Source organism: Nonomuraea typhae (genome assembly GCF_009760925.1).
Taxonomy (GTDB): domain Bacteria; phylum Actinomycetota; class Actinomycetes; order Streptosporangiales; family Streptosporangiaceae; genus Nonomuraea; species Nonomuraea typhae.
Genome location: NZ_VRLV01000015.1, coordinates 56,583 through 287,268 on the forward strand (window position 1 = coordinate 56,583; position 230,686 = coordinate 287,268).

Consider the following 230,686-nt stretch of genomic DNA (forward strand, 5'->3'; position numbering starts at 1 on the left):
GACCGCGCACGGCGGCGACCTGGATCTGCGCGCCCGGCCCGAAGGCGGCCTCCGGGTCGCCGTCTCGCTGCCGCCGGCGGCCGAGCCGGCGGGTGTTCCGGCGTGAGGGTGCTGGTGGTCGAAGACGCCCGGTCGCTCGCCGACGTCGTGGCCGAGGGTCTGCGCGACCAGGGCATGGCCGTGGACCTCGCCTACGACGGCCTGGAGGCGGTGGCCAAGCTCGACCTCAACGCCTACGACGTCGTCGTCCTCGACCGCGACCTGCCGGGGATCCACGGCGACACCCTCTGCCGGCTGATCACCGAGCGCGACGACCGTGTCATGGTCCTGATGCTGACCGCGGCCAGCTCGCCCGGCGACCGGGTCACCGGCCTCACCCTGGGCGCCGACGACTACCTCGCCAAGCCCTTCCACTTCCCCGAGCTGGTCCTGCGCATCCGCTCCCTGGTCCGCCGCCAGCCCGTCGTCCACGCCCGCACCCTGCGTACGGCGGGCCTCGAACTCGACCCGCGGCGCCGCACCGCCACCCGCGACGGCCGTCACCTGGACCTGTCGGTCAAGGAGTTCGCCGTCCTCGAAGCCCTCCTGCGCGCCTCCCCCGCCTTCCTGAGCGCCGAGGACCTGCTCGAACAGGTCTGGGACGAGCACGCCAACCCGTTCACCAACACCGTCACCGTCACCGTCGGCCGCCTGCGCCGCAAGCTCGGCGACCCTGCCGTCATCACCACGACACCAGGAGTGGGCTACCGGATCACCGACCCCCTCTAGTCAGCGCGATCGGGAGGCGATCAGGTCGTGCAGCCGGTGTGCCACGGGATCGTCCGGCCGGGCGGCGAAGGCGATGCGCAGCCAGCCGTCCGCGTCGGCGCGGAGGAGATCGTCGCGGAGGGACGGGTCGGCGCCGCGCTCCAGGAGCAGGCGGATCACCGCGAGGCGTCCGCCCGGGATGGCCCAGTGCAGGCCGGTCCGCCCGAGATACGGCGTGACGTCGGGATGGACGCCGCGGTCGAGGAACCAGCGCACGACCTCGATCCGGCCGTGCTGGCAGGCATGGACGAACGCCTCCGCCACGATCTCCCCCGGATCGTCGCTCGCCGGCAGCCGAGACGGGAAGCCCGCACCGGTGTCGGCGAGGTCGGGGCGGGCCGAGGCGGCGCCCGGCCGGAGGTTGCCGCCGGCGTCGAAACAGGCCCGCACCAGGTCCAGCCGGCCGCAGGCGGCATACGTCCAGAGCGCCCGCGGGACGATGGCCTGCCCCGCGAGCAGGTCGACGACCTCGGTGTAGCCGAGAAGGGCGGCGTTCTCCAGCGGCGTCACGCCCAAGGCCCGGGTGCCGGGGTCGGCGCCGGCGTCGAGCAGCAGGCGCGCGTAAGCGACCCGGTTGGCGCGGGCGGCCCAGGTGAGCGGGACCTCCAGGTTGGTGGCCCGGCCAATCAGGGCATCCACGGAGGCGCGCGGCACGCCCAGCTCCCTGTCCAGCCGGACACCGGGGATCATCTCGGGGCGGGCGAGCATGCGCAGCAGGGCGTCGGCCTGCTCGGCGGTCAGCGCGGCCAGCCGTACGGTGTCGCCGGCCAGCACCGCTTCGGCCTCACGGTGCAGCCGCCGCCGCTCCTGCCGGCGTTCGCCGAGATCACGCCGGGATTTCTCGGTGAACGAAACGAGTTCCCGCCAGGTCGGGAAGCCGAGCTCCCGCGCGATGATCAGCCGCGCGTCCCGCAGCTCGGCACCGGTGGCGCAGGTCGTGGCGGCGTGCCGGGGCACGTAGGCCCGCAGGCGTCGCAGGGCGCCGGGCTCGTCGCGGCGCAACGCCAGCAGGAGCGCCTCGGCCATCCGGGCGTAGATGACCGGCCTGACCCCCAGAAGGCGGGAGACCGGCCGTTCTCCGGTGACGCTCCGGCTTTCGACGTGGGCGCGGAACTCCGCCCAGGCCCGGAATCCGTGTTCCTCTGCGAGCACGAACTGGGCGTCGCTGAGCAGGAACCGCTCGGCGGCCCGTTCGCCCAGCACCTCGCCCACCCGGGCTTCCGCGGCCGCGTCGCCTGCTCCGTACGCGCGAAACAGGTGTTTGGCCTGCTTGCGGTAGTACTCCAGGTTCGGATGAGCCGGCAGCTCGAAGTGTCGATCGGACATCGCACCCTCCTTCGACGCCGGGGTCCGCTTGCCCGGCCGGAAAGAGGTTGATGGTGTCCGGTGCGGTGACGCGCTGCTCGAGGTGGGAAGATCCCTGCCCGCGGACTGGCAGCGCCCTCGCACGCTCCTTTCAGAGTAGGGATCGGCTCCGCGCGGGGGCAACCCGGTTGGAGGAGCTCGGTTCAGCGCGACCGTGCCGCGCCGCCTACCGGGACGTGGGCGGCAACCTCACCCGACGTGGACGATGGGGCGGCGGTCGGGGTCGGGTTCGGCCTGACGGAGGACTTCACGGGTCAGGGGCGGGATGTCGCCGCCGCCGAAGACGAGGTAGCGCAGAAGGGCGCCGATGGGGTTGCCTTCGGCGGCCCAGTGGAAGTAGACGTGCGGGGTTTTGCCGGTCATGTCGCGCAGGTGCAGCAGCAGGGCGGCGATGGAGTTGGCGATCGTGGTGCTGTGCATGCGCAGAATGCGGAAGCCGTGGCGCTCCTCTCCGGTGACGCGGAGCTCCCCCGCGAACTCGGAGGCGTCGGGGACGGTCACCTCCAGGAACAGCAGACCTTCGCCGGTGCGCAACCGGTGCAGCTCCCAGGCTTCCCTGGCCTTGTCGACGTACTCCTTGGCGTCGCGGCCGTGGGGTTCGTTGGCGATGAGATAGAGCTCACCGGCTTCGTTGATGAAGCGGCGGGCCTCGTCGTCCAGGGTGATGCGGGTGACGCGCAGCTCGGTGGAGCGGGTGGCCCGGGAGATGAGCGAGACGACCACGATGGCCAGCACGAACAGCAGGGCGATGACCAGGCCGTCGGGACGTTCGATGATGTTGGCGACAGTGGCGTAGGCGAAGACCAGGGTGACGACGCCGAAGAAGAGGGCGGGACGGGTACGGCGCGCCGCCCAGGCCGACAGCGTGACAGCGACCGCCGCCGACAGGATGAGGGCCAGGACGCCGGTCGCGTAGGCGCCGCCCTGCGCTTCGACCTCGGCGCCGAAGACCACGGTGATCACGAACGCCACGGCGGTGAACACCAGCACCATGGGGCGCGAGGCCCGGGTCCAGTCGGGGGCCATGCCGTACCGGGGAAGGTAGCGGGGGACGATGTTGAGCAGGCCGGCCAGCGCGGAGGCGCCGGCGAACCACAGGATGGCGATGGTGGACAGGTCGTAGGCGGTGCCGAACCAGTCGCCGAGGTAGAGGTGGGCCAGGTAGGCCAGGGCGCGGCCGTTGGCCGAGCCGCCCTCGGCGAACTCCGCGGGCGGGATGAGCACGGTGGTGGCGAAGCTGGAGGTGATCAGGAAGACGCTCATGATGAGCGCGGCCGTGGTCAGCAGCTTGCGCGCGCCCTTGACGCGCTCGGCGACGTCGCCCTTGACCAGCGGCATGACCGCCACGCCCGTCTCGAACCCGGACAGGCCGAGAGCGAGTTTCGGCATCACGTACAGCGCGACCGCGACCATGGCGATCGGGCTGGCGTAGTCGGTGCTCAGGGTGTTCTGCCAGCCGGTCACCTTCTCCGGCGCGGCGAGCACATGCTGTACGGCGGAGCCGACCACGACCACGTTGAGCACGAGGTAGACGGCCACCAGGACGACGGCCACGGAGATCGCCTCGCTGAACCCGGCCAGGAACACCGCGCCCAGGGCGGCGATCAGCACCAGCGTGACCGGCACCTGCCAGCTCTCCAGGAACTCCGGCACGAACGGGTTGTGCAGGATGTGCGCGGTGGCGTCGGCCGCGGACAGGGTGATGGTGACGATGAAGGCGGTGGCCACGAACCCGAGCAGGAACAGCACCAGCAGTTTGCCGCGCCAGCCGGGCAGCAGCCGTTCCAGCATCGACAGCGAGCCCAGCCCGTGCGGGCTCTGCTCGGCCACCGCCCGATAGGTCGGCAGCGCGCCGAAGAGCGTCAGCGCCACGAGAACCAGCGTCGCGATGGGGCTGAGCGCGCCCGCGGCCAGCGCGGCGATGCCCGGCTGGTATCCCAGCGTGGAGAAGTAGTCCACGCCCGTCAGGCACATGACCTGCCACCAGGAGTGCTGGTGCTCGGGAGCCTCTTCATCGTGTGGTGCGCTGGTCAGCCCCTCAGGACGCTTGAGCCCTTTCAGCAGCCATTGCCGCACCTTCCGCTCCCGGACCGTGCCGGCCACCGTGCCACCTCCGCATATGGGGCGAGTCAGACCAGAGCACGCTACTGAGGCCGCAGGTCCGCCGCGCGCACCACAGGCGTCAAGAAAACGTAAATATTGCCTCGCGCAGGTGCGGGCCCGCACTGGTCGGAGAAATCGGGGGCTTTCGCGTCGTCAAGGACGCGGATGCGTCCGTCACCGGCGAGGCGGCCCTGTCACCTTAAGAAAATTAAGATCAACATTGAAGAATATAATATCTTTCGGGTATACTTGTGGATATGACGGATCAGGCGATGGATTGGCAGGAGCTCACGAACCTGACCCGGGGCCAGCCGTTCCATGTCGAGCGGGTGCGCCTGGCGGGCAACGGTGTCGCGATCGAGGGTGAGTTCGAGCTGCCGCAGCTGGCCCAGCTCAGCGTCGAGGATCAGGTTTTCGTCACGGCGTTCGTGCGCTGTCACGGGTCCATCAAGCAGATGGAGCGGATCTTCGGGGTGAGCTATCCGACGATCAAGTCCCGGCTGAACCGGATCTCGCAGATGCTCGACTTCGTGGAGGTCGACCCGGCGCCGCCGCCGAGCGAGGTCCTCGATCGGCTGCGGCGTGGTGAGATCACCGCCGAGCAGGCGGTGACGGAGCTGGAGGGCCGGCCGTGATCCCGCAGCTGGTGAGCGTGCGGGTCAAGCGCCCGGGCCGGCGGCGCGTGCGGCTCTGGGTTCCGGTGGTGCCGGCGGCGCTGCTGCTGTCGCCGATCCTGGCGCTGGCGGTGCTGGGCGGCGTGGTGGCGTGCCTGGTGTATCGCATCGACGCGGTGCGGGCGCTGGTCACGGGCTGGCGGATGGTGTGCGCGCTGCCAGGGACCCGGTTCGACGTGGAGTTCAGCGGTACGGCGGTGCTGGTCGCCGTCCGATAGGAGGGGTTTGTGGTGAACGAACAGCGTAAGGACGTCTTGGGCCTGCTGGCCGAGGGCAAGATCACCGCGGAGGAGGCCGAACGGCTCATCACCGCCTTGGAGCGGGACCAGCTGCCGCGTCCCGGCGCCCGGCCGAAGTATCTGCGGGTGGTGATGCAGTTCGACGAGGGCCAGGGCGAGTCGGGGCGGCTGAACGTGCGGGTGCCGCTGCAGCTGCTGCGCGCCGGTGTCCAGCTGGCCGCCCTGGTCCCGCCGGTGGCGCTGACCCGGGCCAACGCCGAGCTGAGCAAGGCGGGCGTGCCGTTCGACCTGACGCAGCTCAAGCCGGAGCACCTCGAGGCGCTGGTGGAGCACCTCGACGAGACGATCGTGGAACTCGAGCAGTCCGATGGCCACCTGCGGATCTACTGCGAGTAGCCGCCGTCCGGGACGTCAACGAAGGGAGATCCCATGACGAGGCAGCCGATCCACGTGCAGGGCCGGGAGCCCGGGCTGCGTGCCTCCGACGCGGAACGCGACCGGGTCGTCGACCTGCTGCACGGCGCCGTCGCCGACGGCCGGCTCGACCCGGTCGAGTTCGACGAACGCCTGGACTCGGCGCTGACCGCCCGCACCGTCGACGCGCTGGCCCGGCTCACCGCCGACCTGATCACCCTGCCGGGCGACGACGGCCCACCGGCCGAACTGCTCACCATCAAGGAACGGCACGGCCTGGTGCGCCGCGACGGCAGGTGGACGCTGCCCCACCGGCTGGCGGTGCGCACCGCGTGGTCCGAGGTGATGCTGGACCTCACCAAGGCGGTCCGCAGCGCGCCCGAACTCGTCATCCAGCTGCGGGTCAACGGCGGCACCGTCGAGTTGGTCCTCGCACCGGGCATGGTGGTGAACGCCAACGAGCTGTCGGTACGGCACAGCCTGGCCGCGATCGGCAGGGACGCGGGCGACGACACCCCCGAGACCCTGCACGTCCGCTTGGTGGGCCGTATCCGCCACGCCCAGCTCACCACCCGATGGCAGCCTCGGCTTGGCGCTACCTGATGGAGGTGCCGTCGACCAGGGGCAGGGAGATCGAGGTGCCGGCCAGGTCGATGGTGACCTTGGCCCCGGTGCCGGGTTCGGCGTCCTCTCCGCCGGGGTTGCCGGTCACGTCGAGGTTGAAGTCGTCGTTGGTTCCGGTCAGCACCAGGCCGAGGCGGTGGCCGGCTTTGAACTCGTAGTCCTGCGGTTGCAGCTTCCAGGTGATCTGGTATGGCTTGCCCGGTGTCAGCGGGGTGGAGCGGCTGAGCGACTTGTGGTTCTGGGCGTCCAGGATGCCGCGGGTGACCACGTGGAAGCCGGAGGTCGTCGTGTTGTCGGCGGCCTTGACGTAGCAGCCGTCGTCCGCCGGGGTGCTTTGGCCGACGCAGTCTTCACCGGGGACGAGCTTGAGGCCCTGTGAGACCGTCCTGGTGGTCTCGCGGGTGTTGATGCGGGCCTCGCTGCCGTAGTCGACCAGCAGCACGCCCAGGTTGGCGGCGGGCTTGTCCAGCTTGAGCTTCAGGCTCACCGACGCCGTCCCGGACGCCCGGACCGCCTTCTTCAGCGGCGGGGTCAGGTAGGCCAGCCGGTGCGGGCTGGCGGTGGCCGGGCTCTGGGCCGCGGCGATCTCGCTCTGGGGAAGGTCGGTGTAGCTGCCGCCGCCCTGGGACGGCCTGCGCGCCAGGGTGCCGCCGGCCTGCGGGCGCAGGGTCACCGTGCGGGTGCGCGCCGGCCACTCGGACTGGGTGATCCACCGGTCCGGGCCGAGCTGCACATCGACGCGGGGCCGGCGCATGATGTCGTTGTTCACGCCCATGAGTTCGTGGTCGAACCACTGGTTCAGGGTGTTCAGCCACACCTCGCGCCGGGCCCAGAACGGGTCCAGGTGCCCGTACTGGGTCACCCACTTCTTCTGCTGCACGGTGCGCGGCAGCAGCGGCCACCACTGGGAGAACTGGCTGCCCACCACGCTGCGGTCCTGCATGCCCATCACCGAGAAGACGCTGGCGCGCACGTTGCGCGCCTGGGAGACCGTCCCGTTGCGGTAGTTGCGCTCGTGCCAGTAGGCGTTGTAGTTGCCGGTGGCATCGTCGGAGTCGTCCAGCAGCTTCTTGCGCACCGCCGCGCACTTCTCCTCCGGATCGGTGTCGACGTGCTTGGACAGCCACGGCGCCGAGCCCTTGAACCAGATCAGGGTGCCGCCCAGGCGCTGGGACTCGTAGCCGCTGGTGTAGCCGGCGATGTTCACGATCGTCTCCAGCCCCCGCACCCCGGTACCGGCCACGCCGGCGCCGAGCGCGCCTTCGTAGGAGTGGCCGATCATCCCGGTCCGCCCGGTGGTCCAGGTGGCCTTGACCGGCTCGCCCTTGGCGTCGTAGGCGTTCGCGCGGCCGTTCAGCCAGTCGATGACCGCCTTGCCGCCCAGCACGTCGGGGGCGCCGTAGGCGGTCGGGCAGCCGTCCGACAGCCGGGTGCCGATCATGTCCACCGATAGGAACGCATACCCGCGCGGCACGAAGTAGTTGTCGTAGTACATCGGGAACTTCGTCACGTTCCCGTCCGCGTCGTAGGTCTTCTTCTCCAGCTCATAGCCGACGCCGGGGTCGTCGTAGTACGGGCTTTCCTGCATGATCACCGGGACCTTGAGCCCGGACGCGGACTCCTTGGGCCGGATGATGTCCACCCGGATCAGGTCCTTCTTGCCGTCGCCGTCACTGTCCACGCTCGACTGCACCCGCACGTGCTCGCGGATGGCGTCGGCGTAGGAGAAGACGGGCTGCGTCATCCCGCCGGACACCTTGATCTCCGGCTTGTCCGCCGCCGAGGCCGCGGGAGACCCGGCGACCACCAACGTGGTCGCCAGGCAGACAGCGGCGAGAAGCCCTCGCCGTTGCATGCTGGACATGGGCCCTCCAATGGGCTGGTTGTTGTGGTTTTGTGGCATGGCTGTAGAGCGTTTCCGCTTGTCAGCGTGGTGTGACGCCGTCCCGCCGGCCGTTCCGGCGAACAGGGACAAGGCGTCTGGGCGGTGTCAGGTGCCGCGCACGCCCCGATGGGTGCGGGCGGCCGCATTGCGTCCTACAGGCCGCCCGCGGCGCGATCGATGGCCTTGGTCAGCAGCTCTCGCTCTCGGCCAGCCCATCCACCGCCGGGGTAGTTCCGCAGGAACGTCTCGGCGAACTCCACCGGGTCCTGCCCGACGACGTCGCGGAGCGGGATTCCGTCTGCCACGCTCTGCTCGAACAGGTCGGCCAGATCCTCCAGCATCGCCAGGAGGCTGCCGGCGTTCGCCGGCCCGAAGTGCCCCATGTAGCGATCCAGTGCCTCGATCGCCGCGCGGTAGTCCGCGGGCAGTCGCTGCGTGCGCGCCTTGTACCGCCGGTAGCGCTTCTTGTCCCCGAGCGGCCCCGTGACCAGTTCCAGGAACCGCCGGCCCGCCTTCGGCTCTGCGGCCATGACTACTCCCCTCCTTCGCGGAGCCGTTCAAGCCGATCGGCCAGGAAGCTCCAGGTATCCCAGAACTCGTCGAGATGCTCGCGGCCCTGCGCGTTCAGCGAGTACACCTTGCGCGGCGGCCCCTTCTCGGACGGGACCTTCTCCACTGCGACGAGGCCCCGTTGCTCGATCCTGACGAGCAGCGCGTAAATGGTGCCCTCGGCGATGTCGGCGAAGCCCTGGTCGCGCAGCCATGCCGCGATCTCGTAGCCGTAGGCGGGCCGGCCGGACAAGATCGCCAGGACGACGCCCTCCAGCGTGCCTTTCAGCATCTCCGTGATCTGCTTGCCCATGGGACACCACCTCCCAGCTATTCAGCAACACTGACTACTGGTACAAAGTAGCACCGACTACCAGTACTTAGCAACACCGAATAGCTGGACGGGCTCCTATGGACGTGTCTTGGCCACCATGTCGCGGATCGCCTGGATGACGTCGTCGGCGCCTTCGGTGTGCATCCCGCCGTGGGAGGTGTAGTCCAGGACGCGGTGTTCGCCGTCGCGCACCGATGCGGCGAGCCTGTCGAACATGGCGCGTTTGGCCCCGGTGAGCTCGTCGAGGGCCTCCGCGCTCATGAAGGTCTGCATCCCGGGGTCGGGCTGCAGTCCGGTGAGCGTGATCAGGGGCCGGTCGGGCACGGGGCCGGCGGCGCGGATCTCGGCGGGCAGGCCGGCGAGGTTGCTCCTCTCTCGCGCGGCGGCGCGCATGGTGTCCTGGTCGAGGTGCCAGGCGGTGAGCGTCGCGCGGGGCCCCTCGGGCCATCCCGCGAGCATGTCGTCGAGCAGGCTGCGGATGGTGGCGCGCATCTCCTCGGGCATGTCCTGGAGAAAGACGGCCGCGTCAGCCTTGACGGTCTGGCTGAGATGGAACTGCTCGGGCATGCTCTCGTCCCAGAACTCCGGCAACGGCTCCATGCCGACCACCCCGGCCACCGCCTCGGGGAACATCTGCGTGAACCGGCGGGCCAGCAGACCGCTGTAGGAGTGGGCGACCAGCACGTACGGCCCGGCGATGCCGGCGACCCGCAGCAGGTCGTGCAGTTCCTGGGCGACCTCGGCACACGTCCGGGGGAAGGCGACGGGTTCGCTCCAGCCGATTCCGCCCCGGTCGTAGACGACGCTGGTGGTGAACGCACTGACCCGCCGATGGAGCATCAGGTAGTTCAGCGCGCACGCCGTACCGCCGGACAGGAACACCACGGGCGGGCCGCCCGTCCCGGCGTGATCCAGCATCAGGCGGACGCCGCCCACCGTGTAGCGACGGCCCAGGGGCGGCGGGGCGTCGCTGTACGTCGTCGTTGACATGTTCTGGCCCACTGTCGGGTCCTCCATGTGATCCGGCTGCCTTCAGGCAACCTCATTCTCAAGTTTGAGAAACAGTATCACATGCGATACTAGGTCTATGGACTCCGTCGAACTCGTCATGCACCCGGTCCGCCTGCGCATCATCCACGCCTTCTCCCTCCACGCCCGGCTCACCACGGCCGACCTGTGCGAGCGGCTGCCGGACGTGTCCAAGGCGACGATCTACCGGCACGTGGGATACCTCGTCGACGGCGGGATTCTCGAAGCGGCCGGGGAGCAGCGCGTGCACAGCGTGCTCGAGCGCCGCTACCGGCTCGTGGGACAACAGGCGTCCATCGACCGCGAGCAGGCCGCGGCCCTGTCCCATGACGACCACCGGCGGCTCTTCGGAGTGGCGATGGCCGCCCTGCTCGCCGAGTTCAACGCCTACCTCGACCGCGAGGACAGCGATCCGGTCACCGACCGGGCCATCTACCCGCAGACCACACTCTGGCTCGACCCCGGCGAACTCGCGAACCTGATCGCCGGCTTGCGCGACCTGATCAGGCCCCTGGCCGGGAACGACCCCTCGTCGGGCCGGGCACCGTACCTCTTCAACAGCGTGCTGTTCCCGGGCCAGCCGCTCCCCGAGCACGAGGCGCCGCCGCGGTAGCCCGCCGCTTCATCCCCGGCTCGCCGACCCCGTCCAGCGGTCCTCAAGCAGCCGTTTCGAGCAGGACATCACCCTCTCCGCGTTCGACGACATCCGGCGGCTCTCGTACGGCTCCCGCCTTCCCCGGCGGGAGCCGTACACGGGTCAGGATGGGGACGAAACGGTGATGTCAAGCGTGCGCTCGTGGCCCTGCCTGACGCGGACCGGATCCGCTTGCTCGAAGGTCGCGGCGTCCTCGTGCCAGCGGAAGCCGGGGCCGTCCGCCTGGAACTTGATCTTCACGCGCTGTCCGGTGAACCCGCGCAGGGTGTAGGTGCCGCCGCTGCCGTACTGGACCGGGCCCGCGACGTCGCCGGTGCGGGCGTTGTAGCTCCGGACGTCGACGTATCCGGTGTAGACGGCGCCGTCCTTCTGCAGCGTGCGGCCGGTCAGCGTTCCCCCGCTCCGCAGCGCGGCGTTCGCGGTCGTGCTCTGGCCGGAAGCGACCTTGACGGGCTCGGCCGAGCGCCGGTCGGCGGCGCGTCCCGACCACTCCCAGGCGTAGTACTTGGGATAGAGCATGGCCGTGTAGTGGATCGGCCACGCGTACGGGCCGAGGACGTTCAGCACCGCCCCGGGCAGCAGCGTCTCGTCCACCACCGTGGTGGCCCCTGCCGTGACGGTGAAGACGGCGCCATCCGCGTAGGCGATCTTCTGGGGCACCCATTGGTAGCGATTGCGGTATCTGACCTGGACCTTGTAGATACCCGGGCGGAGGTTCTGATGGACGTAGGTGCCGTCGGACTTCGTGAAGACCTGGCCCTGACCGATGCCTGTCGCGGCGTCGGCCAGAAACACGCTCGCGAACCAGGCGGGACCCCACGGCCCCTCGGCGGCCCTGTTAGTCCCGGAGAGGCTGACGGGGCTCCGCCAGCCCCTCGCGGAAGGCGATGGCCGCCGCCTCGGTACGGGTGGCCGCGCCCAGTTTCGTCAGGATGTGGGAGACGTGCACGCCCGCCGTACTCGGCGAGATGTGCAGCCGGGCGGCGATCTGCCGGTTGCTCAGGCCCGCGGCGATCAACGCGAGCACGTCGTGCTCGCGTGCCGTCAGCCCGTCGTGCGCCGATCGGGGCCGGCCGAGCAGGGCGATCTCCCGGGCGAGCGGCGCGGCGCCCAGGTCTTCGGCCAGCCGGGCGGCCTCGCCGAGGCGGGCCGTCGCGCCGGGCCGGTCGCCTGCGGCCAGCGCGGTGCGCGCGCCGTGGAACAGGGCCAGGGCCAGCTCGTACGGCTGCCGCAGTTCGCGCCAGGCGGTTGCGGTGTCGTCCCAGCCGTCGTCCTCGATCAGTGCGCGCAGCATCAGCTGCCAGGCCCGGTCGAGCGGCCCGTCCACGCCGAGCGCGGCATCGGCCGCGGCGAGGCCGGCCTGCCGGGCGGCGACGCGCCGGCGTAGGTTCTCGCCGGTGCCGCAGGCGAGCCGGGCCTGCTGTGCCAGCGCGCCGGCGACCAGGACCGGCCGGGCGTCGCTGCTGTAGATGCGGGTGAGGGCGGTATCTGCCAGTGCCCGCTCCAGCAGGAGGTCGGCGTGTTCGGGGTTGCCCTGGGCGACGGCGAGCAGGCACAGCAGCTGGTGGCGGGGGAACAGGCTGCCGCTGTGCGTCACGGCCGCCGCGGCGTCGGCTGCCGCGCTCACGTCGCCGCGCAGCAGCGACAGATAGCCCGCCAGAACGCGCAGGGCCTGCCGCGACAGCGGTGGCGGATCCTCCTGGAGGCTCTCTTCCAGGACGGCGGCGGCCTCGTCCCACCGGCCGGCCAGGATCAGGGCGTGTCCGGCGTATCCTGCGAGTTCGGCGCCGCGGCTGCGGCCCAGCCCGTGGCGGCGGGCGTGGCGGATGCCGGCGCGGGCCGCCTCGATCGCGTGGTGCTGGTCGCCGGCCCTGGTGTGGAGCGTGGCCTCGTACATCGGGACGGTCATCAGCAGGTCGTGGTTGTCCAGCCGCTCGGCCAGGGTGCGGGCCTGCGCCAGCATCCGGAGATCGCCGGTCATGGACCCGACGCCCAGCAGCCCGCGGATCGTGACCGTGGCGTCTCCGGTGCGCCGGCCGGCGGCGAGCGCTTCCTCGAACGGCTCGCGCGCCCTGTCCACCTCCGGCAGGAGGCCCATGGCCAGCACCCCGAGCAGCCGCCCGCGCTGGACGCTGCCGGGATCGGCGGGCAGCAGCCGCAGGGCGCGTTCCCAGTCGGCGACGCCGGTCGCCTCCAGCCGGTGCCGCAGCCTGCCCCGATGCTCCAGTAGCCGGGCGGCCCGCTCGGGCTCGCGCCGCTCGTCCACCTCGGCCAGCCCGGCGGTGGCGTAGTCGACGCCGCGGGCGTAGTCGCCGCTGAGCATGCAGGCCTCGGCCGCGCGGGTCAGGACGTCGATTCTGTCGGCGCCCAGCCGTACCCCGGGGTTCCAGAGGTGGAGAACCTGGCCGAGCATGCGGACCTGCTCCTCGTAGGCGTAGGCCCTGCGCGCCTGGTCCGCGGCCAGGTAGGCGGCGGACAGGGCCAGCTCGCGGTCCCCGGCGGCATGCGCGTGCGCGGCCAGTTCGGCGTGGGCGCCGGACTCGCGCAGGGCAGAGGCGTAGCGCTCGTGCAGGCGCGCCCGCTCGCCGGGCAGCAGGTCCTCGTACACCGCCTGCCGGATCAGCGCGTGGCGGAAGTCGTAGCCGTCGCCCGCCGTGACGAGCAGGCTGCGCTCGACGAGCTCGCGCAGCAGGGCGTCCAGCTCGGCGCCGTCCTGCCCGGCCACCTCCGCCAGCAGCCGGTGGCCGACCCGGCCGCCGGCGGCCGAGGCCATGCGCAGCAGCTCGCGCGCCGGCTCCGGCAGCGACCGCGGGCCGTACAGCAGCACGTCGCGCAGGCTGTCCGGGGTCCGCCCACCGGCGCGGGCGAGCGCCTCGACGAACAGCGGATTGCCGTCGCTGCGTTCGTGCACGCGGCTGACGGCGGCCGTGTCGGGCTCGGCGCCGAGGATCGCGGCCAGCTGGCGGCCCACGCCCCGCCGATCCAGGCGCTCCAGCCGCAGCGTGGTGGTGCGGGGACGGCGGCTGAGCTCCGACAGCAGCGGCCCGTCGCCCGTTTCCCGCGGCCGGTGGGTGATCACCAGGAGGACGCCCGCCTGCGTCAGGTTCCTGGACAGGAAGCCGAGCAGTTCGCGGGTGGCGGCGTCGGCCCAGTGCAGGTCCTCGATCGCCACGACGAGCGGCCGGTCCGCGGCCACCCGCTCCACCAGCGTCAGAACCTCCTCATACAGCCGGTGCCTGCCGCCTTCCGTATCCGGCCCGCCCGCCTCGCCGAGCTCCGGGAACCAGCGGGCCAGCTGATGGTAGGGGCCGGGCAGCGCTCCTTCGACCCGGATCAACCTGCGCAGCACGGTGACGAACGGCGCGTACGGCAGGCCGTCACTGCCCAGCTCCGCGCAGGCGCCCTCGACGACCCGCACCCCCGGCCCCAGCGACCGGGCGAACTCGGCGAGCAGCCGCGACTTGCCGATCCCGGCCTCCCCCGCCACCAGCGCCACGGCGGGACCCTGCTCGACGGCCGTGTCCAGCGCCGCCGCCAGCGCCGACAACTCCTCGCTCCGGCCGACGATCACCGGGCTGACCACGCGCTGCGCCACCACGGTGCCAGCATATAAATACCTAGATCACCTGATGTGCCCCGCGTGTTTACCCGGCCACGCTCGAACCATGACAGCCCGCTACCCGCTCCGGACCATCGCCGCCCACGAGCTCGACGCCTGGGCTCGCATGATCACCACGACCTACGGCCAGGACTGGCACGAGGGCGGCCTCAGGAACGCCGCCTCCTCCCTCGACCCCGCACGCACGATCGCCGCCTATGACGGCGAGGAGATCGTCGGCGGCGCGTCGATCTACGGCCGCGTCATGACGATCCCCGGCGCGGCCACGCCCGTGGCCGGCATCACGCTCGTCGCGGTCCTGCCCACGCACCGGCGCCGTGGCATCCTCACCGCGATGATGCGCCGGCAGCTCACCGACCTGCACGCATCGGGCGGCGAGCCGATCGCCGCGCTCAACGCCGCCGAGGCCACCATCTACGGACGTTTCGGGTACGGCGTCGCCAGCCACGTGGCCGAGATCCGGGCGGACAAGAGGTTCCTGGCCATGCGGCCCGGCACCGACTTCGGCGACGGGAGCATCCGCCTGCTCGATCGGCAGGAGGCTCGGCCGCTGCTGGAGAAGGTCTACGACACCGCCCGCCGTACCGCGGTCGGCTGGGTGGACCGTACGGAGCGGTTCTGGGCGGCGCGGCTGGCCGACGGCGAGCGCGTGCGCGACGGCGGGACGGCGCTGCGCTTCGCCGTCCACCTGGAGCCGGGCGGGGAGGTCACCGGCTATGTCCTCTACCGCTCCAAGCCGGAGCTGGTGCAGGTCATCGAGGTCGTGGCCGTCACCAGGCAGTCGTACGCCGCGCTGTGGCGTTTCCTCGTCGACCTCGACGCCCATGCCGGTCTGGCGTATGACGGCGCGCCCGACGAGCCGCTGAAGCACCTGCTGACCGACCCGCGCGCGGCCCGCGCCGGCGTGATCGACAACCTCTGGGTCCGGCTGGCGGACGTCGGCCGCGCGCTGGCGGCGCGCCGCTACGCGACCTCGCTGGACCTGGTCCTCGAGGTCCAGGACACGTTCTGCCCCTGGAACGCGGGGCGCTACCATCTGCATGCCGACGGCGCGTCGGTCACGTGTGAACGTACCCGGGCCCGGGCCGACCTGCGGCTGACCTCCGCCGAGCTGGGCGCGGCCTATCTGGGCGGCACCACGCTGTCGTCCCTGGCGGCCGCCGGCCGGGTCGAGGAGCTGCGCGGCGGCGCGGTCGGCGCGGCTTCGCTCGCCTTCCGCGGCGAGCGCGAGCCGTTCCATCCCTCGGGCTGGGCCTTCCCGGCCTTCTGACGCGGCCTTCTGGTGCCGCCTTCTGATGTGGAGACAACCATGGATGCCGATCTGGTTCGCCGGCTGGTCATCTCACAGCTTCCGCAGTGGGCGGATCTGCCGTTGGAGCAGGTGGTGCCGGGCGGGTCGGACCATGCGATCTTCCGGCTGGGGACGGGGCTGCAGGTGCGCCTGCCGCGTGGCGAATGGTCGGCGGGGCAGGCGGAGAAGGACAGCCGGTGGCTGCCCCGGCTCGCGGGCCGGTTGCCGCTGGCGGTGCCCGAGGTGGTGGCCGTGGGCGAGCCGGAATTCGGCTATCCGTGGCGATGGTCGGTGACGCGCTGGCTGGACGGCGAGGCGGCCCGCCATGACGGGCTGGCCGACCCGGAGGCCACGGCCGTGGAGGTGGCCCGGTTCCTCGCCGCCCTGCAGGGCATGCCGCCGGCGGCGGACCTGCTGCCGGGCCCGCACGATGAGCTGGCCCCGCAGGAGTTGACGGCCCGGGACGCGGCGACGCGCGCCGCGATCGAGGCGGTGGACGGAGTCTTCGACGGGGCGGCGATGACCGCGGTGTGGGATGCGGCCCTGGGCGCACCGGAGTGGGGCCGTGCCCCGGTGTGGTTTCACGGAGACTTCCACGCGGGCAACCTGCTGACGGTGAACGGGAGGCTGACCGCGGTCATCGACTTCGGAGGGCTGGGCCTGGGGGATCCGGCGTGTGATCTGGTGATCGCATACACGCTGCTCGGAGCCCGGGGTCGCGCGGTGTTCCGTGAGGCGCTGGGGGTCGACGACGCGACGTGGGCGCGGGGAAGGGGGTGGGCGTTGTCCACGGGGCTCAACGCGTTCACCGCCTACGCCCACGTCAACCCCCACGTGGCCAAGGTGACCACCCGGCAGATCGCTCAGGCGCTGCTGTGACGCCGTCACCACGGGAGCAGGTGCTCGATCGTGACGCCGTGTCGCTCGGCCAGCCGCTGGGCGATCAACGAGCGGTGGCAGGCCCCGGGGTCGCGTTCGACGCACAGCAGCGCCGCGGTCCCGCTGCCCGGCAGGGCCGCCACGATCGGCGTGAGGTCGGCGTGGTCGAGGATTTCGGTGGTGTAGCGGCGGGTGTAGTCGGCGGCGAGTTCGCGGCGCGAGCGCTTGCCGACTCCTTGGCGGTCGTCCTCGGCGTACTGGAGCCGGCGCAGCTCGGTGGTCGGGGCGAGCTCGAGGTGGTGCTCGTAGGCGATCCGTGCGCCGGCCAGGGCGGTCCGCAGCCGGCGGGAGTTCGCCCAGGCGTACTCGGGTCCGCGCACGCCGCGGCGCTGGCGTACGTCGAGCAGCAGGCCGACGTCCGCGTGCCGCAGCCGTTGCAGGAAGCTCTCGCCGCTGAAGCCGTAGACGCCGATGGTCACCATGTTGAGCACCGGGAATCACTCTCCTGCCTGATGGCCGGGCCTGGTGTGCGGGCCGCCTCCGGCAGCGCTGCCGGAGGCGGCGAGGTCGCATCAGGCGACGGCGGTCCCCTCCAGCTCGACCATCAGGTCGGGGATCGCCAGCCGTACCACGCCGAGCATCGTGGTGGACGGCGCCGCACCCGCGGCGCCCAGCCGGGCCGCCAGCACGCCGTAGTGCTGGAAGAGCAGGTCGACGTCGGTGGTGTAGACGTTGAGCCGGACGAGGTCGGCGAGCGACATCCCGGCCTCGCCGAGCACGGCCTCCAGGTTGTCGAGGCTCAGCGCCAGTTGCGCCGCCATGTCACCGGCGTGCTGGGGCTTGCCCTCCCCGCTCATCGCGGTCTGCCCGGAGCAGTACAGGGTCCGGGTGTGCCCGGAGACGACCTCACCCTGGTTGTAACCCATCTCCACCGACCACGCCCACGGGTTGACCGCCGTTCGCTCCATTGCCACATCGGCTCCATTCGATCTGTCGACATTGCGGACGTCCATCGGGTTCGTCCTGGTGAAGAGCCTCCCAGCGAATCACGACACCTTGTGTCGTGTATTCCTTTAGGGTTTTTCGCATGCGTGCCGATCGGCTGGTCTCACTGGTGCTGCTGCTGCGCCGGCACGGCCGGCTGTCGGCGACCGCGCTGGCCGGCGAGCTGGAAGTCTCCACCCGCACCGTGCTGCGCGACATCGAGGCGCTGTCGGCGGCCGGCGTCCCGGTCTACGCCGAACGCGGCCGGCACGGCGGTTTCGCGTTGCTGCCCGGGTTCCGCACCGAGCTCACCGGGCTGAACCACGACGAGGCCCTCGCCCTGCTGGTCGCCGGGTCGCGGCGGGGCGCGCAGGCGCTGGGTCTCGGTTCGGCGCTGGCGTCGGCGATGCTCAAGGTGGTCGACGCGCTGCCGGAAAGCTATCGGGACACCGCGGCCGGTGCGGCCGAGCGCTTGCTCATAGACCCGGAGACCGACCTTCTCTCGCGCCGGCTGGTCGAGGAGGAGGTGCCGGACGCCATCGTGGCCGAGGTCCTGCGCGCGGTGTTCGCCGGGCGTAAGCTGCGCATCCACTACGCGGCCGCGAACCAGGCTCCGCGATGGCGCACGGTGGACCCGATCGGCCTGGTCACCGTACGCGACCGGGGATACCTGCTGGCCACGAAAGCCGGCGCGGACCGCACCTACCGGCTGTCCAGGATCGTGGCCGCCGAGGAGCTGCCCGAACCCGCGCAACGACCGGACCGGGTGGATCTGGACCGGGCCTGGCAGGAACGCAGCACCCGGTTCCGGACCGGCGGCGACCAGGTCACCGTGCTGGTGCGGGTGCACCCGGCGCGGCGGGAGACCCTGGTGGGCACCGCGCTGGCCGTCCTCGCCGAGGAAGCCGAGGAATCCGGTCCGGACGGCTGGCTGCGGCTGGAGGTGACCTTCCAGGACTCGCGACACGCCGAATGGGCGCTGTGGCAGCTCACCACGAACGCGGAAGCCCTGGCCCCGCAGTGGCTGCGCGACTCCCTGCGCGACCGGGCCGCCGCGATCGTCACCCGCTACCGAACGCCGTCCTGACGGCCGCGGCCTTCCGCCGTCCGGTCGAACAGGCGGTCAAGGTGGTAGCCGATGATCTCGGTGGCGGCCGCGTGGCTGCGCTGCCCGCTGAGGACGCTGGAGGTCAGGCCGTTGGCCAGAGCCAGGAGGCCGGCGACCTCGATGCGCGGGTCGCGATCGGGGGCGATCTCCCCCGCCTGCTGCGCGGCGGCCAGCCGTACGGTGAGGAAGTCTTCCAGCGCGTTGGGCAGGGTGAGCCCGACCGCGGCGAGTGCCGGGTCGGTCAGGGCCGCGGTGTAGTAGGCGGTCCAGGCCATCGAGTCCAGTTTGCTCTGTTCGTCGAAGGGCACGGCCACGCCGAGGACGGCGGCGAAGACGCCTCGCGTGGTCAGCTCGCCCGCGGCGCCCTCGGTCCGCTGCTGGAACCGGCGGTGCATGCGGGCGCCCAGCTCGGTGAGGCCGGACTCGAGCAGGGCCTGCTTGTTGGTGAAGTAGTACTGGACGACGCGCAGTGAGACGCCGGCCTCGGCGGCGATCTCGCGCATCGACACCGCCTGCAGGCCACGGGTGCTGGCGATGCGCAGCAGCGCCCCGGTCAGCCGGCGCCGCCGCTCATCATGATCCACCTGTCGGGGCATGCCCGCTTCCCATCCGTTGTGCGTGCCCTACCTGGCCGGGGAAGGAGAGGATGCGCTCGACGATCAGGTCCGGGGCTTCGACGGACAGGGCGTGTCCGGTGCCGGGCACGATCTCCACGCGCCAGGACGGCGCGATGCCGGCCAGTCGTGCGGCCAGCGCCTGCGTGTCGAACAGCGCGCTGCCGGCGCCCAGCAGGACCTGCACGGGCACGGACAGCGCGCGTATCTGCTCGTCGGTGCAGGCGGGCGGAACGGGCATACGCCGGCGGAAGGTCCATCCGGCGCGCATGAGCCGCACCAGGCCGTCCTCGCGCAGCACCCCGTTGTCCACCACGCCGGCCATGCGGTGCCGCAGCGCGCGGGGAAGCATGGAGGCGAGGGCGCCGGCGAGGGCCCACCGGACGAAGCGCCCGGGCAACGGCGCGAAGCCGCCCGGGTCCACCAGCGTCAGCGCCGCGACCCGGCCGCCGCCGCCGAGTTGCTGCCGCACCGCGGTCCAGCCGCCGTACGAGCAGCCCACCACGTGGGCGCGCTCGGCGCCGGCCGCGGCCAGCACGTCGGTGAACCAGTCGCCGACCTCGGCACCGCTCGTGAGCGGCCGCCGCTGAACCGAGCGGCCCGGCTCGCCGAGAGAGTCGACGGCAAGGACGGGCCGCGTGCGCGCCAGCGGCTCGATGTAGCGGTACCAGGACAGGGCGTTCCCGCCGGCCCCTGACAGGAGGACCACGGGGTCCCCGCCGGCGGGCCCGGCCCGATGGAGCCGCACGGTGCCGGCGCGGGTCTCCACGTCGACGGCGTCCACCGGCACCGGCCACAGGTCGGCGAGCACTCGGTCGTAGACGGCGTAGTACGTGTCGCGGGCAGAGTCGCTGGTGAAGGCGGACGGTCGGTCAGGCGTGCGCATCGTGACCTCATCTCCCGATTGGATACACTTGTATCCTAACAGCATTTCGTGGTCGTGGCGGAGGCCGGGCGGCAGCACATGCGGGCGGCCGATCCGCCGCGCGGCCCTCGCGCCCGTCAGCAGGCGGCTGAACTCCGCCCCATCGTCTTTCCCAAAGTATTTTTGCAAAAATACTTTGGGAAAGACGGTCGACGGATCTACTCTTCAGCCATGGACGGCGACGAGCAGCACCGCGTTCTCGACCCCGAGCACGACGCCGCGGCGCTGAAGGCGCTCACCCACCCCCTGCGCATCCGGCTGCTCACGCTGCTGCGCCAGGACGGGCCCGCCACCGCGAGCGAGCTGGCGGCCAGAACGGGAGGGACCTCCGCCTCCACCAGCTATCACCTGCGGGTTCTGGCCAAGTACGCGTTCGTCGCCGAGGCCGAGCACCGCGACAGGCGAGAGCGCCGATGGCGGGCGGCGCACCTGGTGACGTCCTGGAGCAACAAGGCGATGGACGCCGGGCCGCAAAGCCGCGCCTTCGTCGGCTTCGCGCGCAGGCGCCAGATCGAGCACCTGGAGACCTCTCTGGCCCGGCACGAGGCCGACCTCGCCGCCGGGCGGCTGGGCCAGGAATGGGTGGAACCATCGGACATCAACGACCTGCTCCTGCGGCTGACCCCCGAGTCCCTCGCCGAACTGCGGCAGGAGCTCACCCGCAAGGCGGCGGAGCTGACCACCCGCGACGCGGCCGACCCGCGCGCCGCCCAGGTCGTCTTCCTCATCGCCGGACTCCCCCTGGCGCCGCACGAGCCCGCCCCCGCCGGAGAGGACGCCTCATGACCGAGCCGCCGGCCATGCCCGCCGCCCGTCGCCGCTACGTCACCGCCTGCATGCTCTACTGGCTGCCCATCGGCCTGACCATCGCGCCGCTCATCCTGCTCTTCACCGCACGCGGCATGTCCCTGGTGGCCATCGCGGGCTTCTTCGCCGCGCACTCGCTGACCGCCGCCGCGCTGGAGCTGCCCACCGGAGGACTGTCCGACGTCCTCGGGCGCCGGACCGTGCTGGCCGCCGCCGGCCTGCTGAACCTGGGCGCCTTCCTCCTTCTGGGACTGGGCACCACACCCTGGGTGCTCACCTGCGGCATGGCTCTGCTGGGCGCGGGCCGCGCGCTGTCCAGCGGACCGGCCGAGGCATGGTACGTCGACGTCGTCCACGCGCGCTGCGGCCCCGACGCCGACCTGCGTCCAGGTCTGGCCCGGGGCAAGTCCGCGACCTCGGCCGCGCTGGCCATCGGCACCCTGCTCGGCGGCGCCGTACCCTGGCTGCTCGCCGGCGGCTCGCAGGTGGGGGCGCGGCTGAGCGCGGCGACCTCCGGCCTGATCGTCCCCCTGTCGGTCCCGCTGCTGGCCGCCGCCGTCGTCGAGATCGCCTTCGTGTCGTATGTCCTGACTGCGCTGCTCGAGCCGCCCCGGCCCGCGGCCACGGTGCGCGGCGTCCTGCGCGGCGTCCCGCTCACCATCGCGGGCGGGCTGCGCCTGGGCGCCCGCGACGCGCTGGTGCGCCGCGTCCTGCTCAGCGCGGGGGCCGCCGGCAGCGCCCTGGTCGCCGTCGAACTGCTCACACCGGGCCGGGTCGCGGCCCTGACGGGCGCATCGGAGTCCGGCGCGGTGGTCTTCGCCGCGCTGGCCTGTGCCGGTTTCCTCTGCTCGGGGCTCGGAAGCCACCTCGCGCCGCTCATCGCCCGCCTCACCGGCAGCGGCGAGCGCGCGGTCCTGGTCAGTCTGGTGACCAGCGCCTGCGGCCTGCTCCTCCTGGGCGCCACGGCGCTGTCCACCGGCGCATCGGCGACGGTCCTGGCGGCCGCCGGCTATGGGCTGGTGTACCTCGGCCGCGGCTGCGCGGGCCCGAGCGAGAACGACCTGCTGCACCGGCGGGTCACCCGCGCGGGCCGGGCCACCGCCTTATCCGTGCAGTCGCTGGCCATGCAGCTGATCGGCGCCCTCACCGGCCTGCTCGTCGGCGTCCTGCCGCGCGGCCCGGTTCCCTGGCTGCTGGCAGGCGCCGTCCTGCTCGCGGGCGCCCTCCTGTGGACGGCCGCCCCCGCGGGCCGCACGCGTGAGCATGCCCGGGAGGCTCGCTGAGCCGGCGGTCATCGTGGCCGCCTGGAGGGGGCCGGGTCCGGGCGGGCCGATCGCTGCCGCATCCTCGGGTCGCGGGTGGGGTCGGCGTACATGGGCGGGCAACCGCGGGCGGCGGCCTTGGGGCGCAGCTCGTAGTGCCACGGCTCGTTCCGATAGATCTGGCACAGCCCGTACCGGGCGCCGTGCCTGGACAGCCAGGCCGTGGCGGCAGCGGGCCCGAGGTCGATCGCCTCGCCCTTCACGTGAGGGGACGTCGCCGGCGTGGCCACCCATCGTGCGGCCTCCTGCGCCGAGCCGTACTGGGAGATCGCCTCACGCCGAAGCCGGCTCTGGTACGCCGGTGACCGCCAGCCGCTGTTGACCCGGAACTCGACGCCGTCGCCCGCGGCGGCCCTCGCGGCTTGGCGGACGGCCTTGAGCAGATCCGGGTCGAGTTTGGTCACACCCGGAATCTCGTCGTCGAAGACCGTCACGCCCTCGGGGACGGCGCCGTCGGCCTCGCCGAGTTTGATGGGCGAGGCGGCGGAGGACGACACCGACTGATAGGCGAATGCCCCAGCGAAGGCCGTGATGACGACGGCCAGGGCGGCGATCACGAGCTTGCGCGTCCGGCGGGTTGTCGTTGGTGCTGATGGACTGCTAGGCATGCTCCCAGCCAAGGCAGCGTGGTGTTGCCGGTGCGTATGAGGTTTTCGATATGCCATCGATATGCTCAGGGCCGTAACGTCGGAGCATGCGTGTGCTGATCGTCGAGGACGAGCTGTATCTGGCAGAAGCCATCCGCGATGGGCTGCGCCTGGAAGCGATCGCGGCCGACATCGCCGGTGACGGTGACACCGCTCTGGAGCTCCTGGGCGTCAACGCCTACGACATCGCCGTCCTGGACCGCGACATCCCCGGCCCTTCCGGCGACGAGATCGCCGAACGCATCGTCGCCTCCGGCAGCGGCATGCCGATCCTCATGCTCACCGCCGCCGACCGTCTCGACGACAAGGCGTCGGGGTTCGAGCTCGGCGCCGACGACTACCTCACCAAGCCGTTCGAGCTGCGGGAACTCGTGCTCAGGCTCAGAGCGCTCGACCGCAGGCGCGCCTACAGCAGGCCGCCGGTGCGCGAGATCGCGGGGCTGCGCCTGGACCCGTTCCGCCGGGAGGTCTACCGTGACGGCCGCTACGTCGCGCTGACCAGGAAGCAGTTCGCCGTGCTCGAGGTTCTCGTCGCCGCCGAAGGCGGTGTGGTCAGCGCCGAGGAGCTGCTGGAGCGGGCGTGGGATGAGAACGCCGACCCGTTCACCAACGCCGTGCGCATCACGGTCTCGGCGCTGCGCAAGCGGCTCGGCGAGCCCTGGGTCATCGCCACGACGCCCGGCGTCGGCTACCGCATCGACACCGCGCCCGGCACCGGAGGCGAGGAGCGTGGGTAGGGCGCCCGGCTTGAGCGTCCGCCTCAAGCTCGCCCTCAGCTACGCCGGCTTCCTCACGGTCGCCGGCGCCCTGCTGCTCGCGGTCGTGTGGGTGTTCCTGCTGCGGTACGTACCCGACCGCCCGATCATGGCCATCGGCGGACGAGTGCCCAACCGCTCCGACCTCGAGCGCGCCTTCATCCCGTGGGCGGCCATGGGAATGGGCTTCCTGCTGGCGTTCGGCCTGCTGGGAGGCTGGATCCTCGCCGGCCGGATGCTCGCGCCCCTGACGCGCATCACCCATGCCACCCGCCTGGCCGCCAACGGATCGCTCTCCCACCGCATCCACCTGGAAGGCCGCGAGGACGAGTTCCGCGAGCTCGCCGACGCCTTCGACGCGATGCTCACCCGCCTGGAGGCACACGTCGCCGAACAGCAGCGGTTCGCGGCCAACGCCTCCCACGAGCTGCGCACCCCGCTGGCGATCTCGCAGACCATGCTCGAGGTGGCCCGCAGTGATCCGAGCCGGGACACCGGCGCTCTCGTCGAACGCCTGCACGCCGTCAACGCCAGGGCGATCGACCTCACCGAGGCGCTGCTGCTGCTCAGCCGCGCCGACCGCAGGTCCTTCACCCGTGGCTACGTCGACCTGTCCCTGGTCGCCGAAGAGGCCGTCGAAACGATGCTCCCCCTGGCCGAGCGACGCGGCATCACCATGGAAACCTCCGGCGGCCTCGCCCCGGCCGTCGGATCCCAGGCACTGCTGCTGCAGATGACCACGAACCTGGTGCACAACGCGATCGTTCACAACCTGCCCGCCCAGGGGGCGATCTGGGTGAGGACCGCCGTTCGCCCCGCCTCCGTCGTGCTCATCGTCGAGAACACCGGCAAAATGCTCCCGCCCCAGCTGATCCCCACCCTGGCCGAACCCTTCCAGCGCGGCACCGGCCGCGTGCGCGACGACCATGCGGGCGTGGGCCTGGGCCTGGCCATCGTCAGAAGCATCGCCCTGGCCCACGACGGAAGGCTCACCCTCACCGCCCGCCCGGCAGGCGGGCTGCGCATCACCGTCGAACTCCCCGCCGCGCCACGGCCCGTGGCCAGGTAGTGCGCCGCCGCCGGTTCGTCTGGATCACCCAAGGAGTCCGGCGGAATTCGTGAGCCGGTCTGTGCCGCTGCCCGTGTCCGGCCGGTCAGGATGGCTCCCGGTCCGTGACGAGGCGTGAGGTGGAGCAGAAGCGTGATGACGAATGGCAGCAAGTCCCCCGACGCCGGGGGCAGCGTGCCCGAAACCGACGGCTGGCTTCTCGGCGCGGCCTCGCTGGCCCGTGCCGCCGCCGAGCGTGCCGGAGTGACCATCGAGCCGGCCGCCTCCCAGCAGGACTGCGAGGCCGCGAGCCGGCTCTTCGACCGCGTATGGCACCAGCCGGAGGGCAGCAGCCTGCTCACCCCGGGCGCGTTGATCGCGCTGGCCCACAGCGGCAACTACGTCGCCGTGATGCGGGCCGGTGACCGGGTCGTCGGCGCCGCGGCCGGCTTCTTCGCCCCGCCGCCCGCGCGGACGCTGCACAGTCACCTCGCCGGTGTCCTGCCCGAGCTGCGGGGCCGCGGAGCGGGCAACGCCCTGAAACTTCACCAGCGCCACTGGGCGCTGAACGCCGGAGCCACGAACATCACCTGGACCTTCGACCCCCTCGTGGCCCGCAACGCCTACCTCAACGTGCACCGCCTGGGCGCCCGCATCGACCGCTACTTCGAGAACTTCTACGGCGAGATGGGCGACGCGCTCAACGGCCACGACGCCTCGGACCGGGCGCTGGCCAACTGGAACCTGCTGCGCCCCTATCCGCGCCCGGCGCCGGCCGTGCGACCGGAGCCGCACTACCTGCTGCGCACGGACGGCGATCGTCCGCTCCTGGAGAAGGACGAGGCCCGCGGCGAGCTGCTGGCCCTGCAGATCCCCGCCGACATCGAGACGCTGCGGCGCACGAACCCGGGCGCGGCCAGCCAGTGGCGCGCCGGCCTGCGCACGGCGATGACGTGGGCGCTGGCCGGCGGCTGGGCGGTCGTCGACGTGCGCCGGGACGGCTGCTACCTGCTCGAGCGGCCCGCGGAGGGCTCCGGCGGATAAAGCCGCAGCTGGAGCTGCAGCGCGAACCTGGCCGCCGGGTCGTCGAGCGAGAACTCCCCGATCTCCGACATTCTCTTGAGCCGGTAGCGGAAGGTGTTCTGGTGGACGTGGGTGGCCGCCGAGGCGGCCATGACGTCGCCGTGGGCGTCCAGCCAGGCGCGCAGCGTCTCCACCATGAACGTGGAGTCCCGGTTGTCGTCGTAGGCCAGCAGCCGCGCGTAGGCGCCGAACGGCCCGCGCTTGGCGCTGGCAGCGAGGTCGCGCAGCTCCAGGATGAGCGCCTCCGCCTCGACGTCGCAGGCTCGGGCCACCCGGCCGGCCCAGTTCGCCGGCGACGGCTCGCTCGGGCGCCGTCCCAGCACCCGCAGGGCGCGGTCGGCGTCCGCCCGTGACAGCTCCAGCTCGCTGGCATGGTGTACGGCCCGGCCGATGCCCACGACGGCGCTCTCGGCGCCGCGCCCGATGAAGCTGCGGCAGGAGAGCTCGAGGCTGACCTCGGTGTCCTCGCGCCGGGAGGGCACGAGCGCGTAGACGGTGTCGTCCAGCAGCGCCACGGCCGTGCCGGCCCAGGTGCCCGCCAGATGCACCTGCAGGGAGACCGCCAGCCGCTGCAGCTTGGTGACATGCGCCGCGGCCGCGGTGTAGGCGCGATCGGCCGGCTCGTTCAGCGTCAGCGCGACGACGATCAGCGCATGCTCGGCCAGGCGCAGCCGGTCCAGCGCCGAACGGGCCTCGGGGCCGCCGGTCAGGGCCGTGGCCACCAGGTCGCTGCGCAGCCGCCTGGCCCCGTCGGCGCCGGCCCGCAGCTGCAGCATGTGCAGCGCCACGAGCCGGGAAGCCTCGAGCAGCAGGTCGTCCTTGTCGGTGGTGAGCGGCTTGTCGACGACGGCCCAGATCGAGCCGAGGATCTCATCGCCCGCCCGTACGGCTACCGCGACCCGGCCCCGGGTGTGGCGGCCGTCGGGAAGGGCGAGGGGCGGCAGGAACACCGGGCGCACGGACTCGCGGATCGCGCGCAGCGCGCCGCGCTCCTCGTCGAAGACCCAGTAGAGCTCGGGTGTGCGGCGTCCCAGGATCACCTCGACGCGGATCGGGTCGGTTTCTCCCTGGTGGTCGGAGTAGGCCAGCACCACGGAGTTGCGGTCCTCGATGGTGACGTGGGCGCCGATGAGGTCGCTGATCGCGCCCGCCATGCCGAACAGGTCGCCGGCCTCGCGGCCGCCCAGGTCCCGGGCCTCCGGGTGCGGGGGCGAGTGCAGGGCCGTGCCGAGCACGGCGATCACCTGCTGCCAGGACACCCCCACCGGCAGGCCCAGCACGACCATTCCCTCGTGGGGAAGCAGGTCCTCGACGTCCAGTCCGTGCTCGCGCGGCTGCCGGATGAGCACCGCGGCGGCCTCGTGCCGGCAGGCCAGCCGTACCAGCGAGCGCACGTCTTCGGGGGCGGTGACGCCGACGCCGACGACGATCGCTCCCGGCGGGATCGGCGCCGGATCGTCGGCGTCGTGGACGACGAGGCCGCCGACGGGCGCCAGGTAGCGGGGCGTGCCCGCGAGCGTCGCCAGGAGCATCGGTCCCAGATGCTGCAGGACCCGGCCCAGCGTCGGTCCGCGGCCTGGGGGCTCGCCGTGGTGGAGGCGTCCCTCCTCGGTGGCGTTCGGATGGGTTGCCACTGCTCACCTGCCTGTCGATCCCGGCCGCCGCGCTCGCCGCAGAGTCGTTCGCCCATCGTATGCACCTGCGCCACGGCGGATCTCGGTGGATACGACGAGAGCGGGCGGCCGGATTCGTGCGCCGGACCCAGGCCCGGCGCTCAGCCGCCTGGGCCCGTCGTCGCGCGGGGAGCCTGTCAGCGGGTGACGGCCCGGGTCCGGGCGGCCGGGATGACCAGCGGCGTTCCGGTCTCCGGGTCGTCGATGATCGAGCAGGGCAACTGGTAGACGGCCTGGATGAGCTCCGGGGTGACGATGTCGCCGGGGGATCCGTGGGCCACCACGCGCCCGTCGCGCATGGCGATCAGGTGGGTGGCGTAGCGTGCGGCGAGGTTGAGCTCGTGCAGCACCACCACGATCGTGCGCTCCCCGCTCTCCTGCAGTTCGGCGCACAGGTCCAGGACCTCGATCTGGTGGGTGATGTCGAGGTAGGTCGTGGGCTCGTCCAGCAGCAGCAAGGGGGTCTCCTGGGCCAGGGCCATGGCCAGCCACACGCGCTGGCGCTGCCCGCCCGACAGCTCGTCGACGTAGCGGGTGGCGAGCTCGCTGGTGTGCGTGCGCGCCAGCGCGCTGGTCACGGCCACGTCGTCGTCGGCCGACCACTGCCGCAGGAACCTCTGGTGGGGAAAGCGGCCGCGGGCCACCAGGTCGGCCACGGTGATGCCGTCGGGGGCGATCGAGGTCTGCGGCAGGAGCCCGAGCCGGCGGGCGACCTCCTTCGACGGGTAGGTCGCGATATCCGCTCCGTCGAGGACGACGCTGCCGCGCTCGGGCTGCAGCAGCCGCGCGAGCGCGCGCAGCAGGGTGGACTTGCCGCAGGCGTTCGGCCCGACGATCATCGTGAGGGAGCCGTCGGGGATGTCGATCGACAGGTTCTCGGCGACGACCCGCTCGCCGTACCTCAGGGACAGGTCGCGGGCGGTGAGGCGGTTGCCGGGCGGGATCTCCATCGTCATGAGCACTCCAGGTCACAGTCGGGAGGCGCGGCTCTGCTGGTACAGCAGCCAGGCCAGATAGGTACCGCCGATGCACAGGGTCGGGATGCCGACCGGCATCTGGGATTGCGGCCACAGGCGCTGGGCGGCCAGATCGCTCACGATCAGGATCAGGGCGCCCATGAAGGCCGCGGGCACGATGGACACCGGCCCGCCGGTCAGGCGGCGCATGATCTGCGGTGCGGCCAGGGCGACGAAGGCGATCGGCCCGGCGGTCGCCACGGCTCCGGCGCACAGCACCGTGCCGATGACCAGCAGCCGGCGACGGGTCACCTTGACGCGGACGCCGAGACCCTGCGCGAGATCGTCGCCCATCTCCAGCAGGCGCATCCGGCCGCCGATCGCGACCACCGGCACGATCATCGCGCAGACGGTGATCCCGATGATCTGGACCTGCTGCCAGTCGGCCCCGTTGAGGCTGCCCACGAGCCAGGTGTAGGCGCTTTCGGCGTTCTGCAGCCGGGCCCGCAGCAGCAGGTAGGAGATGAGGCTGTCGAGCAGGGCGGTGGCGGCGACGCCGACCAGGATCAGGCGGAAGCCCTGGATGCCGCGGCGATGGGCGAGCCCGTAGACGACGGCTGCGGTGGCGAAGCCGCCGAGGAGGGCGCCGGCCATGCCGGAGCTCTCCTGGCCGCCGAAGACGAGGACCGTGGCCACGGCGCCGGCGGAGGCGCCCATGGTGAAGCCCATGATCTCGGGGCTGCCCAGCGGGTTGCGGGTCACCGACTGGAAGATCGCGCCGCTGGCGCCCAGGGCGAGGCCGACCAGCGCGGCGGTGAGCAGCCGGGGCAGCCGCAGCTCGTAGATCACCAGCTCCTGGGCCGCGCCGCGGTGGCCGGCCAGCGTCGCCAGGACCTCTGCCGGGCTCATCGGGTAGTCGCCGACGCCCAGCTGCACCAGGGCGACGCAGGCGGCGGCCAGCACGACCGCGGCGCTGACGAGCACGGCGCGCGGACGCCACAGCAGCGACCATCCGCGCCACGACAGCCGCGCGGCCGAAGGCGCGGCCGCCTTCACGGCGCTCACAGCCCGGCCATCCGGCGCCGGCGGATCAGGTAGACGAACACGGGCGCGCCGACCGCGGCGGTGACCAGTGCCGTGGGCAGCTCGCCGGGGCGGGCGATCAGCCGCCCGGTCAGGTCGGCGGCCACCATGAGGATGGGCCCGGCCAGCAGGCAGTAGGGCAGCAGCCAGCGATGGTCGGGCCCGGTGAAAGAGCGGACCATGTGCGGCACGACCAGGCCGACGAACGAGATCGGCCCGGCCGCCGCGGTGGCGGCCCCGCACAGCAGCGTCGTGGCGACGACGCCCAGCAGGCGGGTGCGCGCCACGTTGGCGCCCAGGCCCTTGGCCGCGTCCTCGCCGAGGGCCAGCGCGTTGAGGGAGGAGACCAGGAACAGCGTCAGCAGGATCCCGGCGACGATGAAGGGCGCCACCTGCAGCACCACCGGGGCCGTGCGGCCCGACAGCGTTCCGACGCTCCAGGCCCGGAACCCGTTGAACACCGTCGAGGACAGCAGGACGATCGCGGAGATCACGCCGGCGAGCGCCGCGGTGATGGCCGCGCCGGCCAGGGCGAGCCGGGCGGGGCTGGCTCCGGCCACGCCCGCCGAGCCGAGGGCGTAGACCGCCACCGTGGCGATGCCGGCGCCGGCCAGGGCGAACCAGACGTAGCCGGTGAGCGAGGTGACTCCGAGGTAGGCCATCGCGAGCACCACGCCCAGGGAGGCACCGGCGTTGACCCCGAGCAGGCCGGGCTCGGCGAGCGGATTGCGGCTCAGCGCCTGCATCAGCGCGCCGGCGACCGCCAGGGCGGCGCCGACCAGGACGGCCAGCAGCGTGCGCGGCAGCCGGATGCCGCGCACGACGACGTCGGCGTCGGTGCCGCCCGCGGTCAGTGACCGCCAGACGTCGGCGAAGGGCACGTTCTCGGCGCCGAAGGCCAGGCTGGCCGCCATCAGCAGGAGCAGCAGCGCGGCGGCGGCCCCGAGCCCGAGCGTCAGCCGCCGCTGCACGGCCCGCGGCGCGGGCGGCGCCGGGAGCGTCCGGGTGCTCAACGGACCCGCTCCAGTTCGCACCAGTGGGTGAGGCAGTTGCCCACCCGGTCCCCGCTCTCGCCGTGCTTGACCGCCCTGGCCGAGCCGGTCAGGCGCTCGCCGCCGACGTCGAGGGCGAGTTCGAGCCAGGGGCTGGCCCGCAGCGCGTCGGGCGTGGGCAGCTGCGCCTCGGCCGCGATCATCACGTCGTATGCCTCGTCGCTCTCCAGGCGGGCCGGCGTGCGGCCGGTGCCCGCCACCTCGACCCACGCCGTCGCGTCGCCGCAGATGCCCATCCGCACGGGTATCGCGCCGGAGGGGGCCGCCACCCGGCCGGCCCATTCGCCGACCGGCATCGGCGCGGGGCTCGGCGCGGACTCCTCCGGTCCGATACGGCTCACCAGGGATTCCAGGAGGATCTCGCACGCCGTACGCGCCTGGGCGACCGAGCCGGTGCGGTTGACGACGGCGGCGGCGCTCACCCCGAGGTCCGGCAGTACGGCCAGCGAGGCGCCCACCCCGCACATGTCTCCGGCGTGGGCCAGCACCTCGACGCCGTCGGGGTGGCGGACGTTCCACCCGAGCCCGTAGACCTCGCCGGAGCCCACGCCGGGCGTGCGCACCGCCGCGGCCCAGGCCGGCGCGTGGGCGTGCGTGAGCCCGAACCTGGCCAGGTCGGCGGCCGACATCCAGGCCATGCTCGCGGCCGGGTGGCTGGTGGTGATCGTCGGGTACGGCAGGTGCCGCTCGGCCGTGTACGGCACCGCCGCCTGCGCCCCCGCGGCGCCGGGGCCGAAGGCGGCGGAGGTCAGCTTCAGGGGCGCGAACAGGTAGCGCTCCAGCAGGTCGCCCAGCGGCCGGCCGGTGGCCGCGGCCAGCCACGGCTCCAGCACGCCGTATCCCAGGTTGGCGTATTCGAAGCGGGTGCCGGGCTCGTGGATCAGCACGCCGTAGCGGTCGAGGGCCGCCTCGATGCCCAGGGGCGCCTCGTCGTAGGCGAAGTCCCAGTAGCGTCCGAATCCGGCGGTGTGGTTCAGCGCCTGGCGCACGCTCGGCCGTCCGCGGCGGCCGGGCCGCCCCGGCCGGTCGGCGTCGAGCCAGGGCAGCCGGTCGGCCAGCGGTTCGTCGAGGTCGATGAGCCCCTGCTCGGCGAGCATGACGCACAGGGTCGCCACGACGGGCTTGGTGACCGAGGCCAGCAGGTACGGCGTGTGGCCGCTCGCCGGGCGCCCCTGGAGGTCGGCCAGGCCGAAGCCGCGGGCCTCCACCCGGTCGCCGTGGGCGATCGCCAGCGCGATCGAGGGCAGGCGGTGCCGGGTCATCAGCTCCTCGATCCGGCCGGCGACCTGGTCGAGGCTCGGGATGGGCGTGGTGTCGGTCATCGTCGGTAGCTCCAGGTGTCCACGGTTCGCATCGAGTCGTCAGCCGTCAGTTGTCAGTCGTCAGTCGTCAGTTGTCAGGAGGAGAAGTCGGTGACCTTGGTGTCCGCGCTGCCGTCGATGGCCGCCTTGATCTGCGGGATGACGTGTTCGAGCGCGTACGGCAGGCTCAGCACGGTGCCCCAGTCCATGGACCAGAACGCGGAGTCGTGCTTCATCCCGGTCGACCACAGGGAGCGGCCCTCCTTGGTGGATGTCAGCCCGGCCACGACCGGGTTCTTCTTCAGCGCCTCCACCTTGCCGCCGTCGGTGGTCCACAGCACGAGATCGGCCGCGCCGATGAGGGAGAGTTTCTCGGCGGAGATGTCGGCGCTGTAGCCGCTGCCCACCAGCGCGTCCAGTTCGGGCAGGGTGGTGAAGCCGAGGTTGGTGAAGAACTTCGAGCGCGGGGTGGCGGGGCCGATCACCTTGAAGGTGTCCCCCCAGCATTCGGCGATCGCCACGCTGAGGCCGGCGAAGCCGGGGTTGGCGGCGAGGGCGGTCTTCACCTGGCCGGTGATGCCGTCGACCAGCGCCTTGCCCTTGTCCGCCTTGCCCAGGGCCAGGGCCAGCATGCCGGTCTGCTGCTCCAGCGGGGTGTTCCAGTCGGTGAACCCCTTGGGCTGGGCCACCACCGGGCAGATGCTGCTGAGCTTGTCGTACTCCTTCTTGGTCATGCCGCCCATCACCCCGGTGATCAGGTCGGGCTTGAGGGCGAGGATCTTCTCGATGGAGTACTCCTCGAAGTCGAGGAAGTCGGGCGTGCGGGTGAAGGCGGCCTTGTTCCACGGGTGCAGCGGCGAGTACCAGTCGCCGCTGAACACCCCGACGGCGACGGGCGGCACGCCGAGGGCGACCAGGACGTCGATGTCGGTCTGGCCCAGGGCGACGATCCGCTGGGGGTTGGGGGGCACGGTGGTCTTGCCGTAGGCGTGCTCGACGACGGCTCCGGCGGAGCCGGCGGGCTTGGCGCTCTGCCCGGCCTGCTCCTTCGCGCAGCCCGGCACCGTGAGCGCCACGCCCAGCGCACCGAGCCCGTACAGGAAGCCGCGTCGTCCGAAACTCTTCTGTGAGGTGGCGCGCGCCGCGCTGCCCGCCGTCGGCTTATTCATGCCGGACCACTCCTCCACGCTCTGGGGTGCGGCATACCTTAGGTCGGCACGTCACCGCAGTTCGTCGGTGATCCCGACAAACTCTGCGCCGCCGATCCGTGCGTTCGGCAGACGTCGCCGGCGCTGGAGCACCACGTCTCCGGCGATCACCGCGGCCTCGACGGGCACGACGGCCGGTTTCCCGGCGTCCGGCCTGCGCACCGCGCTGAGCACCTGGTTCGGCCCCGAGGGCCCGTCCTGAGGCACCGCTCGAGCCAGCGGTACGGCCGGCCGTACCCCTGGCTCTTGCCCAGGCGTGCAGGGTACGGCCGGCTGTCACCCTGGTCGCGTGCTCCGGTGTGCAGCGGCGACTGGGGCGCCCGGTCGGGGCGGGCGCCGCCGAGGTACTGCGTGGCGACGTGCTCAAGGATCGCCCGGTTGACGACGTCCTGGCCGTCGTCGGCCTGGATGGAGGGGCTGGACAGGAGGGTCATTCAAGGCCCCGGCCCGGCTGCCGTCAACCGCGGCCGAGTTCGGCGACCACGGCGCCCCGTACCAGGTGCCGGGCGCGCTCCAGCGTCATCGAGCCGCTGAGCCAGCGTTCGCTCACCCCTTCGACCAGGGAGGTGAGCCGCTCGGCCACCTCGACGGGGTCGGCGCCGGCCGCGGCCAGGCCCTCCTCCTGCGCCCGCCGGATCATCGCGGCCAGATCGCCGGTCCAGGCTCGGGTGGAGGCGCTGAGCGGCTCGCGCAGGTCGGGGTTGAAGACCGCGCTGGCCCGCAGTTCGCCCCAGGCCGCGCTGTTCTCCCTGACCTCGGGGGTGTCCTGCAGTTCCAGCAGCAGCAGGAGTTCGAGCTGCTCACGCGGGTCCTTGCCGATCTGCAGCGCTTCGTTGGTGTAGCGGTCGGCGCGCTCGTTGATGAACTCCAGCGTCTTGCGCATCAGCCCGGCGCGGTCGCCGAAGTGGTAGTAGATCAGCGCGGTCGACACCCCGGCCTCGGCGGACAGCTTCTCCACCCGTAGCCCGCGCACGCCGCTGTGGGCGATGACGCGGACGGCCGCTTCCAGGATCTGCCGCTGTCGATCGGATGACATGTCACCTCTCGTCGGAAAGGGTCCGGAGACATCTTGACTGAATCTTCAGTCGGTGCGCACTATAACAACCCCTCAGGCTGACTGAAATTTCAGACAGGAGCGTGGAGATGCGCATGCCTGCCGAATGGGCGCCGCACGATGGCTGCCTCATGGCGTGGCCGACCCGGCGGGAGCTGTGGGGGGAGGTCCTGGAGACGGTCCGGGCGGAGTACGCGGCGGCGGCCAGGGCCGTGGCCCGCTTCGAGCCGGTCACCATGGTCGCGCCGCCCGGGCAGGGCGAGCAGGCGCGCCGGCGCTGCGGCGACGGCGTGGAGGTGGTCGAGCTGCCCATCGACGACTCGTGGCTGCGCGACTCGGGGCCGATCTTCGTCCTCGGCCCGGACGGCTCCCGCGCGGGCGTGGACTTCCGCTTCAACACCTGGGGCGGCAAGCACCACCCCTGCACCGACGACGACCGGATCAGCGCCCTGCTGCTGGAGCGCCTGAACGTCACCCGCGTCGAATCCGGGATGATCCTGGAGGGCGGCGCGATCACGGTGGACGGCGAGGGCACCCTGCTGACCACCGAGCAGTGCCTGCTGCACCCCAACAGGAACCCGGGCCTGACCCGCGCCGACATCGAGGCCGAACTCAAGGACAGGCTGGGCGTCACCAAGGTGACCTGGCTGCCCTACGGCGGGCTGGAGGACCTCGAGACCGACGCCACGTGGACGGCGTCGCCGCCTTCACCGCCCCCGCCACGGCGCTCATCCACCTGCCCGACGACCCCGCCCACCCCGACTACGCCCGCATGCGCGCCAACAAGGCGGTCCTGGAGTCCTCCACCGGCGCCGCCGGCCGGCCCTTCGAGCTCATCGAGCTGCCGCAGAGCGCGTTCGCCGAGGTGGCCGGCACCCGCCTGTCAGGCGATGCTGCCGGGCATCGACGTGCCCGAGTTGCTGCTGGGGGTGCACTCCTGGACCGGGTTTCTGGACGCCTTCGTGCATCTGGCCGACATCTCCACCCGCATGCACGACCTGCCCAGATCGCTGGCGGCGCTGCTGATCAGCGAGGCCTGCAACGTCGGCCTCACCCCGGTGATCAAGGACGGGGACGAGGCGCTGACCCGCGGCCGGCTCTCGCACGTCGATCAGAACCACGTGCGCGCCGAGACCCACGCCGCCGCCAACGCCATCCTCATCAAGGCCCAGCGTAGTGTGCCGATCGTGAGGCTGTGGGGCGGCGGGCTGCTGGCCTCGGCCGACGGGCTGCGCTTCGTCGTCCCGGTGCAGACGATCAGCGCCGCCCCTTCGCCGAAGTATTCCGGCTACAAACGCGGCCTCACCCTCCTCAACGCAGTCAATGATCAAGTGACGGGGATCGGGTAGCTGGTGGTGCCGGGCACGCCGCGCGACTCGCTGTACATCCTCGACACGCTGATCAACATCGACGCCGGGCCAAAACCCGACCTGGTCACGACCGACCAGGCATCCGACTCGGACATGGTGTTCGGGGATCTTCTCCATGCTCGGCTACCGGGTCGCACCGCGCTTCGCCGACCTGGGCGACCAGCGCTTCTGGCGCGCCGACCTGCCCGACGGCATGACGCCGGCGTATGGGCCGCTGGAGGCGATCGCCCGCAACAAGATCAACACGCGGAAGATCCAGACCCAGTGGGCCGACATGACCCGGGTGGCCGGATCGCTGGTGACCAACCAGGTGCGCGCCTACGACCTGCTGCGCATGTTCGCCCGCAACGGGCGCCCGACCCCGCTGGGGCAGGCCTTCGCCGAGTACGGCCGCATCCACAAGACCCTGCACCTGCCGTCCATCCTGGACCCGATCGACGACACCTACCGGCGCAAGCTCAACAAACAGCTCACCGTGCAGAAGTCCCGGCACCGGCTCGCCCGCAAGATCTGCCACGGCGCGAGCGGGAAGATCCGCAAGGCGTATCGGAGGGACAAGAAGATCAACTCGCCGCGTTGGGGCTGGTCGTCAATGCGGTCCCGCTGTGGAATTCCAGCTACCTGTCGGCCGCCGTCGACCAGCTGCGCGCCCAGGGCATCCCGGTCAAGGATGAGGACGCCGCACGGCTCAGCCCGCTCGGCCACCCCCACGTCAACGTCCTGGGCCGCTACGCCATCGCCTCCTCAGCCCCCGCCGAATGCCGGCGCCGGCTCGGCGAGATGCCCGACCTGCCAGACTGCGAGGACGCGGTGGAGGAGGAGGGCGTGTAGGGCTCCGATTCGGATCCGGCGAACCCGTCCGCGGCGGGCGGCACCAGGTAGAAACCCCGGGCCGAGCAGCAGATCAGCCATGCTGAGGCCGCTTCCCCACGCCAGCCGAATGCCCACGGCCGGCGCGAGGAACGGCGCCACCATGATCGCGGCGGTCAGTATCACCGGAGTGAGGCCGGTCCGGGCGGGCGTGGCGGGTCGGGGAACGGCGAGCTGCCATCGCCGCCCACATCAGGGAGAGCTGCGTGGTGTATGGCCGGTCGCGCCATGATCGGGAATCGGCGTCCCAGGCCCGAGATCTGCAGCAGCCGGCTCATCAACGGGGTGAGCCCGGTCAAGGCCAGCGTGATGCCCTGGGCTCGGGCGCGTCCTTGTACGCCGAGCAGCACGCCCAGCCCGCCGGCGCCGCAGAAGGTGACCTGGGACAGGTCCAGCACGAGCAGGGTGGTGCTGTAGCCGAGCGCGTTGAGCAGCCGCCGACGCAGCTGCTCGGTGGTGAAGATGTCGATGTCTCCGGACAGGTGGATCAAGGTGGGCGCCGCGGCGCTCGGCCCGCCGAGTGGCGGGGCGATGTTGATGACGGTCATCGAAAGTCTCCTGTTCGGAGGGGCTGCGAATCGCAGATTGGGAGAGATGCCTGCCGGCCGGAGATCGGTCCACCGCTGGATAGGGGTACCTGAACCGTTCGATCCGGCCGGCAGGCGGCATGTGGGGTCAGTGCGGCTTTGCCGGTTGCCGGGCAAAGGACTGGTCCGGCTGCCCGGTGACCGACCCGCCCTCGTTCTCCCGGCGGGTCGAGCCGTCGACCCTCGCGCGTGGAACGGGGTCGGGCGGCAGGTGCGCGAGGCCGTGGAGGGTGTCGATGCTCAGGCCGGTGGTGTCCTGGGCGGTGAGCTTGAGTGCGGCCTCGGCGGGACCGACTGCGGTATCCGAGGGGATGACCAGCAAGGCAACGGGCCTGTGGGCAGCAAAGAACAAAACGATCACGGGTGGGGTGCCGTGCCGGAAGCAGCCGACACGAACCTGCCGCCCACGGGCCGGGATCCGCGATGGGACGCGCCGCCAGGCGACCCGGGACACGCCGACCAACAGGGTGGTCCGCCCCAGCCGCTGGTCGACAGCAGCGATGAGAGCCGGCAGCTCGGCGGCCGCGTCGCGAGAATAGGGCCACCACGCCCCGTCCACCACGGCTCGCCGATTCGGCACCGGATGAAGACTGAGCCGCAGCGCGGAATCGACCCGGGGGATCGCGGCGGAGGTGGGGCTGAGCGGTGCGGGGAGAGGAAGCAGTGTCGGCATCGTGGGTCGCCCGGCCTATCCGGGCCCCTTGAAAGGGGCCGGTGGTGGTTCGCCGGGGGCGACGCCAACCTGAATGCAAGCGCTCAAGGAGTCCTCGGTGTCCCCACCCTACCCCAGCACTTCCGGAATTGCACGATTCCGGAAGTAGGCTGGGTGGGTGACTTCCGGAAACACGCCCTCACCGAGCACCCAACCGGCCGGAGCAGCTTCCGGAAACACCAGCCGGTCACGGGCCGTGCCGCTGCCCGCCCCTCAGGCCGCCGTGCTGGCCGACTACATCGACGCGCTCGCGCACGCCCCGCTGGCCGACTCCACCAAGACCAAGTACGCCTCGCGGCTGCGCGGCTACCTGGCCTGGCTGGCCGACCAAGCCGCCGCCGGAGCCCTGGACGGCGACCCGCTCGCCGACTCCATCGCCGCCACAGGCGCGGTACGCGACTTCCGCCGGCATCTGAAGAACGGCCGCCGCGCCCCCAACACCATCGACACCTACCTGTCGGCCATCGACGACTTTTACACCCGCCGCGGCCTCGGCAAACCCCCAACTCGGCGGGAACGCGACTCGCGCCGCACCGCCCCCCGCGCCCTGGACGCCCGGCGCACACGCCGTTACGTCCGCCACGTCCAGCTCACCGCATCGGTGCGCGACAAGGCCATCGCCCTGCTGCCCTACTACGCCGGCCTACGCATCTCCGAGGTCGTCGGTCTCGAGGTGGCCGACCTCCGCCTGTCCGCCCGCAAAGGCGAACTACGCATCCGCGGCAAAGGCCGCGACGGCGGCAAGGTCCGGCTGCTACCCGTCCATCCCGACCTGCGCCGGGCACTGACCGACTGGCTGGAGGCCCGCACCGACTGGAAGGGAGCCGACGCCCACGCCGCGGTATTCCTCAACCACCGCGGCGGCCGCCTGAGCGACCGCGCAGCCCGCGACATCATCACCGGCCTCGGCGACGCCATCGGCCTCAATGACGACCCCACCCAACCCTTCAGCCCGCACGTCCTGCGCCACACCTTCGCCACCCAGCTCATCCGCGACGGCAAAGACCCCATCCTGGTCGCCGAACTTCTCGGTCACGGCTCGTTGGACACCACCCGCCGCTACGCCTTGCCCACCGAAGCCGACAAAGCCGCCGCCCTCGACGCCCTCATCACCGACCACTGACCACAATCCCAGTCCGGGCACGACGTGATTCCCACTCTCCGCAACCAGCCTGGAGGGGCGTCGCGTCCGGCAACGCCGCAGCCACAACCGAAGATCATTCTTGTCGGACGGGCGAAGCGAGGGCGGACTATGTCGTCCAGGCGAAACTGTCGTCCAGGTTTGTGATCTCCAGCAGCCGCCGGACCGCCGCAGGTACCTCGGTCAGCATCATCCGCCGCTGCAGAATGGCCGCGTGAACTCGACTTATCACCAAGGCCGATAGGCCCTGGGCGTCCAGGAAGGTCACTCCGCTCAGATTGATGATCACCAGCTGGGCACCTTGCCCCAACACCTTGTCAACCTGCTCGATCAGGAGGGCCTTGCTCACCAAGTCCATCTCACCGATGACCACCACTACCGTGTGGGTGTCCATCCGACTGATCGCTATGTCCGCTCCACGCATTACGCGCCACGCCTTCACGTCGAAGGGATCTCGCATGTCCGGGTGAGGGCCCCCTCCGGCACCTCGCCCGGAGACCTTGCGAACCCTCACTCACTGACGCTGCGTCAGATGTGTCGCGAAGGACCGAACGGCACAGGTGATCAACACCAGATGTGTCCCAAACGTCCGGATTATTGCAATCCGCGATCAATCGGACACACAGCGCATCCTACACGACCCTCACCCAGTACGAGATCCTGGTCGAGCAACTGCAAGGCACCCTCAACACCCGCGTGATCATCGAGCAGGCCATGGGAATCCTGGCCGAACGCGGACATCTCGGCATGAACCAAGCCTTCGCCACGCTCCGGCCGATACGCACGCCGCCACCACCGCCACCGTCACACCTGGCCCGCGCCGTCATCGACGGCGCACCCGAGCTCACCAACCTACTGGCACGACCGGCCCCGACCGTGGACTGACCAGCCCCACCCCAAGCGTCCATCTAAGTTACTCGCGGGTACCGCCAACGGCTGTCCGCAGGTTCCTCAACCCCGGTAGACGCGGCAGCCGTACAGCAGCTCCCGCAGGGGGCGGGGCCTGGCTGTCGCGGTGCTCGAGGATCATCTGCGGTCAGGAGATGTGACGCGGATTCGGCACCGTACAGGTACGCGGAAACTGACCGGCCCGCAGGCCGCGCAGCGGCTGCTGCGCGGCGCCCGCTGGAATGCTGGCGCCCGTCCGAGACGGGCCTGCGTGTTACACCATCGCACCCCTCGGCGGTGACGAGGTGCTCATCGTGAAGGAGCCGGGCTCTCTGAAGAAGGGGCAGCAGGCATCGCCAGTAAACCGGCTCCGGTCAAGCCCTCCTGGGGCCTGATCGTATTCCCCGGGGAGGCGGGAAGAGGTGTTCACAGCGGTCAGGACGCCGCCAGGTGTCGTGCGCCACCGTCCACGGTGAGTGTGGCCCCGGTGGTGAAGGTGGCTTCGAAGGCGAGGAAGAGGACCGCGGCCGCCACTTCCTCCACCTGCCCGTGCCGTTTCATCGGGGTGAGCTCGTCGCCTAGTCTCCCGAAGGCCGCACGGTCCTCGTCCGAGGCCACGATGCCCATGGTGGGGGTCTGGACGAAGCCCGGGCTTACCATGTTGACCCGGATTCCTCTCGGCAGGAGCGCCGCGGCGACGCACCTGGCCATGGCGCCGATGGCGGCCTTCGCTCCGGAGTAGGCGGTGAAGACCGATCCGCCTCCCGTCTCGGCCACGGAGGTCGTGAAGACGATCGAGCCGCCGTCCGCGATCAGCCCGGCCAGGCGCTGCGCGACGAAGAACGGTCCCTTGGCGTTGACGGTGAAAGCCCGGTCGTAGGACTCCTCGGTCACCGCTTCGAACGGCTCGATCGCCGCGGTCCCGACGTTGACGAACACGAAGTCGACCTGGCCCAGCCGCTCGGCCGCTGCCCGGCCCAGCCGCTCGATGTCGGCCATGTCCGTGACGTCCGAGCGCACCGCGTGCACGGCCGGCGAGATCTCCTGGAGCGCGGCCACGTTGCGCCCGGTGGCCAGCACCTCGGCGCCCGCCTGCGCCAGCGCTTGCACCACGGCCAGGCCGATGCCGTGGGTGCCGCCGGCCACGATCGCCTTCTTGCCTGTGTACTCGCTCATCGGGTCTCCTTGGTGAGGTAGTCGAGCAGCCGGGTCGGACTGTCGCTGCCGTATCCGTCGGCGACGGCCCGCTCCAGCCGGGCCTGCTGGGCGAGGAGCCAGTCGACGGGCAGGGCCGCGTCCCGGCTCGCCCGGACGACGTGGCCGATCGCGAGCGCGTTGGTGTTGATGTTGGACACGTCCGTGGCGTGCTCGCCCTCGTCGATGGCCTTGGCGTTGTCGAGGCCGGCCATCGGCCCGATCAAGTGGGTGAGCCACGCGTTCGCGTACGGCTGGAACTCCGTGGCGCTGACGCCGGCCGTACCGACCAGTGCCTGTGCGTGCGCCAGGCCCTGGCCCGCCGCGTACAGGATGGCCAGCAGCGCGAGGTCGTACAGGAGCGGGACGCCGGGATCGGTGGCCAGATGGGCGGTGCCTCCGCCGAAAACCCGCAGCATGGGCGCGCAGGACTCGAAGAGGTCCCTCGGCCCGCCGTAGAAGAGCTGCGCCTGGGGCAGGCCGATCATCTGCGGAACGGCCATGATCGCCCCGTCGAGGTAGGCGGCGCCTTGCTCGGCCGCCCACGCGGCTGCCTTCCTGGCCTCGCCCGGGGTGCCGGACGTCAGGTTGATCACGGTACGGCCGCGCAGGTCCGTGGTCGACAGCACCTCGTACATGACCTCGTACGTCGACAGGCAGACGATCATCGTCGGGCTCGACTCGGCCACCGAGGCCAGCCGGGTCACGCCCTCGGGGACCGCGCTGGCCGACCTGTTCCAGGCGGTCGTCGGATAGCTGTGCCGCGCCAGCTCGGCGGCCAGGGCCTTGCCCATGAGCCCCAGGCCGATGACGGTTACGGGAGTGTTCATGGCACGAGCCTGCCGGGCGGGGGTTCCGGTTCGATGCCGGTCGGATGCCGCCATAGTGTGGTCTCATGCGTTTCGGGGTGCTGGGTCCGCTCACCGTGCGGGCGGAGGACGGCCGCGAGGTCGACATCCCCGAGGCGAAGGTGCGCACCGTGCTCGCCGTCCTGCTGGCCGGCCACGGCCGCGTGGTCCCCGCCGACCTGCTGATCGACGTGCTGTGGGGCGAACGGCTGCCGGAGCATCCCGTGGCCGCGTTGCGGGCGAAGGTGTCCAGGCTGCGCAAGGCCCTGGGCGATCCGGCGCTCGTGGCCTGGCGCGCTCCCGGATACCTCCTGGCCTGCGGGGACGTTGACGCGAGCCGCTTCGAGTCGCTGCTCGCGCGAGCGCGGGCGGCCCAGGATCCCGCGGAGAAGACCACTCTGCTCGGTGACGCGCTGGCCCTGTGGCGCGGGGCCGCGTTCGCGGAGTACGCGGACGCGGAGTTCGCCCGCGCGGCCGCCCTCCGGCTGGAGGAACAGCGGCTGGCCGCGATCGAGGAGCAGGCGCAGGCCCGGCTGGCGCTCGGCGCGCAGGGGCTGTCGGCCGAGCTGGCCGACGTGGTCGCCCGCCACCCGCTCCGGGAACGCCTGCGCGCCGTCCACCTGCGGGCCCTCTACCGCGACGGCCGGCAGGGCGAGGCGCTGAACGGCTACCACGAGATCCGCACCCGGCTGGCCGAAGACTTGGGCGTGGACCCGGGCCCCGAGCTGCGCGCGCTTCACCAGTCGATCCTGCGCCGCGACCCCGCGCTCGACCTCCGCCGCACCAACCTCCCTGCCCCGCTCACCGAGCTGGTGGGCAGGGAGAAGGCCGTCGAGGAGATAGGCGAGCTGCTCGCCGCCGCCCGCATGGTCACCCTCACCGGCCCGGGCGGTGTCGGCAAGACCAGGCTGGCGCTGGAGGCCGGCGCCCGGCCGGCCCCCGCCTACGACGACGGCGTGTGGCTGGCCGACCTGGCCGCGCTCGACCGGGACAGCGACATGGACCGGGTGGCCGAGGCGGTGGCGGCCGCCATGGGCGTCCGGCACGACGTGGTAGACCGCCTGGCCGCGGCCATACGGAGCAAGCACCTGCTCCTGCTGCTGGACAACTGCGAGCACGTGGTGGACGCGGTCGCCGAGCTCGCCGAGCGACTGTTGACGAGCGCGCCGGGGCTACGGGTGCTCGCGACCAGCCGCATCCCTCTCGACATCCCCGGCGAGCACGTGCACGCCGTGCCGCCGCTGGACCAGGACAGCGCCGTCCGGCTGTTCGCCGCGCGTGCCGCCGCCGCGGCGCCGGGGTTCACCCCGGACGAGCCCGCCATGGAGGCCATCGCCAAGCGGCTGGACGGCCTGCCGTACGCGCTGGAGCTGGCCGCGACCCGGGCCCGCACACTCAGTGCCCGCGAGCTGGCGGCCCGGCTGGATGACCGCTTCCACCTGCTGGACACGGGCCGGCGCGCCGCCCCGCCGCGGCAACAGACGCTCCGCGCCATGATCGACTGGAGCTGGGAGCCACTCACCGGCTCCGAACGCGCCGTCCTGCGGCGGCTCGCCGTACACGCCGACGGATGCACGCTGGAGGCGGCCGAGACAGTCTGCGCGGGAGACGGCGTCCGCACCTCGGAGGTGGCCGGCCTGCTGGCGCGGCTGGTGGACCGATCCCTGGTGACCGTGAGCGGCGACCGGTACCGGCTGCTGGAGTCCGTCCAGGCCTACTGCCTGGAGCGGCTCGAGGAGGCCGCGGAGCCGGAGGCCGTGCGGGAACGCCACGGGGCGTACTACACCGCGCTGGCCGTACGCGCCCGGCCGCACCTGCACGGCCCCGACCAGGGGCGCTGGCTGCGCCGCCTCGACGCCGAGGCCGCCAACCTGCGCTCGGCACTGGACGATGCGGTACGGCGGCGCGCGGCGGACCGGGCGCTTCGGCTCGTGACCGCGCTGTCCTGGTACTGGTTCCTGCGCGGCCGACTCGGCGAGGCCCGCCGCTCGCTGGAGCTTGCGCTGACGCTCGGCGGCGACCCGGAAGCGCGGGCCGTGGCCGCCGCCTGGCACGCCGGCGTGAGCCTGCTGATCCGCGATCAGCCCGCGGCGGCCTCGCCCGAGCACCTCGACGAGCTCTGCGCGCGGATCGCCGACCCGCGGGCCCGTGCCGAGGCGCAATGGCTCCTCAGCCTGGCCCACTCCGGCTTCGACGACCCCTCCGTCAGCCTGGGCCTGGCGAGCCGGGCACTCACGGCGTTCCGCGCGCTGGACGACACGTGGGGAATCGCGGCGGCGCTGAGCGTCCACGCCTCCCACACCGCCGTGCACGACCTGGACGCGGCCCGCCGCGACGCCGAGCAGAGCCTGGCGCTCTTCGGCGAGGAAGGCGACCGCTGGGGACTGCTGCAGGCCACGCACCTGCTCGGGTCCCTCGCCCAGGTCAGCGGCGACTACGAGCGCGCCCGCGCCCTGCACCGCGACGCCCTGGACCTCGCCGAAGACCTCCGGCTCTGGCCCCAGGTCGCCGACAGCCTCGCCATGCTGGGCCGGATCGCCCTGCTGACCGGCTCCTACGCCGAGGCCGACGATTACCACGAGCGGGCCAGGCGGCTGGCCGCCGACCAGCTGAACACCCGCACGGAACAGTTCGCAGAGGTGGGCCTGGGCCTGGCCGCCAGGCGGCGCGGCGACCTCGACACCGCGGAGCGGCATCTGCGCGCCTGGCTGGACTGGTGCCGTCAGTGGCGCGGCGATCCGGGCACCGCGCTCATCCTGGCCGAACTGGGCTTCGTCGCCGAACTCCGCGGCGACCCCGGCACCGCCTTCGACCTGCACCGGGAAGGGCTGGATGCCGCCCTGACCACCGGCGACCAGCGCGCCGTGGCGCTCGCCCTGGAAGGGCTGGCAGGAGCCTGCGCGGGCGCCGGCGACCACCTGAGGGCGGCCCGCCTCCTGGGCGCCGGCTCAGCGGCCCGCGACTCGGTGAAGGCCCCGTTGCAGCCAGGGGAGCGAGGTGACGTCGACCGCATCACCGCCGCCGCCCAGCGCGCCATGGGGACGGACACCTTCGCCCACGAGTTCGCCCGCGGACGCCTGCAGGGCGCCGACACGCCCATCGCCGCCTCGCGACGGCACCACCAGGCTTCGTCCGGCTGCGACCCCGGATAGGCCCGCCGCTCGGGCCGGGACGATCGGACGCAATGCAACGCTGACTAATAGTGATCTACAGTCCGTGTTCGCAGAAATGGACAGTTCTGCGAGAGCCGAACAGCTGTCGATGCGCGCCCGGTTTGTCCTCGATCTTCGTTATCAGCACCTCTCACAAAACCCTTCTCGCAGAACATGGCTCGCGATAGGTCTGCGACATGAGCGATCTTGCCAACCCCGCAGCCGTTGATGCCTTCGGCTGCCCCATGTGCGCCGCGCCGGCGGGCAGCGCCTGCCGGACCCGGGGCGGCAAGGTCGCCCCGAAGTACCACACCCCACGCTTCACCCGGGCGCCCCAGCTGCGCGCCGAGCCGGAGGTGCGCACCCCCGCCGATCGCGGACCCGGCCGCGTCTGGGAGCCCGGCCCGCCGCGGGAGGCCTTGCCCGCCGGCGCCGCGGCGCCGCCGACCTGCTGACCATAGCCGAAGACCTGCGCCACGCCGACATCCAGCTCGAACTGCTCACCGGCCCACTGCAGGGCCTCTACGACCCCTCCGGGCACGGCGCCGCCCTGTTCGCCTTCTTCGCCGGCATGGCCGAATCCGAACGGGAGTACATGCGGGAGAAATCCCTGGAAGGCCAGGCCGCGGCACGCGAGCGTGGCCGCCACGGCGGCCGCCCCGAGGTTTTCGACGACGACATGATCGCCTACGCCCGCGACCTGCGCGCCCGCGGCGTGCCGGTGCCCGGCATCGCGGCCAAGCTCATCATCCCCACCGGCAAGAACAAAGGCAGCAACCCCTCCGTGGCCAGCGTCTACCGCATCCTGGCCGACACCGACGCCAGCAAGCTTGAGCGAGATGACCACCAAACCAGACCACAGCAGCCCCGCCGAGCAGAGGAAACAACCCGCTCAAGGTCACAACACGGCCACCGTACCCCTGCTACCTCACCATCGACGGCCTTGAACACAGCGATCCACGCAAGCTCATCGCGCTGCGCGGCCGCATCCACGCCGCCGCCCGAACCGCAGCGGAAGGATGCCAGACCGTCTACCACGCCACCGACTCCACCATCACCATCGGCATTCGCGGACCCGACGCGACCGACCGCATCGACCAACTCCGCCAGGCCCTCGCCAAACTCATCACCACACACGGCTGGACCACCCGAGACGAACCCCGCTGACCTGCGGTACAGCGCTTATCGAGAAGTCTCGTTGAAATATGACCACGACCCCGCCTTGCTGGTGACGGCCTGCGGCGGGGCGCCCACCCCTCAGCCCGGGTTCACGCTGTCGGCCTCGACGCCGCCGGCCGCGGCCGGGCTCGCCTCCTTCGCCTGGTCGCTGTACGCCGAGCCGCCGACGCTGGACTACCTCCACGCCTTCGACTACCCGCAGAACACGATCCTCGCCAACGTCTGCGAGAGCCTCATGCGCTGGACTCCCCAGCTCGGCCTCGAGCCCAGGACTGGCCGCCGAGGTACGGCAACCCGGCCCGGCCACGTTCGTCTGCCGCATCCGGCCCGGGGTGAGCTTCCACGGCGGCGGCCAGGTGAGCGCCGGCGACGTCGTGGCCAGCCTGCGCCGCCACCTGGACCCCCGCCCTGGGCTCCTACTGGGCCAAATCCTTCGACCGGGTCGCCTCCATCGCCGCGAGCGGCCCCATGGAGATGACCGTACGGCTGAAGAAGCCCGACTCCCAGTTCAACCAGTGGATGGCCACCTCCGCCGGCACGGTCGCCAGGGACGGCCTCGACTGCACCGGCCCCTACCGGCTCGGCCCCTGGCACAAGGGCGAATCCCTCGAACTCTCCCGCTTCCCCGGCTACTGGGGCAAACCAGCCATGGTTCCCGGTCATCGGCGGCGGCGAGGACCTGCCCGGCATGCTCCACCACCTGACGCTGCCGGCACTGGCGCTGGCCCAAGGCGGCTCACTCGGCGTGGTCGGCGAGTCGGGCCCGGGCAAGACCACCACCGCCCGCATCATCGCCGGCCTGGAGCGCGCCGACGCCGGGCGCATCACCGTCGCCGGCCGCCGGCGCACCCCGCGCCCGCGCGGCCGCGCCGATCGGCTACGGCGGGCCCGCCAGGTGCAGATCGTCTTCCAGGACCCCTTCCAGTCGCTGGATCCCCGGCTCAGCGCCGCCGACGCGCTGCCGCGCGAGCTGTCGGGCGGCCAGCGCCAGCGGGTCGCCATCGCCCGCGCGCTGGCCGTCGAACCGGCCGTCCTGGTGCTCGACGAGGCCGGGGCCGCACTCGACGTCTGCGTCCAGGCGCAGATCCTCAACCTGCTGGCCGACCTGCGCGAGCAGACGGGCACCGCGTTCCTGTTCATCACCCACGACCTCGGGGTGGTCAGCCAGATCACCGACGACCTGCTCGTCATGCGGCACGGCGCCATCGTCGAGCGCGGCCCCACCGCGCGCGTGCCGTCGGCGCCCCAACACGACTACACCCGGCGGCTGTTGTCCTCGGTGCCCAGGTCAGCCCGCTAAGCTCAGAACTAACCGAAATTTCAGTCAGGAGGGATTCTCGTGCGCATGTCACGACGTCAAACCATCCAGGCGGCCGCCCTGGCCGCCGCCGCGGGCGCGCTCGGCGCCTGCGGCGCCTCCGGGGGCAACGCGACGAACGCCGTGGTGAAGAAACCTGCATGGCTGATGCCCGAAGAAACCCACCCGCACCGGCTGACCTTCATGTCGTGGCCGACCGAGCTCATCTGGAAGTCCGACACCGCCGGCGTCCGCCGCGACATCGCCGCCATTGCCCGCGCCATCGCCGCCTTCGAACCGGTCGTCCTCCTGGCCAACCCCAAGGACGCCCAGGCCGCCCAGCGCGCCTGCGGCTCCCAGGTCGAGGTCGTGCCGATCCCGGTCGACGATCTGTGGATGCGCGACACCGGCCCCACCTTCGTCCTGAACGGCACCAACCGCGCCGGAGTCGACTTCAACTTCAACGGCTGGGGCCGCAAACAGGCACACGCCCGCGACAAGGACGTCGCCCGCGAAATCCTGGCCATGGAGAAGACCACCAGAATCCAGGCGCCGATCGTGGCCGAAGGCGGCTCCATCGAAGTCGACGGCGCCGGCACGCTCATGGCCACCGAAAGCTCCCTGATCAACGACAACCGCAACCCCGGCAAAACCCGCGCCGACATCGAACGCGCCCTCCGCGCAACCGTCGGCGCAACCACCTTCATCTGGGTCAAAGGCATCAAGGGCCAGGACATCACCGACTACCACATCGACGCCCTGGCCCGCTTCTCCGAACCCGGCGTCGTCGTCATCAGCACCCCGCCGCACGACGCCCCCGCCGACGTCTGGACCGCCGCCCACGACCAGGCCCGCACCGTCCTGAAAACCGCCGTCGACGCCCGCGGCAAGAAACTCGAGCTCGTCGAGCTCCCCGAACCCGTCGACATCGGCCGCCGCGGCGACGGCTTCCTGGCCACCTACGTCAACTACTACGTCGTCAACTCCGGCGTGATCATGCCCCGCTTCGGCGACAGGAAAGCCGACAAAGACGCCGCCGCCATCGCCCGCGACCTCTACCCCGGGCGCGACATCGTCCAGGTCGGCGTCGACACCCTCGGCGAAGGCGGCGGCGGCATCCACTGCGCGACCCAGCAGATGCCCAAGCCGAGCTAAACATGCGCACCGGCCCCGTTGAGCCACCCGCGCCGCCGGGCATGCTTCCCCCCATGGTGCGGCGCCTGACAGCGGTGGCGGCCGGCCTGGCCGCGCTCGCCGCCATCGGCCTGGGCACCTGGCTGCAGATCGACGAACGCCACAGCCTGGGCACCGCCCACACCGCCCCCCACACCGCCCCCGACCGCATCGACGTCCACGCCTCCATCCAGCGCGTGGACGCCGGCGCCCGGGAACTCACCCTGCGCCTGCTCGTCGTCCCCCGCGGCGACCTGGCCGAGGCCGGCGGCCTGTCCCCCGCCTCGGCCCTGACCCTGCTCACCTCCGCCGCCGTCCGCGGCGACCTGCGCTTCCCCGCCCACACCCGGATCTCCAGTGTGGACGTGCCCGTCTCCCTGGAGGGCGGATCGGCCGCCGACTACCCCTTCGACGCCTACTGGACCGCCATCGAGGTCTCCGCCCAGATGGACGGCGCCGCCGTACCCGTCAACATGACCCTGACCGGCCGCGACCCGCTGTTCACCCAGCTCGTCACCGCCGCCCACAGCCAGGGCGCGGCCACCTTCGAGGTCACCGTCGAACGCACCACCAGCGTCCTGCTGTTCGCCCTGTTCATGATGGCCGCCATGTGGGCGCTGGCCGGCTCGGTCGCCACCGCCACCTGGTACCTCGTCTCCCGCCGGCGCGGCCTGGTCTGGCCCGCCCTGGGCTGGATGGCCGCCACGCTGTTCGCCCTGGCCGCCTTCCGCACCACCGCCCCCGGCACCCCGCCGTTCGGCTGCCTGGTGGACTACGCCGCCTTCCTGTGGGCCGAGGTCGTCATCGCCGTCGCGCTGACCTGCACCGTCATCGCCGGCGCCCGGGCCGAGTTCACCGGCACCACCCGCTAGCCCAAACCCAGCGCGGAAACCAGCACCAGCACCACCGTCGTCACGGCGAACAGGCCGTGCCCCACGACGATGACGATCGGAAAACCGCGTTCGGCCGGCGGCTCGGCCACCGGCGCCGCGCCGACGCCGTGACGCGCGACGCTCTCGCGCCGCACCGGAATCCAGCGCAGCAGCAGGGCGAACCCGAGCAGGGCCACCGGGACCAGCAGCCCGAACGCGATCCAGGCCAGCATGGCCGTGGCGGCGAACAGATAGACGATCCAGACGACCAGGCCGGCCGCCGCCAGCAGGAAATGCCCGAAGACGACCGAGGTGGGCAGACGGGAGTCACCCGTCTTGTTCTGGCGCACGCCGCCGCGGGCGATCCACGTGCCGAGCATGTAGAAGCCGCCGAGCGCAGTGATGAGCCAGGTGACCAGAGCGGCGATCTCTATCATCGTGCGTCCTTTCGGGAGAGATGTTCGGCAGGTCGCGCAGTGAACCCTTCGGCCTGGGTGCGCTCGTCCGCGACCCGGACCCCGTAGCGGAAGGCAAGCTTGCCGCCCAGATACCCCGACACCGCCAGCACGACCAGGCACACCGCCGACAGCGCGATCTGCCCGGCCGGCACCGGCCGCGCCTCTTGATAACCCCCCAGCCGCCAGGCGAACCCCGCCGCATACCCCGCGGTGACCGCCAGATTGAGGCCCATGTGCACCAGGCCCGTCCGGAAGGCGGGCGTAGCGGGCGGGATCGCGAACAGGTCCAGGAACCCCACCGACGCGGCGCCCAGCGCACCGATCCCCCCGAGCGCGATCAGCCAGAGCGACCCCTGCGCCAGGAAACCCCCCGGCGCATGCAGGTGGGAGGCGATGTCGAAGACCATGCTGGCCACCCACGCGCCGATCGGCACCGTCACCAGGATCGGGTGCACCGGATGCCCGTACGGCCCCGCCAGCACGGTCACCGGCTGCTTGCCCGGCTGTGTCTCAGCCACGACCCACCTCCTATTTCACCAATAAGTCTTGGTTATATTCGGTGACGGCGTCAACCTTCCCAGGTCCGAAGACTCCCGTCAGGCGAATCTGAAGATTCCTACGCGTTATCGTGGACACGTGACATCGGACTCCACGAGCCTCGCGGCACTCGCCGCCCTCGACGACGACCTGCGTCGCACCATGTACGCGTTCATCCGCCGCACCGCACGCGCCGTCACCCGCGACGAAGCCGCCGAAACCGTAGGAATCTCCCGCAAACTCGCCGCATTCCACCTCGACAAACTCGTCGACGCCGGCCTGCTCACCACCCGCTACGAACACCCCGGCGGACTACGCCGAGTCGGCCGCACCCCCAAGGTCTACGAACCCTCCACCCTCGACGTCCAGGTCAGCATCCCCCCACGCGAACCCGTCCTCCTCGCCGAAATCCTCATCGACGCCGTCCTCACCGAAACCCCCGCCGAACCCGCCGGCCAAGCAGCCCACCGCCTCGCCCACGAACGCGGCCACCACCTCGGCCACACCGAACGCGCCCACCTCCGCGGCGCCAGACTCGGCCCAGAACGCGCCCTCACCTGCGCCCAGCACGTCCTCGAACGCCACGGCTACGAACCCACCCGCGACACCCCCACCCACATCCTCCTGCGCAACTGCCCCTTCCACCCCCTCGCCGCCAAAGCCCCCGACCTCGTCTGCGGCATCAACCACGCCTTCCTCACCGGCTTCCTCACCGGCTTGGACGCCCCCGCCGTCCAAGCCACCCTCACACCCCGCTCAGGCCACTGCTGCGTCGAACTCGGCGTCCCGGAAACCCCCGCCACCCCCACCACCGACCAACCCGCCTGCGAAAAAGACCACCCAACGTGACATCAGCCCACAGGCCGGCCAAACCAGCGCGCGAGATGACCGTCCAGATCATGCTGATCCTCACCGATCCAGGCGACATGACCATCCGGACGTAGCAGGACACCCGGAACACCCAACGCCGCAGCCGGATCCGCGACACAATCGACCCGATCCGACCAGCCACCAACCCTCAGACGCTCCGTACGATCCAGCACCAGCCCGCGCCCGCCACGCAGCAGCCCGTAAAGACGGCCCTGCCCCACCTCGATGTCACGCAGACGCCGACCGAGCAGGTCGGGACCCTCACCGAAGTCGTAACGGATACCGACCGCAGTGATCTTCTCGATCAGATGCCGGTTCACCTCATCGAAATCCATCAGCTCGGTGAGCAACCTGCGCACCGCCCGCGCACCCGGTTCGACCGACAGCAACTCCACCTGAGCACGAGTGTTGTCCAGCACCTCCCCGGCGACCGGACGACGCTCGGCCTCATAGGTGTCCAGCAGCGCCCCCGGCGCCCACCCACGAATCCGCGCGGCCAGCTTCCAGCCGAGATTGACCGCATCCTGAACACCCAGGTTCAGCCCCTGCCCGCCAATGGGCGGATGAATGTGCGCCGCATCACCGGCCAGCAGCACCCGCCCCACCCGATAACGTTCCGCCAGCCGCGTCGCATCCCCGAAGCGAGACAACCAGCGCGGAGAATGCACACCGAAATCCGTTCCCGCGACGGCACGCAGCTGTCGCCGGAAATCCTCGAGGGTGGGCGGCTCCGCGCGATCCCCGACTCCCGCCGCGGGAACCAGAACGCCGTAAACCCTCTCGCCATAGGGCCGAAGCCAGAACCGGTGAGGAGACGCGCCGACGCCGGCCACAGTGGCGGGGATCTCCTCCTGAGACACCCCCACTTCCATCTCGCCCATCAGCGTCTCACTCCGCGAAGGCTCACCGGGGAAGCCGACACCGAGCAGCTTGCGCACCGTACTGCGCCCGCCGTCACAGCCGACCAGATAACGCGAACGCAGCCGTTCCCCATCGGCCAGCACGACGCTCACCCCCTCGTCGTCCTGCTCGAACCCGGCCACCGCACACCCGCGCCGAACCTGCGCGCCCAATTCGATCGCACGCTCTTCAAGCAGACGTTCGATGACCGGCTGCGGAATACCCAGCACATACGCGTACGCCGAATCCAGCCCCCTGGGCGCGGGTTTGGGAATGGCGGCGAAGAAACCGGCGGCCGGACGCCGCCTTCCATGCGGGAGAATGCGCTCCAGCAATCCGCGCATCGCCATCAGTTCGAGACTGCGCACATGCAGCCCGACTATGCGCACGTACGAAGTGGGCTCGGTCTCCTTCTCCACCACGAGCACCCGCACATCGTGCAGCCGCAATTCGGCGGCCAGCATCGCGCCGGTCGGCCCGCAGCCGGCAATGATCACATCCACCCCGTCATCCGACGGCGACTGGGCGGTGACCTGCTGAGAACACATAGGTGTTGCCTTTCGAGAGTGCCTGGTCAGCAAGGCACTCCCGGCGACACCTACCTCAATCGCCCGGCCATGACGGGAAGGGGGAGCGCCCACATCGATACAGCGTTCATGGGTCTCACCTCCTTGGACTGCGTCACGGCCAACCGCACGTTACAAGCCCGGCCATCGCCCCGTCCAACGCTTTACCTGAGCGCGTTCGAGGCGGTGTGGTCGTTGAAAGAGTTTGGGGAGTGGTTGTTCAATTTCTCTTTAACCAGCCGCCTTTACTTTGTAGATTTCTAACCGGCATGAGACGCCTCAGCGCAGAACCAGGAGGTCCAGCCAATTGGTCCGGGTTTCCGGGCCGGCATCCCGTGCGGCGCGGCGGAGCCGTTCCTTGCCGCGCAGGAACTCCTCCTCGGTGAGGCCGCGGATGATGGTGTCGGAGCGGCGGTAGACATCCACCTGGGCGAGGAAATCGGCAAGGGTGGTCAGTTTCTCGGGGACCGACTCCAGCGCCTCACGGCGGAATCCCGCGGCGGTGAAAGCCTGGCACGTCTGCTCGAGCGTGGGGAAGGTGGCGGTCGTCCGGGCGGCCTCGGGGAAGAACTCCCAGGGGAAGGTGCGCGTCGCGTCGGCCCTGTCCGGATATCCCTGCCGGATCAGCACGGGCGCGCCCGGGCGCAGGACGCGGCGGATCTCCCGCGCGGCGGCCTCCAGGTCGGGGATGTGGTGGATCACGAGCGACAGCCAGGCGGCGTCCACCGAGCCGTCCGGGAGCGGGAGGGCGCCGGCCTCGCCTTCCAGCACCCGGATGGCCGGGCGGGACGGGATCTGGGCCCGCATCGCCGCCGACGGTTCGACCGCGACGATGGCGAGGTCGAACCAGTCGCCGAAGGCGGTGGCGAACGCGCCGGTCCCGGCGCCGATGTCGGCCACGGTCATGCCCGGCGACGGGTCGAGGTGACGCCGGATCGCGTCGCGCCACTCCCCCAGCCCGGCTCGCGGGATCTCACGGACCGCCTTGAACGCCGCCGCGGTCTGATCGTCGTAGGTGATCCTGGCCATGTCACGCCTCCCGATTGACACTGCTGCGAGCGCGCCGGGCATCGGCCGCTCCCACCTCCGCACGACACTACGGCCGATCAGCACGTGCCGCGCGGCACCGAAACAGACCTATCAACTTTCATACGATCGTATCCACTACGATAGTTCTATGAAGGTAAGAAAGTGGCTCGCGATCACCCTCGCCTGCGTTGCCGGCGCGGCCGCGTGGATCGTCGTGCAGAACGACTTCGCCCTGCGCGAGGTGCAGGTGACCATCCCGGGGCCCGAGCAGCCGCTCAAGGCCGTGCTCGCGCTGCCCGCCGAAGGCGAGGGGCCACGGGGGCTGGTCGTCTTCGCTCACGGGGACGGCGTGGCCGACGCCTCCAGGGACGGGTTCTACCGGCCGATCTGGGAGGCGTTCGCCCGTGCCGGATACGCGTCGCTGTCCTGGAACAAACCAGGCGTCGGCGGTGCGCCGGGGAACTGGCTGCACCAGAGCATGACTGAGCGCAGCGCGGAGGTCGGCGCCGCGCTGGACTGGGCGAAGCGGCAACCGGGCATCGACCCGGACCGATTGGGCGTGTGGGGGATCAGCCAGGGCGGGTGGGTGCTGCCCAAGGTGGCGGGAGACCGTACCGACCTGCGGTTCATGATCCTGGTCGGCGCGGCGGTGAACTGGCTGCGGCAGGGCGAGTACCACCTGCGGGCGCAACTCCAGGACCAGGGCGCGCCCGCCGGGAAGCTCGCGGCCGAACTCCGCCGCAGGGCCGCCCAGATCCGCCTTCTGGAGGACGGGGCCGGCTACGGCGAGTACCTCGCGTCCGGGCTGGACCAGCCGCCGATGGACCGGGACCGGTGGCGGTTCGTTCTCGCGAACTTCCGCGCGGATGTGACCGATCAGCTGCCGAAGGTGCGCACACCGACGCTGCTCGTCCTCGGGGACCGCGATCGCAACGTCGACGTCGCGGAGACGGCGGCCGCCTACCGTGCGGGGATACCGCGGGATCTGCTCACGGTCGAGAATCTCCGCGACGGCTCGCACAACGCGGTCAAGTACGAGCTGGACCACCCTGATAGCGTCTGGGGTTTGATCACGTCCGTCGCCGCGCCGCGCTCGCTCTACGTCCCCGGCTACCTCGACTCGCTCACCGACTACGTCAGGAAGCACGGGTGACGGCCATGGAGGTTCACGTCCCCACCCGGATGCTCGTCGAAGCGCTGGTCCGCACCGATCTCACGGTGGACGCCGGTGAGCTGTACACGATCGCGAACCTGCTGGACATGAACGACCAGCAGGTCCGGCTGTGCGTCAAACGGCTGATCGCCGAGGGGCGGTTCGTCCAGGAGGGGCGCGGGCGCAAGGCGATCCTGCGCGCCACCGGCGGCGCCGGCCGGGCGTTGGGGCTCGACGCCGAGTTCACCGCCCACGCCTTCCGGCAGGACGCCGGGCTGGCGCCCTGGGACGGCTCCTGGCATCTCGTCGGCTTCGCCGTACCGGAAAGCGCGCGGCCCGCCCGTGACGCGCTGCGCGCCGCGCTCACCTTCCTGGGCGGCGCGGCCGTCCACGGCGGGCTCTACGTCAGCGCGAACCCATGGGCGCCGTACGTCGAGGAGCACGCTCGCCACCTGGGCATCCTCGACCACGTCACCTTCCTCAGCACGCGGGACCTGCGCCGTGGCGAGGAGACCGACCCCGTCGCGCTCACCGCGGCCATGTGGCCGCTGCGCGAGATCGCCGAACGCTACGAGCGGCTCGCGGCGGTGGCGGAGCACCGGCTCGCGCGCGCCGAGGACCCTGCCGGGCTGACGGCGGCACAACGGCTGACCATCGTGGTGGAACTGGCCGCGGAGTTCACCCGCGCGATGGAGCCCGACCCGCTCCTGCCTCCCGAGCTCCTCCCCCAGCCCTGGCCGGGCACCCGCGCCCGCGCCCTTGCCGCGCGCTGCTGGTCGTCGCTGGCCGAGCACGACGACGGCGGCCTGCGCCTTTTCACGCTCTACGACGGCATGAACCTTTTAGCGGCAGGTACGAGTCTCGTCGTGGCGCCCATGATCACGGAATAAGCCAGGGAACAGAGGCGGGGCTGCGTACGGCCCGGCGGTCCGGAAATCGGCGTCACCGGAGCTGGACGAGCTCAAAAGGAAGGTCATCGCCGGTGAGATCAAAGTCCCGGCGGCGTGAGACCGGCCGCGCGCGCGGTCTAGCATGTCGCAGGTGACCACCTACGACGATCTTGACCCGTTCGAATGCCTGGACGCCTCGGCCCTGCCGCCCCGCCAGCAGCGGATCCTGGCCGCGATCCGGGACTGGGTGGTCAGGCACGGGTACCCGCCGAGCACCCGCGAGCTCTGCCAGGCGGTCGGGCTGCGGTCGGCGTCGTCGGTGTCGAAGCACCTGAAGAGCCTGGAGGACAAGGGGTTCCTGCGGCGGAGCCCGGCGATGACCCGGCCGATCGACGTACGCCTGTTCCTGCGCGGCCCGGCGCCGAAACCGGCCGCCGAGATGGTGACCGTGCCCGTGGTCGGTGACATCGCCGCGGGTACGCCCATCCTGGCCGACCAGCACCTGGATGAGCAGCTGACCCTCCCCCGCGACCTCACCGGGCGGGGCACCGTGTTCGCCCTGCGGGTGCGCGGCGACTCGATGGTCGACGCCGCGATCTGCGACGGCGACATCGTCGTCGTACGGCAGCAGCCCGAGGCCCACTCGGGCCAGATCGTCGCCGCGATGATCGACGGGGAGGCCACCGTCAAGGTGTTCCGCCGGCGTGACGGGCATGTGCTGCTCGAACCCCGCAATCCCGCCTACGAGGTCATCGACGGGGACGAGGCGGTGGTGCTGGGCATCGTGGTCTCGGTGCTGCGCAACGTGTGAGCCGGGCCCTCGGTCAGCCGAGGTCGGGATGGGGGACGTAGCGGTCCGGCTGGATGAGCGCGCCGGCCTCGTCGTCGGCCATCAGGGTGTCCATGTCCATGATCCGCCAGCCGGCGCCGATGAGCACGGGCACCAGAGGGTGCGTCCCCGGGAGCGCGATCCGGGCGCCGGCCGGCCGCGCGGCGGCGAGGGCGCCGAGCACGGCGTCGGCGCAGTCGTGCGGGGTGGCGCCGCCGGCCGGGCCGATCAGGACGTGGTCCGCGCGCTCACGTGCGGCGGCGTAGCCCCGGTCCGTCGCGTACAGGGTGACGCCGGGCACGGCGGCGTACCAGGCGAGGGTGGCGCCCCGATCCCCTCCGGAGGAGGTCGCGTCCAGCGGCGCGGCATCCTCCGGGCGCGTCCGGAGGACCGTTGCGGCAGGCAGTCTCGTGGCGGGGCCCGTCAAGTAGAGCAGCGGAGTCAGGGGACGCAGGCCGTGCCGTACGTAGAGGGCGATCGCCCGCGGGTCGGACGAGGCGAACGTCACCTTCGGCCCGCTCTCGCGCAGCAGCTCCGTGAGAAGGGTGCGCCCCAGCCCCGAGGACTGCCGCTCGGGCAGCACGAACAGATCGCCCAGGTGCGTGAGGCCGCCGCGGCGCAGCGTGCCCCCGAACCCGAGGGCTCCGCCGGCGTCGTCCGGAGCGAACAGAAGCCTGCCGAAAGCACGCTCCGCGTCGAGGAAGTCCGGCGTCCCCGGCCAGCCCTCCAGCAGGCCGAACCGTCGGGCGACCCTGCGCACGGCGGGCAGGTCATCGGCTGTCGCGACTCGAACCACCCGGCTCACCCTAGACGGCCGGTGGCGAGAAGCCGGGCAGGCTCCTGAGCTGCCTGCGTGAGGTGATGCCGAGTTTGCGGAAGATGTTGCGCAGGTGGGCGTCGACGGTGCGGGGGCTGAGGAACAGCCGGGCCGCGACCTCCTTGGACGTCGCGCCGGTGGCGACCAGGCGGGCGATGTGCACTTCCTGCATCGTGAGCTGGTCGTAGGCGTGTGGCGCCGAACGGCTGCGGGCCCGTTCGCCGGTGGCGCGCAGTTCGCCCGCGGCCCGGCGGGCGAACGCGTCGAGGCCGCAGGCGGACAGCAGGTCGTGGGCGGTGCGAAGGTGGCGGCGGGCGTCGCTTCTGCGGCCTGCGCGGCGTAGCCATTCGCCGTACAGGAGGTGGGCGCGGGCGCGGTAGACGGCCAGCGGGCTTTCGTCCAGGTGCTCGATGGCGTCGCGGTAGTCGTCCTCGTCCCCGGTGACCAGCGCCCGCGCGTAGGCGCCGACGCCAAGGCCCCAGGCGGTTCCGCCGGCACGGGTGCGTTCGGTGAGCGAGCGCAGGGCCGGTTCGGCCGCGGCGGGCCGGCCGCTTCTGACCGCCGCTTCCACCAGCTCGGGCAGGGCGATCCCGGCCAGGTAGAGGTCTCCGGGCTCCGTGGCCCGGCGCGCGGCCTCCAGCGCGGCCGGGTAGTCGGCCAGGCCGTTGTTCAGTACGGCTGCCGCCAAGTGGGCGTTGGCGATCAGCCGGCCCCTGCCCGTGGTGGCCGTCTCCCCCGTCATCGTCTCGATCAGGGCGAGCGCCTCCTCGCGGTGACCGCGCATGGCGGCCAGGTGCAGCCGCGCGTAGGCCATCGGCGCGTCACCCGCGGCGGCGGCGATCGCCTCCTCCTCGGCGATCGCCGCCATCGCCGTCCCCAGATCGCCGGTGTGCGTGGCGGCGACGGCCGTCTGGGCCAGGCCGAGCCGGAGGACGAGCGGCGATCCGGTGCTGCGGCCGGTCTTCATCAGCCACTCGATGATCGCCGCGTGGAGGTCGTGGTCCCACAGTTCGCCCGCCAGCATCGTGGCCAGCGCGGGGTGGCGCGTCCACAGCGGGCGGTCGCCGTCGGTGAGGGCCCGCCGCAGCAGGGGGACGGCCGCCCGGTGGCCTTCCGTGGTCAGCAGGATGAGCCCGTCCAGGACGTCCGGGGGACGCGGGGCGGGCGGGGCCGAGCGTGCCGCGGCCACCACCGTGTCCATGACGCCGCCGGCCCGGCCGACGACCAGGCCCATCTCCAGCGCGTCCAGGTAGCAGTCGCGCGATCGCTCCGGATCGAGATCGGCCAGCCGCCGGGCCGCGCGCAGCATCGGGGCCGGCCCGTCGCCGTCGCCGTGCCGTACGAAGGCGAGCTGCCCGCGGAGCAGGTCGGCCGTGGCGTGCTGGAGCTCGTCCAGGGCGCCGGTCTCGACGGTGCTGAGCAGGTCCGCCGCCGCGTCGGTGGCGCCGGCGTCGAGTTTGGCCTGGGCCGCCGCGAGGGTGCGCCGGGTCCGCAGGCCGGGGTCCAGCGACAACCCCGCGGCGCGTTCGAGGAAGGCGGCGGCGGCCGCCACCCCTCCGCGGGCCAGGGCCCGTGCGGCCGAGCGTTCCAGCTCGGCCGCGACCTCGTCGTCGGGTCCGGCGCCGGCGTGGGCGCGGTGCCAGGCCCGCCGGTCCGGATCGGCGATCGGGTCGGTGACCTCGGCCAGGACCCGGTGAGCCGCGCGGCGCCGGTCGGCTGCGGCGGCCCGGTAGACCGCCGATCGCGCCAGCGGGTGGCAGAAGCGGACGCGGGTCGCGAACTCCACCAGCCCGGAGGCTTCGGCCGCGGCGCCGGCGGCCCCGTCGAGACCGAGCTTCTCCGCCGCCGGCCACAGCAGCCCGGGGTCTCCGGTCGGGTCGGCGCTGGCCACGGTCAGCAGGAGCCGGGCGCCGTCGGGCAGGTCCGCCAGCCGGGCCTGGAAGCTGCGCTCGACCCGGCCGGGCACCGATGCCGTGCCGGGCAGGGCGAAGCCGCCCGCGCCGGGCAGTTCGAGCAGGGCCAGCGGGTTTCCGCGCGCCTCGGCCAGAACGCGGTCGCGCACCCGTTCGTCGAGCGTCGCCCGGATCCCGGCCAGGAGCCCGCGCGCGTCGGCGTCGCTCAGGCCGGCGAGGTCCAGGCCGGGCAGTTCGTCCAGGCCGTGGCGGGTGGCCAGCACCATCGCCACGGGTTCGGCGGAGATCCGCCGGGCGAGGAAGATCAACGACTTGGCCGAGGCGTCGTCGAGCCAGTGGGCGTCGTCGACGACGCACAACACCGGGCGCCGCGCGGCGGCCGAGGCCAGCAGCTCCAGAGCCGCCATGCCGATCCCGAAGACCTCCGGCGTGCCGGTGGCCAGGCCGAACGCGACCTGAAGGGCGCTCCGGTGCCGGGCGGGCAGCTCGCCGAGATGCTCCAGCACCGGCACGCACAGCTGGTGCAGGGCGGCGTACGGCAGTTCGCTCTCGAACTCCGACCCGGACGCCTCGATGATCCGGAAGCCGGAAGCGGCGTGCCGGGCGTGCTCGAGCAGGGCGGTCTTGCCGATGCCCGGCTCGCCACGCAGGACGAGCACCCCGCCGGAGCCCTCGCCCGCGGCGCCGATCAACGCCTCGATGCGGCCGAGCTCGCCCTGTCTTCCGACGAGCGAGGGAGGTACCTGGCCAAACGTCTGCATGCCCGAACCGTACCTGTGTGCGGACATAGGCGATTTCCACCGACGCGAAGGGGGCGGCGCCGGTGCGAGCGTGGACGACGTGACCACCCGAGGACGCTCCACGCCGGCCGCCGCCCCGGCCCGGCCGGCTCGCGGCACGGTGCTGGCCGCGGCGACGTTGACCATCATGGCCGCCGCGATCATCGCACCCAGCCTGCCGCAGATGCGCGCGGCGTTCGCCGGGACACCCGGCGCGGACGTCCTCGTCCGGCTCACCCTGACCGTCACCTCGCTCGCCATCGCGATCAGCGCCCCGCTGTCCGGCCTCGTCGCCGACCGCCTCGGCCGGCGTCCGCTGCTGGTGGCCGGCCTCGTGCTGTACGCCCTCACCGGTACGGCCGGCTTCGCCGTCGGCGACCTGTACCTGCTGCTGATCACCCGAGCCCTGCTGGGCGTGGCGGTGGGCGCAATCATGACGGCGATCAGCGCCATGATCACCGACTGGTTCGACGGGCCGCGCCGCGCCTCCTTCCTCGGGCTGCAGCAGGCATTCGCCGGCCTGGGCGGCGTGGTCTTCCTGCCGCTGGCCGGGCTCCTGGCCGCGGTGAGCTGGCAGCTGCCGTTCCTGATCTACGCGGCCGCCGCCCTCATCGTCCCGTTCGCGCTCCTCACCCTGCGCGAGGCGCCGCGGCCCGAGCGGCCCGCGGCCCCGTCCGGCCACGACGGGCGGCGGACGACCGCCCGCGTCGCCGGGGTCTACGCACTCGCCCTCGTCGCCACCCTCGTGTTCTACATGGCGCCGACCCAGCTGCCGTTCCTGCTGGCCGGCTTCGGCACCGGGCCCGTCGTCACCGGTGCGGTGATCGCCGGGAGCACCCTGACCAGCGCCGCCGGCGCCCTCGCCTTCCCGGCCCTGCGCCGCCGCCTAACCTCCGCCACGATCACCACGGTCAGCGTCGCGCTGCTGGGGCTGGGCTGGCTGCTGACGGGTACGGCCGGCACCGTCGTCCAGATCGCGGCGGGGCTCCTGGTCGGCGGCGCCGGCGTCGGCCTCGCCGTACCCAACCTGAACCTGCGCCTGACCGAGCTCGCTCCGCCCGACCGGCGCGGCCGGATCCTCAGCGGCCTGGTCACCGGCATCTTTCTCGGGCAGTTCCTCTCGCCGCTGGCCGTGCAACCCCTCGTCCAGGCGTACGGCCTGGCCGGGGCGTTCACCTGGACCGGCGTCGCGATGGCGGCGGGCGCGGCCCTCAGCCTGATCCGCACTATCCGGCCACAACCACAGGGAGAAAATCGATGATCTACCACGGCAACCGCTTCACCGTGAAGGAGGGCGTCACGCCCGAGCAGCTCGAGGAGGCGATGGAGAGCCTGCGCAACCAGGGCCGGGTCATCCCGTCGGTGACGTCCTTCGTCGTCGGCCGCGACTACGGCGGCGAGTACGAATGGGGCGCGATCTTCGTGATCGAGGATCTCGACGGCTACTGGGAGTACCTGATGCACCCCGCGCACCGCAACACCGATCGGGTCGGGCTGCCCCTGGTCGAGAAGTTCGTCTCGTTCGACATCACCGACGATCCGGACCCGCGGATGGCCGAGAAGATCGCCGAGCTGCACCGGCGCCGTTACGACAGCGACCCGGAGCTGACCGAACTGGTCTCCGGCCTCGGCTCCTACACCGGCAGCGCGGCCCCCGGCCCGCACGGGAAGTGAGCCGCGCTCGGGCCATCCGCGCTGTGCGTCTTTGTGCATGGTGACGCCGATCGATCTCCCGTTACCTTCCTTGCGCCGGTGATCGCCGCACCGACCGGCGCAGGGAAGGTCCGTCCATCGACAGGAGACCGAATCAGATGAGCACCATCAAGAGCGTGGGAAAGCGTGCGGCCGGGATCGCGGTGGCGCTGGCCGCCGCGGCGGTGGTCGCGGGCAACGCGGCACCGGCGCAGGCGGCGCCACCGGAGGTGATCAGCAGGTGGAACAACCACCTCGTGCACTCCAACTCGTTATTGGCCGTCGGCCTGTTCGGCGGCTTCTCCGGCAACTACACCATCACCGCCAAGATGTACGCGGAGAACACCGGGTCGAGCACGATCAACTACGACTGCCGGCTCAGCGCTGAGGGCGGGGCGGACACCGACAACACCGAGGTGACCCTCGCCCCGCACAGCAAGCAGGCGATCGTGGTGCACGTGGTGCACAACTTCACCGGGACGGGGCAGATCGCCCTGGGCTGCATCAAGGGCGTCGGGCAGCCTCAGGTGAACCTCCGGCAGATCAAGGTCACCGGTATCAAGGTGAACAGCATCGTGAACCAGCCGTTCTGATCCGCCCGTGACCGGGGCGGCGCCGGCGTGCGCCGTCCCGGTTGCGCCGTTGACTCGATCCCTGCGGCGTCGATATAAGGGGTGACGTCTGCAACGCAGGGAGGTGCTGGGCGATCAGCGGCCACACAGCCGCGGCGGCACGCATGGATCCACCGTCCGCTCGCACGATGTTCTGCCTGCCCTACGCGGGCGGCGGCGCCAGCGCCTATGCCGGCCTCCGGCGCGCACTGGCCGATCTCACCGTGGTCCCCGTCCAGCTTCCCGGCCGGGAGAACCGCATAGCGGAACCGCCGGAGTTCACGGTCACCGGGATCGCCGACGACTTGGCGCCCGCCACGGCCGAGCCGTACGTTCTGTACGGCCACAGCATGGGCGCCCGGCTGGCCTTCGACGTGGTGCGTGAGCTGCGCAGGCGCGGGCTGCGCCAGCCGTCGAGGCTCTACGTCGGCGGCGCGCACCCGCCGGATCGCCGGGTGCCGCTGGCGGCGGCCGTGGAGCTGCCCGACGACGCCTTCATCGACCAGCTCGTGCGCAGGTCCGACGCGCTCCCGGAGCTCAAGCACCTGCACGAGCTGCGGGAGCTGATGATGCCGGTGCTGCGCGCGGACTTCACCTGGATCAAGAACCACACCTTCGTCCCCGAGCCGCCGATCGACTCCCCCATCGTGGCCTTCGCCGGCCTGGACGACGGCGAGGTCGGCGCGGCGGACATGCTCGGCTGGGCCAGGCACACCACCGCCGGCTTCCGGCTGCGCACGCTGCGCGGCGGTCACCTGTTCGTCAGGGACCGCCCCGCCGAGCTGGCCGCGCTCATCGCCGCCGACCTGACGGCCGAGCACACCCTGCCGGAACCGGACGAGCTGCAGCTGTGGGCGGGGCGCCGCGCCGATCACGAGACGGTTCTGCGCCGCTACGCCGGGCGGGCCACGGCCGGCACGAGCCACGCGGGCGACCTGACCCTGGTGGCGGCGATCGGCGCGCACGAGCCCAGGATCGGGGTGTCCGTCCTGCAAGCGCGGGATCTCGGCGGCCCAGACAGGCCAGGCGGCCTGGCCGAGCTGAGCGCGGACGAGCGGGAGCAGATCGAGGACGCCGCCGAGGAGGATCGCCGGTGGCTGGCGCTGCGCGCCGTCGCCGCGAAGCGGGCGCTGATGGCGGCGGCCGGCCGGGGAGGCGATCCCGCGGCGGCCGGATTCCCCGACCTCACCGATCCCGGTCCGTGGCGGGCCCACGACGAGCCGGAGCTGGCCCGGTGGCAGGTCGTCCATCTGTCCCTGGGCGAGGCGGTGGCCGCGGTGGCCGTGCCGTACGACAGGGTGCGGCTGAGCTTCGACATGGCGGGGTGACGGCTCAGGCCAGGGCCGAGATCTCGATCTGAGTCTGGTCGGCGCGGTCCACCAGGCAGGAAAGCACGACATTTCCGGGTTCCAGGCGTTCCGCCATGGACGAGGTGAGCCGGGCCGTACGCTCGATCTCGTACGGACGGCCGGTCTCGGGGGTCACGCGGAGCCACAACTGCCAGATGTAGCGCCCGTTGAGCTTGTTGGAGGTCTGCTCGGCCTTCAGGACCGCCGCCTCGCACGGCATCGCCGCCGCGCGCTCCTCCGGCGAAAAGGTGCGCAGCGCGGCGGATTCCAGGCTCGCGAACGAGATGGAGCCCATGGTGAGCATCCCCGCGGCCAGGAGGATGATCGTGGCGCTGACATACGCCGCGGCGCGGGTGTGCGGCTTCCGCCTCAAGCGGAAGAACACCACCATGCCGACGATCACGGCGATCGCCGCGACTGTCCCGAAGACGATCGATGCCATCGTTCTACCTCACCCTGATTCGCTCCGATGCCGGTAGTTGACCAGGCGCCGCTTGCACGGCGACTGCAGCCCGCATGATCGCATTGCGGCATTCGCTATAACTGCCCTATGACAAGGGCTTTACCGCTGATGGTGCTGGTGTGCGTGGTGGGCTGTGCCCCGGCGCCCCAGGCCGCGGAGCCCGTGCGCAGCCGCACCGGGATCCGGTTGCTGGTCAACGGCGAAGGCCGCGCTCCGGCGATCCTGGACGTGGACAGCGGCGCGTCGGCCCCCGTCACCGGCCTGCCGGGACCGGACCCGCGGCTGACCGTCTCGGCCTCCGCCCACGGCCGCCACACGCTGATCTCGGTGAGCGGGCCGAAGGTCAACCAAGGACGCCTGTACCCCGTACGGCCTGCACGCCAGGCACGCCCAGACGTCGATCCTCCTTGCCCACGACAGCCTCAGAAAGACCGCGGCCTACCCGGACATCGTGGCCGCGACCGCTGACAACCTCCTGGTCGTACGGCCCGGCCGCAAGCTCGCTCTCATGCCCTCCGGCAAGCCCGTCGGCCGTCCCGCCGCCACCGGCGACATCGGGGACGGCGAGGCCGGCCCCGAGGGCAGGTACATCGCCGTCCCCTTCCTCACCCCCAGCCCGGCGGCCCACGAACTGCTCGACGTCTGGGTGCTGGACACGAAGACCCTCGCCTGGACCCGACTGCCCGCCATGCCCGTGCCCGTCGACGTCAAGACCCGCAGGATGCGCTGGCTGCCGGACGGGCGCCTGGTGCTCGCGGGCGCCTTCGTCACCACCGCGGACCCCTACCCGCCGGACAGCGCCTACGCCGCCATGATCGCCGTCTGGCGCCCCGGCGAGCGTGCGCTGTCGCGCACGCGCCTGCCCGTTGACTGGCGCAGCGAGCTGGCCATCATGTAGCCGCCCCTATCCGGCGGGGCGGTCCTCGCGGACAATCCGGGTGTGCCACACCAACGGGAGGGAGCCAGCGTGCTCATCGTCAGAAGCGACCCCAGCCGGACCTCGCCCGAACTGAACGGTCTGCGGCCGATCTACGTGGAGGTGGAGCAGGCCGTCGAGGTCGATCCCGCGCAGATCTACGCGGAGGTGGAGGTCAGGGCCGAACCGGCGCGACGCGTGGTGACGATGGCCCGGGACGTGTTCGGCGAAGGCGTGGAGCTGGCGCGCAGTTGCGCGGCGCGGGTGGCCGAAGGGCTGTCGGACCTGGGCGCCGCGGTCCGTCCCGACGAGTTCGAGCTGCAGGTGGCGATCAAGCTGGATTCCGAGGTGGGCGCCGTGGTCGCCAAGGCCGGGGCGGGGGCGCAGCTCCAGGTGACGATGCGGTGGAATCTGCAGGACCGGTGAAGAATCCCCCGGAAGCGGCCATCCTGCCGTACGCGCACGTCGTCGGGCAGGACCCGGTCAAACGGGCGCTGGAGCTGAACTACGTCGCGCCGGGCATCGGCGGCGTCCTGGTGACCGGGCAGCGCGGCACCGCCAAGTCCACGCTCGTGCGCGCCTTCGCCCTCATGATGTACGGCGAGCTGCCCGTGACCCTGCCGATCAACGCCACCGACGACCGGGTGCTGGGCGGCTGGCGGCTCGACCAGCTCATGCGGGGCGAGCCCGTGCAGCAGCCCGGCCTGCTGGAGGAGGCCGACCGCCACGGCATGCTCTACATCGACGAGGTGAACCTCCTGGACGACCACGTGGTGAACCTCATCCTCGACGCCGCCTCCACCGGCGTGCTGACCGTGCAGCGGGAGGCCATCGACGAGCACAAGCCGGTGCGCTTCAACCTCGTCGGCACGATGAACCCGGAGGAGGGCGGACTGCGGCCGCAGCTGCTCGACCGGTTCGGCCTGGCGGTGGAGGTGACGGGCGACCACGACCCGCGCAGGCGGCGCGAGGTGCTCCTGGCGGTCCTGGCCATGGACGAGGCCCGGCACGGAGCCGGTTCCGCCTTCCTGGAGGAGGGCAGGAAGGCCGACCAGCGGCGGCGGGCCGAGCTGCTGGCGGCGCGCGAGCGGCTCTACGACGTCCCCGTTCCCCCTGCCACGGCGCAGCTCTGCGTGGACGTCGCCCTGGAGTTCCAGGCGGCGGGGCACCGGGGCGACGTGGTGATGGCGCTGGCCGCCCGTGCGCTGGCCGCGCTGGAGGGCAGTCCGGAGATCACGGCCGAGCACGTGCTCCAGGCGGCGCCGCCGGCCCTGCGGCACCGGCGCTCGCCGGGGATCTCCGGGAGCGGCGTCCAGTGGAGCGCCGCGGACGAGGAGCAGCTACGGCAGTTCGTCCGCTCGCGCGCGCGGCCGGGATCGGAGCCGGGATGAGCCTGGAGGAGATCGGGGCCGGGATGAGCGCGGCCGGGATGAGCGCGGCCGGGATGAGTCCGGCGGCCCGGCTGGATCGGCTGCTGGCGTGTGCCGCGGTGGAGCCCGCGCTGGACGGCATCCTGCTGCTCGACTGCCCGCCGGAGCGGCTGGCCGGCGCGCGTGAGCGGCTCGAAGACCTGATGGCGGCGGTGACGGGCCGGGCGCCCGCGAGGGTGACGGCCGGGGCGCACGAATCCGAGGACGACCTGTGGCTCGGCATCGCGGCGGGCGCGCGGGACCCGGATCATCTGCTCGTCCCCGGCCCGCTGGCGCCTGAGGACGGCTCGGCGGTGCTGGTGGTCGTACCCGACCTGCCACGGCTGGGCCCGGCCGGGCGGCGGGCCGCGACCGTGCTGCTCGGCGCGCCGGTGGCGGGGCTGGAACGGCACGGCCGGCACCGCTGGTGGCGTCCCGACGTGCGCTGGCTGGCCGGCTGCCCGAGCGACGAGCTGGGCGGCCTGTCGCGGCACCTGCTGGACCGGTTCGTGCTGAAGATCCCGGCCGGGTGGCCGGAGGACGAGCGGGACCGGGTACGGCGCGTGCTCGCCGCCTGCTCCCGCGCCGGCGAGAGGGCCCGAGCCGGCCCCGCACAGGACGTCGGCCGCCCGGTGCCGCTGCCCGGATTCGGTGCTGCGGCGTTGCCTGGGTTCGAGGCTGAGGCGGCTGACCGGGTCGTGCTGCTCCATCGGCCCGAGGCGTCGATGCGGGGACTGCTGGCGCTGGCCCGGCTCGCCCGGGCACTGGCCGTGCTGAAGGGCGTCGCGGCGGTGGGCGTCGAGGAGGTGGACGAGGCCGCCGCGCTGACCGGCCGCACCGTGCCCGCGCACACCCCGAGACCGCCCGCTCCCCCTTCCCCGCCCACGGCGTCTCCCTCTCCCCCTCCCGGGCAGCCGGGACCGCCCGTGCCGCTGCCGGAGGAGCCGTCGGGGGAGATCGTGTCGTGGCCGGTCGCAGGCAGCGGCGAACCGCTCGGGCTGGGCCCGGTGGAGGCGGCGTTCCCCGTGCCGGGCGCGCATGCCGACGAAGGCCCGGGGGCGCGGCAGGAAAGCACGCCGCTCCGCCCGCCGCCGCGCCGGGGCCGGGAGGTACGCGGTCGCGGCGGGGCCGTGGTCGGCGTGGACCGCGCCACCGACCTGCTCGACCTGGCCTGGGTGCCGACGCTGATGCAGGCCGCCATGTTCCAGCCGGTACGGCGGGGCGGGGCGGCCCGCTCCGGTCCCGGGATGATCCTTTCGCCCGCCGACCTGCGCGCCTACCGGCGGATGCCGGGGCCCGACCGGCTGCTCGCGCTGGTGCTCGACCACACCTGCGCCGCCGGCTGGGACCTGGCCGGGCGGCTCACGCCGTACCTGGAATGGGCGTACGCCGCCCGCGCGGCCGCCTGCGTGGTCGAGGTCGGCGGCGCGGGCGCGCCGAGCGAGCTGCGGGCCGAGCGGTACGTCGCGCACAGCGTGCTCGACCCCCGGGTGCCGGCCTCCCTGACCAGGGCGCGCGGGCGGGCGACCCCTCTGGCGCACGGGCTCGAGCTGGCCAGGAACGCCGTCCAGCACGCCCTTCAGCACGGCTGGAGCCCGATGAGCGAGGCGCTGCTCGTCGTGGTGACCGACGGGCTCGGCAACGTGCCGCTGGAGGCGAGCATGGGCGGCGGCGCGGGCGGCCGGTGGGCGGGCGAGGGCGTCCGCGACGCGGTGGAGGTGGCCGCGCGGATCGCGGAGCTGAGCCGGGTGCGGTCGGTGCTGCTGCGCCCGCCGCTCCCGCTCCACCCCGACCTCGCGCAACGGCTGGCGGCCACCCTGGGCGCGAGCATGCCCGGCCCGGACGAGCGGCGGAAGCCGGCAGGTGCGGACGAGCGGTGGGGTGCGCGGTGACGGGCGGCCTGGCGGCGCGGCCCGCGGACTCCTGGCGTGGCGGATCCCTCGGGCGGGACGCGCACGACCCGGCCCGGATGCCGGAGGAGCCCCTGGTGCCGGAGAGCGCCGTCACGCCGGTCGCCGAAACGCTCACGCGGTTCACCGCGGACCCGAGGCGGCGCATGCCGGGCGACACCGCCCGGCTCGACGTGCAGCGGGACGGCGACGGTTTCCTGGTGATGGGCGCCCACCGCGAGATCCTGCTGCCGCGCACCGGCAACCGCCGCTACGGCCGGCCCAAGCTCGGCCTCGGCGCGCTGACCGACGACGGTGACTCCGCCCTCGACCCCCGGGAGATCCGCTACCGCATGCGCGAGTGGTCGCGCACCCACGACGAGATCGGCGACTGGATCAACGAGCTGCGCGGCCACGTGGGAGACGCCGGCCTCGCCCTGGTGATCGTCGACGACACCGGCTTCGAGATCCCGTGGGAGCTGCTGTGGCTGCCGGAGGATCCCGGCGGGGAGCTGCGTCCCGGCTGGATGGGCGCGCTGATCAAGGTGGCCCGGTGGACCACGATCCACCGTGACGGCCGCGACCCGTCGGGCGACGAGCCGGAGGACTGCGCGGGAGAGGTCGTCGCGTTCCTGGGCGCGGGCATGGAGGGCGACTTCGCGGCGCTGTCCAGGTTCACCGAGCGCCCCTACCAGGACCTGCCCGCCTTCCTCGCCCGGCTCAGGAGCGAGCGCGGCGGTCTCGGCCTGGTCTACATGGCCTGCCACGGCCGCTACGGAACCACCACGTCCCGGCTGGAGCTGGGCGGGCTGCGCGTGCGGGATCTGCAGGCGCCGCTGCCCGCCATCCGCGACTCCCACAGCCTGGTCTTCATGAACGCCTGTCACTCCGCCCGCCTCGTCAACGACCTCGACCTGGGCGACAGCATCCTGCGCGGATTCGCGGAAAGCTTCCTGCGCCACGGTGCCGCCGCGGTCATCGGCACGGTCGGCAGGATCGGCACCGCGTACGCGATGAAGACCGCCTGCTCGATCCTGGACGAGCTGGCCGGCGACCAGGATCGGCCGGTGTCGGAGGCGCTGCGCGACCTGCGGGCCAGGATCGACAGCCAGACGCCCGACGAGCCGGAGGATCCGCGCGAGCTGCTGGAGTTCCTGTACGCGTTCATGTACCTGTACTTCGGCAACCCCCACACCCGGCTGCGGCTGCGGGAGCGCGGCCATGACTGAGCCCTCGCTCGTGCTCGAACCGGTGATCAGCTGGCCGAGGGAGGCCCGGCCGGGCCAGACGTATCTCATGACGGTGGACCTGCGGGCCGAGGTGGAGGAGTGGCCGTTCGAGGAGGAGGAGTTCGCCTTCACCTGCCTGCTGGACGCGCGGCCCCTGTTCACCTGCTCCGCGCTCGACGACCCGGTCCTGGTGGTGCACCGGTTCGGCGGCACGTACCGGCCGGTGCGCTATCTGCTCACCGCCGACGCCGCGCTGCCGCCCGACGAGGGGCCGGGCGCGATCTGGGTCACGATCAGCACCCGCTGGGGTGTGCCGGTGCGGACGATCGAGCTGCCGGTGGGACGGCGGCCGGCCGCGGCCCCGGTCCGCCAGGAGATCGTGGTGCCCGTGGAGCGGCCTCCCGGCGACGGCATCGAGGTCTGGCCGGGCGAGCCGTACCCGCTGGGGGCGAGCTGGGACGGCGTGGGCACGAGCTTCGCGCTCTACTCCGAGGTGGCGGAGCGGGTCGAGGTGTGCCTGTTCGACGACGAGCGGCGCGAGACGAGGATCGAGCTGCCGGAGGTGGACGGGTACGTCTGGCACGGCTACCTGCCGGGGATCATGCCGGGTCAGCGGTACGGCTTCCGCGTGCACGGGCCCTACGACCCCGCCTCCGGGGTGCGGTGCAACCCGGCGAAGCTGCTGCTCGACCCGTACGCCAAGGCGGTCGAGGGCGACATCGCCTGGAACGAGGCCCTGTTCTCCTACCACTTCGACGACCCGGGCACGCTCAACACCGGCGACAGCGCCCCGTACATGCCGCGCAGCGTGGTCATCAACCCCTTCTACGAGTGGGGCGCCGACCGGCCGCCACGCACGCCGTACCATCGCACGCTGATCTACGAGGCGCACGTGCGCGGGATGACCATGCTGCACCCCGCGGTGCCGCCCGAGGAGCGCGGCGGCTACACGGCCCTGGCGCACCCCGCCGTGATCGAGCACCTGCTGTCGCTGGGGGTGACCGCGCTGCTGCTGATGCCCGTGCACCAGTTCTTCTCCGAGCACCCGCTGATCGAGCGCGGCCTGGTCAACTACTGGGGTTACAACTCGCTGGCCTACTTCGCGCCGCACAACGCCTACTCCCGCAGCGGGCAGCGGGGGCAGCAGGTCATCGAGTTCAAGGACATGGTCAGGCGCCTGCACGAGGCCGGCATCGAGGTGATCCTCGACGTCGTCTACAACCACACCGCCGAAGGCGACCACCGGGGGCCGACGCTCAGCTTCCGCGGCATCGACAACGCGACCTACTACCTGCTCGACACCGACCGCCGCCGCTACCTCGACTACGCCGGCTGCGGCAACACCTTCAACGCCATCTCCCCGCACGGGCTGCAGCTGGTCATCGACTCGCTCCGGTACTGGGTGCTGGAGATGCACGTGGACGGCTTCCGCTTCGACTCCGCGCCGGCGCTGGCCCGCACGTTCGGCGACTTCGACCGGCTGGCCGCCTTCTTCTCGCTGATGCAGCAGGATCCGATCCTGAGCCAGGTCAAGCTGATCGCCGAGACGTTCGACGTCGGCCCTGGAGGCCGGCAGGTGGGTAACTTCCCGCCGCTGTGGATGGAGGAGAACGCCCTCTACCAGGACACGATGCGCGGCCTGTGGCGGGGCGACGCGGTGACGGTGGCGGAGTTCGCCGCCCGTTTCACCGGCTCGCCCGACCTGTACGGGACGACCGGCCGCCGGCCGCAGGCGTCGGGCAACCTCATCACCCACCACGACGGGTTCACCCTCACCGACCTGGTCTCCTACAACGACAAGCACAACGAGGCCAACGGCGAGGACAACAGGGACGGCACCGACGACAACCGCTCGTGGAACTGCGGCGTGGAAGGCGTGGCCGACGACCCCGCGATCGTCGCCCTGCGCCAGCGCCAGCGCCGCAACCTGCTGGCGACGCTGTTCCTGTCGCAGGGAGTACCGCTCCTGCTGCACGGCGACGAGTTCGGCCGCACCCAGGCGGGCAACAACAACCCCTACTGCCAGGACAACGAGACGACCTGGCTGGACTGGTCGCTCGCCCGGACGAACGGCGAACTGCTGGACTTCGTCCGCCTGCTGTCCGGGCTGCGGCGCGAGCATCCGATCTTCCGGCGCCGCCGCTTCTTCGTCGGCCAGGTCCCCGGGCGCCTCGCGGGCAGCGGGCCGGACCTGGCCTGGTTCGCCCCTTCGGGCGCGGAGCTGAGCCCGCCGGAGCAGCGAACGGCCCTGGCCGAGGCGGTGGCGATCCTGCTGAACGGGCAGGCCATCACCGAGTCCGACGAGCGGGGCCGGCCGATCGTGGACGACACGTTCCTGGTGCTTCTCAACTGCCGGCACGAGCCGGTGACCTTCGTCCTGCCCCGGCCCGGCTGGTGGTGGCGGCCGCTGATCGACACCTTCGCGGAGCGGACGCCCGGCACGGAGGGCCCGGCGCGACCGGGCGGAAGCGCCGTGCCGCTCCAGCCTCGTTCCCTGCACCTGCTGAGGCGGGCGGCCGCTCACCCGGGGCGCAGCGAGTAGGCGATCACCTCGTCGGGCAGCTCGGCGACGCGGGCCAGCTCGCCGGTGGTGATGTTCCAGCCGAGCAGCCTGTCCTTGCTCTCGATGACCACCGTGTCCTGGCTCATCCAGCCGCGCACGGGGCAGCCGCCCTTCCCGCACCGCATGTCGGGAGAGTCGCCCCAGGGCAGCAGCAGCGTCCTGACCACCCGTCCGGTGGCGATCTCGGCCACGACGACGACGTCGGCCTGCCCCGGCCGGCCGGGGGCGGAGGCCGATTGGGCGACGAGGCCGTCACGCTGCCATCCGTGGTTGCCCAGGACGCCCACGGGCATGCCGCCCTTGTCGGTGACGCCCTGGACGTCCAGCCGCACCTCCGACCCGCCCTCCTGAAGGACCGTCCAGCCGCCGGCCGCGGGCGAGACGATCCTGAGGTCGCGGTAGCCCGCCACACCCGCGAAGCCCTTGTACGGCTGCCGCCGCGCCTTCCCGGTGGCCAGGTCGAGCAGGTAGTTCGCCTTCTCCTGTTCGACGAGGAGACGTTCGCCGCGCCAGAGCACCACCTCGTTGAACCCGGGCAGAGGGTAACGCCTGGCCTGGCCGATCACGAGGTCGACGACCACCACCTCGTCCTTCTGCGGGAAGGCGGCCTTCGTCCCGTCGGGGGCCAGCGAGTTGGGCTTCAGCGGCGTCCCGCGGTTGCCGTCGGCGTCCACGGAGTCGGCCGGCTTCACCTCGAGGGGGATGCGGCCACCGGCCTTCATCATGTAGATCCGCCCGTCGCCGAACTCCGCCAGCGCCACGACAGGTCCGGGAGCCCAGCTCACGACGGGGATTTCAGCCCATTTTTCCGGCAGCGCGGCCGCCAGCCCGGGCAACCCCTGCTCGGCGCGGGCCGCGGGCGCCCGGTCCATCGAACGCGTCGCGGGGGCGGGGCGCGTGAGCGTCGCGGGGGCCGGGGGCGTGAGCGTCGCGGCCGGGGTCACCGTGCCGGCGCGCTCGGCCTTCTGCGGGAACACGACGATCCCCGCCGCGACCAGCGCGGCCGTCACGGCCACCGCGGCCACCGCCCACCGGCGGCGGGCACGGCTGCGCGTGCGCAGCCGCCACAGCTCGCCCGCGTGCGACGTCCCCTCCGGCAGGGTCTCGGCCAGGTCCCTGAAGAGCTCCCGCAGCCGCTGGTCCGTCATATCAGCACCTCCTCCAGCTCGGGAGCGACCTCGCGCAACCGCTTCAGCGCCGCGTGCGTCTGGCTCTTCACCGTCCCGGACGAGACTCCGAGGATCGCGGCGACCTCTCCGACGGGCAGGTCCTCGTAGAAGCGCAGCACCAGCACCGCCCGCTGCCTCACCGGCAGCCTGGTCAGCGCGCGGGCGAAGACCACCTTCAGGTCCGAGTCCCCCGAAGTGTCGTGATCCGCGTGGTCGGGCGGCTCCTCGTAGGCGAACTCCCGCCGCCTGCGCCACCTGGACGCCACGTCCCTGTACAAGGTGGTGCGCACATAGCCGGCCGGGTCGGTGTGCACTTTCGGCCAGCGGCGCGCCAGCTTGATCAGGGCATCCTGGAGCACGTCCTCGGCCACGTGCCTGTCGCCGCTGATGAGGATGGCCGCGCGCAGCAGCCGCGGGTGCCAGGCGGCGACGAAGGCTTCGAACGCCGCGGAATCCGTCATATAGAGAAGACGCGCGGGAGGGGGTGAACGGTTGGGTCCGTCCGGAAATCGGGGGTCCGGCGTCAGCCGGTCACCGCGGCGGCGAGGGTGACGACCGCGCTGACGAGGAGCGCCACCAGCAGCACCTTGCGGAAGCGGTCGGCGTCGATGCGCTTGAAGACGGCGTTGCCGGCGTACCAGCCCAGTTGCACGATGGGCAGGCCCACGAGGCCGATCCAGATTGACTGGGTGTTCACCTCGCCGGCCACGGCGAACCCGACCAGGCTGAGCACGCTGGTGCCGGCGAACACCGCGGCGAGCGTGGCGCGGAACCTCTCGGGCTCGTAGCCCATGCCTTGGAAGGCGGCGACCATGGGCGGCCCGTTGGTGCCGGTGGAGGTGGACAGCGCGCCGGAGAGCAGGCCGACTCCCACCAGGACCGGGACGTTGCCGTGCACCTTCACCTGCCGCCACACCATCACCGTGCAGCCCAGGACGCCGACGCCGATCAGCGCGGTGAGCACGCGCTCGGAGGTCACCGCGTACACCCACAGGCCGATGGGCATGCCGACGACGATCCCGGCCATCGCGATCATGGCCACCTTCCACTCGGCGTGGTGACGCTGGCGCACGGCGATCGTGACGGTCATGGCCAGGGCGGACATCGTGGTGGCGACCACCGCGGTGTGGGGGTCGACGGTGAGGGCCAGCAGCGGAGTGGCGACGAGGGCGTATCCGAATCCGGTCACCGCGTGCACCGTTGACGCGAGAAGGATGATCACGGCGGCGGCCAGCAGCGTGGACATCTCTCACACTTTGCCATAGATCTCCTGAAATAGACCAGTATTCTCGGTAAAGCGGATTAGCCACCCATCATGAATTCCTGGCAATTACCATAAATTAGGAGAAAATCACGTGGCTGGTCAGGAGCCTGGGCACTACGTCGTCAGCCCGGCACTCGATGGCGCCCCGGCCGTCGTCTTCGTCCCCGGCCTGGGCGGCAGGACGGCCTTCGTGGACCGGTGGAACGCACCCGGCTGGGAACCCGTCATCCACCGGGCCATCTGGAGCGAGCCGATGCGCGCGGTCCCCATCGACGAGCGCGGCGCGGCGCTCGCCGCCGTCATCGCACGCTCCGGCGCCACGGACGTCGTGCTGGCCGGCCACAGCATGGGCGGGCTGGTCTGCCTGGAGGCGGCCCGGCACCTGGAGGAGCGGCTTCGCGGCGCCGTCCTCATGTGCCAGTACCCGCCGCACCGCACTCCCCTCTCGCCTCTGGCCGAGCTGCCGGACCGGGCGCTGGCCGAGGAGATCGAGGCGCCGCCCCACATCAGGGAGACCGCGGCCCTTCCCGAGTACGCGCGGCTGTGGCGCGCCGAATACCGGCTGCTCAACCGCTATCTGGAGGCGGACCCGCGCCCGACGCTCAAGGCGCCGATCATCGCGGTCGGCGCCACCGGTGACGCCAGCTCCTGGAACGCCGAGTGCCTCGACGACTGGAGCCGGTACACGACCGCGTATCTGACAGTCCACATGATCGGCGGCGGCCACGACGTCGTCGAGCGGCTGCCCCCCGAGACCCTCCGCGCATGGGCCGGGGAACTGCGCGGCTGACCCCGGTCACTCGGTCAGCCGCCGCAGCTCCGCGGTCAGCTCGGCCACGGTCGGATGGTCGAAGATCGCGGCGATGCCGATGTCCACGTCGAATCCCCTGCGGATCTCCTCGACCAGCCCCACCGCGGTGAACGAGTCGCCGCCCAGGTCGAAGAAGTTGTCGTCGGGGCCGAGTGACTCCACGCCGAACTCGGCGCACCACATCTCCGTCAGCCGCGCCGCGAGCGACGCCGCGTCCATCGCCCCATCCATCGCCGCAGCCGGTGCCGCACCCGTCGCCGTAGCCACCACCACATCCGGCGCCGGATCCACCGCCGCATCCATCGCCTCACCCGACGCTTCATCCGCCGCCTCGTCCGCCGCCTCGTCCGTCGCCGAATCGGGCGTGCCCGGCCGCTCGCCGCCGGCGGCGTCCGGCACGTTCTCGAGGTTCCTGAGGACCGCGTCCTCCCCCGCCACGGTGATCGCCACCTGCCGGGGGCCGAGCCCGCCCAGGACGCGCAGCAACATGCTCACCCCGGTCGCGGAGGTGATCCCGCCGCGCTCGGTACGGCCGGCGTCGGAGGCGACCATGGACTCGTCCACGCGCCGCATGGTGAAGCCCCTGACCTCGACGGCGACCTCACCCGTGGCCGTCAGCACGTCGACGTCGGCCACGATCGTGTCCGGAGCGCTCGGGCGACGGCGGATGCGGCTGTAGGCGCGGGCCGGGATCGGCCGGTGCACCACGATCGACTGGTAGGCGAAGGGCGCGTGCGGCGGCTCGTGGTCGGGGTCGCGCGCCAGTGACACCGCCGCGTCCAGGAGGGTGGGGTGCAGGGCATGCTCGCCGAGCTCGGGTCCGAACGCCTCGGGAAAGGTGAGTACGGCGAGCCGCGTGCCGCCGTCCTCCCCGGAGCCCCAGAGCTCCTCCTGCGGCCACCGCGGGCCGACGGTGAACAGCCGGTTGCCGGGATCGTTGACGGGCACCCGCCGCTCGGGCAGCGACGCGCGCAGCGCGTCCAGGTCCACGTGCACGGCCCTGGCCTCCACCAGCCGGATCTCACCCGTCGTGTGGACACGATGGTCCCCGGAGGCGCCGGGCGGCGCGGTCCGTACGGTGAACCGCCAGAGGTCCCCGTGCGGCTCGAACCCGACCTCGAGCGACACCGGCTCCGGCGCGGTGATCGGCTGCCGGAAGATCATGTGACGCAGGTGCGCGGAGCGGCCGTCCGGGTGGCCGATCGCCTCGCGGAAGGCCCGCAGGACGAAGTCGACCTGGGCGGTGCCCGGCAGCACCGGCACGCCGTCCAGGCGGTGTTCGTCCAGGATCGGGTAGTTCTCCGCCGACAGCGGGGCCGACCACCGCCGCTCGTCCGTCCCCGGACCCGGCGGCCGCCCCTGGCGGGCGGCCATGCCGGCCTCGGCCCAGGACGGCCAGTTGACGGTCGTCGAGACGCAGCCCGCCAAGGGCTGCGCGCGGACCACGGCGTCGAGGAAGGCGTTCGCCGCGGCGTAGTCGGCGCCGCCCGCCAGGCCCCTGAGCGCCGCCCGGCTGGAGAAGGCCACGAAGAAGTCGAGATCCCGGCCCCGCAGCACCTCGACCAGGGCCAACGTGCCGTGGACCTTCGGCGCGAGCGTCGCCGACAGCTGCTCCCGCGTCCGGAACCGGAGCATGCCTCCACCCGCCACGCCGGCGAGGTGGAACACCCCGTCGACGGCCCCGAAGGAGCCGATCGCGCGCCGCAGCGCGGCCACGTCGGTCACGTCGCACGCCTCGGCGTGGCACTCGGCGCCGAGCGCCCCGAGCTCGCGAAGCGCGGCATCGTGCCGGTCCGCCACGTGCCGCCCCAGCAGCAGCAACCGCGGTCGCAGGCCGGTCTCCGCCAGGCCACGGGCCACGGCCAGGCCGAGGCCGCCGAGCCCGCCGGTGATGACGTAGGCGCCCCCGCGTCGCAGGCCGGGCCGACCCGCGCCGCCGGCGATCCGATCCCGCCCGCCGGCGATCCGATCCCGCCCGCCGGCGATCCGATCCCGCCCGCCGGCGATCCGATCCCGCCCGCCGGCGATCCGTTCCCGCTCGCCGGGAGCCCACTCCCGCTCGCCGGGGACCCAGCGCCGATCGCCCCGCAGGGCCACGATCCCCGATCGTGCGCGCAGCTCCGCGAGCAGCCGATCGCCGGTGACGCCGCTCCCGACGTCGACGAGCTTGCATCCGGTGCGGGGGCTCTCGAGCATGTGGCTGCGCAGGAGTCCGAGCAGCATGGCCCGCACCGGGTGCACGGTCTCGCCGCCCGTCACGTCCACGGCCCGTTCGGTGACGACCAGGAGGCCGCGGCCGCGGCCGTCGGGTGCCCGCCGCGCCGTTTCCCGCACCAGCTCGACGATCCGGTGGAAACCGGCGTCGAGCTGGCCGTCGATGGTGCTCAGACTGGGTTCGGCCAGGTCGCCGAGCTGGGTGGCGTCGACGATGAGCTCCGGGTAGCGCCGCGTGTCGCGCAGTTCCTCGAGCAGGCGGACGACGTCCTCCGAGCGCCGGGGCCGGATCACGAAATCACCGGATTTTTCGGTATACGCGGGGCCGTGCCGTACCAGCACCGCGTCCCACCCGGCCCCGTCGAGCAGGACGGCCAGTTCGCCGGCGCGCTCCGCGTCGCCGGGCAGGAAGACCAGGGATCGCACACCGGGGTCGCGGTGCCCGGCGGGTGCGGCCTCCACCCACGTGGGCAGCCGGAACACCGCCCGGCGGGCCGGCGCCTCGCGGGCGGGCGGCGGCGTCTGCTCGATCCAGTGCCGCGCACGCTCATACGGGTAACCCGGCAGCGGCAGGCGTTCCCGGGAACCCGGCGACGGCCAGTTCACCTCCGCGCCCAGGGTCCACAGCCGGGCCAGGGCATGAAGGAACGAGGCGCGTTCTGTGGCGCCCTTGGACGGCCCGGCCGGGAGCGTCGCCACCACCAGGTGGCGCTTGGCGCGTACCTGGGGATGGGCGCGGGCCAGGGTGGTGAGCGTGCGGCCGGGACCCGCCTCCACCAGCACGCGGTCGCCGCCGGACAGCACGGCCTCGAGCGCCTGCTCGGCCAGGACGGGCCGGGTGGCCTGCCGGAGCCAGAAGTCCACGTTTTCCACCGGCGCCGGGCCGCCCGCGGACGCGGCGTAAACCGGCCACCGGGGGGCGCGCGGCTCGATGCCGTCGAAGGCCGCCCGGAACCGCTCCATCGCCTCGGGGGTGTGCAGGACGTGCCGCGACCTGAGCCGGGACGCGGCGAGCCCCGCCCCGGCCAGGACCTCGTCCACGAAGCGGCGCACGTCGGCCGCCGATCCGCCGACGACCGTCCGCCGGTCGCCGTCCACCAGGGCGACGCCGAGGCTCCCGGACAGCAGCGGCGCCACGGTCTCCACGCCGGCCGCGACCGCCACCTGCGCGCCTCGGGGTGACATGGCCAGGGCGCGGGACCTGGCGACGACCAGCCGCACCGCTTCGGGGAGCGTGAACACCCCGGCGAGCGCGGCGGCCGCGAACTCCCCGATGCCGTGGCCGAGCGCGGCGTCCGGCTCGACGCCCAGCGCCTGCCACAGCCGCCCCAGCGCGTACTCGACGCCGAAGAGCGAGGTGTCGTCCGCCGCCTGCTCCCAGGTCTGCCGCTGCGGCAGGCCGTACTCCTCGAAGAGATCGAGGCATTCGCCGAGCGCCGCACCGAACTCCCGCTCGGTACGGTGGAGCTCGGCCGCCATGCGCGCGTGCTGCGCCCCGTCTCCCGGGAACAGGAACACGGTGCTCCGTTCCGCCTGGTCCTCCGGGGTGACGACGCGCCGCGCGGGGTCGAGGACGGCGGCGGCCGCGTCGGGCACGCTCTCGGCCACGACGGCGCCGCGCACCGGGTACGGCGTGCGGCCGGTTTGCAGGGTGAAGGCGACGCTCGCCAGCGGGTCCGCGCTGTCGCCGAAGGATCGGGCGAGGCGCTCCGGGTAGGCGGCGGCCGCGGCGGGCGTGCGTGCCGACCACACGATGAGCTGCGGGGAGTCCGCGGCCGGGACGGGCGCGCGAATCGGCGCCTCCTCGAGAATCGCGTGCGCGTTCGTACCGCCGATGCCGAAGGAGCTGACGCCCGCCAGGCGCCGGTGACCGGCCGAGCGCGGCCAGGGCCGCAGCGTGTCGTTGACGAAGAACGGAGAGTCCTCGAGGCCGAGGAGCGGGTTCACCCGCTCGAGGTTGATGCTCGCGGGGATCTGCTCATGCTGCAGCGCCAGCGCGGCCTTGATCAGCGAGGTGATGCCCGCCGCGTGGCCCAGGTGCCCCACGTTCCCCTTGACCGACCCGATGGGGCGCCGCCCGGCAACCGTCCCGAACGCCTTCTTCAGCGCCGCGATCTCGATGGCGTCACCCAGCCGGGTCGCGGTGGCGTGCGCCTCCAGGTACCCGATGTCCCCGGGGCCGACGCCCGCGGCCTCCATGGCCCGCAGCACGACCTCCGCCTGCCGGTCGGCACTGGGCGCGGCGAAGCCGACCTTGTTCGCGCCGTCGTTGTTGACCGCCACGGCCCGGATCACCGCGGAGATCCGGTCGCCGCCGGCCAGGGCGTCGGCCAGGCGCTTGAGCACCACGACGCCGGCGCCGCTGCCGAAGATCGTACCGCTGGCCGCCGCGTCGAAGGGCCGGCAGTGCCCGTCCCGGCTCAGCGGGCCGTCCTGGGCCCACCGGTACCCGTGACCGACGGGGAACTCGACGTCGGCGCCGCCGGCCAGGGCGACGTCGCACTCGTGCAGCCGCAGCGCGTTCACGGCGAGATGCACGGCCACGAGCGAGCTCGAACACGCGGTCTGCACGGTCATGCTGGGGCCGTGCAGGTTCAGCTTGTACGAGACCAGCGTGGAGGCGCTGTCGGGGTTGTTCCACATGCCGGCCGCCATGCCGGTGGCGCTGCGGAGCGCCGCCACGTTGCCGAGGACGCGGCCGATCCCGTAGCGGTTCGCGGCGACCGACGAGAACACGCCCGCCCTGCCGAGCCGCAGGGCGTCGTAGCCGGCGTTCTCGACGGCGGCGTGCGCCGTCTCCAGGTACAGCCGCAGCTGCGGGTCGCACACCTCGGCCTCGCGCCGGGTCAGGCCGAAGAACCCGGCGTCGAACAGGTCGAGGCCCTCCGGCTCCGCCACCGCCCGGACGTAGGCCGGGTCGTCCAGGACCTCCCGCGGCACGCCCCTCGAGCGGAGCTCGTCGCCGGACGGGAAGCGCACCGCCTCCCGCCCGGCCACCAGGTTCCGCCAGAGCTGCCGGGTATCGGCCGCGGCGGGGAACCGGCCGGCCATCCCGATGATCGCGATCGGCTCAACGAGGTTGCCCATCGAGGTTCTCCCGCAGGTAGTCGGCAAAGGCGTTCAAGGTGGGGTATTGAAAGACCAGCAGCGGGGAGATCTCGGCGCCGAGGCGGACGGAGACGTCCGCGACGAACCGCATGAGGGACATCGAGGTGAAGCCGGCCTCGAAGAAGCCGCCGTCCGGGTCGATCCGGTCCCGGCCGAGCGCGGACCGCGCGCTCTCGCGCAGCACCTCCCGCAGCGTCGCCACCCGGACCTCGGCCCGTGCGTCATGAACCTCGATTCTCGCCGCCCGGACCTCGGGCAAAGCGGCACTGACCTCGATGCCCGCCGCCTGAACCTCGATGCTCTCCGCCCCGCCCTCGGGCAAGGCGTCGCACACCTCGATGCTCGCGGGCATGACCGCCGGATCCAGATGGTCGCGCAGCACCCGGCGCAGCTCATCGACGTCCACCTCAGCCGCGGGGCTCCGTACGACGCTCAGGCGCACGGCGCCGACGCCTCCGGCGTCCTCGGCGAACGTCGCCACCGCCGCGACGACCCCTTCGGCCTTGGCGGCCACGCACTCGATCTCGTCCAGCTCCACCCGCGCGCCGTTGACCTGGACCTGCCGGTCCGCCCGCCTGACGAAGCACATCGAGCCGTCCGGCAGCAGCCGCACGACGTCACCGGTGTCGTACCAGCGCCGGCCGTTGTGCCCGGGCGCCAGCAGCGGGGTCCCGTCGGTGTAGCCGAGCGCGCAGGCGGCGGCCTCCACGTGGAGGCGGCCTTCGGGCTCTCCAGCGGGAACGATCTTGACGAGGGCATGGCCGAGCGCGCGTCCGATGGGTATCGGGTCCTCGCCGGCGGCCCCCGCGCCGGGCGGCATCCGGTGCATGCACACGACCTGCGGAGTCTCCGACGCGCCGTAGCAGTTGACGACGGTGGCCCGCGGGGCGAACCGGGTCGTCTCCCGCAGCGCCGCGGCCGTGAGCCGGGCCCCCGCCGAGCAGACCAGCCGCAGGCTGTGCAGTGGCCGCCGCGACGCGCCCGCCACGAGCTGCAGCAGGACCGGCGACCCCTGGAGCACGGTGATGGCGTGCTCGGCGAGCCAGTCCGCCGTCAGCCGGGGGTCCGCGGCCGTGCCGCCGCCGGGGATGAACAACGTCGCGCCCGTGACCCAGGGCGCGATCAGCTCCCGCAGGCTCGGATCGTGGCCGGGCCTGCTGAGGAAGGCGACCCGATCGGCCGCGTCCATGGGCAGTTCCGCGAAGAACGCCAGGCTGGCGGCCTCGAAGGCGGCTCGCCCGACGACGATCCCCTTGGGCCTGCCGGTCGTGCCGGAGGTGAAGAGGACATGACTGACGTCCGCCATGCCCTCGCCGCGCGGGCCGCCGTCCTCGCCGGTGTCCAGCGGTTCCAGGCCGTCGGGCCCGAAGACCGCAGCCGCGCCGGCGGCCGTCAGCGCGCTCCGCACCCGCTCTGGGCCCCAGTCCCCCAGGATCGCCGGGACGGCGCCCGCGCCCCAGACCCCGGCGATCCGTGCGACGAACTCGGCGCTGCGCCGGGCCGGCACGCCCACCACACGGTGCTTCAGGCGATGCCTCCGGACCGCCCCGCCGGCTTCCTCACCGAGCGCGGCGACCTCACCGAAGGTGATCTCACGATCCTCGTCAACCAGGGCGATCCCGTCCGGGTGACGAGGCACCCGCCCGAGAAGTCCAGGGTTCACGCCTACCTCCCTCGTTCACAACAGCTCGTCCCACACCGGGTGGAAGTACCCGGGGTGCGCGCTGCGGAGCCGGCGCCAGTGCTCCTCGTGGTTCTCCGCGGGCGAGACGCCGATCCGGCCGTCCGTGCGCTCTCCGGCCGCCCACGCCAGGTGCACCAGCGGGAGCACGGCCGAACCCCGCCGGGCCTTGCCCATCTCCGCCCCTGCGCCGGTGACGACTGTCGCCAGCCCCGCGGCGTAGGCGTACTTGACAGGTTCGTAGATGGCCGCGTTGAAGTAGACGAACGCGTCCGGCCCTTCCTCGCCGGGGCGGCCGAAGTCCGTCACGTACAGCCGGTCGTGCCAGCGGCACATCACCCCGGCGCCGGCGACCCGCCCCTGCGCCCGGCACAGCACCGCCATCGACGCCCCGTCTCCCAGCGCGGACGCGTACACCGAGAGCCGCCGCGCGACCGTGTCCACGCTGTACGGCACGCCGTGCCCGGCCCGCACGTTCACGATCATCGGCGCGACGGTCGCGATGGCTTCGCGCAGCGGGACGATCTCGGTCCGGCAGGCCCTGGCGAAAACCCCCGTCTCCCTGCGGACGCCGGTGCGGGTGTTCCGCGGCAGCGTCGCCAGGTAGTCCTCGAAGCCCGCGCCGGGGAGCTCCAGCTCGGTCTGCGCCACACCGGCCAGCCGACGGTGGTCGCCGCCGCCCGCGACCGGGGCGAGGTCCCGCCACGCGCGGGCGTCGAGGAACAACAAGAAGGTGTACGGCAGGCCGCGCTCGGCCGCCACCTCACCGGCGGCGTCCCGGAGCGCCCTCAGCACCGCCGCCCTGGCCGGACCCGGCAGGCCGCGGTCCACGACGAGCCGCGTGCCGAATCCCGCGCAGGAACCGGCCAGCAGTCCCAGCCGGCCGCCCCGCGGGTTCGCGGCAGGCAGGAGATCGCGGAAGTGGAGCTCCGGCCAGCTCAGGTAGTCGCCACGGCTGGGGGGCGCGTCGAACAGGGGCAGGGCGCCGAGGATGCGCGCCTGCCCGGGGCGGCGGGCGATCAGGTACGTGACCGGCCCGTCCCCGGAGCGCTCGAGGGCCGTCAGCCACGCGTGGCTCTGGAACAGGTCCTGCGGATCGGCGACGTCCTCCCACCCGTGCACGGAAATCTCGCCCAGCGAGCGGACCCGCTCGACCGTCACGAGCTCGGGCGGCACCTCCGGCAGGCTCTGGTGCGTCATCGGGGCACGTCAGTCACGGGATCCGCCGGCCCCGTGATGGAGCCAGTCGAGCAGGTCCGGCTCCGCGAGCCCGGCCGTCCGGCGGTCGTAGTGCGCCCGGTCCTCATCGGTGAGGAACCGCCGCCATTCGCCCGTCCCGCCGCTGCGGAAGAAACGTTCGCGATCGCGGATGTAGCCCAGCTGCTCGTCCGGCGCCAGGTCGGTCGCCCGTTTGCGCATCTGCTGGAAGGTGGCCGCCTCGACCAGTTCCGGCCACCTGCTCTCGTCGATCTCGACGCCCAGCCGTACGGCGAGACGGCGCATCTGGCCGGCGAGGTCGGCGGAGAGGTCGGCGTAGTGCAGCAGGACGACGTTCGGCTCCGCGCGGCGCAGCCAGGCGCGGCTCTGCGTCCAGATCAGCGCCCGCAGCGAGTCGAGGTTGACGTGGGGGGAGTCGTCGTTGTCCACCCACCGTAACAAGTACGTGCGTTCGTCGAGGAGATCACGCTCGTCGTGGCCGTCGATCGGCGGATCGGCCGTCCCGCCGCCGGGGCCCGCGGCCTGGTGGATCAGCCGGCGAATCACCTCACGCTTGAGGTTCTTGCCGTGGCTGCGCAGGGAGATGGCCACATCGCGCGGGTCCCGGCCCACGGTGATGTAGGTGACCCGCGGGTCGGCCGGAATGCCGTCGAGCGGAATGTGGGTTTTGATGAAACGGCGGTGCCGCTGCGCGGCCAGCCGCTCCCAGACCTCCTGTTTCGGCCGCACGAGCATGTCGATCCAGGGTGAGAGGCTCGACAGCGGGCCGGGTAACCGGGGCGTCTGGAAGATCAGGAGCGCGCAGATCATCTGGGTCCAGGTGGTGCCGCACTTCGCCGGCGAATTGATGACAATGTCGCCCGGCCGGAATTCGAACCCGTCCCACCGGGAGCTGTCCTCCATCGGCGTGAGGTAACGGGCCAGATGCGTCGTCATCAACGTGATTTTAATCACCCTCCCCCAATAACGGAAGAGAGGTATTTATCCTATGATTTAGCAATATTCCTGATCTGGTGGATAGGGAATGCACATTGTCGGATAACTCCCCGAAAGGGATATTTGTCAGCACAATGCACTGTTTATCGAGGCATTTGCGATTGGCAAGACACTCCCCGCGTGGCGGCCAGGTGGCCGGTCAGCCTTGGTGGCGGGCCTCGCCCAGCGGGATGGCCAGCCCGGCCTTGACCGTGTCGAACACCATCAGCGTCTCGTAGCGCTTGACGTTGTCGTCGTCCTTGAACAGCCGGTTCCCCAGCAGGCCGCATTCGTGCACGCTGGCCGCCGACAGGATGACCACGTAGTCGTACGGCCCGGCGACGCTGTAGCACTGCTGGACCTGCGGCGTCCGGTGCATCTTCTCGGCGAAGGCCGCGTGCTGCCCGACCGTTTCATGCAGCAGCGTGACCAGGACCGTGGCGAGGACCACGGCGCCCAGCCGGCGCGGGTCGAGCACGGCGACCTCCCTGGCGATCACTCCGTCGGCACGGTAACGGGCGATGCGGCGCTGCACCGCGCTCGGTGACAGGCCCACCAGCTCGCCGAGCTCGAACAGGGTCCGGCCGGCGTCGTGCTGGAGCAGGTCGAGCAGGCGGTTGTCGATGTCGTCCACGCGAAAATATTGCGCCATCGCGCGAAATTTCACCATCGCTTCGATCGGCTGCCCGGCTAGCGTGGCGCGACAGAACCCCTGATGAAAGGCACCGCACGCCATGGACCTCGACCTGACCCGCATCGAGCGGGCCGCCCGGCAGATCGACCCGGTGTTCCTTGGCACCCCTCAGTACGTCGAGGAGCAGCTGGACCCCCGCGTGACGGTGAAACTGGAGACCGCCAACCCCGTGCGCAGCTTCAAGGGCAGGGGCGCCGACCTGATGCTGAGCACCCTGAACCCGGGCGCCCGGGTCATCTGCGCCTCGTCGGGCAACTTCGGGCAGGCGGTCGCGTACGCGGGCCGGGCCCGGGGCATGCGGGTCGAGGTGTTCGTGCCCGAGCACGTCAACCCCGGCAAGCGGGCCAGGATGGAGTCGTTCGGCGCGCGGCTCATCCCGGCCGGCCGCGACAGCTCGGCCGCCCGCGCCGCCGCGGCCGCCTACGCCGCGCAGCCTGAGCAGGCCGGCGCCGTCTTCATCTCCGACGGGCTCCAGCCCGAGATCGCGGAGGGGGCGGGCACGATCGGCATGGAACTGACCGCAGGGGACGTCTTCGACACGATCGTGCTGCCCGTCGGCGACGGGGCGCTCATCACCGGCGTGGCCCGCTGGGTCAAGGCGACGGCGCCCGGCACCCGCATCGTGGGCGTGAACGCCGCCGGGGCGCCGTCGATGCAGCTCAGCCTGCGGGCCGGCCACGCGGTGGCCATCGAGCGGGCCGACACCTTCGCCGACGGCATCGCCATCTCCAGCCCGATCGAGGAGTCCGTACGGCGGGCGATGGCGCTCGTCGACGAGATGGTCCTGGTGACGGACGAGGCGATCGCCGACGCCATGGAGCGGGCCGCGCGGACGATCGGCGTGCTGCTGGAGCCCGCCGGCGCGGCCGGGCTGGCGGCCATCGCCACGGGCCAGGCCGGCGGCGAACGGATCGCGACCGTGCTGACCGGCGCGAACCCCCGGCCCGAGCAGCTCGCCGACCTCGCCGCCAGGCTCGGGCGGTGACCACCCCCGATGGCCGCGGGCCGCGAGGAGAGCAACCCGCGACGGGAGCGGGCCACGACGGAAGCGGCGCGATGGGACAAGACGCGGTAGGACAAGACGAGGTGGAAGCGGGCCCGGTGGGAGAAGACGCGGTGGAAGCCGGCACGGTGGGAGAAGACGCGGTGGAAGCCGGCACGGTGAAGCGCATCGGCGTCATCGGGGTGGGCGAGATCGGGCGGGCCGTCGTGACGGGCCTGTGCGAGGGCGCAGGCGAGCACCCGGAGATCTTCCTCTCCCCGCGAGGCGCCCGCACGGCCGCGGAGCTGTCCGCCCGCTACGAGGGCGTACGCGTGTGCGGCGGCAACCAGGAGGTGGTGGACCGGTCCGACCTGGTGCTCGTCGCCGTGCGCGGCCGCGACCGGCACGAAGCGCTCTCCGGCCTGCGAGTGGACGGCGGCAAGGTGGTGGTCAACGTGATGGCCGGAGTCGGCGTCGACGACCTGCGCCCGTGCGCGGCCTCTTCGAGGGGGTCGGGCGTTCCCTGGGCGACGGGACCCGTTCCCTTCACCGGCTCGCCGCCGACCACGAGACCCCGGGCGGGAGCAACGAGCGCATCCGTACCGCCTGGTTCGGCCCGGCCAACTCCGCGGCCCTGGCCACGGCCCTGGACGGACTCCACGCCGAGCTGCGGCGGCCTTGACGAAACGGCTCAGGTGATCGGTTCGAGGACGAAGACCGGGATCTGCCGGTCGGTCTTGCGCTGGTAGTCGGCGTAGTCCGGGTACGCCTCGACCGCCCTCCCCCACCACAGGGCCTTCTCCGCACCCGACACCTCGCGCGCCCGGTACTCCCTGGTCACGGTGCCGTCCTGGAGCTCGATGACCGACTCGGCGAGCACGCCGGCATACCACTGCGGGTTGGCCGGCGCGCCGCCCAGGGACGCCACGGCCGCGTAGCGCCCCTCGTGCTCGACCCGCATCAGCGGCGTCTTGCGGATCTTGCCCGACTTGTGGCCCCGGTAGGTGATCAGCACGACGGGCCGGTCCTTGATCGTGACCCCGTCGGTCGTACCGGTGCGCATGATCCGCTCGACGTGCTCACGCACCCACGCCGACGCGCTGGGCTCGTAGGCGGCCGCCTGCCGCCGGGGGCGCCGGGTGTCCACGTTCGCGGTCAACGTGGTGAGGAGGCCGGGGAGCGCCGCCACCGTGTCGGCGGGCAGGCCGAGCACCGTCTCCTCCGCCAGGGCGACCCAGAGGTCCTTGACCTGCTCGGCCAGGGCCTTGCCGCTCTCGGTGAGCTCGACGACGCTGGCGCGTTTGTCGGAGGGGACGGGAGTGCGGCGGATGTGTCCGGCGGCCTCGAGCTTGCGGGTCATCAGCGTGACGCTGGGCGGCTCGCACCCGAGCGCCTCACTGAGCTGGGCCTGGATCCTCGGCCCGGTACGCGCGAGCTCGAGCAGCAGCGCCTCCTGCCCGGTGTGCAGGCCGAGCGGGGCCAGCAGCGCGGCGGCCCTGGCCCGGTGGCGCAGGCTCAGCAGGCGAATGGCCTGGTTGACGGCGTCGGCTTGCGTGAAGTCCATGGGCACTCCTTGACGGGCAGATTAGTTATGCGCATAACATTATGCGCATAACTAACTCTACACGACGGTGAGGAGACAGGCATGACCGCGAAGGTCGCCGTCATCTACTACAGCGCGACGGGCGCCGTGCACGCGCTCGCCCAGGCCGTCGCCGAGGGCGCCGCTGCGGCGGGAGCAGGGGTACGGCTGCGCCGCGTCGCCGAACTGGCCACAGGCGAGGCCATCGACCAGAACCCCCGGTGGCGCCGCCACGTCGAGGACGCCGCGTCGATCGCCCGGGCCGAGGTCGAGGACCTCGCATGGGCCGACGCGTTCGCCTTCGGCACGCCGACCCGCTTCGGCGCACCGGCCGCGCAGCTCAAGCAGTTCATCGACCAGACGAGCGTCCTGTGGCGGGAGGGCGCCCTGGCCGACAAGCCGGTGACGGCCTTCACCTCGGCGTTCAACCGGCACGGCGGCAGCGAGGCGACGATCCTGTCACTGGGCAACGTCTTCTACCACTGGGGCGCGCTGATCGTCCCGCCCGGCTTCACCGATCCGGTCGTGTCCGCCGCGGGCGGCAACCCCTACGGCACGTCCTACGTCAGCGGCCCGGCGGGCGGCGGCCCCGACGCGGCGGCGCTGGACGCGGCCAGGTACCAGGGGCGACGGCTGGCCGAGATCACGATCCGGCTGCTGGAGGGCCGCCGGGCCGCAGGCGACACCGCCGTGCCGGCGACCGCGAGGACGTCATGACGCGCACCGCCGCCGGACCCCGGCGGGCCGGGCCGTACGCCTGGATGGTCCTTCCGCTGGCGGGTGCGAGCCAGTTCATGGTCATCCTGGACGCGTCCATCGTCAACGTCGCCCTGCCCGCGGTCCGCGAGGAACTCGGCTTCACGCCCACCGGCCTGGCCTGGGTGGTGAACGGCTACCTGCTGACCTTCGCCGGGTTCATGCTGCTGGGCGGGCGCGCCGCCGACCTGTTCGGCCCGCGGCGGATGCTGGCCGGCGGGCTGGTCCTGTTCTCCGTCGCGAGCCTGGCCGGCGGCCTGGCGGCCACGCCGGGAGTCCTGGTGGCGGCGCGCGTCGCGCAGGGCGTCGGCGCCGCCCTGATGGCCCCGGCGACGCTGGCCGTGATCACCACCTCGTTCACCGAGCCGAAAGCGCGGGCCAGGGCGTTCGGCATCTGGTCGGCCGCGGGCGGCGTGGGCGGGACGGCGGGCGCGCTCGTGGGCGGCGCCATCACCACCGGCCTGTCGTGGCGATGGGTCTTCCTGCTCAACGTGCCGATCGGCGTCGTGCTGATCGCGGTGACCGTGATGTCTCTGGCCGGGACGAGGGCCGGCCGGCGGGAGCCGCTCGACCTGATCGGCGCGGTCACGGGCACCGCGGGACTGGCCGCGCTGGTCTACGGGGTCATGCGGAGCGCCGATCACGGCTGGGCCGCCGCGCAGGTCTACGGGCCGGTCGCGGCCGGCCTGCTCCTGCTCGCCGCCTTCCTCGTGGTGGAGGCGCGGTTCGCCGCCCGGCCGATGACGCCGCTGCGCCTGTTCCGGATCCGCGGGGTCGCGGCGGGCAACGCCATGCTGCTGCTGTTCGGCGGCATCGCCATCGCGATGTGGTATTTCAGCTCGCTGTTCCTGCAGAACGTCCTGGGCTTCAGCGCGCTTCAGGCCGGGCTCGGGCAGACGCCCGCGGCGGTGACGTTCATGGTGATCGCCCGGCAGGCCGCGGCCTTGCTGCCGCGCATCGGCGCACGGCCCCTGGTGCTGGCCGGCAGCGCCGGCTTCCTGGCCGGGTTCGGCTGGTTCTCGCTGGCCCACGCGGACACCGGCTACGTCGTCGGCGTGCTCGGCCCCACCCTCCTCATCGCGGCGGGCATCGGGCTGACCTTCCCCACCCTCATGGCCGCCGCGACCGCCGGCGTTCCAGAAGGCGACGCGGGCACCGTCGGCGGCCTGGCCAACACCGCCGTCCAGGTGGGCGGCTCGCTCGGCCTGGCGGTGCTCGCCACGGCCACCGGCTACGACGTGGTCTTCCTCATGGCGGCCGGGCTCGGCCTGGCCATCGCGGTGATCAGCCTGCTCCTGCCGGCTCAGCCTCCCGCTGCCGTGGAGAGGTGAAAGGAGTGCGCTCGCCGGGCGCCGCAGTCCGGGCAGGTGGCGAAAAAGCAGGAGACGAGGTCGTCCCCGCTCGTCACCACGGCGTTGCGCCAGGCGCAGCGCACCTCGCCGCAACCGGCGCACGGCCGGCGGACGACCTCGGCGAGCGCCTCCGCGCCGGACGCCACCGTCCGGGTGCCCGCGGTCACGCCCGCCGGGCCGGGGCGGCCGTCCTCCCCGTACGGCGAGCCCGCGGGCAGGCATCCCCGTGAGCCGCAGCTCGCGCAGTTGCCCGGCCCGGTGTTGTTGGCGCTGCACCCCAGGCACCCGTAGCCGGAGTAGCTGCCGCGGCGGAAGGTGTGCGGGGCGAACAGGGTGCCTTCGCAATCCGGGCACGCCCCCAGCCCGTCGCACTCGTCGCAGAGCACCGCCTCCCAGACCGTGCTCATGGTGTGGCGTGGCTGGGGCCGCGGCCGTTCCCCGGGCCGGAACACCACGGGCGTCCAGCCGCAGACGTACAGGACTCCAGGACCGGCGCCTTCGTACACCCGGACCTCGAAGGCGTCGATGGTGGCACTGGCCACGCTCTCCCCGTGGAAGACACGCGGCTCCCGGGCCTTCCAGCCCGCATCGCGCAGCGCCGCGAGCACCCCGTCCACGCCCGGCGAGACCCGCCCGCCGGCGGCGGCGGCCAGGACCAGGTGCCGGTACCCGGCCGGCTCCCCGGCCCGGCGCACCCGGTAAGGGTCGGCCCACTCGTGCACGAACGGCGCCGCACCGGGCCACAGCTCCGCCAGGTGCGCACGCAGCCACACCGCGCTCGCCGGCTTCTCCGGCCGGCGGATCTCCTCCACCACGACTCCACCTCGCGTGCCACGCCGTCGTCACCCCGACGGCAGAAGGCTAGCGGGGGCGGTACTGCTTGGGCAGGCGCAGCCCGCGCGCGGCCATGACGGCCCGGAGGCGGTCGGGGTAGTCGGTGATGATGCCGTCCACGCCGTCGTCGATGAGCTTGTTCAGGGTCGGCTCGTCGTCCACGGTCCACGGGATGACCTTGAGGCCGAGGCGGTGGGCCCGGCTGACCATGGTCCTGGTGACGTAGGGGACGTAGCCGGGGTCGGTGATCTTGCCGTTCTGCGGGAAGCCGTGCACTGGGGAGAAGGCGTCGGCGCCGAAGGACCTGACGGCGCGCAGGGGGTCGCCGCCGAAGTCGTCGATGTCGATGCCGCCCAGCCACGGGGAGGCGCCGGGCTTGCCCACCTGCAGGAAGTCGTAGTTGGTCAGCGCCACCAGCGGCAGCCGGGGGGCGAGTTCGCCCACGCGCATCAGGGCTCCCCAGTCGAAGCTCTGAATGGTGACCTGGTTCCAGAGCCGCGCCCTGCGGATCTCGGCCAGGGTCACCTGCACGAACTGCTCGCGCGGCGCGGTCTCGTGCGGGGCGCCGGCCTCGACCTTGGTCTCGACGTTGAGCGTCACCCGGTGGGCGCGGTAGCGGTTGACCAGGTCGAAGACCTCGCTGAGCAGGGCCATCGGGGCGCCGGGCACGGCGCGCTGGCCGGGGTGCTCGGGCAGCGTCTGCGAGCCGCAGTCCATGGTGCGGACCTGGGCGAGGGTCAACGTGTTGATGTACTTGCCGACGTAGGGGAACTCGGGGTCACCGGGTGTGGCAGGGGCCGTGTCGCGGCACTTGCGGCTGTTGATCCGGCGGTCGTGGGTGACCACGGCCTGGCCGTCCTCGGTGATCTGGACGTCCAGCTCCAGCGTGGACACGCCCAGCTCCAGGGCATTGGCGAACCCGGCCAGCGAACTTTCCACCACCAGCCCCAGGCCGCCGCGGTGCGCCTGGAGGTCGAGAGTGCGGCGGGATTCGGCGTGGGCCGTCGCGGGGACGGACACGGCTAACGCGAGAGCGATAACGAGGGCGGTACGCATGCGCCCACGCTCCTGCCCCAGGGCGTACGGCGGGCGGCCGGAGGTTGATCGCGCGGCGAACGTCACCTGAGCGCCTCGTCACACCCGCACGCACCCGGACCCGCCGCAGACGCCGTTGTTCCACATCCACCTGCCGGCGCCGCGGCGGGCGATCGAGCGGGCCGGGGCGCAGATCCTCGCCGAGCACGGCATCCAGCTCTGGGGCCGGGTCCGGTCCAACCCCGACCCGGGCAGGTGCAGCTTCGAGATCAGCGTCGGCGAGAACGCCATGGAGTTCACGCCCGGCGAGGTGGTCACGCTCATCCGCGACGTGCTCGGCCGGGCGGGGCGCGACTCCGTCTAGGAGGTCAGGAAGACGACCGGTCCCTCCTCCTCCAGCCAGCCGGGATCGAGGCCCACGCCGGTGGACGCCTCGATGAACGCGAACGCGGCGGCGCGCATGCCGGTGAAGTCGCCGGGCTCCGCCGTGGCCAGCAGGCGGCGGAAGCCCTCCAGGGCGGCGGGGTCGCCGGTCTCGATGGGATGCTCGGCGAAGACGAAGTCACGGATCGAGGCGCGGATCGCACCTCCGGCGGCGTAGACGAGGGTTTCGCCGCCTCTGGGATGCCAGGTGGTCATCCAGGCGCGGCTTCCCGAGCTGAGCGCGGCGAGATCGGGCTGGTAGCCGTCGCCGCAGTCGAGCAGGCCCCAGGCGCCGTCGCCCTCGGCCAGGATCAGGGCGACGGCGTCGCTCTCCAGGCCGGCTTCGCGGCGGTCGGCGTCGGCGATCTCGGGGGCGCGCCCGCCGTTCAGACGCCACAGGACGTCATCGAGGCTCGGCTCCCCGGCCGGCGGCTGGACCACGATCCAGCACAGCGCGTTCTCCAGCCATTGGTGCCGGGCGAACAATCGCCGGTAGTGGTCGATCATGCGGTCCACCGTAGGGGCGTCACCGGGACGGCAGGACCTCTTGCAGGAAGGCGGCCGTCGCGCCGGTGACCTCGTGCGGGCGTTCCAGGGGCGGCAGGTGGCCGGTGGCGGGCAGGTCGAGGCGGCGGGCGCCGGGGATGCGGCTGTGGTAGAGGCCGGCGACCTCCTGGATCCCGGGGACGTCGGCCAGGCCGTTGATGACCAGGGTGGGGGCGGCGATGGTGTGCAGGCGCCCGGCCGCCGGGGGCTCGAGGGGCAGTTCGGCGGTCTTCGGGCGGGTCCAGGTGCGCTGGAAGACGTTCTGGAGCATGTCGACGGCCAGGGCCCACACCCGGGGGTCGAGGTCGTCTTCGGTACGGCCGGGACCGGCGACCTGCCAGCGGGTGTGGGCCCTGGCCAGGGCGAGCGCGTGGGCCGGGTCGGGGACGGCCGCGCCCCGGGCGTAGCGGGCCAGCGCGGCTGCGGGGACGGCGCTGTGGACACGCTCGCGTACCTGGGCGAGCATCTCGGGCGGCCAGGTGTGGCCGCTCAGTCCGGGGCTGATGAGGACCAGGGCCGTCACGCGCTCCGGCGCGGCCAGGGCGGCTTCGGCCGCGTAGGCCGCCCCCATCGAGTTGCCGATGAGGGCGGCGCGTTCGATGCCGAGGGCGTCCATCAGGGCCAGCAGGGTGCGGTGGGGGGCGTGATCCCGCGGCGGGTCGCCGGAGTCGCCGTGACCCGGGGCGTCGTAGCGGGTGACGTCGTAGCCGGCCTTGAGGGCGTCGTAGGCGTGCCGCCATTGGCGGCGGTCGGCCACCCCGGCGTGCAGGAACACCAGGGCGGGGCCGGTGCCGGTGCGATCGAAGGCGATGGGGACGCCGTTCAGGTGGATCATGTGGTCACCGTAGCCGCGTTGGCGGTCAGTGCCGGACGGTGACGACGACCTTGCCGATCTGGGTGTTGGACTCCAGGTGACGGTGTGCTTCCACGATGTCCTCCAGGTCGAAGGTGCGGTCGATGACCGGTGCCAGGGTGCCGGAGCGCAGTCCCGCCATGATGAAGGCCCGGGCGCGGGCCAGGCGGCCGGGGTCGCCGGTGACGAGGTCCACGTTGAATCCGTGCACGGTCAGCGGCCAGTTCATGGGCAGAGGCGCGGGCCGGGTGTCGAGCCAGCCGTACACGATGAGCAGGCCGCCGGGGGCGACGGTGTGGGCGAGGTCGGTCAGGCCGGGGCCGGCGACGGCGTCGAAGACCACCTTCGCGCCCCAGCCGCCGGTGACGGCCCGCACCCGGGCGGTCAGGTCGACCTCCTGCGTCGTCAGGACGTGTGCGGCTCCGGCGCGCCGGAGGGCGGCGGATTTGGCGGGGGTGCGGGTGACGGCGATGGGGACCGCGCCGACGTGGCCGGCGACCTGGATGGCCGCGAGCCCGGCGCCGCTGGAGGCGGCGGTGATGAGGACGGCGTCGCCCGGCTGCGCCCGTGCCACCTCCAGGAGGGCGCCGTAGGCGGTCAGGTAGGAGGTCCATACGGCGGCGGCCGTGGTCGCGTCCAGTCCGGCGGGGCGGGGCTGAAGGGAGCGGGCCGGCGCGTTGAGCCGGTCGGCATACACCCCGTGACGGGACATTTCCTGATCGCTGAGGATGCTGACCGGGTCGCCGGGAGCGAAGCCCTCGACGCCGGGGCCGGCCTCCTCGACCGTGCCGGCCGCCTCGAAGCCGAGCCGGGAGGCCGGGAGCGTCGGCTGGTAGTAGTAGCCCGAGCGGAACAGGGCTTCGGCACGGTTGAGGCCGATCGCCTCGACCCGGACGCGTACCTCGCCCGGGCCGGGCGGCGTGAGCCGTACCTGCTCGAGCTTCAGGACGTCGGGGCCGCCGAGTTCGTGAAAGCGCACCGCGCGCGCTTGGTCCGTGGTCATGCGCAGGACGGTACTCAACGACTACGGAGACTATCCATGCCGGAAAGTCTCGTGAATATGTCTCATCGTCTTCGAGGGTGGAGGCATGGCTAGGGTGGTGGCGTGGATGTGGTGAGCGACGCGATCGCCGCGATGCGGACGGGGCAGCCGCACTCCTCCCGCACGATGCTGTCGGCGCCGTGGGGGATGCGGTTCGCCCCCTCGGACGGCGCGGGGTTCCACGTCGTCCTGCAGGGGTCGTGCTGGCTCCTCCCCCACGGGCGTGATCCGGTCCCCCTCGCGCCGGGCGACGTGGTGTTCCTTCCCCACGGCCGGGGACATGCCGTCGCCGACGATCCCGCGTCGCCGCTGGCCGACGTCGTCCAGACCGCGGCGGGAACCTGGGAGACGACCGAGGACGCCCCGCCGGGCCCCGGCCCGGTCGTCCAGATGCTGTGCGGCGCCTACCGGCTCAGCCGGGGCCGGGCACATCCGCTGCTGACCGGGCTGCCCGACGTCATCCACCTCCCGGCCCGCATCGGCGCACACCCCGCCCTGCGCGCCACCGTCGACCTGCTGGGCGCCGAACTCGAGCGGCCGGGGCCGGGCTCGGACGCGCTGGTGCCCGCGCTGCTGGACGCGTTGCTGCTCTACATCCTGCGCGCCTGGCTGCACGAGCACGCCGGGCAGGCGAGCGCCGGATGGGCCGCCGCGCTGGCCGACCCGGCGATCTCCCACGCGTTGCACGCGCTCCACGACGACCCCGCGCGCCCCTGGACCGTGGAGGACCTCAGCGCACGTGCCGGATTGTCCCGCGCGGCCTTCGCCCGCCGGTTCACCACCCTGGTGGGGCAGCCGCCGCTGGCCTATCTGACCTGGTGGCGCATGACCGTCGCGGGCCGCCTGCTGACAGGCGGCGACACCCCGCTGCACCTCGTCGCCCGGCGCAGCGGCTACTCCTCGGAGTTCGCCTTCGCCAAGGCGTTCAAGCGTGCGTTCGGCATCTCACCGGGGAGATACCGCAGGGGCACGGCGACCCGGGAATGATCCCGCTCACGCCTGATCGGATGCGCGGGGCGGCGGATCGGTTCAGCCGGCCGCCTTCCTGACGAGCGCGCCGATCGCCGCCGCGCTGGCCTCGGTCAGCTCCGTGATGGCGAAGGCCGTCGGCCACATGGCGCCCTCGTCGAGGTTCGCCTCGGGGTTGAAGCCGAGCGAGGAGTAGCGCGCCTTCTCCTTCTGCGCGCTCACGAGGAAGCACAGGATCTTGCCGTCCCGGGCGTAGGCGGGCATGCCGTACCACAGCCTCGGCGACAGGTCCGGGGCCTGCACGGCGACGACGGCGTGCAGGTGCTCGGCGATCGCGCGGTCGGGCTGCGGCAGGTCGGCGATCACCCTGAGCACGTCCTCCTCGTCGGCCGCGGCCTTGTCCGCGCCGGTCCCGCGGCGGGCGTCCTGCCGCAGTTCCGCGGCCCGCTGCCTGATCGCCTCGCGTTCGACGTCGGTGAACCCGTCGGGGGTGGCTGCGCTGCTGTTGTCCATGCACGTCACGCTAGGCGCGGGCGGGTGAGCGGCGCTTCTCGATTCCTGACCGATGGGGGTCAGCCCTTCAGCAGCGCGGCGGCGTCGGGCACGATCGTCTCCGGGCGGCGGGGCGGGCGCTGGTAGCCGGCCGCCTCCGGCCGTTCGGGGATCTCCAGGGGCGCGCGCTTCACCTCGTGGTACGGGATCGTGGACAGCAGGTGGGAGATCATGTTGATCCTGGCCCGCCGCTTGTCCTCGCTCTCCACCTCGTACCAGGGCGCCTCGGGGATGTCGGTGTGCACGAGCATCTCGTCCTTGGCCCGTGAGTACTCCTCCCAGCGGGTCACCGACTCCAGGTCCATCGGCGACAGCTTCCACTGGCGCATCGGGTCGGCCAGCCGGGCCCGGAAGCGCCGCTCCTGTTCCTCGTCGCTCACCGAGAACCAGTACTTGCGCAGCAGGATCCCGTCCTCCACCAGCAGGCGCTCGAAGATCGGGCACTGGTGCAGGAACCGCGCGTGCTCCTCCTGCGTGCAAAAGCCCATGACCCGCTCCACGCCGGCGCGGTTGTACCAGCTCCGGTCCATCAGCACGATCTCCCCCGCCGCCGGAAGGTGTTCGGCGTACCGCTGGAAATACCACTGCGTGCGTTCCCGCTCGGTCGGCGCCGGCAGTGCGACGATCCTGGTCACCCGGGGGTTGAGGTACTCGGCGACCCGCTTGATCGTGCCGCCCTTGCCGGCCGCGTCACGCCCCTCGAACACCACCACGACCCGCCGCCCCTCGGCGCGCACCCACTCCTGAAGCTTCACCAGCTCACCCTGAAGCCGGAACAGCTCCTTCTCGTACGGCTTGCGTCGCAGCCTGTCCTCGCCCATGCCCGTCCTCTCGCATCCTCGTTGACAGGCACCCTACGGTCCGGACGTGACCCCGGTGACGGCGAAGCGCTCCACGTCGGCCACGTGCCCGCCGGTCACCGCCACGATCGTCACCACCTCGCCCGGCTTCGCGGTGAACGCGACCTCGGCCGACCAGGGCCGGTTCTCGCCTCCAGCCGGCACGCCCGCGGTCTCGGCCAGCGGCTTGGCCGCCGACGGCTGGTGGACCCGGACGCGGATGCTCTCGTCCACGCCGGTGATCCGGCCGCCCACGGTCACCGGGGAGCGTACGGCGCTGCCGTACCTCGGGGTGGTGAGCGTGAGGGTGGTGTCGTCGGTGCCCACCACCTCCCAGGGCGCGTGCTCGCCGGGGCCGTACCGGATCAGGTGGATCACGGCGGCGGGGGCCGGTTGCTTGCTCTCGGGGCTGCGGTAGCCGACGGTGACGCGGGCGTGGCGTCCCTGGATCCTGGTCGAGACGACCTGGTCGATCTCCTGCAGTCCCAGGTAGCCCTGGGTGAAGGACAGCGCGGTGAAGGGCGCGTCCTCGTGCCAGGGCTGATGGCCCTGCGGGCGGTCGCGGTCCTGCCATTCCCGGGCCTCGCGCAGGCCGGCGAACGGCCACAGGGGCTGGTAGACGCCCTCGATCAGCGTCTCCGGCGTCACGGTGGGCGTCGCCGTCGCGGCCGGGGGCGCCGTGGCGGTGGGCGTCGCCGTCGCGGTGGGCGTCGCCGTGGCGGCGGGGGGCGCCGTGGCGCCGCAACCGGCGGCCAGGACCGCGAGGCAGAGGATGACCCGGAGGTTCATGCCTCCACTGTCTCTCCGCCGGTGTGTCCTGGAAAGCACGCCGGCCTGCAGGGCCCCGTGGTGTCGTTTCTGCTCTCGAACGCGGGCCGCGCGCTCGCCATGGAGACGAACAGAATGTAACGCCTGCTACATTCTCTGCTGTGACACGGTGGCTCATTCTGGTGATCAAGCTCCCCGCGGACCCGACCCGGCACCGGGTGGCCGTGTGGCGGGAACTCCGCAAGATCGGAGCGCTCTCCCTGGGCCAGGGCATCTGGGCCGTGCCCGAGGCGCCGGTTTTCGACGAGGGCGTGCGGCGGGCCCTGGAGCTCACCGCCGGGGCCGGCGGCCAGGGCGTGACGCTCCAGGCGGCCGGTCGCACGGCCGCCGACGCCGCCGGGTTGCAGGAGATGTTCACCGCCGCCCGGTCGGCGGACTGGGCGGAGTTCCTGGCGGAGTGCGGAAGATTCGAGGAGGAGATCGCCAAGGAGATCCGCACGGCCAAGTTCACCCTGGCCGAACTCGAGGAAGAGGAACAGAGTCTGGAACGGCTGCGCCGCTGGCACCGGGACCTGACGGCGCGGGACGTGTTCGGCGCTCCCGAGGCCGCCGCGGCCTCGACCCGCCTCAAGCAGTGCGTGAGCGTCTGCGAGGACTACGCCGAGCGCGTGTTCACCGCGCTGCACACCACCGGAGGGGACTCCGCGTGAAGCCCCTGTGGCCGTTGTACGCGGCCGGGTTCACCACCGCCTTCGGCGCGCACGGCATCGCCGCCAACCTCGGCGGCTTCTCCGAAGACGCCGTCACCTCGCTGCTCGTCCTGGGCGCGCTGCTCGCCCTCTACGACGGGGCCGAGGTGGTGCTCAAACCCGTCTTCGGCTCCCTGGCCGACCGGATCGGCGGCAAGCCGGTTCTGCTGGGCGGGCTGATCGCGTTCGCCGCCGCCTCCGCGCTGTACGCGGTCGCGGACAGCCCCGGCTGGTTGTGGGCGGCCCGGCTCGGCCAGGGCGCGGCGGCCTCGGCGTTCTCGCCGTCGGCTTCGGCCATGGTCGCCCGCCTCACCCCGGCCGCGGGGCACGGGCGGGCGTTCGGCGGCTACGGCTTCTCCAAGTCCATCGGCTACACCCTCGGCCCGCTGCTCGGCGGTGTCCTGGTCCAGGTGGGCGGGCTGCGGCTGCTGTTCGCGGTCATGGCGGGGTGCGCGGTGGCGGTCGCCCTGTGGGCGGTGTTCGCGGTGCCGGCCGTACCACCGCTGCCGCGCGCGCGGCAGACGCTCGCCGACCTGGCCCGGCGCCTGGCCGACCGGTCCTTCCTCGCGCCGACCGCGGCCCTGGCCGCCGCCACCGCCGCGCTGTCGGTGGGGGTGGGCTTCCTGCCCGTCTCCGGTGCGGCGGCCGGGCTGGGCACGGTCGCGACCGGCGCGGCCGTCTCCGTCCTGGCCGCCACGGCCGCCCTCGTCCAGCCGTGGGCGGGGCGCGCCCTGGATTCCGGACGCCTGACCACGCGCGCCGGGCTGCTGACCGGCTTGCTGGTCACCGCGGCCGGGCTGGCCGCCGCGACGGTACCCGGGCTGACGGGCGTGCTGGCGGCCGCCGCCCTCGTCGGCGCCGGAACGGGACTGATCACTCCGCTCGGCTTCGCCGCCCTGGCCGCCTCCACGCCGCCGGAGCGCATGGGGCAGACCATGGGCTCGGCCGAGCTCGGGCGCGAGCTCGGCGACGCGGGCGGGCCACTGCTCGTGGCGGGCGTGGCGACCGTCTCCACGCTCGCGTACGGCTACGCCGCGCTGGCCGTGCTGCTGGTCCTGGGCGCCGTGCTCTACCGGGGTCGTACGGCGGAGGCCCCGAGCTGAGCCCGCGCCAGAAGCAGCAGGAGCAGGGCCAGCGGCATGACCGTGATCAGGAACGCGGTCCGCAGGTCCAGGGCGGCCCCGAGCATCGCCAGCCCGGCGGGAGCGGCGAGGATCGCGGTGCCGGAGGCGAGCGCGCCATAGGCGGCCGACCGGGCACCGGTGAGGCCGGGCACCTGGACCAGCCGGGCCAGCGTCACCGGGTACAGCGGCCCGATCCCCAGTCCCGCCGCCAGGAGTCCGGCGGCGATCGGCGCGGGGGTGCCGGCCAGGGCGACGATCAGGGTCCCGGCCGCCACCAGCCCGCAGCTCAGCGGCACGATCGGGACCCCGCGGCGGAGCAGGCGCGGCGCCAGCAGCCGCGCGCCCGCCATCCCGGCCAGGAACGCGGTGGCCGCCGCCGCGGCCGTGCCGGCGCTCAGCCCGCTGACCTGGAGCCGGGCCGTGGCCCAGATCGAGAAGCAGAACTCCATGGACACGGCCACGACGATGGCCGACCACGCCACGGCCGCGGCCCGGCGGGGCAGGGCGCCGTCCGCGCCGGTCATGCGTGCGCCGGGCCGTACCTCGACCGCGACGAGCACGAGCGGGACCACCGCCGCCAGCAGGGCCAGGCGGCCGTTGACCCCGGCGGTGTCGAGGGCGCCCATGGTGAGCGGGCCGAGCAGGGCCGCGACGCTCCCGGCGGCGTTGACGCGGGCGAGCCGGGGGGCGAGGTCCTGCCCGCGCAGGAGGGCCGGGGTGACCAGGACGACGCCCGCGGCGCCGAGGCCGAGCAGGATGGCGCCGGCAGCGGCGAGCGCGGCGACGGGCGCGGTGGCCAGAAGGGCGGTTCCGGCGGCCGTGACCAGGGCGGCGAGCCGCAGGACCGGCTGGGGGTGGCGCCGGAGCACCCAGCGGCCGGCGAGGCCGGCGGCCAGCAGTCCCGCGCCGAAGGACGACGACAACCACGCCAGCCCGGCCGCGGGGGTGGCAAGATCTCTGGCGAGCAGCACCAGGCAGGCGCCGAGGCTGTTGATGGTGAATCCCAGGCCCACCTGCGCGAACACCACCTGCCTGTCGGACACGGCGCGGGCTCCTTCCAATAAACTCGTGCCGCGAGCATAAAGGAGGCGGACATCCCATGAAAGGCCCGATGAGCGGCGCCCGGTGGCGCGGGGCCCTGGCCGTGCTGGCGGAGATGCGCCGGCGGCCCGGCGTGACCCGGGCCGCCGTGGCCCAGCGGCTCGGCCTGTCCACGGGGTCGGCCACCGAGATCACCGCCCGGCTGCGCGAGCTGGACCTGCTTGCCGAGTCCCCCGCCGCCGCGACCGGCCGGGGGCGGCCCACCACCGAGCTGCGCCCGCACCCCGAGGGCCCGCTGGTCGTGGTGCTCGACGTCCGCCAGGGGGACTGGCGGTGCGCGGTCGCGGGCCTGGACGGCCGGCCGTACCTCGCCGAGGCCGCCGCGCACGCCAGCCGCGAGCCGTCGCGGCTCGTCGGGACCCTCGCACAGGCCGTGCGGCGCGTGCGGGCGCGCCACGGGCGGCGCGTGCGGGCCGTCTCGGTGGCGGTCGCGGGCACGGTACGGCACGGCCGCGTCGTGCAGTCGGGGGTGCTGGGCTGGGACGCGGTGGACTTCGACGCCCTGGCCGCCGATCCGCTGCTGATCGGCAACGACGCGACGCTGGCCGGTGCCGCCGAGGCCCGGCACGGGGCGGCCGCGGGGGTGGGCACGGCGCTGCACGTCACGATCGAGGTGGGCGTCGGCGGCGCGCTGATCGTGGACGGGCGGCCCATCGCGGGGGCGACCGGGGCCGGGGGCGAGTTCGGGCACATGCCGTTCGGCGACCCCGCGCTGGAGTGCCCGTGCGGCAGCCGGGGGTGCTGGGACCTCACCGTGGACGGCCGGGCGATCGCCCGCCACCTCGGCCAGCCGCCGCCCCGGGACGCGCGCACCTTCCTTCAGGCGTGCCTGGACGAGGCGGCCTCGGACGCGGCCGTCCGGTCGGCGGCCGGGCAGGCAGCGGCCGCCCTGGGCCGGGGCCTGGCCGGGCTGATCAACGCCTTCGACCCCGGCGTCGTCACCCTCGGCGGGCTGGCCGCGCCCCTGCGCGCGGCGGCCGGGCCCGAGTTCGCGGACTCGCTGAGCGCCGGCCTCATGCGCTACCACCGCCAGGATCCGCCGCCGGTGGTGGACGCGGTCCTGGGCTCGGACGGCGCGCTGTGGGGGGCGGCGGCGATCGCGCTCGACCAGGTGCTCACCGAGGAGGGGCTCAGCGCCTGGGAGGCCGGGCGCCGGGGTTCAGCGCGGCAGCAGGGGTTCGGCGGGCCGCTGGGGCCGGGGTGACAGCAGGCCCTTGAGCTTGGGCGCCAGCGGCGTCTCCAGATAGCGGTGTACGGCGTAGGCCGCCAGGCACATGACCACCACGAGGCCGAACAGCAGCACATACCGGTTGACCGCGTCGCCGAGCCGGTTGAAGGCGATGATCCCGATGTGGGCGTGCAGCAGGTACAGCGGGTAGGTCAGGCCGCCCGCGACCACCAGCCAGCGCTTGGCCAGCGGCTTGGTCACGCGCAGCGCCACCAGCAGCATCACCACGAAGATCAGTGTCACGATCACCGTGATGGCCACCGGCGAGAACTCGACGTGGTAGCGGCGCCCGACCGCCTCGGAGTAGCCGATCGCCCGGAAGACCGCGTTGCCCAGGCACAAGGGCACGATCAGCGCGATCTGCCAGTTAAGCCCGAAGCGGTAGAGCAGGAACAGGGCCATGCCGGCGATGAAGTAGTGGGAGAACTCCGACTGCACCACCAGGTCGGCGACCTTCGGCAGCACGCCCAGCTCCACCGCGAAGGTCACGGCCAGCCAGCCCCACAGCACCGCCATGACCCGCGCCTTCGTTATGGTGATCAAGGTGAGCAGCAGGATGAGGACGTAGAACCGCATTTCCGCCCAGAGCGTCCAATAGACGACGTCCACGTTGGGGACGTCGATCACGGCCTGGAACATCGTCAGGTTCGCGAGGATCTGCGGGATGGTGACCTGGAAGACGCCGGCGCCCAGCGCGAGCGTGATCAGCGCGGTCAGCGCCAGGCCGACCCAGTAGGCCGGGTACAACCTGATCACCCGCGAGGTCACGAACTGCCGGGGAGTCCTGTCCCATGCGCTCATCAGCACCACGAACCCGCTAATCATGAAGAACAGGTCCACGCCGAGGTAGCCGTATCGCGACCACATGCTCTCCGCCGGAAAGGCCACCGGGCTGGTGCCGCCCACCCAGGCCGAGAACGTGTAGTGGTATAAAACCACGCACAATGCGGCGACGATCCGCAATCCGTCAATCTCGAAGAGCCTGTCTGAGGTACCACGCATGCCCCTGTCCCTCCTCGCTCAACCAAAGGGTCCATGATTGCGCTTACCAACAGATTGACGATGGATTACCGGGATTTGTTCACACAAAGCATCATGTGTCCCATGTGCCCCGAACGGCACAGACGCCCTTCCCGCCTGCCGCGGGAAGGGCGTCGCGCGGTCACTCCGCGGTGATCGGGGCCGGGAACGGCTCGCCGAAGCCGCCGACCTCCACCTCCACGCCGGTCACCTTCGCGGGCGGCGCCTTGAACACCCCCCACACCGTGGTCGTCACCCCGGCCGGCAGTTTGCCCAGGCCCTCCAGGTAGGGGGCGAAGGAGTTGTGCACGTTGCCGGCGAACTCGTGATACGTCGGCTCGGCCACCTGGCACAGCTCGGCGCGAGCCTGGCCGGCGGTGTCGGCCAGGGACAGCTCGCCCGGCGAGACCTCGTCCTTGGTGAAGCTGGTGGACAGGTCGAAGACGACCGGGCCGGAGGTCGGGTTGCTCACCTTGACCTTGGCCAGCAGGTATCCGGCGACGCGGCGCACGCTCTCCGCCTCGGCCCGCAGACCGGCGGCGGACGCCTCCGTGGTGAGCGGGCGGGCCTCCAGCTTGGGGGCCGCGGCCCCGGCCGTCTGGATCTTGAGTTCGACGCGGCGGTTCTGCGCCCGGCCCTCGGGGTTGTCGCCGCCGCCGGCCGTGGTGTTCGGGGCGACCGGCCTGGCTTCGCCGTACCCGGCCGTGCGGTAGGTGAAGTCCTCGCCGAGCAGGCCGCGCAGCTTGGTCATCACCGCGTCCGCGCGGCGGCGCGACAGGGTCTTGTTGGCCGGGTCGTCGCCGATGCTGTCGGTGTGGCCCTCGACCGTGACGGCACCGCCGGTGGCGCTGACCTGCTTGGTCAGGTCCTCGATCGCCGCGTTCGCGGCGGGGGTGAGGGTGGCGCTGCCGAAGGCGAACAGCACGTCGCTGGGCAGCAGGTACTCCTCGGGCGCCGGTTTGCGGCCGTCGCCGGAGGCGGACTTGCACACCATGGGGCTGACCTTGCGGTCCACGCTGCCGGTGACGTGCAGGACCGGGTCGTCGACCAGGGCCGGGGAGCCCTGGGGCTGGACGGGCACCTCGACCGGGTGCACGCCGTCGATCACGACCAGCATCGCGCCGGTCTCCTTCGGCGGCGCCGCGAAGACCGCGGTGACCAGCGTGGACTTGCCCGGGTCCACCGCGGTGTCGGAGCTGTCGCTCAGGCGGCCGTCGGCGGTGTCCAGGGAGCCGATCACCCCGTAGTGCGTGCCCCTGGGCAGGTCGATCAGGTCCAGGCCGCGCTGCACCTTCGACACGGCCGTGGAACTGGGCGCGTAGCTCTCCTTGGTGCCGTTGAACCACTCGAACTGCAGCGCGATCTCCTTGTCCCCGGTGCGGACCAGCCGGATGTCGCGCGCCTCGATCGGTAAGCCGGACGACAGCGGCCCGGCCACGATGCCCGTCCCCTGGCTGGCCGCCGGCGTCGGGTCGTCCGTGACCGCCGGGCTGTCCGTGACCGCCGGGCTGTCGGTGGGCGCGGGGTTGTCCGTGGGCGTCGCCTCCGGGGTGCTGTCCTTCGGCGTCTGCGGTGTGCCGGTCGCGCTGCCGCTGACCGGCGCGCTCGTGCCCGCGGCTCTCGGGCTGCCGCCCGCGCAGCCGGTGGCCGCCCCCACCACCAGCAGGGCCGCGCCGGCGAGGTGGCCCCAGCCGTTACCTCTCGTCAAGAGTCTCTCCCCCTGTCATGCGTTGATCTTGGCGGGAGAAAGACTCGGGCAACCGCCCTGCACACCGCTTGACGCCCTCCTGCAAACCCCCTTCTAACGCGCGATCCTCGACAGGACGGGCGTCATGTGGCGTAGCTTGATCCGGTTCGACCGGCGGACCGGTTCCAGCACGATGGTGCGCGCCGTCTCCGGCACGTGCCGCAGGTCGTGGGTGATGAGGATGGTCGTACGGCCGGCCATCAGCCGTCGCAGCGGCTCCATCACCCGGGCGGCCGTGGCCGCGTCCAGCCCGGTCATCGGCTCGTCCAGCACGAGCACCGGAGCGTCGCGCAGCAGGGCGCGGGCGATCGCGATGCGCTGGAGCTGCCCGCCGGACAGCAGCCGTCCCCGTTGTCCCAGCGTGGTGTCGTACTTGCCGGGCAGCCGGTTGATGAAGTCGTGCGCGTCGGCGAGCTTGGCCGCCTCGACGATCTCCTCCATGGTGGCGCCGGGCCGGCCGTAGGCGATGTTCTCCCGCGCGGTGCCGGAGAAGACCAGGCCCTCCTGCTGGAGGAGCGTGATGTTCTCGCGCAGGGAGGCGCCGGTGATGTCGCGGATGTCCGTGCCGTCCAGCAGGATGCGCCCGCTGGTGGGCTCGTAGAACCGCAGCAGCAGCTTGGCCAGGGTCGACTTGCCCGCGCCGCTGGGCCCGGTGATGACGACGATGTCGCCGGGCTCGGCGGTGAAGGACAGGCCGGCCAGGGCGGGCCTGGTCCGGTTCGGGTAGGTGAAGCCGACCCGCTCGAAGGCGATCCTGCCGGCGGCCCGCGCCGGGAGCGGTTCGGCGGTGGGGCGGTCGGTGACGCCGGGACGGGCCTTGAGGATCTCCTGCACGCGGTCGGAGCCGGCCGCGGCCTCGGAGATCTCGAGCGCCAGTTGTCCCAGGCCCTGGACCGCCGGGTAGAGGTAGGCCAGGTAGGCGGCGAAGGCCAGCAGGCCGCCGATGGTCAGGCGGCCGGCGGAGATCTCCCACGCGCCGAAGCCCAGGATGACGATCATGCAAGTGGTCTGCAAGATCTGGACGGTCGGGCCGTACATGCTGGACAGCCACGCCTGCTGCATGTTGGCCCGCAGCCAGTTCGCGCCCTGGCGGTGCAGGTTCTTCGACTCGGCCGCCTGGCGGTTGTAGCTCTGCACCAGGGTCTGGTTGGACAGGCTCTCCTCGATGACGCTGTTCATCACGCCGTTGCTCTGGCGTTCGCGGCCCGCCGCCACGCGGAACCGGCCGGCGAAGAGCTTGGAGACGATGAGGAAGGCGGGAATCAGCGCGAAGGTGACCAGCGCCAGGTCCCAGCGCACCACGAACGCGGCGCCGGCGAAGAAGATCACGCTGACCACGGTGGTGAACGCCTTGACCAGGCCGGATCCGACCAGTTCCTCGATCGCCTCGATGTCGTCGGTGAGCCGCGCCATCAGGTCGCCCAGGCGCCTGTTGTTGAAGAAGTCCGGCGTCAGTGTCTGCACGTGCGCGAACACCCGATCGCGCAGCTTGAGCAGGAAGCGCTCGGCGCCCAGGGACGTGAGGTAGGAGCCGGCGAAGGAGACCACCCCGGCCACCGCCGCCAGGCCGAGCCAGGTCAAGGCGGGTGTCCAGAACGCCCCCAGGTCTCCCTGGCTGAGCACCTCATCGGTGATCACGGCGAACAGGGCGATCGCGGCGACCTCGCACAACGCGGCCACGATGGCGAGGATCCCGCCGATCACGAACCACTTGCGCAGGCCGTGGGTGTCGGGCCAGAACTCGCGGAGAGTCTTGCGGATCATGACGGTCGGCGCCATGTCGACGCCGCCCGCCTCCGACCGCGTCCCGGCCCGAGACGAGAAGGAGAGCCGGCGGATAGACCGTCGGCTCTCCTGAGCGGTGTTTACCACCACCATCTCCTGCGGCAGCCGCACCTCCTGCGACGCCAGCCGCAGCCGCGCCGCCGCCAGCGGCGGTGGCCCCAGCCCCAGCCTCCGCCCCAGCCCCAGTCATCCCAGTTCGCTGGGAAGCCGACACGTGCCATGATCCCCTCCTCATGAGCAAGCTCCCGCTGTCGAGAGCTTTCGTATGCCGACAAATCGACAGTAACACCACATAAGGCGCATATAAGTGAATAGAGGGAGTATTGGTACGTTCTTGGCGTGACGTTCGATCTAGATCCCCGGCGGCGGCCAGGGGATTCGAAAGGACCCCGCTCGCGAGGCCCTGCGGGCCGGGGCGGGCCGCGGGCCACCGCCGCCCGGCCCCGGAAAGTCGAACACGAATGCCGCATATGACGCGATATACGACAAATGGTGAAGAGTTCTGAAGTTTCGGGATAAGGAGGTCAGGTCTGTCGCCACGCTCCCCGGGCCGCGGCCTCCTCGGCGTAGGCCCCGAAGTCCTTGCCGGGACGCCCGAGAACCTCCTCCACGACGCCCGTGGGCCGGGTGTCGCCCTGCGCCGCCGCCGCGGCGAAGTTCGCGATCAGCGTCTCGACGGCCTCCTCGGGCACGCCGTCGCCGCGCAGCGCCGCGCGGTAGCCGTCCGGGGTCCCGTCGAATTCGACGCGGAGCCCCGTGACGCGCTGGAGGTGATCGAGCGCCTCGCGGAACGACAACGCCACAGGACCGGTCAGCGGCAGGATCCGCCCGGCGAAGTCCTCACCGAGCAGCGCCTCCACGCAGACGGCCGCGATGTCGCCGGCGTCGACGAACCCCTGCCGGACCGAGCCGACCGGCACGCACAGCCGCCCGTCGAGCACGGGCTGCCGGAAGAAGGTCTCGAAGTCCTGGTCGAACCAGTCCGAGCGGACGATCGTCCACGCGCACCCGGACGCGCGCACCTGCGCTTCGGCCGCCTGGAGGCTGGTGACGTTCATGACGTCCACCGCCCGGTCCGAGTGCAGCACCACCTTCTCCACGCCGTGGCGGCGGGCCGTACGCAGGAAATCGTCCGGCAGGGCCGTCTGATCCGGCAGCAGCACGAACATCGTGCGGGCGCCGTCGAGGGCGGCCGGCCACGTGCCGGGGAGCGACCAGTCGAACCTCACCTCCGCGCGCCTGGCGGCGACCCGGTGGGCGCGGCCGGCGGCACGCAGCCCGGCGGCGACCCTGCTGCCGACGGTCCCGGTGCCGCCCAGGACGAGGATGGGTGCGGTGGTGTGTGTCATAGTGCCACGCTAGGAGCGGTTGAGGACGGATACTGTCCTCATGGCGCATCTGGCGGAACGTGTGTTCGCGCTGCTGTCGTACCTGCAGGCGGGCCGCCCGGTGTCCGGCCGCGAACTGGCCGCCCGGCTCGAGGTCGACGTCCGCACGGTACGGCGCGACGTCGCCCGGCTCAGGGACATGGGCTACCGCGTCGAGTCCGCGCCCGGCCCGTACGGCGCCTACGAGCTGCGCGCCGGCAACACGGCGATGCCGCCGTTGATGCTCTCCGACGACGAGGCCGTCGCCCTGGTGGTGGGCATGGCGCTGGCCACGGCGCGCTCGGGGCTGGCCGCGACGGACGGTGATCCGGCCCGCACGGCGCTGCGCAAGGTGATGCGGGTGCTGCCGCGCCCGCTCGCGGCCACGTGCCGGCGCGTCACCGAGGCGCTGACCGCCTCGCCCGAGCCCACGGTCTCCGTGGACGCCGGCCTGCTGGCCACCCTGGCGCAGGCCATCGAGCAACGGCGTACGGCGGTGCTGGACCTGGCCGGCGGCGCGAACCCGGAGGTGCGGCCCCATCGGCTGCTGCTGCGGCGCCGGCGATGGTACCTGCTGGCCCTGGCCCGGGACGCCTGGGCCGTCTACCGGCTGGACCGGGTGCGCTCCTGCGCCCTGGGACAGGCCCGCTTCGACGGCCACGCCGCCGACGCCGGGGAGCTCGAGCGGCTTCTCCCCGATCGGCGGATCCCGGTGCGCCTGCGGTTCGAGGCCGACGCGGAACCGGTCCTGGACCGCTTCCGCAACGAGGAGCCCGCCCTGGTGCCGGACGGCCCCGGGCACGTGATCCTCAGCGCCCGCGTGGACTCGCTGGAGTGGGCGGCCATGCTCGCGACCCTCGTGGACCGGCCTTTCACCGTGCTCGAACCGGCCGAGCTCAGGCAGCGCTGCCACGCCCTCGCCCGGCGCCTGTCCCAGGCGTGACCACCCGTCGCGGGCGTCGTCACAGCCGCACGGACCACGTCCCCTTCTCCGGCCAGACGGACGGTCACGTCGGGGCAGGTCACCATGACGATACTTGTACTATTCGTTCTCTTGTAATGTTCGTGTTTATGCCACTAGGTTGAGGCCATGACCGCATCCACGCCACCGACCACCGCCGAGGAGCTGCGGGGGGTGGGCCTGCGGGTCACCGCCGCCCGGGTCGCGCTCCTCGAAGCCGTCCGGGTCGGTGACCACCTCGGGGTCGAGGCCCTCGCCGCCGGGGTGCGCGAGCGCGTCGGTCATATCTCCCTTCAAGCGGTGTACGAAGCTCTGCACGCGCTCACCGCGGCCGGACTCGTGCGCCGCATCGAGCCGCCGGGCAGCCCGGCCCTGTACGAAGGGCGGGTCGGGGACAACCACCACCATCTGGTGTGCCGGACGTGTGGTGCGGTCGCCGACGTCGACTGCGCGGTCGGCCACGCGCCGTGCCTGACCGCCTCCAACGACCACGGCTTCGCCATCGACGAGGCCGAGGTCATCTACTGGGGCCTGTGTCCCGACTGTTCCAACGCCCACGGATCGTGAGCACCCTTCAAGCCCGGAAGGATTTCCCATGTCTGAAAACCACGACGCCCTCGCGAAAACCGAGGGCGAGGGTGGCTGTCCGGTTGCGCACGGGCGCGCCCCGCACCCGACTCAGGGCGGCGGGAACCGCCTGTGGTGGCCGGAGCAGCTGAACCTGAGGATCCTCGCCAAAAACCCCGCCGTGGCCAACCCCCTCGGCGAGGAGTTCACCTACGCGCAGGCGTTCAAGACCCTTGACCTCGCGGCCGTCAAGCGCGACATCGCCGAGGTGCTGACGACCTCGCAGGACTGGTGGCCGGCCGACTTCGGCCACTACGGCCCGTTCATGATCCGGATGGCCTGGCACAGCGCCGGCACCTACCGCATCGACGACGGCCGCGGCGGCGCCGGCGCCGGCCAGCAGCGCTTCGCCCCGCTCAACAGCTGGCCGGACAACGGCAACCTCGACAAGGCCCGCCGCCTGCTGTGGCCGGTCAAGAAGAAGTACGGCCAGAAGATCTCCTGGGCCGACCTCATGATCCTCACCGGCAACGTCGCGCTGGAGTCGATGGGTTTCAAGACCTTCGGCTTCGCCGGCGGCCGCGAGGACGTCTGGGAGGCGGAGGAGGACGTCTACTGGGGTCCCGAGCAGATCTGGCTCGCCGACGCCCGCTACACCGGCGACCGGCAGCTCGAGAGCCCGCTCGGCGCGGTCCAGATGGGCCTGATCTACGTCAACCCCGAGGGCCCCAACGGCAACCCGGATCCGCTGGCCGCCGCCCGCGACATCCGTGAGACCTTCCGCCGGATGGCGATGAACGACGAGGAGACCGTCGCGCTCATCGCCGGCGGTCACACCTTCGGCAAGACCCACGGCGCCGGCCCGGCCGACAACGTCGGACCCGACCCCGAGGCGGCTCCGATCGAGCAGCAGGGGCTGGGCTGGAAGAGCACGTACGGCACCGGCAAGGGCGCCGACGCGATCACCAGCGGCCTGGAGGGCATCTGGACCGACACGCCGATCGCGTGGGACAACAGCTTCTTCGACATCCTGTTCGGCTACGAGTGGGAGCTGTTCAAGAGCCCGGCCGGCGCGCACCAGTGGCGGCCGAAGGGCGGCGCGGGCGCGGAGACGGTCCCCGACGCCCACGACCCGGCCAAGCGTCATGCGCCGACGATGCTGACGACCGACCTGTCGCTGCGCGTCGACCCGATCTACGAGCCGATCTCGCGGCGCTTCCACGCCAACCCGGAGGAGTTCGCCGACGCCTTCGCCCGGGCCTGGTTCAAGCTCACGCACCGCGACATGGGCCCGATCGTGCGCTACCTCGGCCCCGAGGTGCCGTCCGAGACGCTGCTGTGGCAGGACCCGCTGCCCGCGGTGACGCACGCGCTCGTCGACGAGGCCGACGCGGCCGCGCTCAAGGAGCAGGTGCTGGCCTCCGGGCTGACGGTCTCCCAGCTCGTCTCCACCGCGTGGGCCTCGGCCTCCACCTTCCGCGGCAGCGACAAGCGGGGCGGCGCCAACGGCGCCCGCATCCGCCTGCAGCCGCAGAGCGGCTGGGCGGTCAACGAGCCCGACCAGCTCGCGCAGGTGCTGCGCACCCTGGAGGGCATCCAGCGCTCCTTCAACGCCGCCCAGAGCGGCGGCAAGCAGATCTCGCTGGCCGACCTGATCGTGCTCGCCGGTGCCGCGGGCGTCGAGAAGGCCGCCAAGGACGCCGGCTTCGCGGTGAAGGTGCCCTTCACTCCGGGCCGCGCCGACGCCGCGCAGGAGCAGACCGACGTGGAGTCGTTCGCGCCGCTGGAGCCGACGGCCGACGGCTTCCGCAACTACGTGGGCAAGGGCATCAACGGGCTGCCGGCCGAGTACCTGCTGCTCGACCGCGCCAACCTGCTGACCCTCAGCGCCCCGGAGATGACCGTCCTGGTCGGCGGCCTGCGTGTGCTGGGCGCCAACGCCGGGCAGTCGAAGCTCGGCGTGCTCACCGCCACGCCCGGCGTGCTGACGAACGATTTCTTCGTCAACCTGCTCGACCTGGACACGACGTGGACGCCGGTCGCCGGCGACGCCTCCACGTTCGAGGCGCGTGACGCCTCCGGCCGGGTGACGTGGACCGGCAGCCGGGTGGACCTCGTCTTCGGCGCCAACTCCGAGTTGCGCGCGCTCGCGGAGGTCTACGCCAGCGACGACGCCAAGGAGAAGTTCGTCAAGGACTTCGTCGCCGCCTGGGACAAGGTCATGAACCTCGACCGGTTCGACCTGGCCTGAGCGCGGGGCCCGGGCCGGTCTGGCCGGTCCGGGCCTTCGCATCCCCCGCGTCACCGGCTGCCGCCCGGGCCTCCGACAGCGCCCGCACGAGGGCCTCGACGTCCTGCTCGCCGGTGCGGTGGCTGGTGACGCACATGCGGATCGCGGGCTGTCCGGCCAGCCGTACCAGGCTGACCCAGGCCGCGCCGCCGGTGACCACGTGGTCGGCGACGGCCGCGTGCCAGGCGGCGCCGGCGTGCGGGACGGCCACGCAGACCACGGGCAGCGGGCTGTCGTTGACCCGTGTCCAGCCCTCCTCCCCCAGCCGTGCGGCCAGCAGTTCGCCGAGCCGTACGTCGCGCTCGAGCTGCTCGGCGTAGGCGGGCAGCCCGGCGGCGGCCAGGGCGAGGAAGACCTTCAGCCCGGCGAAGCGGCGCGACCACTGCACGCTGGTGGCGTAGGGGTCGGGGGCGCCGTCGGTTTCGGCGGGCATGTAGGAGGTGGCCGCGTGGAAGCTCTCGGCCAGCGCGCCGCCGTGCGGGGTGAGGAACATCCCGGCGCCCATGGGGGCCGACAGCCACTTGTGGGCGTCCACGGTGACGCTGTCGGCGCGTTCGATGCCGGCCAGCAGCGGGCGCAGGCGCTCCGACAGGGCGATCGCGCCGGCCCAGGCGGCGTCGACGTGGAAGTGCAGGCCCCACTCGCGCGCCAGCTCCACCAGCTCGGGTAGCGGGTCCAGCGCGCCGCCGCCGGTGGTGCCGGCGGTGCCGACCAGCAGGAACGGCTCGCGCCCCGCGGCCAGGTCGGCGGCCCGCAGGTCGCGCAGCGCCGCCGGGTCCAGGCGGTGGCGGGCGTCCACGGGCACCAGGCGTACGGCGTCGCGGCCGAGGCCGGTCATGTGGGCGATCTTCAGCCAGGCCAGGTGGCTCTCGGCCGAGGCGTACAGCACCGGCCGCCCGGGCACGCCTGAGCGCGCGTAGCCGGGGAAGCGGCGGGTCAGGGCGACGATGACGGCCGTCAGGTTGGCCTCGGCGCCGCCCACGGTGAAGGAGCCCTGGGTGCCGGCGGGCAGCCCGAGGCGCGCGGCCAGGAAGCCCAGCACGTGCCGTTCGATCTCGACGGCCGCCGGCGCGTGGCTGTAGGCGGCCAGCTGCGGGTTGACCGCGGCCGCCACCAGCTCTCCGGCCACGCCCCACCAGGTGGGGGTGGGGTTGAACAGGCCGAAGTAGCGCGGGTGGGTGGTGTGCACGCCCCACGCGGACAGCCTGCGCACGACCTCCTCCAGAACGTCCTCGGCCGCGGCGGCGCCGGCGAAGTCGTAGCCGGCCAGCCACGCGCGCAGGGCGCCGGTGCCCGGCTCGGGCGGGGCGACCGGGCCGCCCGCCACGTGCCGGGCGTGCCGTACGACGAGGTCGACGGCGGTCTTCAGCAGCCGGGCGCCTTCGTCCGCGCCGAGGTCCAGGGGTCCTGTGGGTTCCATGCCGCCACTGTCGTCGTCCTGATATATCGCCATCCAGTGGCTTAAATGTCATGTTGCAGTAGATTTACGCCATGGGGCGGATTCGTGTGGTGGTGCCGGTGCTCGACGACTGCCCGCTGTTCGAGCTGGCGGTGCCGTGCGAGGTCTTCGGCCGCGACCGGCGTGACCTCAGTCCCGGCTGGTATGAGCTGACCGTCTGCCAGAGCGCGTCCGGCGAGCAGGAGGCGCTGGTCGAAGGGCTGTGGCTGCGCGCGCGCCGGGGGCTGGAGGCGATCGCCGGGGCCGACCTGGTCGTCGTGCCCGCCTGCTCCGACGGCTCCTACCGGCCGCCGCCGCAGCTGCTGGAGGCCCTGGCCGAGGCGCACCGGCGGGGCGCCAGGATCGCCTCGCTGTGCTCGGGCGCGTTCGTGCTGGCCGCGGCCGGGCTGCTGGAGGGCCGCGAGGTGGCCACGCACTGGATGCACGCCGAGGAACTGGCCCGCCGCCACCCCCGCGTCCGCGTCAACCCCCGCGCCCTGTACGTCGACGACGGCGACATCCTCACCAGCGCGGGCACCGCCGCGGGCATCGACCTGTGCCTGCACATCGTGCGCACCGACTTCGGCGCCGCCGTGGCCGCCGAGGTCGGCCGCCGCATGGTCATCGCGCCCCAGCGCGAAGGCGACCAGGCCCAGTACGCCACCTCCCCCGCCCCGCCCCCCGGCCACGGCGGCCTGGCGCCGGTCCTGGAGTGGGCGCGCGAACGCCTGCACGAGCCGCTCACCGTGCCGCAACTGGCCGAGCGGGCCATGATGAGCACCCGGCACTTCGTGCGCCGCTTCCACCAGGAGATCGGAGTACCGCCCATCCGCTGGCTCACCCACCAGCGCGTCGCCCGGGCCCGCGAGCTGCTGGAGACCACGAGGCTGCCGGTGGAGGCGGTGGCCGAGCGCGCCGGGTTCGGCACCGGCGGCGGCCTGCGCCAGCACTTCACCAAGGCCGTGGGCACGACTCCGTCGGCCTACCGCCGCACCTACCAGGGCTGACCGGATTAACTTTGCCCGCCCCGGGTCACGCACGACAGTGAACTGCGGGTGCGCCGGCCGCGCGTGCCGGGCGGCCAACTTTGGCTAAGTTTTCTCCGGCGCGACGTGCTTTACTCGATTGCAGTGGATTAATTGCCGCGGCGCATTTCCTGCAAGGAACTCCGGGAAAGGGCGGCGCTGGATTGTCCCGCCGGCGGGACAATCGGAAAAAGGGATCCTCGCGCAATTCCTTCCCCTCCCCCGCCTTTTGACAGGAGTGATCCGGTGACCCATGCGCCGCCCCTCGTGGAAGGAGGCTACCCATGCCACGTCCGCCGGCTCTGCCCGTGGGCGACAAACTGACCCTGGTCATGGGAGTTCTGACGGGTAAATGGACCGTCGCCCAGGCGGCCAGACGCGCCGGGGTGTCCGATCAATCCATTCTCAACTGGCGCCGGCAGTTCATCGAAGGCGGCCGCGTCGGCCTGGAACCCGGGGCGGGCAATCGCGTGACCCGGCGGGAGGCGGACCTGCTGGCCGAGGTCGAGCGGCTCAAGAAGGCGCTCGGCGAGACGTGCCTGGAGCTCATCGTCTGGCGCAACCTGGTCCGTCACGGCAACGCGGCGATCACCTCCGACGCGGGCGACTCCACGCCCGCCTCCCGGCCGGAAACCAGCCCGCGCTGAGCGACGTCGCCTCCTTCCGGGAAGGGCAGGAAGGGCAGCCGTTCGGCGATCAGCGCGTCCTCACGATGGCGCAGCACCTGATGGGCGGCCGGCGCGATCCCCGCGCTGCCGTTCTCCACGTGCGGCGCCGCCCGCGTGCCCGCGCCCGCCTGCGGGCTGCCGTCCTCACGCACGTGACAACCTCTGCTCGCCCGGGGCCCGGCGGGCGCCTCGTACCGGATGGGTCGGCGAGGGGGTCGTGCCTGGCCGGACGCGTCGGGCGCCGCAGGGGGGGGGAGCGCGCCCGGGGGTGCGGCGCGGCCCGCCCGTTATGCGGCGGCCGATGAGCGGCGCCGCCTACTCGCGGGCGCCGGCCGCCTGGCCGTCGTCGGCCTTGCGCGACCACGGGGCCGTGATCCCCGAATGCCTCACGGCGGCGTGGCCGTTGCTCACCTGGCCGGCGGCGTCGTGGGCGCGCAGGGCCCGTCTGTCGGCCGCCGACATCGCGGCCTGCGCGGCGGCCGTCACCGCATCGGGCGCCAGCACCTCTCCGGCGGCCCGGTCGAGCACCAGCATCACCCAGGCGTCCAGCGCGTACCCCGCCCGCGAGGCCGCGGCCTGCCACAGGTCCTGCCGCTCGAGTTCGATCTGCATCTGGAAGACCTGGGCGCGCACCGCCTCGTCCGCGCCGGCGTTCGCCGCGCGGGCCCTGCGCAACTCGCGGCGCAGCACGGCTCTGGACCAGTTGCACCGCTGCGCGCGTTCCAGCCACAGGTCCTGCTCGGGCTCGGGCAGCGAAGCCACCTCGGCATGATGCTGGAAGCTGAGGGTGTCCCGCCGGCGGGACACCGGGAACTTCCGTGCCACCCAGGCGTAGTTGCGCAGCGTCTGGTAGTCGAGGGAGGTCTGCTCGATCGCCTTCCGATACCGGTGGGGATATCTGTGCTGGCCGTAGATGAGCCAATCGGCCAGCCACCAGGCCGAGGCGTCGGAGATGACGGCTATCTCGTGGCCGATCTCGAACCAGGTTTCCAGGGCAAGCGTGTCCGGCAGGATCAGCGCGGCGCGGCGGGTCAGCACGTCCGGGCTGACCCTGAGGCGTCGTCGATGACTGGGCCTTTCACGTGGCCTCTCCTTCTCCTCGCCGTCTGACAGCGCGATCCCTCCTCAAGTGCGACCGACGCCCTCGCCCGCATTCACGAAAAGCTGGACATTGCGGGTGCGGTGCGCAATGCCGTGAAAGGTCTCACGCGATCAGAACGGTGAGAAGGTGCGCGCGCGGGCCCCCGCACCGCACCCGCATGACACGCGCGGGCCCCGTGCACCGCGGCCGGCTGACCTGCCCACGCCGGCAGAATCCCAGCTCCGCCTTGCTGGTTTCATACGCCGACATCCTCCGACCCGGTTTCCGCGCCGGCGCGGCCAGGAACAGCGGCGGCTCCGAATGAGCCGGAGCGAGAGTTCCGCCGTCATTGTCGCGCCCGCTTCCTATGATCGAAGGGTGAGTGACGCGTCACAAGTGTTGATCTGTTGACTATCTGAAGAAAGGCCGGGTGGCGGCCAGGCCGTTCTCGCCGGTGATGCCGTCTCGGAGGCCGTGCCGCGGAGCTCGCGGCAGCCGCGGCGTCCGTCGCGCCGATGCATGCGTACGGCGCGGCCGATGACCCCGTTCAGGCGCGGCGGGATGGCCGGAGACGCGCCCTGACCAGGCGCGGCGGGGTGGCCGGAGGCGCGCCCTCTCACCAGGCGGGGCGGGCCAGCAGGCGGGCGCCCGGGGTCGCGGAGCTGCCGTCCAGGTAGGCGCGGATGTCGCGGGCCCGGGGGTCGTCGACGTCCTCGTAGAGGGTCAGCGCCTCCTGCCAGGCCGCTCGCGCCTCCTGCAGGCGGCCCTGCGCCTCGAGCGCGCCGCCGCGCCTGGCCAGGGCGTCGGCCTCCCCCCAGCGCGATCCGGCCAGCCGGCGCGCGTGCAGGGACTGGTCCAGGTAGGTCAGCGCCCGCTCGTGATCGCCGAGCGCGGTGTAGGTGTCGGCGATCTTCGCCAGCGCCAGCCCCTGCCCGTCGTGGTTGCCGATGTCCTGGAAGATCTTCAGGGAGGTCACCAGCACGTTCAGGGTGTCGTCGTGACGCTCCCAGCCGTGGTAGGCGTCGGCCAGGGTGAACAGCGCCGAGGCCTCGCCGTGCCGGTCGCCCACCTCCTGAAACAGCGCCAGCGCCTGCCGGGCGTAGTCGTGGGCGTCCTGCAGCCGGCCGCAGTCCACCGCCAGGAAGCCCAGTCCGGCGACCGCCCACGCCTGGCCGTGGCGATCGCCCGCCTCCTGCTGGAGAACCAGGCCGCGTTCGAAGACGCGCTGGGAGCGCTCGTACTGGCGCAGCCATCGGTAGGCCTCGGCCAGGCTGGTGGCGACCCAGCCGCGGGCCTGGCGGTCCTCCGCGGCGGCGGCCGCCTTCTCCGCCAGGGTGGTGGCCGCCAGCCACAGCCCGCCCGCGGTGCGCAGCAGCCGCAGATAGTCGAACAGCGCGATGGCCATCTGCCAGGCCGTCTGGTGCAGCTGGTAGTCCACCGCGAGCCGGATGATCGGCACGAAGTTCGGCGCCTCCAGGTCGTACCAGGTCAGCGCGGCCTGATCGGAGTCGAAGCGCAGCGGCGTCACCCCGGGGGCGGGCGGGTCCAGCCGCAGCGGGCTCACCCGGAAGGGCGCCAGCGCCTGGCTTCCCGCGTTGGTCGTGTGCAGGTACCAGTCGGTCAGGCGGCGCACCGCCGTACGCCGGTCGTCCGGGGTGCTGACGGCCTCCAGGCGCTCGGCGGCGTACACGCGGATCAGGTCGTGGAAGTGGTAGCGGCTGCGCGGCGCCGGCTCGAGCAGGTGCACGGCGCACAGCGACCCCAGCAGCCGCCGCGTCGGGGCGACCGGCAGCCCGGCCAGCGCCGCGGCCGCCTCGGCGCTGGTGTAGGGGCCGCGGTGCAGGCTCAGCTGGTGAAACAGGCTCACCTGGTCGGGCCCGAGGTCGCGGTAGGACCAGGCGAAGGCGGTGCGCACGGCGATGGACTCCTCGGTCGCCAGCGCGTCCAGCCGCTGCCGTTCGCTGGCCAGTTCCTCGATCAGGTCGCCCAGGGGCTGGTAGCGGTGCGCCGACACCCGCTCGGCCACGATCCGCAGCGCCAGCGGCAGCCCGCCGCACCAGCGCGCCAGCGTGGCCAGGTCCTGGGCCGTGGCGTCGGCGCGGGTCTTGCCGATCACCTCGCGCAGCACGCCGGCCGACTCGCTCTCGGTCATGGGGCCCAGCTCGATCCGCTCGGCGGCCACGCGCATCGTCAGGGCCGTCAGCCTTCTGCGGCTGGTGATGATCACCCCGCAGGCCGAGGTTCCCGGCAGCAGCGGCTCCACCTGGTGGGAGGCCGCGGCGTTGTCCAGCAGGATCAGCATCTGCCGCGAGGCCAGCGCCGAGCGGTACAGCCGGGCACGCTGGTCGGTTTCGTGGGGGATGTCCTGGGCGGGCACGCCCAGTGCCAGGAGGAACTCCTCCAGCACCTGGCCGGGAGCGAGGGGTCGCTGATCGGGGGTGTATCCGCGCAGGTTGATGTACAGCTGGCCGTCGGGGTAGCGCCCGGGCTGCGAGCGCAGCAGGTCGTGGGCGCACCGCAGCGCCAGCGACGTCTTGCCGACGCCGGGCGGCCCGTCGATGGTCACGATGGTCGACTCCGTCTCGGCGCCCGGCCGGGTCAGGGCCTCGCAGACGCCCTGCACCTCGCGCAGGCGGCCGGTGAACCCGCTGGGGGGCACGGGAAGCTGGGCGGGCCGGCGGGACTGCTCGGTCGCCGCCAGCGCGATCAGTGCGCCGTCGGCCTCCAGCGCCTCGTCGCACCTGCGCACCAGGTCCGCCGACGGCGAGACCCGGCCGTTCTTGACCTTGCTCAGCCAGCTGGGGTCATAGCCGACCAGCTCGGCCAGCTTTCGCCAGGACATGCGGCGGCGCACCAGGATTCGCTGTAACTCCTCCACAAAAGACGATGGCACGTGGCCGGGTGTCACGGGCATCTCGATCTCCTGAGGAAATGTCAGAAGAGGGGTTGACGGCGCCATGGTGACACTACCGTGCGCGTGGCCGCATGGGGACAGCCGCCCTCACTTGACAAGCGGACGGGGCCCGAGAGTCAATACGCGGTGACAAATTCCGGGGAGCGTTCTGGGCGGGAAATGACGGCCTCACTCGGGGACCCGGAATTTCCGGGCGGCGCCGATAACCCGTGATTCGCCGTCAGGCGGGAACCCGTTCGGCGGGCACGGGGCTGGGGACGAGGACGGCGGCCAGCATCGCCAGCACCGACATCGCCGTCAGCACGCCGACGGTGGCGGTGAAGGCGCCCTGCGTGGCCGAGCCCAGCAGGGTCAGCATCGAGACCGAGACCGACACGCCCAGCGCGGCGCCGATGGAGAAGGCGCACGACATCATCGCGGGCAGGAACGACGCGCTCTCCCGCGGGCTCAGCAGCACGGCCAGGCCGTTGGCCGCGGTACCGGCGAACCCGAAGAACAACGCGCCCACGCACGCCGCGGCGGCGACCACGATCCACGTCACCGGCAGGAAGGCGGTCAGCGCGATCATGCCGGCGACCATCCCGCCCATGCCGAGCAGCAGCAGGCGGCGCCAGCCCAGCCGCAGCGCGAGAGCGCCGCCGATCGGCGCGCAGACGCAGTTCAGCACCGAGGAGGGGACGCTGATCAGCGCGGCGAAGGTCAGCGCGGACATGCCGAGGCCGATCTGCGCGTTCTGCCCGTACAGCGGCAGCACGAAGACCGTGAGGCCGAACAGCGCGCCCATGGCGAAGATCGGCACCAGCAGCAGCGGCCAGGTGCGCCGCGAGCGCAGCCGGCCCACCGGGACCATGGGCCGCGCCGCGCGCTTTTCGACCACGACGAAGGCCGTGAGCAGGACGAGCCCGCCGGCGAGGGCGCCGAGCGTGGCGGGGGAGGTCCAGCCCCAGGTGCTGCCGTTGGAGATGCCGACCAGCAGCGCCACCACGCCGAGCGCCAGGACGACCATGCCGGGCCAGTCCGGGCGGCGGGAGCGGTCGGGCGCGTCGGCGGGCAGCAGGCGCGTCACGGCGGCCGCGGTCACGACCTGGAACCCGAGCATGATCCAGAAGATGATGCGATGGCCGTAGGTGTCGGCCAGCCAGCCGGCCAGCAGGGCGTCGGCTCCGCTGACGCCCAGGTTGACCATGCTGAGCAGGCCGAGGGCGCGGCCGAACCGCGCCGGGGGCAGGTTCTGGTGGGTGAGGATGTTCGACAGCGGCAGGGCGACCACGCCGAAGCCCTGCAGGACGCGCCCCGCGGTGAACAGGCCGGGTTCGGTGGCCAGCGCGCACAGCAGGGCGCCGAGCCCGCCCGCGACCAGGGCGGCGATCAGGTAGCGGCGGCGCCCGAAGCGGTCCGACAACGGCAGGAACACCGTCGCGACGGCCCCGGCCAGCGCGAACAACGCCTGCGCCAGGCCGATCGCGCCGGTGTCCCCGCCGAGGCCGGCGATGATGGCGGGCAGCGCCGGAATGGTCATGCTGAGGGCGAGCTGGAAAGCGGTTATGGCGAGAATCAGGGCCGTCAGGAGAGAGGCTGGAGAAACTCGCCCAGTGGTATTCATCATGGCCTCCGGATACGGAGCGCGGCACAACCGGCTCCCTGGCTTGGTGATGAGCGGATAATGCGTTGCGCGCCATCGAGATGAAGGCCCCCGATGCCAAGCGGCCGGATAGGCTCCGCCACCCCGCGATGTTTTCGTCATGCGGTTCCGGGCGCAACCGGACGCCCGACCGTATCGCACCATTCGAAGGGCCTCAATACCGCCGTTTACCGCCGCGCCCCGATTACCCGAATAGCCACCGGCCCGTAAATCTGGGCAAAAGACCACACAGCAGCTCACCTGTCGCGGTCAACGCGCGAGACGGATACCTCACCTCTTTCTCGCCATTCTTCGGCATAACGGACAACGCCCGGAGCGGTGAGGAGCGCGATGAGGGCGGCCGCGCCGCACAGCCCGGCGGTCCAGGCGAGGATGGCGCCGGTGGAGGTCAAATCGGCCAGCAGCCCGGCCAGCCAAGGCCCGGCGGTCTGCCCGGCGGCGAAGACGGTGGTGAAGGCGGCCAGCGTCGCGGTCCACGCCTCGGGCGGGGCGGCGCGTTTGATGAGCGCCGTCACGGCCGCGGGCACGCCCATGAACGTGCCGCCGTAGACGATCGCGCTGACGACCACGTACGGCGCGGCCGGGGCCACCAGCGCCAGCGCGGCCCCCGCCGCCAGGAGGCCCAGGAGCGCGGCCAGGGCTCCGGCGCCCTGCCGTCGGGTCGTCAGGGCCGGCGCCGCCACCGCCGCCAGGCCCAGGGCGCTCCAGGTGAGCATGACCTGGCCCGGCGGGGCGTGCCGCTCGGCCAGGTAGGCCGACAGGAACGTGATGTAGGTGATGTAGCCGGCGGCGAACAGCAGATAGGCCACGGCGATCCCCCGCAGGGGCCGCAGCACGGCACGCCCGGCGGCGGGCTCCAGGGCGCCGCCGCCCGCCGCGCCCCAGCTGACGAGCGCGGCCAGCGCGGCGGCCGCGCCCAGCCCCGCCCAGGCAAGGCGCCAGTGGGCGGCCAGCGGCGGCAGCACGGCGCCGCTGAGCGCGATGCCGAGCCCGGCCCCGGCGAAGTAGACGGTGATGGGCAGGCCGGAGCCGGCGCGGGCGGCCAGGCGGGAGGCGATGACGCCGCCGGTGACGAACACCGCCGCGCCCGCGATCCCGGCCACGGCCCGGGCGGCCAGCAGGATCGGGTAGCGATCGCTCAGCGCGGTGGCGGCCAGGGCGAGCGCGGTGATCACCATGCTGCCCCGGAAGGTGGCCGCGCCGCCCCAGCGGCGCACCAGGGCGGGCGCGGCCAGGGCGCCCACGAGGTAGCCCAGGCCGTTGGCGGTGCTCATCGCCCCGGCCTGGGCCAGGGACCAGCCCAGCTCGGCGCGCATGGCGGGCAGCAGCAGGCCGTAGGCGAAGCGGGCCAGGCCGAGGGCCGCGGCGGTGCCGAGGGCCAGCCGCAGGGCCTGCACGGTGACGGTACGCGGCATGGACTGCCCCCAACATCGAACCGAACGGTACGATCTCGTACGCTAACAGACCCTTGGACCTCTGTCCCAGGTGGGTTTAGGGTGATCTCCGCCGGTTGTCGAGGATGGAGCGTTCTATGAGGCGATGGGCTGCGCTGCTGGCGGCGGTCGGACTGACCGGAGGGTGCGCGCTGGGCACCGGCGACGATCGCAGCCGGGCCGAGGAACTGGCGGCCCAGTACTTCCCCGGCCAGCTGAGCGTCCTGGGCGCGCGCAATCTGTTCCCCGAGACGACCGGCTCCGAGATCACCTTCGCGCTGACCGGTGACCCCGACGCCGTCGTACGACTGCGCGTGGACACCAAGAAGGGCCTCTGCAACGGCAAGTCGTGCGAGGTCGAGCTGCGCAGGGTCGTGGAGCAGGGCAGGCAGGCGGCGCAGACCTGGCGGCGGATCGCCGGCGCGCTGCGCGGCTGCGGCCATGAGCCCATCGGCGCCGACGAGAGGCTGGGGCAGGTCTGGGTCGAGGGCGAGCCCGCCAACGCCACGATCGGCGGGCTGATGGCCAAGCTCGGCGGCTGCCTGCCTGACCTGCCGATCACCGTGAATTTCGCCGCGCCCGCCGTCGCCGCCAAGCGGCCCAAGATCGATCCCAAGCTGCCCATGCTGCTGCAGCTGACCGGCAGCAAGACCCAGGCCGCGCTGTCGGCCAAGACCTACCTGGCCGCCTCCTTCGCCCAGCGCGACGCCGCCACCCGCACGCGCGAGTCCTCCGCCCGGCTGGTGCGCCCCTTCGAGGAGCGCGAGAAGTTCAGGATGCGGGTCGAGGCGGCGGCCGGCGCCTGGCTGGCGGCCAACCGGCCCGGCGACACCATCGGCCGCGGGATGAGCCTGTGGCGCCTGCGGCCCGGGACCGTCGACCGCCTCGTCGGCTTCGTCCTGTTCTGCAATGGCAAGGTCCAGGAGTGCCTGGGCACGAGCGAGAACGCCGTCTTGATGACCGTCGACCCGCAGGGCAACCCGGTGGGCGAGATGCGGGTGGTGGAGAACGTGCGCAACGCGCAGGGAAGGCTGGAGCTACCCTACCCCGTCTAGCAGGGCCTTCTCCTCCCGGCGCAGCCGGTCGCGGTGGTGGCGGTCGTCGGTCTCCTCGATGAGGGCGGCGGCCGTCGACAGGCAGCCGGCGGCCCTGCCGGGCTGGCCGAGGCGGCGGTAGGCGGTGGCCAGCCCGAGCAGGCAGGCGGTCTGGCGCATCTTGCTGTTCAGCGCCACGGCCCGCTCGTGGTTGCGCCGCAGGTGGTGCAGGGCGGCCTCGGCCTCGCCCATCTCCAGGTGGATCTCGCCGAGCTCGGTCCCGCTCGCCATGGCCTGGTAGTCGTCGCCGGCCTCCTCGGCCAGGCGCAGGGCCTCCACCAGCAGGTCGCGCGCCTCGGGCAGCCGCTCCAGGCCCCGGAAGGCCGATCCGGCCATGAACAGCGCGAAGCGCTCCCCCACCGCGAAGCCCTCCTGCCGGGCGATGGCCAGCTGGGTCAGCGAGTTCGTCAGGGACTCGGCGTACATCCCGCCGGTGTGCTGGGCGGCGGCGATGTTGCCCAGCGCGCGCTGCTGGCAGAAGCGGTCCTGCAGCCGGGTGGCCAGGTAGAGCTGGCGCTGGAAGTGCCACAGCGCCTCGGGGATCATGTGCCGGTTGTTGGCCGCGGCGCCCAGGTGGTTGTGGCACTCCAGGATCAGCCGGTCATCGCCCATCCTGGTGCTGACCGCGAGGGCCAGCTCGTTGAGCTGCCACAGGGTGTCGGCGGCGCAGGAGTCGCTCTGGAACCAGTACAGCGCGAAGGCGATGGCCACGCCCAGTGCGGCGATCTCCCCGTCGGTCTCGGTCATGGCCTGAAGCGCGGCCCCGACCAGGTTGGACTCCTCCTGCGCCAGCCACGTCGAGGCGGCCGCGCGTGAGGCGAACGGCTCGGCCGTGGCGCTGACCGGCGGGCCGACCGGCTGCACCCGGTGCGGGTCGCGCAGGGCGGTGGCGGCGCGGGCGGTGACGGCGTAGTGGCTCAGGGCGCGGATGAGGGCCGCGCGCGACTGCGGCGGGACGAGCTCGCGGGCGAACAGCCGGACCAGGTCGTGCAGGTGGTAGCTGCCCGAGCGCGCGTGCTCGGCCAGGTGCGCCGAGGCCAGCCGGGCCAGCGCCCGCTGCGCGGAGGGGACGGGCACCTCCAGCAGCGCCGCCACGACCTGCGGGGTGAACTCGGTGACGTCGAGCAGCCCCATGACGCTCAGGGCGTCGGCGGCCAGCCGGTCGCGGGCGTGCTCGCTGCCGGCCAGCGCCGCCCAGCTGCCCATCAGGCTGGTGCGCACCGCCACGTCGCCGGCCTGCAGCTCCTCCAGCCGCGACTGCTCGTCCTCGAGCTGGGCCACGTGCCGGGCGATGCTGGAGTGGGGGTCGTCCAGCAGCCGGGCGCCGGCGACCCGGATGGCCAGCGGCAGCCCGCCGCACAGCTCGGCCAGGCGGCGGCCGGCGGCGGGCTCGGCCGCGCACCGCTCCCCGCCCACGATCTTGCCCAGCATGGCCACGCCCTGCTCCGGCGAGAGCGTGGCCAGCCCGACCTGCACGCAGTCCTCGACGCAGGAGAAGGACTCCCTGCTGGTCAGCAGGACGGCGTTGCCGACGGGCACCGACAGCAGCGGGCGCACCTGGGCCGGGTCGCGGGCGTCGTCGAGCACGATGAGCATGCGGCGGCAGTCCAGGAGGCTGTGCCACAGCGCGACGGCCTCGTCGAGGTCGAGCGGCACGTCCTTGGCCTCCACGCCGAGCGTGCGCAGGAAGCGGCCCAGCACGTCGAGCGGGCGCAGGGCCCGCATGCCGGGCGTGGCGCCGCGCAGGTTGGCGAACAGCCGGCCGTCGGGGAAGCGGTCGCCCAGCCGCCTGGCCACGTGGACGGCCAGCGCGGACTTGCCCGCCCCGGCCACGCCGGTCACGGCCACCACCGCGGCGGGCGGGCCGCCGCCGGGGGGAGCCAGCAGGGCGCAGACCCGGCCGACCTCCTCGCGGCCGACGAAGCCGAGCAGTTCCCGGGGCAGTTGCTGGGGCCGGCGCGCGTCGCGGGCGCGCTGGGCCTGCTCGAATGCCTCCCGCAGGCCGTTGCCCGGGTCCACGCCCAGCTCCTCGGCCAGATGGCGGCGGGCGTCCTCGAAGGCGAGCACCGCCTCGGCCGGGCGGCCGAGGCGGTGCAGCACGCGCACGAGCAGCTCCCACAGGCGTTCGCGCAGCGGATGGCGGCGGGCCAGCTCCTCCAGCCCGGCCAGGGCGTCGGCGGGCCGGCCCAGGTCCAGCAGCAGGCCGGCGCGGCGTTCGGCGGCGGCCAGGCGTAAGTCCTCCAGCCGCCTGCTCTCGGCCTCGGCGAACGGGCCGGGCAGACCGAGCAGCGCCGAGCCTCGCCAGAGCCCCATCGCCCGCTCCAGGCACTCCAGCGCCTCCGGCGCGGGCAGGTCGTGGGCCTCCTCCACGCGCCTGCCGAAGATCAGGGAGTCGACGCGGGAGGCGTCGAGGTCGAGCAGGTAGCCGCCGCGCACGCCGCGCAGCACGCTCGGAGGGGTGCGCGGCGAGCGGTCCGGTTCCAGGGCGCGGCGCAGGCCCGCGACGTAGGTGTGGACGTTCTGGGTGGCGCTGCGGGGCGCGCTCTCCCCCCACACGCCGTCGATGACGGCGTCCATCGTGACCGGTTCGCCGGCGCGCGAGGCCAGCAGCGCCAGCACCGCCTGCTGACGGGCGGGCCCCAGTTCGACCTCTCGGGCGCCGTCCTGTGCCACGACCGGCCCGAGCAGCCGTATGTAGAGGCCATCGGCCACCGCAGGGCTCCTCAGGCTCAGGGGAGGGTGGAATGCCAGCCTACGTCCGCGCTGGGTCGCGGGGTGGCGAAGATCTTACCCGCGGCCTGGACCGACGGTCACGAGAGACGACAAGATCGCGTGAGTTGTTAAAATTTGAGCCATTTGGGTTGCCATGTCCGCTTCACACTGTTAACAATCTTTCATATTGATATGCCGTCCGGAGGGAGGAGCCGGATCGTGATCATGGTGATCGTGCTGATCGAGATCGCCCTCGCGCTGCTCGGCGTCTGGGCGATCCAGCGGCTGACCGACTCGCGCACACCCACGCAGGAACGCCGGGAGTTCGACTACGTGCCCTGATATCGGATCCGTCATGAACCGGTGACCGATACCACTATTGGACAGAGCCCGACGATCTCTGTTCTCATCGGGCGAATGAACCTCGCTGTCACGGTGATGCTGACCTCCGCCCTGCTCAACCCCGTCACCACCGAGCCCGCGCTCCAACGCCGGCTGCGCGCGCTCGAGGGCGCCTACGAGGGACGCATCGGCGCGGTGGCCATCGACCTGGCCACCGGCCGCACCGTCGGCTACCGCGCCGGCGAACGCTTCCCCTTCAACTCCATGTTCAAGGTCTACGCCTGCGCCGCCGTCCTCGCCAAGGCCCGCCGCAGCGACCCCGGCCTCATGGACCGCATCGTCCGCTGGCAGCCCGGCGAGGTCATGGACAACGGACCGGAGACCAAGGAATACACCGACACCGGCATGACCCCCGCCCAGCTGTGCCGCGCCGGAATCACCAAAAGCGACGGCCTGGCCGGCAACCTGCTCCTCAAGCAGATCGGCGGACCCTCGGGACTGACCGGCTACTTCCGCTCCATCGGCGACCGCACCAGCCGCCTGGACCGCTTCGAGCCGCACCTCACCGAATGGAAGCCCGGCGAACAACGCGACACCACCACCCCCGAGGCCGCCGCCCGCAGCTTCACCCGCATCACCACCGGCGACGCCCTCGACACCCGCGACCGCGAACGCCTGGTCGCCTGGCTGCGCGACTCCGTCACCGGCGCCGAGCGCATCAAAGCCGGCCTGCCCAAGACCTGGACGGTCGGCGACAAGACCGGCACCGGCGGCGCGAGCAACCACGGCACCGCCAACGACGTGGCCATCGCCTGGCCACCCGGCGCCACCCAGCCGATCATCATCTCCGTCCTGACCAACCGCACCGCCAACGGCCTCCCCGCCGACCAGAAGGTCATCGCCAAGACCGCCACCGCACTGGCCAAGGCCCTCGGCAAGCTCTAGCCCCCCTCGCACGACGTCCCGGCGGCCAGCCGGAACTGCGCCCGCACCAGAAACCCGCCCTGGCGCAACGGCCCGGCACTCAGCGAGCCCTGATACAACCTCACCCGCTCCCCCATCCCGATCAGCCCGTGCCCGTCCGGCCCCGGCGGCCGCGCGCCGGGGCTGCCGGAGTTCCTGACGCTGGCCGTCAGCGTGTCAGCGGTGTACTCCAGCGTGACCCACGCCCGAGCCCCCGGCGCATGCTTGATCACATTGGTCAGCGCCTCCTGTAACACCCGGTAGACACTCAGGCTCATGCCCGGCGACAGCTCCGGCCCCCGCCCGCGCACCTCCAGCTCCGTGCGCACCCCGGCCGCGCTCATGCGCCGCAGCAACCCCTCCAGGTCCGCAAGGCTCGGCGCCGAGGTGTACGGCTCGGCGTCGCCGTCCCGCTCGATCCGCAGCACCGACAGCAGGCGGCGCATCTCCGCCAGCGCCTCACCACTGGTGCGCGCGATGGTGTCCAGGGTGTCCAGCGCGGTGTCCGGATCACTGCGCAGCACGTAACGGCCCAGGCCCGCCTGCACCGAGACCACCGACATGTGGTGGGCGACCACGTCGTGCAGCTCACGCGCGATGCGCACCCGCTCCTCGGTGGCCGCCTGCCGGGCCGCGACCGCCTTCTCCCTGCGCAGCAGCCCGGCCAGATCGGCCAGCTCGGCGTTGCGCAGCTTGAGCGTGCGCATCCCGGCCGCGAACAGGACCGTCCAGCTCACCACGACCAGCGAGTACCACAACGAGCCCCAGATCTGCTTGGGCAGCATGTTGGCGTGAACCCACTCCGCCAGCACCAGCACGCCCGCCGGCAGCGCCGCCCGCCGCGAACCGTGCACGACGACGGAGTACAACCCCAGCAACGGCCCCATCGAGTTGGCCCCGTAGTGAAAACCCAGCCGGTGGTAGACGAAGGCGGCCGCGCACGAGACCACCAGCATCGCCACCGGCAGGCGCCGCCGGAAGGTCAGCGGCATGTTGACCAGCGCGCACAGGAACAACGCCCACCCGTCCGGCGCCCGATCCAGCGGATGAGGCTCCACCAGCGGCCACAGCCACGAACCGAACGTCAGCGCGAGCGCGACCGCCCCGTCCAGCAGAGTCGGACGGTCCCTCACAAAGGAGACAACGCTCACAAGGCGCGGCATGGGCGCATAGTAACCACCCGGCTTGAACGCACTGACCGGACATGTCAGGCTTTTTCGAAACGATCACCGGCGAGACGGTGATCCCGGCGCCGACTGGCGGGTGACACTCCCATGATCAAGGTGCTCGTCGCCGACGATCAGACCCTGATCCGCGCCGGACTCGCCGCCCTCATCCGCGCCGCCCCCGGCCTGCAGGTCGTCGCCGAAGCCGACGACGGCGAACAAGCGGTACGGCTGGCCGCCACCACCCGCCCCCACGTCATCCTCATGGACATCCGCATGCCCACCATGGACGGCATCACCGCCACCCAGCACATCCTCGCCGCCGCCGAACCCCCACCGCCCCACGTGCTCATCCTGACCACCTTCGACATCGACGCCTACGTCTACCAGGCCCTGCGCGCCGGCGCCTGCGGCTTCCTGCTCAAAGAAACCCAGCCCGAACGCCTGCTGGCAGCCATCCACACCGTCGCCGCCGGCGACAGCCTCCTGTCCCCCGGCCTCATCCAGCGCCTCATCGAAACCTTCCAGCCCGAACCCGGCACCAGCACCCCCATCCCCGACCTCGCCCCCCTGACCAGCCGCGAAACCGAAGTCCTCACCCTCGTCGGCCGCGCCCTGTCCAACGCCGCCATCGCCACCCGCCTGCACGTCAGCGAGGCCACCGTCAAAACCCACCTCAACCGCGCCATGGCCAAACTCGGCCTGTCCAGCCGCGCCCAGACGGTCGCCTTCGCCTACGAAAGCGGCCTCGTCTCCCCCCGCCGCCCCTGACCCCGCCCACCGCCGCGGCCAGAAGACGACCTCACCGAGGCAGCTTCACCTGCCCCACCTGACCCGCCTCGACCACCTGCGGAAGCCGCACCACCGAGGCGTCCGGACGCGCGATCGCCTCCGCCCCCGCCGGCGAGATGACCACGAGCCCGGCGGCAACCACGACCCCCGCGCCGAGAACGCACGCGGCGAACCGGCGAATCCATACACGGTTGTGCGACATCATGAGCGCTCCCTCACCGTAGGAGAACCATCCACTCCTACATCGGCCGATCACCCGCCGCCGCTACCGCCATCACGAGGTACGGCACCGCCGCCAGCCCCACCAGCACCCACGGCACCACCCACCCCGAGCCGACCCCGTACAAGGCGAACACCCCCAGCGCCACCACCTCGGACCCCAGCCCCGCCATCGACGTCACCGTGGCCCGCGCCTCGTCCCCGATCAAGTCCTGCAACCGGGCGTCCAGCACCGCCACCGCCCAAGAGAAGGCCGCGAAAGCCAGCGCCACCACCACGAACGCCGGCCACAGCGCCACCTGCGTACCCGCCGCACCACCCCCCAGCGCCAGCGCCCCCACCCCCAGCACCACGGGCAACAGCCGCGCACCGTACCCCGCCAGCCAGCCGCCCGCCGCGATCCCCGCGATCACCAGCGCCACCAGCACCGCGACCACCGGCGCCGCCGCCCCGCCCGCCACGGCCAGGAACGGCAGATACTCATCGACCGCCGTCATCCCGGTGACCACCGACAGGATGACCAGCACCCGCCGCACGGACGGCGCCCGCCGTACCTCCGTCACCCCGGCACGCACCACCGACAGATACGAACCCCCACCCCGATCGGCGCCACGCGACTCCGGCAGCAGCAGACCCGCGCCCGCCCCCACGACCCCGGCCGCCACACTGGCCAGCCCGATCGCCGGATAACCGCCGGCGGCCAGCACGGGCGCGGCCACCAGGGCGGCGACCACGGCCGCCACCGAGGCCAGCGCCTCAGAACGGCCGATCACCCGCGCGTAGCCGTCGGCCCGGCCCAGGCGCCCGAGCTCCTCGTACACCAGCGCCTGCAACGTGCCCGACTGCATCGCCGACGCCGCGCCCCACAGCACGAACCCGGCGGCGAAGGCCCCGTACGACGGCACGAACGTCCACAATGCGAACCCGGCCGCGCTCAGCAGCGGCGCGAGCACCAGCAGGCGCCTGCGCGAGAACCGGTCGGCCCACACGCTGGAGGGAATCTCCAGCAGGAACCCGGCCGCCGACCAGATCGCGAACAGCGAGGAAACCTCGCCGGCGGACAGGCCGGTGGTGGTGAAGTACACCGCGTAGACCGGATAGAAGAGGACGAACTCCGCGATGAAGGAATAGGCGTAAAGCCGAGGTTCAGGTCAATGTCGCCAGCTCATGCCGCCACGCTACTCCCTCGCTGACGGGTTTTTCGCCGGGTTTTCGGGGGTGAGAACCCGGCCGGACGCCTTTACATTGTAGATTTTTAGATTGCCGCCCAGGATAGTGTCGGAGTGAGCCACCCGGCTCCGACGTCCCCGGTGAGAGGCGCCGGAGCGGCGCCGGTCACGAAAGAGGGACGAGCATGAAGTACATGATTCTGCTGTACGCCTCCCAGCAGGACTACGACGCCATGGCGGGCAAGGGCGGCGCCACCGCCTGGACGGCCGAGGACTTCACCGCGATGACCGCGTTCATGCGGCAGTGGAACGACGAACTCCGCGAGTCCGGCGAGTTCGTCGACGCCCGCGGCCTGGCCGCCCCCGCCCACACCCGGCGCGTCGGCAGCAAGGACGGCGTCCCCTTCGTCACCGACGGCCCCTACCCCGAGACCACGGAGGTCCTGGCCGGCTACACGATCGTCGAATGCGCCGGCTTCGACCGCGCCACCGAGCTCGCCGCCCGCCTGGCCGGCTGCCCCGCCCCCGCCGGCGCGCGCGCCAGCGCCTACGCCGACGTCCGCCCCATCGTCGACGGCGCCGGCGACCTGGCCTGATGACCGCACCCGCGATCGAGGACCTGCTGCGCGAACAGGCGCCGCAGGTCCTCGGCGCCCTCGTGCGCCGCTACGGCCACTTCGACCTGGCCGAGGACGCCGTCCAGGAAGCGCTCATCGCCGCCGCGGCCCAATGGCCCCAGACCGGGCCGCCGGACAACCCGCGCGCCTGGCTGATCACCGTGGCCGCACGGCGCCTGACCGACCTGCTGCGCAGCGAGCAGGCCCGCCGCCGGCGCGAAGACGACACCGCCGCCCTGGCGCTGCCCGGCGCCTGGCTCTCCCCCGCCGCCGACCGGCCCCCGCCCGACGGCGACGACACCCTGATCCTGCTGTTCCTGTGCTGCCACCCCGCGCTCGCGCCCAACCTCCAGGTCGCCCTCACCCTGCGCTCGGTCGGCGGCCTGACCACCCGGGAGATCGCCCGCGCCTTCTTCGTCCCGGAACCGGCCATGAGCCGGCGCATCACCCGCGCCAAACAGCGCATCAAGGACAGCGGCCTCCCCTTCCGCCTGCCCTGCGAAGCCGAGCGCGGCGAACGCGGCAAAGCCGTCCTGCACGTGCTCTACCTGATCTTCACCGAAGGCTACGCCAGCACCACCGGCCCCGACCTGGTCAGAGGCGAGCTGACCACCGAGGCCATCCGGCTGGCCAGAATCGCGCACCGGCTGCTGCCCGGCGACGCCGAGGCCGCCGGGCTGCTGGCGCTCATGCTCCTCACCGACGCCCGCCGCCCCGCCCGCCGGGCGCCGGACGGCTCCCTCGTCCCGCTGGCCGAGCAGGACCGCTCCCTCTGGCGCCGCGACCACATCGCCGAAGGCGCCGGCCTCATCACCCGCACGCTGCCCAAGGGCCCGGCCGGGCCGTACCAGCTGCAGGCGGCCATCGCCGCCCTGCACGACGAGGCGCCCAGCGCCGCGCAGACCGACTGGCCGCAGATCGCCGCCCTGTACGAGGTGCTGATCCGGGTGTCGGGCAACCCGATGGCCGTGCTCAACCACGCCGTCGCGCTGGCGATGGTCCACGGCCCGCAGGCCGGCCTCAGGCGGCTGGCCGACGCGGAAGCCGCGCTGTCCGGCCATCACCGGGTGCACGCCGTCCGCGCCCACCTGCTGGAGATGTCCGGCGACCGCGAGGGCGCACGGGCCGAATACGAGCGCGCGGCCGCGCGGACCGCCAGCCTCCAGGAGCAGCGCTACTTGTACGGCCGGGCCGCCCGCCAGTGATCGGGCCTGCTCAGCGCCTCGGGCAGGGTCGTGGCCGCGTCACCGCGGGCGGCGTTGACCTGGAACTGCGTCAGGAACAGGCTCGTGGCCAGCCGCGCGCCCCGCACGTCCGCACCCCGCAGGTCGGCGCCGATCAGATCGGCCCGGCCCAGATCGGCGCCCCGCAGGTCCGCGCCGATGAGGTAGGCGCCGCGCAGGTTCGCCCCCCGCAGGTCGGCGCCCTTGAGCTTGGCGCCCATGAGGTCGGCGTTGCGGCGATCCCTCTGCTTACGGCCCGCCCCCGCGCGCACGAGCTCACTGGTGCGCAGCAGCAGCGCGTTGACCTCACCGCGCAGCTCCACCACGTCCAGGCCCAGCAGCACCTGCGGGCCCTCGCGGGTGAGCGCCTCGGTGCGCTCCAGCAGCTTGCGCAGCTCCTCGTGCACCGGCTCGGCCGCGGGCCGCGACAGCGCCTCGGTCATGTACCACAGCAGCTCGTGAAGCTGGCGCACCACCGGGAACACGGCGAACATCTCCTCCGCCGTCGCCGGCTCCTGCCGCCACGACCGCCCGCCGTACGTGACCTGGGCGACCTTCTGCCCGGCCCCGAAACACTCGTACACCGTGCAGCCGGTGAAACCCTCGTCCCGCAGCCGGGGGTGAATCCCGCAGCGGAAGTCCTCGCTCAGGTTGGGACACGGACGCCCCGCCTCCTTGTCGAGGGCGAAGTCGGCCGAACGGGCGAAGGGCAGCGCCACACAGCACAGGCCGAAACAGCTGGAACAGTCGGCGCGCAGAGATTCGTCGTGCATGATGCTTCCAGGCTATCGGGCGCGCGAGCCCGGAGGCGCCGCCCGGCAGGCCGGGCGCACGGCCGTCCCTGGCGCTCACCGGCGGGCGGGCGGACACTGGATCGGTGATGACCGCCGAGCCACTCTCGACGACGCGGCCGGAACGGCACACCGCCCTCGACGCCCTGCGCGCCCTGGTGGTGGTCGGGCTGGTGTTCTTCCACTCCTCCCTGGTCTTCGACTCGGGCAGCGACTTCTACGTCAAGAACGCCGACACCACCGGCGTCACCACGATCTTCGCCGGGCTGGCGGTCGTGTGGGCGATGCCCGCGCTGTTCCTCATCGCGGGCCTCGGCGCCTGGCACTCGCTGGCCAGGCGGGGACCGGGCAGGTTCGCGCTGGAGCGGTTACAGCGGCTCGGGGTGCCCCTGGTGTTCGCGCTGGTAACGCTGCTGCCGGTGCCGCAGTGGCTGCGGCTGCGCGCCCAGCCCGGGTACGCGGAGTCCTATCTGGAGTTCCTGCCGCGCTTCTTCCAGGTGCGCGTGGAATGGGGCAGGTTCCCGTTCGTGCTGCAGGGCGAGTCCTTCGAGACCGGCCACCTGTGGTTCGTGCTGCTCCTGCTGACGTTCGCGCTGCTGCTGGCGCCGCTGGCGCGCTGGGTTCCCGCCGCCCGGGCGCGAGCCGTGTGCTCCCGCCTGGCCGCGGTGGCCGAGCGGCGGCGGGGGGCGATCCTGGTGCCCGCCCTCCTGCCGGCGCTGTCGTCCGCGCTGCTGGGCATCGAGCAGGAGTACGGCGGCTGGCACCACTGGACCTACCTGCTCTTCTTCGGCCTCGGCTTCGTGATCGCCGCCGACGAACGCTTCCGGCACGCCATGCGCCGCGACGCCAAGCTCGCCGTCGCGGCCGGGCTGGCGTCCTTCCTGCTGGGATCGCCCGCGTTCCTCCTGGCCGGGGACCAGATCTTCCAGGCCACGACGCCCTTCGCGATCGGGGCCAGAATCCTGTACGGCGTGGCCGGCTGGTCCTGGGTCGTCGCCATCATGGGCCTGGTGGACCGGCCCCGCACCGCCACGACCCCGGCAGGCCGGGGCAACCGGTTCTCCGCCTACCTCGCGCCCGCCGTCCTGCCCCTGTACGTGCTGCACCAGCCGATCGTCGTGGCCGTGGCCTTCTTCGTCGTCTCCTGGCACCTGCCGCTCGCGGTCAAGCTGGCCATCGTGATCCTGGCCTCCCTGGTGCTCACCTTCGCCGTCTACGACCTGGTGATCCGGCGGACCGCGGTCACCCGCTACCTCTTCGGCATGAGGTCGTAGGCGGTCAGCGCCGCCTCCAGCAGGCGCGCCTCGGCGGGCACGGCCAGATCCAGCCCCGTCAGCATCGCCACCCGATGCAGCCGGTAGTCCAGCGTGTTGCGGTGGACGTGCAGGTCGAGCGAGCTCTGGCGGCGATTGTGGCCACGGCTGACGAACACCCGCAACGTCTCCAGCAGATACGGGTGGGCGTCGAGGGGATCCAGCTTCGCCGCCAGCCGGGCCAGGCCGGAACCGGGACGGGCGAGCTGGTACTCCACCAGCACGTCGTCGAACCGGTACACCCCGGGCGGCCGGCCCAGCCGCTGCACCAGCGCCATGACCTCGCGCGCCTCCTCCGCCGCGGCCGGGATCCCGCCCGGCTCGGCCGCGCACGCGGCCGTCAGCAGCGGCGCTCCCCCGACCACCGCCGCCAGATCGGGCAGCGGCTTGCCCGCCGGGAGCAGCGCGATGCCCTCGGCGTGATCGGCCAGCACCAGCGTGCCCGCATGGGCGTCCAGGGCCGACTGCACCAGCCTCGGCGGCGGCGTCCGCGCGAAGGCGAAGCACACCACCTCGTGCGCCTGCCCAAGCTCCACCCCCGCCGCCGCGGCCAGCCCCTCATACGGCCGGCCGCCGAGCAGGGCCGCCAGCAACGCCCGCCGTACCCGCTTGTCCTCACCCCGGATGTCCTCCAGCGCCTGCTGATGGGCCAGCGCGACGGCGGGCATCGCGGTGCGCAGGCAGCCCAGCAGCCCCGCGCCCGCCTCGGCCAGCTCCCCCGGCCCGGCCTCCTCGGCCACCGCGCCCCACCACACCTGCGCGCCGATCAGGTACGCGGCCACGGCGGCCTCCAGCGGCACCCGCTCCTCGGCCCGCCGGGCCGACCACTCGATGAGCCTGGCCAGTTCCCCCGCGCCCACCGCCCCCGGATCCCGCAACCCCCGCAGCATCAGCCCGAACACCGCCGTCACCGACCGGCTCACCTCGCCCTCGAGCACCTCACGCGGCAGATCCCGGTAAAAGGGCACCTCGGCCACGCACCGCGCGAGCACCGCGGCGGTCAGCTCCCGCACCCGCGGAGCCATCCGATCAAGCAGGTCCGGCATCCCCGGATCGTCACATCGCACAAACCGCAGCGTCAATGATTGCCGCATGTGCGGAGCGACGCCAGCCTGCCAGCGCCGTCACCATCGAGCAAACCCCCCAGTCAGGAGGCCGCCCGTGTTCCGTCGCCTGCTCGCCGTCTTACTGGCCGTGATCGCCGCCACCGCCACGACCCCCGCCCGCGCGGCCACCGGTTTCCCCCCGACCGGCGGAAACTGGGGCGCGCCCGGCCCCTGGGCCACCGCCGTGGAGATCGGCCCGGTCAACACCCTCTACTACCCGCGCGACATCGCCGGCAGCACCCTGCGCCACCCGGTCATCGTCTGGGGCAACGGCACCGGCGCCGTGCCGTACGTCTACCGCGACCTCCTCCTGCACTGGGCCGGCCACGGCTTCATCGTCTCGGCCGCCAACACGCCCATGTCCAACCCCGGCATCTCCATGCGCGCCGGCATCGACGCCCTGGCCGCCCGTGACGCCGACCCCCGGAGCGTCTTCCACGGCCGCGTCGACCTCGGGCGCATCGGCGCCGCCGGCCACTCCCAGGGCGGCGCCGCCGCCATCGTCGTCGGCGCCGACCCCCGCGTGGACACCATCGTCCCCATCCAGCCGGGCCCGCTGGCCGACATCGACGCCGTGCACGGCCCCGCCTTCCTCATGGCCGGGCAGCGCGACGGCATCGTCTGGCCCGCGCTGGTGAAGGCGTTCTACAACGACGCCGGTCACATCCCGGCCGTCTACGGCGAGGTGCGCGGCGCCGACCATCTGACGGTCGTGGGCTCCCCCGGCCCGTTCGCCGCCCCGACGACGGCCTGGTTCCGCCTGCACCTCATGGACGACCCCGAGGCCCGGGCCGTCTTCTACGGCCCGCCCTGTGGCATCTGCACCGATCGTGGCACCTGGTCGGACGTACGCCGCAACGCCCTCGTCCCCGTTCAGTGAAACACGGCGGGCGCCTTTACATTGTAGATTCATTATCCGGCTCCGCTCCCCTCCCGGCGCGAAGACCGGGACCGCGGCCAGCAACGCCCGCGTGTACGGCGCGGCGGGGGCGGCGAACACCTCCCCCACCGGCCCGGACTCCACCACCCGGCCGTCCTTCATGACGGCGACCCGATCACTCACCTGACGGATCACCGCGAGATCGTGGGAGATGAAGATCATCGCCATGTCCAGCTCGCGCCGGAGCCCGGCCAGCAAGTCCAGGATCTGGGCCTGGATGGAGACGTCGAGCGCGGAGACCGGCTCGTCGCAGACGAGCAGCCCGGGTTCCGGCGCCAGCGCGCGGGCGATGGCCACCCGCTGGCGCTGCCCGCCCGACAGCTCGCGCGGGTGCCTGCGCAGCACCGTGGCGGGCAGGCCGACCTGGTCCAGCAGGGCCGCGACGCGGCGGGCGCGGGCCCGGCCGCGGATCCCGGTCAGCGCGGCGGCCTCGGCCACGATGCGCTCGACGGTGTAGCGGGGGTCGAACGAGCCGAGCGGGTCCTGCTGAACGGCCTGGATGGCGGGGCGGCGGGTCCTGCGCTCGCGCTCCGGCACGCCGCTCCACGGCCGGCCGTCCAGCAGGACCCGTCCCCCGTCGGGGTCGAGCAGGCCCAGCGCGATCCGGGCGGCGGTGGTCTTGCCGGAGCCGGACTCCCCCACGATACCGAGGGTCTCCCCTGCCCTGACGTGGAAGGACACCTCCTCGAGCGCGTGGTGCCAGGCGCCGCCGGGGGTGCGGAACCGCTTGGTGAGGCGTTCGGCGGCCAGCACGATCGGGCGCTCCGGTCCCGGCTCCGGCTCCGGCTCCGGCTCCGGCTGAGCGTGCACGGACGGGACCGCGGCGATCAGGGCCTTGGTGTAGGCATGACCGGGCTCGGCCAGGATCCGGGCGGTGGCGCCCTGCTCCACGATCGTCCCCTCGCGCATGACCGCCACCCGGTCGGCCAGCCGGGCCACCACGGCCAGGTCATGGCTGATCAGGACGAGCCCCGCGCCGTTCTCCTTCAGCGCGCCGAGCAGGTCCAGGATCTGCGCCTGGACCGTCACGTCCAGGGCGGTGGTGGGCTCGTCGGCCACGAGCAGCCGGGGCGCGGCGGCCAGCACCGAGGCGATGAGCGCCCGCTGCCGGAGCCCTCCGGACAGCTCGTGCGGGTGCTGGCGGGCCCGCCGGTCCGGCTCGGGGACGCCGACGTCCTCCAGCAGGCCGCGCACCCGGGCCGCGACGTCGGCGCGGGGCACCACCCGGTGGGTGCGCAGCGTCTCGGCGATCTCCGCGCCGACGGTCCTGAGCGGGTCGAGCGAGGTCAGCGCGTCCTGAAGGACCAGGCCGATCCGCCGGCCCCGGACCGCCCGCCAGCCCCTCTCCCCCAGTCCCGTCAGGTCTTCGCCCTCGAAGGCCAGCCGGCGGGCGGTGACCCGGGCCCGCGGCCCAGCCAGCCCCACGAGGGCGCGGGCGGTCACGCTCTTGCCCGAGCCCGACTCCCCCACGATGGCCAGGCATTCGCCGGGCGCCACCGCGAAGGACACCTGGCGGACGGCGTGAACCGCCCCGAAGCGCACGTCCAGCCCTTCGACCTCGATCACGGCGTCCTCCCGGCGAACCGGGCGCGGGCGGCCCGGCCCAGTACGTTCACGGCGATCACGGTGACGGTGATGGCCGCGCCGGGGAAGACGCCCAGCCACCAGGCCGACTCCAGGAAGTCGCGCCCCTCGGCCAGCATCGCCCCCCACTCCGGCGCGGGCGGCTGGGTGCCGAAGCCGAGGAAGCCGAGCCCCGACCCGGCGATCAGCGCGGTGCCGAACCCCACCGTGGCCAGGACCAGCAGCGGGCCGGCGGCGTTGGGCAGGATGTGGCGGACGACCAGCACCGGCCGGCGCAGCCCGAGCCCGCGCGCCGCCTCGACGTACCCGGAGCCGCGCACCACCAGCGCCTCTGCGCGCACGATCCGGGCATAACCCGGTGCGAACGCGATCGCGATGGCCAGCACGAGGTTGGCGGTGCCGCCGCCCAGGACGGCGAGCACGACGAGGGCCACGAGCAACTGCGGCAACGCCATCAGGACGTCGGCCAGGCGCATCACCGCCTGGTCGGCCACCCGGCCGCCGAGCGCGGCGGCCAGCCCGAGCACCCCGCCCGCGACGACCGCCACGGCCGTGGCGCCCGCCCCGATCAGCAGCGAGGGCCGGCTGCCGTGCACGACCCGCGTGAACAGGTCCCGGCCGAGCTGGTCGGTGCCGAACCAGTGCGCAGGACTGGGCGGCAGCAGCGCGCCGGCGGGGTCGATGGCGATCGGCGAGGCGCCGGTCAGAAGCTGGGGTACGGCTGCCGCCACCGCGAACGGGATCAGCACCGCCCAGGCGGCCAGCACCGGCCACGAGCGCGGCAAAAGGCGCACGCCGGAGCGCAGCACGATCGGCGTCGTCACGTCACCACGCCTTTCAGCCGCGGGTCGATGACCCGGTGGAGCAGGTCGACCGCGGCCGAGATGGCCACGAACACCGCCGCCGAGACCGCCACGACGCCCATGACCACGGGCATGTCCCGGTTCTGGACGGCCTGCAGCGTGAGCGCGCCCAGCCCCGGGCGGCCGAACACCGTCTCCACCAGGACGGCTCCGCCGAGCAGGGTGCCGACGAGCCAGCCGGTGAGCGTGGCCAGGGATCCGGCCGCGTGCCGGAGCGCGTGGCGCAGCCGTACCGCGCTCTGGGACAGGCCGCGCGCCCGGGCGGTGAGCGCGAACGGCTGGGCCAGCGCGCTCTCCAGCCCTTCGCGCAGGACCTGTGCCAGCACGCCCGCGATCGGCAGGGCCAGCGTGAGCGCGGGCAGGACCAGCGCGGCCGGGCCCTGGCCGCCGATGACGGGGAAGATGCGCAGGTGGAAGGAGAAGGCGGTCAGGAGCAGGACGCCCAGCCAGTACGAGGGCAGGGAGACGGCGGTCAGCTCCCAGGCGGTGGCGATCGCGCGGGCGGCCGGGCGGCGGCCCGCCGTGCTCACCGCCGAGACCAGCGCGATGAGCAGCGCCGCGGCGATCGCGGCGGCGGTCAGCTGGACGGTGGGGGCGAGCTGGTCGCCGATGAGCCACCAGACCGGCCGCTGGAGCTGGTAGGACGAGCCGAGGTCGCCGGTGGACAGGCGGCCGAGGTGGCCGAGGTACTGCGCGAGCAGGGGGCGGTCGAGGCCGAGTTCGGCGCTGATCTGCCGCCTGACCTCCGGGGAGGCGGTGGTGGCCGGTCCGAGGAGGATGGCCACCGGGTCGCCGGGGATGAGGTGGAGGGAGAGGAAGGCGAGGCTGGCCGCGCCGTACACCACGGCGATGGCGGCGGCCAGCCGCTTGAGCAGGGTCGTCATGGGGCCGGCCGGCCGCTCGAGCAGCGTTCTCATGGGGCCGGCCGGTCGAGCCGGCCGGTCGAGCAGTGTGCTCATCGTGCCGGCCGGTCGAGCCAGACGTCGTGGAAGAGCGGCCAGGCGTTGGCGTCGAGCGTGAGCCCGCGCACGTGCTTGCCCAGTCCCAGGACCTGTGCCTGGGTGTAGACGGGGATGACGATCGCGAGGTCGAGGGCGCGCTGCTGCGTCTTGGCGTAGACGTCCTTCCTGACGGCCTCGTCGAGGGTGGCGCGGCCCTGGTCGGTCCACTTCGTGAGGTCGGGGTCGTCGAGGAAGGTGCCGTTCTGGCCGCCCTTCTCCAGTTTGCTGGCGCCGTTGAAGAGCAGCCACAGGACGTCGGGCTCGAAGCGCGACCAGCTGTAGTCGGCCAGGTCGGCCTTGCCGCCGTAGACGCGCTCCAGGTAGGTGCCGATGTCGGCCTGGGGCCGGGTCACTTCGACGCCGAGCTTCTTCAGGTCGGCCTGGAACGCCTGGCCGAGCACGTCGCGCTGGTCCTTGAGGTACTGGGCGGGCAGCAGCGGCCAGTCGACCACCAGGCGCCTGCCGTCCTTGGTGCGGTAGCCGTCGGCGTCCCTGGTGGTCCAGCCGGCCTCGTCCAGCAGCTTGCCGGCCAGGGCCGGATCGTAGGGCCAGGTGTTCTCGAGCGCGGCGTTGTAGCCGGGGGTGACCGGGGACAGCGGGCTCCAGGCCCGCTTGAACTGGCCGAAGTAGAGCGCCTTGACGTTGGTGTCCACGTCGACGCCGCGTTGCAGCGCCTGCCGGACCTTCAGGTCGTTCAGGGGGGCTTTGGAGGTGTTGAGGTAGATGTTGTAGTTGCCGCCGGGGTAGTCGGATTTCAGTACGGTGACCGTACCGCCGGCCTCCACGGTTTTGACCTGGGCCGACGGGATGGCGGCGGCGACGTCGATCTGCTTGCTGGTCAGGGCGCCGACCCTGACCGAGGCTTCGGCCAGGAAGCGCACGGTCAGCTTGTCGAGGTAGGCGGCGCCGGCGTGGGCGCCGGTCTTCGGCGGCCAGGCGTAGGCGTCGTTGCGGGTGAAGGTGGCCTGCTGGCCCTTGGTGTAGCCGGTGAAGACGAACGGGCCGGTGCCGACGGCGGCCGGGCCGCCCGAGGCGAGCGTGGCGGCGTTGGCCGCGAGCGTCTTGGGCGAGTAGAAGCCCAGGTAGGCGGTGCTGGCGGCCTGGAGGAAGGGCGCGAAGGGCGCGGCGAACTCGACCTTCACCGTGCGCGAGTCGATGATCTTCGTGCCGGTGTAGGGGCCGAGCAGGTTGGAGGCGAGCTGCGACTTCGTGGCCGGGTCGGCGATGCGGTCGAAGTTGACCTTCACGGCCTGGGCGTCGAAGGGGGTGCCGTCGTGGAAGGTGACGCCTTCGCGCAGGCGGAAGGTGTAGCTCTTCAGGTCGGGCGCCGCCTCCCACGACTCGGCCAGCCAGGGATGGAACTTACCGGCCGCGTCCTCGGCGATCAGGGAGTCGAAGACGTTGCGGAGGATGGCGCCGGTGATGTCCTGGGCGCTGACGTGCACGTCGAAGGTGACGGGCTCGGTGTCGGCGGCGAAGGTCAGCGAGCCGCCCTTGACGGGCCCCCGGGCGGCGGGGCTTTGGGCCGCGCTTCCCGCCGAGGTTGCCGCCGGAGCGGAACAAGCCCCCAGGAGAAGTACGGCAAGCGCTCCCATTGCCACTTTGGCGCGCGAAAACCGGAAATTTCTGGGCATGTGCATAAACCGCTCCGGCGGATGAGAATAAATCTGGGAATTGCCTGAAGAGTAGGTTTATAGGGGTGTTGGTCACTACCCCTAACAACCCCTATTTCCTATCTGGGAAATCGGGGAATCGAGACGCGTCTGCCGATCCGCCAGCCGTCCGGCGTCTGCCGGAGTTCGTCCAGGTAGTCGCCGTTGTGCACGCTGCCGTCCGGCAGGATCGCCAGGTAGCGGCTGCGTGCCCGGACCACGCCCTCGGCCACGTAGACGTGGGTGTCGAGCGTGTGGTGGTCGGGCGCGTCCGCGCCGAGGGCGATCGCGAACTCGCCGATGGCGCGCAGCCCGCCGATCACCCGGCCCGCGCCCTTGGTCAGCTCCAGCACGCCGTCCTCGGCGAAGACACGGCTGAGCGCCTCGAGATCCTTGTTGTCGAACGCGTGGGAGAACATGGCCAGCGTCCCCCGAATATCGGAAATATCGTCGCGCGAGAGATCTGCCATCCATCGCTCCTTTAATTCATGAAATTTGCTGAAGAATGCCGAGACGGTCGGGAAGGACCTTGTATCGGATGATCTGACCGTCCCGGAACGTGATCGTGCTGATGCTGTGGCCGGTGAAGTGCCGCCCGCTGGCCGGGGCGCCGAACAACGGCAGCCGCTGGATCCCCTCGATCCGCCAGAACACCACCACGCGATCGCCCTCCGCGACCAGGTCCGTGACCGTCGCCTTGACGTCCTCGACCGCGTCCCACACGCCCTGCACGTGCGCGACGAAGTCGGCCCGGCCGCCGGCGCCGTTGCCGACGGCCTCGTCCACGACGTCCGCGGCGACGATCTCGGTCAGCACCTCGGGGCGGCGCAGGGTGATCACCTCCTCGTAGAGGCGCCGGGCGGTGTTCTTGTTGTCGTCGATGCTCATCGTGATCTCCTTATCGGGGTTCGCCGCCGGGGACCGCGGGCGGCAGCAGCAGGCCGCTGTTCGCGGTCAGCCCGCCGTCCACGGGAACGGTGACGCCGGTGATGTAGGACGCTGCCGGGGAGGTGAGGAACCAGATGACCTCCGCCTGCTCCCGCGGTTCCGCCCAGCGCCGCTGGGGGATGCGCTCGGTCACCGCCGGCCCGAGCGCGGGATGGGCGATGACCCCGGCCGTCAGCGGCGTCGCCGTACCACCCGGAGCGATGGCGTTGACCCGGATGTTCTCCACCGCGTAGTCGATCGCCGCGGCGCGCACCAGGTTGATGACGGCCGCCTTGGAGACGTTGTAGGCCCAGGTGCCCGGATCGCCGTGCAGTCCGGAGACCGACGAGGTGACCACGATCGAGCCGCCGCCCGAGGCGCGCAGGGCGGGCAGCACCGCCCGGATGCCCAGCACCACGCCCCGCACGTTGACCGCGAGGATCCGCTCGAAGCGCTCGATGGCGCCCGGCGACTCCAGCGGTCCCGCGCCGCCGATGCCCGCGTTCAGCACCACGGCGTCCAGCCGCCCGAACTCGCGTACGGCCAGCGCCGCCAGCTCGGCGTTGGTCTCCTCCGCCGAGACGTCGCCGACCAGCGGGACGACGCCGTCATGGCCGGCCGCGAGATCGTCCAGCCCGCGCTTGGCCACGTCCACGGCGACCACCTTGGCCCCGCGTCCGGCGAACAACTCCACCGTGGCCCTGCCGATGCCGGAGGCGGCGCCGGTGACGGCCACGACCTGAACGCTCATGCGTGTGTCCTTTCGGTTGGGGAAACGGGTCCGGCCGCGAGGGCGTCGATCCAGGCGCGCACCGCCGCGACCGTCGTGTCCGAGTGCTCTTCCAGCACGGTGAAGTGGTCGCCCGGCACGTCGGCGACCTCGTGCGGCAGCGGCCAGAACGCCCGCCAGTCATGGCGCCCGGCCGGATCGACGACGGTTCCGGCCAGTGGTTGCGTGGCCCGCACGACCAGCGTCGGCGCGGCGATCGGCTTGGGCTGCCAGCCGTCCAGCAGGCGGCCGTAGGCCCCCATCGTGGTCAGGCTCGCGTCGCTCCAGACCATCCGGTAGCGCTCGGTGCGCTCCAGCATCCCGGTGATCATCGCGGCCAGCCACCACTCGCTCATGCCTTCGCGGGCCGCGCTGTCGACGGGATAGGAGTCGATCAGCACGAGCCCCGCCGCCGGGACGCCCCGGTTCTCCATCTCGGCGGCGACCGCGTGCGCGACGGCCCCGCCCATGGACCGGCCGGTGATCACGTAGGGACGCGATCCGGCCAGGCGTTCCACGGTGTCGGCCTGGGCGCGCACGTAGGTCTCCACGGTGTCGGGCAGCAGGTCGGCCGGGTCGTAGCCGGGTGAGCGCAGCACGTGCACGTCCCGCTCGCCGGTCATCGCGCGGCCGAAGCGGGCGTACTCGTGCGGCCCGGAGATGGCGCTGACGGCCGGGAGGCAGATCAGCGCGACCCCGTCGCCCGAGGCGAGCCGGATCGGCGGCGGCGTGTGCTCCGCGCGCTGCCCGTCGCCGAAGGTCGAGCGCAGCCGGGAGGCTACGCCGAGCAGCTCGGCCGCCGCGGCGAACTCCGCCTTGCCGCACAGGTCCCGATACAGCACGGCCAGCGGTCCCTGCCCGCCGGCGGGCCCCGGCCGCGGCCGATCGTCGTCCGGCTCCGCCGCGGCGAGCTCCTTCAGGAGGAAGACGGTGAGCGCGTCCGGCGTCGGGTGGTCGAAGGTGACGGTCGCCGGCAGCCGCAGCCCGCTCTGCCCGTCGAGCCGGTTGCGCAGCTCGACCGCGGTGAGCGAGTCCAGGCCGAGGTCGCCGAAGGGCCGCTCGGCCGCGACGGCGCCGGGCTCGAGGCCCAGGACCGCCGCCACCTGCTCGGTGACCGTCTCGAGAACGGCCGCCGCCCGCGCCTCCTCCGGAAGGGAGGACAGCCGCCGGGCCAGGGCCGGTCCCGGGGCCGCGTGGGCGCCCGCGGTCCTGCGGGCCGGCCGTACCAGGGCGCGCAGGATGGCCGGCGGGTCCTGGATCGCGGCCAGGTCGAGGGCGGCCGTGACCACCAGCGGCCCGCCGGTGCGCAGCGCCGCGTCGAACAACGCCAGCGCCTCCTCCGTCGCCAGGGCGAGCAGCCCGGAGCGGGCCGCCCGCGCCCGGTCGAGGTCGGTCAGGCGGGCGGTGATGCCGCTCGGCCGCGCCCACAGCCCCCAGGCCAGCGAGATGCCCGGCAGCCCCGCGGCCCTTCGCCGCGCGGCCAGCGCGTCGAGGTAGGCGTTCGCCGCCGCGTAGGCGCCCTGTCCCGGCGCGCCGAGCAGACCGGCGACGGACGAGTACACGACGAAGGCGGCCAGGTCGTGCTCCCGGGTCAGCTCGTGCAGGTTCCAGGCGGCGTGCGCCTTGGGGCGCAGCACCGCCTCGAGGCGTTCGGGGGTGAGCGCGGTCACCACGCCGTCGTCGGTGAGCCCCGCCGCGTGCACCACCGCGGTCAGCGGATGCTCCCGCGGTATCGCGGCCAGCACCTCCGCCAGCGCCGCCCGGTCGGCCACGTCGGCCGCCGCCAGCGTGACGTGCGCCCCGGCCGCGCTCAGCTCCTCCTTGAGTACGGCGGCGCCCGCCGCCCGCTCCCCCTGCCTGCTCACCAGCAGCAGGCGCCGCACGCCCCGGGTGGCGACCAGGTGCCTGGCCAGCTCGCCCGCGAGCACCCCGGTGCCGCCGGTGATCAGCACCGTGCCCTCGGGATCCCACGCCCGCCCGGCATCCGCTCCGGCCGGCCGGGCCAACCGCGGCGCGAACACCCGGCCGCCCCGGAGCGCGACCCGCGGCTCACCGGCGGCCACCGCGGCCGAAACGGCCGCACGCACAGCGACGGCGGCGGCGAAGCCATCCGTGCTCACGCCCGGAAAGCCGTCCTCCGCTCCAGGAGCGGCCTGCGCGCCGGAGTCCGTGGCAGGGTCCTCCGTCACGTCCACCAGGACGATGCGCCCGGGATGCTCCGCCTGGGCGGAGCCCACCAGCCCCCACGCCGCCGCCATCGCGGGGTCGGGCGCGACCGCGGACGTCGCGTTCGCGGTGACCACGGCCAGGCGGCCGGAACTGTCCCCGGCCAGCCACTCTCGCAGCCGATCCAGCACCCAGGCCGTGTGCTCCTGAGCCGCCTCCCCCGACGCGGCCGCGCCGGGCGGCGACGGGACCACGAGGACCTCGGCGTCGTGCCCCGCCGTACCGGCCGCAAGCGGCACCCACGTCACCTGGAAGAGCGATGGATCCCCGGCCGGCCGCAGCCGGTCGGCCGAGATCAGGCGGGCGCGCAGCGAGTCGATCGTGAGCACCGGCGCCCCCGACGGATCGGCGGCATGCAGCGCCAGCTCGTCCGGGCCGCGCAACGCCAGCCGTACCCTGAGGGCGTGCGCCCCGGAGGCGTGCAACCGCACGCCGCGATAGGCGAAGGGCAGCCGGTTGTGCCCGGGAGGGCTGTCGCGCAGGCCGTCGTGCGCCGCCACGTGCAGGGCGGCGTCGAGCAGCGCGGGGTGCAGGCCGAACCCCTCCGCCTGCTCCCGGTACGGCGCGGCCAGCTCGACCTCGGCGAACAGCACGTCTCCGTCCCGCCAGGCGGCGCGCAGCCCCTGGAAGGCGGGGCCGTAGGACAGCCCGGCGGCCTCCAGCGCGGGATAGACGTCGCCGACGGGCACGGGCGCCGCGCCGTCGGGCGGCCAGACCGCCATCGGCGCGGGCTGCTCGGCGGCGCCCTCGGCGAGGAACCCCGAGGCGTGCCGGGCCCACGGGGCTCCGGGGGTGCGCGAGTGGATGGCGACGGACCGGCGGCGGTCGTGATCGAGCGCCCCGGCGGAGACCTGGAACTCCACGTCACCCTGATCGGGGACGACGAACGGCGCCTCCACGACGAGCTCTTCGAGCGTGCTCGATCCCGCCTCGTCCCCGGCGCGGACCGCCAGCTCCACCAGCGCGGCCCCGGGGACGATGACGGTGCCCATGACGGCGTGGCCGGCCAGCCAGGGATGGGTGCGCAGCGAGAGCCGTCCCGACAGCAGCACCTGGTCGCTCTCGGCGGCCACCACGGCGGCGGAGATCAGCGGATGCCCGCCGGCCGGGGCGCCGGCGGCGGGGTCGAGCCAGTAGCGCCGATGCTGGAAGGCGTACGTGGGCAGGCCGACGCGCCGCCCGCCGGGCAGGACCGCCGCCCAGTCGACGGGGCTGCCGTGCACGTGGGCGCCGGCGAGCGCGCGCATGGCCGACAACTCCTCGGGCTGGTCCCTGCGCAGCACCGAGGCGGCGAAGGACGCGCCGGGCAGGCTGCCATCGGCCAGCACGGACAGCACGGCGTCCGGGCCGAGCTCCAGGAAGCCGGTCACGCCGGAACCGCCGAGCGTGGTCAGGGCGCCGGCGAAGCGCACGGGCTCGCGGACCTGCCGGACCCAGTAGCCGGGATCGGCCAGTTCGCCGTCCCGCGCGGCCCGGCCGGTGAGCGTGGACACCAGCGGGATCTTGACCGCGCCGAACTCCACCCCGTCCAGCACCTGCCGGTAGGCGTCGAGCATCGGCTCCATCAGGGCGGAGTGGAACGCGTGGCTCACCCGCAGCCGCCGCGTCCGCACCCCCCGCTCCTGGAAGCCGGTCACCACGCCGGCGACCAGGTCCTCCCGGCCGGAGATCACCACGGAGCGCGGGCCGTTGACGGCTGCCAGGCCGACCTCGCTCCCCTCGGGCAGCGCCGCCAGGACGTCCTGCTCGGCCGCCTCGATCGCGGCCATCGCGCCTCCCGGGGGCAACTCCCCCATCAGCCGTCCCCTGGCCGCCACCACCGCCGCCGCGTCGGCCAGCGACCACAACCCGGCGAGGTGGGCCGCGGCCAGTTCGCCGATCGAGTGCCCGGCCACGAAGTCCGGGCGCACGCCCCACGACTCCAGCAGCCGCGCCTGGGCCACCTGCAGGGCGAACAGCCCGGCCTGCGTGTACGTCGTCCGGTGGATCAGATCGCCGATCCCGAAGGCGGCCTGCCGTACCGGCACTCCGCCGAGATGCCGGTCGAGCTCGGCGGCGGCCGCGTCGAAGGCGTCCGCGAAGACGGGGTAGCGCGCGTGCAGCACGCGTCCCATCCCCTCGCGCTGGCTCCCCTGCCCGCTGAACAGCCAGGCCAGCGCGCGCCCCGGCCGTCCCGCGACCACGTGGGCCGACGGCTCGCCCTCGGCCAGGGCCGCCAGCGCGGCCGAGCGGTCCGCACCGTCCGCGGCCACCACCACCGCGCGGTGCTCGAAATGCGCGCGGGTACGGCCCAGCGACAGGCCCACGTCGGCGGCCCGGGTCTCCGGGCGGTCGCGGAGGAAGGCGGACAGACGTCCGGCCTGGTCACGCAGCGCCTCGGGCGAACGCCCGCTGACCGGCCACGGCGCGATCCCGGCCGCCGCACCCTCCGGAGCCCGGCCGTCCTGTGGGCCCTGAGCCGCCTCCCCGGGCGCCTGTTCCGATCCCCTCTGAGCACTCTGCCCGGGCGCCTGTTCGATGATCACGTGGGCGTTGGTGCCGCTCACCCCGAAGGAGGACACTCCGGCCCGGCGCGGAACCTCCGGCTCCGGCCACGGCCGCGCCTCGGTCAGCAGCTCCACCGCCCCGGCCGACCAGTCGACATGCGGGGAGGGCTCGTCCACGTGCAGGGTCCTGGGCAGCACGCCGTGCCGGATGGCCTGCACCACCTTGATCACGCCACCGACGCCGGCGGCCGCCTGCGCGTGCCCGAGGTTGGACTTCAGCGAACCCAGCCACAGCGGGCTCCCCTCCTCGCGCCCCTGCCCGTAGGTGGCGAGGATGGCCTGCGCCTCGATCGGGTCGCCGAGCGTGGTGCCGGTGCCGTGCGCCTCCATCAGGCCGACCTCGCTCCCGCGCAACCCGGCCGAGGCCAGCGCCTGTGCGATCACCCGCTGCTGCGCGGGCCCGTTGGGCGCGGTCAGGCCGTTGGAGGCGCCGTCCTGGTTCACCGCGGTGCCGCGGACCACGGCCAGCACCTCGTGGCCCAGCCGCCGCGCCTCCGACAGCCGCTCCACCAGGAGGAGGCCGACGCCCTCCGCCCACCCGGTGCCGTCGGCCGCCGCCGCGAACGCCTTGCACCTGCCGTCCGCCGAGAGCCCGCGCTGGCGGGAGAACTCCACGAACCCGAACGGCGTCGCCATCACCGACACGCCGCCGGCCAGCGCCAGGTCGCACTCGCCCGAGCGCAGCGACTGCACCGCCAGATGCAAGGCCACCAGCGACGACGAGCACGCCGTGTCCACCGTCACCGCCGGCCCCTCGAACCCGAAGGTGTAGGCGACCCGCCCCGAGGCGACGCTGCGCAGCGTGCCCACGCCCAGATGGCCTTCCAGTTCCGCGGGCGTTCCCGGGCCCACGCCGTAGTCGCCGCCCGCCAGCCCGGCGAAGACCGCGGTACGGCTGCCGCGCAGGGTGGCGGGGTCGATGCCGGCTCGTTCGAACGTCTCCCAGGCGATCTCCAGCAGCAGCCGCTGCTGCGGATCGATGGCCAGCGCCTCACGCGGCGCGATGCCGAAGAACTCGGCGTCGAACCCGGCCACGTCGCCGAGGAAGCCGCCGTGCCTGGTGTAGGAGGTGCCCTTGTGGTCGGGGTCGGGATGGAAGAGCCGCTCCAGGTCCCATCCCCGGTCGGCGGGGAACTCCGTGACCGCGTCGCGGCCTTCGCTCACCAGCCGCCACAGGTCCTCGGGCGAGTTCACCCCGCCGGGGAAGCGGCAGGCCATGCCCACGATCGCGATGGGCTCCCGGCTCTTCGACTCCACCTCGTGCAGGCGGCCGCGCAGGGTCTGGACATCGGCGATCGCGCGCTTGAGGTATTCGCGCAGCTTCTCGTCATCTGCCATGGCAAAAGCTCTCCTGGACGTCACAGCGGGTCGTGGTCGAGGAGCCGGAAGAGCTCCTCGTCGGTGGCGGTGTCGAGGTCGAGGCCGGCGGTGTCGTCCGGCGCGGGGGTTCCCCACTGGTCGAGCAGGCGGCGCATGCGGTCGAGCAGGCCGGGTTCGCCGGCTCCTGAGGACAGCGCGGCCTCCAGGTAGTCGAGCGAGGCGCCGGCGGAGGGGAAGCGCACGGCCTCCGCCGGCGTGGACAGCTCGTCGCGCAGGAAGCCGGCGACGGCGGCGGGCGTCGGGTAGTCGAAGATCAGCGTGGCGGGCGGCGTCAGGCCGGTGGCGGCGCCGAGCCGGTTGCGCAGGTCGACGGCGGTGAGCGAGTCCAGGCCGAGCTCGCGGAAGGCGCGGCCGGCGTCGACGGCGTCCGGCTCGTCGTGCCCCAGGACCACGGCGGTCTCCGCGCGGACCAGCTCGATCAGCGCCGCGTCGAGCTCCGCTCCCGACAGCCCGGCCAGGGAGCGGTCCGCGGCGGGTGGCTCGGGCGGCGGTTCCCCCGGACCGCTCTGGACGGATGTCACGGCGTCGAGCCAGTAACGGCGGTGCTGGAAGGCGTAGGTGGGCAGTTCGACGCGCCGGGCCCCGGGGAAGCTCGGCGTCCAGTCCACCGGCACGCCTCTGACGTGCACCTCGGCCAGCGAGGTGAGGAAGCGGTCGAGCCCGCCCTCGTCCCTGCGCAGGGTGCCCGCGACCACCGCGTTCCCGAGCGTCTCCTGGATGCCGGAGGTGAGCACGGAATGCGGGCTGACCTCGATGAACACCTCGTGCCCCCGCTCGGCCAGCCCGCGCAGCGCCTCCTCGAAGCGCACGCGCTCGCGCAGGTTGGCGTACCAGTAGGCGGCGTCCATGGAGCCGGCCCAGTCCGCGGTCACGGCCGAGTACAGCGGCACCTCGCCGGCCCGCGGCGCGACGGGCGCGAGCGCGCCGAGCACGTCCGCCCGGATCCGCTCGACGTGCGGCGAGTGCGAGGCGTAGTCCACGGGGATGAGCCGGGCCCGTGCGCCTGCCGCCTTGTGCCGGGCCACGAGCTCCGCCACCTCGTCCGGGTCCCCGGAGATCACGACCTGGGCGGGCCCGTTGACCGCCGCGATCGCCACCCGTCCTTCGCGTACGGCGGCGCCGTCCTCCACCTCCGCGACGGGCAGCGCGATCGAGGCCATGGCGCCGCTCCCGGCCAGCCGGGTGATGGCACGGCTGCGCAGGGCCACCACCCGGGCGGCGTCCTCCAGGGACAGGATGCCGGCCACGCAGGCGGCGGCGATCTCCCCCTGGCTGTGGCCGAGCACCGCGTCGGGACGCACGCCGTACGACTGCCAGAGCGCGGCCAGCGCGACCATGACCGCCCACAACAGCGGCTGCACCACGTCCACGCGCTCGGGATCGGGTGCGCCCGGCGCCGCGCGCAGCACGTCGAGGACCGACCATCCGGTGTGCGGCTCCAGCGCCCGGTCGCAGGCGGCGAGCCGCTCGGCGAAGACGGGCGCGGACTCCAGCAGGTCCACGGCCATGCCCGCCCACTGCGAGCCCTGGCCGGGGAAGACGAACACGACCTTCCCTTCGACGCCGGCGACGCCGCGCACCACGCGTGGGGAGGAGGTTCCCGCGGCCAGGGCGCGCAGGGCCCGCGCGTCTCCCCCGGGAAGCAGGACGGCGCGGTGTTCGTGCGCGGCACGGGTGGTCGCCAGCGAGAGCCCCACGTCTCCGGGGGACGTCTCCGGGTGCTCGGCGAGGAAGGCGGCCAGGCGTCCGGCCTGAGCACGCAGCGCCTCGGGCGATCGCGCACTCACCGGCCACGGCACAACCCGCTGTTCCGCCCGGGGTGCTTCCTCGTCCCCTTCTGCCCGGTGCCCGGAGCCCGCGGCCTCCACCCCTTCCCAGGGGCCGCGCTCGCCTCCCGCGGCCCCTTCCTCCCGGGGCGCCTGTTCGATGATCACGTGGGCGTTGGTGCCGCTCACCCCGAAGGAGGACACCGCGGCCCGGCGCGGAGCGCCCGTCTCGGGCCACGGCCGGGCCTCGGTCAGCAGCTCCACCGCCCCGGCCGACCAGTCCACGTGCGGGGAGGGCTCGTCCACGTGCAGGGTCCTGGGCAGCAGCCCGTGCCGGATGGCCTGCACCATCTTGATGACGCCCGCCGCTCCGGCCGCGGCCTGCGTGTGCCCGAGGTTGGACTTCAGCGAACCCAGCCACAGCGGGCTCCCCTCCTCGCGCCCCTGGCCGTAGGTGGCGAGGATGGCCTGCGCCTCGATCGGGTCGCCGAGCGTGGTGCCGGTGCCGTGGCCTTCGACGGCGTCCACCTGTGAAGGGGCGAGCCCGGCGACGGCCAGCGCCTGGCGGATCACCCGCTGCTGCGCGGGGCCACTCGGCGCGGTCAGGCCGTTGGAGGCGCCGTCCTGGTTCACGGCGGTGCCGCGGACCACGGCCAGCACCCGGTGCCCGAGCCGCCGGGCGTCGGCCAGGCGCTCGACGAGCAGCAGGCCGACCCCTTCCGCCCACCCGGTGCCGTCGGCCGAAGCCGCGTACGCCTTGCACCGCCCGTCGGGCGCGAGCCCGCGCTGGCGGGAGAACTCCACGAACACGGAGGGCGTGGCCATGACCGCGACGCCGCCGGCCAGGGCCAGGTCGGACTCGCCCGTGCGCAGCGACTGCACGGCCAGGTGCAGGGCCACCAGCGACGACGAGCACGCCGTGTCCACCGTCACCGCCGGCCCCTCGAAGCCGAAGGTGTAGGCGATGCGCCCGGAGGCGACGCTGCCCGCGTTGCCGTTGGCCAGGTACCCCTCCAGCGGGGCCGGGGCCTGGCCGGCCCGTGGCGCGTAGTCGTGGTACATCACCCCCGCGAACACGCCGGTCCTGCTGCCCCGCAACTCGGCCGGGTCGATGCCGGCGTGCTCGAACGCCTCCCAGGTCGCCTCCAGCAGCAGCCGCTGCTGCGGGTCGGTGGCCAGCGCCTCGCGCGGCGCGATGCCGAAGAACTCGGCGTCGAACCCGGCCGCCTCGTGCAGGAAGCCGCCGTGCCGGGTGTAGGAGGTGCCCTTGTGGTCGGGGTCGGGGTCGTAGAGCGACTCGACGTCCCATCCCCGGTCGCCGGGGAACTCGGTGACCGCGTCCACGCCGTCGCTCACCAGGCGCCACAGGTCGCCGGGCGTGCGCACGCCGCCGGGCAGGCGGCAGGACATGCCGACGATGGCGATCGCGTCGTCGTCCGGGGGCTCGGCCGTGGCGGGAGTGTCCCGCTCGGCCTCCTGCGGGTGCAGTTCCGCCAGCAGGCGCTCGGCCACCGCCTGCGGCGTGGGGTGGTCGAAGGTCAGCGTGGCCGGCAGCCGCAGGCCGGTGGCCCGGTCGAGGCGGTTGCGCAATTCGAGCGCGGTCAGGGAGTCGAGTCCCAGGTCGGTGAAGGCCCGCCGCTGCGGGATCTGCCCGGCCACGGTGCCGAGGACCACGGCGGCCTCCCTTCTCACCAGAGCGAGCAGCTGCTCGCCGTCAAGTGCCGCCGGCGCCTGCTCGGGGACGGCCTGCCGTACGGCCCGGCGTGGGGTGCGGATCAGCTCCCGCAGGAGCGGCGAGACCTCCGGTACGGCCGGCGCGTCGAGAAGGGCGGGCACCACCACCGCCGCGTCCGCGCGCAGGGCGGCGTCGAAGAGGCGCAGGCCGGTCTCCTCGGGCAGCGGCTTGATGCCGAGGCGGGCCAGGCGCGCCCGGCCGGCCTGGCCGAGGTGGGCGGTGAGGTCGCTGGCGCCCTCCCACAGGCCCCAGGCCAGCGACAGGGCCGGGAGTCCCGCGCGACGCCGGTGTTCGGCCAGGCCGTCGAGGAAGGCGTTGGCGGCGCTGTATCCGGCCTGGCCCGCGTTGCCCACGGTGCCGGCGATCGAGGAGAACAGGACGAACCATGACAGATCCAGGTCTTTGGTGAGGTCGTGGAGGTGCCAGGCGCCTTCCGCCTTGGGGCGCAGGACCGCGTTCAGCCGGTCGGCGGTGAGCGAGCCGAGCACGCCGTCGTCCGTGACGCCGGCCGTGTGGATGACGGCGGTCAGGGGGTGTTCCGCGGGGACGGTGGCGATCAGGTCCTCGAGGAAGGCGCGGTCCGCCACGTCTCCGGCGCGGATGTCGACGCGCTCGCCGTACTCCTGCCGCAGGCTCGCGGCGCCCGGGGCGTCCTGGCCGCGGCGGCTCAGGAGGATGAGCCGGCGGGCGTCGTGGACGGTGAGCAGGTGGCGGGCCAGGAGCCCGCCCAGGGCGCCGGTGCCGCCGGTGATGAGGATCGTGCCCTCGGGGTTCAGCGGGCGAGCGGGAGCCGGGGTCCGCGCCGGGGTCAGGCGGGGCGTCAGGGTCCGGCCGCCGCGGAGCGCGAGCTGGGGTTCGCCGCCGGCCAGGGCGCGCAGGTCGTGCCCGCCGAGGTCGCCGTCGATCAGGACGATGCGGCCGGGGTGCTCGGACTGCGCCGAGCGGACCAGGCCCCAGACGGCGGCTGATCGCGGGTCCACGTCGTCCTCCGGCGTGACGGCCACGGCCCCGCGGGTGTGGACCACGAGGCGGGTGCCGCCTTCGAGCCCGGCGGTCAGTTCGCCGAGCACGCGGTGGACGGCCTCGTCCGGCTGGATGTGCCCACCCAGCGTGCGATGGACGGCCTCATCAGGCTGGGTGTGCCCGCCCTGCGCGCGGTGGACGGCCTCGTCCGGCTGGGTGACGGAGATGACGGTGAGTTCGTCCTGCACGCGATGGATGACTTCGTCCGGATCGGTGGTGGTGTGGGCCTCCCGCCAGGCGACCTGGAACAAGCCCTCCGGGGCGGTCTCGGACAGGCGCAGGCGCAGGGCGCCGACGGTCAGCACCGGTGCCCCGGCCGTGTCGGACACCTCGGCCCGCCACTCGTCCCGGCCCGTGGGCGTCAGCCGTACCCGGGCCGCGGAAACCCCGGCGGCGTGCAGGCGGACCTCGCGCCAGGCGAACGGCAGGCGCTGCCCCGGCTCGGACAGCCGATCGTGGGCCGTGAGGTGCAAGGCGGCGTCGAGCAGGGCGGGATGCAGGCCGAAGTGCGCGGACTCGGGCCGGTCGTGCTCGGCCAGGGCCACCTCGGCCAGCAGCGACTCGCCTTCACGCCAGCCGGCGGTGACCCCCTGGAAGGCGGGGCCGTAGTGGAGGCCGGAGGCGGCCAGGGCGTCGTAGAGGCCGGCGACGTCCAGAGACGCGGCGGCCGGTGGCGGCCACGTCGTGAGGCGGCCCGGCTCGCTCTGCCCGGTCTCCGTCGTGGGGCGGCCCGGCTCGGCCTCTGGCACGAGGCGGCCGGTGGCGTGCCGTACCCAGGAGGCCGCTCCTTCGGCCGGGCGCGAGTGCACCGTGAGGGCGCGGGCCCCCGACTCGTCCGCCGGGCCCACGGTCACCCGCACGTGCGCGGCGCCGGTGGGCTCGAGTGCCAGCGGGGTCTCGATGACCAGTTCGTCCAGCACGGGCGCGCCTGTCTCGCCGCCCGCGCGGAGGGCGAGTTCGACGAAGGCGGTGCCCGGCACCAGGATCCGCCCGGCGATCACGTGGTCGGCCAGCCACGGGTGGGAGCGCGGTGACAGGCTGCCGGTCAGCTGGACGGCGTCCGTCTCCGTGTGCTCGAGCAGCCCGCCGAGCAGCGGATGGCCGGGCGCGTCGAGGCCCAGGTCGGCCGGGTTCAGCGTGGCGGGCGTGGCGTCCAGCCAGTAGCGGCTGCGCTGGAAGGCGTAGGTGGGCAGGCCGACCTTGACGGCGCCGGGGAAGATCGCCGCCCAGTCGATCGCGGCGCCGTGGACGTGCGCGTGGGCGAGCGCCGTGGTCACGCTCGTGTCCTCGGGGCGGTCCTTGCGCAGGGCGGGCGCCAGGACCGCGCCCTCGGCGATGATCGACTCGCGGGCCAGCGCGGTGAGCACGCCGTCGGGCCCGAGTTCGAGGTAGGTGGTGACGCCCTCGCGCTCGAGCGTGCCCACGGCGTCGGCGAAGCGCACGGGCTCGCGGACCTGCCTGACCCAGTAGCCCGGATCGGCCAGCTCGTCCGGGTCCACCGGCCTGCCGGTGAGCGTCGAGACGAGCGGGATGCGCGGCGGGGCGGTTTCGACGCCGGTCAGGACCTGGCGGTAGGCGTCCGCCATCGGTTCCATGCGGGCCGAGTGGAAGGCGTGGCTGACCGTCAGCCGCCGGGTGCGCCGCCCGCGTGCCGCGAAGTCCGCGGCCAGGGCGGCGACCGGCTCCTCCTCTCCCGAGACCACGACGGACGAGGGCCCGTTGACCGCGGCGAGCGAGACGCCCGGCGGCAGTTCGAGCTCACGTTCGGCCGCCTCGATCGCCACCATCGCCCCGCCCGGCGGCAGTTCCTGCATGAGCCGGCCGCGGGCCGCCACGACCGCCGCGGCGTCGGCCGTCGACCAGACGCCGGCCACGTGCGCGGCGGCCAGTTCGCCGATGGAGTGCCCGGCCACGAAGTCGGGGCGCACCCCCCACGACTCGAACAGCCGGAACAACGCCACCTGCAGGGCGAACAGCCCCGATTGGGTGTAGACGGTCTGGTCGAGCAGCCCGAGCCCGCCGAAGACCACCTCCCGCACCGGCGGGCCGGGAAGGTGGGCGTCGAGTTCGGCGGCCACGGCGTCGAACGCCGCCGCGAAGACCGGGAACCGCCCGTACAGCTCACGTCCCATGCCGGCGCGCTGGCTTCCCTGCCCGGTGAACAGGAACGCCAGGCTCCCACCGGCTCGTCCTTCGACCGCTGCCGAGCCCGTCCCGGCGGCCAGGGACCGGAGCCCGGCCAGCAGGTCGTCCGTCCCGTCGGCGATGACGACCGCGCGCTCGGCCAGCCTCGCCCGGCCGGTGGCCAGGGTGAAGCCGACCGCGGCCGGGTCGAGCTCCGGCTGCCGCTCCACGAAGGCCGCCAGCCGCGCGGCCTGCGCCCGCAGACCCGCCTCACTCTGCCCGGACAACACCCACGGCACCGCCCGCCCAAGCCCACCCGCAACCCCGGCCCGCCCGCCGAGCCCGCCCACGATCCCGGCCCGCCTGTCGAGCTCACCCGCCGTCCCGGCCTGCCCGCCGGGCCCGCCCGCGATCCCGGCCTGCCCGGTGAGCTCGGCCGCGGGCGCCTGCTCGATGATGACGTGGGCGTTGGTGCCGCTGATGCCGAACGACGAGACCCCCGCCCGCCGTGTGCCGTCGGGCCACGGCCTGGATTCGGTGAGGACGCCGACCTCGCCCGCCGACCAGTCCACGTGTGCCGTGGGCTCGTCCACGTGCAGGGTCTTGGGCAGGACGCCGTGCCGTACCGCCTCCACCACCTTGATCACTCCGGCGACGCCCGCGGCGGCCTGGGTGTGGCCGATGTTGGACTTCACCGAGCCCAGCCAGAGCGGCCGTCCCGGGGAGCGCCCCTGGCCGTAGGTGGCCAACAGGGCGTGCGCCTCGATCGGGTCGCCCAGCGTGGTTCCCGTGCCGTGGGCCTCGACGAGGTCGACTTCGGCGGCCGACAGCCCGGCGCCGGCCAGCGCCTGGCGGATCACCCGCTGCTGGGCGGGGCCGTTGGGCGCGGTGAGCCCGTTGGAGGCGCCGTCCTGATTGACCGCCGAGCCCCGGACGACCGCGAGCACCGGATGCCCGTGCCTGATCGCCTCCGACAGGCGTTCCACCAGCAGGAACCCGGCCCCTTCCGCCCAGCCGGTGCCGTCGGCCGCCGCGGCGAACGCCTTGATCCTGCCGTCGGGCGCGAGCCCGCGCTGGCGGGAGAACTCCACGAACCCGAACGGCGTCGCCATCACCGACACGCCGCCGGCCAGCGCCAGGTCGCACTCCCCCGAGCGCAGCGACTGCACCGCCAGATGCAAGGCCACCAGCGACGACGAGCACGCCGTGTCCACCGTCACCGCCGGCCCCTCGAACCCGAAGGTGTAGGCGACCCGCCCCGAGGCGACGCTGGCCGCGTTGCCCACGATCAGGAACCCGTCCACGGCCGGCGGCACCTCGCCGAGCCTGGAGGCGTAGTCCTGGCCGTTCATCCCGGCGAAGACGCCGGTCTTGCTGCCCTTCAGCGTGGTGACGTCGATCCCGGCCCGTTCGAATGCCTCCCACGCCGTCTCCAGCAACAGCCGATGCTGCGGGTCGGTGGCCAGCGCCTCGCGCCGGGAGATGCCGAAGAAGTCTGCGTCGAAGTCGGCCACGCCGTCCAGGAAGCCGCCGTGCCGGGTGTAGGAGGTGCCGGGGTGGCCGGGGTCGGGGTGGTAGAGCCCGTCCACGTCCCAGCCGCGGTCGCCGGGGAAGGCGGTGACGGCGTCGCGCTCGTCCGCGACGAGCCGCCAGAGGTCCTCCGGCGAACGCACCCCGCCCGGGAAGCGGCAGGCCATCGCGACGATGGCGATCGGCTCGGTCTTGTCGTCACGCACGCGCTGGAGTTGCCGGCGTGTGTCCTGCAGTTCATTGGTGACCCGCAGCAGCAGCTGCCTGATCTGGTCCTCGCTCATCGTCTTCTCTTTCGCAACGTTCTCGTTCAGGAAGTGCCAAGGGTCTTGTTGACGAAGGCGAGCAGCGCGTCGTCGTCCGCGAGCGCGGGGGCGGCCTCCGTGGCCTCCGGCTCCCAGGTTCTGGCCAGGCGGGCCAGCCGCGTGGCGGCCGCGTCGCGTTCCGCGCCCGTCGCCTCCACCCCGGCCAGCAGCGACTCCAGCGCCTCGATCCCGGCCAGGACCGCCTCGATGGTCACCGCCTCCGGCTCCGGAGTCAGCCGCAGGTGGAGGTCCTCGGCGAGCGCGGCGGGCGTGGGGTGGTCGAACACGACCGAGGGCGGCAGCCGCAGCCCGGTCGCCGTGCCGAGCCGGTTGCGGAGCTGCACGGCGGACAGCGAGTCGAACCCCTGGTCCTTGAAGGACCGCTCCGGCTCGACCTCCTCGGGTGCGCGGCGGCCCAGGACCGCCGCGACGCTCGCGCGGACGAGGTGCAGAAGGGCCCGGCGCCGCGCACCGTCCGTCATGCTCGCGAGGCCGTCGTGCGGCGCGGCGTCCGCGGGTGCCGCGGCCGGGACGAGCTCACGCAGCAGCGGCTGCACGCGCGCCGCCGCCATGGCCGCCCAGTCGGCGTCGGCGATGACGAGGTACGGCTCGCCGCGTTCCAACGCCCTGCCCAGAGCCGCGACGGCCCGATCGGGCGCCATCGGGCGCAGGCCCTGCGCGGCCAGCGCGCGTTCCGCGGCCGCGTTCATCAGCCCGTCTCCTGCCCAGGTGCCCCAGGCCACGGCCGTGGCGGGCAGCCCCAGGGCCCGCCGGTGCACGGCGAGCGCGTCCAGATAGGCGTTGCCGGGAGCGTAGTTGGCCTGCCCGGCGACGCCGCACAGCCCGGCCAGCGAGGAGAAGAGCACGAACGCGGTCAGGTCATGATCTTTCGTCAGCTCGTGCAGGTGCCGGGCGCCGTCGGCCTTGGCGCGCAGCGCCCGGTCGAGGCGTTCGGGGGTGAGCGTGCCGATGAGGCCGTCGTCGAGCGCGGCCGCCGCGTGGACGACGGCGGTCAGCGGGTACTCCTCCGGCACCGAGCCGATCACCTCGGCCAGGGCGTCCCGGTCGCCGGCGTCGGCGGCGGCGAACGTCACCTTCGCGCCCGCCGCGGAAAGCCTGGCCCGCAGCGCCCCGGCGCCCGGCGCGGCCTCGCCGCTCCTGCTCACCAGCAGCAGATGCCTGGCGCCACGCTCGGCCAGCCACACCGCCACGTGCCCGCCCAGCGCTCCGGTGCCGCCGGTGACCAGTACGGTGCCCTCGCCCGCCCACCGATGGCCGCGCGCGGGCGGTTCGGCCCTGATCAGCCGCCGGGCGTGCGATCCGTCCTCACGTGCCGCGATCTCCCGCTCGCCGCCGCCGAGAGCGGCGGCCACCTGCCGCCAGTGCCGCTCGTCCGGACCGGCCGGCACGTCGACGAGCCCGCCCCATCCTGCGGGGTTCTCCACGGCTGCCACGGCTCCGAAGCCCCAGGTCAGCGCCTGTTCCGGGTCGGGAGCACGGTCCCCCGCGCCGACGGACACCGCCTCCCTGGTCACACACCACAGGGGTACGGCCAGGCCCGCGTCGTCCAGGGCCCGGGTGAGGGCGACGTTGGCGTGGTAGCCGGTCCGGCCCGGGCCTTCCGCCAGGAGGGACAGCACGCCGGTGACACCGCTGGCCGCCGCCAGGTGCTCGCCGGTGGCCTGCCGTACCGTGATCCGCACCACGTCGGCGCCGCGCTCGCGCAGGGCGCGCTCGGCGGGATCGGCCCAGGCGCCCTCCTCGGGCAGGGCGAGCAGCCAGGTGCCGGTCAGCGGGGCCGGGGCGTCGCCGTGGACGGGGCGCCAGGCGATCCGGTGGGTCCAGGTGTCGGCCTCCTGGGCGCGGGGGCCGTTCAGCCAGTGGCGTTCGCGCTGGAAGGCGTAGGTGGGCAGGCCGGTCAGGCGGCCTTCGGCCGCGGCGCTCCAGGTGACGTCCTGGCCGTTGACGTACAGGTGCGCGAGGGCGGCCAGGAACGCCTCCGGCTCCGGGCGGTCCCGCTCGGCGGAGGCGGCCACCGTGCGCGGCGGGTCGTCGCCGAGGCAGTCGAGGGTCATGGCGCTCAGCACCGCGCTCGGGCCGAGCTCCAGGTAGTCGCCGACGCCCAGGGCGCGCAGCGTCGTGATGCCGTCCAGGAACCTGACCGGCCTGCGGATGTGCGCGCTCCAGTAGGACGGATCCGTCAGCTCGGCCGCCGTCGCCAGGCGGCCGGTCACGTTGGAGACGACGGGGATGCGGGGTTCGGAGAACGTCAGCCCGGCGGCGACCCGGTGGAAGTCGTCCAGCACCGCGTCCATGTGCGGGGAGTGGAAGGCGTGGCTCACGGCGAGCCGCCTGGCGCGTCCGCCGGAGGCGCGCCACCGGTCGGCGAGGACGGCCAGGACCGGTTCCGCGCCGGACAGCACCACCGAGCGCGGGCCGTTCACGGCGGCGATGTCCACGTCGGCCGGGTGGGCGGCGATGAGCTCCCTGGCCTCGGTCTCGGCGGCGTCCAGGGCCAGCATCGCGCCGTGCGCGGTCACCGCCTGCATGAGCCGTCCGCGCGCGGCGACCAGCGTGCAGGCGTCGGCCAGGGACAGCACTCCGGCCAGGTGGGCGGCGGTCAGCTCGCCGATCGAGTGGCCGATCAGGTGGCTGGGACGCAGCCCGAACGACTCGGCCAGGCGGAAGAGCGCGACCTCGTGGGCGAAGATCGCGGGCTGGGTGTAGGCGGTGCCGTCCAGCAGGGCGGCCGGGCCCGTGGTCATGACCTCGCGGATGGGGCGGCCGAGGTGCGGGTCCAGGTGCTCGGCCACGGCGGCGAGGGTGTCGGCGAAGACCGGGAAGCGCCCGGCCAGTTCACGGCCCATGCCGAGGCGCTGGCTGCCCTGACCGGTGAACATGACGGCCAGCCGCCCCGGCCGCCCCGCCCTGCCGCTGATCACGACGGGGGCCCCGGCGGTGTCCGGCCCGCCGGCCACGGCAGGCCGCTCGGTCATGGCCTGCCCGGCCAGCGTGTCCAGACCGGCCAGGAGGGCGGATCGCTCGCCGCCCAGGACGACGGCGCGGTGTACCAGGGAGGCGCGGGCCGTGGCCAGGGTGTGGGCGACGTCGCCGACCGGCACCTCGGGCTCGGCGGCCCGGGGGCGCAGGCGGGCGGCCTGCTCCCGCAGGGCCCGCGCGTCGGCGCCGGACACCACCCAGGCGATCGTCCCGGCCGCCGGCTCGGAGCCCGGGGACGCCTGCGGCTCCGGCTCGGCGTCGCGTGGCGCCTGCTCCAGGATGACGTGGGCGTTGGTGCCGCTGATGCCGAACGAGGAGACGGCGGCCCGGCGCGGGCGGCCGGTGCGCGGCCACGTGGCCGGCTCCGTGAGCAGGCGTACGGCTCCCGCCGTCCAGTCCACGTGGGGTGAGGGCCGGTCCAGGTGGAGGGTGGCCGGCAGCCGTCCCTCGCGCAGGGCGTGGATCATGGCGATGACACCGGTGATCCCGGCGGCGGCCTGGGTGTGGCCCAGGTGTGACTTCGTCGAGCCGACGAGCACCGGCTGGTCGCGATCGCGGCCATAGGTCGCCAGCAGGGCCCCGGCCTCGATCGGGTCGCCCAGCGTGGTGCCGGTTCCGTGGGCCTCCACCGCGTCCACGTCGGCGTGCGACAGGCCGGCGTTGTCCAGGGCCCGCCTGATGACGCGTTCCTGGGAGGGGCCGTTCGGCGCGGTCAGCCCGTTGGAGGCGCCGTCCTGGTTGACGGCGCTGCCGCGGATGACGGCCAGCACGGGACGTCCCTCACGCCTGGCGGCCGACAACGGCATGAGAAGCACCAGGCCCACCGCCTCCGACCAGGCGGTGCCGTCCGCTCCGGCGGAGAAGGGCTTGCATCTGCCGTCGGGCGCCAGCCCGCCCTGGCGGCTGAACTCGGTGAACATCCCGGGCGTCGCCATCACCGTGGCCCCGCCCGCCACGGCCTGGTCGCATTCCCCCTGACGCAGCGACTGGACGGCCAGGTGTAGCGCGACCAGCGAAGAGGAGCAGGCCGTGTCCACGGTGATGGCCGGTCCCTCGAGGCCCAGCGTGTAGGCCAGGCGGCCGGACGCGACGCTGGCCAGGCTGCCGGTCAGGACGTGGCCCTCGTACTCGGCGGGCGCCTCGTGCAGGCGCGGGCCGTACTCCTGCGGCATCACGCCGACGAAGGTGCCGGTACGGCTGCCGCGCAGGCCCGCCGGGTTGATCCCGGCGCGTTCGTACAGTTCCCAGACCGATTCCAGCAGCAGCCGCTGCTGCGGATCCATGGCGGCGGCCTCCCGCGGGCCGAGGCCGAAGAAGCCGGCGTCGAAGCGATCGGCGTCGTAGAGGAATCCGCCCTCGTCCGTGACGGAGCCGCCCGGCCCGGTCTTGGCCCGCAGGCGTTCGAGGTCCCAGCCGCGGTTGCCGGGGAAGGCGCCGATGGCGTCCCGGCCGGACAGCAGAAGGGACCACAGCTCGTCCGGCGACTCGGCGCCGCCGGGCCAGCGTCCGCTCATGGCCACGACGGCGACGGGCTCACCCGTGCCCGCGGCCGCGGGCACGGGCTCCGCCCGGTCCGCCGAGGCGCCGGTGAGGAACGCCGCCACGGCCTCGGGCGTGGGGTGGTCGTAGACCAGGGAGGCCGGCAGCGTCCGTCCCGCCGCGGTGCTCAGGCGGTCGCGGAACTCCACCGCCCCGGCCGAGTCCAGGCCCAGGTCGCCGAAGGTGCGGCTCTCGTCCACGGCCTCGCCGCCCGGGTAGCCGAGGACGATCGCGAGAGCGGCCTTGACCAGGTCCAGCGGGTCGTGCCCGGCCGTCTCCCCGCGCGGCTGCGGCTGGGACGGCCGCGCCGTACCGGATGCAGGGGCGGCCGTGCGGGCTGCGGGGGCGGGAGGCTCGATCTCGTCCAGCCAGAATCGCCTGCGCTGGAACGCGTACGGCGGCAGGTCCACGACCTTGGCGCCCGGCCCGATGAGGGCGGGCCAGTGTACGGCGGTGCCGTGCACGTGCACGGCGGCCAGCGAGGCGAGGAAGCGCCGGATCCCGCCCTGGTCCCGGCGGAGCGTTCCGGCGGCCAGCGTCCCGGGGGCGCCGGCCCGGATGCCCTCGACGAGGAGGGGGTGCGGGCTGCTCTCGACGAACACGCGGTGCCCGTCGGCTGCGGCGGCGGCGACGGCACGCTCGAACTCGACGGTCTGGCGCAGGTTGCGGTACCAGTACTCGGCGGTGAGCCCGGTGGTGCCGAGGAGGGCGCCGGTGACGGTGGAGTAGAAGGCGGTGGAGGCCGCCCGGGGCCGCAGGCCGGACAGGGTGTGCAGGATGCGCTGCCGGAGGGGTTCGACCTGGGGCGAGTGGGAGGCGTAGTCCACCGGGATCTCGCGTACCCGGACCCCTTCTGCGCGGTAGGCGTCCAGCAGCGCGGCGAGCGCCCCGGGGTCACCGGAGACGACGGTGGCGGCGGGGCCGTTGACGGCGGCCACGGACAGGGCGTGGGGGTCCAGCCGGGCGCGCACCTCCCGGGCCGGGGCGGCGATGGCGGCCATGGCGCCGCCGCTGATCGTGGCGACGGCGCGGCTGCGCAGGGCCACGATGGTGGCGGCGTCCTCCAGCGTGAGCGCGCCGGCCACGTGCGCGGCGGCGATCTCGCCCTGGGAGTGGCCGATGACGGCGTCGGGGCGCACGCCGGCCGACTCCCACAGCCGGGCCAGCGAGACCATGACGGCGAAGAGCGCCGGCTGGACCACGTCCACGCGGCCGAGGGGCGGCGAGCCGCTGCGGCCGGTGAGGAGATCGAGCAGCGACCAGTCCAGGTGCGGTGCCAGGGCTTCGGCACAGGCTTCCAGGTGCTCGGCGAACACCGGCGACTCGCGCAGCAGCCCGGCGGCCATGCCGGGCCATTGGCCGCCCTGCCCGGGGAAGACGAAGACGATGCCGTCGCCGCCCTTCACAGAGGCGGCGCCGGCGCCCTGGACGGTGGAGGCGTTGCCGGCCTGCAGGGTGGCGGGGCGGTCGGCCTGGAGGGTGGCGGGGCGGTCGGCCGTATCCGGGGTGGAGGGGCGGGATGGAATGTGGCGGGCCGGGCCCGCGCTGCCCTGGACGAGGCCGGCGGCCTGCTCGCCCCGGGCGAGGGCGTGCAGGGCGGCGCGGGCTTCCTGGCCGTCGCCGACGATCACCGCCCGGTGCTGGAACGACGTCCTGGTCGTGGCCAGGGAGAGCGCGACGTCCGCCGGGGCCGGGTCGCCGCCCTCCAGGGCTTCCGACAGGCGGGCCGCCTGCGCGCGCAGCGCCGCGGGAGCCTGGGCCGACAGGACCCAGGCGTGGACGTCCCCGTTCTCCTCAGCGAGGCCGCCGGACCGTTCCCGCGCCGGGGGCGGTTCGGCCAGGACGACGTGGCAGTTGGCCCCGCCCATGCCGAACGAGCTGACTCCGGCGACCAGCGGGCTGCCGGGCCGGGGCCAGGGGCCGAGTGCGGCCTGGACCCGCAGCTTGAGCCGGTCGAAGGGGATGTCCGGATTGGGGGTGTCGTAGTTGAGGCTGGGCGGCAGTTCCCGGTGCGCGATGCTCAGGACGGCCTTGAGCAGCCCGGCGATCCCCGCGGCGCCTTCGAGGTGGCCGAGGTTCGTCTTGGCGGAGCCGACGGCCAGCGGCTCCCCCGGCTCGCGCCCGGTGCCGAGGGCCCGTCCCAGGGCTTCGGCCTCGATCGGGTCGCCGACCTTGGTGCCGGTGCCGTGCAGTTCGACGTACTGCACCGCGTCGGGCGTCACCCCGGCCCGGCGCGTGGCCAGGGTGATGACCTCGGCCTGCGCCGCCGCGCTGGGCACGGTGAGCCCGTCGGTGCGCCCGTCGTGGTTGACCGCGCTGCCGAGGATGACCGCGAGGATCCTGTCGCCGTCGGCGGCCGCGCGCTCCAGTGGTTTGAGTACGGCCAGCCCGCCGCCCTCCCCGCGCACGTAGCCGTTGGCGCGGGCGTCGAAGGTGAAGCAGCGCCCGTCGGGTGACAGCCCGCCGAAGCGCTCGGCCTGGACGGTGCCGCCGGCGGCGAGGTTGAGGTTGACGCCTCCGGCCAGGGCCAGTTCCGACTCGCCGCGGCGCAGGCTCTCGGCCGCCAGGTGCACGGCCACCAGGGACGAGGACTGGGCGGTGTCCACGGTGAGGCTGGGCCCGCGCAGGCCCAGGACGTAGGAGACGCGGTTGGCGATGAGGCCGCGGTTGAGGCCGGGCATCGTGTGCCGGCTCAGGGCGCCGGCCTGCGCGGTGAGGGTGGCGTAGTCGGCGGCGATCGCCCCGACGAAGACGCCGGTGGCCGTGCCGGCCAGGTCGCCGGGCCGTACTCTGGCGTGCTCGAGCGCCTCCCAGGCCAGCTCGAGGACCAGGCGCTGCTGGGGGTCCATGGCGGCGGCCTCGCGCGGGGAGATGCCGAAGAACTCGGGGTCGAAGCCGTCGACGCCGGCCAGGAAGCCGCCGTACCGCTCGGCGCCCGCCCAGCGGCCCGGCGGCGGGGCGGTGATGGCCGAGCGGCCCGCGCGCAGCAGCTCCCACAGGGCGCCGGGGTCATTCGCGGAGGGCAGCCGGCAGGATATCCCGATAATGGCGATCGAATCTGCCGGGGAGAAATCATTCGGCGAATTACCGCGATCCATCTTCGCTCCCTATCGTGGACCGGCGAGAAAGCTGGATCAAGCATCGCCAGTCCACAATAGGGGGGACACCCCTAATGACCCCTGAAGGCGATTACCAGGGAAGGTGTGCGGGCAGGTCGAGGCGCCGGGAAATACCGAGCTTGCGATAGACGTGGGTCAGGTGCTGCTCGACGGTGCTCACGGAGAGGTAGAGCTTCTCCGAGATCCTGCGGTTGGTGTATCCCTGGGCGGCCAGGGCGGCGACCCGGCGTTCGGCGTCGGTCAGGAGGCTGCAGGCGTCGCTGTCCGCCTCTTCACCGGGCCGTTCGATGGTCTGCGCCCGGCGTTCGAACAGCCGGGCGCGGTGGTGCTGGCCGAGCTCGGAGCTCAGCGCCGCCAGCGCCTTCAGCGCGCGGGCGAGTTCCTGCTGCTCGTGCGCGGCCTGCAGGACGTCCACCGCCTCCTCCAGCAGGCCCTGGCGGGCGTACACCGACGTGGCCGAGGCCAGGAGCGTGAGCGCGACGCCTCTGGCCCGGCTGGGCCCGGGCGGCAGGAGGGCGAGGTGCTCGCCGGCGAGGGCGCGGGCCCGCTCGTCGCGGCCCAGTTCGAGGCAAGCGCGGGCGGCGCCCAGTCGCCAGGCGACGATGCCGGGCAGGTCCATGCCCCAGCGCGCCATGGTCTCCCCGCAGGCGGTGAAGTCGGCCAGCGCGGCCTCCGGCGAACCGGTGGCCAGCGCGTACTCGCCGCGCGCGGCGCGGTAGTGCAGGCCGGCGGGCGTCTGGAAGGTCGCCTCCGGCACCGGCACGGCCAGGTAGCGGGCGGCTTCCTCGGGTTTGCCCAGGGCGAGCTTGGCGGCCACCATGCCGGCCAGCGGGAGCGCGAGCGCCACTCCCCATTCGCGCATCGGCAGGTGGCTGAGCGCGGCTCTGGCGCAGGTCTCGGCCTCTTCCGGGGCGCCGCGCCGGAGGTGGATCTCGGCCTGGATGGCGGCGAACATGCCCAGCCAGGCGGGGTCGCAGTGGGCGGTGGTCTGTTCCAGCAGCGGCACGCACCAGCGTGCGGCCAGGTCGGCGCGGCCGGCGTAGACGAGCGTGGTGAGCGCGGAGCTGAGCGAGGCCAGCGCGCCCTCGCCCATGGGGCAGCGGCGCAGCACCTGCTCGGCGCGCTCGGTGGCGGCGTGCTCGTCGTGCTCGCCCAGGAACGCGGTGAGCACGCGCAGCCCCTCCCGGCCGGTGACCACCTCGACCGGCCCGGCCGGGCGGGCGCCGAGGTCGGGATACCAGAAGGCGAGCCAGGCGCTCGAGGGCCGCCGGGAGCCTTCGGCCATCGCGGACACGGCCGCGTCGACGCGCCCGCGCCACAGCAGTATCGTCACGGAGCGTGAATTGACCGCGGCCCGCCGGCGGTCGAACCATTCATCGATCACATGGGTGACGCGGGCCGAAGTCTTTTCGTCCAGGCACACCTCGTCGAAAATGCGGCGAAGCAGTTTCGCCGGGGCGCCGGAATCGCGGATGGAATGGCGCGGCAAATGCCGGGCGGCGATGCCGCGTGAATCCATGACAGCCATAAGTGCAACACCCTCGCCAGAACGTGCGGCGGCGGTCGTCGCGCTGGACCCGGCCGCCGCCAAGATCGACACTCGTACTCGGGCTCGGCCGTCACCGCCACTCGCGGGCATCCGGCGAGCAGTAATTACCCCTATTTCCTACTAATTAACCATGTAATTGGTAGATCGTCAAGGCACACCCTGCTGCCCACCTGCCCCGCCTCAGCTCCGGAAGGTGATCCGCCCCCCGCTCATCGTCAGGACGACCGGGGCGTCGGCGACCTCGTCGGCCGGGGCGATCACGGGGTCGAGGGCCAGCGCGGTCAGATCGGCGCGGTAGCCGGGGGCGATGCGGCCGGCCACCGCCTCCTCCCCCGCCGCCAGCGCCGCGTGCGTGGTGAGTCCCTCGAGCGCGGCCAGCCCGTCCAGCCCCGTGCCGGTGGCCGCCCCGAGCGGGCAGCGGGCGGTACGCAGGATCCGGCGGGCGTCGTAGTGCGCGATCGGCCAGTCCGAGCCCAGCGCCACCGTCGCCCCGGAGGCCCGCAGGTCGCGAAAGCGCCAGGCGTGCCCCGCCCGCTCGTCACCCAGCCGCATGGACCACTGGTCGGTGTGGTCGGCCCGGGTGTACGCGGTGTGCGGCGGCTGCAGGGATGCGACCACGCCCAGCTGGGCGAAGCGGGCGAGCTGCTCGTCGCCGAGCGTCTCGATGTGCTCGATCCGGTGCCGGGGCCCGCCCGGTCCCAGGCTCTCCACGGTGTTCAGGACGTGGCGGACGGCGGCGTCGCCGATGGCGTGCGTGGCCGTGGGCACTCCGGCGCGATGCAGCGTCCGCACGGCGGCGCTGTAGGCGGCCGGGTCCGGCCAGAACGCCTCGCTCCCCTGCCCGTGGCAGTCGGGGTAGTCCAGCCAGGCGCTGCCGCCCTCGACGGTGCCGTCCATGAACAGCTTCACCCCGCCCACCCGCCAGCTCCGGCCGTGCTCGTTCTGGAGCGCGGTCAGCAAGGCGAGGTGGTCGGCGTCGGCGCCGGGCATGCACCAGGGGTGCAGGCTCAGCCGTACCGGCAGGTCGGCGTCGGCCTCGATCGCGGTCAGCAGGGCGAGGTCGGCGGGGCCGAGGTCCATGACGTGCGCGCCGGTCAGACCGGTCGCGGCCATCTGGCCGAGCAGGGCCAGCAGCCGCTCCCGGCGTACGGCCTGCGGCGTGCGCGGCAGGAAGGGCGCGAGCAGGTCCATGGCGGCGTGCTCGACCAGGTGCCCGGTGGGCCGGCCGCCGGCGTCGCAGACCACGCTCGCGCGCTCGGCGAAGACCCGGGGCCCGTCGATGCCGGCCGCGGCCAGCGCGGCCCGGCTGGCCAGGACCGAATGCGCGTCGTAGAGCCGGATGTGGGCCGGATCGCCGGACAGGACATCCTCGATCAGGTCGTAGTGGAGCGGCTTGCCGGCGAAGACGTTGTGGTCCAGGCCGTGGGCCAGCACCCAGCCGTCCACGCGGACGGCGTCGCGCAGGGCGGCGCGCAGGCCGTCGAGGTCCGTCACGTGCGACAGGTCGGTGCCGGTGGCCAGGTCCAGGCTCCACAGGGGGTGGCTGTGGCCGTCGGTGAGGCCGGGGACCAGGCACGCCCCGCCCAGGTCGAAAAGGGGGCCCTGCCACTCGCGCACGTCCGTGATGTCGCCTACCGCGGCGATGTGACCGTCCTTGACGGCGACGGCGGTGGCGTACGGCCGGGCGGGGTCGAGGGTGCGGACGTTCGCCCCGATCAGGACGAGGTCGGCTGCGGGCATGGGTCACTTCCTTCGTCTGGTTCCGCGGCGAAGCGCCGGTAGACCTCCGGCCTGCCGCGGCGCAGGCGGAAGGCGGCGAGGAGCCCGGCGGCGAAGACGGCCGGGATGAGGATCAGGATGACGGCGTTGACGACGGCCACACCGCCGGTGAACAACGAGATCTTCGTGGCGATGAGACCCAGGGCGCCGGTGAGCAGGACCGCGGCCAGCAGCGGGGCGACGCGGGTGCGCCAGAGGCCCTCGTTCGAGGGGGTGCGGCGGAAGTAGAAGTAGACCGCGACGGCGGCCACGGCCATGAGCGTGACCAGGCTCATCATGCCGAGGGTGTTCACCCAGAGCAGCAGGTGAGTGTACGGGTCGGCGCCGGCCAGGCCGAAGGCGGCCACGACCACCAGCCCGAGCGCCGTCTGGGCGATGCCGGCGGCGTAGGGCGACTGGTGACGCGGATGAACGCGGCCCAGCGCGGCGGGGAGCACGCCTTCCTGGGCCAGCGCGAGCGTGTAGCGGTTGATCGCGTTGTGGAAGGCCAGCAGGGAGGCGAAGATGCTGGTCACGATCAGGATGTGCATGAGGTCGGCGGCCCATGCGCCCACGTAGGTGGTGATCGCGGAGAAGAAGAGCCCGGCCGGATCGGCCGCCGCCGCGTCGAGCACCTTCGCCGGGCCGTACGCCTGGATGACGATCCAGACGATGAAGGCGTAGAAGAGGCCGAGGAAGGCGAGCGCGATGTAGGTGGCGCGGGGGACGGTGCGCTCGGGGTCGCGGGCCTCGCGGCGGTAGATCACGGTCGATTCGAAGCCGGTGAAGGCGCCGAAGGCGAAGGCGAGGACGACGATCGTGCCGGGGACGGCGACGTTGCCCGGCGCGAAGGAGGTCACGCCGAGGTCGGCCTTGAGCAGGACGCCGCCGGCCAGCAGGAGCAGGATGGCGGTCTCGGCCAGGAGGAGGACGGCGAGGATCTTGGCGCCGAAGTCGATGGAGCGGTAACCGGCCAGGAAGGTCAGCGCCAGCCCGGCCAGGGCGATGACCAGCCAGGGCACGTCCCAGCCGAGCAGGGCTTTGAGCGTGCCCGCGGTGGCGCTGCCGAGCAGGCCGTACACGCCGATCTCCATGCCGTTGTAGCCGAGCATGGCCACCATGGCGCCGGCCACGCCGGCCGGCCGGCCCAGGCCGCGGGTGATGAAGGCGTAGAAGGCGCCGCCGCTGCGCACGTGGCGGCTCATGGTGGTGAATCCGACGGCGAAGACGGCCAGGGTGATGCCGGCGATCAGGTAGCCGGCGGGCGCGCCGATGCCGCCCAGGAGGAGCACGACCGGGGCGACTCCGGCCATGACGGTGAGGGGGGCTGCGGCCGAGACGACGAAGAAGGTGATGTCCGCGGTGCCGAGGACACCCGATCGCAGGCCGGGAGTAGAAGTGGACATGTGGGTGACACCCCTTAAATCTAAAGGGTTTAGATTGTGGCAATGTAGCTCCTCCGGACAGCTCTGGGAAGATGGGACATCATGGGCCGCCCACGCACGCCGCTGCTCGATCTCGACCGCATCGGCCAGGCCGCACTGGCGGTGGTCGACGAAACAGGGGAAGTGAGCCTGCCGCAGGTCGCGCGCAGGCTCGGGGTGCGCACCGCCTCGCTCTACCACCACGTCGAGGGCCGTGAAGGCGTCATCGAACTGATCCGCGCGCACATCGCCCGCGACATCGACTGCGCCACGCTCGCCGACCGGCCCTGGGAGGTGGGCCTGGCCGGATGGGCCCGCTCCTACCGCACCGCCTTCGCCGCCCACCCGCGGGCGATCCCGCTCCTGCTGACCACCACCGTGCGCACCCCGCGCTCGCTGGCCGACTACGAGGCCGCGGTGGGCCTCCTGCTGGAGGCGGGGTTCGCGGTGGAGGAGGCCCTGATCGTGCTCGCGGCCGTGGAGAACGTGGTCCTCGGCTCCGCCCTCGACCTGGCCGCGCCCGACCCGATCTGGCAGGTCACCGCCGAGACCCCGGCACTGGCCCGCGCGGTCGCCGCCGCCCCGCCGGACCGCTCGGACGCGGCCTTCGATCTCGCGCTGGAAGCCGTTCTCAGCCATGTCAAGCGGATGAGAGATCGGCCGCCTTCTGCCGCTCGCTGACCAGCGCCTGCCGTACCTTCCCGACGTCGAGCACACCCTCCCAGCGCGCCACCACGAGCGAGGCGACGCTGTTGCCGGCCAGGTTGGTCAGGGCGCGGCACTCGGACATGAACTTGTCGATGCCGAAGATGAGCATGATGCCGGCCGCGGGCACGGTGCCCATCGTGCTCAGTGTGGCGGCCAGCGCGATGAACCCCGCCCCGGTGACGCCGCCGGAGCCCTTGGAGGTCAGGAGCATCACCGCGAGCATGCCGATCTGGCCGCCGATCGACAGCGGGGTGTCGGTGGCCTGCGCGATGTAGACGGCGGCCAGGGACAGGTAGATGGAGCTGCCGTCGAGGTTGAAGGAGTAGCCGGTGGGCACGGTCAGCCCGACCACGTCGCGCGGGACGCCGATCCGCACCAGCTTGTCCATCAGGCGGGGCAGCACGCTCTCGGAGGAGGAGGTGCCCAGCACGATCAGGAACTCCTCGCGCAGGTAGGCCAGCAGCCGGAGCAGGTTGACGCCGACCACCGCGCAGATCGCGCCCAGGATCACCACGACGAAGAACAGCGAGGTGCCGTAGAACACGGCGATCAGCTCGCCGAGACTGGTCAGCGTGGAGATGCCGTACTTGCCGATGGTGAAGGCCATGGCGCCGAAGGCGCCGATCGGGGCGGCCAGCATGACGTAGTGCAGGATCTTGAACACCACGGTGTTGAGCCGGTTGACCACGTTGACGATCGGCTCGCCGACCGGGCCGACCGCCTTGAGCGCCAGCCCGGCGAGCACCGCGATGAAGATCACCTGCAGCACGTTGCCGTCGGCGAAGGCCCCGACCGCGCTGGTGGGCACCAGCCCGGTGAGGAACTCCCACCACTGACCCTCTTTGCCCTTCTCCGCGTAGGTCGCGGCGTCCCCGCTGAGCTGGAGGCTGCCGGGGTCGGCGTGCACGCCCTCGCCCGGGGCGAAGATGTTGATCGCGACCAGGCCCACGATCAGGGCCAGCAGCGTGCCCGCCTGGAAGTAGACCATCGCCTTGATCCCGATCCGGCCCAGCCGGCGCATGTTGTCCACGCCGCAGATGCCGGAGACGATGGTCAGGAAGACGATGGGCGTGATGAGCATCTTGATCGCGTTGACGAAGGTCGTGCCGACCGGCTGCATCGCGACCCCGGCGGCCGGCCACAGCCAGCCCAGCAGGATGCCCGCGACGATGGCGAGCAGGACCCAGACGTACAACTGCCGCATGGCGGACTCCTCGTCAGAGCAGGCTGAGCAGCCGGGAGGTGAACTCCTCCGTCGTCGCGCTGCCGCCCAGGTCGGGGGTGCGCGCGGAGGTCTTGGACAGGGCGTCGGTGACGCGCCGCGCGGCCTCGTCGAGGCCGAGGTGTTCGAGCATGAGTACGGCGGAGCCGATGGCGCCCGTCGGGTTGGCCACACCCTGCCCGGCGATGTCCGGCGCGGACCCGTGCACCGGCTCGAACATCGACGGGAAGGCGCGCTCGGGGTTGAGGTTGGCCGAGGGCGCCAGCCCGATGCTGCCCGCGACGGCGGCGGCCAGGTCGCTGAGGATGTCGCCGAACAGGTTGGAGGCGACGACCACGTCGAAGCGCCCGGGGTCGAGCACGAACTTGGCCGCCAGGGCGTCGACGTGCTCCTGGTCCCAGCGCACGGCCGGATGCGCGGCGGCCTGCTCGGCGACGATCTCGTCCCAGAAGGGCATCGTGTGCACGATCCCGTTGGACTTGGTGGCCGAGGTGAGCAGGCCGCGGCGCCGGCCGGCGAGGGCGAAGGCGTAGGCGGCGACCCGGCCGACGCCCTTGCGGGTGAAGACCGACTCCTGCACGGCCAGTTCGTCCGGGGTGCCGCGGCCGAGCCTGCCGCCGATCTCGCTGTACTCGCCTTCGACGTTCTCGCGGACCACGACCATGTCGATGCCGCGGGCGCGGATGGGCCGCAGGTTCACGTACTGCTGGAATCCCCGGCGGATCGGGATGAGCAGTCCCCAGAGCGAGACGTGGTCGGGAACCTCGGGCGCCCCGACGGCGCCCAGCAGGATGGCGTCGTGGTCGCGCAGCCGCTCCAGCCCGTCGGGCGGCATCATCGCGCCCTCCCTGGCCAGCCGCTCACAGGACCAGTCGAACTCCTGATAGCTGAAGTCGCCGACGGCGTCGAGCACCCGCCGGGCAGCGGGCAGGACCTCGGCGCCGATGCCGTCACCGGGGATGAGCGCGATGTGGTGCTTCGTCATGTGCGGATTCCAGCAACGGCTCACGGGCGCCGTCCAAGACGTGCTACCGATCTGCCTTATAGGCGCTGCCTATCTTCGCTGGCCAGCGCAAGAAACGCGGCGGCGGCCGGGGTGAGTTCCGCCCGCCTGCTGACCAGGGCGATGCTGAGCGAGGTGGCCGGGGACAGCTCGAGCACGAGCGCGCCGACCCGCTCGGCCAGGTCCTTCCAGGACTCGGTCAGCACGGCCAGCCCGACCCCCTTGAGCACCAGCGGCAGGATCCCGACCCGGTGCTCGGTCTCGGCGGCGATGATCAGGCCGATGCCGCTCGCGCGCAGCTCGTCGACGTACTGGCGCATGCCCGTGCCGCGCTGCCCGGCGATCACCCGATGGCCGGCCAGCCGTTCGCAGGGCACCGGCCGGCCGGCGGGAAAGGGCCCGTCTGGCGGGGTGACCAGCACGAACCGCTGCTCGCCCACCGGCTGCACCCGCACCTCCTTCTCGGGCAGCGGGCGCATGGAGGCCACCAGCCCCAGCTCCGAGGCGCCCGAGCGCACCTGCTCGACGACCTCGCGCGGGGTGAAGGCCGCCTTGACGCTGACCGTCACCCCCGGATGGCGTACGGCGAAGCGTTCCATCATGGTGCTGAGCGGTTCGACCGCCTGGGACGGCATGGCGGAGATGTCCAGGCGCCCGCTTCTGAGCTCGCGGACCGCGCCGACGCTCGACCTGGCCAGCTCCATGTCCCGCACCACCGCCCGGGCGGGCTCGATGAGCGCCTGCCCGGCCTCGGTGAGCACGGCCCGGCGGCCGATGCGGTGGAACAGGCGTCCGCCGAGATCGCGTTCGAGGCCCTGGATGGCCTGGGACAGCGAGGGCTGGGCGAGGTAGAGGGCGGCGGCGGCGCGGTTGAAGCCGCCGTGGTCGACGATGGCCAGGAAGTACTCCAGCTGGCGGATTTCCACCCTCTGACCTTAGGAGATCCCCGGCGTTCACCACCGCTTTGCGCGTCCTCCTTTTTCGCGATTTAAGATCATTGATCATGCTGTTAAACAGGAGGAATTCGTTGAAATTTCGAGCATTAGCCATCGCCGCCGTGGCTTTCTCCGGCGTGTTCGCCTCGACCGTTCCGGCACACGCCGACCCCAAGGCCGACACCCCGCACGAAGTCTTCCACCCCGATGGAACGATCCACCGGATCACGACTCCCCCGCCGAATCCGCCCAAGGTCCGCGCGCTGGCCCCGGCCCCTTCCCGGCTCCGGCAGGTCGAGGTCAACGGCCCCAGCGAGAACCGCATCGACCTGGTCATCCTGGGCGATGGATTCACCGCCGCCGAACAAGGCGATTTCGCCACCGAAGTTGACAAGGCGGTCACCGCCATCACCGGCCGCGAGCCGTACACGAGCTATCGCAAGCTCTTCAACATCTGGCGCATCGAGATCGACTCCCCGGAATCGGGCGTCAGCGGCGACCCGACCCCGGACGTCAAGAAGAACACCCCGCTCGGTTCGGCCTTCTACTGCGGCGGCGGCGGGGTCGAGCGGGCGCTGTGCGTGGACACCACCGCCGTCTGGCAGTACGCCCAGGCGCTGCTGCCGCAGGCCGACCAGCTGCTGGTGCTGGCCAACAGCCACAAGTACGGCGGCGTCGGCTACGAGAAGATCGGCACGTTCTCCCGCAACCCGCAGGCGACCGAGGTCGTGCTGCACGAGCTCGGGCACTCCCAGGGCCGCCTGGCCGACGAGTACGACTACGACGGCCCCGAGACCTGGCCCGGCGGCGAACCCGTCGAGGCCAACGTCACCGCCGACCAGACGGCCGCCAAGTGGAGCCTCTGGAAGGGCGAGCAGACCCCCGACGGCGGCCTGATCGGCGCGGTCGAGGGCGGCAAGTACAGCAGGAAGAACATCTGGCGGCCCAGCGACAACTCGCTGATGCGCAGCCTCGGCCAGCAGTTCAGCCTGGTCAACCGGGAGAAGCTGGTCCAGTCGTTCTACGACCAGACCAAGCCGGTCGACTCGGCCTCCACCCCGTCCGGCCAGACGCACAACCCGGCCGGGGCGCTGGAGCTGAAGACCCTGGACGTGCCGCTGACCGTCGCCTGGACGGTCGACGACCAGCCGGTGGCCGCCTGGGCGGGCAAGAAGACGCTGACCCCGGCGGACCTGGGCGGCGTGGGCAGGGACACCTACGCGCTCAAGGCCACGGTGACCGACCCGACGGCGTTCGTCCGCAACCCGATCTACAAGCCGTACCTCACCCAGACCCTGTCGTGGACCGTCGCCAGGAACAACGGCAACGGCGCCACCGCCACGTTCGCCAAGACCGGCGACTGGGGCACGGGGTTCGAGGGCGCGGTGACGGTCAAGGCCGGGCTCACGACGCTGCCGTCCTGGAAGGTCGAGTTCGACGTGCCGGCCGGGGTCACCATCAACTCCGCCTGGGACGCCGACATGGTGCGCAACGGCGACCACTACACCTTCACCAGCAAGAGCTGGGCGGGGCCGCTGAACCCGGGCGCCACCGCCAAGTTCGGGCTGACCGGCGCGCCGGGCAACTTCGCCGGGCCGCTCAACTGCAAGCTCAACGGCAACCCGTGCTCGTGATCTCTTTTTTTGAGCTCAACTCTTAGGAAAGTTTCCTAAGAAGGGTGGGCGTCGCCCGCGCCAGGGCGGCGCCCATCCGCGTCCGCGTCTCCCTTGACACGACAGGACGGCGACGTAGCGTAGATGTGCTCCAAAGGGCCGCCCCTTCGCACGGACGAAGCGGCCGGCCCCGTCGTTCCGCCCCGCTCCACCGCGCGATTCGTACCAGGGCGCGAAAGCCGGCAGGAACCTCTCTGTTGTGCGGCGCGCCCAGATGCAAGGCACTGACCGCGACGCAAGGAGACGATCATGAAGCACGAGTACCTCGAGCCGGAGATCGAGGAAATCGGGACCGTGGAGGAGCTCACCCACATCAAGGGCATCCTGATCCACGACAACCCCACTCACCACGACCTTCTGGTGTGAATGACGCCCTACCACCTCCCGGGAGCACTCCCGTCCCGGGAGGGACTCACGTCGTCACGGACTATCTCGGCTGCCGCGGACGCCTGGATTTCGGCGCGACCGGCCTCGCCGTACAGGCGGAACAGCGGACGCGGGCGGGTCTTTCCGCGATCGGCGGCCGGGAGCGGCTGCTGTTGTCGGGGCCGGTGACGGGCCCGATCACCGCGGAGGGGCTGACGCGGATCGCACGGGCCGCGATGGAGGGCCGGCCCGGCGAGCTGGCGAACGTGCCGGGAGAGGTGTGCGGCAGCCTGATCACCGAGCGCGGTGCGGTGCTGTTCCGCAGCGCGTCGAGTCAGGAGGCCCTGCTCTACCGCCGCGACGGCGACGTGGTGCGGTGGTCCACCGACCCGACCGACCTGCTCGACGACGGGGACGAGCCCGACCGCGAGGCGCTCTGGCGCGCGTGCCGGGGAGACATCGTCTCCGTCTATCGCGACCTCACGCCCCTGCGGCCCGGTCACCTTGTCGTGTTCGAGAAGAACGCCACCACGACCGTGCACTACGAGCCCGTCACGCCGTTGGAGGTGCCCAGGCGCACGTCCTTGGCGGGGTACGCGGACGTGGCCCATGAGCTGATCGTGGAGGCGACGCGGCCGTACGCCGGGGAAAAGGTCGGGATCCTGCTCAGCGGCGGGCTGGACTCGGGTGCCGTGCTCAGCGGGCTGGTGGAGAACGGCGCCGACGTGACCGCCTACCACATGGCCAGCGACGACCCGCTGGCGGACGAGTCCGGCTACGCCCGGGCGATGTGCGAGCACCTCGGCGTGCCCTTCGTGCCGGTCGCCATGGACCACGGCGACGGCTACCTGTCCCATCGATGGCACTTCCCCCTCCCCTACAACGCCACGGGCTTCCAGTGGCTGGAACGGATCGCCGACCGCGTCCACGCGGACGGGGTCTCCCTCCTGACCTGGGGGCGAGAGGGCGACATGGTGTTCGGCCCGGAGCGATACGGGCTGCACGAGGTGCTCTTCGGCGACCTGCCCCTGCGGGAGAAGGCCGCGATGTGCCGGGGGCTGGTGTGCTCACGCTGGGAGCTGTCGCGCATCCTGCGCAGCATTCGCCCGTCGGTCTCCGTCCTGGACGACTACCTGCCGGTCGCGGAGAACGCGAAGGCCACGGACTTCCTCACGCCGATGCCCGACGCACCCGACAACCGCTTCGACGCCGAGTACCTGCCCGCCGACCACTGCGCGGCCCTGACCATCTGGCGGCCACGCGGCATCCTGCTGTGCAACCCGCTGGGCGCCAAGAACCTGCTGCGCCTGTCCGCACGCCTGCCGCACGCCTACCGGGTCATCCCGTACCAAGGGCGGATGATCACCAAGCCGGTCCTGCGGCTCATGCTCTCGACCCGGCTCCCCGAGCGTGTCTGGCGCCGGTACGGCCGGCTGTGGCTGGACTCGCCGCACAAGAACTACGTGCTCACCCACCGCAAGGAGCTCGCCGGCCTGCTCGGCCCGGATTCCCACGTGGCGCGGCTGGGCCTGATCGACCAGCGGGGCCTGGCCCAGGTGATCGCCGATCCGGCTCAGCTGCGGCGGCACTCCGAAGCGCTCATCAGCACCGCCATGACCGAATTGTTCCTTCGCAGCCGGGCCAGAGCCAAGGAGGGCCGGAGTGTCCCTGTTACAGCTGGCTGAGCACGCGGTCTTCGACGACACCGACGACGCGGGCGTCATCCTGGACACCAGCACCGGCGTGTACCTGAGCCTCAACGTCACCGCGACGCTCATGCTCCAGGCCGCGCTGCGGTCCGACACCCTGGAGGAGGCGATCGGCCACCTCGAGACGCGGATCGACGCTTCCGGGGACACCCTCGCCCAGGGGATGGCGCGGCTGACCACGCAACTCGCCGAGCGCTCGCTCCTCGCCCTCGAAGCGGGGGTCTCCCGCCCCGCGCGCGGAACGGGAGACCCCCGGTGAGCCGCGCCCTCGACTGGGAGTTCTTCCTCGCCGACCCCGCCACCGCGCCGCACCCGCCGCGGTTGCCGCCACGGCTGCGCGCCTACGCCGTCGCGCGAACGGCGCGGGCGCTGCTCGTCTACCGCAGACACGGCTGGACGACCGCGCAGCGGGACCTCCAGCAGGTGCGCCCCGGCCCGGGCGCCGCGGCGATCGGCGCCCTGCCCGCCGACGCCGCCATCCGCCTCGCCCGCCGCAGCGTGTTCCCCGCGCAATTGATCCTTCGCGTCATCCATCCCGACGGTCTCTGCCTGCCGCGGTCCTTCACCCTGGCCACCTACCTGTCCGCACTGGGGCTGCCCGCTGAGATGACCATCGCCCGCGCGTTGTCGACGGCCGTCCCGAAGAACAGCTTCCACTCCTGGACCGAGTTGTACGGCACAGTGCTCAACGACAACCCCGACGTCCAGGTCGGCTACCGCGTCCTGCAGCGGATCTCCGCACAGCCCCCCGCGAACCGGGTCTGAGGCGCGCCCTCGGATAATGGCACCATGAAGTACGTCCTCGCCGGCGGCACCGGCGCCCTGGGCCGCAGCCTGTCGGCCGACCTGGCGGCTCGGGGCCACGACGTGGTCATCCTGACCAGGAGGCCGGACGGCGGCGGGCCGTACCGGCGGATCGGCTGGGACGGCGACCTGACCGCGGAGCTGGCCGGGTCGGTGCTGATCAACCTGGCCGGCGAGCTGGTCGACCGCCCGCCCACCCCGGCCAACGTCGGCCTGCTGACCCGCTCGCGCGTCGAGCCGACCCGCGCGCTGGCCAAGGCCGCGGCGGCCGGGCCGCCCGCGGTCTGGCTGCAGCTCAGCACCCTCGCCATCTACGGCGAAGGCGGCGAGCGCGTCCTGGACGAGGACTCCCCACCGGCCGACGGGCCCCCGCAGATGGCCGGCGTGGCCAGGGCCTGGGAGGCCGCCGCCGAGGACGCGCCCTGCGGCCGGCAGGTCGTCCTGCGCACCGCCGTCGTCTTCGACCGCGCCACCCCGGCGCTCGGCCGCCTCACCGGGCTGGTCCGCTCGGGCCTCGGCGGGCGCGTCGGCAGCGGGCGGCAGTGGGTGAGCTGGCTGCACGTGGCCGACTTCCTGGCCGTGGTACGGCGGGCCGCCGAGGACCGGGAGCTGTCCGGAGTGCTCCACGTGACCAGCCCCGAACCGGTGCGCAACGCCGAGATGATGGCCGCCTTCCGCCGCGTGCTCCGGCGTCCTGCGGCGCCGCCGACCCCCGAGTTCCTGGTCCGCCTGGGATCACGCGTGCTGCGGACCGACCCGGCGCTGGCCCTGACCGGGCGGCGCTGCGTGCCCGGGCGGCTGCTCGGCATGGGCTTCGCGTTCCGGCACCCGCGGCTGGAGGACGCGCTGCGCGACCTGCTCGCCTCCTGACGGGCGCGGAGGAGGCCGGCCGTCGCGTGCGCGTCGGACGCGGGCCGGAAGGCGGTGGGCATCAGCCGCTTCCCATGCCGATGGAGGTCATGGCGTAACCCAGAGCGCGTTCCTCAGCGCCCCGCCGACTATTCCTATAAAGTAAATAGGAAATACATGAATCTCCCAAGTGAAGGTGGAAGGCCATGCGCAGCCAGGTGCCAGGTCCTACCGTCGGGACCATGTCGTTCGATATCCAGGAGTTGCTGCCCGATCCCCGCCGGTCCGTGGTGGCGATCACCCCGCCGATCGCCGGGGACGGGCACTGGGCGGGCGCGCCCAGTGCGGTCGCCGGTGACGGGCTGATCTATCTCGCCTACCGGCTGCGGCGGCCCGTCGGCGAGGGACGCGGCTATGCGATCGTGGTCGCCCGATCCGCCGACGGCGAGCGCTTCGAGCCGCTGGTGACGATCGCCCGCGAGCAGATGGCCGCCGAGTCGCTGGAGCGGCCGGCGCTGGTCCGCACGCCGGAGGGGCGGTGGCGGCTGTACCTGAGCTGCGCGACGCCCAACACCAAGCACTGGCGGGTGGACGTGCTGGAGGCGGACGGCCCGGCGGCCTTCGACCCGGCCGCACGCCGGACGGTCCTGCCCGGCGACCCGAAGACCGGCGTGAAGGACCCGGTGATCGTCCGGCGGGGCGGGCAGTGGCACCTGTGGGCCTCCTGCCACCCGCTGGCCGACCCCGACGAGGCCGACCAGATGGTCACCGACTACGCCACCAGCGACGACGGCCTCGACTGGACCTGGCACGGCACCGCGCTGAGCGGCCGCCCCGGCTGCTGGGACGCACGCGGCGTCCGCATCAGCGCCGTGCGCTTCGACGGGCGGCAGGTGTACGCCTTCTACGACGGCCGGGCCAGCGCGGCGGAGAACTACGAGGAGCGCACCGGGATCGCCCGGGGCGCCGACCCGGCAGCGCTGACCCCGCTGGGGAGCGAACCCGCGGCCGTCTCCGCGCACCGGGGCGGCGGCCTGCGGTACATGGAGATCCTGGACCTGCCGGGCGGCGGCACCCGGCTGTACTACGAGTACACCCGGCCCGACGGCGGCCACGAGCTCCGCACCGAGCTGCGCTGATCAGCCCGGCCGCCCGTTCCTGGCCTGCCGCTGGCCGGGCGGCCGGGGTCCCACCTGGCCGCCCGAGCGCAGCTTGGGTCCCAGCCAGTCGCTGAAGTCCTCGCCCGTGACCTCCTGAAGGAGCAGGATGTCGGCGGCGAAGTACTCGATCAGCTCGCGCCGCTGTTTCCAGGTGAGCGGGCGCCGCGCCAGGCCGTCGCGCTGGAGCAGGGTCTCGATGCGTTTCGCCAGCGCCGCGGGAAGGCGCCTGCGGAAGGCCGACAGCATGGAGTGACGCTGGCTCGCCTCCGGATGGGCGGTGACGTTCTCCCTGGGCACCTCGGCGATCAGGCCGCGCCTGACGCCGAGGAAGGCGCAGATCCGATCCAGCGTCTCGGCCGGATGGTCGACCAGGTCCCGGTAGCGGAAGGTCAGCACCTGCTCGCGCGGGAACAGCGTGAACAGGTGGGCCAGTTGCTCGCCGTAGCGGCCGAGCCGTACGTAGTGCCAGAAGTGCGCCCAGCCGGCCGCGATGCGGCGGTCCTCCTCGGCGCAGGCGCGCACCACGTCGTCGTGCGGCTCCAGCCCCGCCGACCACAGGTGGGCCCAGTTGGAGTGGGCGCGCTCGACCGGGTCGCGCAGGATGGCGATGAGCCGCGCGTGCGGGATGGCCGCGCGGATGCGCCGCTGCGCGTCCAGATCGTAGAGGTAGAAAGGTGTGGCCTCGCCGGACAAGGTGCCCGGCGGCGCCGCGGCGAAGAGCGCCTCGTAGTCCGGGCGCCGCCACACGTGCTCGCGGTAGGTCGCGGCGTCGCCGGGCCCGCCCAGTGTCGGGGGCGGCCCGTCGGTGAGGAAGTGCTTGGGCTCCTTGACCGGGGAAAGGTAGAGGTCCGGGTGGCGCCGGAGTGCGGCGTGCAGCGCGGTCGTCCCGGTCTTGGGGGCGCCGATCACGAGGAAGTCCGGCAGGGCCATGGGTGCTCCTCTCAGTTCCCCCATTTTCCTACCAAATGTGTCCGATAATGCAAGAGTCGTCCCGCTCTACGGCATGAGCGGGTTCGGGGCGGCCAGAACCGGGATCTCGGGGTGGTCGCGCAGCGCCGCGACGACCGCGTGCTCCAACAGCTCCAGGTGCAGGCGCGGATGGGCGGCCGCCGGCACGGCCAGGGGTGTGGATCGCGCTCTGGAACACCCCGAGCCGGACGGCGCCGATCGGCTCGTCGTTCAGCGCGTGCGGTTCGGCCATCTGGCGGCGCAGCCGGACAGCCACCGGGCACTCGCACCCGGCGATCGTCGCGACGGTGCGCGAGCAGATCGCCCTCCTCGACCACCTCCACAGCGGCATGCTCAGCCGCCCGGTCGTCGAGCTCGCCCGCCGCCTCGCCGGCACCCTGCCCGCCCCGCTGGAGAAGGCGATGCTCCTGACGACCGGGGCGGAGGCCAACGAGGCCGCGGTGCGGATGGCGAAGCTCGTCACCGGCCGCCATGAGATCGTGTCCTTCGCCCGCTCCTGGCATGGGATGACGCTGGCCGCCGCGAACGCCACCTACAGCGCCGGGCGCAAGGGCTACGGGCCCGCCGCGCCGGGCAACTTCGCGCTGCCGGTCCCGGACCGCTTCCACCCCGGCGTCCTCGGCGCCGACGGCTCACTCGACTGGCGCCGCCAGCTTGAGCTGGGCTTCGACCTGATCGACGCGCAATCGGTCGGCAGCCTCGCCGCCTGCCTGGTGGAACCCATCCTCAGCTCCGGCGGCGTCATCGAGCTCCCGCCCGGCTACCTCGCCGCCCTGGCGGCCAAGTGCCGGGAACGCGGCATGCTGCTCATCCTCGACGAGGCGCAGACGGGGCTGTGCCGTACCGGCGACTGGTACGCCTTCCAGCACGAAGGGGTCGTCCCCGACATTCTCACGCTGTCCAAGACGCTGGGCGCGGGGCTGCCGCTGGCCGCCGTGCTGACCGGCGCGGAGATCGAGCAGCGGGCGCACGAGCGCGGGTTCCTGTTCTTCACCACCCACGTCAACGATCCGCTGCCGGCCGCCGTCGGCAACACCGTCCTCGACGTCCTGGCCCGCGACCGCCTCGACGAGCGTGCGCGCGAGCTCGGCGGGCTCCTGCGCGGCCACCTCGACGAGATCGCCGCCCGGCACGACCTCGTCGGCGACGTCCGCGGCCGCGGGCTGCTGCTGGGCGTGGAGCTCGCGGGTGACCGGGTTCTGGGCGCCGGCGGGGCGGACCGGCTCGGCGCCGCCGTCACCCGGCGCTGCTTCGAGCTCGGGCTGCACATGAACATCGTCCAGCTGCCCGGCATGGGAGGCGTCTTCAGGATCGCGCCGCCGCTCACCGCGAGCGACGACGAGATCGCCCGCGGCGCCGCCATCCTCGACGAGGCGCTCACCGGGGCGGCCCGGGAGCTCTGAATGATTCCGTTATCACAGCGGCCATCCGGATAGGCGCGAAACTCCTACGATGTACGTCATGAGCGAAACCGCGCCACGCGGTATCAACCCCGCGATCCCCCACTCGGCCCGGGTCTACGACTACTGGCTCGGCGGCAAGGACAACTTCGCCGCCGACCGCGACGTGGCCGAGCAGACGATGGCGGCCGTGCCCGGCATCCGGGAGAGCGCGCGGGACAACCGGGCCTTCCTCGGCCGGGCCGTACAGTTCTTGATCGACCAGGGTGTCCGGCAGTTCCTCGACCTGGGCACCGGCATTCCCACCCAGGGCAACACCCACGAGGTCGCGCAGGCGGCGGCGCCCGAGGCGCGCGTGGTGTACGTGGACAACGACCCGATCGTGATGACGCATGCCAGGGCGCTGCTGACCAGCACGCCGGAGGGCCTCACGCGCTACATCGAGGCCGACATCCGCCGCCCCCGCGACATCCTCGACCATCCGGACACCCGAGCGACGCTGGACTTCAGCCGGCCGATCGGGCTGATGATGGTCGCGATCCTCATGCATGTCCCCGACGAGGACGACCCGGCCGCGCTCGTCCGGGCCTTCGCCGGCGCGCTGCCGCCCGGCAGCTTCCTGGTGCTGAGCCACCTGACGCTCGACTTCCTGCCCGAGGAGCACGCGCGCCGCTACCTGGCCGCCACCAAGGACCAGGCCATGCGGCGCACCCCGCGCGGCGGGAGGGAGGTCGCCGCCTACTTCGACGGGTTCGAGCTGGTCGAGCCGGGGCTGGTGGACGCGCCGCACTGGCGGGACGAGCCGCTGTTCGACGACCCGCCGGCCTGGATGTACGCCGGCGTCGGCCGCAAGGCGTGAACAGGCCATCCGATCGCGGTATAACTGTTAGGAAACTTTCCTTTATATAAAATTTCGTATAGGAAGGAGTCAACCCACCGCTACCGCAAAGGACGCGTGACATGCGAAGGTTGATCACCTTCTTAGCCATGGCGATCGTTGCCGCGACCACCGTCGTGGTCAACGCCTCGCCCGCCTCCGCGCACGGTTTCATCACCAGCCCGCCGAGCCGTCAGGCCAACTGCTTCGAGGGCCGGGTCCCCAACTGCGGCCAGATCGTCTGGGAGCCGCAGAGCGTCGAAGGGCCCAAGGGCCAGCGCAACTGCCACGCCGGCGACGCCCGCTGGGCCCCGCTCAGCGACGACTCCAAGCCGTGGCCGGCCGCCACCGTCGGCAGCACGGTGAGCTTCAAGTGGTACATCCCCGTCCCCCACTCGACCAGCACCTGGGAGTACTACGTCGGCAGCGAGCGCGTCGCGGTGTTCAACGACCGCGGCAGAGTGCCGCCGTCCTCGCTCACCCACTCCGTGAACCTCGGCAACCGGACCGGCCGCATCAAGCTGCTGGCCATCTGGAACATCGCCGACACCGAGATGGCGTTCTACAACTGCGTCGACCTCCAGATCGGCTCCGGCCCGGGAGAACCCACCCCGACGCCGACCCCGACCCCCACCCCGACGCCCACACCGACCCCGACGCCCACACCCACGCCCACCGGCCCCGTCGCCACCTGGGCCGCGGGAACCGCCTACACGCCCGGCGTGAAGGCGATCTACAACGGAGCCACCTACCAGTGCCTCCAGGCGCACACGGCGATCCCCGGCTGGGAACCGCCGAACGTCCCCGCCCTGTGGAAGCGGGCCTGACCCGAGCTCGGTCCGGCGGGCCGGAACCCGCCGGACCGCACCGCGGTCCTGCCGGCCCGCTGCGGCGGAGAGGCGGGCCGGCAGGGGGTCACCGGGTCAGGATCGCGTGATGCGCACGTCGTCCACCCCGGCCTCGATCAGGCTGGCCGTACTCGCGTCGGCCGTTTCGATCAGCAGCCGGACGGTCTGACCGCCGAAGGAGGTCAGGTTGATCGTGGCCGGCTGCCACGCACCGGCCCGGTTGGCTGCCGAGCCCAGCTGCTGCAGCACCACGGTGCTGGTCGTGCCGGACACGACGCGGACCCGGAAGAAGTCGGCGCTGGAGGCGTTGTTCAGGTGCGCCAGGTACCACGACAGGTTCAGGGTGAGCGTAGCCGTGGGCAGGGCGATCTCCGGGGAGCGGATGGTCGTGACGCCGCCGTCGACGTCATGCGTGCCCGCGCCGCCGGCGCCGGCCAGCCGCCCGGTCACCAGGTCGTTGGTGCCGCTGACGGTGGTGCCCAGTTGCAGCGTGACACCGGAAGTCGTCTGCTCGGGGTCGCCGCGTTCCCACGCGCCGGTCGTGGCGGTGTCGGTGCCCGAGGCGTTGGCCGTCCAGCCCTGGGCGGTCTCGAACGTGTCGTTGAAGACCACGTTGCTCACCGTGCCGACGTTGAGGGTGAAGGTGGCGGTACGGGTCACGGAGGTGCCCGTGCCAGTGACGATGATGGAGTACGTCCCGTTGGCGGTGGCGGCCCCGACCGAGATCGTCATCGTCGAGGAGGCGCCCGAGGGCACCGTGGCCGGGGAGAACGTCACCGAGACGCCGGCCGGCGCGCCGGCCGCGCTGAAGGTCACGTTCTGGCCGGGCGGCGTGATGGTCGTCGTGCTGACGGTGCTCGTCGTCTGCTGACCCGGCTCGACGTTGGCCGAGGTCGGGTTCAGCGCCATCGCCCAGTCCGGGCCGGCGGTGCACGAGGTGGGCTCGCCCGCCGCGGCCGGCACGCTGACGGCCAGCCAGGCGGCCTTGGTCGCGTTGAACTCGGCGCAGGAGCCCGGGAACATCTGGATGGCCGCTTCCAGCGACGCCTTGCGGGCCAGCGAGTGGGTCCACGTCGCGGTCTTGCGCAGCAGCGTGCCCATGAAGATCTGGCCGGCCTTGCGCGGGCCGATCCCGACCAGGGTGGTGCTGTTGCAGGTCGGGCTGACGGGCTGGCCGTTCGTCGGGTTGGTGCCCTCCGCCAGCAGGTAGAACCAGTGGTTCTGCACCCCGGCGGCCGCGTGGACCTCCATGTTCGGCACGGAGGCGGAGAAGCAGTTGGGGTTGCCGGAGATCAGCGACGGCTGGTGCATGTAGCGGATGGGACCGTTGCCGACCAGGTTGACCTCTTCGCCGACGCTGTAGTCGGGCGGGTCGAGGTTCGGCGGCTCGTTGGCGAACCACTCGGTGAGGGCGCCGAAGATGTCGCCGGTGGACTCGTTCAGCCCGCCCTTCTCGTTGCTGCCGGTCGAGCCGCCGGGCGTGGTCTGGAAGATGGCGTGGCCGTACTCGTGCGCCACGACGTCCATCGGCGTGGCCTGGCGCTGGTTGTCCTGCGAGTGGCCGAAGTTGGTGTAGCTGCCGTTCCAGAAGGCGTTGACCTGGTTCAGGCCGACGCGGGCGGGGAAGCCGCCGCCGCTGCCGTTGATGCCGTTGCGGCCCAGCCAGTCGCGGAGCATGTCCCATTCCTTGCCGGCGGCGAACAGCGCGTCGACGCAGGCGGTCTCCAGGTTGGTGCCCGAGCCGTTGCCCCAGGTGTCGTCGGTGCCGGTGAATGTCTGGCCGTCCTGGCCGCCGCACCTGATGCCGGTGCGGACCGGGTCGGCCATGGAGAAGCTGGAGCCCGAGCCGGAGGTGCCGATGGTGACCGGGTTGCCGTTGTAGAAGCTGTTGCCGGTGCCCTTCATGACCTCGTCGGACTTCTCGGCGACCGCGCCGGTGAGGGCGTCCACGAGAACGTGCAGCCGGGTCTCGAGGCCGTCCTTGTCCGTGCCCGTGACCAGCACCTTGTAGGCCAGCCGGCCGGTCCCTTCCGCGATCACGCTGAGCTGCGGCGCCGAGACGGAGGACACCTCGGGCACCAGGGCGCGGGCGGTCTGCGCGGCCTGGTCGGCGGTGACGGCGGGCTTGGTGGCGACGTTCAGCGTGGCGGTCTGGGCGATGGAGGTGCTTAGGACGCCGCCGGTGGCGTTGGTGACGACCACGAAGTCTCCGCCCACGACCGGGAGGCCGGCGTGGGTGCGGCTGTAGGAGACGTAGTTCAGGCCACCGAGGCCGCCGGTCACGCTCTGGCGGACGAAGGCGTCCTTGGGCGAGTTGTGCAGAGCTGCGGGGTCGGACTCCACGAGCCGGTCCGCCGATTGGGCGGCCGCGGTGGCGGGGTCCGGGGGCGCGGCGGCGGACCGGACGGTCTGCCCGGCGGCGGCTGTCGCGCCGGTCATCGCGACGAGGATGCTGGTAGCGCCCGCGACGAGCGTTAACGCGGCTTTGCGTTTCACGCGGTGCTCCTTCTGGGGGGCGGGCGGCCGCGCTGGGGGTCACGACCGCCAGGGAGATAGGGGGTGCGAGATCTCCCCAGGGATCTCGGGTGGCGCGCGCCGCGTTTTCCTCAGGTGAGGGACGGCGTTCCTGTATTGGATGCGAGCGTCATTTGTCGGTCAACATGTCAGTAAATAGTTAGAAATTCACAGACAAGGCAGGTCGCCGGCGACGCCGCTCCTGACAGGGGTCTTGACAGCCCTGGACTTGCTGCTCACTGTGTAAATCGTGGTGTAAGCGCTTTCAGTCCGTCAGCCTCCCCTGGAAGGGAGACCCCGGTGACACGCTTACAGCCTCTCCCCGGCAAGGGCGGCGGCCGGTACGCCACCGAGTGGATCGAACACCCGGGCGGCGCCTGCACGACCCGCACCGTGATGGAGGAGGGTGCCATCCGGTGCGCGGACGTCGTGCCCCCGAACTGCCGGACGGTGGACGACCGCCGGCGCTTCCACCTCTACCGCGACGTTCCCGGCTCGAACCCGACCGGCGTCCCGATCAAGAGTACCGGCTCCATGGCCGGCCGGTCCGTGGTCGCCGGCAACCTGGTGCTGCGGCAGTACGGCGTGGGCATGGGCGCCTACCTCCTGGAACGGCTCGGGTGAGGAGCACGGTCTCCGGCCCGCGAGGGACGGGCCGGAGACCGCGGCAGCGATCCGCTACGAGATCCCGAACGCCTTCGTGACCGTCTGCTCGACCGTGTTGCCGCCCGAGTCCGCGGCCTTGACCCGCATGGACACGGCCGCCGCGCCGCGCGGGTGGACCGCGATCGTGCTGAAGCGCCCCTGCCCGAGCGGCAGCACGGGCTGCCCGCGCCAGGTCCTGCCGTCGTCGTAGGAGAGCTCGAGCTGGAGGCTCCTGGGCTTGAGCCCGGTGACGCCGTCCTGGTGCCGGAGCGAGAACCCGAGCGTGCTCGCCCTGCCGGCCTTGCCGTACACGTCGGTGCGCACGGCGTAGTCCACCTGGAGCAGGGGCAGCAGCTCCTGCCCGCGCTTCGAGCCGAACGTCCACGCCGTCTCGGTGGCCACGCCGAGCGTCCACTCCTCCGAGGTCCGCGTGGTCGACAGCTCGAGCCGGTACGTCGCGTCCCCGGGCGCGACGGGGAACTCGCCCCAGGCGCCGTACGGCATCTCCGCCACCACCGTCCCGTCCCTCAGCAGGCGGCCCTTGGAGGTGTCCTCGTCGGCGCCGCGCCGGGAGGCGTGCCCGGAGGCGTCCACGAAGTCGGGGATCATGATGGTCAGCGTGTCACCGGTGCGGGTCGCGGCCGGTCCCCATGCCGGGATGGCCGGCCGTACCACCGGGGCGTGCCAGCTCTCGCCGGTCTTCTCGCCCGGCCGGTAGGAGCGGGGCGGTTCGGTCAGCCCCGAGCGCAGCTGGCCCAGGCTCTCCCAGGCGTACAGGTGGTTGACGATGTGCTGCCACTGGGTGCCGTCGGCGCTGAGGTACTCGGTCCTGCGCAGCGGCGTCTTGACGATGCGCTGCCGCTCGCCCTGGAAGTCCAGGTCGTAGAACTGCCACGGCCGCCAGCCGTACCGCTGCTCCTTGGCCCAGCCGTAGCCGCCCGCCTCCTGATAGGTCGTCTCGACGCGGGCGGTGTTGCGGCTGGTCACCTCGTGCACGACGCGCTCCGGGACGTGCCCGCCGGAGACCTGCATCACCTCGTAGAGGTACGGCGAGGCCATCGCCGCGGTCACGTCGAGGACGGCCCGCCCCTTCCTGACCTGCTCCAGCAGCTTCTGCCCGTGATCGGCGGCGATCATCAAGGTGGGGATCGGGTCGCGCTCGCCCACCGGCCACCAGCGCTGCCAGGCCGCCTGGCCGGGCGTGGTGATGATGATCGCGGCCCGGGCGCCCTGCCGGGCGGCCTCGCCGATCAGGGCGCTCCAGTCGTCCTCCTCCGTGGTGGGCAGGAGCGCGGCCCGTCCGCGGCTTCCGGCCGTGCCCTCGACGAGCGGCCAGCGGTGGCGCCCGTCGAACTCCGGCGACTGCGCCATGGGGATCATCGGGTACGGCCGGCCCGCCGCCTTCGCGCTGATCCGCGGCGCCTGGAGCTGCCAGCGTGAGGCGAACTCGAAGGAGCCGTCGCGCACGGGCTCGGTGGGGGTCACGTTGAGGCCCTCGACCGAGTCGAAGTTCATGGCCGCCTGAATGATCTTCCGGCTGCCGTAGGCGCGATGGGTGACGTAGGTGAAGACGCCGGCCTGCTCGACGGGCTGCGGCGTCTTGATCGTGACGGGGTTGGCCTTGCGGGCGTCCAGCACGATCTCCAGGTCGCGGTCGACCTTGAGCTCCGGCGTGACGACCAGGCTGTCGCGGTAGTGCGGCGGGCCGAACTCGCCCATGATGGCCTGGGTCATGTAGGTGCCCTCGAACACCTCCAGGGTGATGCCCTCTTCTTTGGCGTCGTTGCCGATGTAGGTGAGGACGTCGTCCTCCCTCGAGGCGCCGAACATCGTGATGACCGGCACGGAGGTGCGCTCTCCCGCCGGGTCGATCCCGATGACGTGGACCTTGTGCGCCGGCGGCTGTTTGGTGATCGCCAGCGTGGTGTGCACGCTTTCCGTTCCGGCGCTCGCGGTGAGGTAGCCGCCGTACCGGCCGCGCTCCAGCTTGGCGAGGTCGGCGCGGACCTTGACGGTCGCGGTGCCGCCGGCCGCGACGGTCACGCTGGGCGGGTCGAGGGTGATCGCGCCGCCTGCCGGTCCGCCTTCGCCGAGGTGCGCCAGTGTGGCGCCGGGGGTCAGCGTGACCGGGGCCGCGGTGCCGTTGGTGTAGGTGACCTGGCCCTCCGCGGCGCCGGGGCCGGTGCCGTCGGAGTGGACGCCGAGGTCGAGCACGCCGGTGGCCGTCACGCCCTGCCGCGTGGCCCTGGCGACGTCCAGCCGTCCGCCGCCCTGCTGGTGGATGGTCTGGCCGTCGATGGTCTTGGCGGTGCCCACCAGCGCGTTCTTGAGCTGGGCGGCGGTCCAGTCCGGGTGCCGCTGCTTGAGGATCGCGGCGGCGCCGGCCACGTGCGGCGTGGCCATGGAGGTGCCCGACGCCGCGGTGTGCGTCTCGCTGACCGGATCGCCCAGGGTGGTGCCGGCGGCCCTGGCGGCCACGATTCCCACGCCCGGCGCGGTGATGTCCGGTTTGGGCGCTCCGTCGAGCCTCGGGCCCTGGCTGGAGAAGCCGGCCAGGGCGTCCTGCCGGTCGACGGCGCCGACGGTCAGCGCCGAGTCCGCGGCGCCCGGCGTGCCGACCGACCAGGGCCTGCCCTCGTTGCCCGCGGCGACCACGAAGAGCGCGCCGCTCTGTGCGCTGAGCGTGTTGAGTGAGGTGCTGAGCGGGTCGGTCCCGTCGGTGGCGTCGCCGCCCAGGCTCATGTTGACGACGGCCGCGCCCTGGGCCACCGCCCATTCCATGCCCTCGATGATCTGGGAGAAGCTGCCGAGGCCGCCGTCGCTCAGCACCTTGCCGACGATCAGGTCGGCGCCCGGCGCGACGCCCTTCTTCTGCGGCCCGCCGGCGATGGTGGCCGCCACGTGGGTGCCGTGGCCGTGACCGTCCTTCACGCTGGGCTCGCCGGTGAAGACCTTGCTCTCCTTCACCCTGCCCCGCAGGTCGGGGTGATCCTGGTCCACCCCGGTGTCCAGCACGGCGACCTTGACGCCCTTGCCGTCGAGGCCGGCCTGCCACGCCTGCGGCGCGCCCACCTGGACGACGCTCTGGTCGAGCGAGGCCCCGACCTTCGCGTCGAGCCAGACCTTGCGCACTCCGGCGACCGAGACCCCGCCGGTCTTCCACATCCCGGCCAGCGACGTCTTGCCGGCCGCCACCGCCTGGCCGTTCACGCTCTCCAGCGTCGCGGTGACGCCCGCTCTGGCGGCGGGCCTGCCCTCATAGGTGAACAGCAGCGGCAACGTGGCCGTCGAGGCGTCGTCATAGCCCTGCTCGATCAGGTCGCTCACGGAGAAAAGCGCAGGATCGATCCGCTTGGCGGTCAGGAGCGGGATCGCGTCGGAGGGCAGGATCCGCAGCCGGCCGTTCTCCTCGGTGGAGTGAAAGCGGATCCGCTCACGGCCCGGTCCGGGTTTGACGGCGACGCCCTTCCGCCCGCCGCCCGCCTCGGTGACGGTCACCACGTCGCCGGTGATCAACGTGACGGTCCGGCTGGTGAGGGGGGTGTCCGGGCTCTGGGCCGCCGCGGGTAAGGCCGTGAGCAGGGTGACGCCGAGGACCGGACCCATGACCGCGGCCGCGGTGGCGCGTGCAAGCCTGTGCATCGGGTGCCTTTCGAGATCATCTTATGGGGATCTCGAGTTTTCAGAACGACCGATTACCACATCAAGCGCTCAGGCTGACATTTCTCGACATGTCTGGTAAATGCCACAGTCGGCGCTTGACTGCGGTCATGTCCCCAGCGCGCACCGGATCAGGGTATCGGCCGCCGCGCGGGCCTGCGCCGCGGTGTCCGGGTCGCCGGTGATGGCCGCCGTGGTCTGGGCGCCCTCGGCGAGGAGGGCGAGTTGCGGGGCGAGGTAGGCCGGACCGCCCGCCGCGCGGACGAGCTCGGCGACGTGACGCTGGAAGGACGTCTTCTGCGCCCGGACGGCCTCGGCGACGCCGGCGTTGCCCCCTGCCAGCTCGCCGAAGAAGTTGATGAACGCGCACCCGCGGAAGCTGTCCTCGCGGAACCACTCGGCCAGGAAGTCGAAGACGGCCAGCACCTTGCCACGCGGCGTCCGGGCGGCGGCCACGGCGGCGCCGATGCCGAGGTTCCACTGGTTCGTCCGGTGCCGGAGCACGGCCAGGACCAGGTCGTCCTTGGCGGGGAACAGCGCGTAGATGCGCTTCAGCGACACGCCCGCCGCGGTCCGGACGGCGTCCATGCCGACCGCCTGGACACCACGGGCGTAGAACAGCCGGTCGGCGGCGTCCACGACCCGTTCGCGCGCCGTCTCCTCGTCGATCATGCGTGCTCCAGTTGCGCGGAGAACAATCGTTCTCTACTGTAGGACACCTCGGCGGAGAACGCTCGTTCTCCGCCCAAAGGGAGGGAAATCTGATGGGCCACATCACCGTCGGCGCCGAAAACAGCACCGCCGTCGAGCTCTACTACGAAGACCAGGGATCCGGTCAGCCGGTCGTCCTCATCCACGGCTACCCGCTCAACGGGCACAGCTGGGAGCGCCAGACGCGCGAACTCCTCGCCGCCGGCTACCGGGTCGTCACCTACGACCGCCGCGGCTTCGGCCAGTCCAGCAAGGTCGCCGGCGGATACGACTACGACACCTTCGCCGCCGACCTGAACACGCTCCTGGAGACGCTGGACCTGCGCGAGGTCATCCTCGTCGGCTTCTCCATGGGCACCGGCGAACTCGCCCGCTACGTCAAGAACCACGGCCACGAGCGCGTCGCCAAGCTCGCCTTCCTGGCCTCGCTCGAGCCGTTCCTGGTGGCGGCCGACGACAACCCCACGGGAGTGCCCCAGGCGGTCTTCGACGGCATCGCCGCCACGGCCAAGGCCGACCGCTACGCCTGGTTCACCCAGTTCTACAAGGACTTCTACAACCTGGACGAGAACCTCGGCACCCGCATCAGCCAGGAGGTCGTCACCGCCAACTGGAACACCGCCACCACCTCCGCCCCGGTCGCCGCCTACGCGGTGGTGCCCGCGTGGATCGAGGACTTCCGCGAGGACGTCGAGGCCGTGCGCGCGGCCGGCAAGCCGGCCCTGATCCTGCACGGGACCCGGGACAACATCCTCCCGATCGACGCCACCGGGCGCCCCTTCCACAAGGCGTTCCCCGAGGCGGACTACGTCGAGGTCGACGGCGCCCCGCACGGCCTCCTGTGGACCCACGCCGCCGAGGTCAACGAGGCCCTGCTGGCCTTCGCCGCCAAGTAACCGCCCGCTCCGCCCCGCCGTACTCCGCCGGGGCGGAGCCCTTATCCTTAGGCCGTAAAGAGATCTTGGCGTGAGGAGTGCCGGTGACCGTCTACGCGGGCCAGGGCGATGCCCGGCGGACCATGGCGGTGCTCTGGGGCACCGAGACCCCCAAGGAGACGCGGCCGGGGCCGAAACCGGGGCTCAGCGTCGAGGTCATCGTGGCCGCGGGGATCGAGGTGGCCGACGCCGAGGGGATGGCGGCGCTGTCCATGCGGGCCGTCGGCGAGCGGCTCGGGCGCACGGCCATGGCGCTGTACACCTACGTGCCGGGCAAGACGGAGCTGCTCGATCTCATGGTGGACCGGGTGATGGCCGAGGTGCCCGCGACCTACCCGCGCACGGACGGGTGGCGGGCGGCGGTGACGGCCTGGGCGCACGACCTGCGCGCCTTCTACCTGCGCCATCCCTGGGTGCTGCAGGTGTCGCAGGCCAGGCCGGTGCTCGGGCCCAACGAGTTCGCCGTCGTCGAGACCCTCACCGCGCTCCTGCGCGAGACCGGGCTGCCGGCGGCCAGGCTGCGCGGCGTCGTGGCCGCGCTCATGGACGTGGTGCGCGGCGCGGCCAGGACCGTCGCCGAGTCGCGCCGGGCCCCGGCGGAGACCGGCGTCACCGACCAGGAGTGGTGGGCGGCACGCTCGGCGCTGATGCGGGAGATCGCGCCGGACTTCGCCGGCCGCTTCCCCGCGGTGACCTGGCTGGAGCGTGGCGACGCCGTACCCGATGACGGCAGCGGCACCCCCTACCTCGAGCAGGTGGCGCAGCGGGCGTTCGCGGAGGGGCTCGGCACGCTGCTGGACGGCATCACAGCCCGGTGACGCGCATGGTGATGTTGAGCCTGCCCGTCAGGCCGAGCGACGGGGCGGCGGTGCCCGGGTAGACCTTGGGCACGCCGTGGTAGGCGAAGCGCGACGGGCCGCCGAAGACGAACAGGTCGCCGGATTCGAGCCGCAGATCGGTGTACGGCCGGCCGCGCGTCTCGGTGTTGCCGAAGCGGAACAGGCAGGCGTCGCCGATGCTGAGCGAGACCACCGGGGCGGCGGAACGTTCGTCCTTGTCCTGGTGCATGCCCATTCTGGCCTGGTCGTCGTAGAAGTTGATCAGCGCGGTGTCGGGCGTGTAGCCGTCGTCCGGGCGGTCGTAGGCGGCGGCCAGGGCCTGGCGGCCGAGCGCGACCATCCATGCGGGGAACTCGGCCACCCGGGCGCCGTTCACGTCGTCGGCGGTGCGGGTGTAGCGGTAGGGCTGCCAGTGCCACCCGACGCACACCGTCCGCACCGACATGACCCCGCCCCGGGGCAGCACGGTGTGCCGGATGGGCACCGGGCCGCCGGCCCACGCCCGGCAGGCGGCCAGCAGGTCCAGCTGCCGATCCAGGTCCAGCCAGCCGGGGACGTGGACGGCCCCCGGGGCGATCTCGCGGCGTGGCAGCGGCATCATCGCAGGCAGGCCAGGGTCTCGCGGAGTTCCTGCTCCAGGATGGCGCCCGCGGCCTCGGCGTCGCCCCGGGCGACGGCCGCCACCAGCCCCGCGTGGGCCTCGTCGCCGTGGCCGCGCTCGTGGGAGTGCACGTCCAGCAGTCCGGCCAGGTCGAGCAGGCCCTTGCGCAGCACGGGGACGAACTCGCCGAACAGGTCGGTGAGCACGGGGTTGTGCGCGGCGGCCACCACCGCGGCGTGCAGCGTGATGTCGGCGGCGATGAACCCCTCGTCCAGGCCCGGGGCGGCGGCCGCCGCCTCCCGCCGCCGTTCCAGCGCCTCTTCCAGCGCGGTGACGTCGGCCTCGGTACGGCGGGCCGCCGCCAGCCGGGCCGCCTGCACTTCCACCAGCATGCGCACCTCGTACACGTCGCCGATGGCCGCCCGGCGCAACCGGGCCGGCCAGTCCTCCGGTGTCTCCGTCGCCATGACGAACACCCCTGACCCCTGCCGGGGTTGCACCAGCCCGGCCCCGGCCAGCGCGCGGAGGGCTTCGCGGACGGTGGAGCGGCCGACGCCGAGGGTGGCGGCGAGCGTGGTCTCCCCCGGGAGCTTCGTGCCCACGGGCCAGCGGCCGGCGGCGATCTCGTCGCGCAGCAGCTGGATGGCCTGCTCGACCAGAGGGCTCGGGCGGAGGGCGCCGAGCGGCATGGTCACCTCTCAGGTTGTCTGAGGAGTTGGTTGTGTGCCACCATACCCGGCATGTCGCACAGTGGGCTGCTTCTTCTCGGCGGCCGCGGCGGGGCCTGATCCGACCGGCACCCCGCCGCGGGGTGCCGTGCTGCCGGTCGATGGCAACCGGACCATCGGAAGGGCACACCCCTGTGAACTGGAACCCGCAACAACCCAGCGGCATGCCGTACCAGAAATATCGCCCGATCTTCGACCGGGTGGACGTCCCGCTCGCCGAGCGCTCCTGGCCGGCCCGCAGGATCGCCCGGGCCCCGCTGTGGGTCCCCGTCGACCTGCGCGACGGCAACCAGGCGCTGGCCGAGCCCATGGACACCCCGCGCAAGCGCCGGATGTTCGACCTCCTGACCGGCATGGGCTTCAAGGAGATCGAGGCCGGCTACCCGTCGGCCGGTCAGACCGACTTCGACTTCGTGCGGCATCTGGCCGAGTCCGGCGACGTGCCCGACGACGTGACGATCGTGGTCTTCACCCCGGCCCGCGACGACCTGATCGAGCGCACGTTCGCCGCCGTCAAGGGGCTGCCGCGCACGGTCGTGCACCTGTACACCGCCACCGCCCCGGTCTGGCGCGAGGTCGTGCTCGGCCGCGACCGGGACGACCTGCACCGGATGATCCGGCGCTCGGCCACCCAGGTGCTGCGCCTGGCCGGCGACTCGACCCGGTTCCAGTTCTCGCCCGAGGTGTTCAACCTCACCGAGCCGGACTACGTCCTGGAGGTGTGCAACGGGCTCAGCGACCTGTGGGACGCCTCGCCGGACCGGCCGGTGATCCACAACCTGCCCGCCACGGTCGAGGCCGCCACCCCGAACGTCTACGCCGACCAGATCGAGTACATGCACCGCCACCTGGCCAGGCGCGAGGCGGTGATCCTGTCGGTCCACCCGCACAACGACCGCGGCACCGGCGTGGCCTGCGCGGAACTGGCCGTGCTGGCCGGCGCCCAGCGGGTGGAGGGCTGCCTGTTCGGCAACGGCGAGCGCACCGGCAACGTGGACCTGGTCACGCTGGCGCTCAACCTGTACGCCCAGGGCGTGGACCCGATGATCGACTTCTCCGCCATCGACCGGGTGCGCGAGGTCGTGGAGCACTGCAACCGCATCCCGGTCCACCCGCGCCACCCCTACGGCGGCGACCTCGTCTACACCGCCTTCTCCGGCACCCACCAGGACGCGATCAGCAAGGGCCTCGGCCGGTACACCGGCGGGCGCTGGGAGGTGCCCTACCTGCCCATCGACCCGGCCGACGTGGGACGCACCTACGAGGCGGTCATCCGGGTCAACAGCCAGTCGGGCAAGGGAGGCATCGCCCACCTGCTCAAGACCGGCTACGGCCTGGACCTGCCGCCCCGGCTGCGCGCCGACTTCTCGCAGGTCGTCCAGCGGGCCACGGACGCCTCCGGGCGCGAGGCCGCGCCCGCCGACCTGTGGGAGCTGTTCGAGGCAACCTACCTGGCGCCCGGTCGTGGCGGCGGCTGGAGCGCCACCGGCTCCCTCGACGCCCTCACCCGGGAGCTGGCCCGGGCGGGGATCAAGGTCGAGATCCTGAGCCACACCGAGCACGCCACCGGCGGCGCGGCGACCGCCTACGCCGAATGCCGGGTGAACGGCGAGACCCGATGGGGCGCCGGGCGGGACGCCTCCGCGCTCACGGCGTCCGTTCAGGCCGTGCTGTCGGCGGTCAGCCGCGCGTCCGCCCGGCCCTCTCCGTGAGATAGCGCTGCTCGGGCAGGCTGGTCGTACGGCGGGCCGCCTCACGGTATGCCTCGCCGGCCGCCCGCTCGTCCCCGGCCAGCTCCAGCAGGTGCGCCCGCACGGCGTACCACCGGTGGTGCTCCCCCAGCGGCCCGGCCAGCGCGTCCACCAGCGCCAGCCCCTCGCGCGGCCCGCGGACCATGGCGACGGCGACCGCGTGGTTGAGCCGCACCACGGGATTGTCCGACGCCCCGGCCAGCAGCTCGTAGAGGGCGAGGATCTGCGGCCAGTCGGTGTCCCCGGCCCGCGGCGCCTCGTCGTGGACGGCCGCGATCGCCGCCTGGAGCTGGTAGGGGCCGAGCGTGCTCGCCGCCAGCGCCCCGCTGACCAGCTCGACGCCCTCGGCGATCATCTTCTGGTCCCAGAGCGAGCGATCCTGCTCGGCCAGCGGGATCAGCCGGCCTTCGCCGTCGGTGCGGGCCGACCGGCGGGCGTCGGTCAGCAGCATCAGCGCCAGCAGCCCGGCGACCTCGCCGTCGCCGGGCAGCAGGCCGCGCACCGCCCGGGTCAGCCGGACGGCCTCCGCGGTCAGGTCGGTGCGGTGCAGGTCGGGGCCGGAGCTGGCGGTGTAGCCCTCGTTGAAGATCAGGTAGAGCACGTGCAGGACCACGCGCAGCCGTTCTGCCCGCTCCTGTTCCGGCGGCGGCGTGAACTGCGCCCCCGCGGCCTTGATGCGGGCCTTGGCCCGGCTGATGCGCTGGGCCATCGTGGCCTCGGGCACGAGGAACGCGCGGGCGATCTCGGCGGTGGTCAGGCCACCGACCGCGCGCAGCGTGAGGGCGAGCTGCGACGGCTCCGACAGCGCCGGATGGCAGCACAGGAACAGCAGCGTGAGCGTGTCGTCCCGGTCGGGCACCGGCTCGCCGGGCTCGGGCCAGGCGGCGACGGTCTCCTCACGGCGGCGGCGGGAGGCGTCGCTGCGCATCTCGTCGATGATGCGGCGCGAGGCGACGGTGACCAGCCAGCCGCGCGGACTGTCCGGCACCCCTTGCTCCGGCCACTGGACGGCCGCGTCCAGCAGGGCTTCCTGCACCGCGTCCTCGGCGGCGTCGAACTGCCCGTAGCGCCGCACGAGGGTGCCGAGGACCTGCGGCGCCAGCTCATGCAGCAGGTCCTCGACGCCCGCCACTTAGCCGGCCTCGCCGATGACGGGGCGGATCTCCATGGCGCACAGCGCGGCGTCGGGCCAGCGGGCGGCGATCTCGGTCGCGCGCTCCAGGCTCTCGACGTCGACCGTGACGTAGCCGGCCATGAGCTCCTTCGACTCCAGGAACGGCCCGTCGGTGACGACCGGGACGCCGTCGCGCACCTGGACCGTGCGCGAGCTCCCGGCCAGCGCCATCCCGTCCACGAACTCGCCGCTCGCCTGCAGCTCGGCCATGATCTGGCCGACCTCGGCCATGACCTTGTCCATGTTCTCTTCGATCGCCTTGCGCGACTCTGCGTTGTTGTAGATCAACAGCATGTACTTCATGCCAGAGCTCCTCTCGTGCCACCCCTGAGTCGGAGCGAAGGCCGGCGTCTCGACACCTACCGGCACCATAGTTCACGGCTGAATGTTGAGGTTGAGACGGAAGAGGTTGGCGGGGTCCCAGATCCGCTTGACCGCGCGCAGCCGCTCGAAGTTCCCGGGCGTGAAGGCCCGGTGGGCGCGGGCGGGGTCGGCGAGGAAGTTCAGGAACGAACGCCCCGTCGCGTACGGCAGCGCCACCGGCTTGGCCACGATCACCGTGAACTCCGTGTCGCGGTGGCTGACCGGCGCGTCGTCCGGCCCCCGCTCGGCCAGCGCGCCGCCCCAGTGGCGCACCTCCACCGCCGCGTCCCCGACCGCCGCGGCGGCCTCGAGGACCGCGTCCGGCAGGCTGTCGTAGAGCTCGAGCGTCCGGGCGGGGGTGCCGCCCATGGCGGCGCTCGCGTACGGGATGTCCCGCAGTTCGCCGTCGAGCACCGGCCCCAGGCGCCGGATCAGCGGTGCGGCCAGCTCGCGGGTGCCGCCCGTCTCGCCCATGGCCTTGATCACCAGCGTGCGGTCGGGAGTGAGGACCGCGGCCGTGCTCAGCTCGGGCGGCAGGCCGGCGGCCCAGTCGCGGTAGGCGGCGAGCTGCTCGGCGGCGTCGGTGACGGCGAAGGTCAGCAGGCCCGCGCACACCTGGCCGACGGGGTGCAGCTCGAACTCCAGCGAGGTGACCACGCCGAAGTTGCCGCCGCCGCCGCGCAGCGCCCAGAACAGCTCCGGGTGGTGCTCGGCGTCCGCGGTGACGATCCGGCCGTCGGCGGTGACGACCTGGGCGGCCAGCACGCTGTCGGCGGCGAAGCCGTACCTGCGGGCCAGCCAGCCGAGGCCGCCGCCCAGCGTGTAGCCGGTGACGCCGACGGTCGGCGAGGAGCCGGACAGCGGGGCCAGCCCGTACGGCGCGGCGGCGGCGAGCACGTCGGCCCAGCGGGCGCCGGGGCCGGCCTTGGCCACGCGGCGGTGCGGGTCCACACGCACGCCGGACATGTCGGTGGTCTTCAGCAGCAGGCCGCCGTTCGCGGGAACGTGGGTGCCGTGGCCGGTCGACTGGACGGCCAGCGGGAGGTCGCGCTCACGGGCCTCCAGCACGGCCATCCGCACGTCGTGGGCGGTGAGGGCGCGGGCCACCAGGGCGGGGCGGGCGTCCAGGGCCGGGTTGAACGGCTGGGCCCGGTGCTCGTCGTAGCCGGGCTGACCGGGCAGGTAGGTGGTGAAGCCGAGGTCGCGGGAGATCGTCTGCTGCGTCATGGCTTCACTGTGCGCCGGGGCGTTTACGGATTCTTTCTCATCCACTTACGGTGGCCCTTATGCGATTCGGGGTGCTGGGAGCACTGACCGTCTGGACCACCGGCGGCGAGGTCGTCAGCGTGCCGGGGGCCAAGGTGAGAGGGCTGCTCAGCGACCTTCTCGTGCACGAGGGCCGGCCCGTCCCGGCCGACCGGCTCGTGGACGATCTGTGGCGCGAGGACGAGCTGCCCGGCAATCCGGCCGCCGCTCTTTCGGTCAAGGTCTCCCAGCTACGCCGGATCCTGGAGGACGCCGAGCCCGGATCGCGGGGCCTGGTCGCCGGCGTCCCCGCCGGGTACATGATCACGGCGTCGACCGACGCCGCCGCCTTCGAGGAGCTGCTGGCCGGCGCGGCGGCCGCCGCCGATCCGAAGACGCGGGCCGGCCTCCTGGCCGAGGCCCTGGCGCTGTGGCGCGGTCCCGCCTTCGCGGACTTCGCCGACCACGACTTCACCCGCGCCGCGTCCGCGCGCCTGCACGAGCTGCGCCTGACCGCCGAGGAGGACCGCGCGGAGGCCCGGCTCGAGCTGGGCGAACACGCCGCGCTCGCCGCCGAGCTGGCGGACCTGCTGGGCGAGCATCCGCTGCGCGAGCGGCTGCGCGCCGCGCACATGCGCGCGCTCTACCGGTCCGGACGGCAGGGCGAGGCGCTGGCCGGCTACGAGAGGCACCGCGCCGTCCTGGCCGAGGAGCTGGGGCTGGATCCCGGCCCGGAGCTGGCCGCGCTGCACCAGGCGGTGCTGGTCCAGGATCCCGCCCTCGCGCCCGCGTCCGCGGTGACCGGGAACGTGCCCGTGCCCATCGGGGCGCTGATCGGGCGGGAGGAGGCGGTCGAGGAGATCCTGGCCCACGCCGGCCGGGAGCGGCTGGTCACGCTGACCGGGCCCGGCGGGGTCGGCAAGACGCGGCTGGTGGTCGAGGTGGCCGGGCGGCTGTCGGCGCCCGACGGGGTGTGGCTGGTCGAACTGGCAGCCGCGGACCGGGCCGGTGACGCCGACGCCGTGGCGCGGCTGGCCGAGGCGGTCACCGTGGTGCTCGGGCTGCGGGGCGGCGGCGATCCGGTGGAGCGGCTGGCCGAGGCGCTGCGGCCCCGCCGTACCGTGATCGTGCTGGACAACTGCGAGCACGTGATCGAGCCCGTGGCGGCGCTGGCCGGCCGGCTGCTGGCGGTGGCGCCCGGGTTGCGGTTGCTGGCCACCAGCCAGGAGTCGCTGGGACTGGCCGGGGAGCTCGTGTGGAGCGTGCCGCCGCTGGAGGTGCCCGGGGGCGGCGAGCCGGTGGGGCGGGCGGCCGCGGTGCGGTTGTTCGTCGAGCGGGCCCGCGCGGCCGATCGGGGTTTCCGGCTGGAGGAGGACAACGCGCAGGCGGTCGCCGTCCTGTGCCGGCGCCTGGACGGGATTCCGCTCGCGCTCGAACTGGCCGCCACGCGGGTGCGGGCGCTCGGGGTGGCGGGCGTGGTGGAGCGGCTGGACGACCGGTTCCGGCTGCTGGCCGCCGGGCTGCGCGGGGCGCCGCCCCGGCAGCAGACGCTTCTGGCGATGATCGACTGGAGCTGGGGGCTGCTGGACGACGAGGAGAAGGCGGCGCTCCGGCGGCTGGCGGTCCACGCCGACGGGTGCACGCCGGAGGCCGCCGAGGCCGTGGGCGGCGGCGGCCCTGACGTGCTGGCCAGGCTGGTGGACCGGTCGCTGGTGGCCGTGCACGAGGGGCGCTACCGGCTGCTGGAGTCCGTGGCCGCCTACTGCGTGCGGCGGTTGCGGGAGGCGGGAGAGCTGGAGGACCTGCGGGAGCGGCATCACCGGTACTACGCCGGCCTGGCCGCCCGGGCGCGGCCGTACCTGCGCGGGGATGAGCAGCGGGGCTGGCTGCTGCGCCTGGACGCCGAGGCCGCCAACCTGCGCGCGGCGCTCGGCCACGCCGTGCGCGCGGGGGCGGCCGGCGACGCGCTCGCGCTGGCCGGGTCGCTGGGGTGGTACTGGTTCCTGCGCGGGCGGCTGTCGGAGGGCGTGCGCGCGCTGCGATCGGCCCTGTCGGTGGACGGCGGCGCCGCCCACCTGCGGGCGGCGGCCATGGCGTGGCAGACCGGGCTGGAGTTTCTGAGCGGCGATGTCCTGCACACCCCGGAGCCCGGCGCGCCGGACGCCACCGCCCTCGCCCTGGCGCTCGCGGGCGGGGCCGAGCCGGGCGTCGGGGAGGCCGTCGGCAGGGCGTCGCGCCGGGCCGCCGCGCTCGCCGGGTTCGGCCCGCCGGCGGGCGACGCGCTTGAGGCGGCGGCGGCTCGGTGGTTCCTGGCCTACGCCTCGATCGACCTCGGTGACATGTCGGCGGCCGGGGACCTGCTCGGGGCGGCGCTGCCGGCGTTCGAGGCCGGGCGGGACGCGTGGGGGGTGGCCGCGACGCTGGCCGTCTGGGCCAAGCTGGCCCACGTCCGGGGAGACCTGGAGGCGGTCGAGCGTGACGCGCGGCGCAGCAGGGCGGCCTTCGCCGCGCTGGGTGACCGGTGGGGCCAGATGGAGGCGGTCGGCTGGCTCGGCGGCGCGGCCGAGCTGCGCGGCGACCTGGAGACGGCCGACCGGCTGCAGCGTGAGGGCCTGGGGATGGCCGAGGAGCTCGAGCTCTGGACCGAGGTAGCCGGGCGGCTGGCGTGGGTGGGCTGGCTGGCCCACCAGCGGGGCGAGCACGCCGCGGCGGTCACCGACTGCGAGCGCGCGCTGGCGATGGCCAGGCGGCAGGCCCACCACGCCTCCCAGATCCTGGCCATGATGGGCCTGGCCTTCTCCGCCCGGCAGTGCGGCGACCTGGACCGGGCCGACCGGCTGCTGGGTGAGATCCGGTCCCTGTCCGCCCTCGGCGAGGGTCCGGAGGGTGAGCGGCCGGCGGTGACCGAGGAGCCGCCGCCGTACCTGCCGCTGGTCCTGGCGCAGCAGGCGTTCGTGGCCGAGGGGCGGGGTGAGCCGGAGCGGGCGCTGCGGCTGAGCCTGGCCGCCCTGGACACCGCCGCGGCGCTGCGCTACGAGCTCGGTTTCCCGCCGGGCTTGATGGCGCTGGCCGCGGCCCTGGCCGGCGTGGGACGCCCGGAGCTGGCCGCCGCGGCGCTGGCCGTACTCGAGGAGCTGACGGAGACGACCCCGCTGAGCGCGTCGGAGCGGGCCGACCGCGACCGTGTCGCCGCGCGGCTGCGCGCGGACCTCGGCGACCAGGCGTGCGCCGCCCCCCTGACAAGGGAAGAACTCATCAACGCGGCACGAAGCCTGCCGCATTAGCCAATAACGTGGGGTTTCATGAAGGAACTTTCCTGGCCAGAGGTGAGCGCGCGACGGCTGGTACGGCAGGGCCTGGCGGACCCGGTCAAGGGCGCCTCGCCCGCCGAGCTCGCCTCGGCCATGGCCGGTGTGCACGCCCAGGTCATCTCGGCGGGCGAGCACTCCCTGGCCCTCCGCCTCGACGGCGCGACCCGGCAGGACGTGCAGAAGGCGCTCTGGGAAGAGGGGACGCTGGTCAAGACCTACGGCCCGCGCGGCACGGTCCACCTGATGGCCACGCGCGACCTGCCGATGTGGGTGGCGGCGATGTCCACGATCCCGGCCGGGCCCTCGGGGCTGCCCGAGGACGCGCGGCTGACGCCGGAGCAGACCGAGGAGCTGATGGCGGCGATGCGCCGGGTGCTGACCGGCGCGATGCTGACGACCGACGAGCTGACCGAGGCCCTGGTGGCGGCCACCGGCCCCTGGGCCGGCGAGAAGGTTATCCCAGCATTTCAGGACATGTGGCCACGCTGGCGGCAAGCGGTCGGCCACGCCGCCAACCGGGGCGCGATCTGCTTCGGCCCGAACCGGGGCCGCAAGGTCACCTTCACCGCCCCTCCTCCCTTCGCGCCGGTGACCGGGCGCCACACCCTGACCACCGCCTACCTGCACGCGTACGGCCCGGCCACCCCCCAGCAGTTCGCCCGCTGGCTGGGCACGTCCATCACCTGGGCCACCGCGGCGTTCGCCGAGCTGGAGCTGGAGGAGGTGGCCTTCGACGGCGGCCGGGCCTGGGTCCTGCCGGGGGACACCGAGGCGCCGCAGGCCGAGGCCCAGGGGGTGCGGCTGCTGCCGTACTTCGACGCCTACCCGATCGCGGCGCAGCCGCGCGAAAGGCTCTTCCCGGGCCGCGCCTGGGAGCGGGCCCTGAACCGGGGACAGGCGGGCAACTTCCCGGTGCTGCTCCTCGACGGCGTCGTCGGCGGCGTGTGGCACCAGAAGCGCTCCGGCAAGAAGATCACGATCACCATGGAGACCCTGGAACCCCTCTCCCCCGCCCACCGCCTGGAGCTCGACGACCAGGTGGCCCGCCTCGGCGAGATCATGGACGGCGCCCCCGCGCTGACCCTCGGCCAGGTCACGGTCGGCCCCCACGCATAACCTGGACGCCATGGACTCCATGATCCGCGTCCGGGACGCCCGCGAGCACAACCTGCACCACGTCGACCTGGACGCCCCGCGCGACGAGATCGTGGTGTTCACCGGCGTCTCCGGCTCGGGCAAGTCCTCGCTGGCGTTCGGCACGGTCTACGCCGAGGCCCAGCGCCGCTACCTGGAGTCCGTGGCCCCCTACGCGCGCCGGCTGATCGAGCAGGCCGGGGCGCCCAAGGTGGGCGACATCACCGGCCTGCCGCCCGCGGTGGCGCTGCGGCAGGCGCGCGGCGGCGGCAGCACCCGCTCCTCGGTCGGCACCGTCACTCAGCTCTCGAACGTGCTGCGCATGCTGTTCTCCCGGGCCGGCGCCTACCCCCCGGGCGCCGCGCCCCTGGACTCCGACGCCTTCTCCCCCAACACCCCGGCCGGAGCCTGCCCGCACTGCCACGGCCTCGGCACCGTGCAGGACGTCTCGGAGGACAGCCTGGTCCCGGACCCGTCCCTGAGCATCCGCGAGGGCGCCGTCGCGGCCTGGCCGGGCGCATGGCAGGGCAAGAACTACCGCGACATCGTCGCCGAACTCGGCATCGACGTGGACCGCCCGTGGCGGGACCTGCCCGCCGAGCAGCGTGAGTGGATCCTCATGACCGACGAGCAGCCGGTCGTCACCGTCCACCCGATCCGCGACGCCTCCCGCATCACCCGCCCCTACCAGGGCACCTTCTCCAGCGCCAAGCGCTACGTGCTGCACACCTACGCCACGACCAAGAGCGCCACGCTGCGCGCGAAGGCCGAGCGCCACCTGGTCTCCTCGCCGTGCCCGGTCTGCGCCGGCCGCCGCCTGCGGCCGGAGGCGCTGGCCGTACGCTTCGCCGGAAGGGACATCACGCAACTGGCCGCGCTCCCCCTCACCGACCTCGCCGCGACGCTGGCCGCCGACCCCGGCCTCGACGGCGCGCGGGCGGAGGCCGCGCGGACGCTCACCGAGAACCTGCGCGAGCGCATCGCGACCATGGCCGAACTGGGCCTCGGCTACCTCAGCGCCGACCGCGCGACCACCACGCTGTCGGCGGGCGAGCTGCAGCGCCTGCGCCTGGCCACGCAGCTGCGCTCGGGCCTGTTCGGCGTGCTGTACGTCCTCGACGAGCCGTCCGCGGGCCTGCACCCGGCCGACACCCGCGCGCTGGTGAGCGCGCTGCGCCGGCTGCGGGAGGCGGGCAACTCGCTGTTCGTGGTGGAGCACAACCTCGAGGTGGTACGGCAGGCCGCCTGGATCGTGGACGTCGGCCCGGGCGCCGGGGAGCACGGCGGCCGGGTGCTGTACTCGGGCGAGGTGGCCGGATTGGCGCAGGTGGAGGAGTCGGTCACCCGCTCCTATCTGTTCGGCCGGCCGCGGCCCGGCCGGGAGCCGCGGGCGCCGTCGGGCTGGCTGGAGCTGCGCGGCGTCACCCTGCACAACCTGCGCGACGTCGATGCCGCCTTCCCGCTCGGCACGTTCACCGCGGTCACCGGCGTGTCGGGCTCGGGCAAGACGACGCTGGTCACCCATGTGCTGACCGCGGCGGTGGAGGCGCACCTGGCCGGCGAGGAGCCGGCGGTGAAGGCGGCCGGGCTGGAGCAGGTCGCGCGCCTGGTCCGGGTGGACCAGAAGCCGATCGGCCGCACCCCTCGCTCGAACCTGGCCACGTACACGGGCCTGTTCGACGCGGTCCGCAAGATGTTCGCCGCGGCGCCGGAGTCGGTGGCCCGCGGCTACGACGCCGGCCGCTTCTCCTTCAACGTGCCGGGCGGCCGGTGCGAGAACTGCCAGGGCGAGGGCGAGATCTCCATCGAGATGCTCTTCCTGCCCGGCGCCGCCGCCCCCTGCCCGGTCTGTCACGGCCGCCGCTACAACGCCGAGACCCTGGAGGTCGCGGTCGGCGGCCGGACGATCGCCGACGTCCTGGAGCTGACCGTGGACGCCGCCCGCGAGGTCCTGGCCGGCCTGCCCGCCGCCGCCCGCAGCCTGGCGACGCTGGCCGAGGTGGGCCTGGGCTACCTGCGCCTCGGTCAGCCGGCCACCACGCTGTCGGGCGGGGAGGCGCAGCGCGTGAAGCTCGCCGCCGAGCTGCAGCGGGTGCGCCGCGACCACACGCTCTACGTCCTGGACGAGCCGACCTCCGGGCTGCACCCGGCCGACGTGGACCGGCTGATGGCCCAGCTCGGCGACCTGGTCTCGGCCGGGAACACCGTGGTGCTGGTCGAGCACGACATGGACGTGGTGGCCCATGCCGACTGGGTGATCGACCTGGGGCCCGGCGGCGGCGCGGCGGGCGGCCGGGTGGTGGCCGCGGGCCCGCCGCGCTCGGTGGCCGGTGCGGAGGGCAGTCAAACCGCCCCGTTCCTGGCCGAGCGGCTCACCGGATGAGCTTGCCGGCGTCGGGGGCGTAGACGGTCATCCACTGCGGATGCAGCCGGTAGTAGACCACCTCGGCATCCCAGTCGAAGGCGCCCTCGCCATAGAAGTCCTTGAAGTAGGCGAGCAGGTCCGGCCAGTCCGCGGCCGGCTCGGCGTCCAGCGGGTTGAGGATCTCCACGGTGCCGTGCGTGAACACGCCCAGGTCCTCCCCGCGCAGGTGCGCGACGCTGGCCGCGGGACGGGCGGCGAGGTGGCGGGCCTTGGCGGCGTCGCGGGCCGTCCCGAAGTACCACTTGCCGTGCAGGAAGTGCCCGTCCGCGCCGCTGATGCGCGGCTCGCCCTTCGCCGTCACGGTGGACAGGGCGAGCGTGCACATGCCGGTCAGGATGCGGGTGAGCTGCTCCGCGGTCGTGGTGCGCTCGGTGACGATCGAGCGCAGGTGGGCGGTGGAGCGGGACAGGGAGGCGTCCAGGAGGGCCTGGAGCTCTTTGAGCTCTTCTGGCGTTTCGCGCATGAAAGTCCTTCCACAGGAAAACCGGGAACCCCATGCTCGACCGGAATCCCGACACCTTATGTCATATTTCGGGATGCCGTGTTGTGCCGGTCGAGGCGCTCCGCGAGGAGCGCGCCCATGCCCGCGGAGAGCTTGCCGAGCAGGCGGGTGAGGCCGTCGCGGTCCTCCTGCGGCCAGCCGGCCATGGCGCTCTCGAAGAGCTCGAGGTTGATGCGGTTGCAGACCTGGGCCACCTCGGTCCCGTGCGGGGTGAGCCAGATCCGCCAGGCGCGCCCGTCGTCGGGGTCGCGCACCCTCTCGACCAGCCCCTGACGTTCGAGCTTGGTGACGGTCCTGGTGACGTGCGGGCTCTCCACCTGAAGGGCCTGCGCGATCGCGCCGATGCGCCGCGGCTCACCCGAGTCGACCAGGTGGACCAGGACCTGCGACTCCGGCTGGTCGAGGCGCACGCCGGCGGCCAGGCCCATGGTCTCGTACGTCTTGGCGCGCTTGAGCATCGCCACGACACCGCGGAAGGCGGCGACGGCGGAAGCGAGATCCCGATCCATCTATTGCTTACCTAACTTACGTATGTATTATCGCTGCTTGGTTACTTACCTAAGTTATCTAAGGAGTCGTCATGGCGACAGTCACCACGACAGCGGAGCGCGCCGCACCGACCGGGAACCCGTGGCCGGGAGTGGTGGTGCTGGCGTTCGCCGCCTCCGTTGCCGCCGTGCAGAACACCGCGGTCGTCCCGTTGCTTCCCGTCCTCCAGCGCGAGCTGAACGCCTCGCTGGCCGCCGTGAGCTGGACGCTCACGATCAGCCTCCTGGTCAGCGCGGTCGCGACGCCGCTGCTGTCGCGTTTCGGCGACATGTACGGCAAGCGGCGCGTGATCCTCACCGCGCTGGCCCTGCTCATCGCGGGCTCGGTCATCGCCGCCCTGGCCACCACCTTGACCTGGCTGATCGTGGGACGCGTGCTGCAGGGCTTCGTCGCCGCCCTCGTCCCGCTGGCGATCGGCGTGGTCCGCGACGTGCTGCCCCGTCACCAGCTGGCCACCGGCATCGGCGTGCTCAGCGCGACCATGGGATTCGGCGGCGGCGGTGGCATGCTCCTGGCCGGGCTGGTGGACGGCGACTACCACGCGCTCTTCTGGGTGACGACCGCGCTGTCGGTGCTCGTGTCGGTGCTCGTCGCCTTCCTGGTCCGCGACACCGGATCCCCCAGGGGCGGCCGTCCCGACCTGGCGGGCGCCGGGCTGATGATCGTCTGGCTGGTGGCGCTGCTGCTGGGGATCAGCCAGGGCGGCGCGTGGGGCTGGACCTCGGGCCCCACGCTCGGCATGTTCGCCGTGGCCGTCGTGGTGGCCGTCATCTGGGTGCTGGTCGAGCGCCGGGTGCCCCAGCCGCTGGTCCAGATGGCGATGCTGGTCCACCGCGGCACCGTCGGCGCGACCGTGGCCTCGATGCTGCTCGGGTTCGGCTTCTTCACGAGCATGACCGGCATCTCCAGCTTCGTGCAGGGCCCCGCGCTGCGCGCCGGCGTCCTGCAGGTCGGCCTCTACCTGCTGCCCAGCACCGTGTTCATGCTGGTCATCTCGCTGTTCGCCGGCCCGCTGATGCGCCGCTTCGCCGCCGCCTCCCTGGTGGGGACCGGATCGGCGATCGCCGGGGCGGCCGGGCTCTGGCTCGTCTTCGCGCACGCCGGGCCCGCCGACATCCTGGTGGCCACCTCGCTCATGGGCATCGGCCTCGGCGTCGGCTACGCCGCCCTGGGCACGATGGCGGTCGAGCACGTCCGGCCCGAGCAGACCGCGATCGCGGCCGGGATCAACGCGCTGGTGCGCATCGCGGGCGGCAGCACGGCCGGCGCCGTGATCGCCGCCATCCTCGCCGCGCTCCCGGGGGAACACGGCTACCAGTGGGTCTTCGGCGTCGCCGCCGCCGCGGGCGCGACGGCCGCGGCCTTCGCCTTCGTCTTCGGCCGGCTCAACCGCCGCCTCACCGCCGCCCCGTCCCACTGAGGCCCCCGGGCCTAGGACCAACGACGCGCTGCGCCGGGCGTTCGGTGAGCTGGTCGCCTCCGGGGTACGGCTGACGCCGGCCGAGGACCGCCCGCCCCTGGTCAACGGCGATCTCGCGATCACCACGAGGCGGCTGGGCGACGGCGACGTGCCGGTCGAGGTGGCGCGCCGGCAGCCGGACGGGAGCCGGCGCCGGATCCTCGACCAGGCGAACATCCTCGCCGCCTGACCCCGGCCGAGGAAAACGGGAGAGGTCAGGCGAGCGCGCCGACGCCGCCGAACAGGGACGTGGTGCGGGGCCATTCGTCCTGCTCCGGGTGCCAGTCGCAGGGACGGACCAGGCCGGGGCCGAGGAGGTCGTATCCGGTGAAGAGCGCGCGGATCTCCGGTTCGCTCCTGAGGACCAGCGGGACCGTGGCCCCGGCGAAGCCGGCCCGCCAGCCGTCCTGTTCCTCTTCGCTCATGCCGTCGGTGGTCAGGTGGGAGATCGCCACGTACGACCCGGCCGCCTGCCGTTCGCGGAAGGCGGCCACGATCCGCGACGGGTCCTCCGCCGGGGTGACGAAGTGGAAGACGGCCACGAACAGGATCGCCAGCGGCCTGCTGAAGTCGAGGAAGTCCATGACCTCGGCGTTGCCGAGGATGGTCTCGGGCCGGCGCATGTCGGCGGTGACGATCCTGGTGTTGTCGTCGGCGAGCAGCGCCCTGCCGTGCACGGCCACGATCGGGTCGATGTCCACGTAGACGACGCGTGCCGTGGGGTCGGTCTTCTGGGCGATCTGGTGGGTGTTGCTGGCCGTCGGCAGCCCGGAGCCGATGTCGAGGAACTGGCGGATGCCGCACTCCTGCGCGAGGTGGCGTACGGCGCGGCCGAGGAAACGGCGGTTCTCCCGGGCGGTGGAACGCACGCGCTTCTCGCCGATGACCTCGTACAGCTTCGCGTTGGCCGCCCGGTCGACCTCGAAGTGGTCCTTGCCGCCCAGCGCCTCGTCGTACATGCGCGCGGCGGTCGGCTGGCCCAACGGGATGTTCTGGGGGGCTTCTTCGGTACTCACGCGATCTCCTCGGCGATTCGTCCGGATAAGTGATCAAGGTAGCAGGATGGCCGTGCCCGGTGGTGGCAGAATGAGGGTCCGGCCCCCTGCCCTGACCTCCCTGAGCCACAGGAGCACCATGAGTCTGGGGAACCACCCACCAGGTCCGGAGGACGCCACCACGCCGGCCGAGTTCGCGCTGGCGATGTTACGGCTGAAGGCCTGGTCGGGACTGAGCTACCGGCAACTGGAGAAGCGCGCGTCCGCCGCCGGGGAGTCGCTGCCGCGCACCAGCATCGCCTCCGCCCTGGATCAGGGGCGGCTGCCGGCCGAGTATCTGGTGGCCGCGTTCGTGCGGGCGTGCGGCGACGATGACGCGGTCCCGCGCTGGCTGGCGGTACGGCGGGCCGTCGCGGCGGCCCACGCGGGCGGCGGATCCGGCCCGCAGGGGCACCGGGAGCGCCCGGGACCCGGCCCGCACGGGAGGCGGGAGCATCCGGGCGGCGCTCATGTCCCGGACGACGAGGACCGGCCGGGCTATCGCTTCTGGACGGATCGGGTGGTGCGCCGCAGCGCGGCGGCGGCCGGCGTGGCCACGCTGCTGGCCTTCGCCGCCGTCTGGCTGTTCCTGGGGCCGTTCGGCCGTGGGAGTCCCGCCCCCTCGTCCTCCTCGGCGAAGGAGTCCTCGACGGGCCGGTCCTTCACGAGCGAGTCCCCGGCGAAGGAGCCCCCGCCGGGGGGCGTCTCCCGGGTGGCCGCGCCGAACCCCGTCACCGGGCTGGCGCCGCCCACCGATCGCCAGCTGCGCGTCCCGCCCGCCGCCGCGCCCGGGGCCGCGGCCGTGCTGTACGTCGGGGACACCATCGGCGGGGAGACGGCCGCGGCGCTCACCTACTTCGTCCATGCCAGCGGCAAGGGGTCGGTGCGCGCGGTCACCGTGAAGGACGCCGAGCCGTGCGACTTCCTGGCCCGGCTGCCGCGCCTGCTGAAGGAGGCCCGGCCACGGGTGGTGGTGCTGCAGTTCTGGCGGAGCTCGGCCGGCTGCGCGGACAAGGTGGCGGCCGTCATCGCGGGCCGCGCCGTACCGCCCAGGACCGTGTGGGTGCTGCAGGGCCCCGACAGGGATCATCCCGAGCGCGTCCGGCGCCTGAACGAGGAGGTCTATCAGCCTCTGGCGGATCGGACGGGCGGGCAGACCGCGGACGCGGGGCGGCAGGTGAGCCTGGCCGTCAACCCCTACGAGCAGGTCGCCGGCGGCCGCTACAAGTGGACGGCCTGGATTCCGTGCAACCAGGAGGAGCGCCGGCACGGCCTGTGCACCAACCCCAGGGGCTTCGGCGGGGTGGCGCTGCTGCATCCGGACGGCGACCCGGAATCTCTCTGCCTGGAGGCGACGGTCCCCGCGCGCTGCCTGACCCGCTCGCCCGGCGTCGTCAGGTACAGCCGGGTCATCGCGGAGGCCGCCGTGGCGGCGGCCGTCCGCCCGTGAACCGGCCCCGGCCTGGACTGTCCCGGCCGCCTGACCGGCTGTTGGGACACCGCCGCCCGTGGTTGCGTGGGTCCGTCAGTTCCCCTCGCGGAGAGGCAGGCACATGAACCGGACCAACCGGCGCCCGGCGACGATCGCCGTGGCAGGGATCGTCACGACCGGCAGGGCGGCGACCGCGCGCGACACCTTCCACCGGATCAGGTGCTGACCCCGCGTACGGCGGCCAGCATCGCGTCGGCGCGGCGCTGCTCGGCGTCGCGGTCCTCGATCACCGCGTCCGGGACGGCGTCCGGCAGGGTGTCCTCCAGATGTCTCAGCCGGCGGGTGAACCACGCGCGGACGGTCCAGGCGGTCAGCAGCACCCCGCCGGCCAGGATCACGAGGGCGAGGCCGCGGCCGGGTCCCAGGCCGAGCACGCCGCCGAGCGGTGCGGCCAGCGGGCCGCCGGGTTGCAGCATCGGGCGGAAGAGGCGGTCGGCCAGCGGGCCGATCACCAGGTAGGCGAGCGGCATGACGACGGTCACGGTGGTCATGAACGTGGCCAGGACCCGGCCCTGCAGTTCGAGGCCGACCTTGCGCTGGACCAGCGCCACCCAGTGGCCGTCGGTCAGCGACTCGCTGAAGCCCATCGTGAACATGCCCGCGACCAGCAGCCACGGGTGCCCGGCCGCCCCGATGACCAGGAGGCCGAGGTTGTTGAGGCCCATGAAGGCGATCATGCCGTCGGCCCGGCGCGGGGTGCCGCCCCAGACGGTCATGACCAGGGAGCCCAGGAGCGTGCCCACGCCGCCCGCGGTCAGGACCAGGCCCAGCGTGGCGACGCCGTACTCGACCAGGACCAAGGGGACGATGAGCGCGAACCCCGCGGCGTAGAGCACGTGGTCCACGACGAAGAAGGACAGGACGGCCCGCAGGCCGGGACGCTTGGCGATGTACCGCCAGCCGTGCACGATCTGCCGGGACAGCGGCTCCTCGCGCTTCCTGAACAGCCGGTCCGGGAAGCGGACGAAGGCCAGGGTCGCCACCGCGACCAGGAACGTGGCCACGTCGATGAGCAGGATCGACTCCAGCGGCAGCACGGCCAGCAGCGGCGCACCGAGCATCGGGGCGAACAGGGCGCCGGCTCCGGCGCCGATCTGGGTGAAGCCGTTGGCGTGCCCGAGGAAGGGCTTGGGCACGAGCTGTGCCACCGCCGCCAGGTACGCGGGGCGCTGGAAGGCGGTGGCCAGCGAGGTGATCGCGCACAGCAGATAGACGTACGGCATGGCCAGCCGGTCGGCGGCGATGAGCCCGATCATCGCCAGCGTGGACAGCCCGGCGGCCAGGTCGCCGAGGAGCATGACCGTGCGCCGGTCGTAGCGGTCGGCGACGGCCCCGGCCAGCGGACCGGCGAGGATGCCCGGCAGCAGGGCCACGGCCATGACGAGGGAGAAGGCGGTGATCTCGCCGGTCTGCTGGAACACCCACAGGCTCATGACGAGCTGGCTGAGCGCGCTGCCGACCGAGGAGACGAACTGCCCGGCGGCGACGGTCGCGAAGCGGCGCAGGCTCGGCCGGGGCCCGGTGCCGGCCAGGGGCCGCGGCTCGGGGGCGGGGCGGGCCGCCCACGCGTCCAGGATGGCGGCCAGCTCGCCGGGCTGGTGCTTGATGAACTGGTGCCCGGCCTTGGGGATGACCTCCAGCTCGACGTGCCCGGCGTAGTCCTCCCACTCGCGGTAGCGCTCGGCGTGCAGTTCGGTGACCCGGTCCTTGGCGCCCACCACGGCCAGCAACGGCGCCCGCAGCTTCGGGCGCGACGTGCCGAAGGTCGTGGCGTAGTAGTCCTCGGCGCCCCGGTCGTCGTGGCGGATGGCGCGCATGACGAACGCCTGCTCGGCGGGGTCGGTGGCGTCCGAGACGTCGCCGCCGCGGGCGCGGATGAGCTCGCGGACGGCCCGGTCGGAGATGAGGCGGTCCACGGGCAGGGTCCGGTAGATCCAGTCGAAGAGCCGGCCGGGCAGGCGCGCGGCGGGGAAGGCGCCGCCGATCGCCACCCCGGCCAGCGGCAGCCCGGCCTCCTCCGCGAGCCTGGCCAGTTCGACGGTGAGGGCGGAGCCGTAGCAGTGCCCGTAGAGGTAGAACGGGCCGGGCACGTCGCGCAGCTCCTCCAGGCAGGCCGCGGCGAGCTCGTGGAAGGGAAGGGCGGGCTCCTCGGGGCGGCTCCAGTCGCGTCCCGGCGGCTGCAGCGCGACGAGCGCCCAATCGGCGGGCAGCGCGCCGGCCAGCGGAAGGTAGGAGGGCGCCTGACCGCCGGAGAAGGGGACGCACACCAGCGTGCGGGTGGCGGCGCGTTCCGGGGTGAGCCGGTGGAACAGCCCGGTGGCCGCCTCATGCTCCCCCGCCAGGAGGGCCGCCATGTCACGCAGCACCGGGCGCCGGTACACCTCCAGCAGGGCCGGGCGGCTGCCGGACTCCCGCTCGATCGCCCGCACCAGGCGCAGCGCGGAGAAGGAGTCGCCGCCGCGTTCGAAGAAGCCGTCGGCGGCGCCGACCCGGTCGCCGCCGAGCACCTCGCGCCACAGGGCGGCCATGCGGCGTTCGGCGTCGGTGCGCGGCTCGGCGAAGGTCTCCTCGTGCTCCGGGGCGGGCGGGTCGGGCAGCGCCCTGCGGTCGATCTTCCCGTTGGCGCTGAGCGGCAGGACGGCCAGCCGTACCGTCTGGGCGGGGATGGCGTGCCGGGGCAGGATCTCCTGGAGCGCGCGGCGCGGGTCGGCCGGCGGCTCGCCCACCACGTAACCGATCAGCCTCCCCTGGCGGACGGCCGCCGCGGCCTGCCGGACGCCGGGCAGGGTGACCAGCGCGGACTCCACCTCGTCCAGCTCGATGCGGTGGCCGTTGAGCTTGATCTGGTCGTCGAGCCTGCCGAGGAACTCCAGCACCCCGCCGGGGCGCAGCCGTACGGCGTCGCCGGTGCGGTACATGCGCCCGCCGGGGTGGAACGGGTCGGGCGCGAAGCGCTCGGCGGTGAGCCCGGGCCGCTCGTGGTAGCCGCGGGCCACGCCGGGGCCGCCGATCCACAGCTCGCCCGCGACCCCGAACGGCACCGGCTCGCGGTGGGCGTCCAGGACGTAGAGACGGTTGCCCGGGTACGGCCGGCCGATCGGCAGCGGCGCCTGATCGGGCAGATGGGAAACGTCGCCCTCGAAGTAGGCGTTGTCGATCGTGGCCTCGGTGACCCCGTAGGAGTTGACCACCCGGCGGGCCAGCCCGAGCGCCCTGCGGTACTCGTGGACGTACCACTTGTCGGCCCCGCCGGCCAGCAGGCGCAGCTCGTGCAGGGACCGGCCGGCGCCGGGCACGTCGAGCAGTCCGCGCAGGACGGCGGGCACCAGCTCGGCGACCGCGACCCGCTCGGCGCGCAGCAGCTCGTGCAGGGCGGCCGGGTCGAGCAGCGTCTCGTGCGGGCACACCACCAGCCGCCCGCCGGTGCACAGGGCGCGCAGCAGCTCTCCGGCGAAGACGTCGAAGGACGGGCTGGCGGCCTGCAGGTGCGCGAGGCCGGGCTCCAGGTCGTAGGCGTCGCGCCACATGGCGGCGGCGTGGCGCAGGTTCGCGTGGGTGACGACCACGCCTTTGGGCAGGCCGGTGGTGCCGGAGGTGTACAGCACGTAGGCGGCGCCGGCGGCGCCGGTCGCGACGGTGAAGGGGGCCGCGGGGGCGGCTTCGCCGTACACGACCGCGGGCGGGCCGAAGCCGGGATCGGCGTGCGTGACGAGCGCGCTCGCGCCGCTGTCGGCGAGCATGTGGCGCAGCCGCTCGGCCGGATAGTGCGGGTCGAGCGGCACGTACGCGCCGCCCGCCCGCCACACGGCCAGCACCGCGGCGCACACCTCCGGCCCGCGCGGCAGGTGGATGCCGACCCGGTCGCCCGGCCGCACACCGCGCTCGCGCAGCGCTCCGGCCAGCCGCCAGGCCTCCTCCGACAGCCGCGCGTAGCTCCAGTCCTGTACGGCGGGCGCCTCCGGGGTCCGCTCGACGTGCTCCTCGATGAGCAGGTGCACGCCGCCGTCGCCGGTGACCGGGGCGCCGGCGGGTCCCGCGCAGGCCAGGACCTCGGCCCGCCGGGCCGGGCCGAGGAGCTCCAGCCGGGAGATCGGGAGCCCGGGCCCGTCCACGGCCGCGGCCAGGAGCACGAGCAGATGGTCCAGCCAGCGGCGCACCGTCGCCTCGTCGAACAGCGCGGTGGCGTACTCGAGGCTGACCACCGGGCCGGACGGCGGGAAGTCGAGGGTGATCGTGAGGTCGAGCTTCGTCCAGCCGCAGAAGGTGTCGCCGAGGTGCTCCACCCCCGCCCCGCCGTGGAAACCGGCGGCGGCGGGCGTGTTGACGACGATCAGCATCACCTGCGTGAGCGGCCCGCGGTCCGGCCTGGCCCGCGCGCCCAGGGCCCGCGCCAGATCGCCCAGCGGCTGGCCCGGATGGGACAGCGCGTGGACGACCGCCTCGGTGGCGCGGCCGAGAACGGTGTGGAAGCCGGGATCGCCCGACAGGTCGGCGCGCAGGGGCACGATGTTGATGAAGGCGCCGACGGCACGCTCGCTGCCCGGTTCGTCGCGCCTGGCGACCGGTGCGAGCACGGTGACGTCGGTGCGGCCGGTCAGCCGGTGCAGCAGGATCTGCAGGGCCGCGAGCACGAAGGCGTTGACCGTCGTGCCGGCGCGTCCGGCGGCGCGTTCGAGGCGTTCCAGCAGCTCCGGGTCGAGCGCCTGGTCGATGCGGGCGCCGGCGAAGGAGCGCACCGCCGGCCGCGGGCGGTCGGCGGGCAGGTCGAGCTCGGTGTCGAGCCCGGACAGCCGCGGCAGCCAGTGGGCGAGCTCGTCGCGGTCGGCGGGTGGCGGGCACCCGTGGTGGTGCGGTGGTTCGCCGCCGCCGAGGAGCAGGGCGAGGTCGTCGGCGAGCACGGCGGCCGACCAGCCGTCGAAGGCCACGTGGTGGACGGCGAAGACCAGTTCCCAGTCCTGGCCGGAGGGCATCAGGGTGGCGGCGGCCAGCGGGCCGCGCACCGGGTCGAAGACCGTGCGCCCGCGGCGGGCCCGTGCCGCGTCGTCCTCGCGGTCGAGCACCTCCACCTCGAGGTCGGGGGCGCGCAGGACCTCGTGCCGTTTGGCCAGCCGGCGCAGGGCGGTGACGATCCTGCCGGGGTCGGCGACGCCGGTGACGCGGTAGCGCAGGCCCAGGGTGTTCATCGGGGTGCCGGGGTGGAGCTCGTCGGCGAGGAGGGTTTCGCGCTGGAAGGCGGTCAGGCCGGTGGACGTCCCGGAGGCGGCGGGTTCCGCGGCCGGGGCGTCGCCCACCAGTGCCTCCAGCCCGCGCAGGGTCGGGCGGGCGTACAGGCCGGCCAGGGTGAGCCGGACGCCCAGCTCGCGGCCGAGCCGGGTGACCAGGCGCACCGCGGCCAGCGAGTGCAGGCCCAGCTCGAACAGCGAGTCGTCGGGGCGGGCCGGGAAGCCGAGCACCTCGGCCACCAGCGCGGCGACCGGCCCGCCGGTGACGGGCTCGGCGGGCCGGTCGCGGGCGGCGAGCGCGGGCAGGTCGATCTTGCCGCGGGCGTTCATGGGGAAGGACTCGACCGGGATCAGCAGGGAGGGCACCGCGTGGGCGGGCAGCGTGCGGCGCAGGGCGGCGCGCAGCTCACCGATGTCCGGCCGGTCCGCCTTGGCGGCCCGGTCGGTCAGCACGTAGCCCACCAGCGCCTGCCGGGCCCGGTCGTAGTCCACGACGGCGTCGCGGACGCCGGGCAGCGCGATGAGCGCCTGCTCCACCTCGGCCGCCTCCACGCGGAAGCCGCGCACCTTGATCTGGCGGTCCATCCGGCCCAGGTGGACCAGTCGGCCATCGGGCAGCCGCTCCACCCGGTCGCCGGTCCGGTACCAGCGGACCCCGTCCTCGCCGGTCAGGAAGCGTTCGGCGGTGAGCTCGGGCAGACCGGCGTAGCCGAGCCCGACGGTGGGGCCGCCGATGAGCAGCTCGCCGTCCGCCACGCGGACGAGCACGCCGGGCAGCGGGCGGCCGATGGTGAGCGGCCCGGGCACGGCCCGGGGACCGGCCGCGTCGTCCCAGGTGGCGACCACGGTGGTCTCCGTCGGCCCGTACACGTTGACCAGGCGCACCCCGGGATCCAGGTCGAGGGTGCGCCAGGCGGCGAGCCGGTCCTCGCGCATCGCCTCGCCGCCCACGCTGACCACCCGCACCGAGGCGGGCAGGCGCAGCCGGTCGCGGGCCATGGCGTCGGCGAGCTCGTGCCAGTAGGCGGTCGGCACGTGCAGGACGGTGAGGCCCAGCGCGCCGGCGCGCTCCAGGAAGTGGGCGGGAGTGGAGATCATCTCGTCGTCCCTGATGACGACGGTGGCCCCGGCCAGCAGCGGCGGGAAGATCTCCTCGATGCAGCCGTCGAACGAGGTGGCGGAGAACTGCAGCACCCGATCGCCGGGGGCCAGGCCGTATCCGTCGGCGATGACCGCGCTGAAGTGGCCGAGCGCGCCCCGGTGGACGCGGACGCCCTTGGGCCGGCCGGTGCTGCCGGAGGTGTGGATGACGTACGCGGGCGCCTCGTCGTCGTGGAACTCCGGCGTGAAGCGGGAGGTGTGGCCGGGGATGGGCAGGCACCGCAGCCCGGCCGCCGCGAACCTCGGCCGCCACTCCTCCGGCGTCAGTACGGCGGCGCCGTCCGCCATCACGCGCAGCCGCTCGGGCGGATCATCGGGGTCCAGGGGGACGAACGCGGCGCCGGCCATGAGGGTGCCGAGCATCGCCGCCACCGTCCCCGCGCCCCTGCGGGCGCAGATCCCGGCGGTCGCCGCCGCCCCCACCAGCCCGGCCACCGCGGCGGCCGTGCCGTACAGCCGGCCGTAGGTCATCGTCGCGCTGCCGTCGGCCACGGCGATCGCGTCGGGCGGATGGGCGGCGACCGCCTCGATCAGCCTTTGGCACACAGCAGATATCCCAGCTCGAAGCGGGTGGAGTCCACGCGCTCGTCAGGATGGGCGAACGCCACCGTCTCCAGCCCGGCCGAGGCGAACATGGCCTCCCAGACCTCGCGCCGCTCCAGCCGCTGCTCGGTGATGGCGTGCAGAAGGAAGTAGGGGTTGTAGTAGGCCGTGCCCAGGGCGTGGGCCATCGCCTGCCGGTCATCGAGGCGGTGGTCCACCTCGATGACCAGCCAGTGGGCGCCGGGCCTGGTCCGCATCGTGGTCCGCAGCAGCGACTCCACGGCGTCGGCGCCGTCCTGCTCCAGCATCTCCTGCAGCACGAACGCGGTCAGGAAGCAGACCGGCCCTTCCGTCTGCCGCACCAGCGCCGCGGCGTCGGCGGCGCGCCCGCGGTGGATCGTGACGCGGTCGCCGAGCCCTTCCCGCTCCACCCGCTCGGCCGCGAGCCTGCTGCCCGTCTCGTCCGGCTCCACCCCCACTCCGCGCAGGCCCGGCCGCCGCCGGACCAGCTCGGTCAGGAAGGCGCCGTCACCGCAGCCGAGGTCCACGACCGTGAGCCCCTCCCCCGGCAGGTTGTCCAGCAGCTCGTCGGCGAGCGGAAGCGCGTCGAACATGCTCATCCCGCACGAGCCCTCCCCCACCTTCGCCCCGTCACGGCTCGCGTACGGCGCGCCGGCCCGCAGCACCTGCGGCAGCTGGGCGAAGGTCTGGGCGTACCCGCCGACGAGCAGCGTGTACCAGGGGCGGAACGGGGCGAGCTGCTCGCCCTTGACCGTCAGCCGCCAGCCGCCGGCCTCGCGGGCGGCGTAGCCCTCGTTGGCCAGGTAGAGGCAGAGCGCCTCCAGCCGGGCCTCGTCCAGGTCCAGCCGGTCGGCCAGCGTCCCGGCTGGGACGCCTGGCTCGTCCTGGAGCGCGGCGTAGACGCCGTTGTCCATGATCGTGTAAAGCGCGTGGGCGATCGCCAGGTGGCGAATCGGCTGGATCGCCTCGACGAGGCGGTGCTCGAAATCCATCAGCAGTCCTGCACCAGGGTCAGGGCACCGGCGAGCCGGGCCAGATCATCAACGGTGCCGACGGTGACGCGCAGCCAGCCCGGCAGACCCAGCGGGCCGCAGTCGCGCACCCACACGTCGTGCTCGGCCAGCCGCTTGGCCACCTCGCCGGCCACCAGCCCCTCGCGCGGTCGCGCGAGGACGAAATTGGCCTCCGTGTCCCGGACCTCGCCGATCGCCGGGTGCCTGCCGAGCTCGGCGGCGTACCTCGGCCGCTCGGCCAGCACATGCGCCCGCAACCTGGCACGATGGCCCGGATCGGCGAGCGCGCCCGCCAGCGCGTGCAGCGCGGCCGAGTCCACCGAGTGAAACCGCGTGCGCTCGCGCAGCCTCCCGATCAGCCGGGGCGAACCGGTCAGCGCTCCCACGCGCAGCCCCGCCAGCCCGTGGCTCTTGGAGAAGCTGCGGAAGACGAGCAGGCGAGGGTGCGTCTCCACGGGGTACGGCTGCGCCGCGAAGTCGGCGTAGGTGGTGTCCAGGACCAGCACCTCGGCCGCCTCCAGCACCTGCCGGACCCAGGCGGCCGGGAACATCCCGCCCGTCGGGTTGTGCGGCTGGGCCAGGAAGACCGCTCCGCCCGGCTCGGGGAGCCCGGCAGGCTGCCAGCCGGCGTCCAGCGGGATCGGCCGCGCCGTACGGCCCAGCACCCTCGCGCGCTCGGCGTAGGCGTCGAAGCCCGGCGTCACGTACCTGCACCCCGGCACCAGCCCCAGGACCAGGTCGATCGCCTCGTCCACCCCGTTCACGAGCAGGACGGCCTCCGGCTCCGCCCCGCTGTCCCGCGCCACGTCGGCGGTGACCTCCTCCAGGAGGCCCCTCGGGTAGAGGTGCAGGTCGGCGGCGTGGGCGCGGAGGCGGGCCACGGCCGCGGGCGGAGGGCCGAGGGGGCTTTCGTTCCAGTCGAGGCGCACCGTGGTAGTTAAACGATCATGGGTGAACCGCACTGAAACGCTTCAGGAAGATTGCCCGTCCCCCGGGAAACTCCTTGATCTTTTGACGAGGCCGCCATAACCGGTGGTTATGGCAGCAGGTATTGGACCATCGCGCGACCGGCTCACGAGGATGAAAGTCCCCTGAGAGGAGTTGTGATGACCCACGTCACCAGAGCCGGCGTCCTGCGCGCGGCCGGCGCCGCCGCGGCAGGACTGACCCTGGCCTCCCTGAGCGGCCCCGCCGCCGCGAGCGGGGAACACCCCAACGTCCGGCTCGTCCGCGACTACTACGCCGCCTACGCCGCGGGCGATCTGGCCGCGCTGCGTGAGCGGTTCTTCGCCCCCGCCATCGAGTGGACCATCCCCGGTCACCATCCCCTCGCCGGCACGAAAAGGGGCGTGGACGAGGTGCTGGCGTTCTTCGCCCAGCTCGGCCGGGCGGGCTTCCGGGCCGAGCCGATCGCGCTGGCCGCCGACGGGGACTGGGTGATCGACCTGCACCGCGGGTGGAGCACCAGGCCCAAGGGCCTCGACCTCACCTGGGCCCTCGCCTTCCGGATCCGGGGCGGCCGCATCGCGGCGGCGATCAACTTCCCGGGCGACCAGCACGCCGCGGACGCGTTCTTCTGGCGGGTCTATCCGCTGGCGCCCATCCCCGACCGGTTGAAGGACCCGTCCTGACGCGGCGCCGCCGGCGGGATCAGCCGCCGAGGAAGCGCAGCAGCTCCGCGGTGACGAACGCGGGGTTCTCCTCCACGAGCCAGTGCCCCGCCTTCGGCACGTCCACGGCGCGCACGATGTTGGTCATGCGCGGGGCCACGGTGGCCTTGACCGGGGCGAGCTGGCCCTGGGCGGTCATGAGCAGGGTGGGCACCCGCGTGGGCTTCGCCTCCGTGGTGTCGCGCACGTCCTTGTCGAGGGCGCGGTAGAGCTCGAAGCCGCCTTTCAGGACCTCGGGCCGCTGGTAGGTCCGCGCGTACTCGGTGATCTCGGCGTCGGTGAACGGGGACCGCTCCGAGGTGCCGCCGAAGGCCGATCCGTTGAACGCGACCTGCGGGTAGAACAGCGCCAGATACTCGCGCACGTCGTCGCCGACCACCGCCTCGGGGACCCGCCGCTGGGAGTGGAAGGCGATGTGCCAGCTCAGTGAGCGGTAGGTACGCGCGTCGATGCCCGGCCCGGGCAGCGGCAGGTCGAGGTAGCCGAGGCGGGCGGTGTCGGCGGGGAAGCGGGCGGCGTACTGGAACGCCACCGCGGCGCCGAGGTCGTGCCCGACGACGCGGGCGTCCCGCACCCCTAGCCGGCCGGCGATCAAGGAGTGCACGTACCGCGCCAGCGTGGCCTTGTCGTAGCCGGTCGGCGTGCCGGTGCTGTCGCCCAGACCGGGAAGATCGACGGCGTAGACGGTGTAGTGCCTGGCCAGCTCCGGCATGATCGGCCACCAGCCGTACCAGGTCTGCGGCCAGCCGTGCAGCAGCACCAGGGGCGGACCGCTGCCGCCGGTCACGTAGTGCATCCGGACGCCGTCGACGTCGGCGAACTCGTGCGTGAAGGATTTCGTGAACCGGGGGTCGCTCCGCGTGGCGACGGCGTAGGCGGGAACCTCGCCGGCGGCCGGGGCGGCGCAGGCCGCGGCACCGGTGGCGAGCACGAGGGCGAGGGCGACGGCCGCCGCCTTGCGCGCATATGAGAGAGAACGGCGTGGCTTGGTGATCATGGGTTCGTGTCCTTGGTTCGAGACGGTGGCCGGGTCAGCGCCCGGTCGCACCGTCGATGAGCTCGCGCAGAATGTCGGCGTGACCGGCGTGGCGGCCGGTCTCCTCGATCAGGTGCGTGAGTGCCCAGCGGACGCTGGGAGCCGCGCCGCCCGGCTTCGGCCGGGGGACGGGCGCGCCCAGGTCTGCGCAGCCGTCGAGCACGTCGTTCGCGCGCTCGACCGTCTCCCGGTAGCGGGCGAGGACGTCGGCCACGGTGTCCTCCGGTGCGGCCTGGAACGTGGCCGGCCAGTCGGTGACCCTGTCCCCGAGGAAGGTCGCGCGCTCGACGTAGGTCAGGTGGTTGAGCAGGCCGAGCAGGTTCGTGCCCGACGGCATGGCGGCCGAGCGGACCTGCGGTTCCGGGGCGCCGTCGACCTTCGCGGCGATCGAGGTCCGCAGGTAGTCGAGGAAGCCGCGCAGGGTCTCCGCCTCGCTGTTGCCGGTCCGGGGCGGCGGGGTGTCGCGGCGGGTGGTGGTCATGATGGTCTCCTCGTCGGGGTCAGGCGGTGCGGCGGATGAGCAGGACGTGGTCGACGACCTCGGCGGTGCGCCCGCCCGGTCCGGTCGCGACCCGGCGAGGGGCGTCGGCCCGCTCGACCCTCCACGCCGCCTTGTCCAGGCCGATGCCCGCGGCGACCTCCAGCGGGGCCGGGTACCGGGCGTCTGGGTCCCGGTTCCACGACCACGGCGCGGCCGAGCCGTGGTCGACGACCAGCAGCAGCCCGCCCGGGCGCAGCGCGTGCGCGGCCGTGCGCAGCACCGCCGCCCTGTCCAGGTCGAAGGGGGTGTGCAGGTAGTGGGCGCAGACCAGGTCGACTCCGCCCTCCGGGAGGGACGGGAACGACGCGCGCAGGTCGTGCCGCTCGGCGGCGACCCGGTCGCCCAGGCCGTGGGCGCGGGCCAGGCCGGCGAGCCGCTCGATCGCCACGGCCGAGACGTCGGCGGCGGTGACGTGCCATCCCCGGCGGGCGAGCCACAGCGCGTCGCCGCCGTCGCCGCATCCGAGGTCCAGGGCGTGGCCGGGCGGCAGGCCGGCGGCCGTTTCGGTGAGACGGTCGTTCGGCCGCGGGTCGGCTCCTGGCTGCCGGGCCGCGTAGACGCCGTCCCAGAACGTGGTGATATCGGTGGTGCTCATCGAGACTCCTTCACTGGGAAGGCGTTCAGTCTCGCCAGACCATCCCCGGTCTGGCACGCAATCTTGCCGTTCTGGCAAGCTGGGGCGATGGACAGCGAAACGGAAGACGTTCTCGGCGCGGTGGGGCCCCGGCTGCGCGCGCTGCGCCGCGACCGGGGAATCACCCTCGCCGGCCTCGCGGCGACGACCGGGGTCTCGGAGAGCACGCTGTCGCGGCTGGAGAGCGGGCAGCGCCGGGCGACCCTGGAGTTGCTGCTGCCGCTGGCCCGCGCCTACGACGTTCCGCTGGACGACCTCGTCGGCGCCCCGCGCACGGGCGACCCGCGGATCCACCTGAAGCCGATGCGGCGGTTCGGGATGGTCTTCGTGCCGTTGTCCCGGCGGCCGGGCGGGACCCAGGCGTTCAAGATGATCATTCCCGCCCGGCCGGAGCCCCTCGAGCCGACCCCGCAGACCCACGAGGGCTTCGAATGGGTGTACGTGCTCAGCGGCCGGCTCCGGCTGGTGCTCGGCGAGCACGACCTGACGATGTCGGCCGGTGAGACCGCCGAGTTCGACACGTCCCTGCCGCACTGGCTGGGCAGCGCGGACGGCGGCGCGGTCGAGCTTCTCATCCTGTTCGGCCTGCAAGGCGTGCGCGCCCACGTGCGCGCCGCTCCCCGCCGCCCGCCTCGGGGCCAGATCGGCCGGTGAACCCGGCCCTCACACCGGGCCGGCCCTACCGCAGCGCTTCGGCCGGCTCCATCCGGGCCGCGCGCAACGCCGGATACAACCCGGCCAGCAGCCCCACCAGCGCACCCGCCACGGGGGCCGCCAGCGCCAGCCGTACGTCGAGGACCGGCGTCCACTGCCGCACGGCGGCCACCGCGACGACGGCGATCATGCCCACGCTGGCCCCGATCACCCCGCCGGTCAGGCCGATCAGGCTGGACTCCATCAGGAACTGGGCGGCGATGTGCCGGCGGGCCGCGCCCAGGGCGCGGCGCAGGCCGATCTCGGCGACCCTCTCCATGACGGTGACCAGCGTGACGTTGGCGATGCCCACCGCGCCGACGACCAGCGAGACCAGGCCGAGGATGAGGAAGAGGCCGTTGACGTCGTCCTGGGCGCCGTCACGCGCCCGCTTCGGGCTCGGCGGCGCGATCACCTGCAGTTCGGCGCTGCGGTTGGGGCTCAGCGCGAGCGGCGCCTGGCGGGCGATGAGCTCGGCGGCGCCCAGTTGCGTGGCGACCAGGACGCGGGTGACGTCCTTCAGGCCGATGTCGGGGCCCAGCGTGGGCGGGACGAGGACGGCGCTGGCCAGGATCTGCTCGCGCCGCAGGCCGCCGATGATGCCGATGACGGTGTAGCTGCGGTCCTTGATGAACACCGCGGGCGCGTGTTCCAGGCTGGTGATGCCGAGCATGGCGGCGGCCTGCTCCCCCAGCACGGCCACCCGGTCGCGGCGGGAGACGTGACCGGCGTCGTAGAAGCGCCCGGCCGTCATCCGGCCGAGGGTGGTCTCCGGCAGGTCGGGGGTGGCCGCGACCACCGCGAGCGTCTGACCGGACACCCGGGTCGGGTCGAGCAGGTTGTTGGCGGTCACGACGAGGTTGGAGCTCCCGTCGCTCTGCGCCAGCGCCGTGGCCGACGTCACGCCGCGCAGGCGGCGCAGTTCCTTGGCCGCGTCCCAGGCCACCAGGGGGTGGTGGCCGCCGCGGGGCACCTCGACGGTGACGCTCGTGGCCAGCAGTTCGTCGAAACGGCCGACGATCTGGTTGCCCGCGGTCGCGGCGATGCCCAGGGTGATCACCAGCGTGGCGATGCCCAGGACGGTGCCGAGGGTGGTCAGGGCCGAGCGCACGGGGCGGGCCAGCATCCCGGCCATGGACTCGGTCCACAGGTCACGGAGTTTCACTGAGCGCTCCGTCCGCGATCCTGACCCGGCGTTTGGCCCTGGCGCTCACCTCGTCCTCGTGGGTGATCACCAAGATGGTCAGGCCGTCCGCGCGCAGGCCGTCGAACAGGTCGAGGATGGCCTCGGTGTTGCGGCTGTCGAGGTTGCCGGTCGGCTCGTCGCACAGCAGCAGGGCGGGCTTGGCCATCAGCGCGCGGGCGATGGCCACGCGCTGGCGCTCGCCGCCCGACAGCCGGTCGGGGACGAATCCGATGCGATGGCTCATGCCCACCTGTTCCAGTGCTTGTTCGGCGCGGGCCCGCCGGCCGGCGCGCGGATGCGGGCCGTACACCTCGGCGAGCATCACGTTCTCCACGACCGTCCGGTGGGGCAGCAGGTGGAAGGACTGGAAGACGAAGCCGATGCGGGTGCCGCGCAGCCGGGTCCGCGCGCCGTCGCGCAGCTGCGTGGTCTCGACGCCGTCCAGCCGGTAGGTGCCGGAGGTCGGCCGGTCGAGCAGGCCGAGAATGTTGAGCAGGGTGGACTTGCCGGAGCCGGACGGCCCGATGATGGCCACGTAGTCGCCCTGGCCGACACGCAGGTACACCTCGGCCAGCGCCCGCACCGGCGGGTCCGACGGGAACTCCCGGCAGACGCCGGCCAGCTCGATGACGGGCTCAGGCATCGCTCACCACGACCCGGTCGCCCTCCTTGAGCTCGCCCGCGCGCACGGGGGTGACCTTGACGTCCCCGTCGGCGGTCAGGCCCGTGCGCACCTCGACCTCGCGGGTACGGTCACCGTCCAGGGCCACCCTGACCCGGGGCCGCCCGTCGGCGGAGGTGATCACGGCGGCCACCGGGACGGCCAGGACCTCGCCCTCGGTCGAGCCGACCGAGATCCGCACGGTCATGGGCGAGCCGACCAGGGACTTCAGCCCCTTGGCCGCGCCGGGCGTGAGCAGGACGGGCACCGAGCCGGTGTCGGACTCCTCCCCGTCCTTCGGCTTCTCCCCCGCCGTCTTGGCGTCCTCGCCCACCGCGCTCAGCGTGGCGGGCACCTGGGTGCCGTCCATGGTCTCCATCGACGCCTCCTGGCCCGCGCGCAGCAGCTTGGCCTCTTTGGCGTCGACCGATCCGGAGACGGCGAAGGCCGAGCTGGTCACGGTGGCGACCTTGCCCTCGATGGTGTCGCCCGGCTTGACCTCCGCCTTGTCGATGCGGGCGGGCAGCTTCGGCAGGAAGACGATCTCACCGGCCGGGACGCTGACCCCGTAGGTCTCGCGGAACTCCGCCAGCAGAGTCCTGGCATCGGCCAGGTTGGAGACGCTGTGGGCGAGCTTCGCCCGCAGCGGCGAGACCTTCCTGGCCCGCTTCAGCGCCTGGGCGGCGGTGGCCTCGGCCTCCTTCGCGGTGCGCACCGCCTTGCGCAGTTCCTCCAGCCGCTTGTCCCGCTCGACGCCGATCTGCTCCTCGTAGGCGCTCACGGCCCGCTGGGCTTCGTCGAGGTCCTGCTGGGCGTTGGCCAGCTTCATCTCCAGCAGGCTCGTGTCCACCGGCGTGGGCGTCGGCGCGGGCGTCGTGGTCGGCGCGGGCGCCGGTTTCCTGGCCTCGGCCAGCGCCTGCTCGGCCGCGAGCACCTGCTCCTCCGCGGTCCGTACGGCGCGGCGCAGCGTGGCCAGCTGGGTCTCCTGCTCGGGGGTGACCTCCGGCGCCTGCGCCAGCGCCCGCTCCGCCTCCTTCAGGTCCCGGCGGGCGTTGTCGTGCCGGATCCGCAGCGGCCGCACGTCGAGACCCTCGTCCAGGGCCTTGCGGTCGGCGGCCAGGGTCTCCTGCGCGGTCTGCACGGCCTGGCGCAGCTGCTGCAGGTTCTTGCGCGCCTCCAGGTCGGGCTCCTGGGCCTTGTAGCCGCGTCTGGCGTACCAGCGTTTCACCGCCGCCACCGTGGCCGCGTCGAAGACGCCGCTCACGCGCACCCGCAGCGCGCGCTGGAGCTGCTTGACGTCGTCGCCCTCGGTGCCCGGCACCAGGGGGCGGTACATCGGCTTCTTGCCCTGCAGGGCGAAGACGGGCCGTCCGTTGACCTGCATCAGCACCTGGCCCTTGCGGATCGGGCCGGGCTTGGGCGCCGTGGTGACCCGCTGGGCGGCGCCGTTCGCCCCGGCCCCCGCCGGGCCCCCGCCGCCGCCGTTCCCCCCGACCATCCCGGCCAGGGAGACCGGCAGCGGCGAGCCGTACGTGAGCGTGCCGCTGACCGTCACGGTGCTGGTGAGCTTGCGCCGCTCGACCGGGGCCGTGACCAGGGAGGGCTTGGGCGGGCGGCGGTTGGCGGCCTCCTCGGCGGGAGAGCGCAGCCGGGAGCCGACGACCCACCCCACGGCGGCGATCACCAGCACGCCCGCCACCACCAGGGCGAGCACCCGTGATCTGCGCACGCTACTTCACAACCGTGACGGACATCATGCCGACGCCGGGCAGGAACTGGGCGCGCTCGTAGACCGCGTTGACCTTGGGCCGGTAGACGGGGTGAAAGTCCTTGCCGCACTCCAGGTCGTCCAGGGCCGCCTTGATCTCCCGCTGCAGCAGGGGCCGCGCCTGGGCCGGCGAGGGGTTCTTGCCGGCCGCGGCGAGCTTGCCGAACTCCTCCATGAACGGCCCCTCGGTGCTGCGCGCGATCTCCGAGGGGCTCTGGGAGGTGACCCGGTAGCCCTTGGCCTTCAGGCAGTCGCCGAACGCGCCGGCCAGCTCCACCAGCTTGGGATCGCCGTCGATCTCGCGGCTGATGATCTGCTTCAGCATCTCGCTCTGGGCCTTGCCCACCTCCTCCATCGACTTCATGCGCTTGCCGGTGGCCTTGTTGATCATGTCCAGCGTGCAGGCGCTCATCGCGTTGAAATACGCCTCCCGCTGCGGTTTCGGGAGCCCGTTGATGACCTTCGCGTTGGGGTCGTCGCCCGTCTCGCCCTCGGCCATGCTGCGCGACATCCGGCCGACGCCGTCGTTGGGGTAGACGAGGGAAGCGGCAAACCCGAAGCCGTATTTTTCCCGATATTTCTTCATCCCTTGGTAGTCGCCGGACATTTCCTGCTTGATGGCCTCCGGCGGCTCCGGCATGGACACCATCGGGTGGTAGGTGAAGCCCTTGCCCTTCATGCAGGTGGCCAGCTGGGCCTGCTGTTCACGCTGCTTGTTGGCGGGATCGGCGGAAGGCGCCGCGGACGCCTCGGTCCCGCCGGACGAGGCGCATCCGGTGAGGGCCGCCAGCAGGGCCGCAGCGACAACGAGCGGCACTCGGGAGTTGGTCATGGGGCTTCACTGTCACGAGTGCATCCTGAAGCCAACCTGAACGCGGCTGAATCGCCCTTCAGCCGCGTTCAGGCGCGTTCCTCCAGGCGGCCGCCCCGCGGCGGCGTGACGGTCATGATGGCGCTGGGGATGCCGAGCGGGATGCGGCGCCACCGCCCGCGCGAGACGATGGCCGCGGTCCCGGCCGGCAGCCTGATCGCCGCGACGTCGAGGGCGTGCACCACGACGAAGTAGCGGTGTGGGCCGTGCCCGGCCGGCGCGTCCGGTCCGCAGGCCGTCACGGCGTAGCTCTCCGCGCCTTCGGGGGCGCCGCTCCACGACGGCTGCGGACCTCTCCGATGCGCGCCGGCAGCAGATCGCCGGGGCCCGCCGTACGATCGAGCCCGTCATGCTGCGCCTGGCGAGCGTGGCCGGTCTGGCCTGACGCCCCGCGACCTGTCTGGACGAAGAGGCACGGAGGGCTCGTAAGCTGGACGTTTGTGCTCTATGGCAGATCTGCGGAAATCAGCGCACTCGACGAGGTGATCGCGCGGGCTCACGACGGCTCGGGCGGCGCCGTGGTGGTGCGGGGCGAGGCGGGGGCGGGCAAGACGGCCCTGCTCGACGCGGCGTCCGCGCGCGGCGGCGGGATGCGGGTGCTGCGGACCACGGGCGCCGAGTCCGAGTCCGACCTCGCGTTCGCGGCGCTGCACCAGGTGCTGCGGCCGGTGACCGGCTCGCTCGGCGCGCTGCCCGAGCCGCAGCGCGCCGCCGTGAGCGCGGCCCTGGGGCTGGCCGCGGGCGGCGCCGGGGATCGTTTCCTCCTGGGGGCGGGCGTGCTGTCGCTGCTGGCCGAGGCCGCCAGGCCGGACGGGCTCGTGTGCGTGGTCGACGACTTCCAGTGGGTGGACCGGGCCTCGGCCGACGCGCTGCTGTTCGCCGCCCGGCGCCTGGGGACCGAGCGGATCGCGATGCTGCTGGCCGTACGCGGGGACGCTCCCGTGAAGGGCGTGCCGCAGACGGTGGACGTGCGCGGCCTGCCCGAGCTCGCGGCGGCCGAGCTGCTGGAGGCCCGCCACGGGGCGCTGCCCGCCCGGGTGAAACGGGAACTCGTCTCGCTGACCGGCGCGAACCCGCTCGCCCTGGGCGAGATCGCCGCCTGCCTGACGCCCCCGCAGCTCGCCGGGCGCGAGCCGCTGCCCGACCCCCTGCCCGGCGGCTCCCGGCTCTTCGGCGACCGGGTGCGCGAGTTGCCGGCCCCGGTCCGGCTGGTCGCCCTGATCGCCGCCGTCGAGGCCGATCTCGGCCCGGTCCTGCGCGCCGCCGACCGGCTGCTCGAGACGGAGACCGGGGCCGATAGCGAGATCACGACCGGGCGGGAGGCGCTCGCCGAGCTGGAGGAGACCGGGCTGGCCGGGGTGTCGGGGACGAGCGTGCGGTTCCGTCACCCGCTCGTCCGGTCCGCGATCCACGAGGCGGCCACCCCCTCCGAGGTGCGCCGCGTGCACGCCGTCCTGGCGGAGCTGACCGCCGATGACCGCCGGGCCTGGCACCTGGCCGGAGCCGCCCTGGGCCGGGACGAGCGGGTCGCGGCCGCGCTGGTGGCCACCGCGGAGCGGGCGCGCGACCGCGGCGGGTACGGCGCCGCCGCCACGGCCCTGGCCAGGGCCGCCGAGCTGACCCCGGAGCCGCGCGCCCGTGCCGTACGCCTGAAGGACGCCGCCGTCGCGGCCTGGCTCGGCGGCCGTCCGGGACAGGCGGAGTCGCTGCTGGCCGAGGCGCGCGAACGAGCCGATGGGGACGCGGCCCTGGCCATGGAGGTCGC

General features: G+C 73.0%; 188 protein-coding genes and 3 pseudogenes (2 of these 191 only partly in view). 84 read left to right on the forward strand and 107 right to left on the reverse strand.

Going from position 1 to position 230,686, the window contains the following annotated elements; all coding sequences use genetic code 11:
• A protein-coding gene (locus FVE25_RS40790; protein WP_157252861.1) for a sensor histidine kinase crosses the window boundary here: on the forward strand, positions 1-106 show its final stretch. It extends 1,064 nt beyond the left edge of the window; 106 of the gene's 1,170 nt are visible here — the last part of the coding sequence; the start codon falls outside the window, past its left edge; the stop codon is at positions 104-106.
• Positions 103-768, forward strand: coding sequence for a response regulator transcription factor (locus tag FVE25_RS40795; protein ID WP_219825877.1), 666 nt, complete (start codon positions 103-105; stop codon positions 766-768). Before FVE25_RS40790 ends, FVE25_RS40795 begins: the two co-directional genes overlap by 4 nt.
• Here FVE25_RS40795 and FVE25_RS40800 read toward each other — a convergent pair whose 3' ends face one another.
• Positions 769-2,133 carry an ankyrin repeat domain-containing protein gene (locus FVE25_RS40800; RefSeq protein WP_157252862.1) on the reverse strand — a complete coding sequence of 455 codons (1,365 nt, stop codon included), beginning with the start codon at positions 2,131-2,133 and terminating at the stop codon, positions 769-771. It lies immediately after the preceding gene.
• A 228-nt stretch (positions 2,134-2,361) separates the two neighbouring features.
• Complete coding sequence (locus tag FVE25_RS40805; protein ID WP_157252863.1) at positions 2,362-4,275, reverse strand: APC family permease; 1,914 nt, start codon at positions 4,273-4,275, stop codon at positions 2,362-2,364.
• A 257-nt stretch (positions 4,276-4,532) separates the two neighbouring features.
• Between FVE25_RS40805 and FVE25_RS40810 the strand changes: the two genes are divergently transcribed.
• From FVE25_RS40810 to FVE25_RS40825, 4 genes are read left to right on the forward strand one after another with little or no spacing between them, the layout of a single operon-like run.
• Positions 4,533-4,910: a DUF2089 domain-containing protein gene (locus FVE25_RS40810; RefSeq protein ID WP_219825878.1), complete on the forward strand. Its 378-nt coding sequence runs from the start codon at positions 4,533-4,535 to the stop codon at positions 4,908-4,910.
• The gene (locus tag FVE25_RS40815) at positions 4,907-5,167 is read left to right on the forward strand and encodes a hypothetical protein (RefSeq protein WP_157252864.1); all 261 of its coding nucleotides are present in this window, start codon (positions 4,907-4,909) and stop codon (positions 5,165-5,167) included. Before FVE25_RS40810 ends, FVE25_RS40815 begins: the two co-directional genes overlap by 4 nt.
• 12 nt (positions 5,168-5,179) lie before the next feature.
• Positions 5,180-5,584: an SHOCT-like domain-containing protein gene (locus FVE25_RS40820; RefSeq protein WP_157252865.1), complete on the forward strand. Its 405-nt coding sequence runs from the start codon at positions 5,180-5,182 to the stop codon at positions 5,582-5,584.
• Between the two features lie 33 nt (positions 5,585-5,617).
• A complete protein-coding gene (locus FVE25_RS40825) occupies positions 5,618-6,205 on the forward strand; it encodes a DUF1707 SHOCT-like domain-containing protein (protein ID WP_157252866.1) in 588 nt (195 codons plus the stop codon).
• Here FVE25_RS40825 and FVE25_RS40830 read toward each other — a convergent pair.
• From FVE25_RS40830 to FVE25_RS40845, 4 genes are all read right to left on the reverse strand, one after another.
• Complete coding sequence (locus FVE25_RS40830; RefSeq protein ID WP_157252867.1) at positions 6,198-8,090, reverse strand: CocE/NonD family hydrolase; 1,893 nt, start codon at positions 8,088-8,090, stop codon at positions 6,198-6,200. The two genes, FVE25_RS40825 and FVE25_RS40830, sit on opposite strands and share 8 nt — an antisense overlap.
• A gap of 173 nt (positions 8,091-8,263) precedes the next feature.
• The gene (locus tag FVE25_RS40835; RefSeq protein WP_157252868.1) at positions 8,264-8,641 is read right to left on the reverse strand and encodes a DUF1048 domain-containing protein; all 378 of its coding nucleotides are present in this window, start codon (positions 8,639-8,641) and stop codon (positions 8,264-8,266) included.
• A gap of 2 nt (positions 8,642-8,643) precedes the next feature.
• Positions 8,644-8,973, reverse strand: coding sequence for a PadR family transcriptional regulator (locus FVE25_RS40840; RefSeq protein WP_157252869.1), 330 nt, complete (start codon positions 8,971-8,973; stop codon positions 8,644-8,646).
• 96 nt (positions 8,974-9,069) lie between these two features.
• Positions 9,070-9,984 (reverse strand): alpha/beta fold hydrolase, encoded by a 915-nt coding sequence (locus tag FVE25_RS40845; protein ID WP_157252870.1) that lies wholly within the window; start codon positions 9,982-9,984, stop codon positions 9,070-9,072.
• A gap of 97 nt (positions 9,985-10,081) precedes the next feature.
• Between FVE25_RS40845 and FVE25_RS40850 the strand changes: the two genes are divergently transcribed.
• The gene (locus FVE25_RS40850; RefSeq protein ID WP_157252871.1) at positions 10,082-10,636 is read left to right on the forward strand and encodes a helix-turn-helix domain-containing protein; all 555 of its coding nucleotides are present in this window, start codon (positions 10,082-10,084) and stop codon (positions 10,634-10,636) included.
• Between the two features lie 144 nt (positions 10,637-10,780).
• Here the strand turns inward: FVE25_RS40850 and FVE25_RS40855 are convergent, their stop codons facing one another.
• Together FVE25_RS40855 and FVE25_RS40860 are read right to left on the reverse strand one after the other, a co-directional pair.
• Positions 10,781-11,473: a carboxypeptidase-like regulatory domain-containing protein gene (locus FVE25_RS40855; protein ID WP_157252872.1), complete on the reverse strand. Its 693-nt coding sequence runs from the start codon at positions 11,471-11,473 to the stop codon at positions 10,781-10,783.
• Between the two features lie 43 nt (positions 11,474-11,516).
• Positions 11,517-14,276 carry an ATP-binding protein gene (locus FVE25_RS40860; protein ID WP_157252873.1) on the reverse strand — a complete coding sequence of 920 codons (2,760 nt, stop codon included), beginning with the start codon at positions 14,274-14,276 and terminating at the stop codon, positions 11,517-11,519.
• Between the two features lie 67 nt (positions 14,277-14,343).
• Between FVE25_RS40860 and FVE25_RS40865 the strand changes: the two genes are divergently transcribed.
• Both FVE25_RS40865 and FVE25_RS40870 read left to right on the forward strand, forming a co-directional pair.
• On the forward strand, positions 14,344-15,567 hold the full coding sequence (locus FVE25_RS40865) for a GNAT family N-acetyltransferase (RefSeq protein ID WP_157252874.1): 1,224 nt from the start codon (positions 14,344-14,346) through the stop codon (positions 15,565-15,567).
• 39 nt (positions 15,568-15,606) lie between these two features.
• Positions 15,607-16,467 carry an aminoglycoside phosphotransferase family protein gene (locus FVE25_RS40870; RefSeq protein WP_157252875.1) on the forward strand — a complete coding sequence of 287 codons (861 nt, stop codon included), beginning with the start codon at positions 15,607-15,609 and terminating at the stop codon, positions 16,465-16,467.
• 5 nt (positions 16,468-16,472) lie between these two features.
• Here the strand turns inward: FVE25_RS40870 and FVE25_RS40875 are convergent, their stop codons facing one another.
• Both FVE25_RS40875 and FVE25_RS40880 read right to left on the reverse strand, forming a co-directional pair.
• Positions 16,473-16,949, reverse strand: a complete 477-nt coding sequence (locus tag FVE25_RS40875) for a DUF488 domain-containing protein (RefSeq protein WP_246268279.1) — start codon at positions 16,947-16,949, stop codon at positions 16,473-16,475.
• A 90-nt stretch (positions 16,950-17,039) separates the two neighbouring features.
• Positions 17,040-17,435: a RidA family protein gene (locus tag FVE25_RS40880; RefSeq protein ID WP_157253037.1), complete on the reverse strand. Its 396-nt coding sequence runs from the start codon at positions 17,433-17,435 to the stop codon at positions 17,040-17,042.
• A gap of 119 nt (positions 17,436-17,554) precedes the next feature.
• Between FVE25_RS40880 and FVE25_RS40885 the strand changes: the two genes are divergently transcribed.
• Positions 17,555-18,538, forward strand: coding sequence for a helix-turn-helix transcriptional regulator (locus FVE25_RS40885; protein WP_157252877.1), 984 nt, complete (start codon positions 17,555-17,557; stop codon positions 18,536-18,538).
• Here FVE25_RS40885 and FVE25_RS40890 read toward each other — a convergent pair.
• The gene (locus FVE25_RS40890) at positions 18,520-19,155 is read right to left on the reverse strand and encodes a TetR/AcrR family transcriptional regulator (protein ID WP_157252878.1); all 636 of its coding nucleotides are present in this window, start codon (positions 19,153-19,155) and stop codon (positions 18,520-18,522) included. The genes FVE25_RS40885 and FVE25_RS40890 overlap by 19 nt on opposite strands.
• On the reverse strand, positions 19,133-20,059 hold the full coding sequence (locus FVE25_RS40895) for an alpha/beta fold hydrolase (protein WP_157252879.1): 927 nt from the start codon (positions 20,057-20,059) through the stop codon (positions 19,133-19,135). Before FVE25_RS40895 ends, FVE25_RS40890 begins: the two co-directional genes overlap by 23 nt.
• Before the next feature lie 210 nt (positions 20,060-20,269).
• On the opposite strand from FVE25_RS40895, the gene FVE25_RS40900 reads away from it, so the two are divergent.
• Entirely contained in the window at positions 20,270-20,884 is a 615-nt protein-coding gene (locus FVE25_RS40900) for a winged helix-turn-helix domain-containing protein (protein WP_157252880.1), read from the forward strand.
• Positions 20,881-22,188, forward strand: a complete 1,308-nt coding sequence (locus tag FVE25_RS40905) for an MFS transporter (RefSeq protein ID WP_157252881.1) — start codon at positions 20,881-20,883, stop codon at positions 22,186-22,188. The genes FVE25_RS40900 and FVE25_RS40905 overlap by 4 nt, the downstream gene beginning before the upstream one ends.
• 8 nt (positions 22,189-22,196) lie before the next feature.
• Here FVE25_RS40905 and FVE25_RS40910 read toward each other — a convergent pair whose 3' ends face one another.
• Positions 22,197-22,784, reverse strand: a complete 588-nt coding sequence (locus tag FVE25_RS40910) for a M15 family metallopeptidase (RefSeq protein ID WP_246268225.1) — start codon at positions 22,782-22,784, stop codon at positions 22,197-22,199.
• A 137-nt stretch (positions 22,785-22,921) separates the two neighbouring features.
• Here FVE25_RS40910 and vanR-Sc point away from each other — a divergent pair, with 137 nt between their 5' ends.
• From vanR-Sc to FVE25_RS40925, 3 genes are all read left to right on the forward strand, one after another.
• The gene (gene vanR-Sc / locus FVE25_RS40915) at positions 22,922-23,611 is read left to right on the forward strand and encodes a VanSc-type vancomycin resistance response regulator transcription factor VanR (RefSeq protein WP_157252883.1); all 690 of its coding nucleotides are present in this window, start codon (positions 22,922-22,924) and stop codon (positions 23,609-23,611) included.
• A gap of 10 nt (positions 23,612-23,621) precedes the next feature.
• Positions 23,622-24,698, forward strand: a complete 1,077-nt coding sequence (locus FVE25_RS40920) for a sensor histidine kinase (RefSeq protein ID WP_281367957.1) — start codon at positions 23,622-23,624, stop codon at positions 24,696-24,698.
• Positions 24,699-24,833: 135 nt separating this feature from the next.
• The gene (locus FVE25_RS40925) at positions 24,834-25,721 is read left to right on the forward strand and encodes a GNAT family N-acetyltransferase (protein WP_157252885.1); all 888 of its coding nucleotides are present in this window, start codon (positions 24,834-24,836) and stop codon (positions 25,719-25,721) included.
• Here FVE25_RS40925 and FVE25_RS40930 read toward each other — a convergent pair.
• The 8 genes from FVE25_RS40930 to FVE25_RS40965 all read right to left on the reverse strand — a co-directional run bounded on the left by FVE25_RS40930 (position 25,682) and on the right by FVE25_RS40965 (position 34,069).
• Complete coding sequence (locus tag FVE25_RS40930; RefSeq protein WP_157252886.1) at positions 25,682-27,394, reverse strand: PucR family transcriptional regulator; 1,713 nt, start codon at positions 27,392-27,394, stop codon at positions 25,682-25,684. The two genes, FVE25_RS40925 and FVE25_RS40930, sit on opposite strands and share 40 nt — an antisense overlap.
• Positions 27,395-27,570: 176 nt before the next feature.
• On the reverse strand, positions 27,571-28,383 hold the full coding sequence (locus FVE25_RS40935; protein ID WP_157253038.1) for an ABC transporter ATP-binding protein: 813 nt from the start codon (positions 28,381-28,383) through the stop codon (positions 27,571-27,573).
• 18 nt (positions 28,384-28,401) lie between these two features.
• The gene (locus FVE25_RS40940) at positions 28,402-29,454 is read right to left on the reverse strand and encodes a FecCD family ABC transporter permease (protein WP_157252887.1); all 1,053 of its coding nucleotides are present in this window, start codon (positions 29,452-29,454) and stop codon (positions 28,402-28,404) included.
• Positions 29,451-30,485 carry a FecCD family ABC transporter permease gene (locus FVE25_RS40945; RefSeq protein ID WP_246268229.1) on the reverse strand — a complete coding sequence of 345 codons (1,035 nt, stop codon included), beginning with the start codon at positions 30,483-30,485 and terminating at the stop codon, positions 29,451-29,453. The genes FVE25_RS40940 and FVE25_RS40945 overlap by 4 nt, the downstream gene beginning before the upstream one ends.
• Positions 30,482-31,846 (reverse strand): serine hydrolase domain-containing protein, encoded by a 1,365-nt coding sequence (locus FVE25_RS40950; protein ID WP_157252888.1) that lies wholly within the window; start codon positions 31,844-31,846, stop codon positions 30,482-30,484. The genes FVE25_RS40945 and FVE25_RS40950 overlap by 4 nt, the downstream gene beginning before the upstream one ends.
• 74 nt (positions 31,847-31,920) lie before the next feature.
• Positions 31,921-32,994, reverse strand: a complete 1,074-nt coding sequence (locus tag FVE25_RS40955) for an ABC transporter substrate-binding protein (protein ID WP_157252889.1) — start codon at positions 32,992-32,994, stop codon at positions 31,921-31,923.
• A gap of 51 nt (positions 32,995-33,045) precedes the next feature.
• A complete protein-coding gene (locus FVE25_RS40960; RefSeq protein ID WP_157252890.1) occupies positions 33,046-33,240 on the reverse strand; it encodes a hypothetical protein in 195 nt (64 codons plus the stop codon).
• Positions 33,241-33,490: 250 nt separating this feature from the next.
• Entirely contained in the window at positions 33,491-34,069 is a 579-nt protein-coding gene (locus tag FVE25_RS40965) for a TetR/AcrR family transcriptional regulator (RefSeq protein ID WP_157252891.1), read from the reverse strand.
• Between the two features lie 149 nt (positions 34,070-34,218).
• Here FVE25_RS40965 and FVE25_RS57160 point away from each other — a divergent pair.
• A pseudogene (locus FVE25_RS57160) lies at positions 34,219-34,910 on the forward strand (agmatine deiminase family protein); the annotation flags it as partial.
• Between the two features lie 64 nt (positions 34,911-34,974).
• Positions 34,975-36,288 (forward strand): annotated as a pseudogene (locus tag FVE25_RS40975) (transposase); the annotation flags it as partial.
• Between the two features lie 161 nt (positions 36,289-36,449).
• Here the strand turns inward: FVE25_RS40975 and FVE25_RS40980 are convergent.
• Positions 36,450-36,875 (reverse strand): STAS domain-containing protein, encoded by a 426-nt coding sequence (locus FVE25_RS40980; RefSeq protein ID WP_157252892.1) that lies wholly within the window; start codon positions 36,873-36,875, stop codon positions 36,450-36,452.
• 127 nt (positions 36,876-37,002) lie between these two features.
• Complete coding sequence (locus FVE25_RS40985) at positions 37,003-37,587, reverse strand: DUF5994 family protein (RefSeq protein WP_157252893.1); 585 nt, start codon at positions 37,585-37,587, stop codon at positions 37,003-37,005.
• Positions 37,588-37,744: 157 nt separating this feature from the next.
• Here FVE25_RS40985 and FVE25_RS40990 point away from each other — a divergent pair, with 157 nt between their 5' ends.
• Positions 37,745-38,749, forward strand: coding sequence for a tyrosine-type recombinase/integrase (locus FVE25_RS40990; RefSeq protein WP_157252894.1), 1,005 nt, complete (start codon positions 37,745-37,747; stop codon positions 38,747-38,749).
• Between the two features lie 127 nt (positions 38,750-38,876).
• Here the strand turns inward: FVE25_RS40990 and FVE25_RS40995 are convergent, their stop codons facing one another.
• Complete coding sequence (locus FVE25_RS40995; protein ID WP_343046180.1) at positions 38,877-39,227, reverse strand: STAS domain-containing protein; 351 nt, start codon at positions 39,225-39,227, stop codon at positions 38,877-38,879.
• A 116-nt stretch (positions 39,228-39,343) separates the two neighbouring features.
• Here FVE25_RS40995 and FVE25_RS41000 point away from each other — a divergent pair, with 116 nt between their 5' ends.
• Positions 39,344-39,652, forward strand: coding sequence for an ANTAR domain-containing protein (locus FVE25_RS41000; protein WP_157252896.1), 309 nt, complete (start codon positions 39,344-39,346; stop codon positions 39,650-39,652).
• A 438-nt stretch (positions 39,653-40,090) separates the two neighbouring features.
• Here the strand turns inward: FVE25_RS41000 and FVE25_RS41005 are convergent, their stop codons facing one another.
• Entirely contained in the window at positions 40,091-40,831 is a 741-nt protein-coding gene (locus FVE25_RS41005) for an SDR family NAD(P)-dependent oxidoreductase (protein ID WP_157252897.1), read from the reverse strand.
• Positions 40,828-41,679 (reverse strand): imine reductase family protein, encoded by an 852-nt coding sequence (locus tag FVE25_RS41010; protein ID WP_157252898.1) that lies wholly within the window; start codon positions 41,677-41,679, stop codon positions 40,828-40,830. Before FVE25_RS41010 ends, FVE25_RS41005 begins: the two co-directional genes overlap by 4 nt.
• 65 nt (positions 41,680-41,744) lie before the next feature.
• Here FVE25_RS41010 and FVE25_RS41015 point away from each other — a divergent pair, with 65 nt between their 5' ends.
• A complete protein-coding gene (locus FVE25_RS41015) occupies positions 41,745-44,849 on the forward strand; it encodes an AfsR/SARP family transcriptional regulator (protein WP_157252899.1) in 3,105 nt (1,034 codons plus the stop codon).
• A gap of 247 nt (positions 44,850-45,096) precedes the next feature.
• Positions 45,097-46,506, forward strand: a complete 1,410-nt coding sequence (locus FVE25_RS57165; protein ID WP_219825879.1) for a recombinase family protein — start codon at positions 45,097-45,099, stop codon at positions 46,504-46,506.
• On the opposite strand, the gene FVE25_RS54065 is transcribed toward FVE25_RS57165, so the two are convergent.
• Positions 46,445-46,594 (reverse strand): hypothetical protein, encoded by a 150-nt coding sequence (locus tag FVE25_RS54065; RefSeq protein WP_181019888.1) that lies wholly within the window; start codon positions 46,592-46,594, stop codon positions 46,445-46,447. The genes FVE25_RS57165 and FVE25_RS54065 overlap by 62 nt on opposite strands.
• Before the next feature lie 122 nt (positions 46,595-46,716).
• On the opposite strand from FVE25_RS54065, the gene FVE25_RS41030 reads away from it, so the two are divergent.
• Genes FVE25_RS41030 through FVE25_RS41040 form a run of 3 tightly spaced genes read left to right on the forward strand, consistent with a single transcriptional unit; the run spans position 46,717 to position 49,370 of the window.
• On the forward strand, positions 46,717-47,328 hold the full coding sequence (locus tag FVE25_RS41030; RefSeq protein ID WP_157252900.1) for an ATP-binding cassette domain-containing protein: 612 nt from the start codon (positions 46,717-46,719) through the stop codon (positions 47,326-47,328).
• A gap of 45 nt (positions 47,329-47,373) precedes the next feature.
• On the forward strand, positions 47,374-48,480 hold the full coding sequence (locus FVE25_RS41035; RefSeq protein ID WP_219825880.1) for an agmatine deiminase family protein: 1,107 nt from the start codon (positions 47,374-47,376) through the stop codon (positions 48,478-48,480).
• A 53-nt stretch (positions 48,481-48,533) separates the two neighbouring features.
• Positions 48,534-49,370, forward strand: coding sequence for a DUF4436 family protein (locus tag FVE25_RS41040; RefSeq protein WP_219825881.1), 837 nt, complete (start codon positions 48,534-48,536; stop codon positions 49,368-49,370).
• On the opposite strand, the gene FVE25_RS41045 is transcribed toward FVE25_RS41040, so the two are convergent.
• Together FVE25_RS41045 and FVE25_RS41050 are read right to left on the reverse strand one after the other, a co-directional pair.
• Positions 49,367-49,807, reverse strand: coding sequence for a hypothetical protein (locus FVE25_RS41045; RefSeq protein ID WP_219825882.1), 441 nt, complete (start codon positions 49,805-49,807; stop codon positions 49,367-49,369). The genes FVE25_RS41040 and FVE25_RS41045 overlap by 4 nt on opposite strands.
• Positions 49,804-50,346 carry a DUF2231 domain-containing protein gene (locus tag FVE25_RS41050; RefSeq protein WP_219825883.1) on the reverse strand — a complete coding sequence of 181 codons (543 nt, stop codon included), beginning with the start codon at positions 50,344-50,346 and terminating at the stop codon, positions 49,804-49,806. The genes FVE25_RS41045 and FVE25_RS41050 overlap by 4 nt, the downstream gene beginning before the upstream one ends.
• A gap of 118 nt (positions 50,347-50,464) precedes the next feature.
• Here FVE25_RS41050 and FVE25_RS41055 point away from each other — a divergent pair, with 118 nt between their 5' ends.
• Positions 50,465-51,214 (forward strand): helix-turn-helix transcriptional regulator, encoded by a 750-nt coding sequence (locus FVE25_RS41055; RefSeq protein WP_219825884.1) that lies wholly within the window; start codon positions 50,465-50,467, stop codon positions 51,212-51,214.
• 2 nt (positions 51,215-51,216) lie between these two features.
• Here FVE25_RS41055 and rox read toward each other — a convergent pair whose 3' ends face one another.
• Together rox and FVE25_RS41065 are read right to left on the reverse strand one after the other, a co-directional pair.
• Entirely contained in the window at positions 51,217-52,683 is a 1,467-nt protein-coding gene (gene rox, locus FVE25_RS41060) for a rifampin monooxygenase (protein ID WP_157252902.1), read from the reverse strand.
• 297 nt (positions 52,684-52,980) lie between these two features.
• Entirely contained in the window at positions 52,981-53,730 is a 750-nt protein-coding gene (locus FVE25_RS41065) for a class I SAM-dependent methyltransferase (RefSeq protein WP_157252903.1), read from the reverse strand.
• Positions 53,731-53,878: 148 nt separating this feature from the next.
• Here FVE25_RS41065 and FVE25_RS41070 point away from each other — a divergent pair, with 148 nt between their 5' ends.
• From FVE25_RS41070 to lexA, 3 genes are all read left to right on the forward strand, one after another.
• Positions 53,879-54,883 carry an alpha/beta hydrolase family protein gene (locus FVE25_RS41070; protein ID WP_157252904.1) on the forward strand — a complete coding sequence of 335 codons (1,005 nt, stop codon included), beginning with the start codon at positions 53,879-53,881 and terminating at the stop codon, positions 54,881-54,883.
• A 5-nt stretch (positions 54,884-54,888) separates the two neighbouring features.
• Positions 54,889-55,773: a PaaX family transcriptional regulator C-terminal domain-containing protein gene (locus FVE25_RS41075; RefSeq protein WP_157252905.1), complete on the forward strand. Its 885-nt coding sequence runs from the start codon at positions 54,889-54,891 to the stop codon at positions 55,771-55,773.
• Between the two features lie 142 nt (positions 55,774-55,915).
• Entirely contained in the window at positions 55,916-56,584 is a 669-nt protein-coding gene (gene lexA, locus FVE25_RS41080; protein WP_219825885.1) for a transcriptional repressor LexA, read from the forward strand.
• Positions 56,585-56,597: 13 nt separating this feature from the next.
• Here the strand turns inward: lexA and FVE25_RS41085 are convergent, their stop codons facing one another.
• Together FVE25_RS41085 and FVE25_RS41090 are read right to left on the reverse strand one after the other, a co-directional pair.
• Positions 56,598-57,398 carry a GNAT family N-acetyltransferase gene (locus FVE25_RS41085; protein ID WP_181019881.1) on the reverse strand — a complete coding sequence of 267 codons (801 nt, stop codon included), beginning with the start codon at positions 57,396-57,398 and terminating at the stop codon, positions 56,598-56,600.
• 10 nt (positions 57,399-57,408) lie between these two features.
• The gene (locus FVE25_RS41090) at positions 57,409-60,093 is read right to left on the reverse strand and encodes an AAA family ATPase (protein ID WP_157252908.1); all 2,685 of its coding nucleotides are present in this window, start codon (positions 60,091-60,093) and stop codon (positions 57,409-57,411) included.
• 70 nt (positions 60,094-60,163) lie between these two features.
• Between FVE25_RS41090 and FVE25_RS41095 the strand changes: the two genes are divergently transcribed.
• From FVE25_RS41095 to FVE25_RS41110, 4 genes are all read left to right on the forward strand, one after another.
• Positions 60,164-61,372, forward strand: coding sequence for an MFS transporter (locus FVE25_RS41095; RefSeq protein WP_246268233.1), 1,209 nt, complete (start codon positions 60,164-60,166; stop codon positions 61,370-61,372).
• Entirely contained in the window at positions 61,369-61,785 is a 417-nt protein-coding gene (locus tag FVE25_RS41100; RefSeq protein WP_157252910.1) for a Dabb family protein, read from the forward strand. Before FVE25_RS41095 ends, FVE25_RS41100 begins: the two co-directional genes overlap by 4 nt.
• Positions 61,786-61,922: 137 nt before the next feature.
• The gene (locus tag FVE25_RS41105; RefSeq protein ID WP_157252911.1) at positions 61,923-62,396 is read left to right on the forward strand and encodes a hypothetical protein; all 474 of its coding nucleotides are present in this window, start codon (positions 61,923-61,925) and stop codon (positions 62,394-62,396) included.
• 143 nt (positions 62,397-62,539) lie between these two features.
• Complete coding sequence (locus FVE25_RS41110; protein WP_157252912.1) at positions 62,540-63,742, forward strand: thioesterase II family protein; 1,203 nt, start codon at positions 62,540-62,542, stop codon at positions 63,740-63,742.
• A gap of 4 nt (positions 63,743-63,746) precedes the next feature.
• Here the strand turns inward: FVE25_RS41110 and FVE25_RS41115 are convergent, their stop codons facing one another.
• Entirely contained in the window at positions 63,747-64,205 is a 459-nt protein-coding gene (locus FVE25_RS41115) for a hypothetical protein (protein WP_157252913.1), read from the reverse strand.
• A gap of 108 nt (positions 64,206-64,313) precedes the next feature.
• Between FVE25_RS41115 and FVE25_RS41120 the strand changes: the two genes are divergently transcribed.
• The 7 genes from FVE25_RS41120 (at position 64,314) to glgX (ending at position 72,211) form a co-directional block, all read left to right on the forward strand.
• Positions 64,314-64,694, forward strand: a complete 381-nt coding sequence (locus FVE25_RS41120; RefSeq protein WP_157252914.1) for a hypothetical protein — start codon at positions 64,314-64,316, stop codon at positions 64,692-64,694.
• Positions 64,678-65,124 carry a hypothetical protein gene (locus tag FVE25_RS41125; protein WP_157252915.1) on the forward strand — a complete coding sequence of 149 codons (447 nt, stop codon included), beginning with the start codon at positions 64,678-64,680 and terminating at the stop codon, positions 65,122-65,124. Before FVE25_RS41120 ends, FVE25_RS41125 begins: the two co-directional genes overlap by 17 nt.
• Before the next feature lie 69 nt (positions 65,125-65,193).
• Positions 65,194-65,568, forward strand: coding sequence for a CU044_2847 family protein (locus FVE25_RS41130; protein WP_157252916.1), 375 nt, complete (start codon positions 65,194-65,196; stop codon positions 65,566-65,568).
• Positions 65,565-66,533 (forward strand): AAA family ATPase, encoded by a 969-nt coding sequence (locus FVE25_RS41135; RefSeq protein WP_157252917.1) that lies wholly within the window; start codon positions 65,565-65,567, stop codon positions 66,531-66,533. The genes FVE25_RS41130 and FVE25_RS41135 overlap by 4 nt, the downstream gene beginning before the upstream one ends.
• Positions 66,530-68,443 carry a vWA domain-containing protein gene (locus FVE25_RS41140; protein ID WP_157252918.1) on the forward strand — a complete coding sequence of 638 codons (1,914 nt, stop codon included), beginning with the start codon at positions 66,530-66,532 and terminating at the stop codon, positions 68,441-68,443. Before FVE25_RS41135 ends, FVE25_RS41140 begins: the two co-directional genes overlap by 4 nt.
• On the forward strand, positions 68,440-69,669 hold the full coding sequence (locus tag FVE25_RS41145) for a CHAT domain-containing protein (RefSeq protein WP_157252919.1): 1,230 nt from the start codon (positions 68,440-68,442) through the stop codon (positions 69,667-69,669). Before FVE25_RS41140 ends, FVE25_RS41145 begins: the two co-directional genes overlap by 4 nt.
• On the forward strand, positions 69,662-72,211 hold the full coding sequence (gene glgX / locus FVE25_RS41150; protein WP_246268235.1) for a glycogen debranching protein GlgX: 2,550 nt from the start codon (positions 69,662-69,664) through the stop codon (positions 72,209-72,211). The genes FVE25_RS41145 and glgX overlap by 8 nt, the downstream gene beginning before the upstream one ends.
• On the opposite strand, the gene FVE25_RS41155 is transcribed toward glgX, so the two are convergent.
• From FVE25_RS41155 to FVE25_RS41165, 3 genes are all read right to left on the reverse strand, one after another.
• Positions 72,190-73,380, reverse strand: a complete 1,191-nt coding sequence (locus FVE25_RS41155; protein ID WP_157252920.1) for a hypothetical protein — start codon at positions 73,378-73,380, stop codon at positions 72,190-72,192. The two genes, glgX and FVE25_RS41155, sit on opposite strands and share 22 nt — an antisense overlap.
• On the reverse strand, positions 73,377-73,862 hold the full coding sequence (locus FVE25_RS41160) for a SigE family RNA polymerase sigma factor (protein ID WP_157252921.1): 486 nt from the start codon (positions 73,860-73,862) through the stop codon (positions 73,377-73,379). The genes FVE25_RS41155 and FVE25_RS41160 overlap by 4 nt, the downstream gene beginning before the upstream one ends.
• A 62-nt stretch (positions 73,863-73,924) precedes the next feature.
• Entirely contained in the window at positions 73,925-74,647 is a 723-nt protein-coding gene (locus FVE25_RS41165; protein WP_157252922.1) for a sulfite exporter TauE/SafE family protein, read from the reverse strand.
• A gap of 109 nt (positions 74,648-74,756) precedes the next feature.
• Here FVE25_RS41165 and FVE25_RS41170 point away from each other — a divergent pair, with 109 nt between their 5' ends.
• Complete coding sequence (locus FVE25_RS41170) at positions 74,757-75,455, forward strand: alpha/beta fold hydrolase (protein WP_157252923.1); 699 nt, start codon at positions 74,757-74,759, stop codon at positions 75,453-75,455.
• 6 nt (positions 75,456-75,461) lie between these two features.
• On the opposite strand, the gene FVE25_RS41175 is transcribed toward FVE25_RS41170, so the two are convergent.
• From FVE25_RS41175 to FVE25_RS41195, 5 genes are all read right to left on the reverse strand, one after another.
• Entirely contained in the window at positions 75,462-80,777 is a 5,316-nt protein-coding gene (locus tag FVE25_RS41175; protein ID WP_157252924.1) for a type I polyketide synthase, read from the reverse strand.
• The gene (locus FVE25_RS41180; RefSeq protein WP_157252925.1) at positions 80,761-82,461 is read right to left on the reverse strand and encodes an AMP-binding protein; all 1,701 of its coding nucleotides are present in this window, start codon (positions 82,459-82,461) and stop codon (positions 80,761-80,763) included. The genes FVE25_RS41175 and FVE25_RS41180 overlap by 17 nt, the downstream gene beginning before the upstream one ends.
• 15 nt (positions 82,462-82,476) lie before the next feature.
• Positions 82,477-83,679 (reverse strand): peptidogalycan biosysnthesis protein, encoded by a 1,203-nt coding sequence (locus FVE25_RS41185; RefSeq protein WP_157252926.1) that lies wholly within the window; start codon positions 83,677-83,679, stop codon positions 82,477-82,479.
• A gap of 9 nt (positions 83,680-83,688) precedes the next feature.
• Positions 83,689-84,633 carry a sulfotransferase domain-containing protein gene (locus FVE25_RS41190; RefSeq protein WP_157252927.1) on the reverse strand — a complete coding sequence of 315 codons (945 nt, stop codon included), beginning with the start codon at positions 84,631-84,633 and terminating at the stop codon, positions 83,689-83,691.
• 199 nt (positions 84,634-84,832) lie between these two features.
• Positions 84,833-85,306, reverse strand: coding sequence for an Lrp/AsnC family transcriptional regulator (locus tag FVE25_RS41195; protein WP_246268237.1), 474 nt, complete (start codon positions 85,304-85,306; stop codon positions 84,833-84,835).
• Between the two features lie 100 nt (positions 85,307-85,406).
• On the opposite strand from FVE25_RS41195, the gene FVE25_RS41200 reads away from it, so the two are divergent.
• Together FVE25_RS41200 and FVE25_RS41205 are read left to right on the forward strand one after the other, a co-directional pair.
• A complete protein-coding gene (locus tag FVE25_RS41200) occupies positions 85,407-86,351 on the forward strand; it encodes a threonine ammonia-lyase (protein ID WP_157252929.1) in 945 nt (314 codons plus the stop codon).
• Positions 86,352-86,482: 131 nt separating this feature from the next.
• Complete coding sequence (locus FVE25_RS41205) at positions 86,483-87,097, forward strand: NAD(P)-binding domain-containing protein (RefSeq protein ID WP_246268238.1); 615 nt, start codon at positions 86,483-86,485, stop codon at positions 87,095-87,097.
• Here FVE25_RS41205 and FVE25_RS56890 read toward each other — a convergent pair.
• Entirely contained in the window at positions 87,040-87,912 is an 873-nt protein-coding gene (locus FVE25_RS56890) for a nitroreductase/quinone reductase family protein (protein WP_157252930.1), read from the reverse strand. The two genes, FVE25_RS41205 and FVE25_RS56890, sit on opposite strands and share 58 nt — an antisense overlap.
• A gap of 81 nt (positions 87,913-87,993) precedes the next feature.
• Between FVE25_RS56890 and wrbA the strand changes: the two genes are divergently transcribed.
• Complete coding sequence (wrbA, locus tag FVE25_RS41215) at positions 87,994-88,647, forward strand: NAD(P)H:quinone oxidoreductase (RefSeq protein ID WP_157252931.1); 654 nt, start codon at positions 87,994-87,996, stop codon at positions 88,645-88,647.
• Positions 88,644-90,017 carry an MFS transporter gene (locus FVE25_RS41220; RefSeq protein WP_157252932.1) on the forward strand — a complete coding sequence of 458 codons (1,374 nt, stop codon included), beginning with the start codon at positions 88,644-88,646 and terminating at the stop codon, positions 90,015-90,017. The genes wrbA and FVE25_RS41220 overlap by 4 nt, the downstream gene beginning before the upstream one ends.
• Here the strand turns inward: FVE25_RS41220 and FVE25_RS41225 are convergent.
• Together FVE25_RS41225 and FVE25_RS41230 are read right to left on the reverse strand one after the other, a co-directional pair.
• Entirely contained in the window at positions 89,990-90,853 is an 864-nt protein-coding gene (locus FVE25_RS41225) for a hypothetical protein (RefSeq protein ID WP_157252933.1), read from the reverse strand. The genes FVE25_RS41220 and FVE25_RS41225 overlap by 28 nt on opposite strands.
• A gap of 46 nt (positions 90,854-90,899) precedes the next feature.
• On the reverse strand, positions 90,900-91,994 hold the full coding sequence (locus tag FVE25_RS41230; RefSeq protein ID WP_246268247.1) for a glycerophosphodiester phosphodiesterase family protein: 1,095 nt from the start codon (positions 91,992-91,994) through the stop codon (positions 90,900-90,902).
• 49 nt (positions 91,995-92,043) lie between these two features.
• On the opposite strand from FVE25_RS41230, the gene FVE25_RS41235 reads away from it, so the two are divergent.
• Complete coding sequence (locus tag FVE25_RS41235) at positions 92,044-92,271, forward strand: hypothetical protein (protein ID WP_157252935.1); 228 nt, start codon at positions 92,044-92,046, stop codon at positions 92,269-92,271.
• Here the strand turns inward: FVE25_RS41235 and FVE25_RS41240 are convergent.
• From FVE25_RS41240 to FVE25_RS41250, 3 genes are read right to left on the reverse strand one after another with little or no spacing between them, the layout of a single operon-like run.
• Positions 92,268-92,837, reverse strand: a complete 570-nt coding sequence (locus FVE25_RS41240; RefSeq protein ID WP_157252936.1) for a hypothetical protein — start codon at positions 92,835-92,837, stop codon at positions 92,268-92,270. The two genes, FVE25_RS41235 and FVE25_RS41240, sit on opposite strands and share 4 nt — an antisense overlap.
• A 19-nt stretch (positions 92,838-92,856) precedes the next feature.
• Complete coding sequence (locus tag FVE25_RS41245; RefSeq protein WP_157252937.1) at positions 92,857-93,711, reverse strand: alpha/beta fold hydrolase; 855 nt, start codon at positions 93,709-93,711, stop codon at positions 92,857-92,859.
• Between the two features lie 25 nt (positions 93,712-93,736).
• Positions 93,737-94,732, reverse strand: coding sequence for a zinc-dependent alcohol dehydrogenase family protein (locus tag FVE25_RS41250; protein WP_157252938.1), 996 nt, complete (start codon positions 94,730-94,732; stop codon positions 93,737-93,739).
• 102 nt (positions 94,733-94,834) lie between these two features.
• Between FVE25_RS41250 and FVE25_RS41255 the strand changes: the two genes are divergently transcribed.
• On the forward strand, positions 94,835-95,758 hold the full coding sequence (locus FVE25_RS41255; RefSeq protein ID WP_157252939.1) for an AraC family transcriptional regulator: 924 nt from the start codon (positions 94,835-94,837) through the stop codon (positions 95,756-95,758).
• 42 nt (positions 95,759-95,800) lie between these two features.
• Here FVE25_RS41255 and FVE25_RS41260 read toward each other — a convergent pair whose 3' ends face one another.
• From FVE25_RS41260 to FVE25_RS41270, 3 genes are read right to left on the reverse strand one after another with little or no spacing between them, the layout of a single operon-like run.
• Positions 95,801-96,253 carry a DUF1801 domain-containing protein gene (locus FVE25_RS41260; RefSeq protein WP_157252940.1) on the reverse strand — a complete coding sequence of 151 codons (453 nt, stop codon included), beginning with the start codon at positions 96,251-96,253 and terminating at the stop codon, positions 95,801-95,803.
• 59 nt (positions 96,254-96,312) lie between these two features.
• Positions 96,313-97,113, reverse strand: a complete 801-nt coding sequence (gene ppk2, locus FVE25_RS41265; RefSeq protein WP_157252941.1) for a polyphosphate kinase 2 — start codon at positions 97,111-97,113, stop codon at positions 96,313-96,315.
• A 33-nt stretch (positions 97,114-97,146) separates the two neighbouring features.
• Positions 97,147-97,920, reverse strand: coding sequence for a hypothetical protein (locus FVE25_RS41270; protein ID WP_181019882.1), 774 nt, complete (start codon positions 97,918-97,920; stop codon positions 97,147-97,149).
• A gap of 140 nt (positions 97,921-98,060) precedes the next feature.
• On the opposite strand from FVE25_RS41270, the gene FVE25_RS41275 reads away from it, so the two are divergent.
• Both FVE25_RS41275 and FVE25_RS41280 read left to right on the forward strand, forming a co-directional pair.
• Entirely contained in the window at positions 98,061-98,609 is a 549-nt protein-coding gene (locus tag FVE25_RS41275) for a Chromate resistance protein ChrB (RefSeq protein WP_157252942.1), read from the forward strand.
• A complete protein-coding gene (locus FVE25_RS41280; protein WP_219825886.1) occupies positions 98,606-99,751 on the forward strand; it encodes an MFS transporter in 1,146 nt (381 codons plus the stop codon). The genes FVE25_RS41275 and FVE25_RS41280 overlap by 4 nt, the downstream gene beginning before the upstream one ends.
• Here the strand turns inward: FVE25_RS41280 and FVE25_RS41285 are convergent.
• Positions 99,718-100,815, reverse strand: a complete 1,098-nt coding sequence (locus tag FVE25_RS41285) for an MFS transporter (RefSeq protein ID WP_157252943.1) — start codon at positions 100,813-100,815, stop codon at positions 99,718-99,720. The genes FVE25_RS41280 and FVE25_RS41285 overlap by 34 nt on opposite strands.
• Before the next feature lie 56 nt (positions 100,816-100,871).
• Here FVE25_RS41285 and FVE25_RS41290 point away from each other — a divergent pair, with 56 nt between their 5' ends.
• Entirely contained in the window at positions 100,872-102,077 is a 1,206-nt protein-coding gene (locus FVE25_RS41290) for an ROK family transcriptional regulator (RefSeq protein WP_219825887.1), read from the forward strand.
• On the opposite strand, the gene FVE25_RS41295 is transcribed toward FVE25_RS41290, so the two are convergent.
• The 4 genes from FVE25_RS41295 to FVE25_RS41310 all read right to left on the reverse strand — a co-directional run bounded on the left by FVE25_RS41295 (position 102,033) and on the right by FVE25_RS41310 (position 108,002).
• Positions 102,033-103,103 carry an acyltransferase family protein gene (locus tag FVE25_RS41295; RefSeq protein ID WP_157252944.1) on the reverse strand — a complete coding sequence of 357 codons (1,071 nt, stop codon included), beginning with the start codon at positions 103,101-103,103 and terminating at the stop codon, positions 102,033-102,035. The genes FVE25_RS41290 and FVE25_RS41295 overlap by 45 nt on opposite strands.
• A 160-nt stretch (positions 103,104-103,263) precedes the next feature.
• Positions 103,264-104,829: an OmpA family protein gene (locus FVE25_RS41300; protein WP_157252945.1), complete on the reverse strand. Its 1,566-nt coding sequence runs from the start codon at positions 104,827-104,829 to the stop codon at positions 103,264-103,266.
• Positions 104,830-104,922: 93 nt separating this feature from the next.
• Positions 104,923-106,632 (reverse strand): ABC transporter ATP-binding protein, encoded by a 1,710-nt coding sequence (locus FVE25_RS41305; RefSeq protein ID WP_246268255.1) that lies wholly within the window; start codon positions 106,630-106,632, stop codon positions 104,923-104,925.
• 545 nt (positions 106,633-107,177) lie between these two features.
• Positions 107,178-108,002 (reverse strand): SDR family oxidoreductase, encoded by an 825-nt coding sequence (locus tag FVE25_RS41310; protein WP_157252947.1) that lies wholly within the window; start codon positions 108,000-108,002, stop codon positions 107,178-107,180.
• Positions 108,003-108,042: 40 nt separating this feature from the next.
• On the opposite strand from FVE25_RS41310, the gene FVE25_RS41315 reads away from it, so the two are divergent.
• From FVE25_RS41315 to katG, 3 genes are all read left to right on the forward strand, one after another.
• Complete coding sequence (locus FVE25_RS41315; RefSeq protein WP_157252948.1) at positions 108,043-108,963, forward strand: helix-turn-helix transcriptional regulator; 921 nt, start codon at positions 108,043-108,045, stop codon at positions 108,961-108,963.
• 147 nt (positions 108,964-109,110) lie between these two features.
• A complete protein-coding gene (locus tag FVE25_RS41320; protein ID WP_157252949.1) occupies positions 109,111-109,548 on the forward strand; it encodes a Fur family transcriptional regulator in 438 nt (145 codons plus the stop codon).
• Between the two features lie 28 nt (positions 109,549-109,576).
• The gene (katG, locus tag FVE25_RS41325) at positions 109,577-111,799 is read left to right on the forward strand and encodes a catalase/peroxidase HPI (RefSeq protein ID WP_157252950.1); all 2,223 of its coding nucleotides are present in this window, start codon (positions 109,577-109,579) and stop codon (positions 111,797-111,799) included.
• Here katG and FVE25_RS41330 read toward each other — a convergent pair.
• Entirely contained in the window at positions 111,768-113,258 is a 1,491-nt protein-coding gene (locus tag FVE25_RS41330) for a pyridoxal phosphate-dependent decarboxylase family protein (protein WP_157252951.1), read from the reverse strand. The two genes, katG and FVE25_RS41330, sit on opposite strands and share 32 nt — an antisense overlap.
• Before the next feature lie 71 nt (positions 113,259-113,329).
• On the opposite strand from FVE25_RS41330, the gene FVE25_RS41335 reads away from it, so the two are divergent.
• Positions 113,330-114,283 carry a GlxA family transcriptional regulator gene (locus tag FVE25_RS41335; protein WP_157252952.1) on the forward strand — a complete coding sequence of 318 codons (954 nt, stop codon included), beginning with the start codon at positions 113,330-113,332 and terminating at the stop codon, positions 114,281-114,283.
• Between the two features lie 302 nt (positions 114,284-114,585).
• Positions 114,586-114,948 carry a helix-turn-helix domain-containing protein gene (locus tag FVE25_RS41340; protein ID WP_157252953.1) on the forward strand — a complete coding sequence of 121 codons (363 nt, stop codon included), beginning with the start codon at positions 114,586-114,588 and terminating at the stop codon, positions 114,946-114,948.
• Here the strand turns inward: FVE25_RS41340 and FVE25_RS41345 are convergent.
• From FVE25_RS41345 to FVE25_RS41365, 5 genes are all read right to left on the reverse strand, one after another.
• Entirely contained in the window at positions 114,873-115,121 is a 249-nt protein-coding gene (locus tag FVE25_RS41345) for a hypothetical protein (RefSeq protein ID WP_157252954.1), read from the reverse strand. The two genes, FVE25_RS41340 and FVE25_RS41345, sit on opposite strands and share 76 nt — an antisense overlap.
• A gap of 163 nt (positions 115,122-115,284) precedes the next feature.
• Positions 115,285-116,007: an LmbU family transcriptional regulator gene (locus FVE25_RS54070; protein WP_219825888.1), complete on the reverse strand. Its 723-nt coding sequence runs from the start codon at positions 116,005-116,007 to the stop codon at positions 115,285-115,287.
• 659 nt (positions 116,008-116,666) lie between these two features.
• Positions 116,667-119,009: a tetratricopeptide repeat protein gene (locus FVE25_RS41355; protein WP_157252955.1), complete on the reverse strand. Its 2,343-nt coding sequence runs from the start codon at positions 119,007-119,009 to the stop codon at positions 116,667-116,669.
• A 175-nt stretch (positions 119,010-119,184) separates the two neighbouring features.
• Entirely contained in the window at positions 119,185-120,750 is a 1,566-nt protein-coding gene (locus FVE25_RS41360) for an MFS transporter (protein ID WP_343046181.1), read from the reverse strand.
• Between the two features lie 92 nt (positions 120,751-120,842).
• On the reverse strand, positions 120,843-122,021 hold the full coding sequence (locus FVE25_RS41365; protein ID WP_219825889.1) for a YbfB/YjiJ family MFS transporter: 1,179 nt from the start codon (positions 122,019-122,021) through the stop codon (positions 120,843-120,845).
• A gap of 116 nt (positions 122,022-122,137) precedes the next feature.
• On the opposite strand from FVE25_RS41365, the gene FVE25_RS41370 reads away from it, so the two are divergent.
• The gene (locus FVE25_RS41370; RefSeq protein WP_157252957.1) at positions 122,138-123,094 is read left to right on the forward strand and encodes an SCO7460 family lipoprotein; all 957 of its coding nucleotides are present in this window, start codon (positions 122,138-122,140) and stop codon (positions 123,092-123,094) included.
• On the opposite strand, the gene FVE25_RS41375 is transcribed toward FVE25_RS41370, so the two are convergent.
• Entirely contained in the window at positions 123,077-125,845 is a 2,769-nt protein-coding gene (locus tag FVE25_RS41375) for an AfsR/SARP family transcriptional regulator (protein ID WP_157252958.1), read from the reverse strand. The genes FVE25_RS41370 and FVE25_RS41375 overlap by 18 nt on opposite strands.
• A gap of 219 nt (positions 125,846-126,064) precedes the next feature.
• Between FVE25_RS41375 and FVE25_RS56555 the strand changes: the two genes are divergently transcribed.
• Together FVE25_RS56555 and bla are read left to right on the forward strand one after the other, a co-directional pair.
• Positions 126,065-126,187, forward strand: coding sequence for a hypothetical protein (locus tag FVE25_RS56555; RefSeq protein ID WP_281367959.1), 123 nt, complete (start codon positions 126,065-126,067; stop codon positions 126,185-126,187).
• 75 nt (positions 126,188-126,262) lie between these two features.
• Positions 126,263-127,132 carry a class A beta-lactamase gene (gene bla / locus FVE25_RS41380; RefSeq protein ID WP_157252959.1) on the forward strand — a complete coding sequence of 290 codons (870 nt, stop codon included), beginning with the start codon at positions 126,263-126,265 and terminating at the stop codon, positions 127,130-127,132.
• Here the strand turns inward: bla and FVE25_RS56560 are convergent.
• Positions 127,129-128,283, reverse strand: a complete 1,155-nt coding sequence (locus FVE25_RS56560) for a sensor histidine kinase (RefSeq protein ID WP_157252960.1) — start codon at positions 128,281-128,283, stop codon at positions 127,129-127,131. The genes bla and FVE25_RS56560 overlap by 4 nt on opposite strands.
• 141 nt (positions 128,284-128,424) lie before the next feature.
• On the opposite strand from FVE25_RS56560, the gene FVE25_RS41390 reads away from it, so the two are divergent.
• Complete coding sequence (locus FVE25_RS41390; RefSeq protein WP_157252961.1) at positions 128,425-129,087, forward strand: response regulator; 663 nt, start codon at positions 128,425-128,427, stop codon at positions 129,085-129,087.
• Between the two features lie 31 nt (positions 129,088-129,118).
• Here FVE25_RS41390 and FVE25_RS41395 read toward each other — a convergent pair whose 3' ends face one another.
• Positions 129,119-129,313 carry a hypothetical protein gene (locus FVE25_RS41395; protein WP_157252962.1) on the reverse strand — a complete coding sequence of 65 codons (195 nt, stop codon included), beginning with the start codon at positions 129,311-129,313 and terminating at the stop codon, positions 129,119-129,121.
• Positions 129,314-129,347: 34 nt separating this feature from the next.
• Entirely contained in the window at positions 129,348-130,448 is a 1,101-nt protein-coding gene (locus FVE25_RS41400) for an MFS transporter (RefSeq protein ID WP_157253049.1), read from the reverse strand.
• A 233-nt stretch (positions 130,449-130,681) separates the two neighbouring features.
• Between FVE25_RS41400 and FVE25_RS41405 the strand changes: the two genes are divergently transcribed.
• Positions 130,682-131,092 carry a YciI family protein gene (locus tag FVE25_RS41405; protein ID WP_157252963.1) on the forward strand — a complete coding sequence of 137 codons (411 nt, stop codon included), beginning with the start codon at positions 130,682-130,684 and terminating at the stop codon, positions 131,090-131,092.
• Positions 131,092-132,318: an RNA polymerase sigma factor gene (locus FVE25_RS41410; protein ID WP_157252964.1), complete on the forward strand. Its 1,227-nt coding sequence runs from the start codon at positions 131,092-131,094 to the stop codon at positions 132,316-132,318. The genes FVE25_RS41405 and FVE25_RS41410 overlap by 1 nt, the downstream gene beginning before the upstream one ends.
• On the opposite strand, the gene FVE25_RS41415 is transcribed toward FVE25_RS41410, so the two are convergent.
• Complete coding sequence (locus FVE25_RS41415; protein WP_157252965.1) at positions 132,288-133,109, reverse strand: pentapeptide repeat-containing protein; 822 nt, start codon at positions 133,107-133,109, stop codon at positions 132,288-132,290. The two genes, FVE25_RS41410 and FVE25_RS41415, sit on opposite strands and share 31 nt — an antisense overlap.
• 107 nt (positions 133,110-133,216) lie before the next feature.
• On the opposite strand from FVE25_RS41415, the gene FVE25_RS41420 reads away from it, so the two are divergent.
• Positions 133,217-134,401 (forward strand): acyltransferase family protein, encoded by a 1,185-nt coding sequence (locus tag FVE25_RS41420; protein WP_157252966.1) that lies wholly within the window; start codon positions 133,217-133,219, stop codon positions 134,399-134,401.
• On the opposite strand, the gene FVE25_RS41425 is transcribed toward FVE25_RS41420, so the two are convergent.
• A complete protein-coding gene (locus FVE25_RS41425) occupies positions 134,377-135,486 on the reverse strand; it encodes a PucR family transcriptional regulator (protein WP_157252967.1) in 1,110 nt (369 codons plus the stop codon). The genes FVE25_RS41420 and FVE25_RS41425 overlap by 25 nt on opposite strands.
• Before the next feature lie 46 nt (positions 135,487-135,532).
• Between FVE25_RS41425 and FVE25_RS57385 the strand changes: the two genes are divergently transcribed.
• Entirely contained in the window at positions 135,533-136,426 is an 894-nt protein-coding gene (locus FVE25_RS57385) for an alpha/beta hydrolase family protein (RefSeq protein ID WP_484549359.1), read from the forward strand.
• A gap of 42 nt (positions 136,427-136,468) precedes the next feature.
• Here FVE25_RS57385 and FVE25_RS55705 read toward each other — a convergent pair.
• The 13 genes and pseudogenes from FVE25_RS55705 to FVE25_RS41490 form a co-directional block, all read right to left on the reverse strand.
• Positions 136,469-138,151 (reverse strand): annotated as a pseudogene (locus tag FVE25_RS55705) (dipeptide ABC transporter ATP-binding protein); the annotation flags it as partial.
• Positions 138,049-138,894 carry an ABC transporter permease gene (locus FVE25_RS41435; RefSeq protein ID WP_246268261.1) on the reverse strand — a complete coding sequence of 282 codons (846 nt, stop codon included), beginning with the start codon at positions 138,892-138,894 and terminating at the stop codon, positions 138,049-138,051. The pseudogene FVE25_RS55705 and the gene FVE25_RS41435, both read right to left, overlap by 103 nt.
• Entirely contained in the window at positions 138,891-139,850 is a 960-nt protein-coding gene (locus FVE25_RS41440) for an ABC transporter permease (protein ID WP_219825890.1), read from the reverse strand. Before FVE25_RS41440 ends, FVE25_RS41435 begins: the two co-directional genes overlap by 4 nt.
• A 38-nt stretch (positions 139,851-139,888) precedes the next feature.
• Positions 139,889-141,529: an ABC transporter substrate-binding protein gene (locus FVE25_RS41445; protein WP_157252969.1), complete on the reverse strand. Its 1,641-nt coding sequence runs from the start codon at positions 141,527-141,529 to the stop codon at positions 139,889-139,891.
• A 137-nt stretch (positions 141,530-141,666) separates the two neighbouring features.
• A complete protein-coding gene (locus tag FVE25_RS41450) occupies positions 141,667-142,056 on the reverse strand; it encodes a nuclear transport factor 2 family protein (protein ID WP_157252970.1) in 390 nt (129 codons plus the stop codon).
• 16 nt (positions 142,057-142,072) lie between these two features.
• Entirely contained in the window at positions 142,073-142,474 is a 402-nt protein-coding gene (locus FVE25_RS41455) for an ester cyclase (RefSeq protein WP_157252971.1), read from the reverse strand.
• 10 nt (positions 142,475-142,484) lie between these two features.
• On the reverse strand, positions 142,485-143,264 hold the full coding sequence (locus FVE25_RS41460) for an SDR family NAD(P)-dependent oxidoreductase (protein ID WP_157252972.1): 780 nt from the start codon (positions 143,262-143,264) through the stop codon (positions 142,485-142,487).
• A complete protein-coding gene (locus FVE25_RS41465; RefSeq protein ID WP_157252973.1) occupies positions 143,261-149,392 on the reverse strand; it encodes a type I polyketide synthase in 6,132 nt (2,043 codons plus the stop codon). Before FVE25_RS41465 ends, FVE25_RS41460 begins: the two co-directional genes overlap by 4 nt.
• Before the next feature lie 20 nt (positions 149,393-149,412).
• Positions 149,413-157,896, reverse strand: coding sequence for a type I polyketide synthase (locus FVE25_RS55710; RefSeq protein ID WP_157252974.1), 8,484 nt, complete (start codon positions 157,894-157,896; stop codon positions 149,413-149,415).
• Positions 157,897-157,922: 26 nt separating this feature from the next.
• Positions 157,923-165,554, reverse strand: a complete 7,632-nt coding sequence (locus FVE25_RS41475) for a type I polyketide synthase (RefSeq protein WP_157252975.1) — start codon at positions 165,552-165,554, stop codon at positions 157,923-157,925.
• A 91-nt stretch (positions 165,555-165,645) separates the two neighbouring features.
• Positions 165,646-166,908, reverse strand: a complete 1,263-nt coding sequence (locus FVE25_RS41480; RefSeq protein ID WP_157252976.1) for a helix-turn-helix transcriptional regulator — start codon at positions 166,906-166,908, stop codon at positions 165,646-165,648.
• A gap of 396 nt (positions 166,909-167,304) precedes the next feature.
• Positions 167,305-168,864: an amidohydrolase gene (locus FVE25_RS41485; protein WP_157252977.1), complete on the reverse strand. Its 1,560-nt coding sequence runs from the start codon at positions 168,862-168,864 to the stop codon at positions 167,305-167,307.
• Positions 168,840-170,288 carry an APC family permease gene (locus tag FVE25_RS41490; protein ID WP_157252978.1) on the reverse strand — a complete coding sequence of 483 codons (1,449 nt, stop codon included), beginning with the start codon at positions 170,286-170,288 and terminating at the stop codon, positions 168,840-168,842. The genes FVE25_RS41485 and FVE25_RS41490 overlap by 25 nt, the downstream gene beginning before the upstream one ends.
• A gap of 81 nt (positions 170,289-170,369) precedes the next feature.
• Between FVE25_RS41490 and FVE25_RS41495 the strand changes: the two genes are divergently transcribed.
• Positions 170,370-170,987 carry a TetR/AcrR family transcriptional regulator C-terminal domain-containing protein gene (locus tag FVE25_RS41495; RefSeq protein ID WP_157252979.1) on the forward strand — a complete coding sequence of 206 codons (618 nt, stop codon included), beginning with the start codon at positions 170,370-170,372 and terminating at the stop codon, positions 170,985-170,987.
• Here the strand turns inward: FVE25_RS41495 and dctA are convergent.
• The 3 genes from dctA to FVE25_RS41510 are packed head-to-tail and all read right to left on the reverse strand — an operon-like array spanning position 170,947 to position 174,165.
• Entirely contained in the window at positions 170,947-172,218 is a 1,272-nt protein-coding gene (gene dctA / locus FVE25_RS41500) for a C4-dicarboxylate transporter DctA (protein ID WP_157252980.1), read from the reverse strand. The two genes, FVE25_RS41495 and dctA, sit on opposite strands and share 41 nt — an antisense overlap.
• Before the next feature lie 13 nt (positions 172,219-172,231).
• Entirely contained in the window at positions 172,232-173,221 is a 990-nt protein-coding gene (locus tag FVE25_RS41505) for an isocitrate/isopropylmalate dehydrogenase family protein (protein WP_157252981.1), read from the reverse strand.
• 56 nt (positions 173,222-173,277) lie between these two features.
• Positions 173,278-174,165: a LysR family transcriptional regulator gene (locus FVE25_RS41510; protein WP_157252982.1), complete on the reverse strand. Its 888-nt coding sequence runs from the start codon at positions 174,163-174,165 to the stop codon at positions 173,278-173,280.
• A 101-nt stretch (positions 174,166-174,266) separates the two neighbouring features.
• On the opposite strand from FVE25_RS41510, the gene FVE25_RS55715 reads away from it, so the two are divergent.
• From FVE25_RS55715 to FVE25_RS41540, 6 genes are all read left to right on the forward strand, one after another.
• On the forward strand, positions 174,267-175,808 hold the full coding sequence (locus FVE25_RS55715) for a M64 family metallopeptidase (RefSeq protein ID WP_181019884.1): 1,542 nt from the start codon (positions 174,267-174,269) through the stop codon (positions 175,806-175,808).
• Between the two features lie 401 nt (positions 175,809-176,209).
• Complete coding sequence (locus FVE25_RS41520; RefSeq protein WP_157252984.1) at positions 176,210-177,898, forward strand: asparagine synthase-related protein; 1,689 nt, start codon at positions 176,210-176,212, stop codon at positions 177,896-177,898.
• Positions 177,876-178,181: a PqqD family protein gene (locus FVE25_RS41525; RefSeq protein ID WP_157252985.1), complete on the forward strand. Its 306-nt coding sequence runs from the start codon at positions 177,876-177,878 to the stop codon at positions 178,179-178,181. Before FVE25_RS41520 ends, FVE25_RS41525 begins: the two co-directional genes overlap by 23 nt.
• A complete protein-coding gene (locus FVE25_RS41530) occupies positions 178,178-178,687 on the forward strand; it encodes a lasso peptide biosynthesis protein (protein WP_157252986.1) in 510 nt (169 codons plus the stop codon). The genes FVE25_RS41525 and FVE25_RS41530 overlap by 4 nt, the downstream gene beginning before the upstream one ends.
• Before the next feature lie 24 nt (positions 178,688-178,711).
• Complete coding sequence (locus FVE25_RS41535; protein ID WP_157252987.1) at positions 178,712-179,596, forward strand: epimerase; 885 nt, start codon at positions 178,712-178,714, stop codon at positions 179,594-179,596.
• 221 nt (positions 179,597-179,817) lie between these two features.
• Complete coding sequence (locus FVE25_RS41540) at positions 179,818-180,714, forward strand: glycoside hydrolase family protein (RefSeq protein ID WP_157252988.1); 897 nt, start codon at positions 179,818-179,820, stop codon at positions 180,712-180,714.
• Here the strand turns inward: FVE25_RS41540 and FVE25_RS41545 are convergent, their stop codons facing one another.
• Positions 180,715-181,665 (reverse strand): sulfotransferase family protein, encoded by a 951-nt coding sequence (locus tag FVE25_RS41545; RefSeq protein ID WP_157252989.1) that lies wholly within the window; start codon positions 181,663-181,665, stop codon positions 180,715-180,717.
• Between the two features lie 194 nt (positions 181,666-181,859).
• On the opposite strand from FVE25_RS41545, the gene FVE25_RS41555 reads away from it, so the two are divergent.
• From FVE25_RS41555 to FVE25_RS41565, 3 genes are all read left to right on the forward strand, one after another.
• The gene (locus tag FVE25_RS41555) at positions 181,860-183,107 is read left to right on the forward strand and encodes an aspartate aminotransferase family protein (protein WP_219825891.1); all 1,248 of its coding nucleotides are present in this window, start codon (positions 181,860-181,862) and stop codon (positions 183,105-183,107) included.
• Between the two features lie 58 nt (positions 183,108-183,165).
• Entirely contained in the window at positions 183,166-183,963 is a 798-nt protein-coding gene (locus FVE25_RS41560; protein WP_157252990.1) for an SAM-dependent methyltransferase, read from the forward strand.
• A gap of 128 nt (positions 183,964-184,091) precedes the next feature.
• Positions 184,092-184,808, forward strand: coding sequence for a lytic polysaccharide monooxygenase (locus FVE25_RS41565; RefSeq protein WP_246268267.1), 717 nt, complete (start codon positions 184,092-184,094; stop codon positions 184,806-184,808).
• A 96-nt stretch (positions 184,809-184,904) separates the two neighbouring features.
• On the opposite strand, the gene FVE25_RS41570 is transcribed toward FVE25_RS41565, so the two are convergent.
• Positions 184,905-187,325 (reverse strand): M4 family metallopeptidase, encoded by a 2,421-nt coding sequence (locus tag FVE25_RS41570; protein ID WP_157252992.1) that lies wholly within the window; start codon positions 187,323-187,325, stop codon positions 184,905-184,907.
• 318 nt (positions 187,326-187,643) lie between these two features.
• On the opposite strand from FVE25_RS41570, the gene FVE25_RS41575 reads away from it, so the two are divergent.
• Positions 187,644-187,967, forward strand: coding sequence for a hypothetical protein (locus tag FVE25_RS41575; protein WP_157252993.1), 324 nt, complete (start codon positions 187,644-187,646; stop codon positions 187,965-187,967).
• 54 nt (positions 187,968-188,021) lie between these two features.
• Here the strand turns inward: FVE25_RS41575 and FVE25_RS41580 are convergent, their stop codons facing one another.
• Positions 188,022-191,630 (reverse strand): S8 family peptidase, encoded by a 3,609-nt coding sequence (locus FVE25_RS41580; RefSeq protein WP_157252994.1) that lies wholly within the window; start codon positions 191,628-191,630, stop codon positions 188,022-188,024.
• 126 nt (positions 191,631-191,756) lie between these two features.
• Complete coding sequence (locus tag FVE25_RS41585; RefSeq protein ID WP_157252995.1) at positions 191,757-192,320, reverse strand: TetR/AcrR family transcriptional regulator; 564 nt, start codon at positions 192,318-192,320, stop codon at positions 191,757-191,759.
• Between the two features lie 92 nt (positions 192,321-192,412).
• Between FVE25_RS41585 and FVE25_RS41590 the strand changes: the two genes are divergently transcribed.
• Both FVE25_RS41590 and FVE25_RS41595 read left to right on the forward strand, forming a co-directional pair.
• On the forward strand, positions 192,413-193,255 hold the full coding sequence (locus FVE25_RS41590) for an alpha/beta fold hydrolase (RefSeq protein WP_157252996.1): 843 nt from the start codon (positions 192,413-192,415) through the stop codon (positions 193,253-193,255).
• Positions 193,256-193,338: 83 nt separating this feature from the next.
• Positions 193,339-194,112: a TetR/AcrR family transcriptional regulator gene (locus FVE25_RS41595; RefSeq protein ID WP_157252997.1), complete on the forward strand. Its 774-nt coding sequence runs from the start codon at positions 193,339-193,341 to the stop codon at positions 194,110-194,112.
• Here FVE25_RS41595 and FVE25_RS41600 read toward each other — a convergent pair.
• The gene (locus FVE25_RS41600; RefSeq protein WP_157252998.1) at positions 194,099-194,734 is read right to left on the reverse strand and encodes an alpha-ketoglutarate-dependent dioxygenase AlkB family protein; all 636 of its coding nucleotides are present in this window, start codon (positions 194,732-194,734) and stop codon (positions 194,099-194,101) included. The two genes, FVE25_RS41595 and FVE25_RS41600, sit on opposite strands and share 14 nt — an antisense overlap.
• Complete coding sequence (locus FVE25_RS41605; protein WP_157253051.1) at positions 194,731-195,423, reverse strand: FadR/GntR family transcriptional regulator; 693 nt, start codon at positions 195,421-195,423, stop codon at positions 194,731-194,733. Before FVE25_RS41605 ends, FVE25_RS41600 begins: the two co-directional genes overlap by 4 nt.
• A gap of 203 nt (positions 195,424-195,626) precedes the next feature.
• On the opposite strand from FVE25_RS41605, the gene FVE25_RS41610 reads away from it, so the two are divergent.
• Positions 195,627-197,174: a 2-isopropylmalate synthase gene (locus FVE25_RS41610; RefSeq protein ID WP_157253052.1), complete on the forward strand. Its 1,548-nt coding sequence runs from the start codon at positions 195,627-195,629 to the stop codon at positions 197,172-197,174.
• Here FVE25_RS41610 and FVE25_RS41615 read toward each other — a convergent pair.
• The 3 genes from FVE25_RS41615 to FVE25_RS41625 all read right to left on the reverse strand — a co-directional run bounded on the left by FVE25_RS41615 (position 197,143) and on the right by FVE25_RS41625 (position 199,977).
• The gene (locus FVE25_RS41615) at positions 197,143-198,345 is read right to left on the reverse strand and encodes an RNA polymerase sigma factor (protein ID WP_157252999.1); all 1,203 of its coding nucleotides are present in this window, start codon (positions 198,343-198,345) and stop codon (positions 197,143-197,145) included. The two genes, FVE25_RS41610 and FVE25_RS41615, sit on opposite strands and share 32 nt — an antisense overlap.
• Positions 198,346-198,690, reverse strand: a complete 345-nt coding sequence (locus FVE25_RS41620; protein WP_157253000.1) for a YciI family protein — start codon at positions 198,688-198,690, stop codon at positions 198,346-198,348.
• Positions 198,691-198,762: 72 nt separating this feature from the next.
• Complete coding sequence (locus FVE25_RS41625; protein ID WP_157253001.1) at positions 198,763-199,977, reverse strand: FAD-binding oxidoreductase; 1,215 nt, start codon at positions 199,975-199,977, stop codon at positions 198,763-198,765.
• Between the two features lie 59 nt (positions 199,978-200,036).
• Here FVE25_RS41625 and FVE25_RS41630 point away from each other — a divergent pair, with 59 nt between their 5' ends.
• The 3 genes from FVE25_RS41630 to uvrA are packed head-to-tail and all read left to right on the forward strand — an operon-like array spanning position 200,037 to position 206,823.
• Complete coding sequence (locus tag FVE25_RS41630) at positions 200,037-203,279, forward strand: AfsR/SARP family transcriptional regulator (RefSeq protein ID WP_157253002.1); 3,243 nt, start codon at positions 200,037-200,039, stop codon at positions 203,277-203,279.
• Between the two features lie 18 nt (positions 203,280-203,297).
• The gene (locus FVE25_RS41635; protein ID WP_157253003.1) at positions 203,298-204,422 is read left to right on the forward strand and encodes a winged helix DNA-binding domain-containing protein; all 1,125 of its coding nucleotides are present in this window, start codon (positions 203,298-203,300) and stop codon (positions 204,420-204,422) included.
• Positions 204,423-204,432: 10 nt separating this feature from the next.
• A complete protein-coding gene (gene uvrA, locus FVE25_RS41640) occupies positions 204,433-206,823 on the forward strand; it encodes an excinuclease ABC subunit UvrA (protein ID WP_157253004.1) in 2,391 nt (796 codons plus the stop codon).
• On the opposite strand, the gene FVE25_RS41645 is transcribed toward uvrA, so the two are convergent.
• A complete protein-coding gene (locus tag FVE25_RS41645) occupies positions 206,813-207,328 on the reverse strand; it encodes a pyridoxamine 5'-phosphate oxidase family protein (protein WP_157253005.1) in 516 nt (171 codons plus the stop codon). The two genes, uvrA and FVE25_RS41645, sit on opposite strands and share 11 nt — an antisense overlap.
• Positions 207,329-207,384: 56 nt before the next feature.
• Positions 207,385-207,876, reverse strand: a complete 492-nt coding sequence (locus FVE25_RS41650) for a MarR family winged helix-turn-helix transcriptional regulator (protein WP_157253006.1) — start codon at positions 207,874-207,876, stop codon at positions 207,385-207,387.
• A 71-nt stretch (positions 207,877-207,947) separates the two neighbouring features.
• On the opposite strand from FVE25_RS41650, the gene FVE25_RS41655 reads away from it, so the two are divergent.
• Positions 207,948-209,336 carry an MFS transporter gene (locus FVE25_RS41655; RefSeq protein ID WP_157253007.1) on the forward strand — a complete coding sequence of 463 codons (1,389 nt, stop codon included), beginning with the start codon at positions 207,948-207,950 and terminating at the stop codon, positions 209,334-209,336.
• A 254-nt stretch (positions 209,337-209,590) separates the two neighbouring features.
• On the opposite strand, the gene FVE25_RS41660 is transcribed toward FVE25_RS41655, so the two are convergent.
• A complete protein-coding gene (locus tag FVE25_RS41660) occupies positions 209,591-210,391 on the reverse strand; it encodes an SAM-dependent methyltransferase (RefSeq protein ID WP_219825892.1) in 801 nt (266 codons plus the stop codon).
• A gap of 118 nt (positions 210,392-210,509) precedes the next feature.
• Here FVE25_RS41660 and FVE25_RS41665 point away from each other — a divergent pair, with 118 nt between their 5' ends.
• Positions 210,510-211,859 carry a hypothetical protein gene (locus tag FVE25_RS41665; RefSeq protein ID WP_157253008.1) on the forward strand — a complete coding sequence of 450 codons (1,350 nt, stop codon included), beginning with the start codon at positions 210,510-210,512 and terminating at the stop codon, positions 211,857-211,859.
• A 197-nt stretch (positions 211,860-212,056) separates the two neighbouring features.
• Here the strand turns inward: FVE25_RS41665 and FVE25_RS41670 are convergent, their stop codons facing one another.
• The 3 genes from FVE25_RS41670 to FVE25_RS41680 are packed head-to-tail and all read right to left on the reverse strand — an operon-like array spanning position 212,057 to position 220,790.
• On the reverse strand, positions 212,057-218,830 hold the full coding sequence (locus tag FVE25_RS41670) for a non-ribosomal peptide synthetase/MFS transporter (protein WP_157253009.1): 6,774 nt from the start codon (positions 218,828-218,830) through the stop codon (positions 212,057-212,059).
• Positions 218,815-219,840: a methyltransferase domain-containing protein gene (locus FVE25_RS41675; protein WP_157253010.1), complete on the reverse strand. Its 1,026-nt coding sequence runs from the start codon at positions 219,838-219,840 to the stop codon at positions 218,815-218,817. The genes FVE25_RS41670 and FVE25_RS41675 overlap by 16 nt, the downstream gene beginning before the upstream one ends.
• On the reverse strand, positions 219,840-220,790 hold the full coding sequence (locus tag FVE25_RS41680) for a pyridoxal phosphate-dependent aminotransferase (protein WP_157253011.1): 951 nt from the start codon (positions 220,788-220,790) through the stop codon (positions 219,840-219,842). Before FVE25_RS41680 ends, FVE25_RS41675 begins: the two co-directional genes overlap by 1 nt.
• 177 nt (positions 220,791-220,967) lie before the next feature.
• Here FVE25_RS41680 and FVE25_RS41685 point away from each other — a divergent pair, with 177 nt between their 5' ends.
• Positions 220,968-221,492, forward strand: a complete 525-nt coding sequence (locus FVE25_RS41685; RefSeq protein WP_157253012.1) for a nuclear transport factor 2 family protein — start codon at positions 220,968-220,970, stop codon at positions 221,490-221,492.
• Positions 221,493-221,511: 19 nt separating this feature from the next.
• Here FVE25_RS41685 and FVE25_RS41690 read toward each other — a convergent pair whose 3' ends face one another.
• Genes FVE25_RS41690 through FVE25_RS41700 form a run of 3 tightly spaced genes read right to left on the reverse strand, consistent with a single transcriptional unit; the run spans position 221,512 to position 223,703 of the window.
• The gene (locus FVE25_RS41690; protein ID WP_157253013.1) at positions 221,512-222,528 is read right to left on the reverse strand and encodes an alpha/beta fold hydrolase; all 1,017 of its coding nucleotides are present in this window, start codon (positions 222,526-222,528) and stop codon (positions 221,512-221,514) included.
• Positions 222,529-222,562: 34 nt separating this feature from the next.
• Positions 222,563-223,048, reverse strand: coding sequence for a DinB family protein (locus FVE25_RS41695; protein ID WP_157253014.1), 486 nt, complete (start codon positions 223,046-223,048; stop codon positions 222,563-222,565).
• 19 nt (positions 223,049-223,067) lie between these two features.
• Complete coding sequence (locus FVE25_RS41700; RefSeq protein ID WP_157253015.1) at positions 223,068-223,703, reverse strand: class I SAM-dependent methyltransferase; 636 nt, start codon at positions 223,701-223,703, stop codon at positions 223,068-223,070.
• An 87-nt stretch (positions 223,704-223,790) separates the two neighbouring features.
• Between FVE25_RS41700 and FVE25_RS41705 the strand changes: the two genes are divergently transcribed.
• Positions 223,791-224,396 carry a helix-turn-helix domain-containing protein gene (locus tag FVE25_RS41705; protein ID WP_157253016.1) on the forward strand — a complete coding sequence of 202 codons (606 nt, stop codon included), beginning with the start codon at positions 223,791-223,793 and terminating at the stop codon, positions 224,394-224,396.
• Positions 224,397-224,421: 25 nt separating this feature from the next.
• Here the strand turns inward: FVE25_RS41705 and FVE25_RS41710 are convergent, their stop codons facing one another.
• The 5 genes from FVE25_RS41710 to FVE25_RS41730 all read right to left on the reverse strand — a co-directional run bounded on the left by FVE25_RS41710 (position 224,422) and on the right by FVE25_RS41730 (position 229,163).
• Positions 224,422-225,600 carry an ABC transporter permease gene (locus tag FVE25_RS41710; protein WP_157253017.1) on the reverse strand — a complete coding sequence of 393 codons (1,179 nt, stop codon included), beginning with the start codon at positions 225,598-225,600 and terminating at the stop codon, positions 224,422-224,424.
• On the reverse strand, positions 225,587-226,264 hold the full coding sequence (locus FVE25_RS41715) for an ABC transporter ATP-binding protein (RefSeq protein WP_157253018.1): 678 nt from the start codon (positions 226,262-226,264) through the stop codon (positions 225,587-225,589). Before FVE25_RS41715 ends, FVE25_RS41710 begins: the two co-directional genes overlap by 14 nt.
• A complete protein-coding gene (locus FVE25_RS41720) occupies positions 226,257-228,011 on the reverse strand; it encodes a peptidoglycan-binding domain-containing protein (RefSeq protein ID WP_157253019.1) in 1,755 nt (584 codons plus the stop codon). Before FVE25_RS41720 ends, FVE25_RS41715 begins: the two co-directional genes overlap by 8 nt.
• 1 nt (position 228,012) lies before the next feature.
• A complete protein-coding gene (locus tag FVE25_RS41725; RefSeq protein WP_157253020.1) occupies positions 228,013-228,882 on the reverse strand; it encodes a hypothetical protein in 870 nt (289 codons plus the stop codon).
• Positions 228,883-228,950: 68 nt separating this feature from the next.
• Positions 228,951-229,163, reverse strand: coding sequence for a YbhB/YbcL family Raf kinase inhibitor-like protein (locus FVE25_RS41730; RefSeq protein ID WP_157253021.1), 213 nt, complete (start codon positions 229,161-229,163; stop codon positions 228,951-228,953).
• Positions 229,164-229,361: 198 nt separating this feature from the next.
• On the opposite strand from FVE25_RS41730, the gene FVE25_RS56565 reads away from it, so the two are divergent.
• Positions 229,362-230,686 carry the beginning of a helix-turn-helix transcriptional regulator gene (locus tag FVE25_RS56565; protein WP_157253022.1) on the forward strand. 1,369 nt of this gene lie beyond the right edge of the window, so 1,325 of the gene's 2,694 nt are visible here — the first part of the coding sequence; its start codon is at positions 229,362-229,364; its stop codon lies beyond the right edge, outside the window.

Bases quoted from the DNA above. Each gene is read 5' to 3' on its own strand.
- FVE25_RS41260 (WP_157252940.1), bottom strand. From the start codon at position 96,253: ATGGACAACAGCAGCGCAGCCACCCCCGACGGGTTCACCGACGTCGAA.
- FVE25_RS41685 (WP_157253012.1), top strand. From the start codon at position 220,968: ATGACCCACGTCACCAGAGCCGGCGTCCTGCGCGCGGCCGGCGCCGCC.
- ppk2 (WP_157252941.1), bottom strand. From the start codon at position 97,113: ATGGGCGAGGACAGGCTGCGACGCAAGCCGTACGAGAAGGAGCTGTTC.
- FVE25_RS41165 (WP_157252922.1), bottom strand. From the start codon at position 74,647: ATGTCCACGCTGCTGGCCGCCGCCGTGATCATCCTTCTCGCGTCAACG.
- FVE25_RS40995 (WP_343046180.1), bottom strand. From the start codon at position 39,227: ATGCGAGATCCCTTCGACGTGAAGGCGTGGCGCGTAATGCGTGGAGCG.
- FVE25_RS41485 (WP_157252977.1), bottom strand. From the start codon at position 168,864: ATGCCCGCAGCCGACCTCGTCCTGATCGGGGCGAACGTCCGCACCCTC.
- FVE25_RS40885 (WP_157252877.1), top strand. From the start codon at position 17,555: ATGCGTGCCGATCGGCTGGTCTCACTGGTGCTGCTGCTGCGCCGGCAC.
- katG (WP_157252950.1), top strand. From the start codon at position 109,577: ATGTCTGAAAACCACGACGCCCTCGCGAAAACCGAGGGCGAGGGTGGC.
- FVE25_RS40935 (WP_157253038.1), bottom strand. From the start codon at position 28,383: ATGGAGATCCCGCCCGGCAACCGCCTCACCGCCCGCGACCTGTCCCTG.
- FVE25_RS41625 (WP_157253001.1), bottom strand. From the start codon at position 199,977: ATGACGCAGCAGACGATCTCCCGCGACCTCGGCTTCACCACCTACCTG.
- FVE25_RS41220 (WP_157252932.1), top strand. From the start codon at position 88,644: ATGACGCGCACCGCCGCCGGACCCCGGCGGGCCGGGCCGTACGCCTGG.
- FVE25_RS41635 (WP_157253003.1), top strand. From the start codon at position 203,298: ATGAAGGAACTTTCCTGGCCAGAGGTGAGCGCGCGACGGCTGGTACGG.
- FVE25_RS41410 (WP_157252964.1), top strand. From the start codon at position 131,092: ATGACCGCACCCGCGATCGAGGACCTGCTGCGCGAACAGGCGCCGCAG.
- FVE25_RS41315 (WP_157252948.1), top strand. From the start codon at position 108,043: ATGGCGCATCTGGCGGAACGTGTGTTCGCGCTGCTGTCGTACCTGCAG.
- FVE25_RS41105 (WP_157252911.1), top strand. From the start codon at position 61,923: ATGAGCACCATCAAGAGCGTGGGAAAGCGTGCGGCCGGGATCGCGGTG.
- FVE25_RS41650 (WP_157253006.1), bottom strand. From the start codon at position 207,876: ATGGATCGGGATCTCGCTTCCGCCGTCGCCGCCTTCCGCGGTGTCGTG.
- FVE25_RS41140 (WP_157252918.1), top strand. From the start codon at position 66,530: ATGAGCCTGGAGGAGATCGGGGCCGGGATGAGCGCGGCCGGGATGAGC.
- FVE25_RS40950 (WP_157252888.1), bottom strand. From the start codon at position 31,846: ATGACCGACACCACGCCCATCCCGAGCCTCGACCAGGTCGCCGGCCGG.
- FVE25_RS41560 (WP_157252990.1), top strand. From the start codon at position 183,166: ATGAGCGAAACCGCGCCACGCGGTATCAACCCCGCGATCCCCCACTCG.
- FVE25_RS40890 (WP_157252878.1), bottom strand. From the start codon at position 19,155: ATGCCCCGACAGGTGGATCATGATGAGCGGCGGCGCCGGCTGACCGGG.
- FVE25_RS41330 (WP_157252951.1), bottom strand. From the start codon at position 113,258: ATGGAACCCACAGGACCCCTGGACCTCGGCGCGGACGAAGGCGCCCGG.
- FVE25_RS41370 (WP_157252957.1), top strand. From the start codon at position 122,138: ATGAGGCGATGGGCTGCGCTGCTGGCGGCGGTCGGACTGACCGGAGGG.
- FVE25_RS41090 (WP_157252908.1), bottom strand. From the start codon at position 60,093: ATGCAGACGTTTGGCCAGGTACCTCCCTCGCTCGTCGGAAGACAGGGC.
- FVE25_RS41340 (WP_157252953.1), top strand. From the start codon at position 114,586: ATGCCACGTCCGCCGGCTCTGCCCGTGGGCGACAAACTGACCCTGGTC.
- FVE25_RS41310 (WP_157252947.1), bottom strand. From the start codon at position 108,002: ATGACACACACCACCGCACCCATCCTCGTCCTGGGCGGCACCGGGACC.
- glgX (WP_246268235.1), top strand. From the start codon at position 69,662: ATGACTGAGCCCTCGCTCGTGCTCGAACCGGTGATCAGCTGGCCGAGG.
- FVE25_RS41700 (WP_157253015.1), bottom strand. From the start codon at position 223,703: ATGAGCACCACCGATATCACCACGTTCTGGGACGGCGTCTACGCGGCC.
- FVE25_RS41360 (WP_343046181.1), bottom strand. From the start codon at position 120,750: ATGGTGCGATACGGTCGGGCGTCCGGTTGCGCCCGGAACCGCATGACG.
- FVE25_RS41175 (WP_157252924.1), bottom strand. From the start codon at position 80,777: ATGGGCAACCTCGTTGAGCCGATCGCGATCATCGGGATGGCCGGCCGG.
- FVE25_RS41475 (WP_157252975.1), bottom strand. From the start codon at position 165,554: ATGGATCGCGGTAATTCGCCGAATGATTTCTCCCCGGCAGATTCGATC.
- FVE25_RS41505 (WP_157252981.1), bottom strand. From the start codon at position 173,221: ATGACGAAGCACCACATCGCGCTCATCCCCGGTGACGGCATCGGCGCC.
- FVE25_RS41445 (WP_157252969.1), bottom strand. From the start codon at position 141,529: ATGGGAGCGCTTGCCGTACTTCTCCTGGGGGCTTGTTCCGCTCCGGCG.
- FVE25_RS41290 (WP_219825887.1), top strand. From the start codon at position 100,872: ATGAAAGGCCCGATGAGCGGCGCCCGGTGGCGCGGGGCCCTGGCCGTG.
- FVE25_RS41495 (WP_157252979.1), top strand. From the start codon at position 170,370: ATGGGCCGCCCACGCACGCCGCTGCTCGATCTCGACCGCATCGGCCAG.
- FVE25_RS40985 (WP_157252893.1), bottom strand. From the start codon at position 37,587: ATGCCGACACTGCTTCCTCTCCCCGCACCGCTCAGCCCCACCTCCGCC.
- FVE25_RS41695 (WP_157253014.1), bottom strand. From the start codon at position 223,048: ATGACCACCACCCGCCGCGACACCCCGCCGCCCCGGACCGGCAACAGC.
- FVE25_RS41100 (WP_157252910.1), top strand. From the start codon at position 61,369: ATGATCTACCACGGCAACCGCTTCACCGTGAAGGAGGGCGTCACGCCC.
- FVE25_RS40905 (WP_157252881.1), top strand. From the start codon at position 20,881: ATGACCGAGCCGCCGGCCATGCCCGCCGCCCGTCGCCGCTACGTCACC.
- FVE25_RS57385 (WP_484549359.1), top strand. From the start codon at position 135,533: ATGTGCGGAGCGACGCCAGCCTGCCAGCGCCGTCACCATCGAGCAAAC.
- bla (WP_157252959.1), top strand. From the start codon at position 126,263: ATGAACCTCGCTGTCACGGTGATGCTGACCTCCGCCCTGCTCAACCCC.
- FVE25_RS41620 (WP_157253000.1), bottom strand. From the start codon at position 198,690: ATGAAGTACATGCTGTTGATCTACAACAACGCAGAGTCGCGCAAGGCG.
- dctA (WP_157252980.1), bottom strand. From the start codon at position 172,218: ATGCGGCAGTTGTACGTCTGGGTCCTGCTCGCCATCGTCGCGGGCATC.
- FVE25_RS41465 (WP_157252973.1), bottom strand. From the start codon at position 149,392: ATGGCAGATGACGAGAAGCTGCGCGAATACCTCAAGCGCGCGATCGCC.
- FVE25_RS41415 (WP_157252965.1), bottom strand. From the start codon at position 133,109: ATGCACGACGAATCTCTGCGCGCCGACTGTTCCAGCTGTTTCGGCCTG.
- FVE25_RS41705 (WP_157253016.1), top strand. From the start codon at position 223,791: ATGGACAGCGAAACGGAAGACGTTCTCGGCGCGGTGGGGCCCCGGCTG.
- FVE25_RS40955 (WP_157252889.1), bottom strand. From the start codon at position 32,994: ATGAATAAGCCGACGGCGGGCAGCGCGGCGCGCGCCACCTCACAGAAG.
- FVE25_RS41070 (WP_157252904.1), top strand. From the start codon at position 53,879: ATGAAGGTAAGAAAGTGGCTCGCGATCACCCTCGCCTGCGTTGCCGGC.
- FVE25_RS40925 (WP_157252885.1), top strand. From the start codon at position 24,834: ATGACGAATGGCAGCAAGTCCCCCGACGCCGGGGGCAGCGTGCCCGAA.
- FVE25_RS41440 (WP_219825890.1), bottom strand. From the start codon at position 139,850: ATGAGAACGCTGCTCGAGCGGCCGGCCGGCCCCATGACGACCCTGCTC.
- FVE25_RS40875 (WP_246268279.1), bottom strand. From the start codon at position 16,949: ATGGTGACCATCGGCGTCTACGGCTTCAGCGGCGAGAGCTTCCTGCAA.
- FVE25_RS40865 (WP_157252874.1), top strand. From the start codon at position 14,344: ATGACAGCCCGCTACCCGCTCCGGACCATCGCCGCCCACGAGCTCGAC.
- FVE25_RS41630 (WP_157253002.1), top strand. From the start codon at position 200,037: ATGCGATTCGGGGTGCTGGGAGCACTGACCGTCTGGACCACCGGCGGC.
- FVE25_RS41115 (WP_157252913.1), bottom strand. From the start codon at position 64,205: ATGGCATCGATCGTCTTCGGGACAGTCGCGGCGATCGCCGTGATCGTC.
- FVE25_RS41490 (WP_157252978.1), bottom strand. From the start codon at position 170,288: ATGTCCACTTCTACTCCCGGCCTGCGATCGGGTGTCCTCGGCACCGCG.
- FVE25_RS40825 (WP_157252866.1), top strand. From the start codon at position 5,618: ATGACGAGGCAGCCGATCCACGTGCAGGGCCGGGAGCCCGGGCTGCGT.
- FVE25_RS40895 (WP_157252879.1), bottom strand. From the start codon at position 20,059: ATGCGCACGCCTGACCGACCGTCCGCCTTCACCAGCGACTCTGCCCGC.
- FVE25_RS40870 (WP_157252875.1), top strand. From the start codon at position 15,607: ATGGATGCCGATCTGGTTCGCCGGCTGGTCATCTCACAGCTTCCGCAG.
- FVE25_RS41185 (WP_157252926.1), bottom strand. From the start codon at position 83,679: ATGACGCACCAGAGCCTGCCGGAGGTGCCGCCCGAGCTCGTGACGGTC.
- FVE25_RS41005 (WP_157252897.1), bottom strand. From the start codon at position 40,831: ATGAGCGAGTACACAGGCAAGAAGGCGATCGTGGCCGGCGGCACCCAC.
- FVE25_RS41425 (WP_157252967.1), bottom strand. From the start codon at position 135,486: ATGCCGGACCTGCTTGATCGGATGGCTCCGCGGGTGCGGGAGCTGACC.
- FVE25_RS41540 (WP_157252988.1), top strand. From the start codon at position 179,818: ATGTCGTTCGATATCCAGGAGTTGCTGCCCGATCCCCGCCGGTCCGTG.
- FVE25_RS41610 (WP_157253052.1), top strand. From the start codon at position 195,627: ATGCCGTACCAGAAATATCGCCCGATCTTCGACCGGGTGGACGTCCCG.
- FVE25_RS41250 (WP_157252938.1), bottom strand. From the start codon at position 94,732: ATGACCACGGACCAAGCGCGCGCGGTGCGCTTTCACGAACTCGGCGGC.
- FVE25_RS41450 (WP_157252970.1), bottom strand. From the start codon at position 142,056: ATGGCAGATCTCTCGCGCGACGATATTTCCGATATTCGGGGGACGCTG.
- vanR-Sc (WP_157252883.1), top strand. From the start codon at position 22,922: ATGCGTGTGCTGATCGTCGAGGACGAGCTGTATCTGGCAGAAGCCATC.
- uvrA (WP_157253004.1), top strand. From the start codon at position 204,433: ATGGACTCCATGATCCGCGTCCGGGACGCCCGCGAGCACAACCTGCAC.
- FVE25_RS41155 (WP_157252920.1), bottom strand. From the start codon at position 73,380: ATGACGGACCAGCGGCTGCGGGAGCTCTTCAGGGACCTGGCCGAGACC.
- FVE25_RS41355 (WP_157252955.1), bottom strand. From the start codon at position 119,009: ATGGCGCCGTCAACCCCTCTTCTGACATTTCCTCAGGAGATCGAGATG.
- FVE25_RS41015 (WP_157252899.1), top strand. From the start codon at position 41,745: ATGCGTTTCGGGGTGCTGGGTCCGCTCACCGTGCGGGCGGAGGACGGC.
- FVE25_RS41305 (WP_246268255.1), bottom strand. From the start codon at position 106,632: ATGATCCGCAAGACTCTCCGCGAGTTCTGGCCCGACACCCACGGCCTG.
- FVE25_RS41320 (WP_157252949.1), top strand. From the start codon at position 109,111: ATGACCGCATCCACGCCACCGACCACCGCCGAGGAGCTGCGGGGGGTG.
- FVE25_RS41365 (WP_219825889.1), bottom strand. From the start codon at position 122,021: ATGCCGCGTACCGTCACCGTGCAGGCCCTGCGGCTGGCCCTCGGCACC.
- FVE25_RS41565 (WP_246268267.1), top strand. From the start codon at position 184,092: ATGGCGATCGTTGCCGCGACCACCGTCGTGGTCAACGCCTCGCCCGCC.
- FVE25_RS41605 (WP_157253051.1), bottom strand. From the start codon at position 195,423: ATGCCGCTCGGCGCCCTCCGCCCGAGCCCTCTGGTCGAGCAGGCCATC.
- FVE25_RS41390 (WP_157252961.1), top strand. From the start codon at position 128,425: ATGATCAAGGTGCTCGTCGCCGACGATCAGACCCTGATCCGCGCCGGA.
- FVE25_RS41240 (WP_157252936.1), bottom strand. From the start codon at position 92,837: ATGATCGACCACTACCGGCGATTGTTCGCCCGGCACCAATGGCTGGAG.
- FVE25_RS41035 (WP_219825880.1), top strand. From the start codon at position 47,374: ATGTCACGACGTCAAACCATCCAGGCGGCCGCCCTGGCCGCCGCCGCG.
- FVE25_RS41110 (WP_157252912.1), top strand. From the start codon at position 62,540: ATGGATCCACCGTCCGCTCGCACGATGTTCTGCCTGCCCTACGCGGGC.
- FVE25_RS41545 (WP_157252989.1), bottom strand. From the start codon at position 181,665: ATGGCCCTGCCGGACTTCCTCGTGATCGGCGCCCCCAAGACCGGGACG.
- FVE25_RS41460 (WP_157252972.1), bottom strand. From the start codon at position 143,264: ATGAGCGTTCAGGTCGTGGCCGTCACCGGCGCCGCCTCCGGCATCGGC.
- FVE25_RS41690 (WP_157253013.1), bottom strand. From the start codon at position 222,528: ATGATCACCAAGCCACGCCGTTCTCTCTCATATGCGCGCAAGGCGGCG.
- FVE25_RS41190 (WP_157252927.1), bottom strand. From the start codon at position 84,633: ATGACGACGCATCTGGCCCGTTACCTCACGCCGATGGAGGACAGCTCC.
- FVE25_RS41455 (WP_157252971.1), bottom strand. From the start codon at position 142,474: ATGAGCATCGACGACAACAAGAACACCGCCCGGCGCCTCTACGAGGAG.
- FVE25_RS41405 (WP_157252963.1), top strand. From the start codon at position 130,682: ATGAAGTACATGATTCTGCTGTACGCCTCCCAGCAGGACTACGACGCC.
- FVE25_RS56890 (WP_157252930.1), bottom strand. From the start codon at position 87,912: ATGGACTTCACGCAAGCCGACGCCGTCAACCAGGCCATTCGCCTGCTG.
- FVE25_RS41675 (WP_157253010.1), bottom strand. From the start codon at position 219,840: ATGGATTTCGAGCACCGCCTCGTCGAGGCGATCCAGCCGATTCGCCAC.
- FVE25_RS55710 (WP_157252974.1), bottom strand. From the start codon at position 157,896: ATGAGCGAGGACCAGATCAGGCAGCTGCTGCTGCGGGTCACCAATGAA.
- FVE25_RS41030 (WP_157252900.1), top strand. From the start codon at position 46,717: ATGCTCCACCACCTGACGCTGCCGGCACTGGCGCTGGCCCAAGGCGGC.
- FVE25_RS40810 (WP_219825878.1), top strand. From the start codon at position 4,533: ATGACGGATCAGGCGATGGATTGGCAGGAGCTCACGAACCTGACCCGG.
- FVE25_RS41200 (WP_157252929.1), top strand. From the start codon at position 85,407: ATGGACCTCGACCTGACCCGCATCGAGCGGGCCGCCCGGCAGATCGAC.
- FVE25_RS41335 (WP_157252952.1), top strand. From the start codon at position 113,330: ATGGGGCGGATTCGTGTGGTGGTGCCGGTGCTCGACGACTGCCCGCTG.
- FVE25_RS41075 (WP_157252905.1), top strand. From the start codon at position 54,889: ATGGAGGTTCACGTCCCCACCCGGATGCTCGTCGAAGCGCTGGTCCGC.
- FVE25_RS41010 (WP_157252898.1), bottom strand. From the start codon at position 41,679: ATGAACACTCCCGTAACCGTCATCGGCCTGGGGCTCATGGGCAAGGCC.
- FVE25_RS40835 (WP_157252868.1), bottom strand. From the start codon at position 8,641: ATGGCCGCAGAGCCGAAGGCGGGCCGGCGGTTCCTGGAACTGGTCACG.
- lexA (WP_219825885.1), top strand. From the start codon at position 55,916: ATGTCGCAGGTGACCACCTACGACGATCTTGACCCGTTCGAATGCCTG.
- FVE25_RS40850 (WP_157252871.1), top strand. From the start codon at position 10,082: ATGGACTCCGTCGAACTCGTCATGCACCCGGTCCGCCTGCGCATCATC.
- FVE25_RS41665 (WP_157253008.1), top strand. From the start codon at position 210,510: ATGAGTCTGGGGAACCACCCACCAGGTCCGGAGGACGCCACCACGCCG.
- FVE25_RS41270 (WP_181019882.1), bottom strand. From the start codon at position 97,920: ATGAACCTCCGGGTCATCCTCTGCCTCGCGGTCCTGGCCGCCGGTTGC.
- FVE25_RS41585 (WP_157252995.1), bottom strand. From the start codon at position 192,320: ATGATCGACGAGGAGACGGCGCGCGAACGGGTCGTGGACGCCGCCGAC.
- FVE25_RS41420 (WP_157252966.1), top strand. From the start codon at position 133,217: ATGACCGCCGAGCCACTCTCGACGACGCGGCCGGAACGGCACACCGCC.
- FVE25_RS41120 (WP_157252914.1), top strand. From the start codon at position 64,314: ATGACAAGGGCTTTACCGCTGATGGTGCTGGTGTGCGTGGTGGGCTGT.
- FVE25_RS41295 (WP_157252944.1), bottom strand. From the start codon at position 103,103: ATGCGTGGTACCTCAGACAGGCTCTTCGAGATTGACGGATTGCGGATC.
- FVE25_RS41245 (WP_157252937.1), bottom strand. From the start codon at position 93,711: ATGATCCACCTGAACGGCGTCCCCATCGCCTTCGATCGCACCGGCACC.
- FVE25_RS41590 (WP_157252996.1), top strand. From the start codon at position 192,413: ATGGGCCACATCACCGTCGGCGCCGAAAACAGCACCGCCGTCGAGCTC.
- FVE25_RS40965 (WP_157252891.1), bottom strand. From the start codon at position 34,069: ATGTCATCCGATCGACAGCGGCAGATCCTGGAAGCGGCCGTCCGCGTC.
- FVE25_RS40830 (WP_157252867.1), bottom strand. From the start codon at position 8,090: ATGTCCAGCATGCAACGGCGAGGGCTTCTCGCCGCTGTCTGCCTGGCG.
- FVE25_RS41580 (WP_157252994.1), bottom strand. From the start codon at position 191,630: ATGCACAGGCTTGCACGCGCCACCGCGGCCGCGGTCATGGGTCCGGTC.
- FVE25_RS41600 (WP_157252998.1), bottom strand. From the start codon at position 194,734: ATGATGCCGCTGCCACGCCGCGAGATCGCCCCGGGGGCCGTCCACGTC.
- FVE25_RS41160 (WP_157252921.1), bottom strand. From the start codon at position 73,862: ATGACGGATTCCGCGGCGTTCGAAGCCTTCGTCGCCGCCTGGCACCCG.
- FVE25_RS41535 (WP_157252987.1), top strand. From the start codon at position 178,712: ATGAAGTACGTCCTCGCCGGCGGCACCGGCGCCCTGGGCCGCAGCCTG.
- FVE25_RS40980 (WP_157252892.1), bottom strand. From the start codon at position 36,875: ATGACCGTCATCAACATCGCCCCGCCACTCGGCGGGCCGAGCGCCGCG.
- FVE25_RS40845 (WP_157252870.1), bottom strand. From the start codon at position 9,984: ATGTCAACGACGACGTACAGCGACGCCCCGCCGCCCCTGGGCCGTCGC.
- FVE25_RS40840 (WP_157252869.1), bottom strand. From the start codon at position 8,973: ATGGGCAAGCAGATCACGGAGATGCTGAAAGGCACGCTGGAGGGCGTC.
- rox (WP_157252902.1), bottom strand. From the start codon at position 52,683: ATGTGTTCTCAGCAGGTCACCGCCCAGTCGCCGTCGGATGACGGGGTG.
- FVE25_RS41065 (WP_157252903.1), bottom strand. From the start codon at position 53,730: ATGGCCAGGATCACCTACGACGATCAGACCGCGGCGGCGTTCAAGGCG.
- FVE25_RS41715 (WP_157253018.1), bottom strand. From the start codon at position 226,264: ATGCCTGAGCCCGTCATCGAGCTGGCCGGCGTCTGCCGGGAGTTCCCG.
- FVE25_RS41645 (WP_157253005.1), bottom strand. From the start codon at position 207,328: ATGCGCGAAACGCCAGAAGAGCTCAAAGAGCTCCAGGCCCTCCTGGAC.
- FVE25_RS40880 (WP_157253037.1), bottom strand. From the start codon at position 17,435: ATGGAGCGAACGGCGGTCAACCCGTGGGCGTGGTCGGTGGAGATGGGT.
- wrbA (WP_157252931.1), top strand. From the start codon at position 87,994: ATGACCGCGAAGGTCGCCGTCATCTACTACAGCGCGACGGGCGCCGTG.
- FVE25_RS40800 (WP_157252862.1), bottom strand. From the start codon at position 2,133: ATGTCCGATCGACACTTCGAGCTGCCGGCTCATCCGAACCTGGAGTAC.
- FVE25_RS40900 (WP_157252880.1), top strand. From the start codon at position 20,270: ATGGACGGCGACGAGCAGCACCGCGTTCTCGACCCCGAGCACGACGCC.
- FVE25_RS41395 (WP_157252962.1), bottom strand. From the start codon at position 129,313: ATGATGTCGCACAACCGTGTATGGATTCGCCGGTTCGCCGCGTGCGTT.
- FVE25_RS41655 (WP_157253007.1), top strand. From the start codon at position 207,948: ATGGCGACAGTCACCACGACAGCGGAGCGCGCCGCACCGACCGGGAAC.
- FVE25_RS41040 (WP_219825881.1), top strand. From the start codon at position 48,534: ATGGTGCGGCGCCTGACAGCGGTGGCGGCCGGCCTGGCCGCGCTCGCC.
- FVE25_RS41045 (WP_219825882.1), bottom strand. From the start codon at position 49,807: ATGATAGAGATCGCCGCTCTGGTCACCTGGCTCATCACTGCGCTCGGC.
- FVE25_RS41725 (WP_157253020.1), bottom strand. From the start codon at position 228,882: ATGACCAACTCCCGAGTGCCGCTCGTTGTCGCTGCGGCCCTGCTGGCG.